202 protein-coding genes, 2 tRNA genes, 1 other RNA gene and 2 riboswitches (2 of these 207 running past the window's edge) are annotated in these 226,202 nt (G+C 65.0%); of the genes, 108 read left to right on the top strand and 97 right to left on the bottom strand.

Annotated elements, in window-relative coordinates:
- The 3 genes from clpA to CYJ10_RS06980 form a co-directional block, all read left to right on the top strand.
- Positions 1 to 917: the 3' end of an ATP-dependent Clp protease ATP-binding subunit ClpA gene (clpA, locus tag CYJ10_RS06970; RefSeq protein WP_101680773.1), read on the top strand. Its footprint begins 1,381 nt before the window's first position; only the last 917 of its 2,298 coding nucleotides appear in the window; its start codon lies beyond the left edge, outside the window; it ends in the stop codon at positions 915 to 917.
- 215 nt (positions 918 to 1,132) lie between these two features.
- On the top strand, positions 1,133 to 2,146 hold the full coding sequence (locus tag CYJ10_RS06975) for a Bug family tripartite tricarboxylate transporter substrate binding protein (protein ID WP_180862854.1): 1,014 nt from the start codon (positions 1,133 to 1,135) through the stop codon (positions 2,144 to 2,146).
- A gap of 4 nt (positions 2,147 to 2,150) precedes the next feature.
- On the top strand, positions 2,151 to 2,996 hold the full coding sequence (locus tag CYJ10_RS06980) for a VOC family protein (protein WP_101680775.1): 846 nt from the start codon (positions 2,151 to 2,153) through the stop codon (positions 2,994 to 2,996).
- Between the two features lie 64 nt (positions 2,997 to 3,060).
- Here the strand turns inward: CYJ10_RS06980 and dut are convergent, their stop codons facing one another.
- The 6 genes from dut to CYJ10_RS07010 form a co-directional block, all read right to left on the bottom strand.
- The gene (gene dut / locus CYJ10_RS06985) at positions 3,061 to 3,555 is read right to left on the bottom strand and encodes a dUTP diphosphatase (protein ID WP_101680776.1); all 495 of its coding nucleotides are present in this window, start codon (positions 3,553 to 3,555) and stop codon (positions 3,061 to 3,063) included.
- Positions 3,556 to 3,676: 121 nt separating this feature from the next.
- On the bottom strand, positions 3,677 to 4,696 hold the full coding sequence (locus tag CYJ10_RS06990) for an LLM class flavin-dependent oxidoreductase (RefSeq protein WP_101680777.1): 1,020 nt from the start codon (positions 4,694 to 4,696) through the stop codon (positions 3,677 to 3,679).
- Positions 4,697 to 4,713: 17 nt separating this feature from the next.
- Positions 4,714 to 5,913, bottom strand: coding sequence for a bifunctional phosphopantothenoylcysteine decarboxylase/phosphopantothenate--cysteine ligase CoaBC (coaBC, locus tag CYJ10_RS06995; RefSeq protein ID WP_101680778.1), 1,200 nt, complete (start codon positions 5,911 to 5,913; stop codon positions 4,714 to 4,716).
- Between the two features lie 155 nt (positions 5,914 to 6,068).
- Positions 6,069 to 6,605 carry a signal peptidase II gene (gene lspA / locus CYJ10_RS07000; protein ID WP_101680779.1) on the bottom strand — a complete coding sequence of 179 codons (537 nt, stop codon included), beginning with the start codon at positions 6,603 to 6,605 and terminating at the stop codon, positions 6,069 to 6,071.
- On the bottom strand, positions 6,605 to 9,484 hold the full coding sequence (gene ileS, locus CYJ10_RS07005; protein WP_101680780.1) for an isoleucine--tRNA ligase: 2,880 nt from the start codon (positions 9,482 to 9,484) through the stop codon (positions 6,605 to 6,607). Before ileS ends, lspA begins: the two co-directional genes overlap by 1 nt.
- Before the next feature lie 122 nt (positions 9,485 to 9,606).
- Positions 9,607 to 10,596 (bottom strand): bifunctional riboflavin kinase/FAD synthetase, encoded by a 990-nt coding sequence (locus CYJ10_RS07010; RefSeq protein WP_029051236.1) that lies wholly within the window; start codon positions 10,594 to 10,596, stop codon positions 9,607 to 9,609.
- Between the two features lie 284 nt (positions 10,597 to 10,880).
- On the opposite strand from CYJ10_RS07010, the gene CYJ10_RS07015 reads away from it, so the two are divergent.
- The gene (locus CYJ10_RS07015; protein ID WP_101681058.1) at positions 10,881 to 12,671 is read left to right on the top strand and encodes an ATP-binding response regulator; all 1,791 of its coding nucleotides are present in this window, start codon (positions 10,881 to 10,883) and stop codon (positions 12,669 to 12,671) included.
- Between the two features lie 138 nt (positions 12,672 to 12,809).
- Here the strand turns inward: CYJ10_RS07015 and CYJ10_RS07020 are convergent, their stop codons facing one another.
- Complete coding sequence (locus tag CYJ10_RS07020) at positions 12,810 to 13,469, bottom strand: response regulator (protein ID WP_029051234.1); 660 nt, start codon at positions 13,467 to 13,469, stop codon at positions 12,810 to 12,812.
- Between the two features lie 237 nt (positions 13,470 to 13,706).
- Between CYJ10_RS07020 and purN the strand changes: the two genes are divergently transcribed.
- The 6 genes from purN to nadC all read left to right on the top strand — a co-directional run bounded on the left by purN (position 13,707) and on the right by nadC (position 20,807).
- The gene (gene purN / locus CYJ10_RS07025; RefSeq protein ID WP_101680781.1) at positions 13,707 to 14,366 is read left to right on the top strand and encodes a phosphoribosylglycinamide formyltransferase; all 660 of its coding nucleotides are present in this window, start codon (positions 13,707 to 13,709) and stop codon (positions 14,364 to 14,366) included.
- Positions 14,363 to 15,760, top strand: coding sequence for an RsmB/NOP family class I SAM-dependent RNA methyltransferase (locus CYJ10_RS07030; RefSeq protein WP_101680782.1), 1,398 nt, complete (start codon positions 14,363 to 14,365; stop codon positions 15,758 to 15,760). The genes purN and CYJ10_RS07030 overlap by 4 nt, the downstream gene beginning before the upstream one ends.
- Positions 15,761 to 15,796: 36 nt before the next feature.
- Positions 15,797 to 17,152 carry a mechanosensitive ion channel family protein gene (locus CYJ10_RS07035; RefSeq protein WP_101680783.1) on the top strand — a complete coding sequence of 452 codons (1,356 nt, stop codon included), beginning with the start codon at positions 15,797 to 15,799 and terminating at the stop codon, positions 17,150 to 17,152.
- A 308-nt stretch (positions 17,153 to 17,460) separates the two neighbouring features.
- The gene (locus CYJ10_RS07040; RefSeq protein ID WP_101680784.1) at positions 17,461 to 18,651 is read left to right on the top strand and encodes a DesA family fatty acid desaturase; all 1,191 of its coding nucleotides are present in this window, start codon (positions 17,461 to 17,463) and stop codon (positions 18,649 to 18,651) included.
- Between the two features lie 141 nt (positions 18,652 to 18,792).
- Positions 18,793 to 19,947, top strand: a complete 1,155-nt coding sequence (nadA, locus tag CYJ10_RS07045) for a quinolinate synthase NadA (RefSeq protein WP_101680785.1) — start codon at positions 18,793 to 18,795, stop codon at positions 19,945 to 19,947.
- Positions 19,944 to 20,807 (top strand): carboxylating nicotinate-nucleotide diphosphorylase, encoded by an 864-nt coding sequence (gene nadC, locus CYJ10_RS07050; RefSeq protein ID WP_101680786.1) that lies wholly within the window; start codon positions 19,944 to 19,946, stop codon positions 20,805 to 20,807. The genes nadA and nadC overlap by 4 nt, the downstream gene beginning before the upstream one ends.
- A gap of 3 nt (positions 20,808 to 20,810) precedes the next feature.
- Here nadC and nadB read toward each other — a convergent pair whose 3' ends face one another.
- The 3 genes from nadB to rpmB all read right to left on the bottom strand — a co-directional run bounded on the left by nadB (position 20,811) and on the right by rpmB (position 23,065).
- Positions 20,811 to 22,424 (bottom strand): L-aspartate oxidase, encoded by a 1,614-nt coding sequence (gene nadB, locus CYJ10_RS07055; protein ID WP_101680787.1) that lies wholly within the window; start codon positions 22,422 to 22,424, stop codon positions 20,811 to 20,813.
- A gap of 223 nt (positions 22,425 to 22,647) precedes the next feature.
- Positions 22,648 to 22,818, bottom strand: a complete 171-nt coding sequence (gene rpmG, locus CYJ10_RS07060; RefSeq protein ID WP_008644909.1) for a 50S ribosomal protein L33 — start codon at positions 22,816 to 22,818, stop codon at positions 22,648 to 22,650.
- 13 nt (positions 22,819 to 22,831) lie between these two features.
- Entirely contained in the window at positions 22,832 to 23,065 is a 234-nt protein-coding gene (rpmB, locus tag CYJ10_RS07065) for a 50S ribosomal protein L28 (RefSeq protein WP_101680788.1), read from the bottom strand.
- Between the two features lie 386 nt (positions 23,066 to 23,451).
- On the opposite strand from rpmB, the gene CYJ10_RS07070 reads away from it, so the two are divergent.
- From CYJ10_RS07070 to CYJ10_RS07100, 7 genes are all read left to right on the top strand, one after another.
- Complete coding sequence (locus CYJ10_RS07070) at positions 23,452 to 23,943, top strand: FKBP-type peptidyl-prolyl cis-trans isomerase (RefSeq protein ID WP_101680789.1); 492 nt, start codon at positions 23,452 to 23,454, stop codon at positions 23,941 to 23,943.
- Positions 23,943 to 24,935 carry a 4-hydroxy-3-methylbut-2-enyl diphosphate reductase gene (gene ispH / locus CYJ10_RS07075; RefSeq protein ID WP_101680790.1) on the top strand — a complete coding sequence of 331 codons (993 nt, stop codon included), beginning with the start codon at positions 23,943 to 23,945 and terminating at the stop codon, positions 24,933 to 24,935. Before CYJ10_RS07070 ends, ispH begins: the two co-directional genes overlap by 1 nt.
- Positions 24,936 to 25,593: 658 nt before the next feature.
- Positions 25,594 to 26,799 (top strand): branched-chain amino acid ABC transporter substrate-binding protein, encoded by a 1,206-nt coding sequence (locus CYJ10_RS07080; protein WP_101680791.1) that lies wholly within the window; start codon positions 25,594 to 25,596, stop codon positions 26,797 to 26,799.
- 222 nt (positions 26,800 to 27,021) lie between these two features.
- Positions 27,022 to 27,957 (top strand): branched-chain amino acid ABC transporter permease, encoded by a 936-nt coding sequence (locus tag CYJ10_RS07085; protein WP_066732058.1) that lies wholly within the window; start codon positions 27,022 to 27,024, stop codon positions 27,955 to 27,957.
- Positions 27,958 to 27,970: 13 nt separating this feature from the next.
- Positions 27,971 to 29,125, top strand: coding sequence for an ABC transporter permease subunit (locus CYJ10_RS07090; protein ID WP_101680792.1), 1,155 nt, complete (start codon positions 27,971 to 27,973; stop codon positions 29,123 to 29,125).
- A gap of 13 nt (positions 29,126 to 29,138) precedes the next feature.
- Entirely contained in the window at positions 29,139 to 29,915 is a 777-nt protein-coding gene (locus CYJ10_RS07095; protein WP_101680793.1) for an ABC transporter ATP-binding protein, read from the top strand.
- Positions 29,916 to 29,930: 15 nt separating this feature from the next.
- Complete coding sequence (locus CYJ10_RS07100) at positions 29,931 to 30,647, top strand: ABC transporter ATP-binding protein (protein WP_101680794.1); 717 nt, start codon at positions 29,931 to 29,933, stop codon at positions 30,645 to 30,647.
- A gap of 84 nt (positions 30,648 to 30,731) precedes the next feature.
- On the opposite strand, the gene CYJ10_RS07105 is transcribed toward CYJ10_RS07100, so the two are convergent.
- Positions 30,732 to 31,919, bottom strand: coding sequence for an acetylornithine transaminase (locus CYJ10_RS07105; protein ID WP_101680795.1), 1,188 nt, complete (start codon positions 31,917 to 31,919; stop codon positions 30,732 to 30,734).
- A gap of 260 nt (positions 31,920 to 32,179) precedes the next feature.
- The gene (locus CYJ10_RS07110) at positions 32,180 to 33,235 is read right to left on the bottom strand and encodes a CDP-6-deoxy-delta-3,4-glucoseen reductase (RefSeq protein WP_101680796.1); all 1,056 of its coding nucleotides are present in this window, start codon (positions 33,233 to 33,235) and stop codon (positions 32,180 to 32,182) included.
- Between the two features lie 10 nt (positions 33,236 to 33,245).
- On the opposite strand from CYJ10_RS07110, the gene CYJ10_RS07115 reads away from it, so the two are divergent.
- From CYJ10_RS07115 to hutG, 11 genes are all read left to right on the top strand, one after another.
- A complete protein-coding gene (locus tag CYJ10_RS07115) occupies positions 33,246 to 34,271 on the top strand; it encodes an NAD-dependent epimerase/dehydratase family protein (RefSeq protein ID WP_101680797.1) in 1,026 nt (341 codons plus the stop codon).
- A 432-nt stretch (positions 34,272 to 34,703) separates the two neighbouring features.
- Positions 34,704 to 35,666 carry an ABC transporter substrate-binding protein gene (locus CYJ10_RS07120; RefSeq protein WP_101680798.1) on the top strand — a complete coding sequence of 321 codons (963 nt, stop codon included), beginning with the start codon at positions 34,704 to 34,706 and terminating at the stop codon, positions 35,664 to 35,666.
- Between the two features lie 13 nt (positions 35,667 to 35,679).
- A complete protein-coding gene (locus tag CYJ10_RS07125; protein WP_101680799.1) occupies positions 35,680 to 36,552 on the top strand; it encodes an ABC transporter permease in 873 nt (290 codons plus the stop codon).
- The gene (locus CYJ10_RS07130; RefSeq protein WP_101680800.1) at positions 36,549 to 37,328 is read left to right on the top strand and encodes an ABC transporter ATP-binding protein; all 780 of its coding nucleotides are present in this window, start codon (positions 36,549 to 36,551) and stop codon (positions 37,326 to 37,328) included. The genes CYJ10_RS07125 and CYJ10_RS07130 overlap by 4 nt, the downstream gene beginning before the upstream one ends.
- A gap of 29 nt (positions 37,329 to 37,357) precedes the next feature.
- Positions 37,358 to 38,119, top strand: coding sequence for a histidine utilization repressor (hutC, locus tag CYJ10_RS07135; protein WP_101680801.1), 762 nt, complete (start codon positions 37,358 to 37,360; stop codon positions 38,117 to 38,119).
- Positions 38,120 to 38,211: 92 nt separating this feature from the next.
- On the top strand, positions 38,212 to 39,774 hold the full coding sequence (gene hutH / locus CYJ10_RS07140; RefSeq protein ID WP_101680802.1) for a histidine ammonia-lyase: 1,563 nt from the start codon (positions 38,212 to 38,214) through the stop codon (positions 39,772 to 39,774).
- Between the two features lie 57 nt (positions 39,775 to 39,831).
- Positions 39,832 to 41,538 carry a urocanate hydratase gene (hutU, locus tag CYJ10_RS07145; protein WP_101680803.1) on the top strand — a complete coding sequence of 569 codons (1,707 nt, stop codon included), beginning with the start codon at positions 39,832 to 39,834 and terminating at the stop codon, positions 41,536 to 41,538.
- Positions 41,535 to 42,134, top strand: a complete 600-nt coding sequence (locus CYJ10_RS07150) for a HutD/Ves family protein (RefSeq protein ID WP_101680804.1) — start codon at positions 41,535 to 41,537, stop codon at positions 42,132 to 42,134. Before hutU ends, CYJ10_RS07150 begins: the two co-directional genes overlap by 4 nt.
- Positions 42,131 to 43,357: an imidazolonepropionase gene (gene hutI, locus CYJ10_RS07155; protein WP_101680805.1), complete on the top strand. Its 1,227-nt coding sequence runs from the start codon at positions 42,131 to 42,133 to the stop codon at positions 43,355 to 43,357. Before CYJ10_RS07150 ends, hutI begins: the two co-directional genes overlap by 4 nt.
- On the top strand, positions 43,354 to 44,760 hold the full coding sequence (locus tag CYJ10_RS07160) for a formimidoylglutamate deiminase (protein WP_101680806.1): 1,407 nt from the start codon (positions 43,354 to 43,356) through the stop codon (positions 44,758 to 44,760). Before hutI ends, CYJ10_RS07160 begins: the two co-directional genes overlap by 4 nt.
- A 42-nt stretch (positions 44,761 to 44,802) precedes the next feature.
- Complete coding sequence (gene hutG / locus CYJ10_RS07165; protein WP_101680807.1) at positions 44,803 to 45,621, top strand: N-formylglutamate deformylase; 819 nt, start codon at positions 44,803 to 44,805, stop codon at positions 45,619 to 45,621.
- 248 nt (positions 45,622 to 45,869) lie between these two features.
- Here the strand turns inward: hutG and CYJ10_RS07170 are convergent, their stop codons facing one another.
- From CYJ10_RS07170 to CYJ10_RS07185, 4 genes are all read right to left on the bottom strand, one after another.
- Entirely contained in the window at positions 45,870 to 47,498 is a 1,629-nt protein-coding gene (locus CYJ10_RS07170; protein WP_101680808.1) for a bifunctional aspartate transaminase/aspartate 4-decarboxylase, read from the bottom strand.
- Between the two features lie 67 nt (positions 47,499 to 47,565).
- On the bottom strand, positions 47,566 to 49,251 hold the full coding sequence (aspT, locus tag CYJ10_RS07175; protein WP_101680809.1) for an aspartate-alanine antiporter: 1,686 nt from the start codon (positions 49,249 to 49,251) through the stop codon (positions 47,566 to 47,568).
- Between the two features lie 79 nt (positions 49,252 to 49,330).
- Positions 49,331 to 51,034, bottom strand: coding sequence for an aspartate-alanine antiporter (gene aspT, locus CYJ10_RS07180; RefSeq protein ID WP_101680810.1), 1,704 nt, complete (start codon positions 51,032 to 51,034; stop codon positions 49,331 to 49,333).
- 284 nt (positions 51,035 to 51,318) lie between these two features.
- A complete protein-coding gene (locus CYJ10_RS07185) occupies positions 51,319 to 52,068 on the bottom strand; it encodes a M48 family metallopeptidase (RefSeq protein WP_101680811.1) in 750 nt (249 codons plus the stop codon).
- Between the two features lie 648 nt (positions 52,069 to 52,716).
- On the opposite strand from CYJ10_RS07185, the gene CYJ10_RS07190 reads away from it, so the two are divergent.
- Positions 52,717 to 53,487, top strand: coding sequence for a ChbG/HpnK family deacetylase (locus CYJ10_RS07190; RefSeq protein ID WP_101680812.1), 771 nt, complete (start codon positions 52,717 to 52,719; stop codon positions 53,485 to 53,487).
- A gap of 75 nt (positions 53,488 to 53,562) precedes the next feature.
- On the opposite strand, the gene CYJ10_RS07195 is transcribed toward CYJ10_RS07190, so the two are convergent.
- Both CYJ10_RS07195 and CYJ10_RS07200 read right to left on the bottom strand, forming a co-directional pair.
- A tRNA-Leu gene (locus CYJ10_RS07195) sits at positions 53,563 to 53,647 on the bottom strand.
- Between the two features lie 117 nt (positions 53,648 to 53,764).
- Positions 53,765 to 54,139 carry an HNH endonuclease gene (locus CYJ10_RS07200; protein WP_101680813.1) on the bottom strand — a complete coding sequence of 125 codons (375 nt, stop codon included), beginning with the start codon at positions 54,137 to 54,139 and terminating at the stop codon, positions 53,765 to 53,767.
- A gap of 99 nt (positions 54,140 to 54,238) precedes the next feature.
- Between CYJ10_RS07200 and CYJ10_RS07205 the strand changes: the two genes are divergently transcribed.
- On the top strand, positions 54,239 to 55,177 hold the full coding sequence (locus tag CYJ10_RS07205) for an alpha/beta hydrolase (protein ID WP_101680814.1): 939 nt from the start codon (positions 54,239 to 54,241) through the stop codon (positions 55,175 to 55,177).
- 42 nt (positions 55,178 to 55,219) lie between these two features.
- Here the strand turns inward: CYJ10_RS07205 and CYJ10_RS07210 are convergent, their stop codons facing one another.
- From CYJ10_RS07210 to CYJ10_RS07225, 4 genes are all read right to left on the bottom strand, one after another.
- Entirely contained in the window at positions 55,220 to 56,092 is an 873-nt protein-coding gene (locus CYJ10_RS07210; RefSeq protein ID WP_101681059.1) for an NAD(P)-dependent oxidoreductase, read from the bottom strand.
- Positions 56,093 to 56,105: 13 nt separating this feature from the next.
- Positions 56,106 to 57,263, bottom strand: coding sequence for an ABC transporter substrate-binding protein (locus CYJ10_RS07215; protein ID WP_101680815.1), 1,158 nt, complete (start codon positions 57,261 to 57,263; stop codon positions 56,106 to 56,108).
- A 111-nt stretch (positions 57,264 to 57,374) separates the two neighbouring features.
- On the bottom strand, positions 57,375 to 58,526 hold the full coding sequence (locus CYJ10_RS07220) for a methyltransferase (RefSeq protein WP_101680816.1): 1,152 nt from the start codon (positions 58,524 to 58,526) through the stop codon (positions 57,375 to 57,377).
- Positions 58,527 to 58,547: 21 nt separating this feature from the next.
- Entirely contained in the window at positions 58,548 to 59,489 is a 942-nt protein-coding gene (locus CYJ10_RS07225; protein ID WP_101680817.1) for a CysB family HTH-type transcriptional regulator, read from the bottom strand.
- Positions 59,490 to 59,661: 172 nt separating this feature from the next.
- Here CYJ10_RS07225 and CYJ10_RS07230 point away from each other — a divergent pair, with 172 nt between their 5' ends.
- From CYJ10_RS07230 to cobA, 7 genes are all read left to right on the top strand, one after another.
- Complete coding sequence (locus CYJ10_RS07230; protein ID WP_101680818.1) at positions 59,662 to 60,435, top strand: sulfite exporter TauE/SafE family protein; 774 nt, start codon at positions 59,662 to 59,664, stop codon at positions 60,433 to 60,435.
- A gap of 31 nt (positions 60,436 to 60,466) precedes the next feature.
- Positions 60,467 to 62,149 carry a nitrite/sulfite reductase gene (locus CYJ10_RS07235; RefSeq protein ID WP_101680819.1) on the top strand — a complete coding sequence of 561 codons (1,683 nt, stop codon included), beginning with the start codon at positions 60,467 to 60,469 and terminating at the stop codon, positions 62,147 to 62,149.
- Between the two features lie 19 nt (positions 62,150 to 62,168).
- Positions 62,169 to 62,756 (top strand): DUF934 domain-containing protein, encoded by a 588-nt coding sequence (locus CYJ10_RS07240; protein ID WP_101681060.1) that lies wholly within the window; start codon positions 62,169 to 62,171, stop codon positions 62,754 to 62,756.
- On the top strand, positions 62,753 to 63,553 hold the full coding sequence (locus CYJ10_RS07245) for a phosphoadenylyl-sulfate reductase (RefSeq protein ID WP_101680820.1): 801 nt from the start codon (positions 62,753 to 62,755) through the stop codon (positions 63,551 to 63,553). The genes CYJ10_RS07240 and CYJ10_RS07245 overlap by 4 nt, the downstream gene beginning before the upstream one ends.
- Before the next feature lie 26 nt (positions 63,554 to 63,579).
- Positions 63,580 to 64,551 (top strand): sulfate adenylyltransferase subunit CysD, encoded by a 972-nt coding sequence (cysD, locus tag CYJ10_RS07250; protein ID WP_101680821.1) that lies wholly within the window; start codon positions 63,580 to 63,582, stop codon positions 64,549 to 64,551.
- 141 nt (positions 64,552 to 64,692) lie between these two features.
- Entirely contained in the window at positions 64,693 to 65,997 is a 1,305-nt protein-coding gene (locus CYJ10_RS07255) for a sulfate adenylyltransferase subunit 1 (RefSeq protein WP_101681061.1), read from the top strand.
- Positions 65,998 to 66,036: 39 nt separating this feature from the next.
- Positions 66,037 to 66,813, top strand: a complete 777-nt coding sequence (cobA, locus tag CYJ10_RS07260; protein WP_101680822.1) for a uroporphyrinogen-III C-methyltransferase — start codon at positions 66,037 to 66,039, stop codon at positions 66,811 to 66,813.
- 84 nt (positions 66,814 to 66,897) lie between these two features.
- Here cobA and CYJ10_RS07265 read toward each other — a convergent pair whose 3' ends face one another.
- The 3 genes from CYJ10_RS07265 to lptF are packed head-to-tail and all read right to left on the bottom strand — an operon-like array spanning position 66,898 to position 69,637.
- Positions 66,898 to 67,323, bottom strand: a complete 426-nt coding sequence (locus tag CYJ10_RS07265; RefSeq protein WP_101680823.1) for a sirohydrochlorin chelatase — start codon at positions 67,321 to 67,323, stop codon at positions 66,898 to 66,900.
- Between the two features lie 2 nt (positions 67,324 to 67,325).
- Positions 67,326 to 68,501 carry an LPS export ABC transporter permease LptG gene (gene lptG, locus CYJ10_RS07270; protein WP_101680824.1) on the bottom strand — a complete coding sequence of 392 codons (1,176 nt, stop codon included), beginning with the start codon at positions 68,499 to 68,501 and terminating at the stop codon, positions 67,326 to 67,328.
- Positions 68,498 to 69,637, bottom strand: a complete 1,140-nt coding sequence (lptF, locus tag CYJ10_RS07275) for an LPS export ABC transporter permease LptF (protein ID WP_101680825.1) — start codon at positions 69,635 to 69,637, stop codon at positions 68,498 to 68,500. Before lptF ends, lptG begins: the two co-directional genes overlap by 4 nt.
- 165 nt (positions 69,638 to 69,802) lie before the next feature.
- On the opposite strand from lptF, the gene CYJ10_RS07280 reads away from it, so the two are divergent.
- From CYJ10_RS07280 to CYJ10_RS07290, 3 genes are read left to right on the top strand one after another with little or no spacing between them, the layout of a single operon-like run.
- Positions 69,803 to 71,335, top strand: a complete 1,533-nt coding sequence (locus tag CYJ10_RS07280) for a leucyl aminopeptidase (RefSeq protein ID WP_101680826.1) — start codon at positions 69,803 to 69,805, stop codon at positions 71,333 to 71,335.
- 24 nt (positions 71,336 to 71,359) lie between these two features.
- Positions 71,360 to 71,794 (top strand): DNA polymerase III subunit chi, encoded by a 435-nt coding sequence (locus CYJ10_RS07285; RefSeq protein ID WP_101680827.1) that lies wholly within the window; start codon positions 71,360 to 71,362, stop codon positions 71,792 to 71,794.
- On the top strand, positions 71,791 to 72,342 hold the full coding sequence (locus CYJ10_RS07290; protein ID WP_101680828.1) for a hypothetical protein: 552 nt from the start codon (positions 71,791 to 71,793) through the stop codon (positions 72,340 to 72,342). Before CYJ10_RS07285 ends, CYJ10_RS07290 begins: the two co-directional genes overlap by 4 nt.
- 168 nt (positions 72,343 to 72,510) lie before the next feature.
- On the opposite strand, the gene ilvD is transcribed toward CYJ10_RS07290, so the two are convergent.
- Complete coding sequence (ilvD, locus tag CYJ10_RS07295) at positions 72,511 to 74,184, bottom strand: dihydroxy-acid dehydratase (RefSeq protein ID WP_101680829.1); 1,674 nt, start codon at positions 74,182 to 74,184, stop codon at positions 72,511 to 72,513.
- A 160-nt stretch (positions 74,185 to 74,344) separates the two neighbouring features.
- On the opposite strand from ilvD, the gene CYJ10_RS07300 reads away from it, so the two are divergent.
- Positions 74,345 to 75,289, top strand: coding sequence for a LysR family transcriptional regulator (locus CYJ10_RS07300; protein ID WP_101680830.1), 945 nt, complete (start codon positions 74,345 to 74,347; stop codon positions 75,287 to 75,289).
- 55 nt (positions 75,290 to 75,344) lie between these two features.
- A complete protein-coding gene (lgt, locus tag CYJ10_RS07305; protein WP_101680831.1) occupies positions 75,345 to 76,163 on the top strand; it encodes a prolipoprotein diacylglyceryl transferase in 819 nt (272 codons plus the stop codon).
- Positions 76,164 to 76,228: 65 nt separating this feature from the next.
- On the opposite strand, the gene CYJ10_RS07310 is transcribed toward lgt, so the two are convergent.
- On the bottom strand, positions 76,229 to 77,278 hold the full coding sequence (locus CYJ10_RS07310; RefSeq protein WP_101680832.1) for a M48 family metallopeptidase: 1,050 nt from the start codon (positions 77,276 to 77,278) through the stop codon (positions 76,229 to 76,231).
- 18 nt (positions 77,279 to 77,296) lie between these two features.
- Complete coding sequence (locus CYJ10_RS07315) at positions 77,297 to 78,370, bottom strand: YjgN family protein (protein ID WP_101680833.1); 1,074 nt, start codon at positions 78,368 to 78,370, stop codon at positions 77,297 to 77,299.
- 795 nt (positions 78,371 to 79,165) lie between these two features.
- Here CYJ10_RS07315 and CYJ10_RS07320 point away from each other — a divergent pair.
- From CYJ10_RS07320 to CYJ10_RS07340, 5 genes are all read left to right on the top strand, one after another.
- Entirely contained in the window at positions 79,166 to 79,906 is a 741-nt protein-coding gene (locus CYJ10_RS07320) for a GntR family transcriptional regulator (protein ID WP_101680834.1), read from the top strand.
- 53 nt (positions 79,907 to 79,959) lie between these two features.
- Positions 79,960 to 81,393, top strand: coding sequence for a malonyl-CoA decarboxylase domain-containing protein (locus CYJ10_RS07325; protein WP_101680835.1), 1,434 nt, complete (start codon positions 79,960 to 79,962; stop codon positions 81,391 to 81,393).
- 102 nt (positions 81,394 to 81,495) lie between these two features.
- Positions 81,496 to 82,503 (top strand): Bug family tripartite tricarboxylate transporter substrate binding protein, encoded by a 1,008-nt coding sequence (locus tag CYJ10_RS07330; RefSeq protein ID WP_101680836.1) that lies wholly within the window; start codon positions 81,496 to 81,498, stop codon positions 82,501 to 82,503.
- A complete protein-coding gene (locus tag CYJ10_RS07335) occupies positions 82,503 to 83,312 on the top strand; it encodes an enoyl-CoA hydratase/isomerase family protein (RefSeq protein ID WP_101680837.1) in 810 nt (269 codons plus the stop codon). The genes CYJ10_RS07330 and CYJ10_RS07335 overlap by 1 nt, the downstream gene beginning before the upstream one ends.
- A 101-nt stretch (positions 83,313 to 83,413) precedes the next feature.
- Positions 83,414 to 84,967, top strand: a complete 1,554-nt coding sequence (locus tag CYJ10_RS07340; RefSeq protein WP_101680838.1) for a malonate--CoA ligase — start codon at positions 83,414 to 83,416, stop codon at positions 84,965 to 84,967.
- Between the two features lie 95 nt (positions 84,968 to 85,062).
- Here the strand turns inward: CYJ10_RS07340 and CYJ10_RS07345 are convergent, their stop codons facing one another.
- From CYJ10_RS07345 to CYJ10_RS07365, 5 genes are all read right to left on the bottom strand, one after another.
- The gene (locus tag CYJ10_RS07345; RefSeq protein ID WP_101680839.1) at positions 85,063 to 85,761 is read right to left on the bottom strand and encodes an SIMPL domain-containing protein; all 699 of its coding nucleotides are present in this window, start codon (positions 85,759 to 85,761) and stop codon (positions 85,063 to 85,065) included.
- A gap of 158 nt (positions 85,762 to 85,919) precedes the next feature.
- Entirely contained in the window at positions 85,920 to 86,393 is a 474-nt protein-coding gene (locus CYJ10_RS07350) for an EVE domain-containing protein (protein ID WP_101681062.1), read from the bottom strand.
- A gap of 77 nt (positions 86,394 to 86,470) precedes the next feature.
- Positions 86,471 to 86,689: non-coding RNA, 6S RNA (ssrS, locus tag CYJ10_RS07355), on the bottom strand.
- Between the two features lie 328 nt (positions 86,690 to 87,017).
- Positions 87,018 to 87,341, bottom strand: coding sequence for a cell division protein ZapA (locus CYJ10_RS07360; RefSeq protein WP_101680840.1), 324 nt, complete (start codon positions 87,339 to 87,341; stop codon positions 87,018 to 87,020).
- The gene (locus CYJ10_RS07365) at positions 87,338 to 87,661 is read right to left on the bottom strand and encodes a hypothetical protein (protein WP_101680841.1); all 324 of its coding nucleotides are present in this window, start codon (positions 87,659 to 87,661) and stop codon (positions 87,338 to 87,340) included. Before CYJ10_RS07365 ends, CYJ10_RS07360 begins: the two co-directional genes overlap by 4 nt.
- A 205-nt stretch (positions 87,662 to 87,866) precedes the next feature.
- Positions 87,867 to 88,171: riboswitch (cobalamin riboswitch) on the top strand.
- Between the two features lie 76 nt (positions 88,172 to 88,247).
- On the opposite strand from CYJ10_RS07365, the gene CYJ10_RS07370 reads away from it, so the two are divergent.
- From CYJ10_RS07370 to CYJ10_RS07400, 7 genes are all read left to right on the top strand, one after another.
- The gene (locus tag CYJ10_RS07370) at positions 88,248 to 90,218 is read left to right on the top strand and encodes a TonB-dependent receptor plug domain-containing protein (RefSeq protein WP_101680842.1); all 1,971 of its coding nucleotides are present in this window, start codon (positions 88,248 to 88,250) and stop codon (positions 90,216 to 90,218) included.
- A gap of 16 nt (positions 90,219 to 90,234) precedes the next feature.
- On the top strand, positions 90,235 to 91,242 hold the full coding sequence (locus CYJ10_RS07375; RefSeq protein WP_101680843.1) for a FecCD family ABC transporter permease: 1,008 nt from the start codon (positions 90,235 to 90,237) through the stop codon (positions 91,240 to 91,242).
- Complete coding sequence (locus tag CYJ10_RS07380; RefSeq protein WP_101680844.1) at positions 91,239 to 92,081, top strand: ABC transporter ATP-binding protein; 843 nt, start codon at positions 91,239 to 91,241, stop codon at positions 92,079 to 92,081. Before CYJ10_RS07375 ends, CYJ10_RS07380 begins: the two co-directional genes overlap by 4 nt.
- Positions 92,078 to 92,710: a cob(I)yrinic acid a,c-diamide adenosyltransferase gene (gene cobO / locus CYJ10_RS07385; protein WP_101680845.1), complete on the top strand. Its 633-nt coding sequence runs from the start codon at positions 92,078 to 92,080 to the stop codon at positions 92,708 to 92,710. The genes CYJ10_RS07380 and cobO overlap by 4 nt, the downstream gene beginning before the upstream one ends.
- A gap of 91 nt (positions 92,711 to 92,801) precedes the next feature.
- Positions 92,802 to 93,866 carry a nicotinate-nucleotide--dimethylbenzimidazole phosphoribosyltransferase gene (gene cobT, locus CYJ10_RS07390; RefSeq protein ID WP_257993151.1) on the top strand — a complete coding sequence of 355 codons (1,065 nt, stop codon included), beginning with the start codon at positions 92,802 to 92,804 and terminating at the stop codon, positions 93,864 to 93,866.
- A 15-nt stretch (positions 93,867 to 93,881) separates the two neighbouring features.
- On the top strand, positions 93,882 to 94,658 hold the full coding sequence (locus tag CYJ10_RS07395) for an adenosylcobinamide-GDP ribazoletransferase (RefSeq protein WP_101680847.1): 777 nt from the start codon (positions 93,882 to 93,884) through the stop codon (positions 94,656 to 94,658).
- Entirely contained in the window at positions 94,643 to 95,224 is a 582-nt protein-coding gene (locus tag CYJ10_RS07400) for a histidine phosphatase family protein (RefSeq protein ID WP_101680848.1), read from the top strand. The genes CYJ10_RS07395 and CYJ10_RS07400 overlap by 16 nt, the downstream gene beginning before the upstream one ends.
- 168 nt (positions 95,225 to 95,392) lie before the next feature.
- Here the strand turns inward: CYJ10_RS07400 and CYJ10_RS07405 are convergent, their stop codons facing one another.
- From CYJ10_RS07405 to cobU, 4 genes are read right to left on the bottom strand one after another with little or no spacing between them, the layout of a single operon-like run.
- Positions 95,393 to 96,289 (bottom strand): cobalamin-binding protein, encoded by an 897-nt coding sequence (locus CYJ10_RS07405; RefSeq protein ID WP_101680849.1) that lies wholly within the window; start codon positions 96,287 to 96,289, stop codon positions 95,393 to 95,395.
- A gap of 5 nt (positions 96,290 to 96,294) precedes the next feature.
- Positions 96,295 to 97,353, bottom strand: a complete 1,059-nt coding sequence (cobD, locus tag CYJ10_RS07410) for a threonine-phosphate decarboxylase CobD (protein ID WP_101681063.1) — start codon at positions 97,351 to 97,353, stop codon at positions 96,295 to 96,297.
- A 5-nt stretch (positions 97,354 to 97,358) separates the two neighbouring features.
- Positions 97,359 to 98,336, bottom strand: a complete 978-nt coding sequence (cbiB, locus tag CYJ10_RS07415; RefSeq protein ID WP_101680850.1) for an adenosylcobinamide-phosphate synthase CbiB — start codon at positions 98,334 to 98,336, stop codon at positions 97,359 to 97,361.
- Entirely contained in the window at positions 98,333 to 99,073 is a 741-nt protein-coding gene (gene cobU, locus CYJ10_RS07420; protein ID WP_101680851.1) for a bifunctional adenosylcobinamide kinase/adenosylcobinamide-phosphate guanylyltransferase, read from the bottom strand. The genes cbiB and cobU overlap by 4 nt, the downstream gene beginning before the upstream one ends.
- A 170-nt stretch (positions 99,074 to 99,243) precedes the next feature.
- On the opposite strand from cobU, the gene CYJ10_RS07425 reads away from it, so the two are divergent.
- Entirely contained in the window at positions 99,244 to 100,749 is a 1,506-nt protein-coding gene (locus CYJ10_RS07425) for a cobyric acid synthase (protein WP_101681064.1), read from the top strand.
- Here the strand turns inward: CYJ10_RS07425 and CYJ10_RS07430 are convergent.
- The gene (locus tag CYJ10_RS07430) at positions 100,724 to 101,278 is read right to left on the bottom strand and encodes a GNAT family N-acetyltransferase (RefSeq protein ID WP_101680852.1); all 555 of its coding nucleotides are present in this window, start codon (positions 101,276 to 101,278) and stop codon (positions 100,724 to 100,726) included. The genes CYJ10_RS07425 and CYJ10_RS07430 overlap by 26 nt on opposite strands.
- Positions 101,279 to 101,451: 173 nt before the next feature.
- On the opposite strand from CYJ10_RS07430, the gene CYJ10_RS07435 reads away from it, so the two are divergent.
- On the top strand, positions 101,452 to 102,639 hold the full coding sequence (locus CYJ10_RS07435; RefSeq protein WP_101680853.1) for a PepSY-associated TM helix domain-containing protein: 1,188 nt from the start codon (positions 101,452 to 101,454) through the stop codon (positions 102,637 to 102,639).
- 125 nt (positions 102,640 to 102,764) lie between these two features.
- On the opposite strand, the gene panC is transcribed toward CYJ10_RS07435, so the two are convergent.
- From panC to CYJ10_RS07450, 3 genes are all read right to left on the bottom strand, one after another.
- Entirely contained in the window at positions 102,765 to 103,607 is an 843-nt protein-coding gene (gene panC / locus CYJ10_RS07440) for a pantoate--beta-alanine ligase (RefSeq protein WP_101680854.1), read from the bottom strand.
- A 157-nt stretch (positions 103,608 to 103,764) separates the two neighbouring features.
- Positions 103,765 to 104,673: a segregation and condensation protein A gene (locus CYJ10_RS07445; protein ID WP_101680855.1), complete on the bottom strand. Its 909-nt coding sequence runs from the start codon at positions 104,671 to 104,673 to the stop codon at positions 103,765 to 103,767.
- 32 nt (positions 104,674 to 104,705) lie between these two features.
- A complete protein-coding gene (locus CYJ10_RS07450; protein ID WP_101680856.1) occupies positions 104,706 to 104,897 on the bottom strand; it encodes a DUF3460 family protein in 192 nt (63 codons plus the stop codon).
- Positions 104,898 to 105,069: 172 nt separating this feature from the next.
- Between CYJ10_RS07450 and CYJ10_RS07455 the strand changes: the two genes are divergently transcribed.
- From CYJ10_RS07455 to bamE, 3 genes are read left to right on the top strand one after another with little or no spacing between them, the layout of a single operon-like run.
- A complete protein-coding gene (locus CYJ10_RS07455; protein ID WP_257993153.1) occupies positions 105,070 to 106,950 on the top strand; it encodes an autotransporter assembly complex protein TamA in 1,881 nt (626 codons plus the stop codon).
- On the top strand, positions 106,950 to 111,092 hold the full coding sequence (locus CYJ10_RS07460) for a translocation/assembly module TamB domain-containing protein (protein ID WP_101680858.1): 4,143 nt from the start codon (positions 106,950 to 106,952) through the stop codon (positions 111,090 to 111,092). Before CYJ10_RS07455 ends, CYJ10_RS07460 begins: the two co-directional genes overlap by 1 nt.
- Before the next feature lie 41 nt (positions 111,093 to 111,133).
- Complete coding sequence (gene bamE / locus CYJ10_RS07465; protein ID WP_101680859.1) at positions 111,134 to 111,682, top strand: outer membrane protein assembly factor BamE domain-containing protein; 549 nt, start codon at positions 111,134 to 111,136, stop codon at positions 111,680 to 111,682.
- A 115-nt stretch (positions 111,683 to 111,797) separates the two neighbouring features.
- Here the strand turns inward: bamE and metG are convergent, their stop codons facing one another.
- A complete protein-coding gene (gene metG / locus CYJ10_RS07470; protein ID WP_101680860.1) occupies positions 111,798 to 113,864 on the bottom strand; it encodes a methionine--tRNA ligase in 2,067 nt (688 codons plus the stop codon).
- 309 nt (positions 113,865 to 114,173) lie between these two features.
- On the bottom strand, positions 114,174 to 114,809 hold the full coding sequence (locus CYJ10_RS07475; RefSeq protein WP_101680861.1) for an OmpA family protein: 636 nt from the start codon (positions 114,807 to 114,809) through the stop codon (positions 114,174 to 114,176).
- Positions 114,810 to 115,185: 376 nt separating this feature from the next.
- On the opposite strand from CYJ10_RS07475, the gene apbC reads away from it, so the two are divergent.
- From apbC to CYJ10_RS07495, 4 genes are all read left to right on the top strand, one after another.
- Positions 115,186 to 116,274, top strand: coding sequence for an iron-sulfur cluster carrier protein ApbC (apbC, locus tag CYJ10_RS07480; RefSeq protein ID WP_101680862.1), 1,089 nt, complete (start codon positions 115,186 to 115,188; stop codon positions 116,272 to 116,274).
- Positions 116,275 to 116,408: 134 nt separating this feature from the next.
- Positions 116,409 to 116,984, top strand: a complete 576-nt coding sequence (locus CYJ10_RS07485) for a superoxide dismutase family protein (RefSeq protein ID WP_101680863.1) — start codon at positions 116,409 to 116,411, stop codon at positions 116,982 to 116,984.
- Between the two features lie 167 nt (positions 116,985 to 117,151).
- Positions 117,152 to 117,718 (top strand): dCTP deaminase, encoded by a 567-nt coding sequence (dcd, locus tag CYJ10_RS07490; protein ID WP_101680864.1) that lies wholly within the window; start codon positions 117,152 to 117,154, stop codon positions 117,716 to 117,718.
- A gap of 175 nt (positions 117,719 to 117,893) precedes the next feature.
- Positions 117,894 to 120,158, top strand: coding sequence for an arginine/lysine/ornithine decarboxylase (locus CYJ10_RS07495; protein ID WP_101680865.1), 2,265 nt, complete (start codon positions 117,894 to 117,896; stop codon positions 120,156 to 120,158).
- Between the two features lie 116 nt (positions 120,159 to 120,274).
- Here the strand turns inward: CYJ10_RS07495 and CYJ10_RS07500 are convergent, their stop codons facing one another.
- The 4 genes from CYJ10_RS07500 to ppc form a co-directional block, all read right to left on the bottom strand.
- On the bottom strand, positions 120,275 to 122,002 hold the full coding sequence (locus CYJ10_RS07500) for a TRAP transporter large permease (protein WP_101680866.1): 1,728 nt from the start codon (positions 122,000 to 122,002) through the stop codon (positions 120,275 to 120,277).
- Positions 122,002 to 122,544, bottom strand: a complete 543-nt coding sequence (locus tag CYJ10_RS07505; RefSeq protein ID WP_101680867.1) for a TRAP transporter small permease subunit — start codon at positions 122,542 to 122,544, stop codon at positions 122,002 to 122,004. The genes CYJ10_RS07500 and CYJ10_RS07505 overlap by 1 nt, the downstream gene beginning before the upstream one ends.
- Positions 122,545 to 122,740: 196 nt before the next feature.
- Positions 122,741 to 124,150: an argininosuccinate lyase gene (gene argH / locus CYJ10_RS07510; RefSeq protein WP_101680868.1), complete on the bottom strand. Its 1,410-nt coding sequence runs from the start codon at positions 124,148 to 124,150 to the stop codon at positions 122,741 to 122,743.
- A 129-nt stretch (positions 124,151 to 124,279) separates the two neighbouring features.
- Entirely contained in the window at positions 124,280 to 127,297 is a 3,018-nt protein-coding gene (gene ppc, locus CYJ10_RS07515; protein WP_101680869.1) for a phosphoenolpyruvate carboxylase, read from the bottom strand.
- A gap of 152 nt (positions 127,298 to 127,449) precedes the next feature.
- Between ppc and hemC the strand changes: the two genes are divergently transcribed.
- Genes hemC through CYJ10_RS07530 form a run of 3 tightly spaced genes read left to right on the top strand, consistent with a single transcriptional unit; the run spans position 127,450 to position 131,756 of the window.
- Positions 127,450 to 128,445 carry a hydroxymethylbilane synthase gene (gene hemC, locus CYJ10_RS07520; protein ID WP_101680870.1) on the top strand — a complete coding sequence of 332 codons (996 nt, stop codon included), beginning with the start codon at positions 127,450 to 127,452 and terminating at the stop codon, positions 128,443 to 128,445.
- 10 nt (positions 128,446 to 128,455) lie between these two features.
- Positions 128,456 to 130,561: a fused uroporphyrinogen-III synthase HemD/membrane protein HemX gene (gene hemDX / locus CYJ10_RS07525; RefSeq protein WP_101680871.1), complete on the top strand. Its 2,106-nt coding sequence runs from the start codon at positions 128,456 to 128,458 to the stop codon at positions 130,559 to 130,561.
- Positions 130,562 to 130,565: 4 nt separating this feature from the next.
- The gene (locus CYJ10_RS07530) at positions 130,566 to 131,756 is read left to right on the top strand and encodes a heme biosynthesis protein HemY (RefSeq protein ID WP_101680872.1); all 1,191 of its coding nucleotides are present in this window, start codon (positions 130,566 to 130,568) and stop codon (positions 131,754 to 131,756) included.
- 10 nt (positions 131,757 to 131,766) lie between these two features.
- Here CYJ10_RS07530 and CYJ10_RS07535 read toward each other — a convergent pair whose 3' ends face one another.
- Together CYJ10_RS07535 and CYJ10_RS07540 are read right to left on the bottom strand one after the other, a co-directional pair.
- Complete coding sequence (locus CYJ10_RS07535; protein ID WP_101680873.1) at positions 131,767 to 132,981, bottom strand: acyltransferase family protein; 1,215 nt, start codon at positions 132,979 to 132,981, stop codon at positions 131,767 to 131,769.
- A gap of 69 nt (positions 132,982 to 133,050) precedes the next feature.
- Positions 133,051 to 134,598 carry a cryptochrome/photolyase family protein gene (locus tag CYJ10_RS07540; RefSeq protein WP_101681065.1) on the bottom strand — a complete coding sequence of 516 codons (1,548 nt, stop codon included), beginning with the start codon at positions 134,596 to 134,598 and terminating at the stop codon, positions 133,051 to 133,053.
- A 64-nt stretch (positions 134,599 to 134,662) separates the two neighbouring features.
- Here CYJ10_RS07540 and CYJ10_RS07545 point away from each other — a divergent pair, with 64 nt between their 5' ends.
- From CYJ10_RS07545 to CYJ10_RS07575, 7 genes are all read left to right on the top strand, one after another.
- Positions 134,663 to 135,379 carry a pseudouridine synthase gene (locus tag CYJ10_RS07545; protein ID WP_101680874.1) on the top strand — a complete coding sequence of 239 codons (717 nt, stop codon included), beginning with the start codon at positions 134,663 to 134,665 and terminating at the stop codon, positions 135,377 to 135,379.
- Between the two features lie 85 nt (positions 135,380 to 135,464).
- Positions 135,465 to 136,037 carry a YqgE/AlgH family protein gene (locus CYJ10_RS07550; RefSeq protein ID WP_066731890.1) on the top strand — a complete coding sequence of 191 codons (573 nt, stop codon included), beginning with the start codon at positions 135,465 to 135,467 and terminating at the stop codon, positions 136,035 to 136,037.
- The gene (gene ruvX / locus CYJ10_RS07555) at positions 136,030 to 136,467 is read left to right on the top strand and encodes a Holliday junction resolvase RuvX (RefSeq protein ID WP_101680875.1); all 438 of its coding nucleotides are present in this window, start codon (positions 136,030 to 136,032) and stop codon (positions 136,465 to 136,467) included. The genes CYJ10_RS07550 and ruvX overlap by 8 nt, the downstream gene beginning before the upstream one ends.
- Positions 136,464 to 136,988 carry a bifunctional pyr operon transcriptional regulator/uracil phosphoribosyltransferase PyrR gene (pyrR, locus tag CYJ10_RS07560; RefSeq protein WP_101680876.1) on the top strand — a complete coding sequence of 175 codons (525 nt, stop codon included), beginning with the start codon at positions 136,464 to 136,466 and terminating at the stop codon, positions 136,986 to 136,988. The genes ruvX and pyrR overlap by 4 nt, the downstream gene beginning before the upstream one ends.
- A gap of 92 nt (positions 136,989 to 137,080) precedes the next feature.
- Entirely contained in the window at positions 137,081 to 138,052 is a 972-nt protein-coding gene (locus CYJ10_RS07565; protein ID WP_066731832.1) for an aspartate carbamoyltransferase catalytic subunit, read from the top strand.
- Between the two features lie 41 nt (positions 138,053 to 138,093).
- Positions 138,094 to 139,368, top strand: a complete 1,275-nt coding sequence (locus CYJ10_RS07570) for a dihydroorotase (RefSeq protein ID WP_101680877.1) — start codon at positions 138,094 to 138,096, stop codon at positions 139,366 to 139,368.
- 41 nt (positions 139,369 to 139,409) lie between these two features.
- Positions 139,410 to 140,234, top strand: a complete 825-nt coding sequence (locus CYJ10_RS07575) for a lysophospholipid acyltransferase family protein (protein ID WP_101681066.1) — start codon at positions 139,410 to 139,412, stop codon at positions 140,232 to 140,234.
- A 64-nt stretch (positions 140,235 to 140,298) separates the two neighbouring features.
- Here the strand turns inward: CYJ10_RS07575 and rffA are convergent, their stop codons facing one another.
- The 13 genes from rffA to CYJ10_RS07640 form a co-directional block, all read right to left on the bottom strand.
- Positions 140,299 to 141,525: a dTDP-4-amino-4,6-dideoxygalactose transaminase gene (gene rffA, locus CYJ10_RS07580; RefSeq protein ID WP_257993155.1), complete on the bottom strand. Its 1,227-nt coding sequence runs from the start codon at positions 141,523 to 141,525 to the stop codon at positions 140,299 to 140,301.
- Positions 141,526 to 141,572: 47 nt separating this feature from the next.
- Positions 141,573 to 143,096 carry a hypothetical protein gene (locus tag CYJ10_RS07585; protein WP_101680879.1) on the bottom strand — a complete coding sequence of 508 codons (1,524 nt, stop codon included), beginning with the start codon at positions 143,094 to 143,096 and terminating at the stop codon, positions 141,573 to 141,575.
- Between the two features lie 40 nt (positions 143,097 to 143,136).
- Positions 143,137 to 143,724 (bottom strand): hypothetical protein, encoded by a 588-nt coding sequence (locus CYJ10_RS33635; RefSeq protein ID WP_146001993.1) that lies wholly within the window; start codon positions 143,722 to 143,724, stop codon positions 143,137 to 143,139.
- Complete coding sequence (locus tag CYJ10_RS07595) at positions 143,721 to 144,686, bottom strand: glycosyltransferase family 2 protein (protein ID WP_101680881.1); 966 nt, start codon at positions 144,684 to 144,686, stop codon at positions 143,721 to 143,723. Before CYJ10_RS07595 ends, CYJ10_RS33635 begins: the two co-directional genes overlap by 4 nt.
- A gap of 9 nt (positions 144,687 to 144,695) precedes the next feature.
- Positions 144,696 to 145,523, bottom strand: a complete 828-nt coding sequence (locus CYJ10_RS07600; protein WP_101680882.1) for a phytanoyl-CoA dioxygenase family protein — start codon at positions 145,521 to 145,523, stop codon at positions 144,696 to 144,698.
- A 37-nt stretch (positions 145,524 to 145,560) separates the two neighbouring features.
- Positions 145,561 to 146,235 carry an acetyltransferase gene (locus CYJ10_RS07605; protein ID WP_101681067.1) on the bottom strand — a complete coding sequence of 225 codons (675 nt, stop codon included), beginning with the start codon at positions 146,233 to 146,235 and terminating at the stop codon, positions 145,561 to 145,563.
- Positions 146,236 to 146,239: 4 nt separating this feature from the next.
- Positions 146,240 to 146,857 carry a methyltransferase domain-containing protein gene (locus CYJ10_RS07610; RefSeq protein ID WP_101680883.1) on the bottom strand — a complete coding sequence of 206 codons (618 nt, stop codon included), beginning with the start codon at positions 146,855 to 146,857 and terminating at the stop codon, positions 146,240 to 146,242.
- Entirely contained in the window at positions 146,850 to 147,611 is a 762-nt protein-coding gene (locus CYJ10_RS07615) for a WbqC family protein (RefSeq protein ID WP_101680884.1), read from the bottom strand. The genes CYJ10_RS07610 and CYJ10_RS07615 overlap by 8 nt, the downstream gene beginning before the upstream one ends.
- 246 nt (positions 147,612 to 147,857) lie before the next feature.
- Complete coding sequence (locus CYJ10_RS07620; protein ID WP_101680885.1) at positions 147,858 to 148,736, bottom strand: class I SAM-dependent methyltransferase; 879 nt, start codon at positions 148,734 to 148,736, stop codon at positions 147,858 to 147,860.
- Positions 148,736 to 149,161: a GtrA family protein gene (locus CYJ10_RS07625; RefSeq protein ID WP_101680886.1), complete on the bottom strand. Its 426-nt coding sequence runs from the start codon at positions 149,159 to 149,161 to the stop codon at positions 148,736 to 148,738. The genes CYJ10_RS07620 and CYJ10_RS07625 overlap by 1 nt, the downstream gene beginning before the upstream one ends.
- The gene (locus CYJ10_RS07630; RefSeq protein WP_101680887.1) at positions 149,154 to 150,074 is read right to left on the bottom strand and encodes a hypothetical protein; all 921 of its coding nucleotides are present in this window, start codon (positions 150,072 to 150,074) and stop codon (positions 149,154 to 149,156) included. Before CYJ10_RS07630 ends, CYJ10_RS07625 begins: the two co-directional genes overlap by 8 nt.
- Before the next feature lie 44 nt (positions 150,075 to 150,118).
- A complete protein-coding gene (locus tag CYJ10_RS07635) occupies positions 150,119 to 151,678 on the bottom strand; it encodes a hypothetical protein (protein WP_146001994.1) in 1,560 nt (519 codons plus the stop codon).
- A gap of 170 nt (positions 151,679 to 151,848) precedes the next feature.
- Positions 151,849 to 152,697, bottom strand: coding sequence for a symmetrical bis(5'-nucleosyl)-tetraphosphatase (locus tag CYJ10_RS07640; RefSeq protein ID WP_101680889.1), 849 nt, complete (start codon positions 152,695 to 152,697; stop codon positions 151,849 to 151,851).
- Positions 152,698 to 152,932: 235 nt separating this feature from the next.
- Here CYJ10_RS07640 and rfbB point away from each other — a divergent pair, with 235 nt between their 5' ends.
- The 16 genes from rfbB (at position 152,933) to CYJ10_RS07720 (ending at position 170,653) form a co-directional block, all read left to right on the top strand.
- Positions 152,933 to 153,997 carry a dTDP-glucose 4,6-dehydratase gene (gene rfbB, locus CYJ10_RS07645; RefSeq protein WP_101680890.1) on the top strand — a complete coding sequence of 355 codons (1,065 nt, stop codon included), beginning with the start codon at positions 152,933 to 152,935 and terminating at the stop codon, positions 153,995 to 153,997.
- Positions 153,987 to 154,904, top strand: a complete 918-nt coding sequence (rfbD, locus tag CYJ10_RS07650; RefSeq protein ID WP_101680891.1) for a dTDP-4-dehydrorhamnose reductase — start codon at positions 153,987 to 153,989, stop codon at positions 154,902 to 154,904. The genes rfbB and rfbD overlap by 11 nt, the downstream gene beginning before the upstream one ends.
- Positions 154,905 to 154,914: 10 nt before the next feature.
- Positions 154,915 to 155,793: a glucose-1-phosphate thymidylyltransferase RfbA gene (rfbA, locus tag CYJ10_RS07655; RefSeq protein ID WP_101680892.1), complete on the top strand. Its 879-nt coding sequence runs from the start codon at positions 154,915 to 154,917 to the stop codon at positions 155,791 to 155,793.
- Positions 155,790 to 156,344, top strand: a complete 555-nt coding sequence (rfbC, locus tag CYJ10_RS07660) for a dTDP-4-dehydrorhamnose 3,5-epimerase (protein ID WP_101680893.1) — start codon at positions 155,790 to 155,792, stop codon at positions 156,342 to 156,344. Before rfbA ends, rfbC begins: the two co-directional genes overlap by 4 nt.
- Before the next feature lie 57 nt (positions 156,345 to 156,401).
- Positions 156,402 to 157,679, top strand: a complete 1,278-nt coding sequence (tviB, locus tag CYJ10_RS07665; protein WP_101680894.1) for a Vi polysaccharide biosynthesis UDP-N-acetylglucosamine C-6 dehydrogenase TviB — start codon at positions 156,402 to 156,404, stop codon at positions 157,677 to 157,679.
- Between the two features lie 21 nt (positions 157,680 to 157,700).
- Positions 157,701 to 158,786: an NAD-dependent epimerase/dehydratase family protein gene (locus CYJ10_RS07670; RefSeq protein ID WP_101680895.1), complete on the top strand. Its 1,086-nt coding sequence runs from the start codon at positions 157,701 to 157,703 to the stop codon at positions 158,784 to 158,786.
- A 70-nt stretch (positions 158,787 to 158,856) separates the two neighbouring features.
- Positions 158,857 to 160,116 (top strand): flippase, encoded by a 1,260-nt coding sequence (locus CYJ10_RS07675; protein WP_101680896.1) that lies wholly within the window; start codon positions 158,857 to 158,859, stop codon positions 160,114 to 160,116.
- Positions 160,053 to 161,108 (top strand): EpsG family protein, encoded by a 1,056-nt coding sequence (locus CYJ10_RS07680; protein WP_101680897.1) that lies wholly within the window; start codon positions 160,053 to 160,055, stop codon positions 161,106 to 161,108. Before CYJ10_RS07675 ends, CYJ10_RS07680 begins: the two co-directional genes overlap by 64 nt.
- Before the next feature lie 23 nt (positions 161,109 to 161,131).
- On the top strand, positions 161,132 to 162,052 hold the full coding sequence (locus CYJ10_RS07685; RefSeq protein WP_374703235.1) for a glycosyltransferase family 2 protein: 921 nt from the start codon (positions 161,132 to 161,134) through the stop codon (positions 162,050 to 162,052).
- Entirely contained in the window at positions 162,049 to 163,113 is a 1,065-nt protein-coding gene (locus CYJ10_RS07690) for a glycosyltransferase family 4 protein (protein WP_101680899.1), read from the top strand. The genes CYJ10_RS07685 and CYJ10_RS07690 overlap by 4 nt, the downstream gene beginning before the upstream one ends.
- A 2-nt stretch (positions 163,114 to 163,115) precedes the next feature.
- Entirely contained in the window at positions 163,116 to 165,110 is a 1,995-nt protein-coding gene (gene asnB, locus CYJ10_RS07695; RefSeq protein WP_101680900.1) for an asparagine synthase (glutamine-hydrolyzing), read from the top strand.
- Positions 165,107 to 166,225, top strand: a complete 1,119-nt coding sequence (locus tag CYJ10_RS07700; protein WP_101680901.1) for a glycosyltransferase family 4 protein — start codon at positions 165,107 to 165,109, stop codon at positions 166,223 to 166,225. The genes asnB and CYJ10_RS07700 overlap by 4 nt, the downstream gene beginning before the upstream one ends.
- Positions 166,222 to 166,812 (top strand): sugar transferase, encoded by a 591-nt coding sequence (locus CYJ10_RS07705; RefSeq protein WP_101680902.1) that lies wholly within the window; start codon positions 166,222 to 166,224, stop codon positions 166,810 to 166,812. Before CYJ10_RS07700 ends, CYJ10_RS07705 begins: the two co-directional genes overlap by 4 nt.
- A complete protein-coding gene (locus tag CYJ10_RS07710) occupies positions 166,809 to 167,429 on the top strand; it encodes an acetyltransferase (RefSeq protein WP_257993157.1) in 621 nt (206 codons plus the stop codon). Before CYJ10_RS07705 ends, CYJ10_RS07710 begins: the two co-directional genes overlap by 4 nt.
- 90 nt (positions 167,430 to 167,519) lie before the next feature.
- Positions 167,520 to 168,695, top strand: coding sequence for a DegT/DnrJ/EryC1/StrS family aminotransferase (locus tag CYJ10_RS07715; RefSeq protein ID WP_101680903.1), 1,176 nt, complete (start codon positions 167,520 to 167,522; stop codon positions 168,693 to 168,695).
- Positions 168,692 to 170,653 carry a polysaccharide biosynthesis protein gene (locus tag CYJ10_RS07720; RefSeq protein ID WP_101680904.1) on the top strand — a complete coding sequence of 654 codons (1,962 nt, stop codon included), beginning with the start codon at positions 168,692 to 168,694 and terminating at the stop codon, positions 170,651 to 170,653. Before CYJ10_RS07715 ends, CYJ10_RS07720 begins: the two co-directional genes overlap by 4 nt.
- A gap of 81 nt (positions 170,654 to 170,734) precedes the next feature.
- Here the strand turns inward: CYJ10_RS07720 and CYJ10_RS07725 are convergent, their stop codons facing one another.
- The 6 genes from CYJ10_RS07725 to CYJ10_RS07750 form a co-directional block, all read right to left on the bottom strand.
- Entirely contained in the window at positions 170,735 to 171,580 is an 846-nt protein-coding gene (locus CYJ10_RS07725; RefSeq protein WP_101680905.1) for a Wzz/FepE/Etk N-terminal domain-containing protein, read from the bottom strand.
- A gap of 128 nt (positions 171,581 to 171,708) precedes the next feature.
- Positions 171,709 to 172,812 (bottom strand): glycosyltransferase family 4 protein, encoded by a 1,104-nt coding sequence (locus CYJ10_RS07730; protein ID WP_101680906.1) that lies wholly within the window; start codon positions 172,810 to 172,812, stop codon positions 171,709 to 171,711.
- On the bottom strand, positions 172,809 to 174,059 hold the full coding sequence (locus CYJ10_RS07735) for a lipopolysaccharide biosynthesis protein (RefSeq protein ID WP_101680907.1): 1,251 nt from the start codon (positions 174,057 to 174,059) through the stop codon (positions 172,809 to 172,811). Before CYJ10_RS07735 ends, CYJ10_RS07730 begins: the two co-directional genes overlap by 4 nt.
- A complete protein-coding gene (locus CYJ10_RS07740) occupies positions 174,059 to 175,210 on the bottom strand; it encodes a glycosyltransferase (RefSeq protein ID WP_257993158.1) in 1,152 nt (383 codons plus the stop codon). Before CYJ10_RS07740 ends, CYJ10_RS07735 begins: the two co-directional genes overlap by 1 nt.
- A complete protein-coding gene (locus CYJ10_RS07745) occupies positions 175,210 to 176,529 on the bottom strand; it encodes an exopolysaccharide biosynthesis polyprenyl glycosylphosphotransferase (RefSeq protein ID WP_101680908.1) in 1,320 nt (439 codons plus the stop codon). Before CYJ10_RS07745 ends, CYJ10_RS07740 begins: the two co-directional genes overlap by 1 nt.
- The gene (locus tag CYJ10_RS07750) at positions 176,526 to 177,662 is read right to left on the bottom strand and encodes a glycosyltransferase family 4 protein (RefSeq protein WP_374703236.1); all 1,137 of its coding nucleotides are present in this window, start codon (positions 177,660 to 177,662) and stop codon (positions 176,526 to 176,528) included. The genes CYJ10_RS07745 and CYJ10_RS07750 overlap by 4 nt, the downstream gene beginning before the upstream one ends.
- A gap of 288 nt (positions 177,663 to 177,950) precedes the next feature.
- On the opposite strand from CYJ10_RS07750, the gene CYJ10_RS07755 reads away from it, so the two are divergent.
- The 5 genes from CYJ10_RS07755 (at position 177,951) to CYJ10_RS07775 (ending at position 183,976) form a co-directional block, all read left to right on the top strand.
- Positions 177,951 to 179,336, top strand: a complete 1,386-nt coding sequence (locus CYJ10_RS07755) for a phosphomannomutase/phosphoglucomutase (protein ID WP_101680910.1) — start codon at positions 177,951 to 177,953, stop codon at positions 179,334 to 179,336.
- Positions 179,317 to 180,408: a lipopolysaccharide heptosyltransferase I gene (gene waaC, locus CYJ10_RS07760; protein ID WP_257993159.1), complete on the top strand. Its 1,092-nt coding sequence runs from the start codon at positions 179,317 to 179,319 to the stop codon at positions 180,406 to 180,408. Before CYJ10_RS07755 ends, waaC begins: the two co-directional genes overlap by 20 nt.
- Entirely contained in the window at positions 180,408 to 181,682 is a 1,275-nt protein-coding gene (gene waaA / locus CYJ10_RS07765) for a lipid IV(A) 3-deoxy-D-manno-octulosonic acid transferase (RefSeq protein ID WP_101680911.1), read from the top strand. The genes waaC and waaA overlap by 1 nt, the downstream gene beginning before the upstream one ends.
- An 85-nt stretch (positions 181,683 to 181,767) precedes the next feature.
- Positions 181,768 to 182,589: an META and DUF4377 domain-containing protein gene (locus tag CYJ10_RS07770; protein ID WP_101680912.1), complete on the top strand. Its 822-nt coding sequence runs from the start codon at positions 181,768 to 181,770 to the stop codon at positions 182,587 to 182,589.
- Positions 182,590 to 182,704: 115 nt separating this feature from the next.
- Entirely contained in the window at positions 182,705 to 183,976 is a 1,272-nt protein-coding gene (locus tag CYJ10_RS07775; protein WP_257993161.1) for an O-antigen ligase family protein, read from the top strand.
- A 16-nt stretch (positions 183,977 to 183,992) separates the two neighbouring features.
- On the opposite strand, the gene CYJ10_RS07780 is transcribed toward CYJ10_RS07775, so the two are convergent.
- The 4 genes from CYJ10_RS07780 to CYJ10_RS07795 all read right to left on the bottom strand — a co-directional run bounded on the left by CYJ10_RS07780 (position 183,993) and on the right by CYJ10_RS07795 (position 187,700).
- A complete protein-coding gene (locus tag CYJ10_RS07780) occupies positions 183,993 to 185,474 on the bottom strand; it encodes a TolC family outer membrane protein (protein WP_101680914.1) in 1,482 nt (493 codons plus the stop codon).
- Positions 185,475 to 185,653: 179 nt separating this feature from the next.
- The gene (locus tag CYJ10_RS07785) at positions 185,654 to 185,977 is read right to left on the bottom strand and encodes a rhodanese-like domain-containing protein (RefSeq protein WP_101680915.1); all 324 of its coding nucleotides are present in this window, start codon (positions 185,975 to 185,977) and stop codon (positions 185,654 to 185,656) included.
- Between the two features lie 13 nt (positions 185,978 to 185,990).
- Positions 185,991 to 186,644, bottom strand: a complete 654-nt coding sequence (locus CYJ10_RS07790; protein ID WP_101680916.1) for a protein-L-isoaspartate O-methyltransferase family protein — start codon at positions 186,642 to 186,644, stop codon at positions 185,991 to 185,993.
- A gap of 249 nt (positions 186,645 to 186,893) precedes the next feature.
- Complete coding sequence (locus tag CYJ10_RS07795; protein ID WP_101680917.1) at positions 186,894 to 187,700, bottom strand: TetR/AcrR family transcriptional regulator; 807 nt, start codon at positions 187,698 to 187,700, stop codon at positions 186,894 to 186,896.
- A 216-nt stretch (positions 187,701 to 187,916) separates the two neighbouring features.
- Here CYJ10_RS07795 and CYJ10_RS34580 point away from each other — a divergent pair, with 216 nt between their 5' ends.
- The 3 genes from CYJ10_RS34580 (at position 187,917) to CYJ10_RS07810 (ending at position 189,759) form a co-directional block, all read left to right on the top strand.
- On the top strand, positions 187,917 to 188,204 hold the full coding sequence (locus CYJ10_RS34580; protein WP_101680918.1) for a zinc/iron-chelating domain-containing protein: 288 nt from the start codon (positions 187,917 to 187,919) through the stop codon (positions 188,202 to 188,204).
- Positions 188,205 to 188,231: 27 nt separating this feature from the next.
- Positions 188,232 to 188,798: a DUF1439 domain-containing protein gene (locus tag CYJ10_RS07805; RefSeq protein WP_101680919.1), complete on the top strand. Its 567-nt coding sequence runs from the start codon at positions 188,232 to 188,234 to the stop codon at positions 188,796 to 188,798.
- Positions 188,799 to 188,877: 79 nt separating this feature from the next.
- The gene (locus CYJ10_RS07810; protein WP_101680920.1) at positions 188,878 to 189,759 is read left to right on the top strand and encodes an undecaprenyl-diphosphate phosphatase; all 882 of its coding nucleotides are present in this window, start codon (positions 188,878 to 188,880) and stop codon (positions 189,757 to 189,759) included.
- A 75-nt stretch (positions 189,760 to 189,834) separates the two neighbouring features.
- On the opposite strand, the gene CYJ10_RS07815 is transcribed toward CYJ10_RS07810, so the two are convergent.
- The 3 genes from CYJ10_RS07815 to CYJ10_RS07825 form a co-directional block, all read right to left on the bottom strand.
- A protein-coding gene (locus tag CYJ10_RS07815) for an IS3 family transposase (RefSeq protein WP_101680921.1) occupies positions 189,835 to 191,201 on the bottom strand; the annotation gives its coding sequence in 2 pieces (ribosomal slippage) (positions 189,835 to 190,724 and positions 190,724 to 191,201; 1,368 coding nt in all).
- Between the two features lie 65 nt (positions 191,202 to 191,266).
- Positions 191,267 to 192,049 carry a tRNA (guanosine(46)-N7)-methyltransferase TrmB gene (gene trmB / locus CYJ10_RS07820; RefSeq protein WP_101680922.1) on the bottom strand — a complete coding sequence of 261 codons (783 nt, stop codon included), beginning with the start codon at positions 192,047 to 192,049 and terminating at the stop codon, positions 191,267 to 191,269.
- 77 nt (positions 192,050 to 192,126) lie between these two features.
- A tRNA-Gly gene (locus tag CYJ10_RS07825) sits at positions 192,127 to 192,201 on the bottom strand.
- Positions 192,202 to 192,327: 126 nt separating this feature from the next.
- Between CYJ10_RS07825 and CYJ10_RS07830 the strand changes: the two genes are divergently transcribed.
- Positions 192,328 to 192,717 carry a DUF5594 family protein gene (locus CYJ10_RS07830; RefSeq protein WP_101680923.1) on the top strand — a complete coding sequence of 130 codons (390 nt, stop codon included), beginning with the start codon at positions 192,328 to 192,330 and terminating at the stop codon, positions 192,715 to 192,717.
- A gap of 13 nt (positions 192,718 to 192,730) precedes the next feature.
- Here CYJ10_RS07830 and CYJ10_RS07835 read toward each other — a convergent pair whose 3' ends face one another.
- Together CYJ10_RS07835 and CYJ10_RS07840 are read right to left on the bottom strand one after the other, a co-directional pair.
- A complete protein-coding gene (locus CYJ10_RS07835) occupies positions 192,731 to 193,654 on the bottom strand; it encodes an aldose epimerase family protein (protein WP_101680924.1) in 924 nt (307 codons plus the stop codon).
- Between the two features lie 84 nt (positions 193,655 to 193,738).
- Positions 193,739 to 194,965, bottom strand: a complete 1,227-nt coding sequence (locus CYJ10_RS07840) for a polyhydroxyalkanoate depolymerase (protein ID WP_101680925.1) — start codon at positions 194,963 to 194,965, stop codon at positions 193,739 to 193,741.
- Positions 194,966 to 195,251: 286 nt separating this feature from the next.
- On the opposite strand from CYJ10_RS07840, the gene CYJ10_RS07845 reads away from it, so the two are divergent.
- Complete coding sequence (locus CYJ10_RS07845; protein WP_101680926.1) at positions 195,252 to 195,908, top strand: glutathione S-transferase family protein; 657 nt, start codon at positions 195,252 to 195,254, stop codon at positions 195,906 to 195,908.
- A 33-nt stretch (positions 195,909 to 195,941) separates the two neighbouring features.
- On the opposite strand, the gene CYJ10_RS07850 is transcribed toward CYJ10_RS07845, so the two are convergent.
- Both CYJ10_RS07850 and ubiD read right to left on the bottom strand, forming a co-directional pair.
- Positions 195,942 to 197,957: an acetoacetate--CoA ligase gene (locus CYJ10_RS07850; protein WP_101680927.1), complete on the bottom strand. Its 2,016-nt coding sequence runs from the start codon at positions 197,955 to 197,957 to the stop codon at positions 195,942 to 195,944.
- 111 nt (positions 197,958 to 198,068) lie between these two features.
- On the bottom strand, positions 198,069 to 199,586 hold the full coding sequence (ubiD, locus tag CYJ10_RS07855; RefSeq protein ID WP_101680928.1) for a 4-hydroxy-3-polyprenylbenzoate decarboxylase: 1,518 nt from the start codon (positions 199,584 to 199,586) through the stop codon (positions 198,069 to 198,071).
- A gap of 647 nt (positions 199,587 to 200,233) precedes the next feature.
- Between ubiD and CYJ10_RS07860 the strand changes: the two genes are divergently transcribed.
- Positions 200,234 to 201,319: a lytic transglycosylase domain-containing protein gene (locus tag CYJ10_RS07860; RefSeq protein WP_101680929.1), complete on the top strand. Its 1,086-nt coding sequence runs from the start codon at positions 200,234 to 200,236 to the stop codon at positions 201,317 to 201,319.
- A 175-nt stretch (positions 201,320 to 201,494) separates the two neighbouring features.
- Here CYJ10_RS07860 and CYJ10_RS07865 read toward each other — a convergent pair whose 3' ends face one another.
- The 5 genes from CYJ10_RS07865 to ribBA form a co-directional block, all read right to left on the bottom strand.
- Complete coding sequence (locus tag CYJ10_RS07865; RefSeq protein ID WP_101680930.1) at positions 201,495 to 202,781, bottom strand: O-antigen polymerase; 1,287 nt, start codon at positions 202,779 to 202,781, stop codon at positions 201,495 to 201,497.
- 155 nt (positions 202,782 to 202,936) lie between these two features.
- Positions 202,937 to 204,118, bottom strand: coding sequence for a pyridoxal phosphate-dependent aminotransferase (locus tag CYJ10_RS07870; protein WP_101680931.1), 1,182 nt, complete (start codon positions 204,116 to 204,118; stop codon positions 202,937 to 202,939).
- A 120-nt stretch (positions 204,119 to 204,238) separates the two neighbouring features.
- On the bottom strand, positions 204,239 to 204,754 hold the full coding sequence (nusB, locus tag CYJ10_RS07875) for a transcription antitermination factor NusB (RefSeq protein WP_101680932.1): 516 nt from the start codon (positions 204,752 to 204,754) through the stop codon (positions 204,239 to 204,241).
- Positions 204,747 to 205,256, bottom strand: coding sequence for a 6,7-dimethyl-8-ribityllumazine synthase (gene ribH, locus CYJ10_RS07880; RefSeq protein ID WP_101680933.1), 510 nt, complete (start codon positions 205,254 to 205,256; stop codon positions 204,747 to 204,749). The genes nusB and ribH overlap by 8 nt, the downstream gene beginning before the upstream one ends.
- Positions 205,257 to 205,357: 101 nt before the next feature.
- The gene (gene ribBA, locus CYJ10_RS07885; protein ID WP_101680934.1) at positions 205,358 to 206,473 is read right to left on the bottom strand and encodes a bifunctional 3,4-dihydroxy-2-butanone-4-phosphate synthase/GTP cyclohydrolase II; all 1,116 of its coding nucleotides are present in this window, start codon (positions 206,471 to 206,473) and stop codon (positions 205,358 to 205,360) included.
- A gap of 292 nt (positions 206,474 to 206,765) precedes the next feature.
- Between ribBA and CYJ10_RS07890 the strand changes: the two genes are divergently transcribed.
- From CYJ10_RS07890 to CYJ10_RS07900, 3 genes are all read left to right on the top strand, one after another.
- Positions 206,766 to 207,797 (top strand): CaiB/BaiF CoA transferase family protein, encoded by a 1,032-nt coding sequence (locus tag CYJ10_RS07890; protein ID WP_101680935.1) that lies wholly within the window; start codon positions 206,766 to 206,768, stop codon positions 207,795 to 207,797.
- Between the two features lie 132 nt (positions 207,798 to 207,929).
- On the top strand, positions 207,930 to 208,118 hold the full coding sequence (locus tag CYJ10_RS07895; protein WP_029051078.1) for a YjfB family protein: 189 nt from the start codon (positions 207,930 to 207,932) through the stop codon (positions 208,116 to 208,118).
- A 106-nt stretch (positions 208,119 to 208,224) separates the two neighbouring features.
- A complete protein-coding gene (locus CYJ10_RS07900; RefSeq protein WP_101680936.1) occupies positions 208,225 to 209,079 on the top strand; it encodes a serine aminopeptidase domain-containing protein in 855 nt (284 codons plus the stop codon).
- Between the two features lie 90 nt (positions 209,080 to 209,169).
- Here the strand turns inward: CYJ10_RS07900 and CYJ10_RS07905 are convergent, their stop codons facing one another.
- The 13 genes from CYJ10_RS07905 to glyA all read right to left on the bottom strand — a co-directional run bounded on the left by CYJ10_RS07905 (position 209,170) and on the right by glyA (position 222,431).
- Complete coding sequence (locus tag CYJ10_RS07905) at positions 209,170 to 209,802, bottom strand: riboflavin synthase (protein ID WP_101680937.1); 633 nt, start codon at positions 209,800 to 209,802, stop codon at positions 209,170 to 209,172.
- Positions 209,803 to 209,836: 34 nt separating this feature from the next.
- On the bottom strand, positions 209,837 to 210,958 hold the full coding sequence (ribD, locus tag CYJ10_RS07910) for a bifunctional diaminohydroxyphosphoribosylaminopyrimidine deaminase/5-amino-6-(5-phosphoribosylamino)uracil reductase RibD (protein WP_101680938.1): 1,122 nt from the start codon (positions 210,956 to 210,958) through the stop codon (positions 209,837 to 209,839).
- A gap of 94 nt (positions 210,959 to 211,052) precedes the next feature.
- Positions 211,053 to 211,592 (bottom strand): prepilin-type N-terminal cleavage/methylation domain-containing protein, encoded by a 540-nt coding sequence (locus tag CYJ10_RS07915; protein WP_101680939.1) that lies wholly within the window; start codon positions 211,590 to 211,592, stop codon positions 211,053 to 211,055.
- A gap of 30 nt (positions 211,593 to 211,622) precedes the next feature.
- A complete protein-coding gene (locus tag CYJ10_RS07920; RefSeq protein WP_257993162.1) occupies positions 211,623 to 212,057 on the bottom strand; it encodes a type IV pilin protein in 435 nt (144 codons plus the stop codon).
- Positions 212,054 to 212,422, bottom strand: coding sequence for a hypothetical protein (locus tag CYJ10_RS07925; protein WP_146001996.1), 369 nt, complete (start codon positions 212,420 to 212,422; stop codon positions 212,054 to 212,056). Before CYJ10_RS07925 ends, CYJ10_RS07920 begins: the two co-directional genes overlap by 4 nt.
- Before the next feature lie 691 nt (positions 212,423 to 213,113).
- Entirely contained in the window at positions 213,114 to 213,686 is a 573-nt protein-coding gene (locus CYJ10_RS07930; RefSeq protein ID WP_101680941.1) for a GspH/FimT family pseudopilin, read from the bottom strand.
- Between the two features lie 18 nt (positions 213,687 to 213,704).
- Positions 213,705 to 214,163, bottom strand: a complete 459-nt coding sequence (locus CYJ10_RS07935; RefSeq protein WP_101680942.1) for a type IV pilin protein — start codon at positions 214,161 to 214,163, stop codon at positions 213,705 to 213,707.
- Positions 214,164 to 214,175: 12 nt separating this feature from the next.
- Positions 214,176 to 218,078, bottom strand: coding sequence for a pilus assembly protein (locus tag CYJ10_RS07940; protein ID WP_101680943.1), 3,903 nt, complete (start codon positions 218,076 to 218,078; stop codon positions 214,176 to 214,178).
- Positions 218,079 to 218,126: 48 nt separating this feature from the next.
- Positions 218,127 to 218,768, bottom strand: a complete 642-nt coding sequence (locus CYJ10_RS07945; RefSeq protein WP_101680944.1) for a pilus assembly PilX family protein — start codon at positions 218,766 to 218,768, stop codon at positions 218,127 to 218,129.
- Positions 218,759 to 219,703, bottom strand: a complete 945-nt coding sequence (locus CYJ10_RS07950) for a PilW family protein (protein WP_101680945.1) — start codon at positions 219,701 to 219,703, stop codon at positions 218,759 to 218,761. Before CYJ10_RS07950 ends, CYJ10_RS07945 begins: the two co-directional genes overlap by 10 nt.
- Positions 219,703 to 220,329, bottom strand: coding sequence for a type IV pilus modification protein PilV (gene pilV / locus CYJ10_RS07955; RefSeq protein WP_101680946.1), 627 nt, complete (start codon positions 220,327 to 220,329; stop codon positions 219,703 to 219,705). Before pilV ends, CYJ10_RS07950 begins: the two co-directional genes overlap by 1 nt.
- A gap of 215 nt (positions 220,330 to 220,544) precedes the next feature.
- On the bottom strand, positions 220,545 to 221,012 hold the full coding sequence (gene nrdR, locus CYJ10_RS07960) for a transcriptional regulator NrdR (protein ID WP_101680947.1): 468 nt from the start codon (positions 221,010 to 221,012) through the stop codon (positions 220,545 to 220,547).
- Positions 221,013 to 221,183: 171 nt separating this feature from the next.
- The gene (glyA, locus tag CYJ10_RS07965) at positions 221,184 to 222,431 is read right to left on the bottom strand and encodes a serine hydroxymethyltransferase (RefSeq protein ID WP_101680948.1); all 1,248 of its coding nucleotides are present in this window, start codon (positions 222,429 to 222,431) and stop codon (positions 221,184 to 221,186) included.
- Between the two features lie 180 nt (positions 222,432 to 222,611).
- Positions 222,612 to 222,714, bottom strand: a riboswitch (ZMP/ZTP riboswitch).
- Between the two features lie 184 nt (positions 222,715 to 222,898).
- Between glyA and ybgC the strand changes: the two genes are divergently transcribed.
- The 5 genes from ybgC to tolB form a co-directional block, all read left to right on the top strand.
- Entirely contained in the window at positions 222,899 to 223,303 is a 405-nt protein-coding gene (ybgC, locus tag CYJ10_RS07970; RefSeq protein WP_101681071.1) for a tol-pal system-associated acyl-CoA thioesterase, read from the top strand.
- Positions 223,300 to 223,983 carry a protein TolQ gene (tolQ, locus tag CYJ10_RS07975; protein WP_066731701.1) on the top strand — a complete coding sequence of 228 codons (684 nt, stop codon included), beginning with the start codon at positions 223,300 to 223,302 and terminating at the stop codon, positions 223,981 to 223,983. Before ybgC ends, tolQ begins: the two co-directional genes overlap by 4 nt.
- 21 nt (positions 223,984 to 224,004) lie before the next feature.
- Entirely contained in the window at positions 224,005 to 224,442 is a 438-nt protein-coding gene (gene tolR / locus CYJ10_RS07980; RefSeq protein WP_101680949.1) for a protein TolR, read from the top strand.
- Between the two features lie 18 nt (positions 224,443 to 224,460).
- Positions 224,461 to 225,549, top strand: coding sequence for a cell envelope integrity protein TolA (gene tolA / locus CYJ10_RS07985; protein WP_101680950.1), 1,089 nt, complete (start codon positions 224,461 to 224,463; stop codon positions 225,547 to 225,549).
- Positions 225,550 to 225,761: 212 nt separating this feature from the next.
- Positions 225,762 to 226,202: the 5' end (the start) of a Tol-Pal system beta propeller repeat protein TolB gene (gene tolB, locus CYJ10_RS07990; RefSeq protein WP_101680951.1), read on the top strand. Its footprint extends 900 nt past the window's final position; the window shows 441 of its 1,341 coding nt (coding positions 1–441); its start codon is at positions 225,762 to 225,764; its stop codon lies off the right edge, out of view.

Genomic DNA, 226,202 nt, shown 5'->3' on the forward strand with positions numbered 1-226,202 from the left:
TGTTCGGCCAGGACCCGGCCATCGAGGCGCTGGCATCGGCGATCAAGATGTCGCGTGCCGGCCTGGGCAAGACCGACAAGCCGATCGGCTCGTTCCTGTTCTCGGGCCCGACCGGCGTGGGCAAGACCGAAGTGGCCAAGCAGCTCGCGTTCATCATGGGCATCGAACTGCTGCGCTTCGACATGTCGGAATACATGGAGCGCCATGCGGTCAGCCGCCTGATCGGTGCGCCGCCGGGCTATGTCGGGTTTGACCAGGGTGGCCTGCTGACCGAGGCCGTCACCAAGAAGCCGCACTGCGTGCTGCTGCTCGATGAGATCGAAAAGGCACATCCGGACATCTTCAATATCCTGCTGCAGGTGATGGACCACGGTTCGCTGACCGACAACAACGGTCGCCGTGCCGACTTCCGCAACGTGATCATCATCATGACCACGAACGCGGGGGCCGAGACGATGAACCGTGCCACCATCGGCTTCACCACGGCGCGCGAGCAGGGCGACGAGATGGCGGACATCAAGCGCATGTTCACGCCGGAGTTCCGCAACCGTCTGGATGCGACCATCAGCTTCCGTGCGCTGGATGAGGAAATCATCCTGCGCGTGGTGGACAAGTTCCTGATGCAGCTGGAAGAGCAGTTGCACGAGAAGAAGGTGGAAGCCAGCTTCTCGGAAAAGCTCCGCAAGTACCTGGCGAAGAAGGGCTTCGATCCGCTGATGGGTGCGCGTCCGATGCAGCGCCTGATTCAAGACATGATCCGCAAGGCGCTGGCAGACGAGCTGCTGTTCGGCAAACTGGTGACCGGCGGCAAGGTGGCCGTGGACCTGGACGACGAGAACCTGATCAAGCTGACATTCTCGGAAGCCGATCCGGAGCCGCCCGAAGCGCCGGAAAGCGAACAGCGCGCGGAAGTCTGAGCCTGCTTCGCATTGCCGCAAGACAGAAATGGCCGGGTTCGTCCCGGCCATTTTTTTGGCCAATTTGCGACTGACCGTGGCGCGATTGTTCCATTTCTGGGCGATCAGCGAAGGGCAATCCTGCAGGTTGCGCGATCATCGGGCAAAATACGCCACGGCGGCATGCCGCCTTTTCCTGATTCCGCGGTCGTCTGGCCGCCCAGCCCGAGTCTCTGATGTCTTCTCCCGACCGCATGCGGCTCCGCCGCCTGCTGCTCAAGTCCCTGCCGATGAGCGCCATGCCCTTGGCGTCACTCGCCGGCCTCGCCCGTGTTTCCCAAGCTGCCGAGCCTTCGGCCACCAGCCGGCCGATTTCGATGGTCCTGCCGTTTCCGCCGGGTGGCAGCGTGGATATCGTGGCCCGGCAGTTGCAGCCGGGACTGAAGACGAGCCTGGGACAGACCGTGGTGGTCGACAACAAGCCCGGCGCCGGCGGCCTGATTGCCAGCAGCACCGTGGCCCGCGCCAAGCCGGACGGCAATACGCTGCTGATGGCGTTCGATACGCATGCCATCAACCCGTTTGCGTACAAGAACCTGCCCTACGACACGTTCAAGGATTTCACGCCGATCACGCAACTGGTTCGCTTTCCGCTTGTTATCGCCGCTAACCCGGCGCTATCGGCATCGAACGTGCGCGAGCTGATCGATCTGGCGAAGTCGAACCCGAACGCCGTGCGCTATGCCTCGTCGGGGATTGGCAGCCTGAACCAGCTGGCCGCCGAAGCGCTGGCCACCGAGGCGGGCGTCCATTTCCTGCACGTACCCTACAAGGGCGGCGGCCCGGCCGTGCAGGCCGTGCTGGCGGGCGAGGTGGACCTGTTTTTCAGCAGCTACGCGGCCGTGCAGGCGCACGTCGCGGCCAAGACGATCAAGATACTCGGCGTTACCGGCACCAGCCGGATCAAGCAGATGCCCCAGGTGCCAACCGTGGCCGAACAAGGCTACAAGGGCTTCGAGGCGTATTCCTGGATTGGCGTTTTCGGTCCGGCGCATATGCAGCAGGACACCGTGATGCGTCTGCACGATGCGCTGGGCGCGTCGATCAAGCAGCCCAAGGTGGTGGAAGCGCTGACTGCGCAGGGATTCGAGATCGCCGTGGGTTCGCCGGCCGACCTGGGCAACCTGGTGCGCCACGAGCACGACAAGTGGCAGGCCGTGGCCCGCAAGGCCAACATCCAGTTCGACTGACCCCATGCAGACGTTGCCCGAACCGTTCGACCACGCCGTCATCGTCTGCGCGGATCTGGACGCCGCCGCCAACCGCTGGCGCGCGCTCGGTTTCACGCTCACGCCGCGTGGCTATCACACGCTGGGATCGCAGAACCACTGCATCATGCTGGCGCGCGACTATCTGGAGCTGCTGCACGTGACCGCACCCAGCCCGAGCCGCCAGTATTACTGGGATGCCCAGCAGCGCGGCGACGGGTGCGCGGCCATGTCGTGCAAGAGCCGCGACGCGTTTGCCACGGCCGACCGGCTGCGTGCGGCTGGATTCCAGCCCTCGGACCCGATCGAATTCTCGCGTCCGGTGCGCCTGGACGATGGGTCGGAGCATCCTGCCACGTTCCGTGTGACCGCACTGGACCAGGCGCCGGGTGCACGCTACTTCGTCTGCGAGCATCGCACGCCCGAATTGCTGTGGCGGCCGGAATGGCTGGCGCACGCCAATGGCGCAACGGCGATTGCGGCGACGTATCTGGTGGTGGAAGCGGCTCAGGTTGCGGCCACGGCCGAAGCCTATGCCACGTTGACCGGTGCGACGATTGCACGCGCCAGTGGCGAAACGGCGATGCTCGATATCGACGGTGCAACGTTCGTCGTCACGGCGCCCCAGGCGCTGGCCGATGCTGCCGACGTGCCGGGGCTTCGGCACGGATCGACCGGCTATGCGGCGATCCGCATTGCAACCGGCAATCTGGAGAACGCCCGCGCGCACTGGCGGGCCAATGGGGTGCAGGCCATGGACCTGTCGCCGTCGATCACGCTGATCCCGGCCGAACAGGCCAACGGCGTGGCGCTGATCTTCGAGCAGCGCTGAAGAGACGTCCGTTCTCCTCTCCCGCTTGCGGGAGAGGGGAGAAAATCCTCCCTACCGGGTTGGGTCAGGCCTTCGCGTGCGCCACGCCGGTCGAGCCGAAGCCACCGGCGCCACGCACGGAATCTTCCGAAAATTCTTCCACCGTAGTGAACACCGGGCGCAGCACCGGCACGAACATCATCTGCGCAATGCGCTCGCCGGGCTGGATCACGATCGGCTCGGTGCCGGGTGCGTTGCGGTTCCACACGCTGACCATGATCTGGCCCTGGTAGTCGGCATCGATCACGCCGATCGAGTTGCCCAGCACCAGGCCCTTCTTGTGGCCCAGGCCCGAGCGCGGCACGATCGTCGCGCACATGAACGGGTTGGCCATATGCACGGCGAAGCCAGCCGGCACCAGTTGCGCCGGCGTGCCGGGTTCGATGGTCACCGGGGCATCCACGCAGGCGTGCAGGTCGATGGCGGCGGCCATGTCGCTCTGGTAGGCGGGCAGGCCCCAGTCGTTCAGGCGGGCGTCGAGCACCTTGATCTCGACAGTCGGATTCGCGGCTACGGTCATGGATTTGGATTCGCAGGATGAGACAAAGGCGGCATGATACCGCGCCGCCCACACCGATCCGCCACTTCGATCCGCTACTTCCATCCACGCACCCGGCGCGGCGCTGTCGCGCCTGCCGCGATCAGCCCTGCAGGTCGAAGGCCTCGGCCAGCAGTTCGTACGTGCGCATGCGGGCCTGGTACGACGCCGTCACGCTCAACACCACCAGTTCGTCGGCCGCGAAGCGGTCCCTGAGCGCCAGCATCCGTTCGGCCACCTGCGCGGGCGTGCCGCAGATCGTGCGTGGCCGTTCGCGTTCGATGATCAGGCGGTCGCGCTCGGTGGGTGTGAAATCGGCGGCCTGGGCCAGCGACGGGATGGGTGCGTTCACGCCATAGGCCATCTGCAGCCGGCGAATGTCGACGGCGCGTTCCAGCGCCGAGGCCTCGGCCTCCGTATCGGCGCAGATCACGAACACAGCCGCGGCGCTGTACGGCTTGTCTTCATAGCCGGACTCGAAATCCTCGCGGTACTGCTGCGCCACCATATCGCCACCATGCGCGTTGATGAAATGCGCGAAGGCGAATCGCAGGCCCAGCCGCGCGGCCAGCGCGCCGCCAAAATCGCTGGAACCCAGCACCCAGATTTCCGGACGGGTGTCGATGGCCGGCTGCAGCAGCACGCCCTCGGCCAGATGGTCGGGCGGCACCTCGCCGCGCAGCAGGAAGGCCAGGTCCTGCACCTGCTGCGGGAACTGGTCGCCCCGGTTGTACTGGCCCATGGCCACGGCCTGCGCCGTGCGCATGTCGCCGCCCGGGGCGCGGCCCACGCCAAGGTCGATCCGGTTCGGGAACAGCGCTTCAAGCATGCGGAACTGCTCGGCCACCTTGAACGGGCTGTAGTAGGGCAGCATCACGCCGCCAGACCCCAGCCGGATGCGCTTTGTCACGCTGCCCAGCCGCGCCAGCATGACTTCCGGCGCCGGGTTGCACACGCCTTGCAGGCCGTGGTGCTCGGCGCACCAATAGCGGGTAAAGCCGAGGCTGTCGGCCATCTGCGCCAGGTCGACAGTGGCTGCCAGGGCATCGCGGGCCGTATGGCCGTGGATGACCGGACTCTGGTCCAGCACGGACAGGCGCAGGGTAGGGCGGGTAGGGCTCATGGCTGGTATGCGGGGTGTTACACGGGCTTGCGCGGCAGGCGCTGGCCGATGGCGGCGACCAGCTCGCGGGCCAGCGACAGCTTGTCGGCACGCGGCAGGCGCGTCATGCCCTTGGCATCGAACAGCACGATCTCGTTGTCGTCGAGACCGAACGTATGGTGGCCGATATTGCCCACCAGCAGCGGCACGCCTTTGCGCTGGCGCTTCTGTTCGCCATACTGCTCCAGGTTCTCGCTTTCGGCCGCGAAGCCCACGCAGTAGGGGGCATCGGCGCGCGCCGCCACGGCGGCCAGGATGTCGGGGTTCTGCACGAACTGCAGCGTCGGCGTGTCGGTGTCGTTGGCCTTCTTCAGCTTCTGCTGGGCCACCTCGGCCGGGCGCCAGTCGGCCACGGCGGCCACGGCGATGAATACATCCACGTCGCGCAGCTGCGCCATCACGGCATCGTGCATTTGCAGGGCGCTGCGGATATCGGTGCGCGCCACGCCGCGCGGCGTGGGCAGCGCGGTGGGGCCAGACACCAGCAGTACGTCGGCGCCGGCTTCGCGGGCCGCGCGGGCGATCGAAAAGCCCATCTTGCCCGACGACAGGTTGGTGATGCCGCGCACCGGGTCGATGGCCTCGAACGTCGGGCCGGCGGTAATCAGCACCCGCTTGCCCTGCAGCGGCTTGGGCTGGAAGAAGGCGATCAGGTCTTCCACCAGTTCCTCGGGCTCCAGCATCCGGCCGTCACCGATTTCGCCGCAGGCCTGGTCGCCGGTGCCGGGGCCCAGGATCGTCACGCCATCGGCGCGCAGTTGGGCGGCATTGCGTTGCGTCGGCGCGGCGGCCCACATCTGACGGTTCATGGCCGGCGCCACCAGCAGCGGGCACTCGCGCGCGATGCACAGCGTGGTGAGCAGGTCGTCGCACAGGCCGTTGGCCACCTTGGCCAGGAAATCGGTGGAAGCGGGTGCGATCAGGATGGCATCAGCCTCGCGCGAGAGGTCGATATGCGCCATGTTGTTGTCGATGCGCGCGTCCCATTGCGACAGGAAGACCGGGCGCCCGGACAGCGCCTGCATCGTGACCGGCGTGATGAAGTGCGTTGCCGCTTCGGTCATGGCCACCTGCACGGTGGCGCCGGCCTTGGTCAGCAGACGTACCAGCTCGGCCGACTTGTAGCAGGCGATGCCGCCGGTCAGGCCAAGGACAATGTGCTTGCCGCGCAAATCCATGGGGAAGGCTCTTGGAGAGGAACTGAGTTCCGCATGATACCGCTGGCGCGCCCCGCGTGCCGGGGGCCGATCACGGCCAAAAAAAATGCCCCTGCGAGGAGGGGCATTCTTGCAAGGCATGTCGTGGGGCATCGTGTGCCGCCAGGCGGTCGGCGTCAGTGGCGCCGCACCCGTCGCAATTCGTCCACGATGAGCAGGATCGCGCCCACCGTGATCGCGCAGTCAGCCACGTTGAAGGCCGGGAAATGCGTGGTGCGCCAGTGGAAGTCCAGGAAGTCGATCACATGGCCATGGATCACGCGGTCCACCACGTTGCCCACGGCGCCGCCCAGAATCAGCGACACGGCCAGGCAGAACATCTTCTGACCCGTATGGCGATACAGCAGCCAGACGATGAAGCCGCCCACCACCACGCCCAGCACCGTGAAGAACCAGCGCTGCCAGCCGCCGGCATCTGCCAGGAAGCTGAACGCCGCGCCCTTGTTGTAGACCAGCACCAGGTTGAAGAAGCTGGTGACCGGGCGCGACTCCGCGTACTGGAACGACCGGGTGATCACGACCTTGAAGAACTGGTCGATCATCACCACCAGCAGCGCAAACGCCATCCACAACCAGGGCGTGACGTTGGCGCTGGGCTTGCTCTTGTTCCGCGAGGGAGACGAACGCGACGAACGGGTCGAGGACGATGCCATCAGGCGTGGCTCCTGTGTTCACCGGCGCCGAACAGGTTGCTGTCGCAGCGGCCGCAAAGGGTGGGATGAGCAGGGTTGTGGCCCACGTCGGCGCGATAGTGCCAGCAGCGCTCGCACTTGGCGTGCTGCGACGGCGTGACCGTCACCAGCAGGTCGCCGCCCTCGGGCGCCGGCGTGACCTTGGCCGCCGACGTCAGCAGCACGAAGCGCAGGTCGTCGGACAGGCTCTGCAGCGCGGCCAGCACCGGCCCGCCCGCGGCGATCGTGACTTCGGCCTGCAGCGACGAGCCGATTTCGCCTTCCACGCGCACCGCTTCCAGCTGGCGCGTGACTTCGGCGCGCACCGCACGGATCTCGTGCCACTTCTGCAGCAGGTCGTCGGCTTCGCCGACCGGCGGCAGGTCGTAGTACGTGCTCGTGAAGATCGTGTCGGTGTGCTCGGTGCCGTGCGCAAACACCTGCCAGGCTTCCTCGGCCGTGAACGACAGGAACGGCGCCATCCAGTGCAGCATCGCCTGCGTGATGTGGTACAGCGCGTTCTGCGCGGCGCGGCGCGCCTGCGAGTCCGGGGCCGTCGTGTACAGGCGGTCCTTCAGAACGTCCAGGTAGAAGCCGCCCAGGTCTTCGGAGCAGAACGTCTGCAGCTTGGCCACCACCGGATGGAACTCGTACGCCTGGTAGTGCGACAGCACTTCCTTCTGCAGGCGGTCGGTCAGCGCCACGGCGTAGCGGTCGATTTCCAGCCATTCCGACGCCGGCAGCGCATGCTTGGCGTGGTCGTAGTCGGTCAGGTTGGCCAGCAGGAAGCGCAGCGTGTTGCGGATGCGGCGATAGCCTTCCACCACGCGCTTGAGGATTTCCTCGGAGATCGACAGCTCGCCCGAATAGTCGGTCGATGCCACCCACAGGCGGATGATTTCCGCACCCATCTTGTTCGAGATGTCCTGCGGCGCCACGGTGTTACCCACCGACTTCGACATCTTGCGGCCTTCGCCGTCCACCGTGAAACCGTGCGTCAGCAGCGCCTTGTAGGGCGGCTTGCCGTACAGCATCGAGGCAGTCAGCAGCGACGAATGGAACCAGCCACGGTGCTGGTCCGAGCCTTCCAGGTACAGGTCGGCCAGGCGGCCCTCGGGGGTGTCGGCCGACGGATCGTACAGTTCGTCGCGATGCGAGCTGCGGATAACGGTCCAGTGCGTCGTGCCGGAGTCGAACCAGACGTCCAGCGTGTCGCGATTCTTCTCATAGAGCGCGGCTTCGTCGCCCAGCAGGTCCTTCGGGTCCAGCGACTGCCAGGCCTCGATGCCATGCTGTTCCACGCGCTTGGCCACTTCTTCCAGCAGCTCGGGCGTGCGCGGATGCAGCGCGCCGGTTTCCTTGTGGATGAAGAACGCCATCGGCACGCCCCATTGGCGCTGGCGCGAGAGCGTCCAGTCCGGGCGGTTGGCGATCATGTTGTGCAGGCGCTGCTTGCCCCACGACGGGTAGAACTCGGTGGCCTCGATGCCGGCCAGCGCGGTCTCGCGCAGCGTCGGGCCGTTGTCGGCCGGGTCCACGTCCATGCCCGCAAACCACTGCGACGTGGCGCGATAGATGATCGGCGTCTTGTGACGCCAGCAGTGCATGTAGCTGTGCTCGTACTTGTGCGAGTTGAACAGGTTGCCCGACTCACGTAGCACTTCGACGATTTTCGGGTTCGCGGCCCAGATCGACAGGCCGCCGAACAGCGGCAGCGTGCTGGCGTAGACGCCATCGCCCATCACCGGGCTGATGATGTCGGCGTCGGGCATGCCGTGTGCCTTGCACGACTGGAAGTCTTCCACGCCGTAGGCCGGCGCCGAATGGACGATGCCGGTGCCGGTGTCGGTGGTCACGTAGTCGCCCAGGTACACCGGCGACGTGCGCGCGTAGCCGGCATCCATCTTGGCCAGCGGATGGTGGAAGCGCACCTCGGTCAGCGCGTCGCCGCGCGCCGTGGCCACGATCTGGCCTTCCAGCGCGTAGGTCTTCAGCTGTTCCTCGACGCGGTCACGGGCCAGGATCAGGAAGCCGCGCGGCGTATCGACCAGCGCGTACTCCACTTCCGGGTGCATGTTCAGCGCCTGGTTGGACGGGATCGTCCACGGCGTGGTCGTCCAGATCACGATCCAGCCCGGCTTGCCTTCGAGCTGGGCCAGCGGCACGTGGAATGCGTGGGCGATCTTGTCGGTTTCCGCGAACGGAAAGCCCACGTCGATCGACAGGTCGACCTTGTCCTTGTACTCGACCTCGGCCTCGGCCAGCGCCGAGCCGCAGTCGAAGCACCAGTTCACCGGCTTCAGGCCGCGGAACACATAGCCCTTTTCCATGATCTTGCCCAGCGCGCGCAGCTCATCGGCTTCGTTGCTGAAGTTCATGGTCAGGTACGGATTGTCCCAGTCGCCCAGCACGCCCAGGCGCTCGAAGTCCTTCTTCTGGCGGGCGATCTGCTCGGTGGCGTAGGCGCGTGCCTTGGCCTGGACTTCCTGCACGGGCAGCCCCTTGCCGAACTGCTTCTCGATCTGGATTTCGATCGGCATGCCGTGGCAGTCCCAGCCCGGCACGTAGACGGCGTCCAGGCCGGTCAGGCCGCGCGCCTTGATGATCATGTCCTTCAGGACCTTGTTCACCGCGTGGCCGATGTGGATGTCGCCGTTGGCGTACGGGGGGCCGTCGTGCAGCACGAACTTCCTGGCACCCTTGCGCGCGGCCCGGATCTTCTTGTAGAGCTGCTTGTCCTGCCACTGCTTGACCCACAGCGGCTCGCGCTTCGGCAGGTCGCCGCGCATCGGGAACGGGGTATCCAGCAGGTTGACCGGATACTTGCTTTTTTCGGGCTTGGCGCGTTTGTCGTCGGACATGGTTGATTCTCGGGGCAATTCGTTTGGGCGCGGACCGGTGGATAACCGCCGCGCGCGTGTCATTTCGGGGCAAGGCAGGGCGGGTCCCGGCGGCGCGCCTGCATGGGGCGCGCTGCCGGCCGCTAGCTAATTCGGTCGGTGGCGGAGGTGGCGAAGTCGCGCCGGTCGCCGGCCGGATTGGCGGCCTCCAGGCCGAAGAACGCACGGGCTTCCCGGGCATCCTTGGCGATGGCCTCGGTCAGCGCCTCGAGCGTGTGAAATCGCTCTTCGTCGCGCAGCTTCTTCATGAATTCCACGCGCACCAGCTTGCCGTAAAGGTTCGCGTTGAAATCGAACAGATGCACTTCCAGCAGCACGCGGCCGGCATCTTCCACGGTCGGGCGGACGCCGATGCTCGCCACGCCCGGCAGCGGGTGGTCGGCAATGCCATGCACCTGCACCACGAAGATGCCGTTCACGGCCGGGCGCTTGTGCGTGATCCGCAGGTTCAGGGTCGGAAAGCCCAGGTTGCGGCCCAGCTTGCGGCCGTGGATCACGTGGCCGCTGATGGCATAGCCATGGCCCAGCAGCCGGCGCGCATGTTCCAGGTCGCCATCGGCCAGCGCCTGGCGCACGGCCGAACTCGAAATGCGGATGCCGCCTTCGGAGACGGAACCCATCTGTTCCACATCGAAGCCAAACTGGCGGCCCGCTTGCTGCAGGTAGCCAAAATCGCCGGCGCGCTTGGCGCCAAAGCGGAAATCGTCGCCCACCAGCACCCAGCGCGCGTGCAGGCCGTGCCAGAGCACGTTCTCGACGAACTGCTGCGGCGACTGGGCGGCAAAATGGGCGTTGAAGTGTTCCACCACCACGCGGTCCACGCCGTTGCGGCGCAGGGCATCAAGCTTGTCGCGCAGCAGGGCAATGCGGGTGGGGGCGTGCTCGGGCGCAAAGAACTCGCGCGGATGCGGCTCGAACGTCATGACGCACAGCGGCAGGCCGCGCGCGTCGGCGGCCGCACGGGCGCGCGCGAGCAGCGACTGGTGGCCGCGATGCACACCGTCGAAGTTGCCGATGGTGAGCGCGCAGGGCGCCCGGCTTTCGGCGTTGGGCAGGCCGCGGAAGACTTTCACGAGGACGGCGGACGAGCTTTTCAGGGAAAGCGAGCATTATAAGGCGAATGGCCCCGTGTGCCGGCGGATTGCCTGTTTTGGCGGCACCCGCCTTGTGCCGTTGTAGGCAAGCTGCCCACAAATGGCGAATTTGTGGGCCTATCCGCCACTCCGCCATGGCGCAGCGCCGCAAAAGCCGGCATGATATGCCCAATTCAGAACAAGAACCGCGCGATTTCTGCAACAGTCGCCGCACGGCGGGTCTGTTGCAGCGGATTGTCGTCGCCTTACATGCCAGGCCACACTTGAACGCGCTGCTTAACAAGATATTGCCGCCTCCTGGGCCGCAACTGGATACCGAGACGCGGGCCAAGCTGCTGGCCACGGTCCATCGCGTCTCCCCCACGGCGATTGCCTCGTCCGTGCTCCTGCCGGCCCTGACCGCATGGGCGTTCTGGAATGAAGCCAGCCACGTTGCACTGCTGATCTGGTGCGCCATCATGCTGCTGCTGACGGCTGGCGGCAGCTGGTTCTACTTCGGATACCAGCGGGACAGCGGCAAGATGAGCCGCTCGGCTCACACGCGCAAGTGGTGGAACAACATGCGCGCGATTGCCTTCCTGACGGGGCTGACCTGGGGAAGCTCGGCGCTGCTGCACTTGTATACGGGCTCGGTGGTGTTCTCCAGCGTCCTGTACCTGCTGACGCTGGGGGTGCTGGCCGGCGGCGCCACGTCCCAGTCTCCGATTCCCTCGAACCTCGTATTTGCCGGCGTGCCGATCCTGGTGCCCAATATCCTGCTGGCCGAGATCGCCTTTCCGGCCCATGGTGGCTACGTGCAACTGCTGCTGGTGGTCTATGCGCTGATGCTGGCGCGCCATTCGCTGAACCTGCAGCACACGCTGGTGCGCGCCATCCAGCTCGAATCGGAAAGCCGCCGGCTGGCCAAGCAGTTCCAGGAGGAGAAGGAGCGGGCGCTGCATGCCAGCGAGGAAAAATCGCGCTTCCTGGCCGCCGCCAGCCATGACCTGCGCCAGCCCGTGCATGCGCTGGTGATGCTGGTCGAAGCCTTGCGCGCGCGCAACCAGTCCACCGCGCTGCATCCACTGGTGGAGCAGGTGGCGGCCGGCACCCAGACCATCGACCTGCTGTTCCGCTCGTTGCTGGACCTGTCCAAGCTTGAAGGACGCAAGGTGCTGCCGACGATGGAGCCCTGCGAGCTGCACTCGTTGATCAACGATGTCATGAGCCAGTTCGCGGCCGATGCGCGCGAAAGCGGTCTGACGCTGACGCCGCGCGTGCCCGACGAGCTTTACGCCATGGCCGAACCGGTGCTGCTGCGGCGCGCGCTGTTCAACCTTGTGCAGAACGCGCTGCGCTACACCAAGCGCGGCGGCATCCTGGTCACCGCGCGCCAGCGCCGCAAGCATGTGCGCGTGGAAGTGTGGGACACCGGCGCGGGTATCACGCCCGAGCACCTGCCCGAGATCTTTTCGCCGTACTACCAGGTGCACAACCCCCAGCGCGATCCGTCGCAGGGGCTGGGGCTGGGGCTGGCCATCTTCAAGGAATGTGTGCGGCTGATGCGCGGCACCTATGGCGTGCGCTCGGTGCCGGGCAAAGGCTCGGTATTCTGGTTCGCACTGGCGCCGGTGCCGGCCGAGACCGTGGCCAGCGTCCGCGCGATGCGCGCCAATGCGCAGGCCGAGGAAGCGCGGCAGGATCGCCTGCGCGGCACGGTGCTGGTGGTGGACGACGACAGCCAGATCCGCAAGGCGTGGATCGCGCTGATGGAGGCGTGGGGCATCCGCGTGGCCTGCGCCGCGCACGGGCAGGAAGCCGACACCCTGTTTGCCAAGGGCCTGAAGCCGGACATCATCTTCTGCGACCTGCGCCTGCCGGGCAACGAGAACGGCCTGGACCTGCTGGAGCGCTGGCAGACCACACAGCCGCAGGCGCGCAGCGCCTTGCTGACCGGCGATCTGAAATCGGCGGCGCTGCTTGCTGCCGAGGATGCCGGCTATTTCGTGCTGCCCAAGCCGGTGGACCCCGCCAATCTGCGCATGCTGCTGCGCCGCTGGCTGCAGGCGGGCTGAAGCTGCCGCGTCGCCGTTTGTCCAACGGCGCAGGGTTTCGGAAAGCCACGCCCCACGCCAATACGACGCCCAAACAAAAACGCCGCCCTGGTTACTGCAGAGGCGGCGTTTCTTTTTGTGGCTGGCGGGGCAGCGGACTTACTGGCGCAGGCGAAAGCGTTCCATGCGCGACATCACCTGCATGCGCGTGCGCACGCCCAAGCGCTGCAGGATTGCCGAGACGTGTTCCTTGACCGTGTTCTCGGTCAGCCCCAGCTTGCGCGCGATGACCTTGTTCGGCAGACCTTCCAGCACCAGTGCCAGCACCGAACCCTGGCGCGGCGTCAGGCCCAGTTCGGCCGGCGTGACCGGGATGCCATGCGCCGGACCAAACGACTGCGAACGACCGGACAACGCTTCGTCCGACGGAAAGCTCGTATCGCCGGCCAGCACCTTGCGCACGGCGGCCGTAAAGGCATTGGCATCGAGATGCTTGCCGACGAAGCCGCAAGCGGACAGTGCACGCGCACGGCCCACGATCTCTGGCGTGGCCTCGGCGGACATGAATATGAAGCGCGCGCCCGGAATTACGGTCTTGAACGCCTGCATGGCATCAAAGCCAGTGCCGTCATTCAGCCAGATATCGAGCAGCACGATATCGGGACGAAGTCCCTGGTTCAGCGAGTGGAGAGCTTCCTTGGCGCTACCGGCAGCGTGGACAGCAACGTCGGGCATCACCTCCGCCAGGAAGGCGGTGGTGCCGGAAAGAGCCATAGGATGATCATCGACCACCAACAAAGTCGGTGCAGCGTTCGACATGCGTATTCCCGTCTAATTTCCCGTTTCGTCCTTGTTGTCACCATTTTCCGAGGAAGCGGCGCGTGGACGTAGGACCCACTCTAACAGAGCGGGGTGCGCGTCACAATCCGTGGCATTCGGGTATTTCTTCGTGCAGTCTGGCCCAAAAGCGTTGTGGGAGGCGCGTTTCGCGGTAATTAAGTACCTATTGAGCACGGATTGCAAGCCTTTGGACCACAGCTTGGTAGAATCGCGGCGATGAAAAATATTGTCATATTGATTTCCGGGCGTGGCTCCAATATGGAAGCCATTGTCCGGGCCTGCGCAGCCGAGCGGTGGCCGGCGCGCGTGGCCGCAGTGCTGTCGAACCGGCCTGATGCCTCGGGCCTGCAGTTTGCCGCCGATCACGGTATCGCCACTGGCGTGGTGGACCACAAGCAGTTTCCCGATCGTTCCGGTTTCGATGCGGCGATGCGCGATGCCATCGACGCGTACCAACCCGATGTGGTTGTTCTGGCCGGCTTCATGCGCATCTTGACCGACGACTTCGTCGAGCATTACGCGGGCCGGATGCTGAATATCCATCCGTCGCTGCTGCCGAGCTTTCCGGGCATGCACACGCACCGGCAAGCGCTGGATGCGGGCGTCAAGCTGCACGGTGCGACCGTGCATTTCGTCACGCCCGAGCTGGATCATGGCCCGATTGTGGTGCAGGCTGCGCTCGACGTTCTGCCTGGCGATACACCGGAATCGCTGGCCGATCGTTTGCTCGATAGCGAACATGTCATCTATCCACGCGCCGTGCGCTGGTTTGTCGAAGACCGCCTGCAAGTGCAGGACGGCGTAGTTCAAGTTCAACCGGCCGAACCCCAATGGTTCATGGCCATCTCGCCCGAAGCGGCAGGAAAACAGCCATGAGTCGGCAACAAGAAAACACCACCTCCCGCGACAACCGCCAGCGCCCGCGCGGCAGCAAGGGCAAGTCCAGCCCGATCCGCAAGGCACAAGGCGGCCAGGCCAATCAGGGCCCGCGCACGCCGGGCGGGCTGCAGGCGTTCCACCTGCAACATATCGATCGCCTGATCGGCAAGGTGCTGCTGTTCGCGCGTCCGGCGGATGCGGTGGTGAGCCACTACTTCCGTGAAAATAGCAAACTTGGCCATCGTGACCGCGGAATCATCGCTGAAGCAGTTTTCGCAGTGTTGCGTCGACGCGTCGAATTTGGTCAGTTTGCCGAGAGCGGCACCGGCGCGGCCTCGCGCCGCCTGGGCCTGCTGGGCCTGGCCGCGACGCTGGGCCGCGACACGCTGACCCCGTTCCTGTATCCGGACGAGGCCGAGTGGCTGGACCGCCTGACCACGATCGAACGATCGAGCCTGGCGCCGCGCGTGCGGGCCAATCTGCCCGAATGGCTGTACGACGATCTGGTTGCGCATCATGGCGAAGCGTTCACGGCCGCGATGGGCGATGCCTGGCTGCGTCCGGCGCCGCTGGACCTGCGCGTCAACACCGCCAAGCTGTCGCGCGAGGAAGCGCTGGCTGAATTGGAGGCCGCCGGCATTACCGCCGAACCGGCCCCGATGGCCCCGGCCGGCATTCGCCTGAAGGGCAAGCCCGCGCTGAATCAGCTGCCGCTGTTCATCAACGGTGGCGTCGAAGTGCAGGATGAAGGTAGCCAGCTGCTGTGCCATCTGCTGGCACCGAAGCGCGGCGAAATGGTGGTCGACTTCTGTGCGGGCGCGGGCGGCAAGACGCTGGCGCTGGGCGTGGCCATGCGTTCGACGGGCCGTCTCTATGCCTTCGATGTGTCGGAAAAGCGCCTGGCCAACCTGAAGCCGCGCCTGGCACGTAGCGGTTTGTCCAACGTTCATCCGGTGCTGATCGACTCGGAACGCGATACCAAGGTCAAGCGCCTGGCTGGCAAGATCGACCGCGTGCTGGTCGACGCGCCGTGCAGCGGCCTGGGCACGCTGCGCCGCAACCCGGACCTGAAATGGCGCCAGACGCCGGAATCGGTACTGGAATTGACCGCCAAGCAATCGGCGATTCTTGAAGCCGCCGCCAAGTTGGTGAAGGGTGGCGGACGCGTCGTGTACGCCACTTGCAGCGTGCTGGAGGCCGAAAACGAAGCGATCGTCCGTGATTTCCTGGCCAAGAACGAGAACTTCCGCCTGGTGCCGGCGGCCGAGGTATTCGCCGAGCAAAAGATCGCGGTGCCCGATTTGCCCGCAGAAGGCGGCATGTTGGCGCTGTATCCGCAAATCCACCAGACCGACGGCTTCTTCGCGGCCGTGCTGGAACGCACGCGTTAAGTCGGAAATGCGCGGAACCATGCAGAAGGCAGCACGATGAGCCCCGATACGCTCGCGGCGTTGACCCGCTCGCACTCGGTCATGGGCAAGATGCTCGACGACCTGATCCACGATGCGGGCGGGCAGGGGTTCTTCTGGCAGATCGGCATTCTGGCTGCCTGTCTGCTGGTGGCGTGGCCGCTGGCGCGCAACGTGATCAAGCGGCTCGAAGCGCGGCACGAGACGTCGAGCTTCGCGCTGCGCCTGGCTGCGGTCAGCCTGGAGCGCGCGATGTTCCCGCTGTTCGCGTGGCTGCTGGTCCTAGTGGCCCGCTATGCGCTGGCGCCGTTCGCGTCGATCAGCGTGCTGCGGCTGGCGCTGGTGCCGCTGTTCGGCATCACGGCCCTGTATTTCGCCTTCTACATCCTGCGCCGGGTCATGTCGGCCAACGGTCAGCTCCACGGCATGCTGGTGCTGGTGGAAAAGGTGCTGACCACGCTGGTGTGGATCGGCATGGCGCTGTACGTGGTGGGCCTGCTGCCGGATGTGGTGAAGTGGATGGAGGCCGTGCGGTTCCCGGTGGGCGGCAAGCATCCGATCAGCATTGCCGACGCACTGCTGGGCGTGGTGTGGATCCTGCTGACAGTGCTGGTGGCGATGTGGTTCGGTTCCTGGCTCGAAGACCGCCTGATGCGCGCCCAGACGCTGGACGCCAATCTCAAGGTCGTGCTGACGCGCATCGCCAAGGCGTTGCTGCTGCTGGTGTCGCTGCTTGTGAGCCTGTCGCTGGTGGGCATCGACCTGACCGTGCTGTCCGTGTTTGGCGGCGCGCTGGGCGTGGGTCTGGGCCTGGGCCTGCAGAAGATCGCCAGCAACTACATCTCGGGCTTCATCATTTTGCTGGACCGCTCCATCGCGCTCGGTGACCAGATCACCGTGGACAAGTACACCGGGATCGTTTCGCAGATCCGTACGCGTTACACGGTGCTGCGAAACGGCGACGGCGAAACGCTGCTGCCGAACGAGCAGCTGGTGGCCCAATCGGTGCAGAACCATTCGTTCTCGGGCACCAATGTGCGCGTGGCGGTGCGGGTGCAGGCCGACTACAACTCCGACCCGGAAACGGTGATCGCGCTGCTGCAGGCCTGTGTGCGTGATATTCCACGTGTGCTGGCGGAACCGGCCCCTGCGGCCTTCCTGGTAGCGTTTGCCGACAGCGGCATCGAGTACGAAACGGCGGTCTACATCGCCGATCCGCAGAACGGCAAGCTCGGCGTGCAATCGGCGATGAACCGTGCTATCTGGCGAAGTTTCCAGCAACATGGCGTGTCGATTCCGTATCCGCAGCGCGAATTGCGGGTGCTGAATCCCTCTTCAGGTGCCTTGCCCGCCACTGCCGCCAACGCCGAGTGAGTTCTTTGCGGGTCACCTGCGGAACCAAGGCCGATAGGCGGTATCAAAGTCGGGGAAAAAGCGGATGTCCCTCTCGCGCCGATCCGGTAGAATAACGGATTGTCGCGGGTATACTGACGACCCGCAGCCCCACACCAGACAACCGCCAGATTGCAGCGGTTCGTGCCTCGGCCAGGCTCCCCTCAGGGATACAGCCCGCGCCAGAAAGCTATCGCAATCGATAAATTTGCAGTCTTTTTTCTGCGCGACAGGTGCGCCGCACGGTGGTGCCGCGCTGCAAACACTCGTTTTACGACGGAGAACATAGTTTGTTCGACACAATTCTTGACTGGGCCGCCAACGGCCTCGCCAACTGGTCCTGGTGGGAGATCGTGATCTACACGCTCGTGGTGACGCACATCACGATCGCCGGCGTCACCATCTTCCTGCACCGCTGCATGGCGCACCGGTCGCTGGACCTGCATCCGATTGCCCAGCATTTCTTCCGCTTCTGGCTCTGGCTGACCACGGGCATGGTGACCAAGGAATGGACCGCCATCCACCGCAAGCACCACGCCAAGTGCGAGACCGAGGACGATCCGCACAGCCCGCAGACCCGCGGCATCCGCAAGGTGCTGCTGGAAGGCGCCGAACTGTATCGCGCCGAGGCCAAGAACAAGGAAACCGTTGCCAAGTTCGGTCACGGCACGCCCGATGACTGGGTCGAGCGCAATGTGTATTCGCGCTTTGGCTGGCAAGGCGTGGGCCTGATGCTGATCATCAACCTGGCGCTGTTCGGCGTGGTTGGCATGAGCGTGTGGGCCGTGCAGATGCTGTGGATCCCGATCCATGCCGCCGGCATCATCAATGGCCTGGGCCACTGGTGGGGCTATCGCAACTACGATTGCGAGGATGCATCGACCAACGTGTCGCCGTGGGGCTTCATCATCGGTGGCGAAGAGCTGCACAACAACCACCACACGTACCCGACGTCGGCCAAGTTCTCGATCAAGTGGTACGAGATCGACGTGGGCTGGTGGTACATCCGCGCGATGCAATCGGTGGGCCTGGCCAAGGTCAAGAAGACGCCGCCCAAGGCTCGCCTGGTGGAAGCGCGTCCGGTGGATCACAACACGCTGGAAGCGATCATCGCCAACCGCTACGACGTGATGGCCCGCTACGCCAAGGAGTTGAAGAGCGCGTACAAGGCCGAACTGCGCAAGCACAAGGAAGGCAATTCGCCCGAGTACAAGAGCTACAAGCCGGCCCGCAAGTGGTTCCACCGCGAGGAAGTGAAGCTGGGGGCGCCGCAGCGCCAGCAACTGGCCAGCATCACCGAGCAGAACAAGATGCTGCACACCTACGTGGAAATGCGTCGCGAACTGGCCGTGATCTGGGGCCGCTCGAATATGACGCGCGAGCAACTGCTGGCCCAGCTGCAGGCCTGGTGCCATCGCGCCGAAGCCAGCGGCATCCAGGCACTGCAGGAGTTTTCGCTGCGCCTGCGCCGGTACGCCTGATACAATCGCCGACGCGCCCGTCATGGCTAAAAGCCCCGCCCCAGGCGGGGCTTTTTCTTTTGGCTACACTCCCCATGTTCGCGGCATAGATCGCGCGCTCAAGCGCGGCGGCCGACGGGTGCCCCGAGGAGTACTGCACAGATGACCCCACAATCCATCAAGACCGTCGAGTTCGAGAAGCCGAACCTGGCGGATGCCGACAATGCCGCCGGCGGCAGCTGCATGGCCCATGCTTGGGCCAAGGTGCCTCCGACACTGACGCCTTACGAGCGCGGCGCGCTCAAGGACCGTATCCGCAAGCTGCTGAAGGAACGCAACGCGGTGCTGGTGGCGCACTACTACGTCGATGCCGACCTGCAGGACCTGGCCGAGGAAACTGGCGGGTGCGTGTCGGATTCCCTGGAGATGGCGCGCTTTGGTCGCGATCACGCCGCCCAGACGCTGGTCGTGGCGGGCGTGCGCTTCATGGGCGAGACGGCCAAGATCCTGAGCCCCGAAAAGACCATCCTGATGCCGGACCTCGACGCGACCTGCTCGCTCGACCTCGGTTGTCCGGCCGACGATTTTGCCGCGTTCTGCGACGCGCATCCGGACCGAACTGTGGTGGTCTACGCGAACACCAGCGCCGCCGTGAAGGCGCGCGCCGACTGGATGGTGACGTCGAGCATCGGCCTGAAGATCGTCGAGCATCTGCATGCTCGGGGCGAGAAAATCCTGTGGGCGCCGGACAAGCATCTGGGCAGCTACATCCAGAAGCAGACGGGCGCCGACATGCTGCTGTGGCAGGGCTCGTGCCTGGTGCATGACGAGTTCAAGGGCATCGAACTTGACCTGCTGCGGCGCGAGCATCCGAAGGCCAAGATCCTGGTGCACCCGGAGTCGCCCGCCAACGTGGTGGCGCAGGCCGATGTAGTGGGCTCCACCAGCCAGCTGATTGCCGCCGCCCAGCAGCTCGACGCCAGCGAATTCATCGTGGCCACCGACAACGGCATCCTGCACAAGATGCGCATGGCCGCGCCGGGCAAGATGTTCATCGAAGCCCCGACGGCCGGCAACAGCGCCACGTGCAAGAGTTGCGCGCATTGCCCGTGGATGGCCATGAACGCACTGACCAATCTGGCCGAAGTGCTAGAGACGGGCCGCAATGAAATCCACGTCGATGCCGATATCGGCCGGCGTGCCGTCACCTGCATCCAGCGCATGCTCGATTTCGCCGCGCAGCAGAAGGCCAACGTGCGCCCCGCCGCGGACCTGGCCAAAGAGGCCGCGCTGTTCCAGGGAGTGGGCCCGGCATGAGTGTGAATCCGGTATTCGACAGTTACGGCCCGGCGCTCAAGACCGCGCTGGAAGCCAATGTGCGCGCCGCCATTGCCGAGGACGTGGGCACCGGCGACCTGACCGGCCTGCTGGTGCCGGCCGACAAGCCGGTGCAGGCGCGTGTGATCGTGCGCGAAGCGGCCGTGCTGTGCGGGCGTCCGTGGTTCGAGGCCTGCATGAAGGCCGTGGACGAGCGCCTGCAGGTGACGTGGCTCAAGGAAGAGGGCGCGCGCATGGCGCCCGACGACGTGGTCTGCGAGATCACGGGCCCGGCCCGTGCGCTGCTGACCGCCGAGCGTCCGTCGCTGAACTTCCTGCAGTTGTTGTCCGGCGTGGCCACGGCCACGCGCCGCTACGCCGATCTGATTGCCGATACGCGCGCACGCGTGCTCGACACACGCAAGACGCTGCCCGGCCTGCGGCTGGCGCAGAAGTACGCGGTGAAGGTGGGCGGTGGCGAGAATCAGCGCCTGGCGCTGTACGACGGCATCCTGATCAAGGAAAACCACATCGCCGCGGCAGGCAGCATCACGGCAGCAATGGAGGCCGCATTGGCGCTGGGTACCGAAGCGTCAATCCAGATCGAAGTGGAGTCGATCGCCGAACTCGAAGAGGCGCTGGCGGCTGGCGCGAAGTCGGTGCTGATCGACAACTTCACGCTGGAGATGATGCGCGAGGCCGTGGCGTTGAACCACGACCGCGCGCTGCTGGAAGTCTCGGGTGGCGTGAACTACGAGACGATCCGCAGGTTCGCCGAGACCGGTGTCGACCGCATCTCGGTGGGCGCGCTCACCAAGGATGTGCGCGCGACCGACTATTCGCTGCGCATCATCGGCTAAGCATCAACCCCTGTGCTGACGGTGGCGGGCCGCCCGGCCTGTTACCGGCTGCAACACCGTGGGCAGTGCCTTCGGCAGGGTTTCCGGGTAGTCGCGGCTGAAGTGCAGCCCCCGGCTCTCATGGCGCGAGTACGCGCCTTCGACGATCAACGACGCCACTTCCACCAGGTTCCGCAGTTCCAGCAGGTCGCGCGTAACGCGGAAGTTCGCGTAATACTCGGCGATCTCCTCGCGCAGCAGGCCGATGCGGTGCTGCGCGCGCTCCAGGCGCTTGTCGGTGCGCACGATGCCCACGTAGTTCCACATCATGCGGCGCAACTCGTCCCAGTTGTGCGACACCACCACTTCCTCATCGGCGTCCGAGACGCGGCTTTCGTCCCAGGCCGGTAGCGGTAGATCGGGTGCGCCGGACTTGCCCTGCGTGGCGATGTCCGAGGCAGCAGCCTGGCCGATCACCATGCATTCGAGCAGCGAGTTCGATGCCAGCCGGTTGGCGCCATGCAGGCCCGTGCAGCCGGTCTCCCCGACCGCGTACAGGTTGCCGATATCGGTGCGGCCCGCGGTGTCCGTCACTACGCCGCCGCAGGTGTAGTGCGCGGCCGGCACCACCGGAATCGGTTCGTGGGCGATGTCGATGCCCAGTTCCAGGCAGCGTGCGTGGATGGTGGGGAAGTGCTCCTTCAGGAACGACTCGGGCTGGTGCGTGATATCGAGATAGACGCAATCGATGCCGCGCTTTTTCATCTCGAAGTCGATAGCGCGGGCCACCACGTCGCGCGGCGCCAGTTCGGCGCGCGCGTCGTGCTCGGGCATGAAGCGGGTGCCGTCGGGCAGCTTCAGCAGGCCGCCTTCGCCACGCACGGCTTCGGAGATCAGGAACGACTTGGCGTACGGGTGATAGAGGCAGGTCGGGTGAAACTGGATGAATTCCATGTTCGCCACGCGGCAGCCCGCGCGCCACGCCATGGCGATGCCGTCGCCGGTGGCCGTGTCGGGGTTGGTCGTATAGAGATAGACCTTGCCCGCGCCGCCGGCCGCCAGCACCGTGTGCGTGGCCGTGATGGTGCGCACTTCGTCGGTGGCCACGTCGAGCACGTAGAGGCCGTAGCAGCGGTTGCCCGGCAGTCCCAGCTTGGTCGATGTAATCAGGTCGATCGCGAACTGGTCTTCTAGAATCGTGATGTTCGGATGCTTGCGGGCCTGCTCGGCCAGCGTGGTGACCACGGCGTGACCGGTGGCATCGGCGGCGTGAATGATCCGTCGGCGGCTGTGGCCGCCCTCGCGCGTCAGGTGGAAGCCCAGTTCGGCCTGGTCGTCGCGCGTGAACGGCACGCCACGGTCGATCAGCCACTGGATGGCCTCGCGCCCATGTTCCACGATGAAGCGCGTGGCTTCCTCGTCGCAGAGGCCCGCACCGGCAACGAGCGTGTCCTGCGTATGCTCGTCGTGACTGTCACCGGAATCGAGCACCGCCGCGATGCCGCCCTGTGCCCAGTCGCTGGCCCCCGTTGTCATGGCACGCTTGCTGAGGATGACAACCCGGTGGGTGTCGGCCAGCTGCAGCGCGACGGTAAGGCCGGCCAGACCGCTGCCGACAATCGCGACATCGAAGTTCATGGTGCAGGGGGATCGCTTCTGGGGCGAAAGCGTGATGGGGGAAAGCTGGCAAGTCTACACTGGCTTGCCACGAAACTGACATCTTTCCCTTGTCAGACAAGGGTTGGCGGGCGTTGCGAAGTTGACGCCACAACGCCGGCAACGCGGAAGCGCGTCGCTAACGCAGCCCCAAAAGCAAAAAGCCCCGCGAGGGCGGGGCTTTCAGCTGAAGACCAGGGATCAATTACTTGATCTTGGTTTCCTTGTAAGGCACGTGCTTGCGGGCGACGGGATCGAACTTCGAGATCTCCATCTTTTCCGGCATGGTGCGCTTGTTCTTGGTGGTCGTGTAGAAATGACCCGTACCTGCGGTCGATTCCAGCTTGATCTTGTCGCGTCCGCCTTTGCTGGCCATGATTTACTCCTTATTAGACTTCGCCGCGTGCGCGCAGGTCTACGAGCACGGCGTCGATGCCTTTCTTGTCGATCAGGCGCAGACCGGCGTTCGAGACGCGCAGGCTCACCCAGCGGTTTTCCGATTCAACGAAGAAGCGGCGGTTCTGCAGATTGGGCAGAAAACGGCGCTTGGTCTTGTTGTTTGCGTGGGAAACGTTGTTGCCGACCATCGGCGCTTTCCCGGTCACTTGACAGACGCGTGCCATGAAGCACTCCTAAATCTTATTCGTGGACAATGTTCGCAACAGATCAACAAAAGGCGCGCGGGCCCGGACTGCAGCGGATTGGTACTTCAGCGAAACGAACATTATAGACCGGAATCGAGCGGCGAATCAATGCCCTCCGATAGATTCGGAAGGAGGCTGTTGCGCCGTGCCGCTTGCGTCACGTGGCGTGACGCCTGGAAGCCGGTCCTGCTCTGGACGCACCGCGGACAAACGCGGTGCGGACCACACTGTAATGGGGGCGGGGCGGCATGTCCAGCGCGGCGACAGCGGGTCAACTTCGTCAATTTCCGACATGGGGGCGCGGCCGTACCCGGCGGCGGACGGTCCAGTCGCATACAATGGCGGCTGTTGACCGGTTGACTCCCATGACTTTGCAAACTTCTTCGGCGCAGGCCGCCGCTGGTGGCGCGTCCGCGCGCAAGACCGTCCAGGCCGATTCCTTCCTGACGCTTCATTACAGTATCGCCCTCGAGAACGGCACCGAAGTGGTGAGCACGTTCGAGGAAAAGCCCGCCACGCTGCTGCTGGGTCAGGGCCAGTTCGCCCCCACGCTGGAGCAGGCGCTGCTGGGCATGCCCGAGGGCGACCGCATGACGTACCGCCTGGATGCCGAACACGCATTCGGCCCGCGCAATCCTGAACTGCTGCAGTGGGTCTCGCTGGCCACGCTGCGCGAGAACAGCTCGTTCGAGGAGGAGTACACGCCCGGCGATCTCGTCGAATTCAACGCGCCCGGCGGCGGCAAGTACGCCGGGGTGCTGAAGGAATATGGCGAAACCGCGGCGCTCTTCGATTTCAACCACCCGCTGGCCGGACAGACGATCCTGTTCGACGTCCAGCTGATCGGAATTCTCTGATGTCCGCCGTGGCGATGGAACGCAGCATGACCGAACTTACTACTTCTGCCGACGCCGAAATCCTGATGGCCCAGCCGCGCGGCTTCTGCGCCGGCGTGGACCGCGCCATCGAAATCGTGGAACGCGCGCTGTCGCGGTTCGGCGCACCGATCTACGTGCGTCACGAGATCGTGCACAACGCCTATGTGGTGGCCGACCTGCGCGACAAGGGCGCGATCTTCATCGACGAACTGGAGGAAGTGCCAGCCGGTTCGACGGTCATCTTCAGCGCGCACGGCGTGTCGAAGGAAGTGCGTGCCGACGCCACGCGCCGTGGCCTGACCGTGTTCGATGCCACCTGCCCGCTGGTGACCAAGGTCCACGTGGAAGTGGGCAAGATGCGCGCCGAAGGTTGCGAAATCATCATGATCGGCCACAAGGGTCACCCCGAGGTGGAGGGCACGATGGGCCAGTCCGAGCAGGGCATGCTGCTGGTGGAGTCGGTCGAAGACGTCAACCGGCTCGTGGTGCGCAATCCGGTGCAGCTGGCCTATGTCACGCAGACCACGCTGTCGGTGGACGAGACGGCCGAGATCGTGACGGCGCTCAAGGTGCGCTTCCCGCAGATCCGTGAGCCCAAGAAGCAGGACATCTGCTATGCCACGCAGAACCGCCAGGACGCCGTGAAGTTCATGGTGCCCCAGGTGGAAGTGGTGATCGTGGTGGGCAGCCCGAACAGCTCGAACTCGAACCGCCTGCGCGAACTGGCCGCCCGTCTGGGCGTGCCGGCCTACATGGTCGATGACCCCGAGCAGCTCAAGCCGGAGTGGGTGGCCGGCAAGCGTCGTATCGGCCTGACCGCCGGCGCGTCGGCGCCCGAAGCGCTGGCCCAGGCCATCGTAGAGCGCCTGCGCACGTTTGGCGTCAAGAGCGTGCGGGCGCTGGAAGGCGTGGAAGAGAACATGTCGTTCCCGCTGCCGCGCGGCCTGGCGAGCGTGTCTGTCCAGTCCTGACGACCCTCCCTGCTACCTGATTTTTCCGAACGCCGCTGGCCATCCGCCAGCGGCGTTTGCATTTCTGGCGTCCCTTCGCCGCCCACCTCTTCCTGAATCCGTTTCCGTTCAACCGGGTTGCACCGCCCTGGTGCGACGGATGACGCATGCCTGAATACATTGCAATTGGCCTCCGATCGCGCGTAGCCTTATTAGAAGCGATTATCGCGGCGGTACCTGTACGGACACCCAGACAATATCAGGGTAATCCCGGGGAATGGGGTTTTCCCTATTATGGTGCGGCGCTACATTCTGCACATTAGAGCAAGCGCCTGGTAAATCGAATGAAATGCCTAATTAATAGCAGGGCATTATAGGTGGCGCCGGGATGGCTTGATTCATGGCCTGTGCGGCGCCTCAGGCGCTGCAGGCATGATTCTTGAAAGGGAAGGAGACGGGTCTGCCAAGTAGGCGGAGATTGCCCCAATCTGTGCACTGGGGAAATTCCCTAGCTCATTTGGCGGGTAAATGGTTCAGGTTGTTGCGTCGCGTATTGCATCCGCAAAGAAAGGGGATACAATGCGCGCGTTTCAAATTGAAACTAAACAAAGGCGGTCCAGGAAATACGTCCGGGAGGCGTAGTTATTTTCCTGTTTTTGTGAATCCTAGGAGATCACTCATGCAATTCACGTTTGCCAAGATTCTGCCGATCGCGGCCGCTGTGGCGCTGGTCGCTGCATGTGGCAAGAAGGAAGAAAAGCCGGCTGATGCGGCAGCATCCGCACCGGCGGCCGCCGCGGCGCCTGCCGCTGCCGGTGGTGAAACCGTCGTCAAGATCGGCCACGCCGCGCCGCTGACGGGCGGCATTGCCCACCTTGGCAAGGACAACGAAAACGGCGCGCGCCTGGCCGTGGAGGAAGTGAACAAGACCGGTCTGGAAATCGGCGGCAAGAAGATCAAGCTGGAACTGGTGGGCGAAGACGACGCCGCCGATCCGAAGACCGGTACTGCCGTGGCCCAGAAGCTGGTGGATGCCAAGGTCGTGGCCGTGGTGGGTCACCTGAACTCGGGCGTGTCGATTCCGGCCTCGAAGATCTACAGCGACGCCGGCATCACGCAGATCTCGCCGTCGTCGACCAACCCGGACTACACGAAGCAAGGCTTCAAGACCACGTACCGCGTGGTGGCCACCGACGCCCAGCAGGGCCCGGCACTGGCCAACTACGCCGCCAAGAGCCTGCACGCCAAGAGCGTGGCGATCGTCGACGACGCCACCGCCTACGGCAAGGGCCTGGCCGACGAGTTCGAGAAGACCGCCAAGGCTGCCGGTGTGAACGTGGTGGCACGCGAAGCCACCAACGACAAGGCCACCGACTTCAAGGCCATTCTGACCAAGATCAAGGGCAAGAAGCCGGACGTGATCATGTACGGCGGCATGGACGCCACCGGCGGTCCGTTCGCCAAGCAGGCCAAGGAACTGGGCATCACGTCCAAGATCGTTGGCGGCGACGGCGTCTGTACCGACAAGGTGGCCGAACTGGCTGGCGACGCAGTGTCCAACATCATCTGCTCGGAAGCGGGTCTGGCCCTGTCGAAGATGGAAACCGGCGCCGATTTCGAGAAGCGCTACCAGGCTCGTTTCAACTCGCCGGTGCAGATCTACGCACCGTTCACCTATGACGCCGTCATGGTGGTCGTGGATGCAATGAAGCGCGCCAACTCGACCGACCCGGCTGCCATTCTGGCCGAAATGCCCAAGACGAACTACAAGGGCGTGATCGGCAACATCGCCTTCGACGAGAAGGGCGACATGAAGGAAGGCACCATCACGCTGTACGAGTACAAGGACAAGAAGAAGTCCGTCCTCGACGTCGTAAAGATGTAATCCGGGGCTTACCGTCCCAGACGAACGGCACCGTGAGTACCTTGCGGTGCCGTTCTTTTTAGTCTCGCCAACGTGTTTTTGAACATCCTTACCATGGGTGGAACAGGGCGGGCAGCACACCAGCAAAACTGATTACCAACCTACCCGACCTATCCAACATTACCGTCCCTTCCACGGCATCCACACCATGCCGGCCGGAGCGGGGCTGAAGCAGGAGTTTTCATGGATATCTTTATCCAGCAGATCGTGAACGGTCTGGTGCTCGGCAGCATCTATGCGCTGATCGCACTGGGCTACACCATGGTCTACGGCATTCTGGGCATCATCAACTTCGCTCACGGCGACGTCCTGATGATTGGCGCGCTGACCGCTTTGTCGGCAATCATGGGGCTGCAGAAATTTGCCCCCGGTCTGCCCGAATGGCTGACGCTGGTGATCGCCACGCTGATCGCCATGCCCGTCTGTGCAGTGCTTGCCTATACGATTGAACGCGTGGCTTACCGGCCGTTGCGCAATGCGCCGCGCCTGGCCCCGCTGATTACCGCGATCGGTGTTTCGATCATCCTCCAGACTATGGGGATGCTGATCTGGTCGCGCAACCCGCTGACGTTCCCGCAGCTGCTGCCCTCGGAACCGATCGACATCGGCTCCACCGGCGCCACCATCACCGGCAAGGAAATGGTCATCATCGGCCTGGCCGTGATGGTCATGGCGGGCCTGTTGGCCCTGGTGAACCGCACCAAGCTCGGCCGCGCCATGCGCGCCACCGCCGAGAACCAGAAGGTGGCGGGCCTGATGGGCGTGAACCCCAACTTCGTGATTTCGGCCACGTTCATGATCGGCGCCACGCTGGCGGCGCTGGCTGGCGTGATGATGGCCACCAATTACGGCAACGCCCACTTCTACATGGGCTTCATTCCTGGCCTGAAGGCGTTCACCGCCGCCGTGCTGGGCGGCATCGGCAACCTGGCGGGTGCCATGGTGGGCGGCATGCTGCTGGGGCTGATCGAGGCACTGGGCGCCGGCTACATCGGCGACCTGACCAATGGTGTGTTCGGCTCGAACTACCAGGACGTGTTTGCCTTCATCGTGCTGATTATCGTGCTCGTGTTCCGTCCGTCCGGCATCATGGGCGAACGCGTGGCCGACCGCGCCTGAGGGGAGAGAATCCATGAATACTCCGATTCCATCCACGGCCGTGGCGGCGCCGTCGCGTGTCCCGGCCAAGACCCTGGCGGCCCTGCTGGCCTTTCTGGTGGTGGCGCTGTGCGCGCCGTTCTTCGTCCAGACCTTTGGCGGCAACTACTGGGTGCGCGTGCTGGACTTCGCGCTGCTCTACATCATGCTGGCGCTGGGCCTGAACATCGTGGTGGGCTTTGCCGGCCTGCTTGACCTGGGCTATATCGCGTTCTACGCGGTGGGCGCCTACAGCATGGCGCTGCTCGGTTCGCCGCACCTGGCCAACCAGTTCGAGTGGATCCACCAGCTGTTCCCGAACGGCCTGCATCTGACGATGTGGCTCGTGTTGCCGTGCGCGGTGCTGGTTGCGGCCACGTTCGGTGTGCTGCTGGGGGCGCCCACGCTGAAACTGCGCGGCGACTACCTGGCCATCGTGACCCTGGGCTTCGGCGAGATCATCCGGATCTTCATGAACAACCTGGATCGTCCGCTGAACATCACCAACGGTCCCAAGGGCATCACGGCGGTAGACCCGGTGCATATCTTCGGCTTCGACTTCTCGAAATCGCACGAGATCTTCGGGATGAAGTTCACGCCGGTGTTCATGTACTACTACCTGCTGGTGTTCCTGGTCATCGTGATCGTGTTCATCTGCCTGCGCCTGCAGAACTCGCGCATCGGCCGTGCCTGGGTGGCGATTCGTGAAGACGAGATCGCGGCCAAGGCCATGGGCATCAACACCCGCAACATGAAGCTGCTGGCCTTTGCCATGGGTGCGTCATTCGGCGGCGCCTCGGGCGCGGTGTTCGGTGCGTTCCAGGGCTTTGTCTCGCCGGAATCGTTCACGCTGTGGGAATCGATCTACATTCTGGCCATCGTGGTGCTGGGCGGCATGGGCCACATCCCGGGCGTGATCCTGGGCGGCATCCTGCTGGTGGGTTTCCAGGAACTGCTGCGCGTGGTGGCGGAACCGATGCAGACCGGCCTGTTCGGCCACGTGATCGTTGACGCTGAAGTACTGCGCCAGCTGCTGTTCGGCCTGGCCCTGGTGGCGGTGATGCTGTACCGCCCGGCGGGTATCTGGCCGTCGCCGCGCAAGGAAGATCGCCCGGTGGCGCGCCGCGCGGGCAACGTGGGCCGTTTCTGAGCAGGAGGACAACATGAGCAATTCCGAATTCCTCCTGTCCGTACAGGGGGTCAACAAGCGTTTCGGCGGCCTGCAGGCGCTGTCCGATGTGGGCCTGCAGATCAAGGCCGGTGAAATCTATGGCCTGATCGGCCCGAACGGTGCTGGCAAGACCACGTTCTTCAACGTGATCACCGGCCTGTACACGCCCGATTCGGGCGAGTTCGTGCTGGGCGGCAAGCCGTACCAGCCGACCGCCGTGCATGAAGTGGCCAAGACCGGCATCGCGCGCACGTTCCAGAACATCCGCCTGTTTGGCGAGATGACCGCGCTGGAAAACGTGATGGTGGGCCGCCACGTGCGCACCAAGGCCGGGCTGTTCGGCGCCGTGTTCCGTCCGCCTTCGGTGCGCCGCGAAGAAGAGGGCATCGAGGACATGGCGCACGACCTGCTGGACTACGTGGGCATTGGCAAATACGCCAATTTCACGTCGCGCAACCTGTCGTACGGCCACCAGCGCCGTCTGGAGATCGCCCGCGCGCTGGCTACCGAGCCCAAGCTGCTGGCGCTGGACGAGCCCGCGGCGGGCATGAACGCCACCGAGAAGGTGGAACTGCGCGGCCTGCTGGAAAAGATCAAGAACGATGGCAAGACCATCCTGCTGATCGAGCACGACGTGAAACTGGTGATGGGCCTGTGCAACCGCCTGACCGTGCTGGACTACGGCAAGGTCATCGCGCAGGGCCTGCCTCAGGAAGTCCAGAGCAATCCTGCCGTGATCGAGGCCTACCTCGGCGCGTCGGCGCACTAAGGCGGGAGAGAAGCAATGCCACAAACGATTCTGAAGATTTCGGGCCTGAAGGTGGCCTATGGCGGCATCCAGGCCGTCAAGGGTGTCGACCTGGAGATCCAGGACGGCGAACTCGTGACGCTGATCGGTGCCAACGGCGCCGGCAAGACCACGACCATGAAGGCCATCACCGGCCTGCAGGGCTGGGCCGGCGGCGATGTGGAGTACATGGGCAAGTCCATCAAGGGCGTGCCCAGCTACACGCTGCTCAAGCAGGGGCTGGCGATGGTGCCGGAAGGCCGCGGCGTGTTCGCGCGCATGACGATCACCGAGAACCTGCAGATGGGTGCGTACACGCGCAACGACGAGGCCGGCATCAAGGCCGACATCGATCGCATGTTCGAGACGTTCCCGCGCCTGAAGGAACGTGCCAACCAGCTGGCCGGCACGATGTCGGGCGGCGAGCAGCAGATGCTGGCCATGGCGCGTGCGCTGATGAGCCAGCCCAAGCTGCTGCTGCTGGACGAGCCGTCGATGGGTCTGTCGCCGATCATGGTCGAGAAGATCTTCGAGGTGGTGCGTACCGTGTCGGGGCAGGGCGTGACGGTGCTGCTGGTGGAGCAGAACGCGCGCCTGGCGCTGCAGGCCGCCCACCGCGGCTACGTGATGGAGTCGGGCCTCATCACGATGAGCGGCGACGCCAAGCAGATGCTGGACGATCCGAAGGTGCGGGCGGCGTACCTGGGCGAGTGAAGTAGTAATGGTTGTCTCCCCTCTCCCGCTTGCGGGAGAGGGGAGCAAGACTGAAAAGCCTCGCGTTCTGCGAGGCTTTTTTCCTTACGCCAGCTTCTTCAGCAGCTCGCGCAGCATGCCGATCATCTGGTCGATTTCCTCGCGGGTCACGTTCAGGGCCGGCATGAAGCGCAGCAGGTTCGGGCGCGGCGCGTTCAGCAGCAGGCCGGTCGGGTTCATCTCGCGTGCTTCTTCCACGATCTGCGGGCCGATGTCCTTGCCCAGCACCAGCGCGCGCAGCAGGCCTTCGCCGCGTTCGCCGCCCAGACCGAATTCCGCCGACAGCGCCAGCAGCTGCTCGCGCAGGTACTGGCCCTTGGCCTTCACGTCGTCCATGAAGCCCGGCGCGGTGAGCTGCGAGATCACCGAGCTGCCCACGGCCGTCATCAGCGGGTTGCCGTTGTACGTGCCGCCCTGGTCGCCGGCCTCGAAGCTGGCCACGTCGGCCTTGCACAGCAGCGCCGACAGCGGTACGCCGCCGCCAATGCCCTTGCCCAGCGTCATGATGTCCGGCTCCACGCCCGACAGCTCGTACGCGAACAGCGTGCCGCAGCGGCCGCAGCCGGTCTGCACTTCATCGACGATCAGCAGCAGCTTGTGCTTGTCGGCCAGCGCGCGCAGACCCTGCATGAATTCGCGGGTGGCGGGGATCACGCCGCCTTCGCCCTGCACCGGCTCCAGCATGATGCCGACGGTTTTGTCGGTGATCAGCTTTTCCACCGAAGCCAGGTCGTTCAGGTCGGCCTTCGGGAAGCCCGGCACCTGCGGCGCGAAGATGGTGTCCCAGCCGGCCTTGCCCGACGCGCTCATGGTCGCCAGCGTGCGGCCATGGAAGCTGTGGTCCATCGTGATGATCTCGAACGCGCCGTTCTTGTGCTTGCGGCCCCATTTGCGCGCCAGCTTGATCGCACCTTCGTTGGCTTCGGCGCCGCTGTTGGCGAAGAACACCTTGTCGAAGCAGCTGTTGTCGGTCAGCTGGTTGGCCAGCTTCAGCATCGGCTCGTTGTAGAAGGCCGGGCTCGGATTCAGCAGCTTGCGCGCCTGCTGTTCCAGCGCCTGGATCATGCCCTCGTTCGAGTGGCCCAGCGCGTTGACCGCCCAGCCCTGCACGAAATCCAGATAGCGCTTGCCGTTATGGTCCGTCAGCCACGACCCCTTGCCTTCGGTGAAGACCAGTTCGGGGCGGTTGGTGATGTACATCAGCGATTGGACGGGAAACTCAGCAAATGCCATGGCGGACTCCTGGGATCGGCATGAAAAGATGGACGGACAAAAGCAAAAAGCCACGGGGGTTGCCCGTGGCTCGTTGACCTGAACAGACGCTGTCTACGGTCAGCCGCGCGGCACCCCGGAGGGGAGCAACGTACGTGCGCGGCGTCGGATCATGGCGGTGTTCATGGCGGCCAATATAAGACGCATGCGCCCGGGTGTCAAAGCGAAATTTGGCAGACCCGGGTGGCATTGTTGTGTCGACGGAACGGCGGGCCGGTCGGTCAGGCGGCGCCAGCCTGGTGCAGATCGGCCTCGGACGTGAATGAATCGGCGAAGAAGGCGTCCTCGTGCAGGCGGCATTGGGCCGAGAAATCGGTGCGCGCGGCGTTGACCATGACCGGCGCGCCGCAGGCGTAGACCTCGTGGCCCGACAGGTCCGGATGGTCGGCCATCACGGCCTGGTGGACAAAGCCGGTGCGGCCCGACCAGTTGTCGTCGGCCTGCGCGTTGGACACCACCGGCACGTACTTGAAATTCGGCAGGTCGCGCGCCCACTGCTCGCACAGCGCGTGCATGTACAGGTCGGCCGGACGGCGGCCGCCCCAGTACAGCGTCATCGGGCGCGTGATGCCCGTATAGGCGGCGTGCTCGACGATGGCCTTGATCGGCGCGAAGCCGGTGCCCGAGGCCAGCAGGATGATCGGCTTGTCGGAATCCTCGCGCAGGAAGAAGCTGCCCAGCGGACCCTCGAAGCGCAGGATGTCGCGATCCTTCATGGCCGGCATGCCTTCCTTGGCGCCGAACACGTAGTCGGTGAACGCGCCGCCCGGCATGTGGCGGATGTGCAGTTCGATCGGGCCTTCCTCGTGCGGCGGCGTGGCGATCGAATAGCTGCGGCGCTTGCCGTCGCGCAGCAGGAATTCCACGTACTGGCCGGCCAGGAACTGCATGCGCTCGGTGGCGGGCAGTTGCAGCTTGACGGCGATGACGTCGTCAGCTAGGCGCTCCATGGTGGCCACGCGGCACGGGATCTTCTTGATGGGGATGTCGCCGGCGCCATGCACCTCGCGGCATTCGATCGTGATGTCCGAGGTGGCGTTGGCGCAGCAGAACAGGGCGCGGCCTTCGGTCTTTTCCTGGGCCGTCAGGGCCGACGCGGCGTGGTCGCCCTGCTGGATCGTGCCTTCGACCACGCGGCCCTTGCACGACCCGCAGGCGCCGTTCTTGCAGCCGTAAGGCAGGCCGATGCTATGGCGCAGCGCGGCGCCTAGGATGGTTTCGTCGGCAGCCACTTCAAACTTGTGGCCACTCGGCATGACGGTAACTTGATAAGCCATAATCGGGTCTATGAACCAAATTCTGTCGCCGCAAGCGGCGTTGTCTTCCCCACGGGGCGTTCGGCGTCGGCGGCTGGGCCGTCCGCGCCTGCTGATCGTTGGCTGCGGCGATGTTGGCACCCGCATCCTGCGCGAGCTGGCCACGCGCATGCGCGTGTTCGCCGTGACGTCGCAACCATCGCGCCAGGCTGAACTGCGAGAAGCCGGTGCGATTCCGCTGGTGGCCAACCTGGATCAGCCGGCCACACTGGCACGGCTGTCGCGGCTGGCCGCGCGGGTCATCGACCTGGCGCCGCCGCCCGGTCAGGGCGATGGCGATCCACGCACGCAAGCGTTGCTGGGTGCGCTACGGCGCACCAGCTGGCGCCGCACGCGTGCCCAACGGCCGGGCGTCAGCGAGGCCGCCATTCTACCCGAGCGGGGCTGGCACCGGGCGTTTGAGGCCGCCTCGCGGCACCGCGCTGCCGGCGCCTTCATCTATGCCAGCACCACCGGTGTCTACGGCGACCGCGGCGGCGCGCGCGTGCAGGAATTTCACGCGGTGCGTCCGCAGACTGCACGGGCCCGGCGCCGAGTGGCGGCGGAATCGGCGGTGCGCGCCTTTGGCCGCGACGCCGGCTGGCGGACGGGCGTCGTGCGCGTCCCCGGCATCTATGCGGAAGACCGGCTGCCCGTGGCGCGCCTGCACAAGGGCACGCCGGCGCTGGCGCCCCAGGACGACGTCTACACCAGCCATATCCACGCCGACGACCTGGCGCGGGCCATGATCGCCGCGCTCTGGCGTGGCCGGCCCCAGCGCGTGGTGCATGCCAGCGACGACACCGAACTGCGCATGGCCGACTATTTCGACCTCGTGGCAGACCGCAAGGGCCTGCCGCGCCCGCCGCGCATCACCCGCCAGCAGGCACGTGACACCATCGACCCCACGCTCCTGAGCTTCATGAGCGAATCGCGCCGGCTGGACAACCGCCGGCTCAAGCGCGAACTGCGGCTGCGCTTGCGTTATCCCACGGTCAGTTCGTTTTTTGATCGTTGACGCGCCCAGGCCGATCTCTGGCCCCCCTCTCCCATGAACAAAATGGGAGAGGGGGGGAGAGGGCGTCGAGGTTCTGCTTGCTGACGTTTGGCAATTTGAACTGCCGGGCCCTCTCCCCCGACCCCTCTCCCGCCTTGCGGGAGAGGGGAGCAACCATCACGTAGCGGCCACCTCTTCCCAAGCCAGGCACGCCGATTGCGTCACAGTCCGCCCGCGTCGCCTGTATAGACAAGTCGGTGCATCAAACCCCACACCCCGCCAGTCCCGTGCGCCTTTGAGGTGCATTGCAGCATGCCCCGGCACCGCAATCGCGCGTCTGTGGGTGGATTCAGGAAGGCGCACTTGCCTGATGACTCAGGTAAACCCCGGGTTTGACTTGTATATACAGCGTTGATAGATTGCGTTCACCCCACGACTGATGGAGCCGACAGCATGAAGCTGCCCCTGCCGTTCCGTTTTGCCGCAGTTGCGTCCACCCTTGCCGCCGCGGCCCTGGCCGCGCCCGCCCATGCCCAGAACACGCCGGTCACCATCGGCATGAGCGGCTGGACCGGCTTTGCGCCGCTGACACTGGCCGACAAGGCAGGCATCTTCAAGAAGCACGGCGTGGACGTGGACATCAAGATGATTCCGCAGAAGGACCGCCACCTGGCGCTGGCCTCGGGGGCCATCCAGTGCGCGGCCACCACCGTGGAAACCCATGTGGCCTGGAATGCCAATGGCGTGCCGATCACGCAGATCGTGCAGCTGGACAAGTCGTACGGCGCCGACGGCCTTGCCGTGCGCGGCGACGTGAAGGCGTTTGCGGACCTCAAGGGCAAGACCATCGGCGTCGACGCGCCGGGCACCGCGCCGTACTTCGGCCTAGCCTGGATGCTGAAGAAGAACGGCATGACGCTCAAGGACGTGAAGCTGACCACGCTGTCGCCGCAGGCGGCCGCGCAGGCGTTCGTGGCGGGGCAGAACGACGGCGCCATGACCTACGAGCCGTACCTGTCGACGGTGCGCGCCAATCCGGACCGCGGCAAGATCCTGGCCACCACGCTCGACTACCCGATGGTGACCGATACGCTCGGCTGCGCGCCGAAATGGCTCAAGGACAATCCCAAGGCCGCCCAGGCGCTGGTCGACAGCTACTTCGAGGCGCTGGAGATGATCCGCAAGGAGCCGGAGAAGTCCAACGACATCATGGGCGCGGCGGTCAAGCAGACTGGCGAGCAGTTCGCGAAGTCGTCGGCCTACCTGCGCTGGCAGGACAAGGCCGCCAACCAGAAATTCTTCTCGGGCGAACTGGCCAGCTTCAGCAAGGAAGCGGCCGACGTGCTCAAGGACATCGGCGTGATCCGCCAGGTGCCCGACGTGACGGCGCTCTATGACGCCCGATACCTCAAGTAAGCCGGAGGCCGTGATGTCGTCGTCCGTCCAAGCTCCCGCCACCGCGCGCCCACCCGCGCCAATCGCCGCCCAGCCGGCGGACCGCGCGCCGCGTGCGCGCCATCCGTGGCTGTCGCCGCTGGTGCCGGTGTCGTCGCAGGCCCGCTGGATCCTGGGCCTGTCGTTCTTCGCAGCGTTCTTTGGCGTCTGGGCCGTGGTCACGCTGGGTGGCTTCGTGCCGCGCACGTTCCTGGCCGATCCGATGACGATGGCGCACGAGGGCTGGCTGCTGTTCACGCAGTACGGCTTCATTGGCGACATCGGCATGACCGTCTGGCGCGTGATCGGCGGCTTCGTGCTGGCGGCGGTGCTGGCCGTGCCGCTGGGCATCTTCATGGGCGCCTACAAGGCGGCCGAGGCGTTCTTTGAGCCGTTCGTGTCGTTCTGCCGCTACCTGCCGGCGTCGGCGTTCATCCCGCTGCTGATCCTGTGGGCCGGCATTGGCGAGACGCAGAAGCTGCTGGTGATCTTCATCGGCTCGTTCTTCCAGATTGTGCTGATGGTGGCGGTCACGGTGGGCGGCGCGCGCAAGGACCTGGTGGAAGCCGCCTATACGCTGGGCGCCACGCCGCGCGGCATCGTGCGCCGCGTGCTGGTGCCGGGCGCCGCGCCGGAGATTGCTGAGACGCTGCGGCTGGTGCTGGGCTGGGCGTGGACGTACGTGATCGTGGCCGAACTGATTGGCTCGTCCTCGGGCATCGGCCACATGATTACCGACAGCCAGGCGCTGCTGAATACCGGGCAGATCATCTTCGGCATCATCGTCATCGGCTGCATCGGGCTGGTGTCCGACCTGGTCTTCAAGCTGGCCAACCAGCGCCTGTTTCCGTGGAGTTCGATCAAATGAGCGCGCTGTCGATCCAGCAGGTGTCCCGTACTTTCGAGAGTCCGCGCGGCGGCAGCACGCAGGCGTTGCTGCCCGTCGACTTCGAGGTGCGCGACAACGATTTTGTGACGATCCTGGGCCCGTCGGGCTGCGGCAAGTCGACGCTGCTGCGCATCGTGGCCGGGCTGGACACCCCCAGCGGCGGCCGCGTGCTGCTCGACGGCCAGCCGGTGGCCGGCCCGGGCGCCGACCGCGGCATGGTGTTCCAGTCGTACACGCTGTTTCCGTGGCTGACCATCGAGCAGAACGTGCGTTTCGGGCTGCGCGAGCGTGGCATGAGCCTGGCCGAGCAAAAGGAACGAAGCGATTTCTTTATCGCCCGCGTCGGGCTGCGCGGCTTCGAGCAGCACTACCCGAAGCAGCTGTCGGGCGGCATGCAGCAGCGCACGGCGATTGCGCGGGCGCTGGCCAACGACCCGAAGATCCTGCTGCTGGACGAGCCGTTCGGCGCGCTGGACAACCAGACGCGCGTGCTGATGCAGGAGCTGCTGCTCGGCATCTGGGAGTCGCACCGCAAGACGGTATTATTCGTCACGCACGATATCGACGAGGCCATTTTCATGGCCAACCGCGTGGCGGTGTTTTCCGCGCGGCCCGGTCGGATCAAGAGCGAGATCGCGGTGGACTTTGTCCATCCGCGCCATTACACGATCAAGACATCGCCAGAGTTCTCCGTGCTCAAGGCGCGGCTTACCGAGGAAATTCGGGCCGAAGCCATGGCATCGGCCGAGCACTGAACCGGCGATCCGGCATTTCGCAACAGGTCATGAATCCGTCCGCCAACCCGGCACCTTCCCCGTCCAACGCTCCGGCCGCGCTGTACCAGCAGGTCAAGGAGTACATCGCGCGCCAGATCCAGAGCGGCGCGTGGCAGCCCGGCGACCGTGTGCCGTCCGAGCAGGAACTGGTGAGCCGCTTCTCGGTGTCGCGCATGACGGTCAACCGGGCGTTGCGCGAGCTGTCGGAGCAGGGCAGGGTGGTGCGCGTGGCCGGCGTGGGCACGTTCGTGGCCGAGCACAAGCCGCAGTCCACGCTGCTGTCGGTGGTCAACCTGCAGGATGAGATCCGCATGCGCGGCCATGACTACGCCTGCGACGTGATCCTGGTGGAGCGTGTGTCGGCGTCGATCGAGGTGGCCGCCGCGCTGGAACTGCGCACGGGCGAATCGGTGTACCACTCCATCTGCATCCACCGCGAAGACGGCTTGCCGGTGCAGCTGGAAGACCGCTACGTGAACCCGCGCGCGGCGCCCGACTTCATCTCGCAGGACTTTGCCGATACGCAGCCGGGCGAGTACCTGCTGCGCAACGTGCCATATGACCAGGTGGAGCACGTGGTCGATGCCATTGCCGCCACGGCCGAGCAGGCCGCGCAGCTGGAGATGCCGCCCACGCAGCCCTGTCTGCTGCTGACCCGCCGCACCTGGACGCATGGCGTTCCTGTCACTTTCGTGCGCTGCCTGCACCCAGGCAACCGGTATCGGCTGGGGAGCCGGTTTCGCGCCGACGGCAATCCCGCCTTCGGCTAGACAGTTTCCCGAGGCCAGTCAAAAGCTGTCCATCGGGTTTATTTTTCGACTAACCTGTATAGACAGGCTCATACAACATAAGACGTACTCAGATGACCAACGATTCCCGCTCCCTCCTGACCCTGAACCCTGGCCACGTTTCGCTGGACGACCTGCGCCGCATCTACCGTGGCGAAGTGCGCCTGGCGATGGCCGAATCGGCCTGGGCCGGCGTTCGTGCCGCGCAGGCCACGGTGCAGGACATCATCGACGCCGACGCCGTGGTCTACGGCATCAACACCGGCTTCGGCAAGCTGGCGCAGTCGCGCATCGCCCACGACAAGCTGGCCGACCTGCAGCGCAACCTGGTGCTGTCGCACAGCGTGGGCACCGGCGCCGACCTGCCGGCCGATACCGTGCGGCTGATCCTGGCGATCAAGGCCGTCAGCCTGGCGCGCGGCCATTCGGGTGTGCGTCCGGAACTGATCGATGCCCTGCTGGCGCTGGCCAACCACGGCGTGTCGCCGTGCATTCCCGCCAAGGGATCGGTGGGCGCCTCGGGCGACCTCGCGCCGCTGGCGCACATGTCCTGCACGCTGATCGGCGTGGGTGACGTGACGATCGACGGCCGCCGCGTGCCGGCCGCACAGGGCCTGGCCCATGCCGGGCTGGACGCCTTCACGCTGGGGCCGAAGGAAGGGCTGGCGCTGCTGAACGGCACGCAGGTGTCCACGGCGCTGGCGCTGGCTGGCCTGTTTGCCGCCGAGGATGCCTTCGCGGCCGGCCTGGTGGCGGGAGCGCTGTCGCTGGAAGCCATCAAGGGATCGGTCAAGCCGTTCGATGCCCGCATCCATGACGCGCGCGGCCAGACGGGCCAGATCGCCGTGGCCAGCGCCGTGCGCGCGATGCTCGACGGCAGCGAGATCGTCGATTCGCACAAGGCGTGCGGGCGCGTGCAGGACCCGTACTCGATCCGATGCCAGCCGCAGGTGATGGGCGCCTGCCTGGACAACCTTGGCCACGCCGCGCGCATCCTGCGCATCGAAGCCAACGCCGCGTCTGACAACCCGCTGGTGTTTGCCGAACAGGGCGACGTGGTGTCCGGCGGCAACTTCCACGCCGAGCCGGTGGCGTTCGCCGCCGACATCATCGCGCTGGCCATCGCCGAGATCGGCGCCATTTCCGAGCGTCGCCTGGCGCTGCTGCTCGATACGGGCCTGTCCGGCCTGCCGCCGTTCCTGGTGCGCGACGGCGGCCTGAACTCGGGCTTCATGATTGCCCAGGTCACGGCCGCGGCGCTGGCATCCGAAAACAAGTCGCTGGCGCATCCGTCCAGCGTGGACAGCCTGCCCACGTCGGCCAACCAGGAAGACCACGTGTCGATGGCCACTTACGGCGCGCGCCGCCTGGGCGACATGGCCGCTAACACGGCCGTGATCGTCGGCATCGAGGCCATGGCCGCCGCGCAGGGCATCGAATTCCACCGCCCGCTGAAGTCGTCGCCGCTGGTGGAGCAGGAACTGGCCCGCATCCGCGCCCGCGTGGCCTTCGTGGAAGCCGACCGCTATCTGGCGCCCGATATCGAGGCGATGAAGCAATGGGTGGTGCAGGGCGACGCCGGCGCGGGCTGGCCCGAGGCCGTGCGGGAGATCCTGCCGACGAACGTAGCCGTTTGACGCGCCAGGGCAAGCACATCCAGAACCGACCAGTCATCAAACATACCGAGACACGCCATGAACGCCAACGAACACCAATTCACCGACACCCCACGCGGCCAGCGCGAGATCCGCGCCCCGCACGGCAGCCAGCTGCACTGCAAGAACTGGCTGATCGAAGCCGCCTACCGGATGATCCAGAACAACCTGGACCCGGACGTGGCCGAGCGCCCGCAAGACCTGGTGGTCTACGGCGGCATCGGCAAGGCCGCGCGCAACTGGGAGTGCTTCGACGCCATCTTGGACAGCCTGCGCCGCCTGGGCGAGGACGAATCGCTGCTGGTGCAGTCGGGCAAGCCGGTGGGTGTGTTCCGTACCCATGCCGATGCGCCGCGCGTGCTGATCGCCAATTCCAACCTGGTGCCGCACTGGGCCACCTGGGACAAGTTCAACGAACTCGATCGCGCCGGCCTGATGATGTACGGCCAGATGACGGCGGGCTCGTGGATCTACATCGGCACGCAGGGCATCGTGCAGGGCACGTTTGAAACGTTCGTGGAAGCCGGCAACCAGCACTTCAACGGCGACCTGACCGGCAAGTGGATTCTGACCGCCGGCCTGGGCGGCATGGGCGGCGCGCAGCCGCTGGCCGGCGTGCTGGCGGGCGCGTGCGTGCTGGCCATCGAATGCCAGGAATCGCGTATCGACTTCCGCATCCGCACGCGCTACCTGGACAAGAAGGCCACCACGCTCGACGAGGCGCTGGCGATGATCGAGGACGCGACCACGAAGGGCCAGGCGATCTCGGTGGGCCTGCTCGGCAACGCCGCCGAGATCGTGCCCGAACTGGCGCGCCGTGCGCAGGCCGGCGGCATGCGTCCGGACATCGTGACCGACCAGACGTCGGCGCACGACGTCATCAACGGCTACCTGCCCGAAGGCTGGTCCGTGGCGCAGTGGGAAGACCTGCGCGTGCGCGACCCCAAGGCCGTGGAAGCCGCCGCGCGCCAGTCGATCGTCAAGCATGTGCAGGCGATGCTGGCCTTCCAGCAGATGGGTGTGCCGACGGTGGACTACGGCAACAACATCCGCCAGGTGGCCTTCGAGGAAGGCGTGAAGAACGCGTTCGATTTCCCGGGCTTCGTGCCGGCGTATATCCGCCCGCTGTTCTGCCGTGGCAAGGGGCCGTTTCGCTGGGTGGCGCTGTCGGGCGATCCCGAGGACATCTACAAGACCGATGCCAAGATGAAGGAGCTGTTTCCGGACGACAAGCCGCTGCACCGCTGGCTGGACATGGCGCGCGACCGCATCGCGTTCCAGGGCCTGCCAGCGCGCATCTGCTGGGTGGGCCTGGACGAACGCCACCGCGCCGGCCTGGCCTTCAACGAGATGGTCAAGAACGGCGAACTCAAGGCGCCGGTGGTGATTGGGCGCGATCACCTGGACTGCGGCTCGGTGGCATCGCCGAATCGTGAAACCGAGGCGATGCGCGATGGCTCCGATGCGGTGTCCGACTGGCCGCTGCTCAACGCGCTGCTGAACACGGCCGGCGGCGCCACGTGGGTCAGCCTGCATCACGGCGGCGGCGTGGGCATGGGCTTCTCGCAGCATTCGGGCGTGGTCATCGTCTGCGACGGCACCGACGCGGCGGCCAAACGGATCGAGCGCGTGCTTTGGAACGATCCGGCCACGGGTGTGATGCGCCATGCCGATGCCGGCTACGACATCGCCATCGACTGCGCTCATGAGAAGGGCCTGAACCTGCCGATGGTGAATCGCCGATGACCGTGACGCGGTTCGCGCTCGATGCCATCGCGCCCACGCCGTGGAAGAACGGCGGCGGCACCACGCGCGAGATTGCCGTGTGGCCGCCGGGCGCCGGCATGGACACGTTCGACTGGCGGATCAGCGTGGCCGACATCGCCACGGACGGGCCGTTCTCGGCCTTTCCGGGCATCGACCGCCAGATCGTGCTGATCGATGGCGCGGGCGTGCATCTGCAGGCCCATGACGATTCGTTCTGCCACAAGCTCGTGCGCGTGGGCGAGCCGTTCGCGTTTTCTGGCGATACGGCTATTCACGCCGCACTGGTCGATGGTCCCACGCGCGACTTCAACGTGATGACGCGCCGTGGCCGCTGCCGCGCTGAAGTCAGATTGATGCGGCAACCGTTCACGGCGGTGCCCGGCGACGCCACCGTGCTGGTACTGGCGCTGCGCGGCGACTGGGATGCCAGCGACAGCCGTAGCGGCGACAGCCAGCACCTGTCGGCGGGCGAGGGCATGCTGATGCCGGCCAGTTCGCCAGCCGTCACGTTGAGCCACACGGCGCTTTCCGCGCTGTGTCTGCGCGTCACCTTGCTTAGGGAGCAGTATCGATGAACTTCCACGACGCGCCTTCTGCCGATGGCGTCTGGCATCACTGCCACCTGCTGCCCGATGCGGACCCCGACCATGCCATCCGCGACGGCGCGATGGTGGTCGAGCACGGCCGCATCGCCTGGCTTGGCGCGCTGACCGACCTGCCGGACAGCTATCGCCACCTCGATCGGCACAATGCCGGTGGGGCGTGGATCACCGCCGGCCTGGTCGACTGCCATACACACCTGGTGTACGGCGGCCAGCGTGCCGACGAATTCGCGATGCGGCTGGCGGGCGCCGGCTACGAGGCAATCGCACGGGCCGGCGGCGGCATTGTGTCGACCGTGCGCGCCACGCGCGAGGCCGACGAAGCCATGCTGTTCGCGCAGGCGGCCGTGCGCCTGGAGGCGCTGCTGGCCGAGGGCGTGACCGCCATCGAGATCAAATCGGGCTATGGGTTGTCGCTCGAAGCCGAGCGCAAGCAGTTGCGCGTGGCGCGCCAGCTGGGCGAAGCCTATGGTGTGACCGTCCATACAACGTTCCTGGGCGCGCATGCGCTGCCGCCCGAGTATGCAGGCCGCGCCGACGACTATATCGACCTGGTTTGCCACACGATGCTGCCCGCGCTGGCCGAGGAAAAGCTGGTCGATGCCGTCGACGCCTTCTGCGAGGGCATCGGATTTTCGCCAGATCAGACCGCTCGCGTGTTCGAGGCCGCCGCGCGCCATGGCCTGCCCGTGAAGCTGCACGCCGAGCAACTGAGCAACCTGGGCGGGGCGGCGCTGGCCGCGCGGCACAAGGCGCTGTCGGCGGATCACCTCGAACACCTGGACGAGGCAGGCGTGATGGCGATGGCCGAAGCCGGCACCGTGGCGGTGCTGCTGCCCGGCGCCTACTATTTCCTGCGGGATACCCATCTGCCGCCGCTGGCGCTGCTGCGCCGCCACGGCGTGCCGATTGCCATTTCCACCGATCACAATCCGGGCACGTCGCCCACCACATCGCTGCTGCTGATGATGAACATGGCCTGTACGCTGTTCCGCATGACGGTGCCGGAGGTGCTGGCCGGCGTGACCACGCACGCGGCGCGCGCGCTCGGTGCGGCGGACCGCCATGGTCGGCTGGCCGTGGGCCGTGTCGCCGATTTCGCGCTGTGGCGCGTGGCGTCGCCCGCCGAGCTGGCCTACTGGTTTGGTCGCAACCCGTGTGCCGGCGTGGTGCGGCAGGGCAAGGTGTTCCGATGAGCGCCGGCCAACTGTTCGCGCACCACGCGCTGCTGCCCGACGGCTGGGCGCGCGACGTGCTGCTGGCCTGGGATGCCAGCGGCGCCTTCACGGCCATCACGCCCGGCGCCACGCCGGCGCCCTCCGTGCCGCAGGCGGCCGGCCCGGTGCTGCCGGGCATGCCGAATCTCCATTCGCACGCGTTCCAGCGTGGCTTTGCCGGGCTGACCGAGTATCGCAGCGTGTCGCCCGACGACGACCCCGCCGGCGGCGACTCGTTCTGGAGCTGGCGCACGCAGATGTACCGCTTTGCGCTGCGCCTGTCGCCCGACGCGCTGGAGGCCATCGCCACGCAGCTTTATATCGAGATGCTGCGCGCCGGCTACACCAGCGTGTGCGAGTTCCACTACGTGCATCACGACCCCGACGGCAAGCCGTATGCCGACCGCGCCGAGATGTCGCTGCGGCTGCTGCGCGCGGCGCAGGCTGCCGGCATCGGCATGACGCTGCTGCCCGTGCTGTACCAGACGGCCGGGTTTGGCGGCAAGCCCGCGCAACACGATCAGCGGCGCTTTCTGAACGACACCGACGCCATGCAGGCGTTGCTGCAGAAGCTGGCGCCGCACTGCACTGCCTACGGCGCGCGGCTGGGCCTGGCGCCCCATTCGCTGCGCGCGGTGCCGCCGCACAGCCTGACGCAGGCCGTTGCCGCGCTGCACGCGATGGACGCCACGGCGCCGGTGCATATCCACATCGCCGAACAGCAGAAGGAAGTGGACGACTGCCTGGCCACCAACGGCGTGCGGCCCGTGGCGTGGCTGCTGGACCATGTGCCGGTGGACCCGCGCTGGTGCCTGGTCCACGCCACGCACATGGACTGGGACGAACGACGGCGGCTGGCCCACAGCGGCGCCGTGGCCGGCATCTGCCCGACCACCGAAGCCAACCTGGGCGATGGCGTGTTCGAGGCCGCGCCGTACCTGGCGCAGCAGGGGTGGTGGGGCATCGGCTCCGACAGCCACGCCAGCGTCAGCGTGGCCGAGGAACTGCGTACGTTTGAGTATGGGCAGCGGCTGGGGCTGCAGCGGCGCAATGTGCTGGCGTCGGACAAGCATCCGCAAGTGGCCGACCGGCTCTGGCTCGAAGCCGTGGCCGGCGGTGCGCGGGCGGCGGCGCGGCCGGTGGCGGGGCTGGCGGCCGGACAGCGTGCCAATTTCCTGGTACTGGACGGCCAGCATCCCACGCTGGCCGGGCTCGACGGGGCCCATGCGCTGGCCACGTACGTGTTCGCCAGCCACGGGCATGAGACACTAGCGGAAGTCCGCACGGGCGGCATGTGCCGCGTGCAGCACGGCGTGCATCCGCTACAAGGGGATGCGGGCCGGTTGTTCGCCGCGTCGCGCGCCCGCCTGCTGGCCGACTGAAGGGTCCCGAACCCGCCCCATACAAAGCAGCCCCGAGACAAGATGTCCTCCTTCACCACCGATATTCCCGCTTTCACGCTGCATCGCGGCACCCGCCCGTTGCTGGTGTCGATGCCGCACGTCGGCACCTACGTGCCCGCCGGCCTTGCCGCGCGCCTGACGCCCGAAGCGCGCACCGTGCCCGACACCGACTGGCACATGGACCGCCTGTACGACTTTGCCCGCGAACTGGGCGCGTCGATCCTGATGGCTACCCACTCGCGCTACGTGGTCGACCTGAATCGTCCGCCCGACAACGCCAACCTGTATCCGGGCCAGGACACCACGGGCCTGTGCCCGGTCGACACCTTCGACAAGACGCCGGTGTACGCCGACGGCGCCAGCGGCCCCGACGACGAGGAAATCGCGCTGCGCCGTGGCGCGGTCTGGCATCCGTATCACAACGCGCTGCAGGACGAACTGAAGCGCCTGCGCGCGGAGCACGGCACCATCGCGCTGTGGGACGCGCATTCGATCCGCTCGGTGCTGCCGCGCTTCTTCGAGGGCAAGCTCACGGACTTCAACCTGGGCTCGGCCGACGGCAAGAGCTGCGATACTGGCCTGGCCGCCGACGTGGTGGAGATCGCCCAGGCGGTGCCGAACCACACGGCCGTGCTCAACGGCCGCTTCAAGGGCGGCTACATCACGCGCCAGTACGGCAACCCGGCCGACGGCGTGCACGCGATCCAGCTGGAACTGACGCAATCGTCGTACATGGAAGAGGTGTACCCGTTCGCGTACGACCCGGCCAAGGCAGCCAACGTGCAGCCGGCCATCCGCCAGATGCTGGAGACGGTGCTGTCCTTCGTGGAAGCCCGCTGATTGTTGATGTTGTGTTTTTCTCCCGGCTCCCATGAATGGGAGAGGGATTGGGGGAGAGGGCGTGGCGGTTCAAATTGTAATTGCCGCATCTTGAGAAGCCCGCCCTCTCCCCCGCCCCTCTCCCGCAAGCAGGAGAGGGGGGAAGGGGCCGATGCAAGCGCTAAAAAACGGCCCGTGGTGGCACTCCGGTGCCACAGACGGGCCGATTTGCTGCGGTGACGCTCCCCTTGTAGTTCGTCGTAATTCCCTTATTTCTTCGTCACGTTCTTGTCCGCCTTGCTACCGGTGGCCTCGTTGTAGCGCCCCACGTAGTCCTCGAACAGCTTGCGGATCGACTTGCCGATCTTCGCGTAGTCCGACTCGTTGAGGTTGGCCAGCGACACCCGACCTGACGGATGGCGCGTGCCGAAGCCACGGCCCGGCAGCAGTACCACGCCCGCTTCCTCGGCCAGCCGGAACAGCAGTTCGGTGGGTTCCGTCGACGCCAGCACCCATTTCACGAACTCGGGCCCCAGGGCCTTGCCGCCGAGCTGTTCGATATCGAGCAGCGTGTAGTAATCCACCACGTTCGGGTCTTCGGCGTCCTCGGGCGCAATGCCGATTTCGCGGAACAGTGCCGCCTTGCGGCTGCGGATCAGGCGCTTCATGGCCTGCTTGTACGCATCGGGCGTGTCCATGAGCGAGAACAACGAGAACAGCACCATCTGCACCTGCTGCGGCGTCGACAGCCCGGCCGTATGGTTCAGCGCCACCGTGCGGCTGTCGGCCACCAGACGGTCGATGAACTTCAGCGTGTCCGGCGTGGTAGTGATCGAGTTGTAGCGCTTGTGCAGCTGCTGGCGCTTGTCCTCTGGCAATTCGGCCAGTTTCTGGTCGAAGATGTTGTCGCGGTGCGTGGCAATTACGCCAAGCCGCCAGCCCGTGGCGCCAAAGTACTTCGAGAACGAATAGACCAGGATCGTGTTGCGCGGGCAGAGCGCGAACAGCGACACGAAGTCGTCGGCGAAGGTGCCGTAGACGTCGTCGGTCAGGATGATCAGGTCGGGCCGCTCCTCGATGATCGACGCCAGGTATTCCAGGCTTTCATCGCTCATCCGCACCGACGGCGGGTTGCTCGGGTTGACCAGGAAGAAGGCCTTGACGCTGGGGTCGCGCAGCTTGTCGAGTTCCTGGTTCGAGTACTGCCAGCGCGACTGCGGATCGGCGTCGATCGACAGCTCCACGAGCTGGAAGTCATTCAGTTCCGGAATCTCGATGTAGGGTGTGAAGATCGGCATGCCCAGCGCGATCTTGTCGCCCGGCTTGAGCAGGTGGTTCTCGCGCATCGAGTTGAACAGGTACGTCATCGCCGCCGTGCCGCCTTCCACGGCAAACAGGTCGAATTCGCCGATGAACGGCTGCTTGCCGATCATCTCCTTGCGGATGTACTGGCCGACGATGACCTCGCTGAGCCGCAGCATGCGGTCCGGCACGGGGTAGCTGCAGGCCAGGATGCCTTCGCACATCTCGTAGAGGAAATCCGCGGCGCTCAGGCCCAGCTGGTCGCGTACGTACGACACGGCGCCGGCCAGGAACTTCACGCCGGGTACGTCGTGGTTCTCGCGCGCAAACAGGTTGAAGCGTTCCTCGATGCCCTCGCGGCGCGGAAAGCCGCCGACGCCTTCGGGCATGTACTGGAACGATCGTTCCGACTCGCGCATCGAAAAAAGTCCAAGTTGCCAGAACCCGTGGCGCGGCACGGTGGCCAGGAAGTTGGGATTGCCGCGGCCGGCGTTCAGCATCAGGCGGTTGGCGTCGCTGCTGGCCAGCTTGATCAGCTCGTCCTTCAACTCGAATGGCGACAGGCTGGACAGCGTGGACAGATCCGGTTTGCTCATGGCGTTGCTCCGTTGAAGAATGCGATCAATTGGGGAAGGGTGTCGGAGAAGGGTGTCAGGCGAGGCATCAGACAAAGCCGACGACGAGGGGGCCAAGCAGTGTCAGCAACACGTTGGCCAGGGCATAGGTGATGGCGAACGGCACGGTCGGCACGGGGCTCTCGGCCTTGTCCAGAATGCCGCCGAAGGCCGGGTTGGCGCTGCGCGATCCGGCCAGGGCACCGGCCAGCAGCGCGGCGTTGTCGTACTTGAGCACGTAGCGGCCAAACAGCATCGTCAGGAACAGCGGCAGCAGCGTGACCACCGCGCCCAGCAGGAAAATCGTCAAACCGCTATGGCGCAGGGTGTCGACGGCCTGCAGCCCCGAGTTGATGCCCACGATGGCCACGAACGCGGCCAGGCCGAAGTCCTTCAGCAACTGGCAGGCCGCCGTCGGCATCGCGCCATACATCGGATGCTTGGACCGCGCCCAGCCGAACACCAGGCCCGACAGCAGCGCGCCGCCGCCGGCGCCAAGCGTCAGCGGAATCGACCCGATGCGCACCACCAGCAGGCCGATCAGCAGGCCCACCAGCACGCCGGCGCCGAAGTAGACGAAGTCGGTCTTCTCGCTGGGCACCAGTTCATAGCCGGCGCGCTGGGCGGCGCGCTTGGTGTCGGCCGGGGTGCCGTAGAACGTGATGATGTCGCCGTGCTGGAGCTTCAGGTCGGGCAGGATCGGCAGCGCATGGTCGTAACGCTCGATCCGCTCCAGGTATACGCCATGGCGCATCTCGCGGCTGATATTGGCCACGATCTCGCCCAGCGGCTTGTTGTTCAGACCGTGGCGCGTGAACACGGCACGGCGCGTCTGCATGACCATGCCCATGCCTTCGGCGTCGGCCACTTCCTCGCCGATCACCAGCGCGGTGGGCACCATGGCGTCGCGCCGGCCCACCAGCAGCACCAGGTCGTCGGCTTCCAGCACGGTGTCCTGCGTGACGTCGATCGGCTTGCCGCCGCGCTGGAGCTTTTCCACGGTGACCAGGTCTTCGCCGCCGACCTCGATGTCCTTGATGGTCTTGCCCGCGGCAGCCGTCACGCGGAACAGCCGCCCCACCAGCCGTGGCAGTGCGCCGGCCTGGCCCGGGCCGAACTGCGGCAGGCCGCCGTGCATGGCCGCTTCCACCTTCTTGGCGTCGGACTTCAGGTCGGCGCCCATGAAGCGCGGCAGGATATTCACGCAAACGATGATGGCGCCGAGCGATCCGAACACGTAGGTCACGGCATAGCCGATGGCCACGTTGGCCTGCAGCGTCTTCACCTGATCGGGCGGCAGGCCCAGCTTGGTGATGGCGTCGCCGGCCGTGCCGATGATGGCCGACTGCGTCATGCCGCCGGCGGCCAGCCCCGCCGCAATGCCCTTGTCGAGACCGAAGATCCTGGCCAGCACCACCACGGTCACCAGCCCGGCCACGGCCATGAACACGGCCATCGCGATCTCGCGCAGCGAATTGCGGTTCAGTGAGTTGAAGAACTGCGGGCCGCTTTCGTAGCCCACCGCGTAGATGAAGACCGCGAACATCACGGCCTTCACGCCGTTGTCGATCTCGACGCCAACCTGGCTGATGATCACCGCCGCGAGCAGCGACCCGGCGACACCGCCCAGCTGGAACTTGCCGAGGGTGAGCTTGCCGATGGCATACCCGATCGCCAGCGACAGGAACAACGCTGACTCGGGCGATTTCTGAAAGATGGCATGCAACCAATCCATACGGAACTCCTGTAAGGCGTGAGACGGATGACAGGGGCACATGCGCGGGCGCTCGTGGCCCCCCGCATGCCGGGCACAGCTACTGGGGTGCAGATGCCAGCGCGCTGGCCATTGCCACGGCCATTGGGCCGAGCAATGGCAGCAGCACGTTGGAGATGGCGTAGGTGATCGTGTAGCCGATGACGGGCGTGCCGTTGCCGGCGGCGTTGGTGAGCGCCATGATCGTTGGGGTGCTGCAATGCTGGCCGGCCACCGCGCCCAGCAGGATCGGCATGTCGAGCTTCAGCCAGCGATGGCCGACATACAGCGAAATGGCGGCCGGGATGATCGAGATCAACACACCCGCGACGGGCAGGATCAGGCCGAATTTCTGGACCAGCCGCAGCGCATCGGGGCCAGCAGAGAGGCCGACGGCGGCGATAAACGTGGCCAGCCCGAAGTCCTTGAGGATTTCGGCGGCGGGCGCCGGTAGCGACCCCATCACCGGCAGCCGCGCACGCAGCCACCCGAAAGCCAGGCCCGACACCAGACACCCGCCGCCCACGCCAAGCGTCAGGTCGGCCTGGCCCACCTTGACGCTCCACGAGCCGATCAGCATGCCGAGCAGCACGCCAATGCCCAAGAAGACAAAATCGGTGCGGATCGTCGGGATGACCGGATAGCCCAGTTCGGGCACCAGGCGCCGCAGGGCCTCGTCGGGGCCGGACAGCGTAACCACGTCGGCGCGCTTCAGCACGGTCTCGGGCAGGATGGGCACCGCGTGCTGCATGCGCGCGATGCGCGACACATACACGCCACGCCCCATGCCCACATCCGCGCTCTGACGCAGCCGTGCCAGCGACAAACCGATGACTTCGCGGCGCGTCAGCAGCACCGACTGTTCGGCCTGCACCACGGCATTCATGCCGGGCTCCTCAGGCATCTCGGGGCCAACGGCGGCGGCAAACGGCACCATCGCGTCGCGCCGGCCCACGGCCAGCACGATGTCGCCGGCGCGCAGCACTTCCTCGGGCGGGGGGCGGAAGGTATTGCCGTCGCGGCGAATGCGCCGGATTGTCACGCCCAGCGCCACATCGCGTTCCGCCTCCAGCACGGTCTTGCCGGCCATATGGTCCACGCGCAACACCCGCGCCACGATCAGCGGCAGCGCCGTCATCTGGTTGTCGGCCATGTCGTTCTGCCCGCCCAGCTTCTGCCACAGCTGTGCTGCCGATTCACGCAGATTCTGACGCAGCAGGAATGGCGCCAACTGGCTGGTAAACAGGACGATGGCAATCAGCCCAAACAGATAGGTGACGCTGTAGGCCGTGACGATGTTGGTCTGCAGCACGCGGATGGCGTCGGCCGACAGGTCCAGCCGCGCGATGGCCTCGGAGGCTGTGCCGATTACCGCCGATTCGGTGGCCGCGCCGGCCAGCAGGCCCGACGCCGTGCCTGGGTCCAGATGGAGCAAGGGCACCGCCAGGGCCAGCAAGGCGAGCAGCACGAACACCTCGACCAGCGACAGCACGCCGATGCGCCATTCACGCGCCACATTGGCAAAAAACTGAGGGCCGCCCGTGAAGCCGAGCGCGAAGATGAACACGGCGAACGCCACGTTCTTGACGTCATCGTCCAGCCGCAAGCCGCTCTGTCCGATGACCAGCGACGCAATCAGCGTGCCGCAGATACCGCCAAGCTGGAACGGGCCGAAGCGGATCGCGCCCACCGCATGGCCCACGGCCAGTGCCAGGAACAGCGCAATCTCCGGTTGTCCGGCAAGCAGGGCGGAAACGGACTCCATGACGCGGCGCAAGCCTCCCTATGGCTCATGGCAAGCCATGCGGTGGCTCCGCTGGCGTGAGGCATTATCCGCACGGGCGGCGTTGGCGCGTACTGAAAGCTTTTGAAGGCGTATTAAACGCAATCAAACTAACGGCTATGTCTGGCATTGGCGGCGGGAGGGGAGAGGCGGAGGGAGGCCCCTTGCCGGCGCGGGTGGTTGCAGGCAGGTAAGGGGCAAGCAGCTACCGCAAGTTGCGTGCGGCAGCAGCGGGCAGCGTGATCGCGACGATACGACGGGCGGCCTTACTTGCCGCTATTGATCCGGTCCTGGATATGTTTGGCCCGCGCATCGGAGCCCGGGTGCGAACTGAGCAGGCTCGATTGCCCGCCATCCAGCTTGGCCAGCTTCTGGAAGGCGGTGACCAGCGCCTGCCGGTTGGCGCCGTTCTTCGTCAGCAGGTTGAACGAGTAGTCGTCCGCCTCGCTTTCCTGGCGTTGCGAGAATTGCGCGTTGATAAAGGTTTCGCCAAGTTCGCCGATCTGCGATGTCGATAGCGCCGTCAGCGTGGCGTAGCCGGTGGAACCCAGCGCGCCGCGCGCGGCCGCCGCAGCATAAGCCACCTGCATGGCCTTCTTGGTGTGCCCCAGTGCCACGTGGCCGATTTCGTGGCCCAGCACGCCGCGCACTTCGTCATCGCTCATCAGGTCCATCAGCCCGCTGTAAACGCGCACGCAGCCGTTGGCCATGGCCCACGCGTTCACATCCTTGGTCATGTACACCTTGGCATCGAGGGGCAGCCCGGTGTTCTGCAGGCCATTCATGATGTTCACCAGCCGTTTTGCGTAGGTGCTGTCAGCCGTGGCAATCGTGTTCTTCTTGTCCATGTCCGCGCACGACTGGTCTGACAGCTGTTTGACATTGGCGTCGCTGAGCGTCGCGGCGCTGAACAGGCTGCCACCGGCCTGGCTCAGGCTGTTCATGTCCGCACCGGCACAGCCGGCGAGCAGTGTTGCGCAGCCGATGGCGGCAGCCGTAGCAATATAACGATTCATCTTCGATTCCCTGATGGTCGGTCGTTGTCATGGAGGCGCAGGCAAGAAGCATAAGCAAGCAATTGCATGGCCGCCAGTGGAGTACGTCTGACAGGGTGGGCGGTGTAGGGTGGCAGCAGGGGGCACGTTAACGCACGGCCCGTGTGATGCGCATCGCAGTTATGTGAGACACCGCACGAAGAAGGGGGCGCAGTGTAGCGAATCAAACGGGCTGGCTTGATTACCCTGAGAAAACGTCAGCGGCGCCAATAGCGCGTGGCATCACTGGAATCGACGGCTTGTTGACATGGTGCTGATCCGGCATCTTTGATATTTCAGAGAGATAGGTGTCCGGGGCGCATCCATGGTCTGCGACACGCCACGGCGCAGACAGGCAGGTTACGAGCGGGACCGCACATAATCTGGCGTTAATCTTGTCGCAAGATACATTCATGATAAGTCAGGATGTATCTCAAAAAAAACAAAAACAACAACAATGATGTCGACACTGGGAATTAGGTGGCCGAAAGGCGCGAGGGGCAAGTCACTTTTGGCGCGCTGTGCATCGGGCCCCATTTCCTAATTTCGGCGGCCAGCGCATGGGCGAGGCGGTAGCGGACCGCGCCCTGGCTGGTGGATTCACGAAGGGAGAAGAACGGAGACCGGAACATGCGCAGCCTGATCATCAATGCCGATGACTTCGGCCTGGATCGCGAAACCTGCGACACGACGGTGGACTGCTTCGAGGCAGGGCTGTTGACCAGCGCCACGATCATGGTTGGCTGCGAAGCCTCTGCGCAAGCCTGCGACTATGCTAGGCAGAACCGCAAGCGCTTTTCGTTCGGCTTGCATTTCAATATCGTCGATGGCTTCCGGCCGGTGGCGCCGGAGAGCGATACATCGCTGTGCGACGAGCCCGGTGCCTTTCGCGAAAGCGCGGACCAGCGCTATGCCGCCCTGATCGGCATGCTGACCAGCGCCGACATCCGTCGCGAATTCCGTCTGCAGGTGGAGGAACTGCGAGATCAGCACGTGGAAGTCACCCATGTCGACAGCCACGGCCAGCTGCACAAGTTTCCGAGCGTCATCTACTCGGTGCGGCAGGAAATGCGCCGAGCCGGCCTGACCTGGGTGCGCCGGCCGCAAAACATGTTCCTGAACCCGAACGGCAAACGGCGCATGGTGAACAACGTCTTCATGATCCCGTTTTGGGGGATGATGCACACCGACTACTACTGCGCGGTGGACCAATGCGACGGCACATGGTCGAGCCGCCTGCCCGAGGTGCTGCCGCACGGCCTCACCGAAGTCTCCGTCCACCCCGGCCGCGCCGAAGCGTGGCGACTCAACGAAGCCGGCCCGTTGCTGGCCCCGCAGGAACTGTCGAGGGCATTGAAATCAGCGGATATCTCGCTGACGCGGTATCGGGCTTGGGGGTGAGAGTAGGGGCCGAGCGCATTCCCGCAACGGGAAGCTGAGAGGGAAGCGGCTGGGGGGGGGATTCTGAAGAAAATCTGGTGCCCGGGGTCGGACTCGAACCGACACGCCTTGCGGCGGGGGATTTTGAGTCCCCTGCGTCTACCTGTTTCACCACCCGGGCACGGGCTTGGCGATGGACGGAAATGCACATCGCGCGCTGATGAACCGCCGATTATGCCGCAATTCGACGCCACGGACAACCAATCTGGCGACGCGGGCGTGACTACGTGCTGGCCGCCTAGTGGTCACGTCGCGCGTTGGTGGTGCGGCTGCGGTCGTAGAAGCCCGGCGGCTTGCGGGCGATCCAGCGGATAAAGTCGGCTATGGTCGGGTGGGCGCGCAGCGCGTCCCAGTCGTGGTAGGTCGTGGCCAGTTCGGTTTCGTTGAAGACCGAATGGATTTTCTGATGGCAGACGCGATGCATGGCCATTACCTCGCGCCCGCCCCGGCTGCGGGGTACGGGGTGGTGCAGGTCGGTGCTGGCGTCGTCGAGCAGCGGCCGTCCGCACAGCGGGCAGCGCGCCTGTTCCGGACCGCCTTCATGACCCGGTGCGACAACGGGTGGCCCCAGCTGGGGCGCCTTGCCGGCGCGCAGCCGGCGCTTGACGACCATACGCAAATCCGCTGAAAAGAGGGTGCCTCGGCAGTTGCGGTAGGATAGCGCGCAACCGTCCCATGCCGTGTCGCCGCGACTTCACCGGAGCCGAGAGCCATGTCTGCCCAGCCGACCCTCGATGCCACGCCTACTGCCAGCCTTGCGTCGCTGGCCGCCTTGCCTTCGCAGGACCCCGCCTTCTACGCCCAGGCTTACAACAACCGTGCCAATGTGCCGGACAATGCCGTCCACATGGCGCGTTGGGCGGCGGATTCTGCACTGGTGCGGGCCGGGATGGTGACGTACTTCGAGAATCTGGCCTATGGCGATGCGGATTCGTCACTTGCAGAGACCGAGACGCTCGATTACTTCCCGGCGTCGCTGCGCGATGACGATGCTCCGCCGCTGCTGGTGTTCCTGCATGGCGGCTATTACCGGGCGCTGGACAAGCGCGACCACAGCTTTGTAGCCAGCGTGCCCACGCGGCGCGGTGTGTCAGTGGCCGTGGTCAACTACGCGTTGTGCCCGACGGTGACCGTGGAAACCATCGTGTGGCAGGTCATGCAATCGGTGGCGTGGCTGTATCGCGAGGCCGACCGGCTTGGCCACGATCGCAACCGCATTTACCTGGCCGGGCATTCGGTAGGCGGGCATCTGGTGACCATGCTGATGGCCGCGCTGTGGCCGCAGTTCGCGGACGACCTGCCGGCCAATCTGGTCAAGGGCGGATTGTCGATCAGCGGTCTTTACGATCTGGAGCCGCTGCGCCGCGCCGATTTCCTGCAGGCCGATTTGCAGCTCAGCGAGACCGATGTGGCGCGCCTGTCGCCGGCGTTCATGGTACCGGCCACCGATGCGCCGCTGATTACCGCCGTGGGCGAGCTGGAATCGAGCGAGTATCAGCGCCAGCACGCACTGATCCGCGCGGCGTGGCCGGGCAACGCGCGTGACGATATCGCGCTGCCGGGCCGTCATCACTTCAATGCGATGGACGACCTGATGCGTGACGACAGCCAGTTGTCGCGCGCGCTGCTGGGGATGATCGCGGGCGTCTGACCTTCGTCCGCCAGCCCGCGCGGACCCCGCGTCCGCCCGCGCTTACGCCTTCTTCAGCTCCAGCACCTTCAGCAGCGACGACGTATCGTCCTTGCCCCAGCCCTGATCCATCAGTTCGCCCAGTTGCGCCGCCGTGGCGCGCATGGCGGGCAGGTCCAGGCCGATTTCGCCGGCGATGTCGGCGGCCAGGCCAAAGTCCTTGGCGTGCAGCCGCGATTCGATGCCGGCCGAAAAATCGCGCGACACCATCTTCGGGCCCAGCAGGTCCAGCATGCGGCTGCCGGCAAAGCCCGTAGACAGCGCCTGGAAGACCTTCCCCGTATCCACGCCCTGCGCGCCGGCAAAGCGCATCGCCTCGGCAATGCCTTCGATATTGACCACCTGGGCGATCTGATTGCAGAGCTTGGCCACCTGGCCGGCGCCGTGGTCGCCGATGTGCGTGATCGTCTTGCCGACGCATTCCAGCAGCGGTCGTACTTTCTCCAGATTCTCGGCCTTGCCGCCGACCATGATCGTCAGCGTGCCGGCCTGGGCGCCGATGGTGCCGCCCGATACCGGGCAGTCGAGCGCCTCGATGCCCTTGGCGGCCAGCGCCTGCGCGACCTCGCGCGTGATGATGGGCGAGATCGTGCTGTGATCCACGCAGATGGTGCCCGGCGCGGCGCCTTCGATCACACCTTGCGGGCCCAGCAGCACCTGGCGCACGTCTTCGGACGACGTCACGTTGGTGAAGACCACGGCCGCGCCGCGTGCCGTCTCGGCCGGGGTGAAGAACGGCTCGGCGCCAAGCTGGCGCGCGGCGTCGGCCGCTTCGGGGCGGCGGACGAAGGCGCGCACGGTGCGGCCGGCGCGGATCAGGTGACCGACCATCGGCGCGCCCATCGCGCCCAAGCCGATAAATGCTACGGTAGTCATGAATGCTTCCTTGTTACTTGTCGCCTGCATAGGCGAACTTGCCATTGCGGATGGTGCCCATCACGCGGGCACGTTGGTCAAAGCCCTGGTGGTCCTGCGCGCTGAGGCTCAGCACGCCGTTGGGCACCGTCAGGTTCTTCGTCGATTCGATGGCGTCACGCAGCGCGTGGCGGAACGCCGGGGTGCCGGGTTGGGCGCCGGTCTTCAGCGCGCGGCGGCTGGCATCGTCCAGCAGCAGCCAGGCGCCCCACGCGTCGCCAGCGAACTGCGTGACGGTATCGGCGCCGTGCTTTGCTTCATAGCGCCTGACGAAATCGAGCGCCACCGTCTTGGCCGGATGGCTGTCGGGCAGCGCGCGCGCCACCACGACGGGGCCGGTCGGGAACAGCGTCCCTTCCACGTCCTTGCCGCCGATACGCAGGAAATCCCACGACGCAATGCCGTGTGTCTGATAGATGCGGCCCTTGTAGCCGCGCTCGTTGAGCGTCTTCTGGGGCAGCACGGCCGGCGTGCCCGAACCGGCGATCAGGATGGTGTCGGGGTTGGCCGACATCAGCTTCAGCACCTGGCCTGTGACCGACGTGTCCATGCGGCCGAAGCGCTCCTGCGCCACCACGCGCAGGTGTCGCATTTCGGCCATTTTGGAGAACTCGCGCCACCAGCTTTCGCCGTACGCGTCGTTGAAGCCGATAAAGCCGACAGTCTTCACGCCGTGGTTGGCCATGTACTCGGTCAGCAGCGTGGCCATCAGCGCGTCGTTCTGCGGCATCTTGAACGCCCAGCGGCGGCGCGGATCGGTCTGCGGTTCGACGATGCTGGCGGAGGCGGCCAGCGCCACCATGGGCGTGCCGGTCTCGGCGGTCGCGTCGAGCGCGGCAATCGCATTCGGCGTGATGTTCGGGCCCACGATCACGTCGACCTTGTCCTCGGCGATGAACTTGCGCACGTTGCGCACGGCGGCGGCCGGGTCGGTGCCGTCGTCCAGCACGATGTACTGCGCACGCTGGCCGCCCAGCGTCTGCGGCCACAGCTGCACGGTATTGGCCGATGGAATGCCGATGGCCGCTGCGGCGCCCGTCAATGACAGGTCGACCCCTACACGAATATCGGCGCGCGCGGCACCGATCAGGCACATCGACATCACAGGCAGCAGCAACTGGCGCAGGCGCATGAACAACCTCCGAAGTACGTGACAGCGTGGCAGCAGTGGAAGGGACGGCGTCGATCTGGCTTTTATCTGATGCCCGACCTGGCGCTCAAGTCGGGCATCTGTTTCGGAAGCCTATTTCGCGGCCAGTCGCCAGAGCGACGTCACCTCGGCCTTGCGCGCGGCGAACAGCGGATCTTCGGCATCGGCGGCCTTGGGGTGCCGCGGCCGGATATCGGAGCGGCCCAGCACCCTGAGCCCTGCGGCATCGATCCAGCCCAGCAGGTCGTCGCGCGACCGCAGGCCCAAATGCTCGGCAAAGTCCGACAGGATCAGCCAGCCCTGGCCGCCCGGTTCCAGATGCGCAGCCAGGCCGTTCAGAAAGCCGTGCAGCATGCGGCTGTCGGGGTCGAACACGGCGTGCTCGATGGGCGAACTGGGCCGTGCCGGCACCCAGGGCGGGTTGCAGATTACCAGCGGCGCGCGCCCCTCGGGGAACAGGTCGGCCTCGATGATCTCGACCTGCTTCGTCAGGCCCAGCCGGTCGATGTTCTCGCGTGCGCAGCCCAGGGCGCGCGGGTCCTGATCGGTGCCCACCACGCGCTTGACGCCGCGCTGCGCCAGCACGGCGGCCAGCACGCCGGTGCCGGCGCCGATATCGAAGGCCAGCGCCGTGGAAGGCAGGGGTTCCTTCGCCACCAGTTCGATGTACTCGCCGCGCACGGGCGAGAACACGCCGTACCAGGGGTGGATACGCTCGCCCAGCACCGGAATCTCGACGCCTTTCTTGCGCCACTCGTAGGCGCCGATCAGGCCCAGCAGTTCGCGCATCGACGCCACATAGGGCGTGTCGCTCTTGCCGTAGACCTGCTCGCAGGCTTCATGCACGTCAGGGGCGCGGCGCAGCGGCACCACGTGGCCGGCGTCGAACGGCAGCAGCAGCATGCCCAGCGTACGGGCGCGTTGCGACTGCGCCAGCCGGTGCTTGTGGAATGCCTCGGTCAGGCTGGCCGGCGCCTTGGCGGCGTCGCGTGCCTTGCGTTGGGGTTTGCGGTCCACGCGTCGCGCCATGGCCTGCAGCAGCTGGCGGGCGTTCTGGAAATCGCCGCGCCAGAGCAGGGCGGTGCCTTCGCTGGCCAGCCGGTAGGCCGTATCGGCCGGAGTCTGGTCGTCGGCGATCACCACGCGCTTGGGCGGCGGCAGGCCGGCTTCGGAACGCCAGGGCGCGCTGCGCTCGGCGCCGTCCTCGGTCCAGTGGAGGGTGGGCAGGGAATCGGATGCAGACATATCTATATAGGGGGGGCGAGCTTAGAGCTCGTAGGCTTCGTGGTCGCCGGACAGGGCTTGCTCGACGAGCTTGCGGTTCAGTGTCGGCGAGAACAGTTCGATGAAGGTATAGACGAAGCTGCGCAGGTAGGCGCCCTGCTTGACGGCCAGGTGGGTCACATTGGTGCCGAACAGGTGGCCGGCCGGGATGCCCCGCAGGTTGCGGTCGCGCTCGGGGTCGAAGGCCAGCCCGGCCACGATGCCAATACCCAGGCCGATTTCCACGTAGGTCTTGATCACATCGGCGTCGATGGCTTCGAGCACGATGTCCGCCTCCAGCTGGCGCAGCGCGAACGCCTTGTCGATCTTGGGTCGCCCGGCGAAGTTCACGTCATACGTGATCAGCGGGTAGGTGGCCAGGTCTTCCAGCGTCAGGTGCTTCTTTTCCAGCAGCGGGTGGTCAGGTGGCGTTACCACCATATGCTGCCATTGGTAGCCGGGCAGCGACACCAGGCTCTTGTCGCTGGTAATGCCTTCCGTGGCGATACCGATATCGGCCTGGTCGTGCAGGATCATGTCGGCGATCTGCACCGGCGTGCCCTGCTGGATGGACAGCCGCACCTTGGGGTAGCGCTTGGTGAACTCGGCGATCACGCGCGGCAGCGCATAGCGCGCCTGGGTGTGCGTGGTGGCGATGGTGAAGTTGCCCTGGTCCTGCGCGGCGTAATCCTTGCCCACGCGCTTCAGGCTTTCCACCTCCTGCAGGATCTTTTCTACCGACACCAGGATGCGCCGGCCCGGTTCGGTGAGACTCCGGATGCGCTTGCCATGGCGTGTGAAGATATCGACACCCAACTCTTCTTCCAGCTCGATAATCGCCTTGGAAACGCCTGGTTGTGATGTATAGAGCGCTTTTGCGGCCTCGGTCAGGTTGAAATTCTGGCGGACGGCCTCGCGCACGAAGCGAAACTGGTGAAGATTCATATAACTTCGCTCGTATAAACAAACAACTTCTTATTAGTTTGAGATATGAGGCGAGTTTATTACGATTCTCGAACTTTGTTAAACGTTCGCCTGCCCGTATTGCGTCTGCGCCCAGCCTGAAAAGGTGGTGCCGGCACCACCGGAGCAAGGCGCGAGTCGAGAAGCGTCCCCGATGTCCCTGGCCTTCACCGTTTCCGGTCTGCTGGTAGGTATCCTGGTTGGTCTGACCGGGGTAGGTGGCGGCTCGCTCATGACGCCGTTGCTGACCCTGCTGTTCGGCTTCTCGCCGGCCACGGCGGTTGGCACCGACTTGGCGTTCGCATCCATTACAAAGGGTTTCGGCACCATCGCCCATCGCGCCCACGGCCATGTGCAGTGGCAGGTGGTGCGCCGCCTGTGCCTGGGCAGCCTGCCCGCCGCGCTGGCCGCCATCCTGGTGCTCAAGAGCGCCGGCGAACTCAATGCCCAGTGGCTGCACGCCATCCGCATGACGATTGGCGTGTCGGTGCTGCTGACCGTGCTGTCGCTGCTGTTCCGCAAGCAGATGCTGGCGTGGTTGGCCCGCAACCCGCGCTTCCAACTGGAAGGCCGCCCGCAGGTGGTGGCCACGGTGCTGGTGGGTGCCGTGATCGGCGTGCTTGTGACCGTGTCGTCGATCGGTGCGGGTGCCGTTGGCGCCACACTGATCCTGCTGCTGTATCCCCATATGAAGCCGGCCGAAGTGGCTGGCACCGATATCGCCTACGCCGTGCCGCTCACGGCCGTGGCCGGGCTGGGCCACGTGTGGCTTGGCACCGTCGACTGGAATTTGTTGCTGGCGTTGCTGGTGGGCTCGATCCCCGGCATCTGGCTCGGTGCGCAACTGTCGCGGGCGCTGCCCGAACGGCTCGTGCGCGCCGCACTGGCCACCACGCTGACGCTGGTGGCTATCAAGCTCGTTTCTTAAGCATTCAACGAATACTGAACGGACCCACACCATGTATCAGTACGATCAATACGACCAGCGCATCGTCCAGGAACGTGTCGCCCAATTCCGCGACCAGGTGCGCCGCCGCCTGTCGGACGAACTGACTGAGGAAGAATTCCTGCCGCTGCGCCTGCAGAACGGCCTGTACATGCAGCGTCACGCGTACATGCTGCGCGTGGCCATTCCGTACGGCCTGCTGGGCGCGAAGCAGCTGCGCATGTTGGGCCACATCGCCCGCGAGTACGACCGTGGCTATGGCCATTTCTCCACGCGTCAGAACATCCAGTACAACTGGATGGACCTGGAGCGCGTGCCCGACGTGCTAGCAGATCTGGCCAGCGTGGAAATGCACGGCATCCAGACTTCGGGCAACTGCGTGCGCAACATCACCACCGACCAGTTTGCCGGCGTGGCGCCGGACGAATCGGTGGACCCGCGCGTGCTGGCCGAACTGCTGCGCCAGTGGAGCACGTTCCAGCCGGAATTCGCCTTCCTGCCGCGCAAGTTCAAGATCGCGATCTCGGCCACCCAGGACGACCGCGCCGTGGTGCAGATGCACGACATCGGCATCTATGCGTACAAGAACGCACAGGGCGAAACGCGCCTGCGCATCCTGGCCGGTGGCGGCCTGGGCCGTACGCCGATCCTGGGCACGATCATCAAGGAAGACCTGCCGTGGCAGCACATGCTGACCTACGTGGAGTCGGCCATCCGCGTGTACAACCGCTACGGTCGCCGCGACAACAAGTACAAGGCCCGCATCAAGATCCTGGTGAAGGCCATCGGCGCCGACAAGTTCGCCGCTGAAGTGGAAGACGAGTGGAAGTTCAGCAAGGACGGCCCCGGCACGCTGACGCAGGTCGAATTCGACCGCGTGGCGCAGTACTTCCAGCCGCCCGCCTACGAGAAGCTGGCCGACACCGACGCATCGTTCGAGAAGCACCTGCTGGAGAACAAGGCATTCGCGCGCTGGGTCAACCGCAATGTGCGCGCCCACCGCGTGCCGGGCTACGCCTCGGTCACGCTGTCGACCAAGCCGGGCCCCGTGTCGCCTCCGGGTGACGCCACGGCCGAGCAGATGGAAGCGGTGGCCGACTTTGCCGACCGCTACGGCTTTGGCGAACTGCGTGTGGCGCACGAGCAGAACTTGGTGCTGCCGGACGTGAAGAAGCACGACCTGTTCGCACTGTGGGAAGACGCGAAGAAGGCAGGTCTGGCCACGGCCAACATCGGCCTGCTGACCGACATCATCGCCTGCCCGGGCGGCGATTTCTGCTCGCTGGCCAATGCCAAGTCGATTCCGATCGCGCTGGGCATCCAGGAACGCTTCGATGACCTCGACTATGTCTATGACCTGGGCGAAGTCTCGCTGAACATCTCCGGCTGCATCAACGCCTGCGGCCACCACCACGTGGGCAACATCGGCGTGCTCGGCGTCGACAAGGATGGCTCCGAGTGGTACCAGGTGACGCTGGGTGGCGCCCAGGGCAATGACTCGGCCATCGGCAAGGTGATCGGCCCGTCGTTCAGCGCCGAGGAAATGCCCGAAGTGGTGACCCGCATCATCGACACGTTCGTGGCCAACCGTGCCGGCGACGAGCGCTTCATCGAAACGTTTGCCCGCATCGGCATCGCGCCGTTCAAGGAGCGCGTGTACGCCGACAAGCAACGTGAAGAGCGCGCCGAAGCCTGACGAACGAGAGACACTGAACATGGCAAAGATCATTCAACTGCAACGCGACGACGCTGGCCAATTCCGTCCCGTAATCGTGGAAGACAACTGGACCGCGCTGCGCGCGACCGAAGAACAGCCGCTGGACGAGGCGCGTATCGCCGCCGTGGCACAGAGTGCCGACGCCGTGCTGTTCCCGCTGTCGGTGTGGAAGGCCAATGAAGCGCTGCTGGCTGGCCGCGACAAGGCCATCACCGGTGTGTGGCTGGCCCCGGAAGACGAGCCGGGCGATGCCGAGGCGCTGTTCGACCGCGTGTCGGCCGTTGCCGTCGACTTCCCGGTGTTCCGCGATGGCCGCGGCTTCTCGTCGGCCTACCTGCTGCGCACGCGCTACCACTGGGCCGGCCAGCTGCGCGCCATCGGCGACGTGCTGCGCGACCAGCTGAACTTCATGAAGCGCTGCGGCTTCGACACGTTCGCCGTGCGGGCGGACAAGAACATCGACGACGCGATCAAGGGCTTTACCGAGTTCACCGTGGCCTACCAGGCGTCGGTGGACGAGCCGCTGCCGCTGTTCCGCCGCGCTCGCGCCGACGTGACGGACGCAACGGCCCGGGGCGCCGCATGAGCACCGTAATTTCCGAAATCCCGGTGGTCGACGCGTCGGTCTCGTCGCTGCGCCCCCCAGCGCTGTGGACGAAGCCGGCGTACACGGGTTCGGTCGAGGCGCTCGAAGTCAAGGAGCGCGAACTGGCCGAGCGCCTGTCGGGCATCGCCGCACGGTTCTTCCGCGCGCGCTTTGCCACCAGCCTGGCCGCCGAGGACATGGTGCTGACCGACGCAATCCTGCGCGGCGGCGAAGCGGTGCGGGCCGGCATTCGCGTGTTCACGCTGAACACGGGCCGCCTGCACGCCGAGACGCTGGCCGTGCTGGATCAGGTGCAGGACCACTACGGCTACTCGGTCGAGCAGTTCACGCCCGACCAGGAAGCGGTGGACAACTACCTGCGCAACCACGGCCTGAACGCGTTCTACGACAGCGTGGACCTGCGCAAGAGCTGCTGCGGCATCCGCAAGGTGGAACCGCTGAACCGCGCGCTGTCGCACGCCGATGCCTGGATGACCGGCCAGCGCCGCGAGCAGGCCGTGACGCGCGCCGAGCTACCGTTCGAGGAATTGGACGACGCACGCGGCATTCCCAAGTTCAATCCGCTCGCGGACTGGACCGAGGCCGAGGTGTGGGCCTACCTGACACGCCACAACGTGCCGGTCAACGCGCTGCACGCCAAGGGCTACCCCAGCATTGGCTGCGAGCCGTGTACGCGGGCCGTGAAGGCCGGCGAGGACGTACGCGCCGGCCGGTGGTGGTGGGAGAGCAAGGACTCGAAAGAGTGCGGCCTCCACGAGCAGAACATCAAGCACTGAACAGAATTTGTAGAGGCCAGAACGACATGGGCATCATGAACGACATCGCAGACGCAGGCGTGGCCGCCAACGTGGAACACCTGCTGCAGGTCCAGAACGACCACCTCGACCGGCTCGAAGCCGAGTCGATCTACATCATCCGCGAGGTGGTGGCCGAGTGCCACAACCCGGCGCTGCTGTTCTCGGGCGGCAAGGATTCGATCGTCATGCTGCACCTGGCGCTGAAGGCCTTCCGCCTGGGCGACCGCAAGGTGGAGCTGCCGTTTCCGCTGGTGCACATCGACACCGGCCACAACTACCCGGAAGTGATCGCGTTCCGCGACCAGCGCGTGGCTGAGCTGGGCGCGCGCCTGGTGGTGGGCCATGTGGAAGATTCGATCAAGCGCGGCACCGTGCGTCTGCGCAAGGAAACCGATTCGCGCAACGCCGCGCAGGCCGTGACGCTGCTGGAAACCATCGAGGCGCACAAGTTCGACGCGCTGATGGGCGGTGCCCGCCGCGACGAAGAGAAGGCCCGCGCCAAGGAGCGCATCTTCTCGTTCCGCGACGAATTCGGCCAGTGGGACCCGAAGGCCCAGCGCCCGGAACTGTGGAGCCTGTACAACGCCCGCATGGCGCAGGGCGAGCAGATGCGCGTGTTCCCGATCTCGAACTGGACGGAACTCGACGTGTGGCAGTACATCGCCCGCGAAAACCTGGCCCTGCCGCCGATCTACTACGCGCACCAGCGCGAAGTGGTGCGCAAGAACGGCCTGCTGGTGCCGGTGACGCCGATCACGCCGAAGCAGGATGGCGATGTCAGCGAAGTGCTGTCGGTCCGCTTCCGTACCGTGGGCGACATCAGCTGCACCTGCCCGGTGGCCAGCGTTGCGGCATCGCCGGTGGAGATCATCGCCGAGACCGCGGTGACCGAGATCACCGAGCGCGGCGCCACGCGCATGGACGACCAGACGAGCGAAGCGTCAATGGAACGCCGGAAGAAAGAAGGCTATTTCTGACACCGGACGCATATACGGGCACATCGCATCGTTGCGCGAGTGCTCGTGTACCCATGTACACGTCGCCCTCGCGCGCCTAGCGCTGTATCCCGTCTATGCGCCGGAGCAAGCGGCGCGAGGCGAAAGAAAATGGACTTTCAAATGTCTCACCAATCCCAACACCAAGGCCTGCTGCGTTTCATCACCGCGGGTTCCGTCGATGACGGCAAGAGCACGCTGATCGGCCGCCTGCTGTTCGACAGCAAGGCCGTACTGTCCGACCAGCTGACCGCGCTGGCCAACGCCAAGAACAAGCGCACCGCCGGCGAGCAGATCGACTTCTCGCTGCTGACCGACGGCCTGGAAGCCGAGCGCGAGCAGGGCATCACGATCGACGTGGCGTACCGCTACTTCTCGACGGCGCGCCGCAAGTTCATCATCGCCGATACGCCGGGCCACGAGCAGTACACGCGCAACATGGTCACGGGTGCCTCGACCGCCCACGCCGCCATCGTGCTGGTGGACGCCACGCGCGTCACGGTCACCAACGGCCGTGCCGAACTGCTGGCCCAGACCAAGCGCCATTCGGCGATCCTGAAGCTGCTGGAACTGCAGCACGTGATCGTGGCCATCAACAAGATGGACCTGGTCGAATACAGCGAGCAGCGCTTCAACGAGATCCGCACCGCGTACACCGAGCTGGCCGCGCAGCTGGGCCTGAAGGACGTGACGTACGTGCCGGTGTCGGCGCTGCGCGGCGACAACATCGTGCATGCCAGCGACGCCATGCCCTGGTACCAGGGCGAGCCGCTGCTGCCGCTGCTGGAAGCCCTGCCGGTGGAAGACGTGGCCCCCGAAGGCGATGCCGCGCTGCGCTTCCCGGTGCAGCTGGTGGTGCGCCAGGACGGTTCCGCCGCCGACGATTTCCGTGGCTACGCCGGCCGCGTGGAAGCGGGTACGGTGCGCGTGGGCCAGAAGCTGCGCGTGCTGCCGGCCAACCGCGAAGCCGTGGTGGCGGAGGTGCTGACGCCGAACGGTTCGGCCGACGCCGCCAATGCCGGCGATACGGTGACCGTGCGCCTGTTGGAAGACGTGGATGTATCGCGCGGTGACATGTTCGTCGCCGCCGACGCCACGGCCGCATCGGCCAAGAAGCTGACCGCTGACCTGTGCTGGTTCGACGACGATTCGCTGAACCCGTCGCGCAAGTACGTGCTCAAGCACACCACGGCCAGCGTGTTCGCGCGCGTGTCGGCGGTGGATCGTGTGCTGGACGTGCATACGCTGTCGCACGAGACCGGCCGCCACGAGATCAACCTGAACGACATCGGTTCGGTGCAGATCTCGCTGCAGAAGCCGATCGTCTGCGACACCTACGGCGACAACCCTGCCACGGGCGCCTTCGTGCTGATCGACGAAGCCACCAACCATACGGTGGCGGCGGGCATGATCCGTGCGTATGCCTGATATCGTCCACGCTGGACAGATTGCATAACGGTGGCAAAGATGAACGCGCAGAAGGCAACGTCGATCGGCAAGGTGTACCTGATTGGTGCAGGCCCCGGTGCGGCCGACCTCATTACGGTGCGTGGCGCACGGCTGTTGGGCGAAGCCCAGGTCGTGCTGCACGACGCGCTGGTGTCGCGCGAGATGCTGGCCTGGTGTCCCCAGGCCGAGCTGATCGAGGTGGGCAAGCGCTGCGGCCAGCGGTCGACCGCGCAGCTGTTCATCAACCGCCAGATCGTCGACCTGGCCAACAAGTACGAGCGGGTGGTGCGGCTCAAGGGCGGTGATCCGATGCTGTTCGGCCGCGCCGACGAGGAACTGCAGGCGCTGGAAGCGGCCGGCATCGCATACGAGGTGGTGCCGGGCATTACCGCTGCCCTGGCGGCTGCCAGCGCCATTGCGCGGCCGCTGACCAAGCGGGGCGTGTCGCGCAGCGTGGCGTTTGCCACGCAGGCCAAGGCGGCCGATGCCGTGGACGTCGAGGCGGACGTCAAGGCCGATACCATCGTCTACTACATGGGCCGCGACCAGGCGGCCAATATTGCCGCGCAACTGATGGCGTGCGGCAAGCCGGCCTCCACCCCCGCTTGGGTGGTGGAGGCGGCCACCACGCCAAACCAGCGCAGCCGGCAGTTCACGTTGCGTCAGATGGCGGCGGGCGAGGCGGCGCGCTGGATGGATCCAGTGCAGCCAAGCCTGCTGATGATTGGCGAGGCGTTGGGAACCCGCGCAACCGAACCTGTCGAAGAACAGGCAGAGGGCGAACGGGCGGCGTGAGGGGTAACTAGCAGATAGCAAAAAGGCCAGGAAGTGATTCCTGGCCTTTTTGCTTTTGGGCTTGCTGTGGGGCTTCGGCAGCCGTCAATCGCTGCCGGATGGTGCCGCCGATATGCCAGAGGAGACGGCCAGCGCGCAATAGGCCGCGATGGCATCCAGCACGCTGTCGATCTCGCCCACGGCCGTGGCCGCCTGGATCTGTATGCCCGGATGCCTGGTTCGGCATTCCTCGATCAGCACCGGAAAATCGCGCCGCAGATGGCCGCCCTGGCCGAAGAACACCGGCACCACGGTCATCGTGTCCACGCCAGTTCCGGCCAGGTCGTCGATGGCATCCGCCAGCGACGGCGCCATCAATTCCAGAAAGGCCAGCCGTACCGCGCAACCGGGCAGCAGCGCCGACAGCCGGGTGTGCAGCCGGTCGAACGGCTCGCGCCAGCGCGAGTCGCGGGCGCCGTGGCCAAACAGGATGATGGCCGGCTTCGATGCGGCTGGATTCGTCGCGACCATCGTCAGTGCCGATCCACCCAGCGCAACGACGTCAGCGCGATGGTCAGGTACAGCGTGCCGGGCACCAGCGCCGAGACAATCGGCGGCCAGGTATGGAGCAGGCCCACGTGCGAGAACAGCGTGTTGGCCAGGTGGAACGACAGGCCCAGCATGATGCCGCCGAAGACCTTCACGCCCACCGCGCCGGCCCGCGCGTGCAGGTAGGCGAACGGCAGGGCCAGCGCCACCATCACGAACAGCGTCAGCGGATAGACCACCTTCTTCCAGAACGCGATCTCGTAGCGCTGCGTGTCCTGCTTGTTGTCACGCAGGTGGCGGATATAGCGGAACAGGTCCAGCGTCGACATCCGCTCCGGCGTGACCAGCAGCACCGACAGTATCTGCGGGGTCAGTTCGGAATGCATCACCATGTTCGGGAACAGGGCCTGCTCGGCGCGGAAGTCCGGCGCCAGCGCGTCGCGCCTGGCGGGTGGCTGGCCCGCCTGGGCGGCCGGCGCATCGCGCAGTTCGGCAAAACGGGTCTCGTTGACGTCGTTGAGTTGCCACTGCTGCCCGCCCTGGTAGCGGCCTTCCTTGGCCACGCGGATCACGCGCAGGCGGTAGTCCTTGTCGAACTCGTAGATCGTGATGCCGCTGATCGACTGGTCCGCCTTCAGGCCCTGGACGTTGACGAAACGAGTGATCTCACCGCCGCTTGCGGCGTCGCGGTCGCGATCCTTGACCCAGACCCCCGACCGGAAGCCGGACGACACCGTGGCGCCAATCGCCTCCAGCTTGATCTTTTGCGCGTATTGCTCTGCCGCCGGGCCGATGAACTCGCCAAAGATGAAGGTGACCACCGCCAGCGGCACGGCCAGCTTGAACAGCGAGAACAATGCCTGGCGCGTATTCAGGCCCGCCACGCGGAAGATCGTGAACTCGGACTGGCTGGCCAGCTGCGAAAACACGTAGATCGCGCTGATCAGCACGGCAATCGGCAGCACCTCGTAGACGCGCGTGGGTGCCTGCAGCATGACGTGGAAGAACGCCACCAGCGACGTGTAGTTGCCCTGGACGCCCTCCAGCTCGCTGAGCATGTCGAAGAAGATGAACAGCGCCAGCACCGCGAACAGGATGAACGCGAAGACGCCGTAGATCAGCCGCGCGAAGTAGCGCTCATAGACGGCCAGAATCCTCATGCCTTGCCCCCGCCATTCGCGCCACTCGCCGGCTTTTTGAGCCGGTGCAGCCCGAACACTGCCCGCCATCCGCCCAGGCTGCGGTTCGCACGGTAGCGGAACATCAGCAGCGCACACAGGAACACGATCAGGTGGATCGGGATCAGCGCTGTCCAGAACGAGAGCGCGCCCGAGCGCACCCAGGCCTGGGCCAGGTTGATCAGGTTGCTGTAGGTCAGGTAGATCAGCACGGCGAACACCAGCGGCGTGTAGCGACCCAGACGCGGGTTCACATAGGCCAGCGGGATGGCGATCATCACGAAATTGAAGGCCAGAATCGGCAGCGACACGCGCCACAGCAGCTCGCCCAGGTTTTCACGCGTGGGATTGCGCAGCAGGTCGATCGTGTCCCGGCTCTTGGTCGGCTGGTCGGCTTCGGTCTCGGGCGGCTTGTTGTCGACCCTTACGGCGTATTTATCGAATTCGATGATCCGATAGTTAAGCTGGCCCGGGATGCCGGCGTAGCGGCGGCCATGCTCCATGACCACCAGACGGTCGCCGTTGGGCTGGGTCTCGAACTGGCCCTGGTGCGACAGTGCCACCCCGATCTTGCCGGCCTCCGAATTGGCAACAAAGACGTTACGCGCGTGCTTCATGTCGGCGTCGATGCCCTCGATGAACAGCACGTAATTGCCATTGGCAGGCTCGATGAAGCGCCCGGAAGCGATCATCGACAGCACGCCACGTTGCTGAAAGCGGTCGCGGAACAGCGCGCTCTGCTGGTTGGCCCAGGGCCAGGCGAACATGCCCAGCAGCAGCGCCATGATGAAGAAGGGCGTGGCGAACTGCAGCACCGGTTTGACCAGGTCGCGCAGCGAGATGCCGGCCGAGAACCACACCACCATCTCGGAATCCTTGTACCAGCGGGTCAGGACGATGAGGGTCGAGATGAACAGCGTGGCCGACAGCAGGATCGACAGGTAGCCAATGGTGGCCAGGCCGATCAGCATCAGCACGTCGTTGGGGCTGGCCTTGCCATTGGCGGCCATCCCCAGGATGCGGATCACGAGCGACGTCAGCATGAACGTCAGCATCACCAGGAACACCGCCCCGGCGGTGTAGGCAAGCTCGCGTCGCAGGGCTTGTTGAAAAATCATGCACCAATCGCTTCCGGCTTCCGGCCGGAGCGGGCGATATGCAGGGGGCCGAGGGACTGGCAGGACCGCGGGCTGTCAGCTTGCAGGATCGGCGGCGGCAGATCGCGGATGAAAATCGCGGATAATGGGGGCTTTCTTTTCGACGAGCCCCTGGAAGGAAGCGCGATGGAATTTAGCACAAAAGCCCTGGATCTGAGCAAAGCCGGCCAAAATGGTTTTCTGGCCACCAAGACCGACTGCCTGGTGGTAGGCCTGTTCGAGGGCCAGAACCTTGCCGGGGTTGGCAAGGCGCTGGACGTGGCCACCAAGGGGCTGGTGGCACGCCTGGTCAAGCAGGGCGACTTTGAAGGCAAGCGCGGCACCCATCTGATGCTGCACGAAGTGGCCGGCATCGGCGCCGCCCGCGTGCTGCTGGTGGGCCTGGGCAAGGAAGTCGAGTTTACCGACAAGGCCTTTGCCGAAGCCGTTCGCACGGCCATGCGTGCGCTGGGCGGCACGCGTGCCGCATCGGCACTCTGGTGCCTGGCACAGCAGGTGCCGTCGCGACGCGACGTGACCTGGGCCGCGATCACGACGATCAGCATCGTGCGTGAAGCCGGCTACCGCCTGCTGGAGCGCCATCCCGAACTCAAGCGCCCGGTCAAGGCCGCCGGCGCGGCCGACAAGCCCACGCTGCGCAAGATCGTGCTGGCCGTGGACGCCGCCGACGCCAAGACGGCCACCCAGGCCGTGGTGCGCGGTACGGCCATTGCCAACGGCATGGAACTGACGCGCGACCTGGGCAACCTGCCGTCGAACATCTGCACGCCGACCTATCTGGCCAACACCGCCCGCGGTATCGCCAAGCGGCACAAGCTGAAGGTGGAGATCCTGGGCCGCAAGCAGATCGAGGCGCTGAACATGGGCGCCTTCCTGGCCGTGACCAAGGGCAGCGTGGAGCCGCCGCAGTTCATCGTGCTGCGTTACGACGGCGCCAGCGCCAAGGCCGCTCCGGTGGTGCTGGTGGGCAAGGGCATCACGTTCGACACCGGCGGCATCTCGCTGAAGCCGGGCGAGGGCATGGACGAGATGAAGTACGACATGTGCGGCGCCGCGTCGGTGCTGGGCACCATCCAGGCCGTGGCCGAAATGGGCCTGAAGCTGAACGTGATCGCCGTGGTGCCCACCTGCGAGAACATGCCCGCTGGCAACGCCACCAAGCCGGGCGACGTGGTGGTCAGCATGTCGGGCCAGACCATCGAGATCCTGAACACGGACGCCGAAGGCCGCCTGATCCTGTGCGACGCGCTGACCTATGTGGAACGCTTCAAGCCGGCCGCCGTGGTCGACGTGGCCACCCTGACCGGCGCCTGCATCATCGCGCTGGGCCATGTGAACAGCGGCCTGTACGCGCGCAGCGACGCGCTGGCCGACCAGCTGCTGGACGCCGGCCGCAAGGCCATGGACACCGCCTGGCGCCTGCCGCTGGACGATGACTACCAGGACCAGCTCAAGTCGAACTTTGCCGACATGGCCAATATCGGCGGCCGTCCGGCGGGCAGCGTCACGGCGGCGTGCTTCCTGGCGCGCTACACCGAGAAGTACGACTGGGCCCACCTGGATATCGCCGGCACTGCCTGGAAGAGCGGCGCGGCCAAGGGGGCTACCGGCCGCCCGGTGCCGCTGCTGACGCAGTTCCTGATGGACCGTGCCGGGTAACCGGCCAATCGAAGGCAGCACAGGATGACGCGCATCGACTTCCACAGCAACGTGCCGGATACGCTGGCCTACGTCTGCCGCCTGGTCCGCAAGGCCTATGGGGCAGGGCAGAAGGTGGTGGTATTTGGCGCCCCGCAGCAGCTGGCGCAGCTTGACGCGCGGCTGTGGTCGTTCTCGCCGCTCGACTTCCTGCCGCATTGCGGGCTGGACAGCCCCAATGCGGCGGTGACGCCGATCATCCTGGCGGCCACGCTGGAATCTGTGCCGCACCACCAGTTGTTGGTGAACATCGCGCCGGAAGCCCCGGCGCAGTTTGCCAGCTTCGAGCGGCTGATCGAGGTCGTGGGCGCCAGCCCCGACGCCCGCGACGCAGGCCGCGAGCGCTTTCGTTTCTATCGCGAGCGCGGGTATCCGCTCACGCACCATGACATCGGGCAGGCCAAAGGAGAATCGGCATGAGCGAACGCACGACATCGCGGGTCATTCCGCGGCTGGGGCCCAATGACAGCGTGCCGCTGCTGACCGAAATCGTCGAATTGCCCGACGCGGCGTTCGAGGCGCCTACGCAGCCGCTGGAACAGTCAGTGGACCAGCCACAGGACCAGCCGCTGGCGCAGCCATTGCCCGCGCGCCACGGCGCCACGGTCTTCGATACCGCCGACATGCCCGATTCGGGCGTGGTGACGGCGGTTGGCGACACCGATTCGCTGGCCGATGCTGCCACCGCCGCCGACACGCAGCCGCCGATGGTGGACGCTGCGGCGTTCCTGCCTGGCGAGGACGATCTGCGCGCCGTGCGTACCGAGCTGCTGACGCGCGTGATGATGCGCTTCCGCACCGAATGGCCGCAGGTGGTGGAGGCGCATACCGAGGCCACGCTGCAGTCGCGCCTGGCCCCGCTGACCGCCCAACTGGCCAGCGAACTGACGCAGGCGCTGGAAGCGCGGCTGGTGGAGTGGCTTGACGCCACGCTGGAAGAGATCGAAAGGGACCCGGGCGGGGTTTGACGCCAACTTGGCATTGTTTCCGCCCCTCTTCCATCTATGGAGGAGGGGCGGGGGAGAGGGCCCGGGGGATCAAATTGCGCCGGATCGGCAAGCTGCACCTCGACGCCCTCTCCCCCAACGCCTCTCCCGCCATGCGGAAGAGGCGAGCAGGTCAGTAGTACTTCAACCTCAATCCGTCACCGCTCCCTTGCTGGCCGTCGATGCCAGTTTCGCGAATTTCGCCAGTACCCCACGGGTATAGCGCGGCGCCGGCTGCTTCCACGCGGCACGCCGTTTCGCCAGTTCGTCGTCCGGCACGTTCAGTTGCAGCACCAGCTGGTGGGCATCGATGGTGATCGAATCGCCTTCGTGCACCAGCGCGATGGTGCCGCCAACGTGGGCTTCCGGTGCCACGTGGCCCACTACCATGCCCCAGGTACCGCCCGAAAAGCGGCCGTCGGTAATAAATCCCACCGATTCACCCAGCCCCTTGCCGATGATGGCCGAAGTGGGTGCCAGCATTTCCGGCATGCCCGGGCCGCCCTTGGGGCCCAGGTAGCGCAGCACGAGGATGTCGCCGGCATTGATCTTGTCTGCCAGGATGGCTTCCATCGCGCTCTGCTCGTCCTCGAACACGCGCGCCGGGCCGGTGATCACCGGGTTCTTGAGCCCGGTGATCTTGGCCACGGCGCCTTCCTCGGCCAGGTTGCCCTTCAGGATAGCCAGGTGGCCTTGCTTGTAGAGCGCGCGGTCGAGCGGCATGATCACGTCCTGGTCGGCGCGCGGCTGGTCGGCCACGTGCTCCAGTTCCTCGGCCAGCGTGCGGCCCGTGATGGTCAGGCAGTCGCCATGCAGCAGGCCCGCGTTCAGCAGGAGCTTCATGACCTGCGGAATGCCGCCGGCGCGATGCAGGTCGGTGGCCACGTAGTCGCCCGACGGCTTCAGGTTGCAGATCACCGGCACGCGGCGGCGGATACGCTCGAAATCGTCGATCGTCCATTCCACTTCGGCCGAGTGGGCAATGGCCAGGTAGTGCAGCACGGCGTTGGTGGACCCGCCCGTGGCCATGATCAGCGTGACGGCATTCTCGATGGACTTGCGCGTGATGATGTCGCGCGGCTTGATGTCCTTCTTGACCGCCTCCACCAGCACACGGGCCGATTCGGCGGCGCTGTCGACCTTTTCCTGGTCCGGGTTGGCCATGGTCGACGAATACAGCAGCGACATGCCCAGCGCCTCGAACGACGAACTCATGGTGTTGGCCGTGTACATGCCGCCGCACGAGCCGGTGCTCGGACAGGCGTTTTTTTCCACGCCCTCGAAGTCTTCCTCGCTCATGCGGCCGGCGGTGAATTCGCCCACGGCCTCGAACGACGACACGATGGTCAGGTCCTTGCCCTTCCAGTTGCCCGGCTTGATGGTGCCGCCGTAGACGTAGATGCCCGGCACGTTGGTGCGCGCCAGCGCGATCATTCCGCCCGGCATGTTCTTGTCGCAGCCGCCGATCACGACCACCCCGTCCATCCACTGGCCCTGGGCCGCGGTCTCGATACAGTCAGCGATCACTTCGCGCGAGATCAGCGAGTACTTCATGCCTTCGGTGCCCATCGACATGCCATCGGAGATCGTCGGCGTGCCAAAGATCTGCGGATTGGCGCCCGATGCGCGCACGGCATCCACGGCGGCATCGGCCAGCCGCTGCAGGCCGGCGTTGCACGGGGTAATCGTCGAATGGCCATTGGCAATGCCCACCATCGGCTTGTCGAAGTCTTCCTTCTTGTAGCCGAGCGCGTAGTACATCGAGCGGTTGGGGGAGCGCGCCACGCCTTGCGTGATGTGCTGGGAGCGTTTGTTGAAAGCCATGAAGTCTCTCCGGGGGGATGCCGGCCCAGGCGCGATGCGCCGCTGCGCCAGCCGTGTTGTGGTGTTGTGCCGGAAAGCATGCGCTTGGCGTTTTAGCGTGTCAAATATATTATTCGTCCGTTATTAGGTCGAAAAACATATCAATCGGGGGGCTGGCCCTTTGGATCTGCGCCAACTGCGTTACTTCGTCACCGTGGCCGAAGAGCTGCATTTCGGGCGGGCGGCCCGGCGCCTGGCCATGACCCAGCCGCCACTGTCGCAACAGATCCAGGCGCTGGAAGAAGAGATCGGCGTGCAGTTGTTCGTGCGCACGCGGCGGTCTGTGATGCTGACGCCTGCAGGCCAGCAGTGGCTGCCCGAGGTGCGGCGCGTACTGGCCGACGCCGCGGCGCTGCCGGGGCTGGCGCAGCGGCTGGCGCGGGGCGAGGTGGGGTCGCTGGCGCTGGCCTTCGTCAGTACCGCCGACTACGGCATCCTGCCCGACCTGCTGCGCCATTTCCGCGCCCGGCACCCGGACGTGCAGCTGCAACTGCGCGAGGCCACCAGCGATATCCAGCTCGAAGCGCTGGCCGAGGGCACGATCGACGCCGGGCTGGTCATCCGCCCGCAACTGCCCGTGATGCCGCATGGCTTGTCGTACCTGCCCCTGGTGCGCGAGCCGCTGGTGCTGGCCGTGCCAGACGGATGGCGGCCCGCCGGCAGCGCCACGGTGCCGCAGGCGGTAGCGCTGCGCGATGCCGCACGCGAGCCGCTGGTCATCTTCCCGCGCCGAAGTGCGCCAGCGTTTTATGACATCATTACGGGCTACTATGCGCGCGACGGCCTGACGCCGGTGATTGCCCAGGAGGCGATCCAGATGCAGACGATCGTGAGCCTGGTCTCGGCCGGCATGGGCGTGGCGCTGGTGCCCGCGTCGCTGCGCAACTTGCGGCGCACGGGGGTGTCCTACCTGACCTTGCTCGACGCCGGCCCGGAGATCGAAACCGGTCTGGCCTGGCGCGAGGGCGCGGCCGGGATGGCGCCGGTACTGCGGTCGTTCATCGACATCGCCACCGGGCTGGCCGGCGCCATCGGGCTGACGCAAGACCATGGCATAAATACTTAGAACATCGCGCAGCACGCCGCGCGACCGAAACTTACAGCTACTCTCCCGTTACCCCATGCTCGTTCATCCGCAATTCGATCCGGTTGCCATCCATCTGGGGCCGCTGGCCATCCGCTGGTACGGCCTGATGTACCTGGCCGGCTTCATCATGTTCCTGTGGTTTGGCCGCTTGCGTATCAAGCAGCCCCATATCGCGGCGCGCGGCTGGGTGTCGCGCGACCTGGACGACATGCTGTTCTATGGCGTACTGGGTGTGATCCTGGGCGGCCGGCTGGGCTATGTGCTGTTCTACAAGCCGAGCTACTACCTGACCCACCCGCTGGAAATCTTCAAGGTATGGGAAGGCGGCATGGCTTTCCACGGCGGGTTCCTGGGCGTGCTGGTGGCGATGTGGGTGTTTGCCAAGGTGCGGCGCCGCCACTGGATGGAAGTGACCGACTTCATCGCGCCGCTGATTCCGTGCGGGCTGGCCGCGGGCCGCATCGGCAACTTCATCAATGGCGAACTGTGGGGGCGTGCCACCGACCTGCCGTGGGGCATGATCTTCCCGCAGGCCGGCGACAACATTCCGCGTCATCCGTCGCAGCTGTACCAGTTTGCCGGCGAAGGCGTGACGCTGTTCATCATCCTGTGGCTGTTCGCGCGCAAGCCGCGGCCGATGGGCGCGGTGTCTGGCGTGTTCCTGATCGGCTATGGCACGTTCCGCTTCCTGGCCGAGTTCACGCGCGAGCCCGACAGCTTCCTGGGCCTGCTGGCGCTGAAGCTGTCGATGGGCCAGTGGCTGAGCCTGCCGATGATCCTGATCGGCGTGCTGATGGTGGTGTGGGCGTATCGTCGCCAGGCCAACGGCGCCACGGCCGGCGCGGCGCGGTAATCTGGACTGCCACTGGTTGCCGCCCCTCTCCCGCGCGCGGGAGGGGGGCGCACGACACCAGCGTATTACCGCGCGTTCCGGATCGCGTCGATCCGTTCTTTGGTCAGTGGATGGGTCGAGAAGAATCCATCCTCCTCGTCCTTCTCCGCCTCCTTGCTGTCCCGATTGGCCCGGTCAGACCGCTTGCGGCGCGCACCGTGGGCATCCTCCAGTTGCTGGAGTGCATCGGCCAGCGCCGACGGCGGCAGCCGGTTTTCCCGCAGCACCTCCACCGCAAACGCATCGGCCTCGCGCTCGTGATCGCGCGAGTAGCGCATGGCCAGCATCGCCGTGGGCACCGTGGCCAGCAGCGACGACACGTCGCCCAGGAAGTACGCGGTCAACGCACCCACGGCCGACGCCTGGAACACCTGCTGCAGCCCGTGGCGTTGCGTGACGTGGCTGGCCTCGTGCGCCAGCACGCCCATCATGGCCGGGCCGGTGCCCAGCAGCTTCACCAGTTCGTCGGTCACGACGATGGTGCCGCCCGGCAGCGCCAGCGCATTGGCACCGATGCCGCCGCCATGGCGGAACAGGATCTGGTAGTCGTGGCCAGGATCGGCGGGTCGGCGCAGCGCGGCGAAATTGTCGCGGATGCGTTGCTGCTCGGCGGCGGGCAGCGTACTGGGTTTGACGATGCCCCGGTCCAGGCTGTCGAGCGTGGTGCGGCCCAGCTGGGCTTCCAGCGACGCCGGTATCGTGCGTGCAACCAGAACCGCGGTCCACGGCAGTAGGTAGAAATACGAGATCACCACGAACAGCACCAGTCCCAGCATCGACAGCCCGACCAGGCGCCAGCTGTTCTGTGCGCGGGACACCCAGCCTTCCTGATGGCCGGTGGCGGCCAGCATCGCGTCAAAGCCGGCGTGGTCGGTGATCTCGCAGTAGGCCCCGTCGTCGAACGTCACCAGGCGCGGGCCGCGCCGGATGCGTTCGGAAACGCGCAACGATGCCAGTGGCGCGTGGCGCAGTTCGTCGCCGCCGGCATCCTGCAGCACGGCCTGGCCGTCCCGGACATACAACTCGACCGGATGGGCGCGCGACGTGCGGCCATCAAAGTAATGCGCGGCTACCATGGTGACCCGCTCCTTCCCTTACAGCGCGATGTCGATGTCGTACCAGTCGGCCGCGGCATCGCCCAGCGCACCCACTTGCTGCTTTTCGCCGGCCACGAAGGCATCGAGCTGACCCACGGCCACCATCGTCATCGATTCCACGCGATAGCGTACCGAGCGCACGCGCGCGAACGGATAGAACAGCCCCAACGTCAGCGCCGTGAGCATTAGGTTCGTGAGCGAGATCAGGAACAGGGTGCGAGCCTTGACGTCGCTGCGGAAGTGATGCGGCGCCAGGGTCGTGTGGTTCCACACGGCGTTCTGCAGCCTGGCCTGGAAGAACGGGCCGATCAGCAGGAAGCCGGCATACATCGCCAGCGCCATCAGTATCCCCACGAGCACGAACGCTGCCTTGCCACCCGCCGCGGCTGCCAGCGCACCCCCCGCGAGGCCGCCCGCTACCAGGAACAGCAGCACCACGCCGGCCGTCACCAGGTAGACGCGGTAGAACGCGCCGGCCGTACCGTCGAAGGCGAACGGTGCGGTGCCAAAGCGCGTGTTGTTGTGCTGGTAGCGCTTCAGGCGCTGGTGGGCCATCGGCCCCAGCAGCCACAGCGTCAGGCCGGCCAGCAAGGGCCACAGCAGGAACACCTTGTAGCCGTCGCGGTCGGTGCCCGTGAATGCGAAGCGCAGGCCACGGTAGCTGGAATTGGCCATCCGGAAGCGCAGCGACCGCACCAGCAGCAGGGGGAACACCACGGCCAGGGCCAGCGCCAGCACCGCGCCCAACGCCGGCGAGAGTTCAAGCACGAGCTGGTACACCGCGAACAGGCCGAATACGATGCCACGTCCCTTGAGGATCGCTTTCGCGTTGCCGTGATAGTCGAACGTGGCCCCGTCCAGTTGGGTGCTGCGATAGAAGTATTGCAGCGTGCGCACCTTGGCCCAGGCGGAATAGAAGCCCAGGGTGACAATGGTGAGCAGCGTGTTGACGATCCAGATGCGGAAATACTCGGATCCCGATCCGGTGAATACGAATTTCAGGTGGCGCGGCACATGGCTCTTCGGCGCGACGGCGTCGGGCTGGAGCCCGCCTTGATCTTCCCAGTTCATTGAATCGACCTCTCCAGTTGTTACAGGGCGCTTTTTTCTCGGTGAGCGCTTGTTTCAGGTTTGCAACCAGTTGGCGCGTGGGTTTCGTGCGCTGACCAACACATTCTCGCACCGCAGCGTACTGTGGCGTACCGTTGGGGCCACAAATGCCCCCATGGATCGCGTCAGATACAACGCGCAGGGTAACTGAGGTCGTAACGACAAAGAAACATCCTGTTACATGCTCAGGCCTCTGTCACAAGTTGCCTTTCGTCCGCCTCAATAAAATCAATAACTTAGGTGTGGTGGCACGGTCCTCGCTATTAAGCCTGTTACAAGATCGGTCGGGGCAGCCAAACACTGCCCAACACGGCGCCAGAGGGGAGGGTGCGCACGACGATGCGCCGGCGCCGCGGCAACGACAAAAAGCCGAACGGGAAAAGGCACGGGAAAATCCGCACTCCACGACGAGTGCTTCAACGGGGCAGGCGCGGGGCCAGCGCCAGCAAAGGAAATCTGACCCGCAAGCGTCCGGCACATCTCGCCAGGCGCCCATGAAAAAAGACCCACAGCGGTTCTTTCACGCGCGGGCAATCTTCCTGCAGGGAGGCAGGAGGATTGCCCGCCGCACCTCTCGATTTCCCTGAGTTTCCGATCTGCCACGCTTGCTGCCCCGCAGCATCGAAACCACTTGCAGCGTCCGGCGCAATCCATAATTATGAATTATTGCGGCTTAATCGCCTCTCCGGCGCGCCGCACCGGCATGCAATTCCCCTTGTGGTTTCCCCGTCATATCCCAGGCAGGCAGGAGGCACGATGCGTATCGTCAGGCAGGCGCTGTACCTCGAGGTGGCAGACCGGCTGCGGGCGATGATCGACGATCGCACGCTGATGCCCGGTGCTTGGATCGACGAGGTGGCGCTGGCGGCGTCGCTGGGCACGTCGCGCACGCCGTTGCGCGAGGCGCTGAAGGTGCTGGCCGCCGAAGGGCTGGTCCGGCTGGAGCCACGGCGCGGCTGCTTCGTCAACGCGCTGACCGAGCAGGACCTGGACGACATCTTTCCGCTGATGGCACTGCTGGAAGGGCGCTGCGCCTACGAAGCCGCGCGCAATGCCACGCAGACCGACCTTGCTTCGCTCGAAGGCCTGCATGCCGACCTGGCGCGCTACGCGCAGGCCGGCGATATCGATGCCTACTACGAGACCAACTACCAGATCCATGAGGCGATCCAGCGGCTGGCCGGCAATCGCTGGCTGTCGGGCGTGGTCAGCGACCTGCGCAAGGTGCTGCGCCTGTCGCGCCACAAGAGCCTGCGGCTGCCCGGGCGCATTCACGAGTCGTGTGCCGAACACCTGTCGGTGTTCTCGGCGTTGAAGGCCCATGACTCCGAAGGCGCCGAAGCGTTGATGAAGACCCACGTGCTGCGTCAGCGCGGCGCGTTGCGCATGCTCGACGCGGCCGAGCAAGAAGCCGTGGAAGGCGCCAACCCGGGCACCAACCCCGGCCCCGGCACTGCCGCGCCGGCCGCCCATCTGCGGCTGGCCGGACAAGGCTGACGCCCGATCGATCCGCGCGACCCCATCATCCACCGACCTCGCAGGACACGACCATGACTGCCCTCGATCCCGCCGACCAACAGAAAGTCAGTGCTCCGCTCGATGCCAGCGATCCTGTCAGCGACTCGCTGTTCTCGCGCTTTGGCCGATGGTGGAACCGCAAGGGCGACGACGCGGCCAGGCCCGCCGCACCGGACGCGGCGCAGCAGACGCTGTCCACGCGCGCGGTCAAGCGCCAGCGCGAGCAGTTGCGCCAGTGCTTCGAGGCCCGGCTGACCGACGGCGCCGCCAACGCCGCCGCCCTGGCCTGGCAGGACGAATACCAGGCGGCGGCCGAGCCGCTGCGTCAGGCCATGCTCGGCGTGCTGGCCGATGTGGCGGCCGGGCGCGATGCACCGGGCGGCGCGGCCGGTAGCGGATCGGCGGGCAGCGCAGCATCCGGGCTGTCGCAGGCGCTCTCGAACGCGCGCATCCGCTTCTTCAAGCGCTTCGCCGCACAGCATGGCAAGCGCGGCGACAGCGCCTGCGGCCTGCATTTCCTGATCCAGTTGCGTTCGGACATGCTGCGCTGGCAGAAGCGCATTCCCGGCCTGCGCGCGCTGGACGAAGATCTGGAGGCGCTGTTCTCGAACTGGTTCGACGTGGGTCTGCTCGAACTGCAACCAATTACCTGGGATTCGCCGGCGTCGCTGCTCGAAAAGCTGATCCGCTACGAGGCCGTGCACGAAATCTCGTCGTGGAACGACCTGCGCAACCGGCTCGATTCCGACCGCCGTTGCTATGCGTTCTTCCATCCGCGCATTCCGCGCGAGCCGCTGATCTTCGTGGAAGTGGCGTTCGTGCCGGAGATGGCCGCCAACGTCCAGACGCTGCTGGACGAGGCCGCGCCGCTGGAAGACCTGCGCCGCGTGAAATGGGCCATCTTCTATTCGATCTCGAACACGCAGACGGGCCTGCGCGGCGTCAGCTTCGGCAATTTCCTACTCAAGCGCGTGATCGAGGAACTGCAGCGCGAATTCCCCAAGCTCAAGCAGTTCGCCACGCTGTCGCCCATTCCCGGCTTTGCCGACTGGCTGCGTAAGCAGGACGGCGAGTCGGTTGCACGCATCCTGGGTGACAAGCGGCTGTCGCGCTGGCACGAACGCCACGGCGACGTGCCGGCCGACGGTGCGGCATGGTTTGGCGCGCTGCCGGCCGACGCGCAGGACCCGGTGATCCGCGACACGGCGCTGACGCTGGTGGCGCACTACCTGGTCCGCGAAGGTGGCAAAGGCGTGCCGGCCGATCCGGTGGCGCGCTTCCATTTGGGTAACGGGGCATGTGTCGAGCGCGTGAACTGGGGCGCCGACCTGTCGCGAAAAGGCCGCGCGCAGTCGTGCGGGGTGATGGTGAATTATCTTTACGTGCCCGAGGCGCTGGATGACAATCTGGCTCGCCTTGGCGATGGCAATCCCCGCGTCAGCCGCGCGGTGGCCAAGCTGCTGTAGCCCTCGGGTCGGGCACGGACGCCAGGCAGGTTTCTTGTCGGGTAGCAGTAGGCAGTACTTCGATTGACTTTCCACGCAGTAAGTAGAGAGAGGAGACAGTACATGAGTCGTCAGCGCAAACTGACCGCGTTCGCACGCGTCTTTGCAATCGCCGGCATGGTAGCCGGCGCCGGGGTGAGCCTTTATGCACCGGCCGCGCAGGCCGCGGATCCGTGGCCGAACAAGCCCGTCACCGTGATCGTGCCGTTCCCGGCCGGCGGTGGCACCGACGCGTTCGCGCGTCCGTTGACCGCGCAGCTTTCCAAGCAGCTGGGCAAGCAGTTCGTGATCGACAACCGCGGCGGTGCCGGCGGCACGGTAGGCGCCAGCCTGGCGGCCAAGGCTGCGCCGGACGGCTACACGGTCTTCATCGGTGGCGCGCACCACGCCATCGCGCCGTCGTTCTACAAGAAGCTCGACTACGACATCGAGAAGGATTTCGTGCCGATCACGGTGATCGCGCAGCCGCCGCAGGTGATCGTGGTGAATCCGTCGAAGGTGCAGGCCAATTCGTTGAAGGACCTGATCGCCTATGCCAAGGCGCATCCTGGGCAGCTCAACTATGCATCGGCAGGCAACGGCTCGGCGCACCATCTGGCCGGCGAACTGTTCAAGCTGCAGACGCAGACCGACCTGGCCCACGTACCCTACAAGGGTGCCGGCCCGGCGCTGTCCGACCTGATCGCGGGCCAGGTCGACCTGATGTTCGACGGCCTTGGCTCATCGGCGCAACATATTCGCGCTGGCCGCATCAAGGCCCTGGCCGTGGCGTCGAAGACGCGCTCGGCGGCGTTCCCGAACGTGCCGACGGCGGCCGAGGCGGGCGTGCCCAACTACGAGGTGTCCACCTGGTACGCGCTGTGGGCGCCCAAGGGCACCCCGAAGGAGATCGTCGACAAGCTCTACGCCGAGACCACCAAGGCGCTGAACAGCCCCGAGATGAAGGCGATCTGGCTGCAGAACGGTTCGGAAATCCCGCAGTTCACGCAGGAGCAGTTCGCGCAGTTCCAGCGTACCGAGATTAAGCGCTGGGCCGAGGTGGTGCAGCGCTCGGGCGCGAAGATCGACTGATGGGCGGCACGGTTACGTTCGCGCGCGACGGCCAGGTGGTCACGGTCACGCTGTCGCATCCGGGCAAGCTCAACGCGATCTCGGTCGGTATGTGGCAGGCGCTGGCCACCGGGTTTGACGCGCTGTCTGCCGAGGTGGCCAACGCGGCCGACCCGGCCGCGCGTCCGCCGCGCTGCGTGGTCGTGCGTGGCGCTGACGGCAACTTTGCAGCCGGCGCCGACATCGCCGAATTTCCCGCAGTGCGGGGCGACGAAGCCGCGGTGCGCCGCTATCACACGGCAATCATCGCCCCGGCCCTGCGGGCCATCGCCGAATGTCCACTGCCGACGCTGGCCGCTATCGAGGGTGTCTGCGTGGGTGGCGGGCTGGAAATCGCGTGCAACTGTGACCTGCGCGTCGCTGCGGCGGGCAGCCGCTTCGGCGTGCCGATCAACCGGCTGGGGTTTCCGATGGCGCCCGGCGAACTGCAGGGCCTGCTGGCCCTGGCAGGGCGTGCCGTGACGCTGGAAATCCTGCTGGAAGGCCGCGTGTTCGACGCCGCCGAGGCGGCCTCCAAGGGGCTGCTGACGCGCGTGGTGCCCGAGGCCGCCCTGCACGACGAGGTGGCCGCCACGCTACAGCGCCTCTGTGCGGGTGCGCCGCTGGCCGCGCGCATCAACAAGGCGACCATCCGTCGCCTGTCGCCGGCGCCTGCACCGCTGACCGCCGCGGAGCTGGACGCCCACTTTGCCTACGCCGGCAGCCGCGACCACGCCGAGGGCGTGGCCGCCTTCCTGGCGCACCGGCCTCCGGATTTCACCGGGGAGTAATATGTCGGCCGGCCGGCTATCATGGCCGGCTGCCCAGGCGCTTTGCTCGCCAGCTTTGGTCGCCATTTCCCCGGGCATGCCATTCCCTTTTGCTCTGTACCATGAACGCCAATCTGTTCGCCCTGTTCGAGTCCCGTTTTCCCGCCGACCGCAGCGCCTGCTGCATCGAGACGCATGACGGCCTGTATTACACGTGGGACGACCTCGATCGCGCCACGGCCAAGCTCGCCAACCTGCTGACCGCGCTGAAGCTGCCGGCCGGCGCGCGCGTGGCCGTGCAGGTGGAAAAGTCGCCGGAGGCGCTGTTCCTGTACCTGGCCACGCTGCGGGCGGGCTATGTGTACCTGCCGCTGAACACCGCGTACCAGGAGGCCGAAATCGACTATTTCGTCGGCAACGCGGAGCCGGCGGTGGTGGTTTGCAGCAGCAGCAACTTTGGCTGGGTGTCGAAGGTGGCCTTCGCGCACAACACGGCGCACGTGTTCACGCTGGACGAGAACCGTACCGGGTCGCTGCTGCAACGCGCGGCGGCACAGCCGGACACGTTCGAGACCGTACCGCGCGCGGACGACGACCTGGCGGCCATCCTGTACACGTCGGGCACCACCGGCCGCAGCAAGGGCGCGATGCTGACGCATCGCAACCTGGCATCGAATGCGCTGACGCTGCATGAATACTGGGGTTGGCGCAGCGACGACGTGCTGTTGCACATGCTGCCGATCTTCCACGTCCACGGCCTGTTCGTGGCGTCGCATGGCGCGCTGCTGGCTGGCGCCAAGATGATCTGGGCGCCCAAGCTCGACATGGGCCAGATCCTGAAATTCATCCCGCGTTGCACGGTGATGATGGGCGTGCCGACCTACTATGTGCGCATGGTGCAGGAGTCGCGCTTCGACAAGGAACTCTGCAAGAACATGCGCCTGTTCGTGTCGGGATCCGCGCCGCTGCTGCTGGAGACGTTCGACGCCTTCCGCGAGCACACCGGCCACACGATCCTGGAGCGCTACGGCATGAGCGAGACCGTGATGCTGGTCTCGAATCCGTACGACACGGCGCTGGGCGACCGTATCGGCGGCACCGTGGGCATGCCGCTGCCGGGTGTGTCGGTGCGCGTGATGGATGGCGAGGGCAACCCGTGCCAGCCGGGCGTGATCGGCAACGTCGAGGTCCAGGGCCCCAACGTGTTCAAGGGCTACTGGCGCATGCCGGAGAAGACCGCCGAGGAATTCACCGCCGACGGCTGGTTCAAGACCGGCGACGTGGGCCGTTACGGGGGCGCCATCGTCAGCCAGGCCGGCGAGCGCAAGGTGCCGGACAACTACCTGACCATCGTTGGTCGGAGCAAGGACCTGATCATCTCGGGCGGCTACAACGTCTACCCGAAGGAAATCGAGAGCTTTATCGACGAGATGCCCGGTGTGGTGGAGTCGGCCGTGATCGGCGTGCCCCATGCCGATTTTGGCGAGGCCGTGGTGGCCGTGGTGGTGCGCAAGCCCGGCGCGGACCTCGACGAGGCCGGCATGATCGGTACGCTCAAGGGCCGCATCGCCAACTTCAAGGTGCCCAAGCGCGTGCATTTGGTGGACGAACTGCCACGCAACACGATGGGCAAGGTGCAGAAGAACGTGCTGCGCCAGCAGTTCGCGGCGCTGTAATCGGAGGCACCCGAAAAAAAGCCCCGCTTCCATTGCATGGGGCGGGGCTTTTTGCTGCGGAGGAGATGTGGGCGGCGAGGCGCCCTGGGGCGCGCTTACTTCACCATCTGCACCGACCCGTTGACCGACACGGTCACCTGGGTCTTGCCGCCTTCCACCGGAATCGGCGCGCCGGCATCGGACGACATGGCCTTGGCCGCGTACATGCGCGGCACCGGCGGCATCACACCGCCCGATTCATTCACCGAGACTTCGCGGATCGTGAAGCCGCTGTAGCCAAACAGCTTAGTGGTGGCCTGGGCCTTATCGCGGAACGCGGCCACGGCCTGGTCGGCCAGCTTCTGCTCGGCTGCCCGGCGGGCTTCGCGCGACAGCGAGAAACCGACGTTCTGCACCTGCATCTGGTTGGCCAGTTCGCCGGCCAGCTTTGACACCGCGGCAAAGTCCTTCGACTTGAGGACGATCTCCGAACGGCCGCGCCACGTGCTGATCTTGCCGTTGCGGTCGGTATTGGGGTGAATCGTGAAGCCGCCGGACTGTGCTTCCACGCCCGACACGCGCTTGGCCTGTGCCAGTGCTGCCTGCGTGCGCGACGACAGCGCGTTGGAAATGGCGGAGGGCTCCGGACCTTCCTGCTCGGCGGCCAGGACCAGCGTCACCACGTCGGTCGGCACTTCGGTCACCGCCTCGGCGGACAGCGACAGCACGCCCGAAGGCGACGGCACGGCAACGGTCTGGGCCGTGGCAACGGCAGCGGCAGTGCCCAGCAGCGAGGCGACCAGCAATTTCTTCATATTGTTCTCCGATCAATGTGATGGCAATCAGATGCGAAGCCACGCATTTCGTTCCATGCGGGCCCTGCATGAAGGCTCTAACGAACGGACGGCCGGATCGGGGTTAAGGCAGGTGAAAAAAAGATGCGGTGCGATCAGAAAGGCTGAGATCGCAGAAGCTACTTCATCAGCTTTCCGGTGATGAAGCGCCATTCGGCCGGCGTCACCGGCGTGATCGACAGCCGGTTGCCTTTGCGCAGCACGACCATGTCCGCCAGCGAGTCATGCTCGCGCAGCGCCGGCAGCGGGATCAGCGCGCTCTTCTTGACGAAGCGCACATCTACCAGCGACCAGCGCGGCTCTTCCTTCTTCGACGCGCCGTCGTAGTAGTCGCTCTTCGGGTCGAACTGTGTGGGATCGGGGTAGGGCTGCGAGCTGACCTCGGCCAGCCCGGCAATGCCGGGCTCGGGGCATGACGAGTGATAGAACAGCACGCCGTCGCCGATGTGCATCTGGTCGCGCATGAAGTTGCGCGCCTGGTAGTTGCGCACACCGGTCCATGGCAGCGTACCTTCACGGGCCAGATCGTCGATGCTGGCCTCGTCCGGTTCGGACTTCATCAGCCAGTACTGGCGGGCGCGCTCGTCGGCCATGGACTTATGACAGGTCAGGAGGTTGAAATGAAAAAGGCGGTGGTTCATTGAAACCACCGCCTCTTCACCACTTGAAGGGGGTCCCCGCCTCGGCCGCTGGGTCGGCATCCTGAACCCAAGTGAGGTTCAGAGTGGCTGCGGAAGTCGTATTTCGGGTACATCGCCCACTCAGGGAGTCCAGACCGAAGCCAAGACTATGAATGCGGTAACGCGCTCGCCCATACGACATGATCCCGCACCATGCAATGCATATCGGTTCAAGGAGTTTATGACCCTCACGAACCAGGCAGGGAAACTGTCAAACGTCTGACTTGAGTTCCTGTGCGTGCAACACGCTTGGGATGTCAGACGTTTGCCGTTTCAAACTAGGATGGGATGGAAACGGCGGCCAGGCCCGATAACCCGACCATCTTGCTGCGTCGGTCAGTCTCGCCGCGCAGTGGCTCCACTATACACCGCGTCGTCAGTGATACCAAGCCGGATGCGTCGACGCGTTACATTTTCCACAACAACCGGCATATCCATGCACATCATGCGGCCGTGCGCGGCACCGGCTTCACATGGACGACATGTTTGGCCACCACCGCGCAATTCAAGTGTTGCCATCAGGGTTTTTTCAGCGGCTCAGCGCGTGCCCACGTGCGCGTACTGGCGCAGCGCCTCGTCGGCGCGCTCGTTCAGTTCGCGAATCCGTGCGCGCACCGCGTCGACCGGAATGGTGCCGTCCTCTTCCTGCTTGCGGCGGATCGCCAGCAGGTCCGAGGCAATGCTGATGGCCGCCATCACGGCCACGCGTTCCACGCCCTTGGCCGACACGCTGCCCTTGAGTTTGTTCATCTTGTCGTCCACCAGCGCGACGGCCTCGAGCAGCGCGGCCTCGTTCTCCGGCGAGATCGCGAAACGGTAGGGCTGGCCGGCGATATTCAGTTCCACTTGCTTGTTGCTCATGCGTGTTCTCCGGGGGCTTGCTGCGAACCTTCCGAGGCGGCGCGGGACTGACCGTCGCCCAGCAGGTCGAGCTGGCGCGCATCGCTGGCGGTGGGCAGCTTGTCCAGGATGGACTGGATGCGCAGCTGCGCTTCCTCGATCTTGATGTTGAGCAGCTCGCGGTCGGCCGCCATGGCTTCGCGGTCCGCGCGCAACGTGCTCGCCTCGGCCTGCAGGCGGTCGATCTCCGCGCGCAGTCGCTGGTTTTCCGCCGCCAGGGTGTCCGCATGATGCAGCACGCGCCCGATCTTGGCGGCCAGTTGTTCGAGTTCGTTGAGCATAGTGCCTGTCGTGTCCGGTAGGAGTAAGGGTCAGGTTTCGGGATTCTAGCCGATGCACGCACGGGGGCGACCGTCAACGCGCCCGGTGAGACTTGCCTGCCGCACGGAAGTTGCACCGATCTGCGGCGAACGGCGCGATTTCGCGTGTCAATCACGGATAACGGCAACTTGACCCCTCGCATTGACGCCAACTTTGAAACTCCCTACACTCGCGCACGTTCCAGGTGCTCGCGGCCTACTTACGCAGGGGCTGCAGTTCAACGGGAAACAGGGAGCCGGGTGCCGCCCGCCAGTCCGGGACGATCTCGATCGGCCAGGCTGGACGCGAGCGGGGCAGGCCAACCTGTGCTGCCCCCGCAACGGTAAGCGACCGCGAATACGCCATGTGTCGTTCGCAGGGCGGGCCAAGCGCCACTGATACGGACTCGCCGGAGGTAACGGGGATCCGGTCGGGAAGGCGGCCTGCCTGATGTCGTCAGCCCGGATACCGGCCTGAAGAACGCGGGCGTCCGCACGCCATGCGGCACGCCAATTCGCCATCAGGTCCGCGGGGGAACGGGCCCGGCCGTTCTCATCCATCCTGCTCATGCGTTCCACGCTATCCAGGTCGACCGTCGCGGTAAAGCCGCCGGTTCGCCCATCCGTGTCCGCCATCATGGCGGCCGTTGCCGTTCTTTCCGCATCCCATATCCCGGCCTTCGCCCAGGAGGCGCCGTCCGAGGCCACATCGGCCGCACCCGCCACCGCGCCCGCCGTGCAGCCGCAGGGCCAGTCGCTGGCACCGGTGGTGGTCACTGCATCGCGTACCGCGCAGAGCGTGACCGAGGCGCTGCCGCACACCACGGTGGTCACCCAGGAAGACATCGTCAATTCGCAGGCCCCTGACCTGCGCTCGCTGCTGCGCGGTCAGGCCGGTGTCGAATTTGCCGCCAACGGCGGCATGGGCGCTAATACCACGCTGTTCATGCGCGGCGCCAATTCCAACCAGGTGCTGATCCTGATCGATGGCGTGCGCGTGGCCGGCGTCAGCGGCGGCACCGCCCAGTTGGCGAACATCCTGCCCGACCAGATCGACCATATCGAGGTGGTACGCGGCAACGTGTCGGCGCTGTATGGCTCGGACGCCATCGGCGGCGTGGTGCAGATCTTCACCAAGAATGGCGTCGGCCAGGCCCCGGCGGCCAATGGGCAGGTCGAGTACGGCAGCAACAACACGCGCCAGGGCACAGTGGGCTACGGCGGCCAGATTGGCGATACGTCGTTCAACCTGACCGGCTCGATCTTCAAGACCGACGGTTTTTCGTCGATCAACTACAACCAGTGGGCCGCCGCCAACGCTGCGGCAGTGCGACGCGGCACGGGGCCGAATCCGGGCGACAACCCGTACGAGAACAAGAGCGTGTCGGGCCAGATCCGCCACAAGTTCACGTCTGACTGGGATGCCGGTTTCGCGGCGTACTACTCCAAGAGCGACCTGTCCTACGACAGCACCAGCGGTAAGCCGACCGACGATTTCCGCATGAACAGCGAGCTCTATACGCTGTCCGCCTTCGTCAATGGCAAGGTGACTTCGGCGTGGACCACGCACTTCAAGCTGTCGCAGAGCGAGGACCGCAGCGAAGGCACGAAGAACGGCCTGTTCGACAGCCTGTTCAGCACGCGCAACCGCCAGTTCAACTGGCAGAACGAATACGCGCTGACGCCGGACCACAAGCTGCTGTTCGGTACCGACTGGTTGCAGCAGACGCTGGCGTCGAGCTCGTACAACGCGCCGTCGCGCAACGTGTTCTCGGTGTACGGCGGCTATGAAGGCCGCATCGGCCGGAATCAACTGCAGCTGAACGGCCGCAACGACCACTATTCCGACTTCGGCAACCAGGGCAGCTTCTTTGCCGGCTATGGCTTCAACGTGACCGAACAGGTCAAGCTGATCGCCAACGTCAGCAACGCCTTCCGCGCGCCGACCTTCAACGAGCTGTACTACCCGGGCTTCGGCCAGCCTAACCTGCAGCCCGAGCGCGCCAAGTCGGCCGAGGCGGGCGTGCAGGTGGATACGGTCAGTGCCGGCCTGCTGCGGGTGACGGCGTTCGAGACGCGCTATGACGACCTGATCGTGTCGACGGCCGTCGGCAGCGGCGTGTTCCTGGCGCAGAACGTCAACAAGGCCAAGGTGCAGGGTATCGAGGCATCGTGGCGTGCCACGGTCTGGGGTACCGACCTGGGCGCCGCCGTGACCTTCCAGAATCCGGTGGACGAAAGCAGCAACACCCAGCTGCTGCGCCGTGCGCGGCGCCATGCGTCGTTCGACGTGGGCCGCAACGTCGGCAATTGGCGCTTTGGCGGCGAATGGCTGCTGTCGTCGGAACGGCTCGACAACAGCGGGCGCATTCTGGGCGGATACGGTATCGTCAACCTCAATGCCCGCTACAACATCGACAAGCAATGGTTCGTGGCCGCCCGTGTGGAAAACCTGTTCGACAAGAACTACCAGCTTGCCTGGCCCTACAACACGCAAGGCCGCGCCGGATTCATCACGCTCGGCTGGCGCCAGAAGTAGGGCGTAACGTCACGCCATGACCGAGCTGCGCCGCGCGCTGACCGTCTGGACCGTCCTGGCCTTGGCCGGGGTGGCGGTGTTCGCGCTGTCACTGGCGGCCGGCAGCGTCGCGCTGGACGGCACGCAGGTCTGGCAGGCGCTGACCGGCGCCGATACCGGCACGGCCGGTGCCATCGTGCGCGAGCTGCGGCTGCCGCGTGCGGCGGCGGCGTTCGCATGCGGCGGGCTGCTGGCGCTGTCCGGCGCGCTGATGCAGGTGCTGCTGCGCAATCCGCTGGCGGAGCCCTATGTGCTGGGCGTGTCTGGCGGGGCGTCCACGGGCGCGCTGCTGGCGATGCTGCTGTCGCTGCCGTTGTGGGTGGTGCAGTCCGGCGCGGCGGGTGGTGCGCTTTGCTCGATGCTGCTGGTGGCCACGCTGGCGCGGCGCGACCTGCTGCATCCGCAAGTGCAGGGCGGCCATCACGAGGCCGGCGCGCGGTTGCTGCTGACAGGGGTGATCCTGGCGGCCGGCTGGGGCGCGCTGATCACGCTAATCCTGGCCATCGCGCCGGAATCGCGGCTGCGCGGCATGCTGTTCTGGCTGACCGGCGACCTGGGCGGCACGGCCAGCTACGGCTGGGCACTGGCCACGCTGGTCCTGGCGCTGGGGCTGGCCATGCCGATGGCGCGTGCGCTGAACGTGATGCTGCTCGGAGAAACCGTGGCCCAGTCGCTGGGCGTGCGCGTGGGCCGCATCAGGCTGGCCACCTTCCTGATTGCGTCGTTTGCCATCGCCGCCGCCATCACCACGGCCGGTTCCATCGGGTTTGTCGGGCTGGTGGTGCCGCACATGGTGCGCCTGGCGTGGGGCAACGACCAGCGCCAGTTGCTGCCCGCGTCGGTGCTGCTGGGCGGTACGCTGCTGATGGCGGCGGACCTGATCGCCCGCACGGTGATCGCGCCGGCGCAGCTGCCGGTGGGTGTTATCACGGCGCTGCTGGGCGTGCCCACCTTCCTATACCTGTTGCTGCGGAGGCCGCGATGAGCGCGACAAGTCCGACGAGCGCGAACGCGACGCGCCCGTGGTTCGAGCCGCTGGCTCCGTGTCCGGTCCTGTCGCTGCGCGACGTGCGCCTGCGCGCGGGCCAGCGCGTGCTGGTCGATGGCCTGTCGCTGTCCATTCACGCGGGCCAGCTCTGGTGCGTTGTCGGCCCCAACGGCGTGGGCAAATCGACGCTGATGGGCGTGCTGGCCGGACTGCGCGCGCCCGATGGCGGGGCCGTGGAAATCGATGGCGTGGCCGCCACGCAGGTGGCGCCGGCGACGCTGGCCCGCCAGCGCGCCTACCTGCCGCAGGCCGTGCATGACACCTTCTCGATGGTGGCGGAGGATGCGGTACGCATCGGCCGTCATCCACACATGAGCGGCTGGGGCTGGGGCAAGCGCGACGACGACCGCGTGGTGCGCGACGTGATGGCCGAGTGCGATCTCGATGCACTGGCCGCGCGCGACGTGCTGACCCTGTCCGGCGGCGAGCGCCAGCGCGTGTCGCTGGCCGCCGTGCTGGCCCAGCAGGCGCCGCTGCTGATGCTGGACGAACCGGTCTCGCACCTGGACCTGCGCCACCAGATCCTGGTGCTCGACCTGCTGCGCCGCCTGACCGGCGCCGGTCGCCACGCCGCCGTGGTGATCCTGCACGACCTGACGCTCGCGCGCCGGCACGCCACCCATGCGCTCTTGATGGCCGAAGACGGCGTCGCGCTGCATGGGCCGGCGCACGAGGTCCTGACTCCCGCGCAGTGCTCGCGTGCGCTGCGCACCCCGATTATCAGCATCAGCGACGGCACCCATACCGCGCTGATCCCCGACGGAAAGACACCATGAGCGATACGGAACAACCCAGCCAGACCGACGACGGCCGCGACGAGCGCCACAAGAACCGCATGGTCCGCAAGAAGGAGGTGGTCGATGCCAAGATTGCCGCCGCCCAGGCCGAGCGTGGCGTGATCGTCATCACCACCGGCAACGGCAAGGGCAAGTCAAGCTCGGGCTTCGGCATGGTGGTGCGCGCGATGGGGCACGGCATGCGCACGGGCGTGGTCCAGTTCATCAAGGGCGCCATCCCGAGCGGCGAGGAAATGTTCCTGCGGCGCTTTCCGGAGCAATGCGAATTCCATGTGATGGGCGAGGGCTATACCTGGGAAACCCAGGACCGCGCACGCGACGTGGCCAAGGCCGAAGCCGCGTGGGAGGTGGCGCGCCGCATGCTGCGCGACCCGTCGATCGGGCTGGTGATGTTCGATGAACTGAACATTGCGCTGAAGTTGCACTATCTTGATGTCGAGACCGTGATTGCCGACCTGAAGGCGCGTCCTGCGATGCAGCACGTGGTCATCACGGGCCGAGGCGCGCCGCCCGCGCTGGTGGAGGCGGCCGACACGGTGACTGACATGACGCCGGTCAAACACGCGTTCCAGCAGGGCATCAAGGCCCAGCGCGGCGTAGAAATGTAGGAGAAACGCCAGCCTGCCGATTCTGGCGCCTAGCCAGAACCGCTTTGCTTCGCCTGGCTGGCGTTCTCCAAGGATTTGTAAGAAAGAACTGATGACCCATATTTCCGAATTCGCGCTGACGCTGCCGCCCATCGCGCCGCTTGACGAATCGCTGCGCGGCACGCTGCAGGCGGCCATCGACGACAAGACCAAGCCGCCCGGGTCGCTGGGCCGGCTCGAATCGCTGGCCCTGCAGATCGGCATGATCCGTGGCGAGACCGTGCCCGACCTGAACCGGCCCGCGATCATCGTGTTCGCGGGCGACCATGGCGTGGCCGACGCGGGGGTGAGTGCCTTCCCAGCCGAAGTCACCGCGCAGATGGTGCTCAACTTCCTGAACGGCGGGGCCGCCATCAACGTCTTCACGCGCCAGCACGGCATGGTGCTCGAAGTGGTCGATGTGGGCGTGCGTGCGCCGCTGCCTGCGTCGCCGGGCCTGGTGAACAGCCGCGTGGCCAATGGCACGCGCAATTTCGTCCAGCAGCCCGCCATGACCCCGGCCGAAGCCGGCGCGGCCATCAACACCGGCATCGCACGGGTGCTGCGCCACGCGCAGCAGGGCACCAATGTGATCGGCTTTGGCGAGATGGGCATTGCCAATACCTCGGCGGCGGCCTGCGTGATGAGCCGCCTGACCGGCCTGCCGCTGGAAGCCTGCACGGGGCGCGGCACGGGGCTGGACGACGCCGGCATGGCGCGCAAGCGCGAGATCCTGGCGCAGGCGCTGGCGCGGCATCCGGACGCCATCGACCCGCTGGACGTGCTGGCCACGTTCGGCGGCTTCGAGATCGCGGCGATGACCGGTGCCTACCTGGCCGCGGCCGCCAGCCGCATGGTGATCCTGGTGGATGGGTTCATCGCCTCGGCGGCACTGCTGGTGGCCGCGCGCATCGATCCCAACGTGCTCCAGTACTGCGTGTTCTCGCACTGCTCCCACGAGCAGGGCCACCGCGCGCTGCTGGCCGAATTCAAGGCCGAGCCGCTGCTGGCGCTGGATCTGCGCCTGGGCGAAGGCACGGGTGCTGCGCTGGCCTGGCCGCTGGTGGCGTCGTCGGTCGCCTTCCTGCGCGAGATGGCCACGTTCAGCGGCGCCGGCATCAGCAACGCTTCGGCCTAGACCCGCGCAGACGCCATGGCCGACGAACTCCGCTACTTCCTGACCGCCGTAGGCTATTTCACGCGCGTGCCCATGCCGCAGCGGCTTGCGGTCTGGGTGGGGTTCGCGCCGCACTACCTGAACGCGGCCGCGCGCTACTTTCCGGCGGTGGGCCTGCTGGTGGGTGTGGCGGGGGCGCTGGTGACGGGCCTTGCGTGGCAGCTCTGGTCGCCCTCGGTGGCCATCGTGCTGGGCATGGCCGCCACGCTGCTGCTGACGGGCGCGTTCCACGAGGATGGGCTGGCCGACTGCGTGGATGCCTTCGGCGGTGGCTACCGGCCCGAGGACGTGCTGGCCATCATGCACGATTCCCGCGTGGGTGCATTCGGTGCCATCGCCATCGTGGTGGCGCTGCTGCTGAAGTGGCAACTGCTGGTGTCCGTGGGCGAAGTCCAAGGCGGCATGATGCTGCTGGCGGTGCTGGTGGCCGGCCACGGTGCCAGCCGCGCCATGGCCATCACGTTCCTGGCCACGCACGACTACGTGCGCCACGAAGGCAAGGCCAAGCCGGTGGCGCAGCGGCTGGAGGCCCGCAGCCTGGTGTTCGCGCTGGCGTGCGGCGCGCTGCCGCTGCTGTGGATCTCGCCGTGGTTTGCCATCGTGACCGTGCTGGTGCTGGCCGGGCTGCGCGCCGCGCTGGGCGCCTATTTCGTGCGGCGCATCGGCGGCTATACCGGCGATTGCCTGGGCATGTCCCAACAGCTTGCCGAGCTGTCGATCTACCTGGTGGCCGCGGCATGGAAGTTCTACTGATTCGCCACGCGCAGCCCGAGGTGGCGGCAGGCATCTGCTATGGCCGCCTTGACCTGGCATTGGTGCAGCCTGTGACACCTGACCCGACACAGGCCGTGGCCGGGCTTGCGCTGCCGCATCGCATCGTGACCAGTCCGGCCATGCGCGCGCGCGACACGACGGCGCACCTGATAGCCGGCGTGCCGGACCTGCCGGCTGCCGACGTGGACCCCCGCCTGCGCGAGATGGACTTCGGCACCTGGGAAGGGCAGCCCTGGGCGGACATTCCCCGCGACGCGCTGGACCTCTGGGCGGCTGACCTGATGCATGCGTGCCCGCACGGTGGCGAAAGCCCGGCGCAGGCGGCGGCGCGCGTCGGCGAGTGGGCCGATGCACTCGATATCGAATCCGATCAACGGCTATGGGTGGTGAGCCACGCGGGGCCGATGCGCATGCTGGCCGCCCATTGGCTGGGCATCTCGCTGGCGCAGACCCTGAATTGGTCGCTCGGATTCGGTGCCACTTGCAAGTTCAGCCTGGGCGATGGCGCGCCGAGGCTCGGGTGGTGGAATCGCGAGGCGGGTTGATCGACGGCTGGCCCGCTCCCCCGCCCCTCTTCCGCCCCTCTCGCGCCGTGCGGGAGAGGGGAGAACACCGCGAGGTGATCGATGTTCGGTCGGGTTGCTCCCCGCTCCCGCTGCGCGGGGGCGGGGTTTTGGCGAGACGGCTGTCCGCTTAACCTGCGATCAGGCGGATCACTTGCCGCGCCGCGAGCGCGCGAGTTCGAGGTCCTTGCAGATCTCCGCCGCGCCCTTCACCACGCGCGGGCCCGCGCGGTTGACCAGGTCGCCGTCGATGATGAACAGGTTGTTGCGCGCCACGGCGGTGACCTGCGTCCACTTCTCCCATAGCGAAAAATCCGCCAGCGGCTTGTCCGGGCGTGTGGCGCCCATGCCGGCCGTCAGCATGACCTCCGGATTGCCGGCCACCACGGCCTCCACCGACACCGTCGGCACCAGCGGCGACTCCTTGGCGAACAGGTTGCGGCCGCCGCACAGCGTCAGCAGGTCGCTGACCAGATGCTGGCCGTTCAGCGTCATCAGCGGCTGCTGCCACACCTGATAGAACACCGTCACCGGCGGGCGATCGGCATAGGTCTTGCGCAGCGTGGTCACCTGCTGGCGGAAGTCGGCGGCCGCCCGGGTGGCCACGGCCTCGGTACCCATCAGCGTGCCGAGTTTTTCCAGGTTTTCGGGGATCGATTCCAGGCGGCGCGGCTCGCTGTAGAACAGCGGCATGCCCAGCGCGCGCAGGCGGTCGGTCTGCTTCTGGGCGTTGCCATGGCGCCAGACCACGATCAGATCGGGCTTGAGCGCGGCAATGCGCTCCAGGTCCAGCGCCTTGTTGTCGCCCACGCGCGGGATGTCGCGCGCCTGCGGCGGGTAGTCGCTGTAGCTGACTGTGCCGACGATGCGATCACCGCCGCCGGCCGCGTAGATCAGTTCGGTCACGTGCGGGGCCAGCGAGACGATGCGCCGCGCGGGCTGCGCCAGCGTGACAGTCTGGCCGGCGTCGTCGGTGACGGTCACGGCGGCTTGGGCCCACGGGCTGGCGAGCAGCGCCGCGGCGAGCAGGAAGGAGTTGGCCTTCATCGGGATCAGGGGAGGATGGGGTGGTCAGTGGCGCCGCATGGCGAGTCGGCTAGCGAGCCAGATAGCGCGACGCCCAGCGCGGCATCGAGCCGCTGCCAGGCGGCGTCGTTATCGGGCGGCAGGCCCAGGCGCAGGCTGGCCGCACACCCGCCTGCGGCGTCGAACAGGCGCGTCCAGACGCCTTGGCGTGCCAGGGCCTCGTGCAGCGCGGGCGCGCGGGCATCGGGCACCCAGCTGAACAGCGGCTGCGATACCGGTGCCAGTCCGTGGTCGCGCAGCATCATCGCCAGGCGCTGGCCCTGCCGCTGCAGGGTCGCGCGCGTGGCGGCCTGCCACGCGGTATCGGCCAGCACCAGTCGCGCCACGGCGCGAGCCGGCCCGGAGACGGTCCAGTGCCCAAGCCGAAGCGACAAGGCGTCGAGCAGGTCGGGGGCGGCCAGGACGAAGCCGCAGCGCATGCCCGCCAGCCCGTAGAACTTGCCGATCGAGCGCAGCACGACCAGTCCCGGCAGGCCGGTGTGCACGGCCAGCGACGGCGCCGTGGTGCTGTCGAGGAACGCTTCGTCGACGATCAGTGTGGTCAGTTGTGCGTGCCAGCGCAGCAGCTGCTCGGTGGAGAGCAGCCGTGCGGTCGGATTGTTCGGATTGACGACGACAAGATGGTCGAGACCGACGGGCAGGTCGTCGCGTGCAAAGTCGCGCTCGTCGAGCGGCACCACCGTGTGGCCAGCCAGCGCGAACGCGGGCGCATATTCGCTGTAGCCGAGCGCGGCGATACCCACGCGCCCCGGTCGCAGCAACGTGGGCAGCGTGCGGATGGCCGCCTGCGATCCCGCCACCGGCAATGCGTGCGGCGCGCCGTAGGCTTGCGCGGCGATCTCGGCCAGGCCATCGTCGTCCTGCGGCAGCCGCTGCCAGACGTCGGCAGGCAGCGCCGGGACCGGATAGCCGGCCGGATGGATACCGGTCGACAGGTCAAGCCAGTCTTCCGCCGCGCGGCCGTAGCGGCGCACGGCAGCCAGCAGGTTGCCGCCGTGGCGGATCGGGGCCAAGGTTTCGCTCATGCCGCTCATGCCGGCCTCCATCCCGAAACCACTACCGACAGCAGCGGCACGCTCAACATGGCCACGCCGAGCCACAGCCACAACGTGCGTTGCACGAGCCGCAGGCAGGCGTGTACGTGCGCGGCCCGGGGGGCGTCGCCCAGGCCCAGCGGCGGGCGCTCTTCCCACTCGCCGTGGTAGCGGGCGCCACCGCCCAATGCCACACCCACCGCGCCGGCGCCGGCCGCCATCACGGGGCCGGCGTTGGGGCTCGACCACGCGGTGGCCTGGGTGCGCCAGCAGCGCATCGCCTGCGCGGTAGCGCCCAGCAGCGCGTACGACAGCGCGGTCAGCCGCGCCGGCACCAGATTCAGCACATCGTCGATGCGGGCCGCAGCCCAGCCGAACATTTCCCAGCGGGGCGTGCGGTATCCCCACATGGCGTCGAGCGTATTGGCCAGCCGGAAGACGATCACGGCGGGTGCGCCGCCGACCAGGAACCAGAACAGCGCACCGAAGATGGCATCGTTGCCGTTCTCCAGCGCCGATTCGCAGGCGGCGCGCGCCAGCGCTTCGGCATCGGCGTCAGTCGTGTCGCGCGACACGATGCGCGCCGTCAGCGTGCGCGCGGCGGGCAGGTCGTTGCGGGTGAGTGCGTCGGCGATTGGTGCGATGTGTTGCGTCAGGCTGCAGGCGCCCAGTGCGAAGTAGAGCGCCACGGCATGCAGCGCCCAGGCCAGCAGCGGATGCACGGCGGCCGCCAGTGTGACCAGCCACGCGGCCAGCGCGGCCGGACCGAGCACTACCACCGACCACGCGGCCAGGCCGGCCAGGCGCTGGCGCAGCGCACCGCGTTCGGGGCGATTGAGCTGGTTGGCCACGGCCGTCGCCATGCGTCCAAACCCGATCAGCGGATGCCAGCGGCGTGGCTCGCCAAGCCAGCGGTCCAGCAGCACGCCGGCAAGTGCGGCCGCCACGCAGGCTGGCCAGGACAGCATGATCATCGTGTGTGGCTGCCGTGTGCCTGGGACGGAGCGGGGTCCTTGATCGATACCGGGATGCCGGCGACCAGCAACCGCACGCGATCGGCGGCGGCGGCCAGCTTCTGGTTCAGGCGGCCCAGTTCGTCGACGTAGAAGCGCGTGATGGCGCCCATCGGCACCACGCCGAAGCCAATTTCATTCGACACCAGAATCACGTGGCCGGGCAGCATGGGCAGCGCCGTCATCAGCGCGTCGATTTCCTCGGTAAAGGCCGGCGGCGGCGTGATGACGCCGTGGTCCGGATACTCGCGGTGATCGCCGAAAACCAGGTTGTTGAGCCACAGCGTGACGCAATCCACCAGAATGCAGCCGTCGTGGCGCGCATGCGCGTAGAGCGCATCGGCCAGATGCACCGGTTCTTCCACCAGCGTCCAGTCGGCCGGCCGGCGGGCGCGATGCAGCGCGATGCGGACTTCCATTTCCTCGTCGGCCGGTTCGGCGTCGTGCCGGGCCGTGGCGATGTAGGTGACCGGACCGCGCGTCAGCGCCGCATGATCGGCGGCCAGCTGCTCGGCAAAATGGCTCTTCCCCGAGCGCGCACCGCCCAGCACCAGCGTCAGTTCGCGCGGTGCGGCGGTGCCGGCCTGCGGCTGCACGGTAGCGTCGGCCGCCGGATCGGCATCCGTGGCCGCACCTGCCGAAGCCGGCTCGGAAGTGGCCGAGAGATTGAGCGCCTGAGGCGGGGCGTGGGTATTCATCCGGCGTATTGTAGCCGTCGCATCCCCCAACCGCATGCATGGATCTTGCAGAGTTTTTGGCGGACGCCGATGTGCGGCTGCCCCGGCGCTGCTGCCATAATCGCGCGATGCGAAACGATCCTTCTGCCAACCCCTTTCCGTTTGCGGCGCGTGCCCTGCGGGGCACCCTGATGGTTCAGGGCACCACGTCCGATGCGGGCAAGAGTACCGTCGTAGCCGGCCTCTGCCGCATCCTGGCGCGCGCCGGCACCGCCGTGGCGCCGTTCAAGCCGCAAAACATGGCGCTGAACAGCGCGGTCACCGTGGACGGCGGCGAAATCGGACGTGCCCAGGCGCTGCAGGCCCAGGCGGCCGGCCTGGCGCCCCACACCGACATGAACCCCGTGCTGCTCAAGCCCAGCAGCGACATCGGCGCGCAGGTCATCATCCATGGCCGGGCGCGCATGGACCTGGATGCTCGGGCCTATCACGACTACAAGCCGCAGGCGATGGCCGCCGTGCTGGAAAGCCACGCGCGGCTGAAACAGGCGTACGGCGTGGTGCTGGTGGAAGGCGCCGGCAGCCCCGCCGAAGTGAATCTACGTGACCGCGATATCGCCAACATGGGCTTTGCCGAGCGTGTCGATTGCCCGGTGGTGCTGGTGGCCGACATCGACCGCGGCGGCGTGTTTGCCCACCTGGTGGGCACACTCGATTGCCTGTCCGAATCCGAGCGGGCGCGCGTGAAGGGCTTCATCATCAACCGCTTTCGCGGCGATATCGCATTGCTGGAGCCGGGCCTGGACTGGCTGACGGCGCGCACCGGCAAACCCGTGTTCGGCGTGCTGCCGTACCTGCACGGCCTCCATCTCGATGCCGAGGACGCCATCGCCAGCGCACAGGTAGCCAGCCGCGACGGCGACGTGCTGCGCGTGATCGTGCCGGTGCTGCCGCGCATCTCGAACCATACCGATTTCGATGCGCTGCGGGCCCATCCGAACGTCGACCTGCAGTTCATCGGCCCGGGCATGCCGATTCCGCCGGCGGACCTGGTGATCCTGCCCGGCAGCAAGAGCGTGCGCGCCGACCTGGCCTTCCTGCGCGCCAACGGCTGGCACCAGGCGCTGCTGCGGCACCTGCGCTACGGGGGCAAGCTCATGGGCATCTGCGGCGGCATGCAGATGCTGGGACGGCGCCTTCATGATCCCGACGGCCGGGAAGGGCCGGCCGGCACCAGCGACGGGCTCGGCCTGCTCGATTTCGAGACCACGCTGGCACCCGAGAAACAACTGCGGCGGGTGTCGGGCCGGCTCGACGCCGAGTCGGGTGGCGCGGCGGTGGACGGGTACGAGATTCATCTGGGCGTCACGCACGGCCCGGCACTGGCGCGCCCGGCGCTGTGGCTGGACGCTGCCGCCGGTTCGGACGATTCAGGCGTCGGTGGGTCCCGGCCCGATGGTGCCGTGTCGGAAGACAACCAGGTGCTGGCCACCTATGTCCATGGCCTGTTCGACCATCCGGACGCCTGCGGCGCGCTGCTGCGCTGGGCTGGGCTGGCGCGGGCCGAGGGCGTGCAACTGGATGCGCTGCGCGAGGCGTCGATCGACCGGCTGGCCGACAGCATGGCCGCGCACCTCGACCTGCGGGCGATGTTCGCGCCGTTGGCGGTGACTACGGACCCGGCGCCAGCCGGCTGACCAGCGCGTCCACGTCGTCCCAGCTGACGCGGCGGATGGCCACCATGAGGTCGGTGCCCGGGAAGGGGTCGTTAAAGTTGTCCGATTCCACGCCGCCCAGGCGCCGGTAGAACTCGCGCGCCTGGGTGTTGCCGTCCAGCACGTAAAGAAACAACGACTTGCCCGGCCACTGGCTGGCCACGCGCGCGGCGCAATGCGCCATCAGGGTCTTGCCATAGCCTCGCCCGTGAAACGCTTGCTTCACATGGAGGTTATCGAGATAGATGCCATAGCCCGGCTCGGCCAGCGGCATCAGGCACGAGAAACCAGCCGGCTGCCCGTTTACGCGCAGGATGGTGGCTTCGAGCGGTGCTTCGGCGCCTTCGAGCATGCGTGCGCGCCACGTGGCCAGCCGTTCGGCCGGGGCGTGGCTTTCGAGGTAGTCGGCGGGAATCAGGCCGCCATAGGCATCGCGCCAGCTTTCGGCGTGCATGGCGGCTAGTAGGTCGGCGTCGGCCGGGGTAGCGGGAACCAGTTCAATCAGGGGCATGGCAGGGCAGGGCGGCACCGGATGAGCGCAGGGGATGGCGCGTCCACGATCTTAGCGGCACGCTGCTAGAATCGCGAATTCTTCGCATTTGCATTTGGGCGTTGCCGCACAGATGCGTGGCGAAATGCTCATCAGGCGTGCATCAAGCGCCGCTTTTAAAAAGAAAGACTCCAATGGTCTCCGGTCGTCTGCGTACCGTCCTCGTCAAGCTGCACCTCTATATTGGCCTGGTTTTTGGCCTGCTGTTCGTCATGATGGGCCTGACCGGCACGCTGATTTCGTGGCGCGACGACATCGACAAGTGGCTGAATCCAGACTTGCTGCAGGGGGCGTCGGCCACGCGTATTCCGGTGGGTGCGGCCACGGTGGAATCGGTCACGGCCAAGCTGATGGCCGATCCGAAATACGGCAAGCCCAACCTGCTGATGCTGCCGGTCGACGAGCACGACGTGTTCATCGCCTATTACCCGATCAAGGGGCCGCAGGCCATGCCGGGTCGGTCGCGGCAGGTCATGGTCGACCCCATCACGTTGGCCGTGAAGGGCGAGCGCCTGTTTGGCGTGCCGGGGCTGACGCGCCAGCAGATCATGCCGACGCTGTTCCATCTGCATCGCTACCTGCTGTCCGGCGACACGGGCAAGACCATCATCGGCGTGACCGGGATGGTGCTGTTTTTCACGGTGCTGCTGGGCGTGGTGCTGTGGTGGCCCAAGATGAAACTGCGCGCACTGAAGCAATCGGTGCGCATTGCGCACGGCGGTTCGTGGTCGCGCTTCTTCTACACCTTCCATCGCGCTGGCGGCATCTTTGTGGCGCCGGTGCTGGCCACCATCGCCTTTTCGGGCTGGTATCTGAACCTGCCGAAATGGGTGACGCCGATCATCAGCACGGTCATGACCGTGAGTCCGCAGGCGAAGCACCAGTCCGATACGCCGCCGGCTGGCGCCCACGCGATCACGCCGGCCCAGGCCATGACGGCGGCGCAGCAGCAGTTCCCGGGGGCGCAGGTCACGCGTATCAGCCTGCCGCGCAAGCCGGGCGATGCCTATGAGGTACGGCTGCGTCAGGAGGGCGAACTGCAGGAAGACAGCGGCGCCACGCGGCTCTGGCTCGATGCCTATACCGGGCGGCCGCTCGGTGCCCGCGATCCGCGCGATGCCCAGTCTGGCGACGCGTTTATCTTGTGGCTGTTCCCGCTACATACCGGCGAGGCGTTCGGCACCTACGGCCGCGCGTTCATCACCGCATTCGGCCTGATGCCGCTGGCGTTCGCCGTGACCGGCGTGCTGATCTGGTGGAAACGCCGCAGCGGCCACAAGCGCCACCTGGAACGCGAAAAGGCTCGGCTGAAGCGGGTTTGACGGTCGCGGCGGAAGAGCCAACGGCCAGAACCAGAAAGCCGGAAACAAAAAGGCCAGAGGTGTTCCTCTGGCCTTTTTACTATCTGACGGTCGAAAGGGGCTTGGCGTCAGCCGGGGCAGCCGGTTCAGATTTCCAGATTGTCGATCAGGCGGGTGTTGCCGAGCTTGGCGGCGGTCAGCACCACCAGCGGCTCGCCGGCGGCGAATTCTTCGCGCGTGGGGGCCTGCAGGTTGTCGCGCTTGCGGATCGACACGTAGTCGGGCTTCCAGCCGCGTGCCTGCAGACGTGCCAGCGCATCGGCCTCGACGGTCAGCAGGTCCACATTGCCGTTGCCCAGCACGGTGTCGCGGACTTCGTGCAGCGTCTTGTAGAGGATCGGCGCTTCCTTGCGCTCGGCTTCGCCGAGATAGCGGTTGCGCGACGACAGCGCCAGGCCGTCCTCGGCGCGGATGGTCTCGGCCGGGATGATGTCCACAGGCAGCGCGAACTGCTGGGCCATGCGGCGCACGATCATCAACTGCTGGTAGTCCTTCTTGCCGAACACGGCCACGCGTGGCTGCACGCAGCAGAACAGCTTCATCACCACGGTGCAGACGCCCTTGAAGAAGCCCGGACGGAACTCGCCTTCCAGGATGTCGCCCAGGTCGTGCGGCGGGTCCACGCGATATTCCTGCGGCACCGGGTACATATCCGACTCGGTCGGGGCAAACAGCACGTACACCCCTTCGCTCTGCAGCTTTTCCACGTCATCCTGCAGCGTGCGCGGGTACTTGTCGAAATCCTCGTTCGGGCCGAACTGCAGGCGATTGACGAAGATCGACGCCACCACGGGGTCGCCATGCTGACGTGCCAGGCGCATCAGCGACAGGTGGCCTTCATGCAGGTTGCCCATGGTCGGGACGAACGCCACGCGATTCTGGCCGCGCAACTGGTCCCGCAACGCCTGGATGGAAGAAATGACTTTCATGAATGTGGTGTGCCGTCGTGGTTGGAGCGTGCCGCTGCGTGGCAGCTTGGCGTGCCGGCTCTCTGGGTACACATTGGCCGGCTGTCGGCGGATTGTAGAGCATCCGCGCCGGTTCAGGCCCGGCGCCCACGGGGAATTGTTCCGCGTGGTGGAAGGATCAGGCTGGCGTGTACGCCAATCGCACATAAACCGGTGCGAACGGCTCGGCCTGGGTGATCTCGACCAGCGCCTCGCGCGACAGCTCGAGCATGGCGATGAAGTTCACCACCACCACGGGCACGCCCTTGCCGGAACGGATCGCGTCCTCGAACAGCTCGCTGAATTCCATGAAGCGGGCGTGCTGCAGGCGGCGCAGGATCTGGCTCATATGCTCGCGCACGGAAAGTTCTTCGCGCGAGATCTTGTGGTGCTGATTCAGCTTGGCGCGCTTGAGCACGTCGGCCCAGGCGGACTGCAGGTCCACCGTTTCCACATCGGGGAAACGCTGTACCAGGCTCTGTTCGATATAGACCTGCGAGCGCAGGAAATCGCGGCCCAGCTGCGGCACGGTGTCCAGGCGCTGGGCGGCCAGTTTCATCTGCTCGTATTCGAGCAGGCGGCGCACCAGTTCGGCACGCGGATCCTCGGCTTCTTCGTCGCTGTCGGCCTTCTTGACCGGCAGCAGCATGCGCGACTTGATCTCGATAAGCATCGCTGCCATCAGCAGATACTCGGCCGCCAGCTCCAGATTGGTCCGGCGAATCTGGTCGACGTACGAAAGATACTGACGCGTCACCTGGGCCATCGGAATGTCCAGGACGTTGAAGTTCTGCTTGCGGATCAGGTACAGCAGCAGATCAAGCGGGCCTTCAAAGGCCTCCAGGAAGACTTCCAGTGCATCGGGCGGGATGTACAGGTCCTGCGGCAGCTTGAACAGCGGCTCGCCATAGAGGCGGGCGAACGCCATCCCGTCGACCATGTCGGCCGGATTGGCGCTGGCGCCGACGGGCTGCGCCACGCGGGGCAGCTCGACGGGCAGCGTCAGTTTTTCCTGCGCGCCGGGGTCCAGCGGATCGCTCGGATGCATCGGGATGGTCGTCGGAACGGCCGGACGGCCGATCAGTTGTCGGACGAGTAGACGTACGGCTTCTGGGCCACGCGCGAGGCGTTGGCGCGGGCGCGTTCTTCAAGGTCGATCGGGGTCTTGTCCCACAGCAGGCCGCGGCCTTCGCGCTGCTCCGTTTCCAGCGACGGGCGCTCCTGCTTGAGCGTCTTCAGGAACTGGGTGATATCCGATTCGTACATGGCCATGATGAAACCTGTGCCCTTTAGCAGTGTTGGGGATGACGGGGCAAGATTTTACCGTATCGGCAAGCCCCACTGCCGCCGAAGGCTCCGGAATCCTGAATTTTGGCCCCGGGATGGCCTTGCGGCGCCGGTGGTGTGGTCAAATAGCGACTTGATTCGGGAGCCACAAGGACGGATGACGACTGCTTTGGGCCACTTGGCCGCACAGCCCGCCCCAGCCAAGGCGCCAGGCACCTGCGGCGGTGCCCGCCGGCTCGCGCATATGGGGGTCGCCCATGCCGTCACCCGCGCCGTCACGCTGGCCACCGCGCTGCTGCTGGTGGCCCCCTGGCTGCCCGCCCATGCCGCCAAGGCCCAGTACAAGGTCGAGATCGACGCGCCCAAGGCGCTCAAGGACATTCTCGAAGAACACCTTGACCTCGCACGCTACGCGACCCGCACCGACATTTCCGACGACCAATTCCAGTACATGGTGGAGACCGTGGGCGACCAGGTGCGCCAGTTCGCGTCCACCGAGGGCTGGTTCGACCCGGTCACCAAGGCCACGGTGGAAGGCGAGGGCGATCATCGCGTGGTGCATCTCAGCGTGGACCCGGGCGCGCGCACCGTGATCCGGCGCGCGGATGTCGAGGTAAGTGGCCCTGCCGCCACGTTGTCGCCCGAGCAGGTGGAGCAGATGCGCAAAAAGTGGGGTCTGCCGGTGGGCCAGCCATTTCGGCAGGCCGACTGGGACAAGGCCAAGGAAGACGCGCTGGTGCAACTGCAGAGCAAGAGCTACTACGGCGCGAAGCTGGCGTCGTCGCAGGCGCGCATCGAACCCGACGAACAGGCCGCCGACCTGCGGGCCAAGTATGAAAGCGGCCCGGCCTATGTGCTCGGGCCCCTGGAGATCGAGGGCACGCGCCGCTACCCGGCCCAGATCATCCGCAACGTGAACCCGCTGGGCGAGGGCGAGCCGTATCGCGTGGAACGGCTGCTGGAGTTCCAGCGCGCGGTCCAGAACCAGCCCTATTTCTCGAACGTGCAGGTGGAACTGCAGGAGCCGCCCGCCGCCACCTCGGCGGAAGCTGCCGCGCAGCAGCAGACCGTGACGGCGCCGGTCAAGGTGAAGGTGCGCGAATATCCCACGCACCGGCTCAGTTCCGGTGTCGGTTTCACCACGGATACTGGCGCCCAGGTGGAAGGCCGCTATTCGTACTACAACCTGTTCAACCGCGCCTGGGTACTCGACACGCAGGCCCGGATCGAACAGAAGCGCCAGTACGGGTTTGTGGAAATGGCGATGCCGCCAGACCCGCACACGTACCGCAACAGCATCTATACCAGCTACGAACGCCTGATCGACGTCGAGAGCACCGACACCAAGAGCTGGCGTGCCGGCCTGAAGCGGTCGCGCTCGCGTGAAAAGTACGACACCACGGTGTCGCTCGACTTTTACTACGACGTGCTGACGCCGTACGGCGAGCCGTCGCAGTACTCGAAGGCGCTGGTGCCGGCATTCGCGTGGACGCGCCGCGACGTGGACAACCCCGTGTTCCCGCGCCGTGGCAACGTGATCAACACCCAGATCGGCGTGGCCGCCAAGGGCCTGCTCAGCGACGCGACGTTCCTGCGCGTGTACGGCCGGATTCGCCAGTACGTGCCGGTGGGCAACCGCGACCTGTTCGTGGCGCGGCTGGAACTGGGCGCCGACATGACGTCGAACGATCCTGCGCTGATTCCGGCCACGCTGCGCTTTCGCGCGGGTGGCACCGATTCGATCCGCGGCTACAGCTACCAGTCGATCGGTACGCCGTCCGGCCAGAGCGTGCTGCCGGCCCGCTACCTGGGCACGGGCAGCCTGGAGTACCAGTACTGGTTCAAGCCCGACTGGGGCGCGGCGGTGTTCTGGGACATGGGTACCGCCACCAACAACCTTGACGGCATCAAGATTTACCACGGCGTAGGCGTGGGCGCGCGCTGGCGCAGCCCCGTGGGGCCGGTGCAGCTCGATATCGGCTACGGCATCCAGCAGAAGCAGTTCCGGCCGCATATCTCGCTGGGGGTGGCGTTCTGATGAACATGCCGGACATGCCGCCCGTGCCGCGCGAGGATCGCAACACGCCACGGCAGCCACATCGCCGGCGCCGGGTCTGGAAGGCGCTGGTCTGGCTGGTGGGCATCCTGCTGGTGCTGCTGATCGCGCTGGTCGCCACGGCCGTGGCGGCGCTGCGCACCGAGACTGGCACGCGCCATCTCTGGAACGTGGCCACGCGGCTGTCGGCGGGGATGCTTGCCGGCCAGCTCGATGGTGGCACCGTGGCAAGCGGGCTGCGGCTGCACGATGTGGTGTTCGCCAGCGGCGACACGCGCGTCACCATCGACCGGATCGACGCGAAATGGAATGTGTCGTGGTCGCCCACGCGGCTGCATGTGGCATGGCTGAAGCTTGGCAAGATCGACGCGCGGCTGCCGGCCTCCCCGCCGAGCACCGAGCCGGCGAAGATGCCGCAGTCGCTGGAGTTGCCGCTGGCTGTCGACGTGGACACGCTGACCGTCCGCGAACTGTCGCTGCTGCAGGGGCCGGCCGCCACGTCGACCCCGCTGGTGCTGTCCGACCTGTCGGGCGCGCTGCATAGCGACGGCCAGCGCCATCGCGTGGTCGTCGACAAGCTCGTCACGCCGTACGGCAAGCTGCAGGCCAATGCGCAGATCGGCGGCAAGACGCCTTTCCCGCTGTCGGCCGAGGCGCTGCTGGAGGGCCGCTGGAAAGAAGAAGCCTATGCGGTGTCGGCCACGGCCAGCGGATCGCTGGACCAACTGCGCGCCGAACTGGAGGCCAACGGCGACCGCATCCGGGCGCGCGGCAATGCCGACGTGACCCCGTTCGGCAAGGTGCCGTTCACGCACCTGATTGTCGATGGCGAGCGCATCAACCCGCGCCTGTTCAGCCCGACCGCGCCGCAGGCCAACCTGACCGTCCATGCGGAACTGCGCCCGGTGGAATCGGTGCCTCCGCCACCCGAGGTGGCCAAGCCGAAACCTGGCGAATCGACGGCCAGCGCGGTGGCCGCTGCGTCGGCAGCATCGGCGTCGGCGTCGGCGCCCATGCCCACGCCGGTCGCGCCCACGAAGAACCCGCTGGCCGTGGCCGGCGAAGTCACGGTGCGCAACCTGGAGCCGGGCCCGATCGACAAGGAACGCCTGCCCGTGCATGCCGTGCAGGCGCGCGTGGAGCTGAGCGAATTGACGCAGACGCTGCGCGACCTGCGGATCACGCTGCCGGGCCGCGCCGAGATCGTCGGCCAGGGCACGCTGCGCGAAGGGCGCGGCGGCTTCGATCTCGATGTCCGGCATCTCGATGTCGCCGCGCTGCACACGGGCATGGTGGCCACGAACCTGTCGGGGCCGGTGATCCTGCGCCTGGAACCCGGCCGCCAGAGCGTGGCGCTGGACGTGGCGGGCGGCGAGATCAAGGTGTTTGCCGACGCCCGGATCGATGAAGACGCGGTCACGCTGACGGCGCTGCGGGCGGGGCTGGGCAGCGGCACGCTGACCGCCGAGGGCAAGCTCGGGCTGAAGGATGCGCAAGCCTTCGACTTCAAAGGCAAGCTGGCCAATTTCGACCCGGCACGGCTGGCCAAGGTGGCACCGGGCCGGATCAACGCCGAGTTTTCGACGAAGGGCTCGTTGGAGAAAGTGCTACGGGTGGCGCTCGATTTCGCGCTTAGCGAGAGCGAATACGCGGGGCTGCCGATGACTGGCAACGGCAAGGTGCGGCTGGAGGGCGAGCGGCTGCTGCCCAGCCAGGCATCGCTGCTGATGGCCGGTAACCAGGTGAACCTGAACGGCAGTTTCGGCGCACGCGGGGACAGCCTCAAGGTCAACATCGATGCGCCGCAGCTGGATCGCCTGAAGCTTGGTGTCGGTGGGCAGGCCAAGGTCGACGCGGTGGTTACCGGCACGCTGAAGAAGCCCGAGGTGGTGGGCGACTACAGCGCGCAATCGCTGGTGGTGGGGCCGCACAAGGTGGCCAGCGCCAATGGCCATGTGGAACTTCGCGGCGGGCTGAACGGCACGCTGTCGGCCCGGCTGGCTGCGCGCGACTATCACGGTCCGCAGGCGACGGTCCGCACGCTCGATGCCAACTTGCGCGGCACGCAGGGCGACCATACGTTCGACGCCAATGCTGTAGGTACGATGCACGAGCGCCCGCTGCAGCTGTCCCTGTCCGGGCAGGGCGCGTGGCGCGGCGACCAGGGCTGGACCGGCACCATCCGCACGCTCGAGGAAAGCGGCACGGCCAAAGTCCGGCTCGTCTCGCCCACCCAGTTGATGGTGGCGGACCGCCATATCCGGCTGGGCCAGACGCGGCTGCAGTTCGAGCGCGCGACGATGAATATCGAAGGCTTCGAGTTCGATCATGGCCGTATCCGCACGCAGGGTGCTTTCAATGGCGTGGAGGCGGGCAACATCATCAAGCTGGTGGAGACGTTCACCGGCGAATCGCAACCGGTGCGCTCCGACCTGGTGCTCGATGGCGGCTGGAACCTGAACCTTGCCGAAACCGCCACCGGCTTTGCCGAAATCCGGCGGCGCAGCGGCGATGCCTCGGTCAATGCAGGCCGTGGCTGGACCACGCTGGGCCTGAGCGACACCGCGCTGCGGGCGGAATTCAGTGGCAATCGCGTGACGCTGCGCGGCGGCTCCACGTCGCAACGGATCGGCAAGCTGGCCGTCGATGCGTCGGCGGGGCTGGTCAGCGAACAGGGCTTGCTGACGGTGGGGCCCGGGTCGACACTCGGCGGCACGGTATCGGCCGACATTCCGCGCCTGAAATCGCTGGAGGCGCTCAGCGGCCCGCAATACGCGCTCGAAGGCAAGCTGGCGGCGGCCCTGCAACTGGCCGGCACGGCGGGCAGCCCGCTGCTGACCGGAGCCATCGACGGTAGCGGCATCGGCATCACGCTCTACGACCTGGGCATCCGGCTGACCGACGGCGAAGTGCACGTGGTGCTGGATCAGAACGCGGTGGAACTGAAGCAAGTGCGCTTCCGGGGTGGCGACGGCACGCTGACGGCCACCGGCGCGGTGAAGCTGGGCGAGACCGATCCGAACCTGACCGGCCGCATCGTCGCGGACAAGCTGCAGCTGTTTGCCAGCCCCGAGCGCACGCTGATCGTGTCCGGCGAGGCCGGCATCGCCAACGAGAACAAAGTGATCGCCATCCGTGGCAAGTTCCGCGTGGATCGCGGCCTGTTCGACCTGCCCAAAGCCAGCGCGCCGGTGCTGGGCGACGACGTGGTGGTGGTGCGCCGCAAGGACGAACGCGAACTCAAGACCGCCGCCACGCCGGTGGTACCCGAATCCAAACCAGCCAGCCGCTTCAGCCCGCTAATCGACGTGACGATCGACCTGGGCGACAGCTTCCGCTTCCGTGGGGCCGGCGCCGATATCCTGCTGGCCGGCCAGCTTGGCATCAAGAGCGAGCCGCTGGCGCCGATGCGGGCGGCCGGTACCGTGCGCGTGGTGGAGGGCACGTACGAGGCCTTCGGCCGCAAGCTCGATATCGAACGCGGCACGATCAACTTCAATGGGCCGGTGGACAACCCGAACATGTTTATCCGCGCCCTGCGCCGCAACCAGGAAGTGGAAGCGGGCGTGGAGGTCACGGGCACGGTGCGGCTGCCGCGCGTGCGGCTGGTGTCGGAGCCGAACGTGCCGGACGAAGACAAGCTGTCGTGGCTGATGTTCGGCTACGGCGCCGAGAGCGCGGGGTCCAGCCAGCAGCGCCAGTTGAGCGGCGGCGCAATCGGCGGCGCGGCACTGGGCATGATTGGGGGCAAGGCCGGCAAGAGCGTGGTGTCCCATTTCGGCATCGACGAATTTTCGATCGGCCCCAGCACGGCCGGCCTGAACGACCAGCAGGTGGTGAGCATCGGCAAGGCGGTGTCCGACCAGATTTCGGTCGGCTACGAACAAAGCCTGACGTCAGCGTCGAACGTGGTGAAGCTGACCTGGGCGTTCTCGCGGCGCTGGTCGCTGATTGCCAAGGGCGGCTCGATCAACGGCCTGTCGGTGCTGTTCAACCGCCGGTTCAATAATTGGGATACGCTGTTTGCCGGCGACTCGGGCCGGCGCAGGAATGCCGCGGCCGACGCTACCGTGGAAGGCGCCAGCGCCCCCGCCGGCGATCCAGTCGAAGCGATCAAACGATGAAGCCACCTTTTAACCGCGCGTCTCGCCGACGCCTTGCCGCCATGGGACTGATTGCCAGCCTGCTTGCCCTGTTCGGGTGTGACCAGCAGAAGGTCGACGAAGCCATGAAAAAGGCGAAATCGGTGGCCACCGACACCTGGAACAGCGTGAAGCCCGATAGCCAGCTGTTCAAGGGCATCGAAATCGGCAAGTCCACAGAAGACGATGTGCGGCGCCAGGCCGGCAAGCCCGAGATCGTCTGGGAAGAACCGGAGGGCGGCCGCCGCCTGGAATACCCGCGCGGGCCCGAAGGCGCCACCACGTGGATGGTGACAACGAACGCCGACGGCACGGTGCGCGCCATCGAACAGGTGCTGACGGGCGAAAACTTCGCAAAAGTACGACCTGGCATGAACAAGGACCAGATCCGCCGGATGCTGGGCAAGCCGACCAAGGTGGAGGCGTTCCGCCTCAAGCAGGAAGAGGTCTGGGGCTACCGCTGGTTCGAGAGCCCCACGGACCGGGCCTTCTTCAACGTGCATTTCAACAACGACGGCACGGTGACCACCACATCGCGTAGCGACGATCCGTCGAAGCGGCAGGGCGGCTGAGGCTGGCGGCGAGGTTGCCGGCCACAAATAAAAACGCCGACGGAGCAAAGGCCGTCGGCGTTTTTATTTGTCGAGGAGCGCCCGCGCAACGACGCCAGAATCAGTCTGACGGTGCCTAGCGAATCCGCATGCCCGGTACGGCGCCGCTATGCGGTTCCAGGATATACAGGCCCGGGCTGGCCTTCTCGTCGGCGGCCGAGGCGGCCAGCACCATGCCTTCGGACATGCCGAACTTCATCTTGCGCGGCGCCAGGTTGGCCACCACGACCGTCAGCTTGCCCACCAGCTGCTCGGGCGTGTAGGCCGACTGGATGCCCGAGAACACGTTGCGCATCTTGCCTTCGCCCAAGTCCAGCGTCAGCTGCAGCAGCTTGTTCGAGCCTTCCACCTTCTGGCATTCCACGATCTTCGCCACGCGCAGGTCGATCTTCGCGAAGTCGTCGATCGTAATCGTTTCGCCAATCGGTTCGATCGATGCGGACGCTGCCGCGTTGGCGGCCGGGGCCGCGGCCTGCAGCGATTCCTGGTTGGCGGCCAGCAGTGCGTCGATCTGCTTGGTGTCCACGCGGGTCATCAGATGCTGGTAGGCCTGGATCGGGCGGTCGGAGGACAGCTGCTTGTCGATTCCGCGCCAGTCCAGTGCATCCACATTCAGGAACGACTCGACACCGGCGGCCATGTTCGGCACCACGGGCTTCAGGTAGACCGTCAGCAGGCGGAACGCTTCGAGCGACACCGAGCATGCGGCGTGCAGTGCATCGCGCTTGCTTTCGTCCTTGGCCAGTTCCCACGGCTTGTTGGTGTCGACGAACGCGTTCACGGCGTCGGTCAGCTCCATCACCAGGCGCAGCGCCTTGCTGTACTCGCGGCCTTCGTAATACGCGGCGATTTGCGGCGCGGCCTGGCGCAGTTGTTCCAGCAGCGGATTGGCCAGGGCGGCCTCGTTCACCTTGCCGTCGAAGCGCTTGACCAGGAAGCCAGCCGCGCGGCTGGCAATGTTCACGTACTTGCCGATCAGGTCGCTGTTCACCCGGGCGACAAAGTCGTCTAGGTTCAGGTCCAGGTCTTCCATGCTCGCGTTGAGCTTGGCGGCAAAGTAGTAACGCAGCCATTCCGGATTCATGCCGGTGTCGATGTAGCTCTGCGCGGTGATGAACGTGCCGCGCGACTTGCTCATCTTGGCGCCGTCAACGGTCAGGAAGCCGTGCGCGAACACGTTGGTCGGGGTGCGATAGCCCGAGAACTTCAGCATCGCGGGCCAGAACAGCGTGTGGAAGTACAGGATGTCCTTGCCGATGAAGTGGTACTGCTCGGCCGTGGAGTGCGGGCCCACCCAGGCGTCGAAGTCGATGCCGCGCTTGGCCGCCAGGTTCTTGAAGCTGGCGTAGTAGCCGATCGGGGCATCCAGCCACACGTAGAAGTACTTGCCCGGTGCGCCCGGGATCTCGAAGCCGAAGTAGGGCGCGTCGCGCGAGATGTCCCAGTCGGACAGCGTCGAGGCCTCGCCTTCGGCGCCCAGCCATTCCTGCATCTTGTTGCTGGCCTCGGGCTGGGCCAGGTCGGCCACCCACTCGCGCAGGAACGTTTCGCAGCGCGGATCGGACAGCTTGAAGAAGAAGTGCGTCGACGACTTGCGCACCGGCGTGGCACCGGACACCACCGAGTACGGGTTCTTCAGGTCGGTTGGCACATACGTGGTGCCGCATACCTCACACGAATCGCCGTACTGATCCTTCGCGCCGCACTTCGGGCATTCGCCCTTGATGAAGCGGTCCGGCAGGAACATGTTCTTGACCGGGTCGAAGAACTGCTCGACATCGCGCTCGGCGATCAGGTCCTGGCCCTTCAGCGACAGGTAGATCTTTTCGCAGAGTTCGCGGTTTTCCTCGGCGTCGGTGCTGTAGTAGTTGTCGAAGGACACCAGGAAGCTGTCGAAGTCGCGCTTGTGCTCGGTCCAGACGCGGTCGATCAGCTGCTTGGGCGTGATGCCTTCCTTTTCCGCACGCAGCATGACCGGGGTGCCATGGGTGTCATCGGCGCCGACATAGTAGACCTCGTTGCCCATCATGCGCTGGAAACGCACCCAGATGTCGGTCTGGATGTACTCCACCAGATGGCCGATGTGGATCTGGCCGTTGGCATACGGCAGGGCAGAGGTAACGAGAATGCGGCGTGCGGTCATGAAAAGAGCCGTTCAGTGGGTGTCGATGCACGCCCGGCGGCTGCCGGACGGAGGAACCGGCTATTTTAGCAACTGCCCGGACGGATTGCTCGGATTGGCGCCGAACGGGGCATAATCGGCGCGCAATCTCGCTGAAATGGCATGCCGGATGGCACGATCGGAAGTCAAACGGGCAAAAAAAAGCGCCGGTTAGGTACCGGCGCAGCTTTCCACAACGGAAAAGGAGGAGAAATCAGGTACCGCCCGGGAGGTCAGCCACCCATCGCGAGCCAGCAACGGTGGCAAGCGGTACCTGAACTGTATGACTGGTCACCCCGAAATTGGTTTCAAGAAAATTTCGACACGACGATTTTGTGCGCGTCCGGCGTCGGTGGCGTTGTCCGCCACGGGCTGGGTCTGGCCCCGGCCTTCGGCAGTCAGGCGGTTGCGCGCCACGCCATGGTCACCCAGATAGGCGGCCACGCTCTGGGCACGGCGTTGCGACAGCTGCATGTTGTAGCTCGGGTTGCCGGTGCTGTCGGTATGGCCCACGACGTTGGCGGTCACGTCCTGGTGTTGGCCCAGCGTCTGCGAGACCTGGTCCAGCACGGCGCGGAACGACGGCTTGATCGTGGCGCTGTCGGTATCGAACGTCACCTGGCTCGGGATATTGACCTTCAGCGAGCCGTCCGGCTGCTCGGTGATCTGGGTGCCGGTGCCGGCGGTGTCCTTGTTCAGCTTGCCGCGGATGGCGTTCCAGTTGTATCCGGTTGCGCCGCCCAGCGCGCCACCCACGGCAGCGCCAACCAGCGTGCCCGTGGTGTTGCCGCCGATCAGGTTGCCCAGCCCAGCCCCCACGGCCGCGCCAACCCCGGTGCCGACCGCGGTATGGGTCTGCTGTTCGGTGGCGCAGCCCGCCAGGGCTGCAGCGGCGACGATCGAGACGGTAACGAGCTTGAGGTTCATGCTTTCTCCTTCTGGTGATACCCGAAAATGTTTGGCCAACGGCATGTCGCATGGTAACGCCTGGTGCCAAACGGCGGTCGAGGCGCGACAAGTTTCAACATGCGTATGAAAACGCTCAGGGCCTGCCGTGCGCTGACGCACATGGCCGGAGCGCCGCAAGGCCGGCGCACTACAATAGGCAGATGGTGTCAGCCGCACAACCCCAGGAGTGTGAGAGATGTAAATGTCTGTAAATCCACACTTAACCAAGGGTTAAATCAGACGGCGTGCCACAGTGCGCGCGGACCTGCTACCGTGGCCCCTGCCGGTTGACGTTCTTTTGCTACATTACGCGACTCGCATCCCCCACAATTTCATTCCAAGAGCGGAGTCTGTCTTGAGCCTCACCATTGAACAGGTAACCGAAGTCCTGCGTACGGTCATCGATCCCAATACGGGCAAGGACCTCGTCTCCACGCGGTCGGCGCGCAATGTGCGAGTCGACGGCAGCAACGTGTCGGTGGAGGTGGAGCTCGGTTACCCGGGCAAGAGCCAGTTCGACCTGATCCGCAACCTTGTGACCGATGCCGTGCGCAAGGCGGACGCCTCGGCTAATGTCAGCGTGGCGGTGTCGATGAAAATCGTCGCCCATGCGGTGCAGCGCGGCGTGAAGCTGCTGCCCGGCGTGCGAAATGTGATCGCCGTGGCATCTGGCAAGGGCGGCGTGGGCAAGTCCACCACGGCCGTGAACCTGGCCCTGGCCCTGGCCGCCGAGGGCGCGCGCGTGGGCATGCTCGATGCCGATATCTATGGCCCGAGCCTGCCGATGATGCTGGGTATCAGCGGACGTCCCGAATCCACCGACGGCCAGACCATGATCCCGCTGCAGGGCCATGGGCTGCAGGCCAATTCCATCGGTTTCCTGATCGAACAGGACAACCCGATGGTCTGGCGTGGCCCGATGGTGACCTCCGCGCTGGAGCAGCTGCTGCGCCAGACCAACTGGAGCGACCTGGACTACCTGATCGTCGATATGCCGCCGGGCACCGGTGACATCCAGCTGACGCTGTCCCAGAAGGTGCCGGTCACCGGTGCGGTGATCGTGACCACGCCCCAGGACATCGCCCTGCTGGACGCCCGCAAGGGTCTCAAGATGTTCGAGAAGGTCGGCATTCCGATCCTGGGCATCGTCGAGAACATGGCTGTCTACTGCTGCCCGAACTGCGGCCATACCGAACACATCTTCGGCGCCGGCGGTGCCCAGAAGATGAGCGCCGACTATGACGTGGATGTGCTGGGCAGCCTGCCGCTGAACCTGTCGATCCGCGAGCAGGCCGATTCGGGCCGCCCCACGGTGGTGGCCGATCCGGATGGCCAGATCGCCGGGATCTATCGCGAAATGGCGCGCAAGGTGGCCATCAAAGTTGCCGACAAGGCGCGCGACATGAGCAACAAGTTTCCGAGCATCGTCGTCCAGAACACCTGAGACGTTTGACGGGCAGCAAAAATGGGAGGCTGTCCGACATAGTCGTGCCGGGCGCCTGTCCTACAATCCACACGGCAGGTCGTCGACGTTCACGCGCGGGCATCGCGCACACAAGCAAGAAGAGGAGGAACGGCATGAAACGTGTACTTTTCGGATTGACGGTCGGTGCTGCCGCGGTGCTGGCAGCCGGCTGTGCGCAGACGGACAAGAGCCCGTCGGCGGCGCCCACGGCCAGCGCGGCCATGGCCGCCCCGGGTGCCACGCGGGCCGCCGCGCCGCTGGCGTCCAAGAGCGGCACCAATACCGGCGGTCGCGTCACGTTTGAGCAGCAGCAGGGCGGCGGCGTGATGGTGGTGGTGGCGGTGACCGGCCTGCCGCCGGGCACCACGCACGGCTTCCATATCCACGAGAAGGGCGATTGCTCGGCGCCGGACGGCATGAGCGCCGGCGGCCACTTCAATCCGGGCGCCAAGCCGCATGGCCAGATGTCGATGCCTGAACACCATGCTGGCGACATGAACAACCTGACGGCCGATTCCGCCGGCAATGCGCGCGCGCAGTTCGTGATGAGCGACGTGACCGTGGGCGCGGGCCCGAACAGCGTGGTGGGCCGGTCGGTAATCGTCCACAAGGACCCGGATGACTATCGCACCCAGCCCACGGGAAATGCGGGTGGCCGCATCGCCTGCGGCGTGATCGCGGCGACCTGACCCGTCGCGTGGCGGCGTCCACCAGCCCTTCTCCCGCCTGACGGGAGGAGGGTGTCCGGCCTTGATCTTCGGCATCGGGCCTGCGCCGCGAATGGTTGTACAATGCGCCCCATTCCAGCGGCGCCGGGTATGGCCGGCCAGCTGTCCGACCATCCTGCCACGTCTATATGAGCATCAAATCCGACAAGTGGATCCGCCGCATGGCGGAACAGCAAGGCATGATCGAACCGTTCGAGCCCGGCCAGGTACGGGAATCGGACGGACGCAAGATCGTTTCCTATGGCACGTCGAGCTACGGCTACGACATCCGCTGCGCCGACGAATTCAAGATATTCACGAACATCAACAGCACCATCGTCGATCCGAAGAACTTCGACGAGAAGTCGTTCGTGGACTTTAAGGGTGACGTTTGCATCATCCCGCCGAACTCGTTCGCGCTGGCCCGCACGATGGAGTACTTCCGGATTCCGCGCAGCGTGCTGACCATCTGCCTGGGCAAGAGCACGTACGCGCGTTGCGGCATCATCGTCAACGTGACGCCGTTCGAGCCCGAATGGGAAGGCTATGTGACGCTGGAGTTCTCGAACACCACGCCGCTGCCCGCCAAGATCTACGCCGGCGAGGGCTGCGCCCAGGTGCTGTTCTTTGAATCGGACGAGATCTGCGAGACCTCGTATGCGGACCGCGGCGGCAAGTACCAGGGCCAGCAAGGTGTCACGCTGCCGAAGACCTGACGGCCTGTCATTTTTCTGCCTCACAATGCCGGCGTGTGAATCGCGCCGGCGGCGCCAACGGGCACGACTGCCCGGGCGCCAGACCTGACGAACGAGCCACATGTCGCCGCTGCGGGAACCTCCCGGCGGCCATGTGGCTCAAGTCTTTACAAGCACCCTCATCAAGGATTGCCCGATGAAATTCCGCTTCCCCGTCATCATCATCGATGAAGACTTCCGTTCCGAGAACATTTCCGGCTCGGGCATTCGCGCACTGGCCGAGGCCATCGAGCGCGAGGGCATGGAAGTGATGGGCCTGACCAGCTATGGCGACCTGACATCGTTCGCCCAGCAGTCCAGCCGGGCTTCCACGTTCATCGTGTCGATCGACGACGACGAGTTCGTGCGCGCCGACGACCAGCCCGAAGCCGCCGCCATCGAGAAGCTGCGCGCGTTCGTGAACGAAGTGCGTCGCCGCAATACCGACCTGCCGATCTTCCTGTACGGCGAAACGCGCACGTCTCGTCACATTCCGAACGACATCCTGCGCGAGCTGCACGGCTTCATCCACATGTTCGAGGACACCCCCGAATTCGTGGCGCGCCACATCATCCGCGAAGCCAAGGTCTATCTGGACACGCTGGCCCCGCCGTTCTTCAAGGCGCTGATCGACTACGCGCAGGACAGTTCGTACTCGTGGCACTGCCCCGGCCATTCGGGCGGGGTGGCGTTCCTGAAGAGCCCGGTGGGCCAGGTCTTCCACCAGTTCTTCGGCGAGAACATGCTGCGCGCCGACGTCTGCAACGCCGTGGAAGAACTGGGCCAGCTGCTGGACCACACCGGCCCGGTAGCGGCGTCGGAGCGCAACGCCGCGCGCATCTTCAATTCGGACCACATGTACTTCGTGACCAACGGTACGTCGACGTCGAACAAGATGGTCTGGCACGCCAACGTGGCGCCGGGCGACATCGTGGTGGTGGACCGCAACTGCCACAAGTCGATCCTGCACGCAATCATGATGACCGGCGCGATCCCGGTGTTCCTGATGCCGACGCGCAACCACTACGGCATCATCGGCCCGATCCCGAAGAGCGAGTTCGATCCGGAGACCATCCGAAAGAAGATCGAGAACCATCCGTTCGCCAGCAAGGCCAAGAACCAGAAGCCGCGCATCCTGACGATCACACAGGGCACGTACGACGGCGTGCTGTACAACGCCGAGCAAATTAAGGAAATGTTGACGTCGGAAATCGACACGCTGCATTTTGACGAAGCCTGGCTACCCCACGCCGCGTTCCACGATTTCTACCGTGACATGCATGCCATCGGCCGTGACCGTCCGCGCAGCAAGGACGCGCTGGTGTTCGCCACGCAATCCACGCACAAGCTGCTGGCCGGCCTGTCGCAGGCGTCGCAGATCCTGGTGCAGGATTCCGAGACCCGCAAGCTGGACCGCTACCGGTTCAACGAGGCGTACCTGATGCACACCTCCACCAGCCCGCAGTACTCGATCATCGCCTCGTGCGACGTGGCGGCGGCCATGATGGAAGCGCCGGGCGGCACCGCGCTGGTCGAGGAAAGCATTGCCGAGGCGCTGGACTTCCGCCGCGCCGTGCGCAAGGTCGAGGCCGACTACGACGTGATGAACAATGGCGACTGGTGGTTTAAGGTCTGGGGCCCGGACACTCTGGCAGAAGAGGGTGTGCCCGACCGCGACGAATGGATGCTCCAGGCCAACGAGCGCTGGCACGGTTTTGGCGACCTGGCCGACGGCTTCAACCTGCTGGACCCGATCAAGGCCACGATCATCACCCCGGGCCTGGACGTGGACGGCGAGTTCAGCGAGCGCGGCATCCCGGCCGCCATCGTCACCAAATATCTGGCCGAGCACGGCATCATCATCGAGAAGACGGGTCTGTACTCGTTCTTCATCATGTTCACGATCGGCATCACCAAGGGTCGCTGGAACTCGCTGGTGACCGAACTGCAGCAGTTCAAGGACGACTACGACCAGAACCAGCCGCTGTGGCGCGTGCTGCCCGAGTTCGTCGGCAAGTATCCGCAGTACGAGCGGATGGGCCTGCGCGACCTGTGCGACGCCATCCACAGCGTCTACAAGGCCAACGACGTGGCGCGCGTGACCACCGAGATGTACCTGTCGGACATGGAGCCGGCGATGAAGCCGTCGGACGCCTGGGCGATGATGGCGCACCGCGAGATCGAGCGCGTGCCCGTCGACGAACTGGAAGGCCGCGTGACCGCCATCCTGCTGACGCCGTACCCGCCGGGCATTCCGCTGCTGATCCCGGGCGAGCGCTTCAACCGCACCATCGTGCAGTACCTGAAGTTCGCCCGCGAGTTCAACAAGCTGTTCCCGGGATTCGAGACCGACATCCACGGCCTGGTGGAAGACGAAATCGACGGCCAGACGGCGTACTTCGTGGACTGCGTGAAGCAGTAACGCTTCATTCGATCCAAACAAAAAACCCCCGTGCCGCGAGGCCGGGGGTTTTTTTGTTTTGGCGTGCTCTGTGGGGAGGGGGTCAGGGCATCACCCTCCAACCCCGCCCAATTGCGCTACTTGCTCTTCTCGAACTGGAACTGCGGTGTGGCCGGTTCGCTTTCGCTGCTGCTCGGCAGTTCCAGCGTGCCCGGTGTCGACGCCGGCCCGCCAGGTTTGCTCTCGCTTTCCTGCCCGCCTAGCGGAATACTGACTTCGGCGGAATTACTATGCTTGAGCGATCCCTTGTCGAGCAGCCCGGTCACCATGCCCGGCCAGAACATCACCAGCAGCACCATCACCAGTTGCAGGCCTACCCAGGGCAGCGCGCCCCAGTAGATGTCCGAGCTTTTGACTTCCTTCGGCGCGATGCCGCGCAGGTAGAACAGCGCGAAGCCAAACGGCGGGTGCATGAACGACGTCTGCATGTTCACGCACAGCATCACGCCGAACCAGACCAGCGCGGCCGTGGCGGCGGCCTCGGGGTTGCCGCCCATCGAATCGGCCACCACCGGCGCCAGGACCTTGACCGCCACCGGGGCCAGCATCGGCACCACGATGAACGCGATCTCAAAGAAGTCCAGGAAGAACGCCAGGAAGAAGATGAACAGGTTGACCACGATCAGGAAGCCGATCCAGCCGCCCGGCAACGAGGTGAACAGGTGCTCCACCCACGCGCCGCCGTCCACGCCCTGGAACACCACCGAGAAGCAGGTGGAGCCGATCAGGATGAACACCACCATCGCCGTGATCCGGGCGGTGGACTGGTAGGCCTCGACGATCAGCAGGCGCAGTTCGGTCAGCTGCCCGGCGCGGATCAGCAGCCAGAGCACCACCAGGTAGGCCACAGCCAGCGGAATCCGGAACGCATGCGAACCGAACGCGAACACGCCGACGGCCGCCGCCACCAGCGTGGCGCCGATGCCGATGCGGTAGATATTGCGGTCGATCCGGTTGAAACCCTTGTCGCGGATCACGGCCAGCACTAGCGCGCCGACGGCGCCCATCGCACCCGATTCGGTCGGGGTGGCGATACCCAGCATGATCGTGCCCAGCACCAGGAAGATCAGCACCGCGCAGGGGATGATGCCGCGCAGGCACTTGGCCCACAGCGGCCAGCCGCGCAGCGTGCGGGCTTCCGGCGGCACCGGCGGCAGCCAGTCGGGCTTGATGCGGGTCAGGACGAAGGTGTAGAGCGCGAACAGCAGGATCTGCACCACCGAGGGGCCCCAGGCGCCCAGGTACATGCTGCCCACGTCGGCGCTGCCCATCGGCGTCTTGAGCTGGTCGGCCAGTACCACCAGCACCAGCGACGGCGGCACCAGCTGCGTGATCGTGCCCGATGCGGCCAGCACGCCCGTGGCGTACTTCATGTTGTAGCGGTAGCGCATCATCACGGGCAGCGAGATCATTGCCATGGCGATCACCTGCGCGGCCACCGTGCCGGTGATCGCGCCCAGGATGAAACCGACGATGATCACCGAGTAGCCCAGCCCGCCCCGCACCGGGCCGAACAGTTGGCCCATCGAGTCGAGCATGTCCTCCGCGAGCCCGCATTTTTCCAGAATGGCGCCCATGAAGGTGAAAAACGGAATCGCCAGCAGCAGCTCGTTGGCCAGCACGCTGCCGAATATCCGGCTGGGCACCGCCTGCAGGAACTGCAACGGGAAGTAGCCCCATTCGATGGCCAGGAAGCCGAAGGCCAGGCCTACCGCCGAGAGCGAGAATGCGACCGGGAACCCGATCAGCATGAATACCACCAGGCCGCCGAACATCAGTGGCGGCATATATTCCAATGGAATCATTATTGCACCGGCCTTTCGTATTTTGATTCGATGCGCACCAGGCCCTTCAGGGCGGCAAAGCGCTTGATCAGTTCGGAAATCCCCTGCAGCGTGAGCAGGGCAAAGCCGATGGGCACCACGAGCTTGATCGGATAACGGGGCAGGCCGCCCGAGTTGCCCGACTGCTCGAGAATGCGCCACGAAGGCAGAAACAGCGATTCCCACGACAGCCACGTGAACAGGATCGTCGACGGCAACAGGAACACGACGATGCCGAAGATGTCGATCCAGTGCTGCGCGCGTTCGGACACGTTGCCGTAGATCAGATCCACGCGCACGTGCTCATTGCGCTGGAACGTGTACGACGCGCCGAACATCACGGACACGGCAAACATGTACCACTGCAGTTCCAGCGGCCAGTTGTCGCTAAGGTTGAAGCCGTAACGAAGCAGGGCGTTCCCTGCGCTGATCAGACACGACAGCAGGATCATGATGTTTGCAAGCCTGCCCGTGTGCTGATTCAACCTGTCGATCTGTCGTGACAGACCAAGCAAGTATTTCATGGGTTGTCTCCCCCCGGTTTTATGCGCCGATTAGTTTATCTGTAACAATTTATGTGGGCGCTAGGGGATTGTCCTACCGATGTGGCATTTCCGGGCCAAGCCCCGGAAAACAAACGAAAAACCAAAGAAAAAGCCGCCGGAGCCCTCAGGCCACGGCGGCTTTTTTACGACGCAGACTTACTTGAAACTTACAGCGTCACAGTGCCTTGCGTGCGGCGGCGATCGCGGCGCGGACCTGGTCCGGCGCGGTGCCGCCAATATGGTTGCGCGATGCGACCGAGCCTTCCAGCGTCAGCACGGCGTGTACGTCCTCGCCAATCAGCGAAGCCTTGTCGCCCAGGCCGGACGCCTGGCGCAGTTCTTCGACCGTCAGGTCGGCCAGGTCGCAGTGGCGGTCGTCGCAGGCGCGCACGGCATGGGCCACGGCCTCGTGGGCGTCGCGGAACGGCAGGCCGCGCTTGACCAGATAGTCGGCCAGATCGGTGGCGGTGGCGTAGCCCTGCAGCGCGGCGGCGCGCATGTTGTCCGGCTTGACGCTGATGCCCGGCACCATGTCGGCGAAGATGCGCAGCGTGTCCACCACGGTGTCCACCGTGTCGAACAGCGGTTCCTTGTCTTCCTGGTTGTCCTTGTTGTACGCCAGCGGCTGGCCCTTCATCAGCACCAGCAGGCCGTTCAGGTGGCCGTAGACGCGGCCGGTCTTGCCGCGCGCCAACTCGGGCACGTCGGGGTTCTTCTTCTGCGGCATGATCGAGCTGCCCGTGCAGAAGCGGTCGGCGATGTCGATGAAACCGACGCGCGGGCTCATCCAGATCACCAGTTCCTCGCTGAAACGCGAGATATGGGTCATCACCAGCGACGCGGCGGCCAGGAATTCGATGGCGAAATCACGATCCGACACGGCGTCCAGCGAATTGCGGCACACGCCGTCAAAGCCCAATTGCTGGGCCACGAATTCGCGGTCGATCGGGTAGCTCGTGCCGGCCAGCGCGGCGGCACCCAGCGGCAGGCGGTTGACGCGGCAGCGGCAGTCGGCCATGCGCTCGGCGTCGCGCGTGAACATTTCCACGTAGGCCATCAGGTGGTGGCCAAACGTCACCGGCTGCGCTACCTGCAGGTGGGTGAAGCCGGGCAGAATGGTGTCGGCGTTCTTCTCGGCCAGGTCCAGCAGCGCACCGCGCAGGTCGCCCAGCAGGCCGATGATGTTGTCGATCTCGCTGCGCAGCCACAGGCGGATGTCGGTGGCCACCTGGTCGTTACGCGAGCGACCCGTGTGCAGGCGCTTGCCGGCGTCGCCGACCAGCGCGGTCAGGCGCGCTTCGATATTGAGGTGGACGTCTTCCAGGTCGAGCTTCCACTCGAACGCGCCGGATTCGATTTCGCCCCGGATCTGCGTCATGCCGCGCTCGATCTCGGCACGGTCGGCGTCGGCGATGATGCCCTGCCTGGCCAGCATGGCCGCGTGCGCCAGCGATCCCTGGATGTCGAACAGCGCCAGGCGCTTGTCGAAGAAGACCGACGCGGTGTAACGCTTCACCAGGTCGGACATCGGTTCGGAGAAGCGGGCGGACCAGGCTTCGCCTTTCTTGGCAAGTTGGGAGGTCATGTCAGGGGCAGGGCGGAAAATCGGAAATGGCGATTATATCGCCAGAGGCGGGCAGAACTGCCGCAGGAAGGCTCCCTCCTCCCGCACGGCGCGGGAGAAGGGATTCAAGCATCCAAAAGATCACATATATCAGCCGCTATTCCGCAGCCCGGCCGCCACACCGTTGATCGTCAAGTGGATGCCGCGCCGCACGCGGACATCGTCGGCGTCCTTGCCGGCTCGGTAGCGCTTGAGTAGTTCCACCTGCAGGTGGTTCAGCGGGTCCAGGTAGGCAAAGCGGTTCTTGATCGAGCGGGCCAGCAGCGGATTCTCGGCCAGGCGCTCCGTGCGGCCCGTGATCAGCGACAGCATGTCGCAGGTCAGGTGCCACTCGGCGCTGATGCGCGAGAACACGGTCTTGCGCAGCGCCGGGTCGTCGCACAGCCCCGCGTAGCGCGAGGCCACGGCCAGGTCGGTCTTGGCCAGCACCATGTCCATGTTCGACAGCAGCGTCCGGAAGAACGGCCAGGTCTTGATCATGCGCTTGAGCGTGGCCACGGCAGCCTTGCGCGACTTTTCGTCCGGCGCGGCGTCCAGCATGGCCTTGACCGCGCTGCCGAAGCCGTACCAGCCCGGCAGCAGCAGGCGGCACTGACCCCACGAGAAACCCCACGGAATCGCGCGCAGATCCTCGATCTTGCGGTTCTTCTTGTCCATCAGCTTGCGCGACGCCGGCCGCGAGCCCAGGTTCAGGTCGGCGATCTCGGTGATCGGCGTGGTGGCGAAGAAGTAGTCCTTGAATCCCGGGGTCTCGTACACCAGGTGCCGGTACGCGCGGAATGCGTGGTCCGACAAGTGCTGCATGATGCCCTCGAATGTGGCCAGTCCGGCCGGTGCGTTCTGTGTCGGCAGCAGCGACGCTTCCAGCGTGGCCGCGATCACCGTTTCCAGGTTGCGTCGGCCGATTTCCGCATTGGCGAACTTGCTATTGATAATCTCGCCCTGCTCGGTCAGGCGGATCTGGCCGTTCACGGTGCCGGGCGGCTGCGACAGGATGGCCTCGTAGGTCGGGCCACCGCCCCGGCCCACGGTGCCGCCGCGGCCGTGGAACAGGCGCAGCGTCACGCGCAGTTCCTCGAACAGCTTCACCAGCGCCAGTTCGGCCTTGTAAAGCTCCCAGTTCGACGTCAGGAAGCCGCCGTCCTTGTTCGAGTCCGAATAGCCGAGCATCACTTCCTGCTCGACGCCATGGTGCCTGATCACCGAATCGAAGCCTGGCAGGTCCAGCAGCGACTGCATGATGCCGGCCGCGTTGCGCAAATCCTCGATGGTTTCAAATAGCGGAATGACCATCAGCTCCATGCGGGCCGGATCGGTCTTGCTGCCCAGCGCACCGCGTAGCATGCCGGTTTCCTTCTGCAGCAGCATCACTTCCACCAGGTCGGACAGCGTCTCGGTGTGCGAAATGATGTAGTTGCGGGCCACGCGGTTGCCATAGCGGGCGCGCAGGTCGCGCGCCATCGAGAAAATCGCCAGTTCCTTGCGGGTCTGCTCGGAATAATCGTGCCAGGGCAGCGTCAGCAGGCGGGGCTGGCGCAGTTCGGCCAGCAGCAGTTCCTGCTTGCGTTCCTCGGACAGTCCCGCGTAGTTGGCCTCGATGCCGGCGGCCTTGAACAGCTCGGCCACCACGGCCTCGTGGACGTCGGACACCTGGCGCATGTCCACCGACGCCAGATGGAAGCCGAAGATGGCGATGGCACGCACCAGCGAATCGATGCGGCCACGGGCCAGCGCCTGACCGTGGTGCAGGCGCAGCGAATCCAGCACGATCTGGATGTCGTCCGCGAAGGCCTCGGCATTTTCGTACGGCGCCACGTCGGCCACCGGATGGCGCTGGGCCACATGGCCAGTCAGACGCGCCGTGGTGGCGGCCAGGCGGGCGTAGATGCCGATCAGCGCGCGGCGGTACGGCTCGTCGGCGCGGTGCTCGGAATGGTCGGGCGAAGCCTCGGCCAGCGCCAGAAGTTCGGGGCTGGCATCGACCATCAGCGATGACAGCGGCAACTCGGCCCCCAGCGCGTGCACTTCATCCAGATACCACTGCATGATCAGCGTGGACTGCTGCTGCGCGGCGTGCTCCAGCGTGTCGGCCGTCACGTTCGGATTGCCGTCGCGGTCGCCGCCGATCCACGAGCCCATCTGCAGGAATGGCGCCAGCGGCGCAGGCGCCGCGCCGGCCTTGCCGCGGCGCGGGAAGACTTCGGCGATGTCCTCTTCCATTTCCGCCATCAGGCGCGGAATGCCCTGCAGGAACGTGGTGCGGTAGTAGGACAGCGCGTTCTCGATCTCGTCCACCACCATCAGCCGCGTGTTGCGCAGCATGCGGGTCTGCCACAGCGTGGTCACGCGGGCGCGCAGTTGCGCCGTGTTGTGGTCGCGCTCGCGTGCCGTCATCGGCAGGTCGCGTTCGGCCAGCAGCCGGGCAATCTCGCGCTCCGCGTCCAGGATCGACTTGCGTTGCACTTCGGTCGGGTGCGCGGTCAGCACGGGCATGATCAGCGCGCCGTCCAGGAAGTCGCGCAACTGCTTGCCGGTGACGCCTGCGGCGTCGATGGCCTGCAGCGCGCGGGCCAGGCTGCCCGGTTGGGGCGGCGATCCGGCCAACGCATGCACGCGGCGGCGGCGGTTGTGGTGCTGATCCTCGGCGATATTGGCCAGGTGCGAGAAATAGCTGAAGGCGCGCACCACGGAATTGGTCTGGTCGCGCGACAGCCGCTTCAGCAGGCGGTCCAGTTCGGTGCCGGCGGCGCGGTCGTTCTCGCGGCGAAAACGCACGGCGGTCTGCCGGATCGTTTCCACCAGGTCGAAGGCCGCATCGCCTTCCTGCTCGCGAAGGCATTCGCCCAGCAGGCGGCCCAGGAAGCGGATGTCCTCTCGCAGGGGCAAATCCTTGTCGGCGGTGCGGCGGGCCGGGGCGACGGTGTTGCCTTCGGGCGTCACTACGGACAGCGTCGGCTTGGCCGATGCCCTGGCATTGCGGGTGGGGGATTTCTTGGGGGTGGCGCCCGGGGTGGTGCCATTCACGTCATGCTGGCCTGAGGCTGGCGTAACTGACTTGCGGCCGGTCGAACGGGCACGGCCGGTGGGGCGCGCAGCAGGCTGCGTCATTGACTTATCTCCTCGTCTCACTGCATTGCTTATATGTATCGAACCCCATACACGTGGCAGGGCATTCGACCGGCATCAATCGCGTGCCGGAAAGTCACTTTGGGTCTGGCAATCTGGCGGTTTTGCGAGGGGGTGCGTGCTAACATGCGCGCATGCAAGCACCCGCCCAACCGTCGTCTTCGTCCGCTGCAGCGTCACGCAGCATGCCACACAAGCTCGTCATCGCCTCGCGCGAAAGCCGGCTGGCGATGTGGCAGGCTGAACATGTGCGTGCTGCGTTGCAACAATACTATCCCCAATGCGATGTGTCCATTCTCGGCATGACGACAAGGGGTGATCAAATTCTCGATAAGACCTTGTCAAAGGTAGGCGGCAAGGGCCTGTTCGTGAAGGAGCTTGAGGTGGCCATGGCCGAGGGTCGTGCCGACCTGGCCGTGCATTCGCTCAAGGATGTGCCGATGGAGCTGCCCGAGGGGTTTGCGCTGACGGCCGTCATGGAACGCGAAGACCCGCGCGACGCGCTGGTTTCCGCGCAATTCGCCTCGCTCGACGAGATGCCGGCGGGCACCGTGGTGGGCACTTCGAGCCTGCGCCGCGAAGCCGCGCTGCGTAGCCGTTATCCGGATCTGGTGATCAAGCCGCTGCGCGGCAATCTCGACACGCGTCTGGGCAAGCTCGACCGTGGCGAATATGGCGCGATCATCCTGGCTGCAGCGGGCCTGAAACGCCTGGGCATGGGCGACCGCATCCGCGCACTGATCGAGCCCGACAGCTCGCTGCCGGCCGCCGGGCAGGGCGCGCTGGGGATCGAGATCCGCTCCGACCGACCCGAACTGGCCGAATGGCTGGCGCCGCTCAACCATGTGCCGACGTTGCTGGCGGTGTCGGCCGAACGTGCCGTATCGCGCCGCCTGGGCGGGTCGTGCCAGGTACCGCTGGCCGCCCACGCGCGCTGGCACGGCGCCACGCTGCAGCTCGACGCCTTTGTCGCGCTGCCCGATGGCACCCGCAACGTGCGCGCCCATGCCACGGCGCCGGTGGAATCGGTGCTCGCCGCCGAGCAACTGGGCGCCGCCGTGGCTGGCGACCTGCTGAACCAGGGCGCTGACGCCGTACTGGCTGCGCTGTCGACCGCCGGACCCGCCTGAGGAACGCCCGATGCCTCGCCCGACCGTCGTAGTCACGCGACCCGCCGGGCAGTCCCGGCAACTGACCGAGGCCTTGCAGGCTGCAGGTCTCGATGTGCTCGGCTTCCCGTTGCTGGCAATCGGCCCGGCTGCCGACGACGCGCCGCTGCGCGCGGCACTGGCGCGCCTGGCCGACTATGCGCTGGTGGTGTTTGTCAGCCCGAATGCCGTGTCGTTCGCGCTGGATGCGCTGGCACAGGTCCAGAACACCGCAGGTTTGGCGCAATGGCCATCGGGTGTTCCCGTGGCCGTGGTCGGCCCGTCAAGCGTGACGGCGCTGGCCGAGCGCGGCATCGCCCCGCCGACCCATCGCGTGATTGCCCCGGCTGGCGCGCAGGGCGAAGCCGATGCCTCCGCCGACGCACCACGTTTCGACTCCGAAGCCCTCTGGACCGAACTCGACACCACACCGGGCGCGTTCGCGGGCCGCAGCGTGCTGATCATCCGCGGCAACGGCGGCCGCGACTGGCTGGGCGACCGCCTGCGCGAAGCCGGCGCAACGGTGGATGCCGTGGAGGCCTACAGCCGCACGCTGCCCGAGCCGACGGGCATGCAGTGGCAGGCCGCGCGCGACAGCCTCAAGCCCGACGCGCCGCCGTACGCCTGGCTGCTGACCAGTTCCGAAGCCGTGCGCAATCTCGATGCCCTGGCGCGCCTGCACCTGTCGCCCCAGGAACACGAACGTCTGAAGCAGATGCAGTGCATTGCGCCGCATGCGAGAATTGCGGCGCAGGCTCAGGCGCTGGGTTTTGCGCACGTGTTGCCCGCCGCGCCCGGCGATGCCGGTCTGCTGGCCGCATGTACGCAATGGGGCAATGCCCACGCCGGCCCGACGGCACCCGAGCCGGTGGTGCCGGCGCCCGCCCCGGTCGCACCGTCGGTGCCCGTTGCGCCGGTGCCAGCGCCCGCACCGGCAGCCTCAGAATCAACAGGGTCCGCAGGACCCACGACAACGAAGGTCGAACGCGTGACGCCAGAGACTACGTCCCCCTCGTCTAGCCATGCTGCACCGTCCGGTGCCGCCGGCACGTCTTTCACTACGCATCCGTCCGCGGGGCACGCCGGTGCCCGCCGCGGCATGGCGGCTTGGTGGGTGGTTGCCATCGTCCTGGTCCTGGCCATCGCCGGCGGCTTCTTCTGGCTGCAGATGCGCGTGGAACACCTGACCCAGGAGCTTGCGCGGCGCCAGCAGACCAACGATGCGCTGGTGCAGGAAACGCGCGTGCTGTCGAAGAACGCGCAGGATACGGTCAAGGAGCTGCAAGCCAAGGTCGGCGCACTCGACGGTCAGGTGGTGGAAGCCCGCGACAAGCAGGCGGCGCTGGAACAGGTCTATCAGGACTTGATGCGCAACCGCGACGACTGGGAAATCGCTGAGATCCAGCAACTGTTGACCAACGCCGGCCAGCAACTCCAGCTGACGGGCAACGTGCAGGTGGCGCTGGCGGCGCTGCAGAGCGCCGACGCGCGCCTGGCCCGCGCGGACAAGCCGCAGTACAACCAGCTGCGCCGTGCCATCGCCCGCGATATCGCACGCATGAAGGCCGTACCCGATACCGACCTGACCGGCGCGGCCATCAAGCTGGACGAATCGATCAACCAGATCGATGCGCTGCCGCTGCTGTCGGGCGAACGCATGCTCGACCGCGTGCCCGGCGAGAATGATAAGCCGGCCAAGGCCGATGCCAAGGGCGCTTCGGCGCCGGCTGCCACGGGCAACTTCCTGACCCGCACCTGGGACTACGTGCTGGCCGAACTGGGCCAGGTGATCCGCGTGCGCAAGGTGGATGACACCAATGCGCTGCTGTTGTCGGGCGACCAGGGCTGGTTCCTGCGGGAGAACGTGAAGCTGCGGCTGCTTAACGCACGGCTGGCGCTGCTGTCTCGCAACGAGCCGGTGTTCCGTAACGACCTGGCTGCCGCGCAGGCGATGATCGGCCGTTATTTCGATACCCGCTCGCGCCGCGTGCAGGGCGTGCTGACGCTGCTCAAGCAGTCGCAGGCCAGCGCGGTGAGCGTGTCGCTGCCGACCATGGCCGAGAGCCTTGGCGCGCTGCGCGCCCTGAAGAAGGAGTAGCCGCATGCGACTGCTTTTCTGGGTGGCCGTACTGTTTGGCGGCGCGGTGGGACTGGCGCTGTTCACGCAGTTCAATCACAGCAACGTGGTGCTGTTCTATCCGCCGTACCGCGTGGAGATGTCGCTGAACCTGACGCTGGCACTGCTGCTGCTGGTGTTCTTCGTGGTCTGGACCGTCATGTCCACGATGCGGCACCTGTCAGAAATGCCGCGCCGGGCTGCCGCGTACCGTGAGCGCAGCCGCATGAGCAAGGCCCAGGCCGCGCTGCGCGAGTCGATCGAGAACCTGTTTGCCGGCCGGTTTGCCCGCGCCGAACGCGCGGCCAAGGAAGCCCAGTCGTGGCCCGAGCAGGCGCAGACCGCTGCGCTGGTGGGTGCGCGGGCGGCGCACCGGATGCAGGAATCGGAACGCCGCGACGCATGGATGTCGCAGGTCACCGATCCGGAGCGCGAACAGGCTCGCCTGGTGTCGATGGCGGAGCTGCTGGTGGATGCCCGCGACCCCGAGGGTGCGCTGGAAACCATCGCCCAACTGCAGGAAAAAGGCGGCCGGCAGATTCACGTGCAGCGGATTGCGCTGCGTGCGCACCAGCATCTGAAGAACTGGACCGAGGTGCTGCGCCTGGCGCGTTCACTGGAAAAGCGCAACGCACTCCACCCGGTGCTGGCGTTGCGGCTGAAGCAGATGGCCGTGGAAGCGATGCTCGAGGAACGCCGCCATGATGCGGAGTCGCTCTATCACTTCTGGCGCTCGCTGTCGGCCGACGAGCGGCATGCGGTGCGGATCGCCGAGCAGGCCGCGCGCTATTTCTCGGCGCTGAACCGCCAGAACGAGGCGCGCCGGATCGTCGAGGAAGCCCTAAAGGTCAACTGGGACAGCCGGCTGGTGCAGCGCTATGCCGATTGCGCGGAGCCGGGCAAGGCGCTGCCGCAGATCCAGCAGGCCGAGAAATGGCTGGTCGACCATCCGAACGATGCCGACCTGTACTACACGCTGGGCGTGCTGTGCCTGGGCGAGCAGTTGTGGGGCAAGGCCCAGTCGAACTTTGAACGCGCGCTACGGTACGCCGATCGTGACGCGCAGCGACGCATCTGCGTGCGCGCGCATTTGGCGCTGGCCCGGCTGTTCGAGGAAACCGACCGACCCGAGGACGCCCAGAAGCACTATCGCGACAGTGCCATGCTGGCGGCTTGATCGCCAGGCGTTATCGGGTCGCCTGGCCCGATAACGTCCCGGCGGTCGGCGCGTCCTTTCCGCTGTGGCTCGCGGCCAGCCGTTTGCCAAAGCGGATGCAGGGCCGCTCGACGAAGTGATAGGACGCGGCCGCGACGCAAGCAAGCGTCAGCATGATGGCGACGGCGGACCACCAGAACTGGCCAGGGCCTTGCTGTGCATAGTCGCCCAGCGCGCCGGGGGCGTGAATCACGGTGATCACAATGCCCTGCAGCAGGTAGATGCCATAGCTGATGGTGCCGAGGCGAATCGCGCTGCGCGATTTCAGCAGCCCGAACAGCGACGCGCCACTGCTGACGAGGATGAAAAACAGCCCAAGCGGCACAATCGACTTCCATTCAAATACGGTGGACCGGGCCACCAGCGGATAGGCCAGCAGCAACAGTGCGACCACCGATTTCAGCGCGCTATCGCCTACGAAGCCCGGTTTGCGCCGCACCAGGCTGGCCGCAATCATGCCAAAGGCGAACATCGCCACTAGGTCACGGTAGAACTTGTCGGAGAGGACGGCCGGCATCACCATGATGAGCCAGAAGCAGGCCGGCAGAAAACCGGACCATGAGCGCCGGACGGCCGCCATCGCGAGAAATGGCAACGAGAAATAGAACATCCACTCGTAGTAAAGCGTCCAGGTGACGCCGGCTGTGACCGTCCGCGTGTCCGCGTAGCCATTGATGGCAGGCAGTTCCTGCAGCACGCCGGGCAACAGCCATTTGGCAATCTGGCTGGTCAGGTCGCCGGCCTTCACGGCCAGCTGGAAGTCTGTCTTGATGCCGACAATCAGCAGCATCAGCGCGACCACCACCCAATACAGCGGCGCGATCCGGAAGAACCGGTTGCAGTACAGCCCGAACCAGTCGATGCGGCTACCCTGATCCAGGAGACGCCCCCAGAACAGGAAGGCCGTAATCATGAAGAAGAGGGCGACACCGGCCTGCCCGAGGATCGAATAGAACGCCGAGGGTGGCAGATCCCATTTGCCGATCTCCAGGAACTGGCGGCTGATGAGGGCATGGTGCAGTACCACGGACAGCGCAAGAAACCCCCGCAGCCCATCCACCGTCACATATCGCTTGCCAGATGACGGAGTCGTCTCATCGAGGAATCTCCACAGGCGCTGCGGCCATACTAGGGCCATGCAGCAGAGGACGGCCAAAAGGCTGGGCCAGGTCGAGTAGAGATCCATCGCTTCGTATGTCGGAAAACGCGCGATTATGCCATCGCGCCGTCCCGCCCATCGAAGGCAAATGCCGGGTCATTTGCCGCGTTTTCCCGCCGCACGGGCCTGGGCGTATCGTTCCAGCGCCTCCATCCGCGCCACCTTGTGCTGGACGATCGGCTGCGGGTAGTTGTCTCCCAGCCTGACCCCTGCGGCGGCCAGCACGTCGTCTGGCGCCGTCCATGGCGCATGGATGTACTTGTCCGGGAGGGCGTCCAGCACCGGCAGGTATTTGCGGATAAAGCGTCCCTGCGGATCGAATTTTTCCGACTGGGTGACCGGGTTGAAGATGCGGAAGTAGGGCTGCGCGTCGCAGCCTGTGGAGGCCGCCCACTGCCAGCCGCCGTTGTTCGCCGAGAAATCGAAGTCATTGAGCTGGTCGGCGAAGTATTGCTCGCCCCGGCGCCAGTCCACGCCCAGGTCCTTGACCAGAAAACTGGCCGTGATCATGCGCAGCCGGTTGTGCATATAGCCGCTCTGGCGGATCTGCAGCATGGCGGCGTCCACCAGTGGATAGCCGGTCCGGGCCTGGCTCCAGGCCTCGAAGTACTCGTCGCCGGTGCGGATGTCGACCCAACGGATCGCATCGTATTCCGGGTGGTACGACTTGCCCTCGGCCAGGCGGGGATGGTGGTGCAGGATCATGAAATAGAAATCCCGCCAGATCAGCTCGGACAGCCAGACGGCGGCGCCGGCAGCGGCAACGCCGCCCCGCTGTACGGTTTCGTGCGCGGCACGCGCCAGCGTGCGGATCGAAATTGTGCCAAAACGCAGATGCACCGACAGGTAGCTCGGGCCGCGCAGCGCCGGGAAGTCGCGGCGCTGGCCGTAATCGCCCATGCGGGTCTGGAACTCGCGGAACAGCGCCTCGGCCCCGTCCAGGCCAGTCGGCATCGCAATTTCCTTGAGGTTGCTGGGCGCAAAGCCCAGCGATTCCAGCGTCGGCAGCGCGCTTCGATGCGCAGCCGGCACCGGGGCCAGCGCCTTCCGGTATTTGTCGACGGGATAGGGCCGCAGGTCGAACGGTTGCAGCGCCTTCAGCCACGCGTTCTTGTATGGCGTGAACACACTGAAGGGCTGGTCCTGGCCGGTCAGTATCTCGTTAGCCTCGAAGATCACCTGATCCTTGAACGTGAGCAGTTCGCGCCCAGCCGTTGCCAGCGCCTGGCGCACCATGGCATCGCGGTCATTGGCGATGGGTTCGTAGTCGTGGTTCGCAAACACCGCCTCGGCATCGAGTTCCGCGGCCAGGCATGGAATGGCCTTGCGCACCTGATCGTCGAGCACGATCAGGCCGCCGCCGGCATCGGTCAGCGCCTGCCGCAGTGCGCCCAGCGATTTCAGGATGAATTCGATGCGCCGGTCGGCTTTGAGCCCGCGCGCAAGCAGTGGATCGAGGATCTCGCGGTCGAACACGAACACGCACCATACCTGTTGGCAGTGCTTGAGGGCATAATGCAGCGCCGCGTGGTCGTCCATGCGCAGGTCGCGCCGGAACCAGACCAGGCCGCGCGCGAATTCCCGGTCAATCCGGTAAGGCAGACGCTCGCCCGGTGCGGGCGCAGGGGAAGGTGATCTCGGCATCGCCATAACCTAACATAGCCTCCAGATACTTCCCTACCGTTTACAAGCAGTTTCCAGATCACTCATGGCCATTACACTCGACCGCATCCTCCAATCCCAAGGCTTTGGCACCCGCCGCTATTGTGGCGACCTGGTGGAGGCCGGGCTGGTGGAGGTCAACGGCGAACTGTGCGAAGACCCGGGTGCACGCTTCGAGGTTGACGGCCTGCGCCTGACCGTGGATGGCGAGGAATGGCTGGCCTGCAGCAAGGCCTACCTGATGCTGAACAAGCCGGACGGCTACGAGTGCTCGCAGCGGCCGCGCCATCATCCCAGTGTCTACAACCTGCTGCCCGTGCCGCTGCGCCAGCGCGAGGTGCAGGCCGTGGGGCGCCTGGATCACGACACCACGGGCCTGCTGTTGCTGACCGACGACGGCCAGTTCATCCACGCCCAGACGTCGCCGAAGAAGCAGGTGCCCAAGGTGTACGAGGTGACCACGTTCGATCCGGTGACGCCGGAGCAGGTGGAAGCCCTGCGGGCCGGCGTGCAGCTGGACGACGAGCCGGCCCCGCTAGCCGCACATGCCTGCGAGGCCACGGGCGAGCGCAGCCTGCGGCTGTCGCTACTGCAGGGCAAGTATCACCAGGTCAAGCGCATGGTGGCCGCCACCGGCAACCACGTGACGGCCTTGCATCGCAGCGCCATTGGTGGCCTGCGGCTGGACCCAGCACTGGCGCCGGGCGAATGGCGCTGGCTGACGCCCGAAGACATGGTGGCGCTGAAGTCGGCAGGGGACTGATCCCCGCCGGGCGCGCGCCGTAAAGTGCGCTTGCGGACAGAAGTTTTCCGCAGCAGCCGGGGTGCGATTTGGTAGAATGCAAGCCATGGCGACGCCCGAAGCTTCTATCAATCTCACCAATCAGTTCCTGATTGCCATGCCCGGCATGGCCGATCCGACGTTTTCGGGTTCCGTTGTCTACCTTTGCGAGCATAACGAGCGTGGCGCGCTTGGCTTGGTGATCAACCGGCCGATCGACATCGACATGGCCACGCTCTTCGACAAGATCGATCTCAAGCTCGAAATCCAGCCAGTTGCCCACCAGCCGGTCTACTTCGGCGGCCCCGTGCAGACCGAGCGCGGCTTTGTGCTGCATGACCCGGTCGGCATCTATGTGTCGTCGCTGGCGGTACCCGGCGGGCTGGAAATGACCACTTCCAAGGACGTGCTTGAAGCCGTGGCCAACGGCAGCGGCCCGCACCGGTTCCTGCTGACACTCGGTTACGCGGGCTGGGGCGCCGGGCAGCTCGAGGACGAACTGAGCCGCAACGGCTGGCTGACTGTCCAGGCCGATCCCGAAATCATTTTCAGCGTGCCGCCCGAAGAACGCTTCGCGGCAGCCGTGCGCCTGCTTGGCATCGACGTGACGATGCTGTCGGGCGAGGCCGGGCATGCCTGAGCAGGCGGGGCGCGAGACGCCCCGCGACGGCACGGTGCTCGCTTTCGACTATGGCGAGAAAAAAATCGGCGTAGCGCTTGGAAATTTCATCACCCGGCAAGCCCGCGCGCTCACCATCCTGCCTAACGCGACGGTTGAGGATCGCTTTGCCGCAGTGGGTGCGCTGATTCAGGAATGGTCGCCAGTACAGCTGGTGGTCGGCATGCCAGTCAATCCCGAGGCCGGTCCCGACGACGAGGAACAGGCCTCGATGCGGCTTGCGCGCCGCTTTGGCAACCAACTGAACGGGCGCTACAACCTGCCCGTGGATTGGGTGGACGAGCGCTATTCCTCGCGCGCCGCCTCGATGGCCGGGGCCAAGCGCGGTGCACTGGACGCCGAAGCCGCACGGATCATCCTGCAACAGTATTTCGACGAAATCCCGCTATGACCCAGACCTCCAATCCCGACGCCGAGGCGCTCTACCACGCGCTGCGTGACCAGGCCCAGGCCCTGATGCCGTCCGGCGACCGCGCACGGTGGTCCGTGGCGGGTATCCATTCCGGCGGCGCCTGGATCGCCGAGCGGCTGGCGGCGGACCTGAAGCTGGGCGAGCACGGCGTGATCAACGTGGCCTTCCATCGCGACGACTACGCCAAGAAGGGCCTGCACAGCCAGGCCCAGCCGACCACGCTGCCGTTCGCCGTGGACGACCGCAATGTCCTGCTGATCGACGATGTGCTGGCCACCGGCCGCACGATCCGCGCTGCCGTGAACGAACTGTTCGACTACGGCCGGCCGGCGCGCGTGGCGCTGGTCGTGCTGGCGGACCGTGGCGGCCGCGAGTTGCCGTTTTCCGCCGATTATGCCGCGGCTACCGTCGAACTGCCGCTGGACAAGACGCTGGTACTGTCGCGCCAGGGTGAAGGCGCCGCGACGCGCTTTGCCTTTGCCACCGAAGCGCGCGCCTGAGTGTCAACCCGAGACGCCATCAGAACGTCAAGCACCGAAGCCGTATCCAGACCGAATCCGCCAGACCGAACCCGCGCCCGACCCACCTGCCCATGACCAAGATGTTCCGCAACCCGCAGCTCACCAGAAACGGCGAGCTCAAGCACCTGTTGTCGATCGAGGGGCTGTCGCGTGACATGATCACGCACATCCTCGACACCGCCAGCCAGTTCGTTTCGCTGTCCGACTCCGACCGCGACGTGAAGAAGGTGCCGCTGCTGCGCGGCAAGAGCGTGTTCAACCTGTTCTTCGAGAACTCCACGCGTACGCGCACCACGTTCGAGATCGCGGCCAAGCGCCTGTCGGCGGACGTGCTGAACCTCAATATCAATGCGTCGTCGACCAGCAAGGGCGAGTCGCTGCTGGACACCATCAACAACCTGTCGGCGATGTCGGCCGATATGTTCGTGGTGCGCCATGCCAGTTCGGGTGCGCCGTATCTGATCGCCGAGCACGTGGCACCCCACGTGCACGTGATCAACGCTGGCGACGGCCGCCATGCCCACCCGACGCAGGGTCTGCTGGACATGTACACGATCCGGCACTTCAAGAAGGATTTCACGAACCTGACGGTAGCCATCGTCGGCGACATCCTGCATTCGCGCGTGGCCCGTTCCGACATCCACGCGCTGACCACGCTGGGCGTGCCCGAAGTGCGCGCCATCGGCCCCCGCACGCTGCTGCCGTCCGGGCTGGAACAGATGGGCGTGCGCGTCTTCCACAATATGGAAGAAGGCCTGAAGGGCGTGGATGTGGTGATCATGCTGCGCCTGCAGAACGAGCGGATGAGCGGCGCGCTGCTGCCGTCCGCGCAGGAATACTTCAAGGCCTACGGCCTGACGCCGGAACGCATGGCGCTGGCCAAGCCCGATGCCATCGTGATGCACCCAGGCCCGATGAACCGTGGCGTGGAGATCGACTCCGCCGTGGCCGATGGCCCGCAGTCGGTGATCCTGAATCAGGTGACCTTCGGCATCGCCGTCCGGATGGCGGTCATGGGCATTGTCGCCGGCAACAACGATTGAGCAGCACCTTGGGTACAACGAACCGCACATCGCAAGAAGACATGAAGATCCGCATCCAGGGTGGCCGCCTGATCGATCCGGCCGCAAACGTCGACGCCGAACAGGACCTGTACATCGCCGCCGGCAAGATTGTCGGCGTGGGTCAGGCACCCGCCGACTTTAACGCCAACAAGACCGTCGACGCACGCGGCCTGATCGTCTGTCCGGGTCTGGTGGACTTGTCCGCGCGCCTGCGCGAGCCGGGCTACGAATACAAGGCCACGCTCGAATCGGAAGTGGCCGCAGCCACGGCCGGCGGTGTGACCAGCCTAGTCTGCCCGCCCGACACCGACCCCGTGCTCGACGAGCCGGGCCTGGTGGAGATGCTCAAGTTCCGTGCACGCCGACTGAACCAGACACACGTCTATCCGCTGGGCGCGCTGACGGTGGGCCTGAAGGGCACGGCGCTGACCGAGATGGGCCAACTGACGGAGGCCGGCTGCGTGGGCTTCAGCCAGGCCGAGATGCCGATCCAGGACACCAAGGTGCTGCAGCGCGCGATGCAATACGCGCAGACGTTTGGCTTCACGCTGTGGCTACGTCCCGAGGATCCGTTCCTGGGTGGCGGCGTGGCGGCCAGTGGCGCGGTGGCGTCGAGGCTGGGCCTGTCCGGCGTGTCGGTGATCGCTGAAACGGTGCGCCTGCATACGATCTTCGAGTTGATGCGTGCCACGGGCGCCCGTGTTCACCTGTGCCGCCTGTCTTCGGCAGCCGGGCTGGAACTGGTACGCCAGGCCCGCAAGGAAGGCCTGGCGGTCACCTGCGACGTGAACATCCACCACGTGTCGCTGACCGACATGGACATCGGCTTCTTCAACAGCCAGATGCGCTTTACGCCGCCGCTGCGCAGCGGGCGCGACCGCGACGCGATCGTGGCGGCACTGGCCGACGGCACCATCGATGCGCTGTGCTCCGACCACACGCCGGTGGATGACGACGAGAAACTGCTGCCGTTCGCGGAAGCCACGCCCGGCGCGACCGGCCTGGAACTGCTGCTGCCGCTGACGCTGCGTTGGGCCACCGAGCACAATGTGCCGCTGGTGAAGGCGCTGGCCCGCATCACGAGCGATCCGGCCCGCGTGATCGGCTTGCATGCCGGGTCGCTGACCGCCGGCAATGCTGCCGACATCTGCGTGTTCGATCCGAAGCAGGCGTGGAAAGTGGAGCGCTCGGCACTGAAAAGCCAGGGCAAGAATTCGCCGTGGCTGGGGTACGAGATGGAAGGGCGCGTGCGCATGACGCTGGTCGACGGCCAGATCGTGTACGAGCAGCGCTGACCGGCGGCTCGCCGATCGCCTGGAGGCTCCGGGGTTTGAAGATGATCTGGTTACGCAAGCTGCGGCTGGGCTTTCACCTGTTGCGCGGGATGCTCGTCTGCGCAACGGTCTTCCCGTGGGCGAGTGCTCACCTGCGTGAGCGCCTGATCCGCGCCTGGTCGCGCAAGCTGCTGGCCATCTGCGGCATCGAGCTGGAAGTCCAGGGCCTGGCGCCGGGTGCATCGGTGCCGCGCGGTGCCATGCTGGTGTCGAACCACATTTCGTGGCTGGACATCTACGTGATCCACAGCTGGCAGCCGGTGCGGTTTGTGGCCAAATCCGAAATCCGCAAATGGCCGGTGATCGGCTGGCTCTGTGACAAGACTGGCACGATCTTTATCGAACGTGCCAGCAAGCGCGACGCGCATCGGGTGCTGCACCACATCGCTGACGTCATGCGCGAGGGCGATCTGGTCTGCGTGTTTCCGGAAGGCACTACCACCGACGGCAGCAAGGTGCTGCCGTTCCACGCCAACCTGATGCAAGCCCCCTTGTCTGGCGGCCTGCCCGTCCAGCCAGTAAGCCTGAGCTACCTGGACGCGGCAACCGGCCAGCCGAGCCTGGCGCCTGCGTATATCGATGACCTCACGCTGGTGGACTGCCTGAACGCCATCCTGAAATCGCCACCGATCAAGGTGCGCCTGACGCTGGGGCCGCCACTGCTGGCCCAGTCCGCAAGCCGAAGGGAGCTGGCTGAAGCGGCCAGGCAGATGGTGGTGTGTCTACTCGAAGGAGACCACGCGGCCGCGTCTGCCTGTGCGGAGCGCCTGAGTTCGGCTCCGGATAGGCTTCTTTACCCTGATAATTCGTCGCAAGCGACGGCGTAAAAAAAATCCCGACGGAATGTCGGGTTTTTTTTACCGTACGCGGACTCCGCGTAGCGCACTGGCCTTACGCAAAGCTCGCAGGCCGTACTGCGTCCTTCTGCGTCGCAACGCCACCCGTCAGGGCCTGCTGGAGCATATCCACGACATAGGACTGGTCATCTTCCGAAAGACCCAGCCATAGCGGCAGACGGATCAGTCGCGACGAAATATCGTCGGTTGTCCGAAGGTCGCCATGCGCACGGCCAAGCTCCAGGCCAGCCGGCGAGGAATGGAGCGGAACATAGTGGAATACCGCGCCAACGCCGACGGCTTTCAGTTCCTGCAGTACCCGCTGTCGATCGGCATTTTCGGACACGAGAATCTGGTACATATGCGCGTTGTGCTGGCAGTCTGCCGGGATCACCGGCCGGCGCAGCAGCCCTTGCGCTTCAAGCGGGGCCAGCATGGCGTTATAGCGATCCCACAGGGCCATCCGTCGTTGCGTCAGCTGTTCTGCCTCTTCGAGCTGCGCCCACAGGAATGCCGCGGTCAGTTCGCTGGGAAGGAAAGAACTGCCACACGAGCGCCATGTGTACTTGTCCACCTGCCCCCGGTAGAAGCGGCTGCGATCGGTACCCTTCTCGCGGATGATTTCGGCCTGCTCGACATACGCCGCATCGTTGATGATCAGCGCGCCGCCTTCACCACTGATGACGTTCTTGGTCTCGTGGAAGCTGTAAGTTCCAAGGTGACCAATACTGCCCAGGGCGCGACCCTTGTACGAGGCCATCACACCCTGCGCGGCGTCTTCGACCACACGAAGATCGTGCTTGCGTGCGATGGCCATGATCGTGTCCATCTCGCAACCAACGCCGGCGTAGTGCACGGGCGCGATGGCTTTCGTGCGGGACGTGATGGCGCCCTCGATTTGCTTTTCGTCCAGATTGAACGTGTCTCCACGTACATCGACGAATACCGGAACGGCGCCACGCAATACAAAGGCATTCGCCGTGGACACGAAGGTGTAGGACGGCATGATGACTTCGTCGCCGGGCTCAAGATCCAGGAGCAGCGCCGACATTTCCAGCGCGGCCGTGCATGAGTGCGTCAGAAGTGCCTTGTGCGCGCCGGTCTTGGCCTCCAGCCACTTATGGCATTGGGCGGTCATTGGGCCGTCGCCAGCAAGATGGCCGCGCGCGTGCGCTTGCGAGATGTAGTGCAGCTCGCGCCCTGTCATGTATGGTCGATTGAACGAAATATTTCGCATGACGGATATCGTTGCGTCCTTCCCTGTGGACTGGATTTTGGTCATTTTCTGACTTCGCTCTTGTCGTGGTCTCTATGGTTCCGAAAGCTTCACTATTTCCTGCGAACCATGCTGGATCTCGCCGAAACCTGCAACGGCAGACGGCTTAGCAAGACCGCCAGCAAAGGTTGCACCCACCAATAGGCCACTTCTGCGAAGAAGTTCGTGCTGCCTTGAGGAACGTCCAGCAGTATGCCCGGAATGACTGCGGCAATGGTGATGACGATCGCCAACTCAACATCCATCAGCCTATGGTCTCGGAACCTCGAACTCAAGTCCGAAGGCCACTTCCAGCGTTCATTGAGTAATCGTAACGCAACAAACGTCACAAAAGGGCCAAAAAAGGCAACAAATGAGAGCCAGTAGGCGTCCGGTGTCACGATGGCTCGCAGAAATGCGAATGGCTTGATCATGGCCATCAGACCGTGTCCGGATTCGCCGCCTTCCCCATTTGACCGGGTCAGCCACAATCCAAGCAACAGAGGGACTGCCACGGCCAGCAGGCCAAACAAGCGCTGGACCAAGCCAATGCGGCTTCTCAATAGCGCGTAACCTACTGCGCAGCCGAATACCAGGCCGACGCTGATCTTGAGCATGCACAGTGCGTAGATGTAGAGCCCCAGCGCCAATGCAGTCAGGAACGTCGTGCGAATCTGGCCGTACTTGCGAAGCTGCTCGAGTATCCAGATGCCGCCGAAGTACGCAAAGAGCATCGCGACGCCAAACGATTCGCTGTGGAATACGTTGTCCCAGACGCCCAGTTCCCGGCGCTCCGCGATAGGTATGACGCCGATGAAAAAGACCGACAGCCCCGCCCAGAACCAGCCGGGATTCTGGTTTCTCCAATCATTCTTGGCGGCGTCGGTTTGCAGCAGCCACGTCCGAAGCGCATTGGCAAAGAAGAACATCACGCATACGAACACCGGAACGAAGATGAGGGGAAAGACGACGGAGTAGAACCGCAGCGGATCGAGGCCGAGCAATTCGTACATGACAATCATCGCCCGGTGGCTGCCGAAGTGATACGGGAAGGGCTGAAGCCCGTCCACCCCCAGAGATCCCACGCCGTAGTTCGACAGCATGTTCGCGACGGCGGACTGGAAGAGCAGATCGACGTGGACGGTACCGCTCTGGATGGCTTGGTCAATCCACAGCGTCTTGTACCCGTCGACGTAGCTCAGCAGGAATCCCCAATAGCCCATGCACGCCCCGGCCAGCGCCGGGATTAGCGTCGCAGACAAGCCGGTCTGGTACATCACGATCAACAGGCGTGCGCAGACGGCTGCGATGGCTGTACCGGCAATGATGTCGTGCTGTCGGCCTAGCCATAGGGCCAGCAATCCCAAAAGCAAGCCGAGGATCAGTGCCGACAGCGCCGAATCCGGCCATTCCCAGCGCTTTCCCAGTTCGTGGAACTCGAAGACGGCACAGAGGGTGACCATCACGGCCGCAGTGGCGGCCAGCAGCGCATGGCCTAGCGCTGGGTCGACCTTGGGCGACGGACCTGCAAGCCACCATGCAAGTGCGAGCGCGAACACGATCGCCGCGCACTCGCATGCTACGTAGCCGGCGCGCATGAATGACTGGCCGGCGCGTGTCATCGACGATGACGTGGTGCTAGGTTGGGTCACAGCTTCTTTTTTCGGCAACGAAATGGCCGTCTTGCTTTTGAATGACCGCCACCTGCGCAAAACCATGCTCTCGCGCCATCGAACAAGGCGTTTCCTGGCCGAGGTTGCTGGAAGTTCCATGATCCGGAAGGTACTGATAGCCGTAAGAATCAAACGGGCACCCGCTCTTGCGGGCCGCTATGCCATCCAGCAGGGGCATGCCAGTAATGCCTGGAATGCTGAACGGCTGAATGGCGCAACGTTGGAGCCTAGAATCGCGTACCTCGTCTATGTAGACGCCGTCGCGAAAGCCGTCATCGGCGACGAAGACCGCGGTTCGGTGCTCCGGTTGATGATACGAACGGTCCGATCCCATCGATTCCAGCAGAGCATAAAGCTGGCGCCGCTCCGCACGATTGCAGGCGACACCATCCTCGCTTTCACAATGTGACGGAGCATCTGCCTGCTCTCGTGCCAGCTGCTTTTTCTCAAACAACGACTGGCTGTAGTCGACGAGGTTTCGGCTTGCGGCCAAAGCCAGGCTGACCATCAGAATGGCGGCCGCAAATCCGCCTTTGCCAATGGATGTACTCAATTGGCGGAATTCATGGTGGGATCAGGATGCGATTCGCCGCATCCGCATTCCCTGTCGACGATATAAATCGGCCGCCCCTTTGTCATCTCGAATATGCGTGCGACATAGAGTCCCACTGCGCCCACGCTGGCGAGCACAAGTCCCGTTGCAAACAGTATGGCCACAAACAGGCTGGTCCAGCCCGGCAATGAAGTGCTGACGAGATGCCGATAGATGAAAAAGCAGCCGCCCGCAAAGCTAATCGCCGTGAAGCTGAGGCCGATGTAGATAATCCACGTCAGGAAGATACTGGTCTGAAAAAAGATGCCACCCAGCGCATGCTTGATCAGCCCCAATACGTTGTAGGAACTGCTTCCGGCGAAACGGTCGCCATGGGCATATTCAATCGTTCCGCAACGGAATCCAAGCCAGCGCAGGATAAACAGATAGTGGCGTTCGCGCTCGCCAAAACGAAGGAACGCATCCACTACCTTCCGGCTCAGTATGCTGAATGTGCCATAGCTGCCATCGGGAACATCGCCCGTCAGGAAGTGCAGGATCTTGAAGTAGATCTTTGCCGAAACCTGACGAAACACGGAATGGGTCCGCTCCGTCCGACGGGCTAGTACCAGGTCGTAACCCTTCTGGATTTCTGCGAGCAGATCGGGGATCCGTTCAGGCGGATCCTGCAAGTCGCAGTCCATCACGATCACATACTCGCCGCGCGCTTTTTCCAGGCCTGCGGTGATGGCGAGCTGCTGCCCGAAATTCCGGCTCAGGCGAATGCCCCGGACGGCTTCGTACCGCTGCGCCAGCGATTCAGTCAGTGGCCAGGAATTGTCTGGGCTTCGGTCATCGACGATAAGAATCTCGTAGGACTTTTGCAGCGATTTGAGCACGGTGTCCAGCCGCTCGCATAGTTCGTCAAGGCATCCCAGGCAACCGTACGATGGCACCACTACACTGATTTCAGGAGTTCCCATAAGACCCGGTTACTTGGCGTTGCTCGAGGTGCGTTTCGCGCGAATCCGGCGCCAATCAAGCACGCTTTGCGGCACGGCAGAGTCGAATCCGAGCAGGCGTCGGACGTCGGCCGTTGCTTGGAAATCGGCTCCCAGCGCAGCAGGAAAATCGTATTGCTGCTTCATGATGGGAATGGTGTATAGATGATTGACGCCCCGCCGGGTCTGGGCCGACCGGTTGACGCCTGCGCGATGGAACGCCATCGCGTCGAAAATCAGCACAGAGCCGGGCGCTGCCGAAACCTGCACCGCGTGATTCTCGAAATAATGAGCTGACGGCATTGATTCAACGCGATGCGAATGCGGCAACACAATGGTGCCCCCGGTCTCGGGGTTGAACGGATCGATCGCAAACAGCGCGCCGAGCGCAAGGGGACGCGAACTGGTCCAGTTCTGATAAGGAAGGTCCCGATGCCACGCCGTCTGGTGATGACGCTCTTCAGGCTTGTTGATAATCGCGTTCTGCAGATTCAGTATGAAATAGTCGCCCAGAATCCGTCGCATCAGGTCCAGCACCCGAGGCTGGGTCGCCAGTTCAAGAAACGTTGAGTCGTGCAGTAGTGGTGCGCGTGCAAGATCCTGTTCGCCGATGGCACTCAGTGCCGCGCGTCCGCCAAATTCTTCTTCCTGACGCGCATAGACGTGGTCAATGCGATCGCGCCAGTCCTGCAGGCGGTTTGCCTCGATCACGTTTTCGAGGATGGTGTAGCCCAGCGTAGCCAGCTCTTCGGCGTGGATCGCGAGGATGTCCGGCGCAGCATTCGGTCGAATGTTGCCGTAGAACGACTCGTTATTCATATCTTTTTGCAGTGGCGATAACCGTCGGACACAGTTTTCAGATGTTGCGCAATCGCGTGCTGGGCACGCGTGATCGTTCCGATGACGGGGATGCGTAGACGCCTTCCGGTTCTGCGTCGGCAGTGATCAGCGATCCCGCGCCTATCACGCAGCGCGCGCCAATGGTGACGTGGTCTCGAACCGTGGAATTCACACCAACGAAGCAGCCTTGACCCACACGGACTCCGCCGGAGATTACTACATGCGAACTGATGAAATTATTGTCTTCGATCACGGAATGGTGACCGATATGGTTGCCGCTCCACAGCGTCACGTTGTCGCCGATCTGCGCGAACGGCTGAATCGTGTTGTCCTCGAGGATAAAGCAGTTTCCGCCGGGCTCGAATCCTGGGAACGTCGATGCGCGGCTGCTGATATAACTTGGGGTGTGATAGCCCGCAGTACGAACCTGCTGAACTTTTTGGGTCCGTATCGCGTTGATCTTCGCGTAACTGAGCGCCACGAAGACGTCTGCGGCCTCAGGCGAAAACCGTGCAGGAAGTTCGTCGAACGGGATCACAGGTAACCCCATCAGTGATTCACGGTCCATGAACTCACGATCCACCGTGAATGCAACTGGCTCGAAGTCGGAGTCGTGTGTGAAATAGAACCATGCCAGCTCAGCAATCTGGCCCGTGCCGAAGATAACAAGCGGTCTGGATTTATTTGCCATCACTTTACTTCCTTACGACGATAGTGAATTCGTAAAGCCCGTAGTCATGAAGCAGCGCGACATTGCGCGAAAACGTCCGCTTGCACAGATCAAAGAGTTCGCAGGGATCGGCATAGTGCAGATCCGGGCGCATGCGATCTGCGTCGGAGTATGAAGTGAGGCAATTGAAAGCAAAACCACGCTTCGTGAACTGATTCATCCGCGTCAGCGTCTCGCGGATATAGGCTTTCCATGCGTCCTCATCGCCACCAAGTCGTACGTTGAAGATGCCACTGGCCACGGCAAAATCGACAGGCTCTTCCGGGGCGGTGCCAGTCACGAATCGTCCTTGCGGCTTCTGCTTGTGAAGGTCGCGCGCCGTCTCGATCATGGTTTCCGAAATGTCGATTCCGATGTATTCAAAGGACTGGAACCTGTCGAGCAGAAAATCGAACAGTGCGCCATAGCCGCAGCCGACGTCCACGATCGAAAACGGTGCAGCCGGATCCAGAACCTGACACAACTGCTGGAAGCGCAGGAGCTGGCCATCTTCACCATTCCAGTCGACCCCCTTTGGTTGCGGGCCAAACTCCTTGATCTTCTGGGTGTAGTAGCTGGCGACCGGGGAAAGCAGTTCATTCATGAGCGGTAGTCTCTTTCCAGAAGGAAGCGTTCTGCGAAATGGCCGGATATTTCATGTAGTTACGCGCGTCCTTTCCGCAATTGAACAGCAAATCGAGAGCGGTGACGCCATGCTCGAAAGCTCCCCATTGCTGAGGATATTCCGGATAGCCTGAATAGTCGAAAAAGCGCAGCGCGATGCCGGCGTCCGCGAACAGTTCCGGCTGGATATAGTCTTTTGCCGCGGGGCCGGACACATACACCGTCGCACCCGCCTGCTTGCTGAGTCCGACGAGGCGTTCGGTCTTGCCCTCCACCAGGTCGTATTCCCACGACCATTTCATCGGCGTCGAAATGCCCAGCAGCAGGCAAAGCGCTTCCATCATCGCGCGGTTCAGATCCGACAGGTTCTCGTAGCTGCGCTCCAGATAAAGCGGCTCCAGCGTGTGTGCGATCTCGTCAAAGAATGGCGCGCGACGATAGTTCTGCTGAAGGGCTTTCCAGTGGTCTGTGCGCCATTTGTCGCCTTCAAGCTCGGTCTCGCGAATTAGCTGGTGGTACTTGCCCTTGACCTTGACTGGCAGGGTCAGCCACGACAGGCCTTGCGGAGTCTTGATCAGATTCCGGTTGCGCCAATCCCGACGTGTGTACTGCATATCATCGTAGATAATAAATTCATCCACCGAACCAATCAGATCGAAATATCCTTTCCACGGGATATAGCATGATTGGACGATGGCTACTACCTTTTTCTTGCCTTCGCTTTCCACTGTCATCCTGTTTGATGTATGAGACCTAATCCGAGCGATGTCCGTAACTCATAAATAGCCGAGCAAACTCGAATTGCACGCAAAAAAGGTCGGTGGATCCTGCTTCCGGAGTGGGTCAGAGGATAGCACGTGCTGCACGCGCGGCGCCCGGAATGTGGGCCCGGAACCGGCCTGCAAGCCGCCTGCAGCCGGGCTTGCGAGGCGCCAGGCGCCTGCGCAACGCAGGTGCGCGATCGTCTCCGATGTGATTCGTCAGCCTGGTTTGCGCGCAATCAGCAGACGCGAGCCGCCCACAGGAAGGTTCACGCCACTTCGAATCATTGCCACTTCAGCATTCAAAACGGATTCCAGGGCGCCATTGAGCCAGGGTGACAACTCAAGTTCGGCGGTAGGGTTTTCCTCGATGCGCCGAGGGGAGCGCTTCTGCATCGCGCGCGACGCCAGCATCGCCGGCAGGAGTGCCGACACAAACGAAGTGCTGCGTTCGACGTTAAAACCCGCCGCCTGCACTTTGGCATGCAGTTCCTTCGCCGAATAGCGACGGACATGGCAGGCGTAATCGTCCGTCGGGCTCCACAGCCAGGCATGCTGAGGAACTGTCAGTACCAGCAAACCACCCGGCTTGACTGCTTGATGCAACATGCTCAGCACCTGCTCGTCTTCGTTGATGTGTTCGAGCACATCGAATGCGCCGATGGCGTCGAATTCATCGATGAACGGTACGTGACGGGCGTCCATCTGCATGAAGTTGACAGACGGCGTGCGCTCGGCGGCGAAACCTAGCCCAGCCGAGAAAATCTCGCTGCCGTACAGCTTCGCGTCGGGATACTGGCGCGCCACGCCCGAAAGCACAAAACCGGTGCCGCACCCGATTTCCAGGAAGGAATCGAGTTTTCGGCTGTATTTTTCAAGAGCCCAGAGGATCAGGCGGTTGCGGCCGCGAAACCAGAAATTCCCTGCCTCGAGTTCAGCCAGTCTCGAGAAATAGCCAGCCTTGAATCCGCTGTTCTCCTGGGCAAGTTCGGGCGCATATGCAGGAAACTGATGGACTAGCGATGGCGCCCAGCCACATGCGGGGCATCTGTCTTCTTCACGCGCAAAGGTGTTCGCGCATTCCAGACATTTCTTCATCAATATTCCCTGATTATTTTGTTTGTTTTAGTTGTACGAAAAACGAAAAACTTGAAAACCAGAAACAGAAAGCCCGCTACGACGAAAATGGCGATAGCTTGTATAAGCTGATGCGGATATCCGAGCCTGTCGACGAAAACATATAGCAGGCAAAAATTCAGCGAGTATCCGCACAGGTGCGCTATAGCATATCGCGAAGCCGCTCGCCAGAAGCTGCCTTCATGGCGGAAAGCCCATTTCCGGTTGCCAAAAAAACCAACCGTCGCACCGGCTGCATACAGGACCGTCATGGCCAGCTTCGGTTCGACCCCGAGGTACGTGACGGCCAGGTAGACCAGGTATCCGGTCAGGTTGCTGATAACGCCAACGATTCCGTAGCGCAGGATCTGCCCGAGTGGCAGTTTCCCGGTGCTGAATTCAGGCATTCACTTCCTTCGAAAGAACTGCCAGACCGAAGCCGGTCTTTCCATTGCTGTTGCCGTTGTAAAGCATGTAGCGCTGTCCCTTGTGGTCGAACACGAACGGGTACTCGATCATTTCGGAGTCCCATCCTTCGTCTGACACGTCGATGCCCGTTTGGGCAAGCTCCAGCCCCCATCGGATACCGTCGGGGCTTTCGGCATAGCCGATCCGGTACGTCTGCCCCGAGCCGCAGCGATACGAAAACCACATCTGGTAGCCACCCGCCGGATTGCGTATCACCGAGGGATGCGAGAATGCCTGTGCCGTACCCAGCGCAAACGGAACTGCCAGCCCGTGTCGCTGCCATGTATGACCGTCGTCAGACGAGGCATGGTTGATCACATGAAGCATTTCGCCATTGCCAGCATCCCACGTGACCGTCGATCCGTACCACATTCGATAAGACCCGTCGTCCTGGCGGAGAACCCAGGGGTAGGACAGGCTGACCGGGTCCACGGCATCGGATGCCATGAATGGCGTTTCGCTATCAACCTGCAGCGAAAAATCGTCATGCAGAATGAGGCGCCCCACATCTCCGCGCCAGTGACCCCCCGGAGGATACTGCCAACCCATGAATAGGATGTAACGACGCCCATTTGCTTCGTAACAGTTTCCGATGCTGATGCCGTGCGAATAGAAACTGCCTTCGGGCCCATTCACGCAAAGCGGTTGATCGTGCACGTACACAACCCGCCGCGCGACGATGTCGATATCGACATAGCCCACCGACGAACGGTTCTGTGCATCGCGTCCGCTGTAGAGCACCCGGTAGATATCGTCTTCCAGATGTATCGCCAGCGGATTGGCGGCGTGACTCATCAATTTTGGATGAATGTCTTTCGGGCAAAACAACTGCCCCAATTTCGTCCATTGCATTTGCGGAACTCGTTGGCTAGTCGGGTGGGCGCGCTGTCCCGGTGTCATTTGCGGCGATAGACCTGGTTCCAGGGCTCAGGCGCCACGCCGGTTACGGGTTGATAGTGTTCGAGCACATAACGATAGATTAGCGGATGCGTGTTCTGGAACCGCAATTCCTCGCGGTCGTCGAGCGGCGCATTGTTGATCAGCACGATGCGCGGCGCCGCCTTGCGGATGCGCTCGATTTCGGCTTCCTCGAATCGTGGGCCACGCGCGAACAGCGCATAGATTTCCCAATTTGGTGCTGGCCGGCCCAGCACGGCGTAGGCACCCGGCCAGAACGGCATGATCAGAAGATTTTCGTCTCCGGCCATGCTGCCAAGCTTGTTGATGAGGGACAGGTCATCGGCCACGCGGGTCGGAATCGTAATTCGACTATGTCCAACGTCCACTTGCGTGCAGCTACGCGTGACGTGGCACTGCCAGCCCGCGTCCAGGGGCAGCACTGCCAGGATGCTGGCCACACACAACAGCGTGGCGACCGACGCGCGCAGCCGGGTGGTGGATTGGTGGACGAGTACGGCGAACATGCCCAGCAGGAAGGCGAAGATGCCTTGTGCCAGATGCACGGTGTCGGCCCGGGAGAAGCTGTAGTGGGCGTAGGGCAGGGCCATCAGGGCCGCCGCAGCCAGCAATGGCGGCGTCGGGCGGTCGAGCACGCGCCGGCCGAAGACCCATATCAGGCCAGCCAGGGCAAAAATGACGATGCCGACAAAGAAGAGGCCCGTGGATACCGCGCTGGCAGCGTCAACCGCCGACAACTGGTTCGTGTGGACGAGCCACGGCCACGGCACCGGCAAAGGCAGGTTGGTGCTTTTCGCCTCGGTGAACATGAAGCGAATGCTGTCCCACAACGTCAAGGCAAAGCCGGGTGCCGCCGCCATCAGAACAAGCGCTGGCAGGTATCCGAGAAAAATGCCCGCTGCCCAGTACCGGATGGCCGTCGGCAGTGACAGGCCCTTATTCCGGATGAACAGGAACGCGAATGCCGCAAGGCTGCCGGCAACGCCGTATACGCCATGGTTGCGGCCAAACACTGCAGCCAGGCCGACCGCTGCGCCAAGCACCAGCCAGCGTCGGTAGGAGGGGGCGCGCAGCAGCAGTGCCATGGCACTGACGATGGCAATCGACGAGACGGTATCGAATACCTTGAACCACGGGTACATCCATGCCGACAGCGTGACGGAAGCCAGCAGCAGCGTGAGCGGGCGTTGCGCCCGCGTTTCGGCGTCAAGGGCCTTGAGGCCCATGAAGATGCCGATGGCCTGGAACAGCGCGGCGGTCGCGCGCAGCCCCATCAGGCTGTCGGCGCCCAGCAGCTTCATGATGGCCGCTGACCAGTAATATCGTCCCGGATCGTACGCCATGAAGTCGCGCGTTGGCACTTCGCCCGCCATGACCCGCTGCACGCCGTACCAGAAGAAGCCTTCGTCGGGGAGGTTCAGCCCCTTATTGCCCTGCCACAGAAACATCACCACGGTGACGGCGATGGAAAGGCCCAGTAGATAAAGGTTGCGTCGGCCTTGCCGTGCAGGAGAGTAAGAGGGCGCAATCAAGCTCATTCAAGAAGGGTCCAGCAGTATTTTCCGGTGTTGGATACTTGCGTTGCAGGCTGGCGTCTGCCTTGCGAGGCGCGCCAGCGGTTTCGCGTCGACACGGATTGTACTGACTCTCGCGCCCCAGGTATTGGATGAAATGCCACGTCATTTTGTGGCCCCTCGAATATTTGGATCTAGTCGAGAGGATTACGGTATTGCGGGCATTTGACCTGTATCAGCGTCCGGGCTTGTGGCTCCGCGGCCAATCGTGCTGCCGTCAGCTGGCCGCCCCACACGCATCCAGTGTCCAGCAGCATCAGGTTGTCGCGCGTCAGCAAGCCCAGCGTGGACCAATGCCCGGCGACTACAGTGACGTCCGAGGTGCGGCGTCCTGGCGCGTCGAACCACGGCATGTAGCCGTCCGGTGCGCCGCCCAACCCTTCCTTGGTCTTCAGGTCCATGATGCCTTCTGCAGTGCAGAATCGTAGTCGCGTCAGGGCGTTGATCACCACGCGGTGGCGCTCGATGCCACGTAGCCCATCGTGCCATTGATCGGCGGCGTTGCCGAAGATATCAGCCAGAAAACCCTGCCAGTTAGGCCCCCGAAGCTCTTCTTCCACCTCTTGCGCCAGCTCCATGACCTGGCTGGCCGTCCACTGGGGCAGCACCCCCGCATGCACGAGAAGAAATTCGCCTTCCCGGATCACCAACGGCCGGTGGCGCAACCAGGCAAGGAGGTCTTCGCCGTCGTCAGCCGCCAGGACGTCGTCTAGCGTGTCCGATCGCCCTTTCTTGCGGACGCCAGCGGCAACGGCCATCAGATGGATGTCGTGGTTGCCGAGGAGCGCCTTTGCCTGCGCGCCCAGATCCTTCACGGCACGCAGGGTGCCCAGGGAATCGGGGCCGCGATTGACCAGGTCACCGACGAAGCGCAGGCCGGCATCCTGTGGCAACTGCCTGGAAAGCTCCTTGAGTGACCCAAGGCAGCCCTGCAAGTCACCAACCGCATAAAGTGCTTGATAATTATCTTTATGAGAGTGCATAAGATGTCACATACAAAGTGTCACGCTTTGGCAAGCAAGACGAGAAAGGTCGGAAGATTCGTTACAACAGGCTACAAAAAGATGGCCGCACAGGGGTGGGGGTGGGGGTGAGTCGGATAGAATACCGCCACTTCCACAGACACTTAATGTCCTTCCGTCCCCCACTTCACGGACAGGAGGGTTCCCCGGCATTTGCCGGGTTCTCGAATATATCGATAGCAGGGAGTACAGAGTTTTGTCGCATATCCTGGTCACTGGCGGCGCCGGATTCATTGGCGCAAATTTCGTATTGGATTGGCTGCGTAATGAAGATGCCGACGGCATTGTCAATGTCGACAAGCTGACCTATGCGGGCAATCTGAAGACGCTGGCCTCGCTCGAGGCAGATCCAAGGCACGTCTTCTCCAGGACCGACATCTGCGACCGGGCTGCGCTGGACCACCTGCTGGCAACCTACAAGCCCCGTGCCGTGGTGCATTTTGCGGCGGAAAGCCACGTGGATCGCTCGATTCCCGGCCCCGGCGAATTTATCCAGACCAATATTGTCGGTACGTTCACGCTGTTGGAAGCCGTGCGCGCGTATTGGGGCGGGCTGAACGATGCCGACAAGGCGGTGTTCCGGTTTCTGCACGTTTCCACTGACGAAGTCTTTGGCTCGCTCGGTCCGCAGGATCCGCAGTTCTCCGAAACCACGGCGTACCAGCCGAACAGCCCGTATTCCGCGTCCAAGGCGGCATCCGACCACCTCGTCCGCGCCTATCACCACACCTACGGCCTGCCGGTGGTGACGACGAACTGCTCGAACAACTACGGTCCGTATCACTTCCCCGAAAAGCTGATTCCGCTGATCATCGCGAACGCGCTCGGCGGCAAGCCCCTGCCCGTCTACGGCGACGGCCAGAACGTGCGCGACTGGCTGTATGTGGGTGATCACTGCGCCGCCATTCGGGAAGTGCTGGCGCGTGGCCAGCTTGGCGAGACGTACAACGTGGGCGGCTGGAACGAGAAGACCAATCTCGACGTCGTCCATACGCTGTGCGATCTGCTTGATACGCTCAAGCCCAAGGCCCAGGGGTCTTACCGCGACCAGATCACGTTCGTGAAGGACCGGCCCGGCCATGATCGCCGCTATGCGATCGATGCGCGCAAGCTCGAGCGCGAACTGGGCTGGAAGCCGGCCGAGACATTTGAAAGCGGCCTGCGCAAGACGGTGCAGTGGTATCTCGACAACCAGGCTTGGGTTCAGGATGTGATGTCCGGCGAATACCGCAACTGGGTGGCCAAGCAATATGCGGCCTGAGACATCCACGGCACCCACGCTTCTTGTAACAGGAAGCAATGGGCAAGTTGGCTTTGAACTGCGCCGCAGTCTGGCGCCGCTCGGCCGTGTGGTGGCGCTGGACAGGAGTCGGTGTGATCTGACGCAACCCGAGGCGCTTCGCGCGCTGGTGCGTGAGCTTCGGCCCGACGTGATCGTGAATCCCGCCGCCTACACCGCCGTGGACAAGGCCGAAGCCGACGCCGATACCGCGTTCGCGGTCAACGGCGTGGCGCCGGGCGTGCTGGCGGAAGTGGCCCAGGAGCTGGGCAGCCTGCTGGTTCACTATTCGACTGATTACGTGTTCGATGGCGCCGGGCATGGCTTTTATGCCGAAACCGATGCCGTGAATCCGCAGTCGGTCTATGGCAAGAGCAAGCTCGCAGGCGAGCAGGCGATTGCCGCGAGCGGAGCCACCGCGCTGGTGTTGCGGACCTGTTGGGTCGCGGGCGCCCACGGTGGCAATTTCGCCAAGACGATGCTGCGCCTCGCGCGCGAGCGCGACAGCCTGCGTGTCATCGCGGACCAGTTCGGGGCGCCGACCACCGCCGCCCTGATCGCCGACGTCACGGCACAGATCGTTGCGCGTCACTGGCTGCACGGCCGGCGCGAAGCCTTTCCGGCGGGGATCTATCATCTTGCCGCAGCCGGTGAGACCACGTGGCATGGCTACGCTTCCCACGTGATTGCAGGAGCCGCGACAAGAGGTGTCGAGCTGAAGGCAAGCCCTGCCAGCATCGATGCGATTCCGGCCGCCGCCTATCCGTTGCCTGCACCACGGCCGGCGAACTCGCGCCTCGATACGTCCAGGCTGCGAGACACCTTTGACATTCATCTTCCGGGCTGGGAGGAGGGCATTGACCTCCTGCTGGACCAGATCATTTCCTGATACTCGCACCATGCGCAAAGGCATTATCCTGGCCGGCGGATCCGGCACGCGTCTCTATCCGATTACCCGGTCGGTCTCCAAGCAGCTGCTGCCGGTCTATGACAAGCCGATGATCTACTATCCGCTGTCCACGCTGATGCTGGCAGGGATTCGTGACATCCTCATCATCTCGACGCCGGAAGATACGCCGCGCTTCAGCGAGATGCTGGGCGACGGTAGCAATTGGGGTATCAATCTGACGTACGCGGTGCAGCCGTCGCCGGATGGCCTGGCGCAGGCTTTCGTCATCGGCCGCGATTTCGTTGGCAACAATCCGTCTACGCTGATTCTGGGCGACAACATCTTCTTCGGGCACGATCTCGTTGGCCAGCTGGAACGGGCATCCGAAAAGGAGCAGGGCGCTACCGTCTTCGCTTACCACGTGCATGATCCTGAGCGCTATGGCGTGGTGGAGTTCGATGACAACTTCCGCGCGCTATCTATCGAGGAAAAGCCGGTCAAGCCGAGGTCGCACTACGCGGTGACGGGCCTCTATTTCTACGACAACCAGGTTTGTGATATCGCCGCCGATATCAAGCCGTCGCCCCGTGGCGAGCTTGAGATTACCGACGTGAACAAGCGGTATCTGGAGATGAAGCAGCTGGAAGTGGAAATCATGGGCCGCGGCTATGCCTGGCTCGATACCGGCACGCATGACTCGCTGCTGGAAGCCGCAAGCTTCATTGCCACGTTGCAGAATCGCCAGGGCCTGATGGTGGCGTGCCCTGAAGAGATCGCCTACCGGGCCAAGTGGATCTCTGCCGAGCAGGTCGAACGCCTGGCCAAGCCGTTGCTCAAGAACGGTTATGGCAAGTACCTGCAGCACATTATCTCGGAGTCCATCAAATGAGCCTCAGTATCGTTCGTACAGCGATTCCGGAGGTGATGTTCATCGAGCCGAAGCTGTTTGGTGATGCCCGCGGTTTTTTTCTCGAGAGCTTCAACCAGAAGGCATTCGCCGAGGCGACGGGGCTCGACGTGACCTTCGTGCAGGACAACCACAGCCGTAGCGCCAAGGGCGTGCTGCGTGGCATGCATTACCAGATCCAGCAACCGCAGGGCAAGCTTGTGCGCGTTGTGCGCGGGCGCGTGTTTGACGTGGCGGTCGATATTCGCCGCCAGTCCCCGACGTTCGGCAAATGGGTGGGCGTGGAACTGAGCGAGGATAACCACCGCCAGTTCTGGGTGCCTCCCGGATTCGCCCATGGATTTGTCGTGCTGTCCGAGTCGGCGGATTTTCTGTACAAGACCACCGATTATTACGCGCCGCAGTTCGAGCGGACCATTGCGTGGAACGACCCGGAGATTGGCATCCAATGGCCAGACCTGGGCATGGCGCCGCTGCTGTCCGCGAAGGACCAGGTCGGTGCCAGCCTTTCCACGGCCGAACTGTTTGAATGAACTGGCAGGACGGTGTGTGTTGCCCGTCCGCTAACGTCGTTGCTTTCCTTATCGCGTATGAACCTGAATCAAGCAAAAATCGCAGTCGTCGGTCTGGGCTACGTCGGATTGCCACTGGCGGTGGAATTCGGCAAACATCGCCCGGTGATCGGCTTTGATATCAATCCCGCCCGTATTGCCGAACTGAATGCCGGCAAGGACGGTACGCTGGAGGTCAGTGCCGCAGAGCTGGTGGAGGCGACGCAACTGCAATACAGCAGCGATCCCGAAGCACTGCGCGATTGCCTGATTTTCATCGTCACCGTCCCTACGCCGGTCGACAAGGCCAATCGTCCGGACATGACGCCACTGGTTCGCGCCAGCGAGACCGTGGGTCGCGTCATGCCCCAGGGCGCTGTGGTGATCTACGAGTCCACCGTGTATCCCGGCGCGACGGAAGAAGTCTGCGTGCCTGTGCTGGAAAAATTCAGCGGCAAGTCATTCAACAAGGACTTCTTCTGCGGGTACAGCCCGGAGCGGATCAATCCGGGAGACAAGCAGCATCGTTTGCCGACCATCAAGAAGGTCACCGCCGGCAGTACGCCGGACGTGGCCGAGGCGGTGGACCGACTCTACGCTCAGGTCATTACCGCCGGCACGCACAAGGCCAGCAGCATCAAGGTCGCGGAAGCGGCGAAGGTGATCGAGAACACGCAGCGCGACGTCAACATCGCACTGATGAATGAACTCAGCCTGATTTTCCACCGGCTTGGTATCGACACGCTGGAGGTCCTCGAGGCTGCCGGCACGAAGTGGAATTTCCTGCCTTTCCGCCCGGGCCTGGTCGGCGGGCATTGCATTGGCGTGGACCCGTACTACCTCACGCACAAGGCGCAGGAAGTCGGCTACCACCCCGAGGTGATCCTGGCGGGCCGTCGCATCAACGACAACATGGCGCAGCACGTGGCAGACGAAACCGTCAAGCTGATGCTACGCAAGGGCCTGAGCGTGCTGGGCAGCAAGATCCTGGTGCTGGGACTGACGTTCAAGGAAAACTGCCCGGACGTGCGCAACACAAAGGTCGTGGACATCGTGAGTTCGCTGCGGGCCTACAACGCGCAGGTCGACGTCTTCGATCCGTGGATCAATATTGCCGATGCCGAACACGAGTATGGCCTGAAGTGCCTGGAGGCCATGCCGAAGGCCGGCGAGTATGCCGCCGTCGTGCTGGCCGTGGGGCATGAGCAGTTCGTGGCGATGGGTGAGGCCGGCATCAAGGCATTCGGTGCGCCGGGCGCTGTCCTGTTTGACGTCAAGGGGATTCTGCCGCTTGGCGCATCGGACGGCCGTCTGTAATCGATTGGCAGAAGGAACAAGATGAACGACAACTCCGCCAAGCTGACGGCGTATGAACAACTGAAGCGCGAGCTGGCCCAGGTCCCGCGCACATGGCTGATTACCGGCGTGGCCGGCTTCATCGGCAGCAACCTGCTGGAGACGCTGCTCAAGCTGGACCAGCGCGTGGTGGGCCTGGACAACTTTGCCACGGGCCACCAGGCCAACCTGGACGAAGTTCGCGGCCTCGTGTCGCCGGCGCAGTGGGAAAAATTCCAGTTCGTCGAGGGCGATATCCGCAACCTTGAAGATTGCCGCCGTGCCTGCACGTTCCGCGACGCGGGCACCGAGCTGGGTGTGGATTTCGTGCTGCACCAGGCCGCGCTGGGTTCGGTACCGCGCAGCCTTCAGGATCCGATCGCCACGAACGAGAACAACATCAGCGGCTTCCTGAACATGCTCGTTGCCGCGCGCGATGCGAGCGTCAAGCGCTTGGTCTACGCCGCCAGCAGCAGCACATACGGCGACCACCCCGGCCTGCCCAAGGTCGAGGACCGTATCGGCAAGCCGCTGAGCCCGTATGCGGTGACAAAGTACGTGAACGAACTGTATGCCGACGTCTTTGCGCGGTGCTACGGCTTCCGCACGATCGGTCTGCGCTACTTCAATGTCTTCGGTCCGCGACAAGATCCCAACGGTGCATACGCCGCTGTCATCCCGAAATGGACGGCCTCGCTGCTGGGCGGTGAAACCGTCCATATCAATGGAGACGGCGAGACGAGTCGCGATTTCTGCTACGTGGCCAATGCCGTGCAGGCCAACCTGCTCGCAGCCAATGCCACCGCCGACGATGCCACCGACCAGGTTTACAACGTCGCGGTGGGCGATCGCACCACGTTGAATCAGCTGTTCGACGCATTGCGTACGAATCTCGGCCCGTTTGGCGTGCCTGCCGAAGTCAAGCCCAACTATCGCGATTTTCGCGCGGGAGACGTGCGCCACAGCCAGGCCGATGTCGGCAAGGCCGTATCGCTGCTTGGCTATGCCCCTACGCATCGCATCGGCGATGGCTTGCGTGAAGCCATGGGCTGGTATGTGACTCGCCACGACAAGCCTGCTACGGCCTGACGGCGGGCCGCAATTCCTGCTCCGCGGTACCGCACGTCGGAGGGGATGGGCCCGTCATATCAATATCCAGATGCGCGCATCTCATATCTCCTGGAACCTGTTCGGACTTGGCTTGCCGCTGCTGATTGCGGCGGCAACGGTGCCCCATCTGCTTTCCGGTCTGGGCAGCCAGCGCTTTGGCCTGCTCGCGCTGGCATGGGGCCTGATCGGCTATGCCAGTGCGCTCGATCTGGGGATCGGCCGTGCCACGACGCAACGTGTTTCGGCCTTGCGCGATGGTCACGACGAGGCCTCCGTCCCTGATGTGCTGGCAACTGCCACGCGTCTGACGCTGGTGACCGGTGGCATTGGCATGGTCGTGATCATGCTGGCCGCCATGCTTGGCGTCGGCCAGTTCGTGCACGCCGACAATGTGCCCCAGACGGAAATCCGCTCCGCCATCCTGCTGCTGGGGCTGGCCCTGCCGATGCAGGCGGTGAGCGCCACATACCGTGGCGTCAACGAGGCCTATCTGAGCTTCCGCAACATCAGCGTGCTGCGGATCCTACTGGGCGCGGCGAATTTCGGGCTGCCTTACCTGATCTCGCTGTACTCCACGCGGGTGGACCTGCTGATCGCGAGCCTGGTCGTGTCGCGTGCGCTGGCGCTGTGGTTCTACCGCGTCTTCGCACTGAATTGTCTGCCGGCCGGTTCGCCGCGCGGCACCTATCTGCGACCCGTGGCCAGGCAACTGTTTCAGTTTGGCGGGTGGTTCACCATCAGCAGTGTCCTGAGCCCGTTGCTGACGCAGGCCGACCGTTTCCTGATCGCCGCGATTCTCGGCGCGGCGGCCGTGACCACATATGTGATCCCTTATGAACTTACTGTGCAGACGCTTATACTGTCGAGCGCAGTCACAACGGTTGCTTTTCCGGCCATCAGCCGCCTGCTCGTGACCGATCCTGACGGCGCACAGCGGCTGTTCGGAAAATGGATGCTTCGGGTAGTCGGTGCGATGATCCTTGGCTTGATCGTCCTCGCGCTCATTCTGCCGCCGCTGCTGACGCTGTGGCTTGGACACCCCGCCGATCCGGACTCGGTCAAGGTCGGACGGATTCTTTGTATTGGCGTGCTGGCAAATGCCGTGGGATCCATGTATTTCGCGCTGCTGCATGCCAGGGGCAAGACCCGCGCCACGGCCATTCTGCACGTGGTGGAAGTGCCCCTGTATATCGCGGCGCTGGTCGGCCTGACCAAGCTGTTCGGGGTCAGTGGCGCGGCCATTGCATGGTCGTTGCGGATGTTCTTCGACGCATTGGGCATGAAATTCCTGGCGAGGCGGGCATCGTGATTCAAAAGGCATGCGAAGACGTCAGGACCGCGTCCGGAATTGCGTTTCTCGCCGTGATCGCGGTGATCCTCGGTATTTTCGCGGGGTATCAGTACTTTGGTATCAGCCGCGACTATCCGAATTACGTCGAGTTTTTTGAACTCGTGCGTGGCAGTGACGGGCTGATCGGCGTCGACACGCGTTTTGAGTTTGGCTTTACCGCTCTGGTTTATATGCTGGTGAGCCTTGGATTGAGCAATGTGGCGATCTACGGGACGATCTGTGCCATTTGCATCATGCTCAAGGGTGTGGCCATCCGGACGTCGGAACTCAGCCTTGGGCTGATTGCGGTATTGGTGTTCTTTTACCTGAGCCGCTACTACATCCTGTTCGAGATGACCGTACTGCGGGCTTCCATTGCATTTGCCATTGCATTCTATGTGTTCTGGCGCAAGGACAAGCGGGAACTGAAGCTCGGCGAGATACTACTGCTATGCTTGGCTGTGTCGTTTCACTATTCGGCGATTGTATTACTGGCCGTCTACGTACTCGGCCGTTTTAATTTCAAGCTGGCATCGCTGGTGGTCTTCGGGATCTTTTTCGTTGGTTTTGTGCTGCGTGACCTGCTGTTTGCAGAGTTTCAGGCGATTTTCCCGGTGCTGGGCACATATCTTGATGTGCAGGCGTCCACGACGATCGTGCCGTTGCCGTTTATGCTGGATATTGCATTGATCGGCGCGGCGCTGGGACTGCGCCGGCATAATGACGTGACCATGCAATATGCATTGATCGGCATGATGCTGAGTGTTGCGATCCATTTTTCGATGCTGGAGTTTCCGATTGTGGCTGCCCGGTTTCGGGAACTGCTGTCGGTTTTCGTGCTGATATACGTGCTGAAGGCTTTCACATCGGAGTCGAGAGTCGTTCAGTTGCTGGCCGTCGTCTTTGCAGTGGGGAGCGGAATGCTCAACCTCTATGCAATGACCGTCTATGATCCGTTGCTCCTGGGCTAATGAAGAGTATTGATATTGTTATCGTGAACTGGTCTTCCGGCACGCAGTTGCTGGAAGCGGTGCAGAGCCTGCAGCAGCATGCGGGCGGGCTCGTTGCGTCGGTCGCCATCGTCGATAACGCATCCATCGACAATTCGCTCGAACTCGTTGCGGAACGGACCGATTGGGATTTCCCCATCCATTACGTGCGCAATACGGAGAATCGGGGCTTCGGCGCCGCATGCAATCAGGGTGTGCGGACGGGCAATGCCGAATATGTGCTGTTCCTGAATCCCGATACCCGTGTCTACGCGCAGTCACTTGCAACGCCGCTTGCATTCATGCAGCGCGACGAAAATGCCAGCGTATCGGTCACCGGTATCCAGTTGATTGACGAAACGGGTCATGTGCAGCGCGCTTGTGCGCGTTTCCCGTCGCTGGGCATGTTCTCGGCCGCGGCCGTCGGGCTGGACCGTCTGCCATGGATGCGCGACTACCGGCATCACATGACGGATTGGGATCATGGGTCCACGCGCGACGTGGACCATGTCATCGGCGCGTTCTACCTGATTCGCCGCAGCGTGTTCGAGTCGCTGGGCGGGTTTGACGAGCGGTTTTTCGTCTACCTTGAAGATCTGGACCTTTCGTTGCGCGTGCGCCAGGCGGGCGGCCGCATCGTGTACCTGGCCGACGCGCAGGCGTTTCACCTGGGCGGTGGTACGTCCCGGCAGATCAAGGCAACGCGTCTGTTCTATTCATTGCGCAGCCGGCTGTTGTACGGCTTCAAGCATTTCTCCCGCGCGAGCGCCTGGGCGCTGGTGGGCGTGACTGTCGGGCTGGAGCCCGTCGCGCGAACGGCTTTTTCGGCCGCCCGTGGCGGGATGCAAGACATCCGCAACACGCTGAAGGGCTACGGCATGCTGACGCGTGCGCTGCCGCAGATCCTGAAGGCGTCCCGGCGATGAAAGCACTGATCCTGACGCGCTATGGCCGGCTGGGCGCCTCGTCGAGGCTGCGTATGCTGCAATTCCTGCCCTGGCTGCGGGATGCCGGGCTGGAGGGCGAGTCGCAGGCGTTGCTGGACGACAGCATGCTCTCGTCGCGCTACCACGCCGGAGGCTATGGGCGGGGTGCGATGATTGCCGCCTACGGCGCACGGCTTCGATCGATGATTCGCCGTCGGCGCGCCAATCTCGTCTGGATCGAAAAGGAAGCGTTGCCGTGGTTCCCGGCGGCCGTGGAGCGCGCGATGCTGCGCGGCGTGCCGTATGTGCTGGACTACGACGACGCCCTGTTCCATAACTACGACCTGCATCGTGTGCCACTGGTGCGCAAGCTGCTCGGACGCCGTATCGATGCCTTGATGGCCGGCGCCGCACTGGTGACGGCCGGGAATGAATACCTGGCGCAACGCGCTCGCGATGCCGGGGCGAAGTGGGTGGAGATCGTGCCAACCGTCATCGACCTCGACCGCTATCCGATGGTAGACCTGGGCGCCCGCGAAAGCACCCTGCGCCGTATCGTCTGGATTGGCTCGCCCACGACGGCTACCTATCTCCACGCCCTGGAAGCGCCGTTGCGCCGGCTGGCCGAGCGCCATGCGTTCAAGCTGCGGGTGATCGGCGCGCAAGTCTCGTTGCCAGGCGTCGACGTGGAGTGCGTACCCTGGACGGAAGACACCGAGGTGGCGTCGATCGCGGAAGGCGACATCGGGATCATGCCGCTGCGCGATTCGCCATGGGAGCGCGGCAAGTGCGGCTACAAGCTGATCCAGTACATGGCATGCGGATTGCCGGTGGTCGCGTCGCCGGTCGGTGTCAATGAGCAGATCGTGCGAAATGGCGAGAACGGTTACCTGGCGAGCGGCCCGGACGATTGGGAGCAGGCGCTCGAATCGCTGCTGAGCGATCGCGGGCGCAGCGCTGCGATGGGGCGCGTTGGGCGACAGCGCGTGGAACAGGAATATTGCGTGCAGCAGGTTGCGCCCAGGCTGGCGCGGCTGCTGAAGCAGGCAGGAGCCCATTGATCATGTGTGGATTCGCAGGATTTTTTGGTGGCAACATTGCCACCACAGCTGACCGGACGGCACTGCTCGAGGCCATGGCGGATCGAATCCTTCATCGTGGGCCCGACGATGGCGGCGCCTGGACCGATGGCGACTCGCCCGTGGGATTCGGTCATCGCCGGCTGGCCATTGTGGATCTCTCGCCCGCAGGCCACCAGCCGATGACCGCGGCCAGCGGTCGCTTTGTCATGGCATACAACGGTGAGATCTATAACCACATGGATCTGCGCGCCGAGCTTGAGCAAGCTGGCGCGGCGCCGCAATGGCGTGGCCACTCGGACACCGAAACGCTGCTGGCCGGCTTTGACGCCTGGGGCATCGAGGCCACCGTCAGGCGTGCCGTGGGCATGTTTGCGTTCGCCGTGTGGGATCGCCAGCAACGCGTGCTGACCCTTGGGCGCGATCGTCTGGGCGAGAAGCCGCTTTACTATGGATGGCAGGGCACGGGTTCGGCCCGCACCTTTCTGTTCGGCTCCGAGCTCAAGGCCTTGCACGCGCACCCCGCCTTTGAACGAAAGATCGATCGGGATGCGCTGTGCCTGTTCATGCGGCACAACAACGTGCCTGGCCAATATTCGATTTTCCAGGGCATCCACAAGCTTCCCCCGGGGCACCTGCTGGAAATTTCCGCGGCCAACCGCGAGGCCCAGCCACGCGCGTACTGGTCGGGCATCGACGCAGCCCTGCAAGGCAAGCGCGAACCATTCACCGGCAGCCCCGAGGAAGCGGTTGATGCGTTGGAGGGCGTGTTGCGGTCCGCCATTCGCGGCCAGATGATGGCGGATGTGCCGCTGGGCGCGTTCCTGTCGGGCGGCATCGACTCGTCGACGGTCGTGGCGCTGATGCAGGCGCAATCGGCCAGACCGGTCAAGACGTTCACGATCGGCTTTCACGAGGGCATCTACAACGAAGCCGAGCATGCCAAGGCCGTGGCGGCGCACCTGGGTACCGAGCATACGTCGCTGTACGTGACGCCGGAGCAGGCGCTTGACGTGATTCCCGGCCTGCCAACGCTCTACGACGAGCCATTCTCGGATTCGTCACAGATTCCAACCTATCTGGTGAGTGCGCTGGCCCGCGAGCATGTGACCGTATCGCTGTCGGGCGATGCGGGCGACGAACTTTTTTCGGGCTACAACCGGTATCAGATCACGGCCACGCTGTGGAACCGCTTGTCGTCCGTGCCGCCCGGTCTGCGCTCGGCGATGGCCTGGATGCTGACGCGCCCCTCGCCGGAACTGATCAACAGTGTGGCTGGCGGCATTCCGGGCGCTTCGCGCTGGGCCAATATCGGCGAGAAGATCCACAAGGGCGCCGGTGTCATGGCCGCGAAGTCGGCCGAAGAGCTGTATCGCGGCATGGTCTCGCAATGGCAGGACCCGGAGGCTGTCGTGATCGGCGGCCGCGAGCCCGGCACGCTGCTTGACACCACGAAGGGCGAGCTGGATGCACTGGGTCACGTGGAGCGGATGATGGCGCTCGACATGCTGACCTATCTGCCCGACGACATTTTGACGAAGGTCGACCGCGCTGCCATGGGGCGCAGCCTTGAGTCCCGCGTGCCGTTCCTCGATCATCGCGTCGTCGAATTCGCCTGGAAGCTGCCGCTGGCGTACAAGCTTCGCCAGGAGGCGTCCGGCTACACCACCAAGTGGGCATTGCGCCAGGTGCTGTACCGGCACGTGCCGAAGGCGCTCATCGAACGACCCAAGATGGGATTCGGTGTGCCGATCGATACGTGGTTGCGCGGGCCGCTGCGTGAATGGGCGGAGGAACTGCTAGATGCGTCGCGGCTGCGCCGTGAAGGGTTCCTGGATCCGGCCCCGATTCGCAAGAAATGGCAGGAGCATCTGAGCGGCCAGCGCAACTGGCAGCACCCGCTCTGGTGCGTGCTGATGTTCCAGGCGTGGCTGGAAAAGGAGTCGGCCTCTGTCGTCCAACCGGAGACGGTGGCGTGAGATTCCTGATGATCGCGAGTTTCGCGGAATCACTGACCGGTTTCCGGGGGCCATTGATCGCCGCGTTGCAGGCGAAGGGCCTCGATGTGCATGTCGTGGCGCCAGGGTTGCCCGCTGCCGATCCCGTGCGGGCGAGGCTCGAGGCACAGGGCCTGACAGTGCATGATGTCGACATGCACCGGACCGGCACGAATCCGGTGGCCGACCTGCGCACGCTGCTGCAGCTTTACCGCCTGATGAAGCGCATTCGACCCGACTGCACGATGGGCTACACCATCAAGCCAGTGATTTATGGGTCACTTGCGGCGTGGCTGGCCGGTGTGCCGCGGCGCTTTGCGTTAATTACCGGTCTTGGATACGCGTTTCAGCAGGAAAGCGGGCGGGGCGGTATGCGGGCGCTGGTTCAGCGCATGTACGCCGCCGCCCTGGCGCGGGTACAGATGGTTTTTTTCCAGAATCCCGATGATCGCGACCTGTTCCGCCAGCGGGGCATCATGGCGTCGGATGCCCGGGCGTGCGTCGTGAATGGCTCGGGCGTGGATGTTTCCAGCTTTTCGGTGGCGCCACTGCCCACTGGCAATACGCGCTTTCTGCTGATCGCGCGGTTGCTCGGCGACAAGGGCGTGCGCGAGTTTGCCGAGGCCGCACGACGCATCCGTGCGCGCCGTACTGACGCGACGTTCGTGCTCGTGGGGTGGATCGATTCCAATCCCGACGCCATCGCCCAGGAAGAGCTGGACGGATGGGTGCGCGATGGTGTCGTGGAGTATCTTGGCAAGCTCAGCGATGTCCGGCCGGCCATCGCGCAAAGCACGGTGTACGTGTTGCCGTCATACCGGGAAGGCACGCCCCGGACGGTGCTGGAAGCCATGGCCATGGGCCGCGCCGTGATCACCACTGACGCGCCCGGCTGCCGCGAGACCGTCGTCGACGGCGACAACGGCTTCCTGGTGCCGGTGAAGTCGGTCGATGCGCTGGAGGCAGCGATGCTGCGCTTCCTGGATGACGGGGAGCTCGCCGGTCGGATGGGCCAGCGCGCGCGCGCGGTGGCCGAGGAAAAGTATGACGTGCACAAGGTGAATGCAGTCATGCTGCGTGAAATGGATATTCGATGAAGCGGCTTTTTGACCTGATACTCGCCATTTTTGCGCTGATCGTGCTCGGCGTGCCGCTGCTCGTCCTGATCTGGATGGTGCGCACCCGGCTGGGCAGCCCGGTATTTTTCAGGCAGACCCGCCCGGGGCTGCACGGCAAGCCGTTTGTCATGGTGAAGTTTCGGACCATGACCGATGCCCGTGGCCCGGACGGCGAGTTGCTGCCCGACGCGGACCGCATGACGGCATTTGGCCGATTTCTGCGTGCCAGCAGCCTTGACGAATTGCCGGAACTCTGGAATGTCATCAAGGGCGAAATGAGCCTGGTTGGTCCCCGGCCGTTGCTGATGGAGTACCTGCCCCTGTATTCGCCCGAGCAGGCGCGACGCCACGACGTTCGTCCCGGCGTGACCGGCTGGGCGCAGGTCAATGGCCGCAACGCGCTCGGGTGGGACGAGAAGTTCGCGCTCGATGTCTGGTATGTCGATCATCAGAGTCTGTGGCTCGATATTCGAGTCCTCTGGTTGACCGTGCGCAAGGTTCTTGTCCGCGAGGGCATCAGTGCTGCAGGAGAGGCTACGATGTCGAAATTCACGGGCAAGAAATGATGCGGCGGGAACGGCTTGCACTGTTCGGCGCCAGCGGGCATGGCAAGGTCGTGGCCGATGCGGCACTGGCCGCCGGCTGGCAGAGCGTCGTGTTTTTTGACGACGCATGGCCCGCGAAGGACAAGAACGGGCATTGGCCGGTGCTGGGCGATCTGTCTGCCATGATTGCGCGCGCTGGCGAGTTCGATGGGGCACTGGTGTCGATTGGCCATTGCCCGGCGCGATGGGAAAAGCAGCAGGCGTTGATGGCCGCAGGCGTGCCGATCGCGACGGTCGTGCATCCGCATGCCTGGGTCAGCTCGTTCGCCGTGCTGGGCGCGGGCACCGTGGTCATGGCCGGCGCGGTGATCAATACCGACGCCACGATTGGCGAGGCGGGTATCGTCAATACCGGCGCCACGGTCGACCATGACTGTGCGCTGGCCCACGCGGTGCATGTCAGCCCGGGGGCCAACCTCAGCGGCGGTGTCAAGGTCGGCGCATTGTCGTGGGTCGGTGTCGGCGCTGCGGTGCGACAGGGAATTCAAATTGGTGCCGGCGTGATGGTGGGCGCGGGCGCGGTAGTGGTAAAAGACGTGGTGGACGGCGCGACAATGGTCGGCAATCCGGCGCGATAACAAAATTGAGCCTGTGCGTTGCGTGGCCTTGTTCGCCATGCAATGAAAAAAGCGGGCAGGTGGGGCAACCTCTGAAGGTCTGATAACGCTATGCTGAATACTCCATTTTCTCATTGGCCAAGCTTCACGAAGGAAGAGGCCGATGCCGTCCAGCAAGTGCTGCTGTCCAACAAGGTGAATTACTGGACAGGCAACGAGTGCCGCGACTTCGAGAAGGAGTTCGCCGAGTGGACGGAGACCCGCTATGCCGTGGCGCTGTCCAATGGCACGCTGGCCCTGGACGTAGCGCTCAAGGGCCTGGGCATCGGCGCCGGCGATGAAGTCGTGGTCACCCCCCGGACGTTTATCGCCAGCGCATCATGCGTGGTGAATGCCGGTGCGACGCCGGTCTTTGCCGACGTGGACGCCGATAGCGGCAATCTGACGGCCGAGACCATCGCGCGCGTGCTGACGCCGCGCACCAAGGCTGTCATCGTGGTGCATCTGGCGGGCTGGCCCTGCGATATGGACCCGATCATGGCGCTGGCCGCCCTGCATGGCTTCAAGGTGATCGAGGACTGTGCGCAGGCGCATGGCGCGCGGTACAAGGGCCGCAGCGTCGGCTCGATCGGCCATGTGGGCGCCTGGAGCTTCTGCCAGGACAAGATCATGACCACGGGTGGCGAAGGCGGCATGGTGACCACCAACGACGAAGACCTCTGGCGCACCATGTGGGCCTACAAGGACCACGGCAAGAGCTTCGAGGCGGTGTACGAGCGGCAGCATCCGCCGGGCTTCCGCTGGCTGCACGAAAGCTTCGGCACCAACTGGCGCATGCTCGAAATGCAGGCCGTGATTGGTCGCATCCAGTTGCGTCGCATGGCGGACTGGACGGCGCGCCGAACCGCCCACGCGGAAGCCATCCTGGATGCCGCCCGGCCATTTGCCGCGGTGCGGGTCCCGACGCTGCCTTCGGACAGCGTGCATGCCTACTACAAGTGCTATGTCTATGTGCGCCCCGACCGGCTCGCACCGGGCTGGACGCGCGATGCCATCGTGCAGGCGATCGTCGACGCCGGCGTGCCCTGCTACCAGGGATCGTGCTCGGAGGTCTACCTCGAGAAGGCTTTCGACGACACCGGCTGGCGACCGGCCGAGCGCCTGCCTGCCGCACGCGACATGGGTGAAACGAGCCTGATGTTCCTGGTGCATCCGACGTTGACCGACGCCGAGATCGCCAAGACGCGCAGCGTGCTGGCCGACGTACTGGGACGGGCCAGCCTGTGAATTTCCTGACAATTCCACTGCTTGCGCTGCCCCGCGCGGCCAAGCGCTTTGTCGTGGTGGTGCTGGATCTGTGTCTGGCACTGGTGTCGGTGTGGGCGGCGTTCTACCTGCGCATCGACCAGACGGGGCTTCCCGTCCTTCAGCAAGGCTGGGTGTACCTGCTGGCGCCCATGCTGGCCTTCCCGATCTTTGTGCGGCTCGGCCTGTATCGCGCCATCTTCCGCTATACCGGCATGGCGGCGCTGTTCAGCACGGCCAAGGCCGTGGGCCTGTATGGCGCACTGTTCTTCAGCGTATTGCTGCTGCTGAAACTCGACGGCGTGCCGCGCAGCATGGGCCTGATCCAGCCGATGCTGTTCCTGTTGCTGGTCGGCGCCAGTCGTGCGCTGGCGCGCTTCTGGCTGGCCGGAAACATGGCCAAGATCCTCTCCCACGAGGGTCGCCTGCTGATCTACGGCGCCGGCGATGCGGGAGTGCAAACCGCGTCGGCCCTTGCCATCACGCGGCAGTATCTGCTACTTGGCTTCATCGATGACGACCCTGCGAAGATCGGCCGCACGATCAACGGTCTCGACATCTATGCACCGGACGATGTCCCCGATGCCGTCGACCGCATGGGCGTCACCGATATCCTGCTGGCGATACCCTCGATGGGACGTGCACAGCGCAATGCTGTCATCGACAAGCTGCGCGAAGTGCCGGTTCACGTGCGTACGCTGCCAGGCATGGCGGATCTGGCGTCAGGGCGTGTCACGATTCGTGACATCCAGGAACTCGACATCGAAGACTTGCTGGGCCGTTCGCCCGTGCCGCCCGACGCGGCCTTGCTGGCGCGGAATCTGGGTGGCAAGACGGTGCTCGTCACGGGGGCAGGCGGCAGCATCGGCAGCGAACTGTGCCGCCAGATCGTGCTGGAGCGGCCGCGCCAGCTGGTGCTGGTCGAGCACAACGAATTTGGGCTCTACTCGATTCACCATGAGCTGGAGCGCATGCTTGGCGATCACCAGCTGCAGACCGAAGTGATCCCGCTGCTGGCCAGCGTGGCCAATCTGCGCCGGATGCGTGAAATCTGCACGGAATTCCGGCCGGCGACCGTGTACCACGCGGCGGCCTACAAGCACGTGCCGCTGGTGGAAGGCAACGCGGCGGAAGGCATCATGAACAACGTCTTCGGCACGTTGAACATGGCGCGTGCCGCCATGGAAAGCCAGGCCGAGAACTTCGTGCTGGTTTCCACCGACAAGGCCGTACGTCCGACCAACGTGATGGGCGCGTCCAAGCGTATGGCCGAACTGGCGCTGCAGGCTATGGCGGCCAGTCCGGCCGTCGACTATTGCGCGCTTGATCCCGAGCCATGCGGCGAGGTCCGGAACCGTACGGTGTTTGCGATGGTGCGGTTCGGCAATGTCCTTGGCAGCAGCGGCAGTGTCGTGCCGTTGTTCCGTCGTCAGCTGGCAGAAGGTAGCCCCCTGACCGTGACGCATGAGGAAGTGACCCGCTACTTCATGACGATTCCCGAGGCGGCCCAGCTTGTGCTGCAGGCAGGCGCCATGGCGCACGGCGGTGAAGTGTTCGTGCTCGACATGGGGCAGTCGGTCAAGATCATGGACCTGGCACGCCGCATGATCCAGTTGTCGGGGCTGACGCTGCGCGACAAGCAGCATCCTGGTGGCGATGTCGAGATCCAGATCACCGGCCTGCGGCCCGGCGAGAAGCTCTACGAGGAATTGCTGATCGGCGACAACCCCGAGCCGACGGCGCATCAACGCATCATGAAGGCGCGTGAGGAATTCGTGCCGTGGGCGGACTTCTCGCCTGTGCTGGCGCGGCTCCGTCTGGCGGCCGAGCAGAGTGACCGGCACACGATCACGACCATCCTGGCCCAGCATGTTCATGGGTACGGTGTGCCGGCGGCCGCCGTCACCCAATCGCCGTCGCCTATTGCAGCGGCGTCCTGAAGTGGCGCCCTGAGTGGCGTCCTGAGGCGGGCAAGAAAAACGGCACCATCAGGTGCCGTTTTTTTCAGCGGTGTCTCTGGGTCAGGACCGCTGGCGGCGCAAGAAGCCAATCAGGGCGCCGATCACCATACCCAGCGCCGCACCGGCAATGGTCAACAGCGCCGGGCCAGGCGTGCTTGGCTCGTCAGGCGCATAGGGCTCGCCGAGCATGCGCGTGGGATAAGTCCGGGCCGGTTCCAGGGATTCCTGGGCCAGCGCGGCCTGTTTCCTCAGGTCGAGAATCTGGGCATTGAGAACGGTCACGAGGTTGGTGGCCAGGATGTCCTGTGCCGAACTCGACGACTTGGTCGCCCCGGTCTTCAATGCCTGCAGGCTCTTGTCGTACTCTTGCTGGGTGGCCGTCAGCTTGTCATTGATGCCATCGAGTTCGCTCTTGATGCGCGAGATCGTTGGCTCGGAAAGCAGGTTGTGGGTGGCCGCGAGTACCTTGAATGAGGCGCTCATCGCGCTGACCGCCCCGTCGCGCGAATATCCCGATACCTGCAGGTTGACCGTGTCCGGGCTTCGGCCCGTTCCGGCCCGCATCGTATCGAAATAGAGTTGCGCGTCGCGATGGCTTGCAGGCGTGGGGTACCCCATCGTGCGAAGCACTTGCAACCGTGCGGCCGGCGCGTTGAAGCGGTCCGCGACGGTCAACTGGTTCTCGATCAGTCGGGAGTTGATGCCGCCCAGATTGGTGGCTGCGGACAATTGTCCGACCTGAACAGTGACCTTGGCGACCCACCTGGGCTTGATGACCATGGCAGCCGTGGCACCCCCCAGTGCGCCGAGCGCACCGAGCAAAACGATCAGCTTCCAGGATCGCTTAAGCAGTTCTGACGGCGTCACCGCCGCCGCGTTTTCGGGATCGCGGGCAATCTCTGTCATGCGGGTGTGATAGTAAAATTCTGATTTTGGGGAGATTGTAACGCGAGTTTCACCTGCCCCCGATTTCAAATCGTATCGCTTTGAATCGTTGTGTAAGCCACGGGCAGATATCGTCTCTCGCTTTTTCCCTAGTTTTGCGGAGCAGGATTTTTCTGTTTGTCCAGAATACGGTTCCATTGCCCGCATACCGTGGCAACGTCGCGTTCGCGAGCCGTCTCGCGGCCCTTTTCCGCCAAGGCTTGCCGAGCGTCCGCATCGGCAAACAGCCGACGTAATGCCGTGGAAATGGCCGCCGGATTTTCCGTATCGACTAGCAGTCCATTTTCACCGTTGCGTACCAGTTCTCGCGGGCCGGTCTCGCAATTCGTTGAAACCACGGGAAGCCCGTAAGCCATGGCTTCCAGCAAAACCAGTCCAAATCCCTCATAGCGGGAACTCAGACAAAAAATCGCAGCATCCCGGTAATACGCCTCGATATTGGTGCTGGCGCCCGGCATTTGCACCGATGTCTCCATGCCGCCGGAACGGATCTGATTTTCAAGCGTGGCCCGTTCGTCGCCATCGCCAACGATGACCAGGCGCCAGTCCGGAAACGCCGGAGCCAGCATGGCCCAGGCCTGCAACAGCAGGTCGAAGCCCTTTGCATGGACAAGGCGCCCCACCGCGAGCACGACCCGGCTGGTGCCGGCGGCCGCCTGGACGGGATACGAAAAGGGCAGGGGATTGCCGATGGTCACCACTGCCGCGCGCGGACGCAGGGCCTCGTGCCACCGCCGCCGGTCACGCTCGGTCAGTACCACCACGGCATCGTCAAACCTGGCCGCCAGCCACCGCGCCACCCGCCGCGATCGTCTGCCCAGGTCCTCATCGAAGTGGCAATGTTCCCAGGCGATCCGGCGCACCTTCAGGCCCATGGTCGCGGGCAGGGTGAACAGAGTCAGCATCGTATCGACTTCGATCAGCACGTCGACCTGGTGCTGGCGAACGAACTGGCGGATGCCTGCCACGGTGGCAAGGTACTGTCGCTTGAACGAAGGCCGGGCCTCGAACAAGGCGGCATGCACGACATCGGGGTGCAGCGGAAATACGCTGGCGCCATCCCACAGACTCAGTATCCGGACGCGGTAGCCGCGCTCCGCGAGCGCATTCGCGATAACGGCCGTCATGCGTTCGGCGCCGGCAAAGGCGTTCAGCGTGCCGGTCAGGAAGCAGATGGTCGGCGGCGCACTCATGCCGACGCCATTTGCCGGGCGGGCCGGTGCCGCCACCAGAGCATCGCGCCGACCATCACCGCGACGGCATTGCCCAGGGCGTAGCCGGCAATGGCCCCCCAGCTGCCGAGGCGGGGAATCATCACCAGGTCCCACGCCAGGATCGTGCCCAGCACGAACGCCCACTTGATGGCCACCCAGCGCGGTTTGCGCAGATAGACAGCCAGCAGCGTCAGGGCGACGTCCGCGAAGACCAGCGCGGAAACAATGGCCGCCGTGCGCAGCAGCCCGACCGTGGCCGCGAACGCATGCCCATAGAGCAGCGCCACGATCCACGGCGCGCAAGCGGCAATGGCCAGGCCGCCCGCCAGTCCCAGCGCGGCCAGGCCCAGCGTGATGCGGCCGATGCTGGCGTGGGCGTCGTCAAACCGTTGTCGCGCATAGACATAGCCGGGGGCGATACCTGCGGCGAGGATCGTCGCTACCATCGTGAAGTTGTCCAGGATCTGCATGCACGCCGCGTAGGCGCCGAACTCGGCGGCCGGCACGGCTGGCTGCAATATCAGCTGGTCCACCCGGCGTGCACCCATCATCAGGATGAAGCTGATCCAGAACAGCGTGCCCGCGCCCAGCAGTTCCCGCGTCAGTCCTGGCTGCCAGCCGGCATGGCCCGCGGTGCGCTGGCGGACATAGAAGAGGCCCAGCAAGGCGGCAAGCACGATGGCCTCTATGGCGAACGCGACAGCATACCCCGCCACGTCCGTGACGTGGGCCGCGAACAGCGCGCCCACCAGCGAAGCCTTGATGGCAAGCGCGGCCAGACTGAACAGCGTACCGGGACGGTTGTTGGTATGGGCCTGCATCCAGGCCGTCACCACGCCCACGGGTTCCCGCAACAGGATGGCGATGCCAAGCAGTAGCGCGGCATGCCAGACGTCGGGCAGCGGTGCGGTGACGCCCAGGTACGCGCACATCAGCAGGTATCCCACGACGCCACCAGCCAGCCGCAGCACGAACGCCTGCCACAGCAATTGATGTTCCGCCGCCGGATTGGGTGCCGCCACCAGTCGGGGCACCACCACCTCTGCGCTGCACACCAGCGCAAACGATGCGGCGATCAGCACGATCGACTGCGCGTACTGGAAGTGCGCGAAGCCCTCCGGCCCCAGCGCGCGTGCCAGCATCGCCACCACGCCGATGCCTACGCCTACCTGCAGGCCGCGTTCGGCCAGCATCCACAGCAGGTTGCCCGCAACGCGACGGCGCATCAGGCTGCCTCCGCGTGCGGCACGATGGCGGTACCGGGCAGGCTTGCGTAGAGCGCGAGCCAACGCCGGGCCACGGCTTCAATGGAGAAGGCGGCTAGCACGCGGGCGCGGCGGCTGGCTTGCATCTCCGGGGTGCCGGTGCCCGCGCGCAGCGCATCGGCCAGCGCCACGGCAAGCGCATCGACATCGCCACGCCGCACGATCGTGCCGAGGTCGCCAACCACTTCCGCCACGCCCGGCGCGTCGGTCGACACGACCGGGCAGCCGCATGCCAGCGCTTCCACCAGCACCATCGGCAGGCCTTCCACGTCCGAAGACAGCGCGAAGGTGTCGGCCGCGTTCAGCAGGGCGGGGATGTCGCTGCGCTGCCCGAGCAGCGTCACGCGAGATGCGATGCCAAGCGACGCCGCCAGGTCTGACAGCGGTTGGCGCAGCGCGCCGTTGCCGGCAATCAGCAGATGCGCGGGAATGGCCGGATCGATGCGGGCGAAGGCACGGATCAGCGTGTCCTGGGCCTTTTCCGGCACCAGGCGGCCAACATTGAGCAGCACCCGCGTGCCGTCGTCGAAGCCCAGTTCCGCGCGCGTGGCCTGGCGCGTTGCCGGGTCAGGCTGAAAGCGTTCGGTATCGATGCCGTTGGGCATGACGATGATGCGCGACGCCGGCACACCGCCCGCCGCGATCATGCCCAGGCGGCCATCGTTGCTGACATGCGTGGTGATGTCGGTCCAGCGGTCGGTCAGCCGGTAGGCGGCCATGCGCAAGCGGCCGCCCTCGCGGAAGCTGTGCGCCGTGCAGACCAGCGGCGGGCAGGGCGCCACACGCGTCAGCCCCCGCGCGAACAGGTTGGCGTGGACCATATGGGCGTGCATGACATCGGGCCGCCACGCACGGACCAGCGCGCCCGCCTGCCAGAGTGCGCGAAGCATGCCCGCCGGCGTCTTGCGCATGTTGAGTTCCACCACATGGGCGCCCGACGGCACGTCGATCTCGCGCCCCGGCGACAGGCTGAGGATGGCAACGGCATGGCCCATCGCCAGGAAGGCCTGCGCCATGGCCACCACCTGGTGCTCGGCGCCGCCGACCTTGAGGCCGGTCGTGACAAGCATGATGCGCATCGGTGAGCGCCCCGCAGCCGCGGTCGATGTCATCAACGCGCTCCGTACCCGGTCAGCAGCGTACGGATGGTCTTCACCGCGATCAGCAGGTCCAGCGCGAACGAGCAATGCTTGACGTAGTACAGATCGTAACTGAGCTTGGTCACCGTTTCGGCATGGGTGCCGACATAGCCTTGCTGCACCTGCGCCCAGCCTGACAGGCCGGGCCGCACCAGGTGCCGATAGGGGTAGTACGCGATGGTTTCGGAGAATTCATCGACCATCGGCACCTGCTCCGGGCGCGGGCCGATAAAGCTCATCTCCCCGATCAGCACGTTCCAGAGTTGCGGGATTTCGTCGAGCCGGTACTTGCGGATGATGCGGCCCACGCGGGTCACGCGCGGGTCCTGGCGCAGTGCAAACTGGGCCGGGGCATGCTTGTCCACGCCCATGCTGCGGAACTTCAGCATCGTGAATGGCTTGCCGAACAGGCCCACGCGCTGTTGCCGGAACAGCGCGCCACCCCGGGTTTCCAGGATCACCGCCAGCACCACGGCCAGGCCGATGGGGATGGCCAGCGGCGCCAGTGCGATCACCGCGACGATGTCCGTCATCCGCTTGATGTAGTCGAACAGGTAGTGGTCGGCGTAGTCGTCGAAGAAGTTCTCGTCGATATGATCCAGGCCCACGCGGCCCGTCAGCATTTCGCCAATTCGCTCCACGGAGTACATGCGCAGATGGCCGAGCCGATACTGGGTCAGCAGCCGCGTGCGCGCCGGGTCGGCGGTCAGGCCGCGTTCCACCAGGATGCCGTCGCAATGCACGGCTTCCTCGGGCGATCCAATCTGTTCGAAGCGCGTGGTGGCGGGCGGATTGGCGCCTGGCATCGCGATGATGCGGTTCAGGTGCTGCAGGGTTTCGGGGTCCATGTAGCCGAACACCGGCACGTACTTCTGCACGTAGCGCCGATAGCCAAGCCATGTCCATGCCAGCGTGGTGACGTAGCCCACCAGCACCGCACCCCGCGAGTATTCGATGTGGAAGCCCGCATAGACGATCAGCAGCAGCGCGAACGGCAGGGTGGCGGCCACGCCGACGATGCTGGCGCCTTCCATGGCCGGCAGATGCAGCGCGCGATGCACCAGCAGGAAGGCCGCCAGGTAGGGCAGCATCGACCACAGCAGCGTGCGCGGGAAGACGTATGTCACAAAGCCGGCCTGGTGGGCGGCTTCGGACAATGCGGCGTTGATGCCGAACAGCACCAGGCCGAGGGCGGCCCAGGCAATCATGCGGCTGGCCCGCCGGATCGTTTCCGACCTGGCCGGGGTGCCCTGGCCATTGCGTCGCAGCGAGCCGGTCTGCAGGGTATTCATGATGCTTGAGCGCGTGCGTCGGCGTGGCGATTGTCCGCCAGTACCTGTTGATAGACCGCCCAGGTGGCACGGACCATGGGCTCCAGGCCATACGCCTGCTCCCACCGCAGCCGGCCGGCGGCGCCTGTCATGGCGCGCGTCGGGGCGTCGTCGGCCAACTGGCGCAGCGCGTCGGCAAAGGCAGCCGGGTCGTCACCGGGCACCAGTACGCCGCAGCGCCCGTCGCCAAGCTGTTCGCGAATGCCAGGCAGGTCGCTGGCGATCACCGGCAGCCCGGCGCGCATGGCTTCGAGAATCGAAATGGGGAAACCCTCATGGTCGGAGGCCAGCAGGAAAAGCTGCCCACTGGCAAGCAGGGCAGGGATGTTGTCGATGCTGCCGGCAAAACGCACGCGCCCCGGGGCCAGTTGACCGGCCAGTCGCTCTAGGCTGGCGCGCTGCGGTCCGTCGCCGGCGATGACCAGTTCGCAGTTGGGCAACTGCGCGGCGGCAAACGCCTGGATCAGCACGTCGGGGCGCTTCGGCGGCGCCAGGCGCATCACGGTCACCACGCGCCGTACCGGGTCAGCCGGCTCGGCGCGCGGCGCCGCATCGGCGATGCCATTCGGGATCACGCTGATGCGGTCGGCGCGGATGGGCAGCTTGCGCGCCATGGCTCGCTCGGCCTCCGCCACGCAGATCACATGGCTCGTCAGCGGCGCGAGCAGCCATTCGGCCATCCGGGCGACGGTGCGCTGTTTCCATGGGGCCGCCGGCTTGAACGCAAAGCCATGGACGGTATAGATCACCGGAATGCCCAGCAGCTTGCCGGCGACGCGCCCCAGCGCGCTGGCCTTGGCGCTGTGCGTATGCAGGATGTCGGGCGCCGCCTTGCGCAGGGCGTCCATCAATTCGCGCAAGGCCGCCAGGGCCTTGAATGGCGACAGGGCGTTGTCCATCGTGGCCAGCCGGATGGCAGGAATGCCCAAGTCGCGGGCCAGGTCGAACAACGGCCCGTCGCCGCCGGCCAGCAACGTGACGTCGGCCTGCCCGCGCAGCGCGCGCAGCAGGTCGGCAACGTGGCTCTGGGCGCCGCCGGTCTCGGAATGGGTGATGAGACAGGCGATGCGTGGCCGTTCAGTCGACGTGATCAAGGGCAATGGCGGAGGTCTCGAACAGGGGGTGGCACGCGCGGCAATGCGGCGGACGCCCGTCGGCCGTCTTTGATTGGATCAGTTGTCCGAAAAAACGTGCGCGGACACACCGATGGCAGCCAAAAAGAGCCGAAAAATTCCCCTGAGGGGGCGGCTGAAGGCGATTATAGCGCCTGCGCCACGCGCAATCCGGCACAATACGGCTTTTTGGCGCCCTGCCCGCGCCCCTCCCGAAGCGTCCCGCCACGGGGTGGAATCGCACGATGAACCTTGTCTCCAGGAAGCCACATGCAAATTGATCCCTCGATCTTCAAGGCCTATGACATCCGCGGCATCGTCGGCAAGACGCTGACCCCGGAAGTGGCCCGCTTTATTGGCCTGTCGTTTGGCTCGGCCGCCGTCGAACTGGGCGAAAAATCCGTGGTGGTGGGCCGCGACGGCCGCCTCTCGGGGCCGGATCTGCTGGGCGGGCTGGTCGAAGGCCTGCGCGCCGCCGGCCTGGACGTGATCGATGTCGGCATGGTTGCCACGCCGATGGTGTATTTCGGTACCAATATCGAGCTGGATGGCCGCCGCGCCACGTCCGGCATCATGGTGACGGGCAGCCACAATCCGCCCGACTACAACGGATTCAAGATGGTGCTGGGCGGCAAGGCCATTTATGGCGAGCAGATCCAGGCACTGCGCCAGCGCATCGACGCGCGCAATTTCATCCAGGGCGGCGGCAGCTACAAGCTGGTGGACGTGCGTCAGCAGTACCTGGACCGCATCATCGGCGACGTCAAGCTGGCGCGTCCGATGAAGATTGCCCTGGATGCGGGTAATGGCGTGGCCGGTGCGTTCGTGGGCGACCTGTTCCGCGGACTGGGCTGCGAGGTCGTGGAACTGTTCTGCGATGTCGACGGCCATTTCCCGAACCATCACCCCGATCCCGCGCACGTGGAGAACCTGCAGGACCTGATGAAGTGCCTGCGCGAGACCGATTGCGAACTGGGCCTGGCCTTCGATGGCGACGGCGACCGCCTGGGCGTGGTCACCAAGGACGGGCAGGTCATCTTCCCGGACCGGCAGCTGATGCTGTTTGCCGAGGAAATCCTGTCGCGCAATCCCGGCCAGCAGGTCATCTACGACGTGAAATGCACGGGCAAGCTGGCGCCGTGGATTCGCCAGCATGGCGGCGAACCGCTGATGTGGAAGACCGGCCATTCGTTGGTCAAGGCCAAGCTCAAGGAAACGGGCGCCCCGATTGCCGGCGAAATGAGCGGCCACGTGTTTTTCAAGGACCGCTGGTACGGCTTTGACGACGGGCTGTACACGGGCGCGCGCCTGCTGGAAATCCTGTCGCGCCACGCGGATCCGAGCGCCGTGCTGAACGCGCTGCCGAATTCGAACTGCACGCCGGAACTGCAACTCAAGGTGGCGGAGGGTGAAGCCTTCACGCTGCTTGACAAGATCCGCGCCAATGCCAAGTTCGAGGGCGCCAGGGAAGTGATCACGATCGACGGGGTGCGCGTGGAATATCCGGACGGCTTTGGCCTGGCCCGACCGTCGAACACCACGCCCGTGGTGGTGATGCGCTTCGAGGCTGACAACGATGCCGCGCTGGCGCGCATCCAGGCCGAGTTCAAGCGCGTGATCCTGGCGGAAAAACCGGATGCAAAGCTCCCGTTCTGAGGTTGTGCAGCCGCCGGCTGACACCCCACCGCAGCCACTGGCGGCGGTGGGCGCGTTTGCGTTGCCGGCCCGGCCGCGCATCCTGATCGTCAAGGTGTCGTCGCTGGGCGACGTGGTGCATAACATGCCGCTGGTGCATGACTTGCGCGCGCGTTGGCCCGAGGCCGAGATCGACTGGGTGGTGGAAGAGGGCTATGTCGACCTGGTGAAGCTGCTGCCCGAGGTGCACCGCGTGATCCCGTTTGCGTTGCGGCGCTGGCGCAAGCGTTTCTGGCAGGGCGAGACCTGGGCCGAGGTGGGCGCGTTGCGCGCGGCCATCCGCGAACGCGCCTATGACGCCGTGCTGGAAACGCAGGGGCTGCTCAAGACGGCCATCGTGGCGCGCACCGCTACGCGTACTGCCGCTGCCCCGGTGATCGGCCTGGGCAACGCCACGCAGGGGTCTGGCTACGAGCCTGCCGCCCGGCTGTTCTACACCGCGCCGGTCAAGGTGCCCCGGCAGACCCATTCCGTCCGGCGCTCGCGCCTGCTTGGCGCGGCGCTGACGGGCGTGACGCCACCCGAGCCGCCGCGCTTTTTTGGGCCGGCTGCCAACACGCTGCATGTCGATGATCCGCTCTGGGCCGGCCTGCCGGCACGTTACGCGGTCTGTTTCCACGCCACGGCGGGTGCGAAGAAGCGCTGGCCGTCGGCGAACTGGCATGCGCTGGGCCAGAAGCTGCATGCGGAAGGGCTTACCGTGCTGCTGCCGTGGGGCAGCGAATCCGAACGGCGCGATGCCGAGGCGCTGGCCGCCGGCATGCCCGGCGCACAGGTGCTGCCGCGATTTTCGGTGATGCAGGGCTTTGGCCTGATCAACCGGGCCGAGGTGGTCATCGGCGTCGATACGGGGCTTGTCCATATCGCTGCCGCGCTGTGCCGGCCGACCGTTGAAATCTACACCGCCACATGGTGCTGGAAGACCGAGGGCTACTGGTCTGACCGCATTGCCAACGTGGGCGACGACGGCATCGTGCCCGACGTCGATGAGGTCTATGCCGCCGCACGGCGCGTGCGCGGAGTTCCCGTCTGATGCTTCGACTCGTTTATACCCTGCTGTGGCTGGTGATCCTGCCACTGGCGCTGCTGCGCCTGACGTGGCGGTCGCGCAAGGAACCCGGCTATCTCCACCACGTGGGCGAACGCCTTGGCCAGTATGGCGACCTGCCGTCCGATGGCCCGTGGCTGTGGGTCCATGCCGTATCGGTGGGCGAAACGCGCGCCGCGCAACCGCTGATCGATGCCTTGCTGGCCGCCTATCCGCAACACCGGCTGCTGCTGACGCACATGACGCCTACCGGCCGGCAGACCGGCGCGCAGCTTTATGGCAGCAACCCGCGTGTCCAGCAGTGCTATCTGCCGTATGACGTGCCCTACATGGTGCGGCGCTTCCTGTCGTACTTCCGGCCGGACGTCGGGCTGATCATGGAAACGGAGGTCTGGCCGAACCTGGTGCATGTCACCCGGCGCGCCGGCGTGCCGCTGTTCCTGGTCAACGCCCGACTGTCGCCGCGCAGCTATCGGCGCACCGCACGCTTCGGCAGTGCGGCGTCGTCGCTGTATAACGATTTCACGATGGTGCTGGCCCAGACTCCCGGCGACGCCGAGCGCTACCGGGCCCTGGGTGTGAAATCGGTGCAGATCACCGGCAACCTGAAGTTCGACATGCAACCGCCGGAGGCGGGCATGGCGCGCGGGCAACAGCTGCGGCGGGCGTTCGGCGGCCGGCAGGTACTGGCCGCCGCGAGCACGCGCGAAGGCGAGGAGCCGCTGATCCTGGAGGCCTTCTCACGCTGGCCCAGTGAGACGCGTCCCGCGCTGCTGCTGGTGCCGCGCCATCCGCAACGGTTCGACGAAGTCGCCGCCATGGCCACCCGTGCCGGATTCACCGTCCAGCGCCGCAGCGCGCTCGACATCGAACAGGCGGGCGAACCCATTACTGCCGACATCGTGCTCGGCGATTCGATGGGCGAGATGGTCATGTACTACGCGGCATCGGATATCGCCTATATCGGCGGCAGCCTGATCCCGTTGGGCGGCCAGAACCTGATCGAAGCGTGCGCGGTGGGTACGCCGGTGCTGATGGGCCTGCATACGTTCAACTTCGCACAGGCCACCGAAGATGCCATTGCCGCCGGCGCCTGCCTGCGCGTGGCCAACGCCGACGAACTGATGTCCGCGGCGGCCGGCGTGCTGGGCGATCCGGCACGGCTGGCGGAGATGCGGGCGAATGCACTGACGTTCGCGGGGCTGCACCGTGGGGCGACGGCTCGGACACTTGGCGCGCTGGCGCCAGTGTTGCGCTGACATACAGACAGCGCGCAGGGCGCTAGACTGGTCGGGATTTGTGGATTTTGCGGCGCTTGTCGCGGCAATCTGAAGGAGTTGACCCATGCAAAGCGTTCTGCGTCCCCTTGTCGTGACTCTCTTGCTTGGCGCCGCCGCCATTCTGTCGGCCTGTGCCACGGGCCAGCCGCCCGACAATCCATCGGCCAGCGCCAGCCTCAACGAAACCCGCTCCAGCGGCCCCAGCCGCTGGGAACTGGTGCGCTGGCAGATGCCGGACGGCACAGTGCGCGACATTCCGCATGGCGATAACGGCGAGCCGATCGTCTTCAATTTCAGCGACGGCATCGACTCGTCGCGCGGCACCGTCAACGGCACCAGCGGCTGCAACCGCTTCACCGGGGGCTACGGCAAGACCGACACCGGCATCCGGTTCGAGGAGGTTGCCGGCACGCGCATGGCGTGCCCGGGCCCTCGGATGGAAACCGAATCGGCGCTGCTCAAGGCGATGCAGTCGCCGTTCACGACCGTCGGCACGCAACCCTCCGCCGGCGCCACGGGGCGCCAAGTCATCTGGAAGACAGCCGATGGCGATCTGTTGCAATTTGCCGAACGGGAAGGCGTAGGCCGACGCGGCGACAAGGTGGATCCCGCCACGGGCGGTGTTCCCGGCCGGGAGAAGATCGTCTATATAGATTCGCAGCGCGTGGCGTGCACCGGCGCCGGCAAGCTCCAGTGCTACCGTTGGCGTGAGTCGTCCGATGCGCCGTGGCAGCTCTGGTATGGGCCGATCGAAGGCCTCGATTTCGAGCCGGGCATTACCTACAAGCTGCGGGTGAGGGAATACCAGGTGCCGAACCCGCCGGCCGATGCCTCGTCCATCCGCTGGCAATTGCTCGAAGTGGTCGAGCGCCAAAGAGGGAAATGAAAGGACGATCGATTAGAATGCCGGGTTGATTTGGCGCATATCCGGTGATCCATTCGCCGGGGCGCGTGTGACTTTTTCACGTCCTATGACTATCCGCCCCTCCCGGCTATCGACGATGGCCGATGCCCTCGTCTTTGCGTTTCCGATCCTGATCCTGTGCGTCCCGCGCGGGGCAGGCGTGTTCCTGGCTGGCGTCGGCGTGCTGCTGCTGGCCGGCTGGCGCGGGCTGGGCCGCGACTGGCGCCGGCATGCAAAAGTGCTGGTTCCGCTAAGCGTGGCGGTGCTTGCCTTCATGACGGTCTGCATCACATCGAAGTTTCTGCATCAGACGCCCTGGAATGTGATTGATAATCCATCTCGGGCGCTACTGGCCATCCTGACCTGCTGGTTGATCGTCCACGTGGCGCCGGATCCGGGCAAGCTTTGGCGCGGCATTACGATCGCGCTGGTTGGCGCGCTGCTGATCGTCAGCTATCAAAAACTGGCGTTGCATCTGGACCGGCCGTCCGCGTGGACGCAGGCCATTGCCTTTGCCAACATGGTGGCGGCGTTGGCGCTGATCGGTTTCGCGCGTCCGGGCGAGACGCGACGCGTGCATGCGGAAGCCTGGTTCAACATCGTCTGTGCGTCGGCCATCCTGATGATGAACGGGACGCGTGGGGCCGTGGTGGCTACGCTCGTGACGGTCATCCCGATGCTGCTGGTCCGTTATCGCAGGCGCTTTACCCCGCGCATGTTCGCGGGCGCCGTTGTGGCGGTGGCGATTCTGGCCACCGCGGCCTACCAGATCCCCGGGAGCACCGTTTCGCATCGGCTTGACCAGGCTGTCCTGCAGGTTGAGCAGTTCCAGCAAGGCAAGGTCGACACCGACGTTGGCGCGCGCCTGAAGATCTGGGAGATCGGCCTGCACTATTTTGTGCAGCACCCGTGGAGCGGTGCGGGCGTGGGGCAATTTGCGAGGATTCTTCGTGCATCCACGTTCTGCCAGGAAACGCAATCGCTGGTGTGCGTGCTGGAGCACGGGCATAACGATGCCGTCGAGGCCTCGGCGACGATGGGTATCCCCGGCCTGCTGACCATGTTTGGCCTGTTTCTGGTGCCGGGGGTTCTGTTCTGGCGGGCATTGCGCATCTGCCGCGCGCAGGGCAATGATCGCGGCGTGAGCCTTGGGGCCGCCGGCCTTGCGGTGGTGATGGCGTCGCTGATCTCCGGGCTGACCCAGGTCACGACGGCCCACCAGGCCAATGTCGTGTTCTACGCCGGCGTGATCGGCATGCTGCTGGGACTGGCGGGGCGCGAAGCCTTCGCCGTGGAACATCGCCAGGCGGCGACGCCGGTCCAGAACCGAGCCGCAGGGGCGGCGCGCATCAGCGACCAGCCCGCCTGAAGCCGTTGCGGGGCGACTAGCTCCGCGGGGCCGCGCCGGACGTCAGGTTCTCGCGGCGTCCGCCGTTGCTGCGGCCCTGCGGCGCCCCGGACACGGCTCCCACCCGCGCCTTCGGTGGCAACTTGTACATCGCTCCCGGCAACTGCGTCAGCAGCGTATTGATCTGCACCACATCGTCTTCGGACAGCGTGCCAGTCGATGCCTTCAGTCGCATGCCGTTCATGATGGTGTCGTAGCGGGCCTTGGACAGGTCGCGGCGCGTGGAAAACAGCTGCGCCTCGGCGTTGAGCACGTCGATATTGATCCGCACCCCCACCTCGTAGCCCAGCTGGTTCGATTCCACCGCGCTCTGCGCCGAGCGTTCCGCCGCTTCCAGCGCCTTGACCTGGGCCAATCCGTTGAAAACGCCGGAGTACGTCTGCCGGGCCTGTTGCGCGGCGGTGCGGCGGGCGAATTCGAGGTCGCTGGCGGCCTTGTCGGCCAGTGCCAGGGTCTCGCGCACGCGTGACTGGATCTGGCCACCGGTGAAGATCGGAATATTCAGCTGCACGCCCACCACGCCCGAGTTGTAGCGGCTGCCGACGTTGCTGAGCTGCGTGGCCGTGCCTTGGGCGTTGGTGTAGCCGTAAGACGCCACCAGGTCCACAGAAGGCAGGTGGCCCGCCTTGGCCTTGTTGGTCTCGCGCTGGGCGGTCTCCAGGTTGTAGCCGGCCAGACCCACCTGCGGATTGGTCTGCTCGGCCTGCGATGCCCACGCATTCACGTCGGGCGGCAGCGGACCGGGAATCTGGGCCTCGGCCCGCAACCCCATGAGTTCGTCCACGGGTTTGCCCGTGATCTGTTGCAGGGTGGCCCGGGTCACCTCCAGCGCGCTCTGTGCCGCGATTTCCGTCGACGTGGCCAGGTCATAGCGAGCCTGCGCGTCATTGGCGTCGGTAATCGTGGCCGTGCCCACCTCGAAATTGCGCTTGGCCTGTTCCAGCTGTTCGCCGATGGCTTTCTTCTGTGCGCCGGCCAGGTAGAGGTTGTCCTGCGCGGCCAGTACGTCGAAGTAGGCCTGCGACGCGCGCGTGATCAGGTCCAGCTGTGCCTGCTGGAACGTGACTTCGCCCGCTAGCGACGCCAGTTCGCCCTGCTTGTAGGTTTCCCAGCGATCCCAGCGGAACAGCGGCTGGGTGAGCTGCAGCGCCCAGGTGTTGGCGTTGAAGTAGCGCGTGACATCCACCGGCGAGCTGTAGTCGGCCATGGTCCGCTGCGCGCCGGCCGTGCCCGCTACCTGGGGCAGCAGGCCCGCACGACCCTGCGGCAGCTTCTCGCGCGTTGCCAGCAATTGCGAGCGGGCGCTGGCGAACTGGGCGTCGTTGGCTTGCGCGTCGCGATACACCTGCAGCAGGTCGGCGGCAAGCGCGGACGGCATATGCAGCCACGTGAGCAGGGCAGCCGCGAGCACCAGGGGTTTCCTGGCCGCAACGGACACGGCGGAAAGCGCAAAACTCATGACATCTCCAGCTCGGCCAGCGGCACGCGCGGCCAACGATCGACAGGTTGCAACGGGTGGTACTGCCAGGACGGGGTACTACGGATGATGCGGGTGTTGCGGATACTGCGAATGCTGCGGGTGCGGCTGGGGTGCTGCGCGGTGGTACGGTCCCGGCGTCTGCCGGGACCGTTTCCGGATCAATACTGCGGAACGGACGGATCGACCTGGGTCGACCAGGCATGGATGCCGCCGGTCAGGTTCCAGACCTTCGTGTAGCCCTTGTTCTGCAGAAAGGCAGCGACCTGCATGCTGCGTGCGCCGTGGTGGCAGATGCAGACGATTTCGGCGTCTTCGTCGAGATCGTTCAGACGGGCGGGAATCTGGCCCATCGGAATGTGGGTGATGCCCTGCATCGCGGCGGTGCGCACTTCCATGTCCTCGCGCACATCCAGCAACACCGGCTTGGCACGGCCGGCGTCAGCCAGCCATTGCGCCAGTTCGGGGGCGGTGATCAATTGCATGGCCGGCTCCGGTTCAGAACTTGAAGCGGGACGGCTGCGCGGCGCCTTGCAGCGGCTTGACCAGCGTCTCGAACAGGTTCACCACCTGATACTCGGTCTCGGACACGCGCGTGATGATGCGGGCTTCCATCACGGGTGCCTCGCCGATGATGGCGGCGATACGGCCGCCGACCTTCACCTGCGACAGGATCGACTGCGGCAGTTCCGGCAGCGAGCCGGAGATGCAGATCACGTCGTACGGGGCGGCCACGGCCCAGCCGTCGGCGGCATTGCCTTCGGCCACTTCCACATTGGTCACGCCGGCATTGGCCAGGTTCTGGCGGGCGAGTGCCACCAGTTCCGGGCGGATGTCGACGGTCACCACGTGGCGGCCGCGGGCAGCCAGCAGCGCGGCCATGTAGCCCGAGCCGGCGCCGATTTCCAGCACGTTCTCGTGCTTGCGCACATTCAGGTCCTGCAGAAGGCGGGCCTCCACGCGCGGCGGCATCATGTTCTCGCCGCCCGGCAGCGGAATCTCCATGTCGACGAAGGCCAGCGCGGCGTAGGCCTGCGGCACGAACTGCTCACGCTTGACCACGGCCAGCAGGTCCAGGATTTCCTGGTCCAGCACGTCCCATGGGCGGATTTGCTGTTCGATCATGTTGAATCGGGCTTTTTCGAGATCCATCTTGCCTTTCCTTCCAGATGCTTGCGGGGTTGCGCCGCCGGCTGGGGGAGCCCCGCCGTCAGCGCTGTCGTTTCGATTGATGCCGGATTTGCCGTGTCCCGCCGGGTGACTAAGTCGCCGCGTGTCGGGATGTTACGCAAAAGCCCGCTATTTTACCTCCGTCAACCGGGCTGGCATGTTTACAAACGGTTAGCGTTGCGCCGTGGCACGCGGCTAGGTGGGCAGCTCGGAGTGCGGCGGGAGGTGTCGTCATGTCGGGCGGGCCTGCGTGTCGTCCTGGCCGGGCTGCCCGGATTGCGCCGCGGCGCGCTCCGCCATGAGTTCGTCGCGGATCCTTTCCCAGACGAACGGGCCTTGCGGCGCGGGCAGCGGGGTGTCGCGGGCGGCGCCCGTGGTCAAGCCGAACAGCAGCATGTGCAGCAATTGGTCCACGAAGGCGTCGGGGTCGATGACGGGCACGTTCACCTGGCTGAAGGCGCTGCGCCAGAGCATCAGAAACACCAGCGGGGCGCACAGCAGCGTGGTCGAGGGGTTGGCGGGCACCTGGCGAAACTCGCCACGCGCCACGCCTCGTGCTAGCACGCGGGCAAACAGTTCGTCGCCGGGCCCCATGACTTCGTCCTGATAGAACTGGGCGATATCGGGAAAATTGCCCGACTCGGCAATGATCAGCTTGGTCAGGCCCGCCACCGGCGTGGCGCCGATCAGGCCCCACCAGCCCAGCAGGAGTTCGCGCAACAGTTCCGGCGTGGAGCCTTCGTACGTCTCCACCAGATCCGTGCCCTTGGCCAGCGCGGGCACCATGTTTTCGCGGACCACGGTCTTGAACAGCTCTTCCTTGTTCGCGAAATACAGGTAGACCGTGCCTTTCGATACGCCGGCCGCCGCGGCTACGTCTTCCAGGCGGGTGGCCGCATAGCCGCGCTCCACGAAAAGCGTCAGCGCGGCCGCCACCAGTTCTTGCGGGCGCGCGGCCTTGCGCCGGCTCCAGCGGCGGGTGTCGGGATCTTTCTTGGGCAGGGCAGGGCTCACGGGACAGGCGCAAAGCGATCGCATGCAGAATGCGTCGCGGTGTTAATAACTTGTCGGTCAGTAATGTAGAGGACCGGAATTGCGGGGTCAAGCGTCGTGCGACGAACGGCGAAAGTGACTCATGATATGTAAGTTGCGCTTTGTTGCAGGTCTCGCGGACCGGGTCGGGCACAATGCCGGCTTGGCGTCGCAACACGGCGGCGCCCCAGTATTGTCGGCATCTGCCGCTGAACCTTCACCATGTCCTGCCAGTCTGAACTCTCCTGCCGTGCCGGCTGCGGCGCCTGTTGCATCGCGCCGTCGATCACGTCGCCCTTGCCGGGCATGCCTGGCGGCAAACCGGCTGGCCAACCGTGCGCGCAACTGATGGCGGACATGCGTTGCGCGGTGTTCGGGCAGCCGCAGCGGCCGGTGTTTTGCGGCGGACTTCGTCCGTCGGCCGAAATGTGCGGGGATTCCCGCGAATCAGCAATGGTCTGGCTGGCGCGGCTTGAACAGGCGACGGCGCCGGCCACAGGGTTGGCCTGACCAGACCCATTTGATGGAGAGGCATGCATGATTGCGATAACGCGCCGGCGCTGGCTGGCGGCCGCAGGTGCCACCACGTTGGCAGCCACGGGCTGGCTGGCGGGCTGCAGCGTATTCCGCAGCGAGTACACATTCTCGCAAAGCCAGTTGCAGGACGCGCTGGCGAAGAAATTCCCGTTCAGCAAGCGCTATATGGAAGTGTTCGATATCCAGCTTGCCAACCCGCAACTGGCGCTCGACTCCACGCGCAATCGCGTGCTCGTCAGCTTCGATGCCACGATCGATAACCGCCTGTTTTTCCGCCAGCCGCTCACCGGGCGCTTTGCACTCGACAGCGCGCTGCGCTACGACCCGCCCAGCCATTCCCTGGTGCTGCAGGACCCGGAGGTCAAGCAGTTCGACGTGCAGGGTTTGCCAGGCCAGTTCTCGCGCCAGCTGAACGCCTTGGGCGGTATCCTGTCGGAGCAGTTGCTGCAGGACTATCCGCTCTATACGTTCAAGCCGGAGCAGTTGCGGCTGGCCGGTACCAGCGTGGAGCCCGGTACAATCACGGTCCTGCCTGACGGTATCAACGTCAAGATTAATCGGCCGTAAATCCAGAGCAACAATAATGCGATGCCTTCGGGCATTGCTGGCGGACGTGCCGCCATTCGCGCCTACTTTTTGAATCCATATGGATATTGCACTCGCCCTCAAGGCCGTGATTCTCGGTATCGTCGAAGGACTGACCGAGTTTCTTCCCATCTCCAGCACCGGCCACCTGATTCTGGCCGGGCAGTTGCTGGACTTCAATGACGAAAAGGGCAAGATCTTCGAGATCGTGATCCAGTTCGGGGCGATCCTGGCGGTCTGCTGGGAATTCCGCCGTCGCATTGGTGCCGCGCTGGGCGGGCTGGTTTCGGATCCGAAACAGCAGCGTTTTGCGATCAACGTGATCGTTGCCACGGTGCCGGCCATCGTGCTGGCGCTGGTGTTCGGCAAATGGATCAAGGCCCATCTGTTCAATCCGATTACCGTTGCGCTGGCCTTTATCGTCGGCGGCGTGGTGATTCTCTGGGCCGAATGGCGCGAGGGGCGCCGCGGCACCGTACCGCATCCGCAAGGCAACGCGTTGCTGGAAGCGGCCAAGGCGGGCGCGCCGCGCATCGAATCGATCGACGACCTGACCTGGCGCGATGCCTTGAAGGTGGGTCTTGCCCAGTGTTTCGCGCTGGTGCCGGGCACGTCGCGTTCGGGCGCCACGATTATCGGCGGCATGCTGTTTGGCCTGTCGCGCCAGGTGGCCACCGAGTTTTCGTTCTTCCTGGCGATTCCCGTGATCTTCGGCGCCACGGTGTACGAACTCTACAAGGCGCGGGCGCTGCTGTCGGCCGACGACCTCGGTATTTTCGGCATCGGCTTCGTGTTTGCGTTCCTGTCGGCGTTCCTGTGCGTACGGTGGCTGCTGCGTTTCGTGGCCACGCACGATTTCAAGCCATTTGCGTGGTATCGGATTGCCTTCGGGATTATCGTACTGCTGACCGCGTGGACAGGTTTCGTGTCCTGGCACGCCTGAATCGCGCCGCAATCATCCGCGACAGCGAAAAAAAAGGGGCCCTCTGAACTGACCCCGTAAAGTTGGACGGGTAAGTTATGCGGCCAAGGGCTGAGTCCGGTATTGCACAGGGCTCAGCCCATTTAGCTTTAGCTTGATGCGGTCGTGATTGTAATACCGGATGTATTCGGCAATGCTGCGTCGCAGTTGGTCGATGTCCGCAAAGCGCTCTAGCCGGAAGCACTCTGACTTGAGCGTGCCGAAGAAGCTCTCCATCGCCGCATTGTCCAGGCAATTGCCCTTGCGGGACATGCTCTGACGCAGGCCCCGCCCGGCCAGTTTGCGACGATACGCGGCCATTTGATACGCCCAGCCTTGATCCGAATGCAGCATCGGCGTCTCGCCCGGGCGCAGCTTTCGCAACGCCTTTTCCAGCATCTCTCTGATCAGCGTGTAATCAGGCCGCTCGCTGGTTTGCCAGCAGATGATCTCTCCGTTGTATAGGTCCAGGACGGGCGACAGGTATAGCTTCTTGCCGCCGACGTTGAACTCCGTCACGTCCGTTACCCACTTCTCGTTCGGCTTGCTCGCCTCAAACTCGCGCTGTAGCAGATTGGGCGCCACCCGCCCAACTTGTCCGCGGTAAGAGCGGTATTTCTTCAGCCGTACGAGCGATTTCAACTGCAGCTCCGACACCAGTCGTTGTATGGTCTTGTGATTCACCAACGTCCCTGCCTGACGTAGCGTCGCCGTGATCCGGCGATAGCCATATCGGCCCTTGTGCTGGACATAGATCTGCTGAATGCGCTCGTTGAGCTCGCCGTAGCGATCCTCTGCCTGGCTTGCCGCCATCTGGTAGTAGTACGTACTGCGCGCGAGGTTCGCGGCCTTGAGCAACATCGACAGCGAATGATGCTCGCGCAGCGCGCTCACGACTCGCGCCTTTTCTTTGGCACCGCTTGCTCCTTTGCCCGGAGCAGGGTATCCAACTTTTTTAGGTACGCCACCTCCGCGCGCAGGTATTCGATTTCCTTGAGCAAGTCTTCGCGTGAGCGCTCGTCCTGAGTGGGCTCGTGGGTAGATTGGGGCGGCTGTTTGGGCTGGGTCAATTTGGGTGGCCGGCCTTTGCGGCGCGGCTTGAGGGCGTCAAAACCGCCCTCATGATACTGGCGCTCCCAACGGCTGATCCCGCCCGGCTCGCGCAAATCAAAGATGGCACTCGTCTGCGAGTAAGACAACTCGTGGCGCCACATGTGCTGCAGCACGGTCAGTTTGAACTTGGCGCTATAAACCTCACGCTTCTTGCGCAGGCCAACGTCTCCATGCTGTTGCCACGCCTTGATCCAGCGATGCAGCATCGAGTCGCTGATACTGTGCTTCCGACTCAGCGACATGACCCCTCCAAAGCCGGACAAATACTCCTGGACCACTTGGCGTTTGAACGCCTCATCGTACTTCGTCATGAAAAACACCCCAAAGGTTGGATGTATGTCCAACTTTTGGGGTGCAGTTCACTCGGGCCCTTTTTTTATTGCTTGCGGAATATCACGTCCCAAACGCCGTGCCCAAGCCGCACGCCGCGTTTCTCGAACTTGGTCACGGGGCGGTAATCGGGGCGTTCCGCAAAGCCGCCGGTAGCGGTGGACGTATTTTCCAGGGTCGGCTCGCCGCTGAGCACTTCCACCATCTGGTGCGCGTACTCTTCCCAATCCGTCGCGCAATGGAAATAGCCACCCGGCTTCAGCCGGCTGGCCAGCACCTTTACCAGCGGCGGCTGTACCAGACGGCGCTTGTTATGGCGCTTCTTGTGCCAGGGGTCGGGAAAGAAGATATGCACGCCGTCGAGCGACTGCTCGGTCAGCATGTGCGCGATGACCTCGACGGCGTCGTGGTTCATGATCCGCACATTCTGCAGATCATTCTCGCCAATCAGCTTCAGCAGTGCGCCGACGCCGGGCTCATGGACCTCGCAGCCCAGGAAATTGTCCTGGGGACGCAGTTTGGCGATATGCGCCGTCGTTTCGCCCATGCCGAAGCCGATTTCAAGAATCGACGGTGCCTCGCGCCCAAACGTGGCCGCCCAGTCCAGCGGCTCGCTTTGATACGGCACGATGAACTTCGGACCGAGGTCGTCAATGGCGCGCTGCTGGCCAGTGGAGGTACGCCCGGCGCGCCTGACAAAGGAGCGGATGCGGCGCGGATGCGCAACGTCGTCGCCCGGGTTGGCTGGGGTGGCGTCTGCAGGGTGTCCGCTGGCGCCTTCGGCATCGTCGCCCGGCAGCGTGTCGGTGTTCGTGTCTTGGGGAAGCATGGCAACAAAAAACCGCCGGGCGGATCGCCGATCATCCATTGACCGGGTGCCAGAGGCGGCTTGTCAGATATGAGAAGTGGAGCGGGCGATGGGAATCGAACCCACGTCTTTAGCTTGGGAAGCTAAGGTAATGGCCATTATACGACGCCCGCCATGGCTTACTGGGGGCGGATTGTAGCACGGTTGTTTGGCGGGTCTTGCCCGATGCCAAGCCGCCTCAACCCGGAGCACAATAGCCCCAGCAATCGCCCCCAACGCCACACGAGACGCCCCCGCCCGTGCATTCCGTTCCTGCCCAACGATTCAACGCCGACCTGCTGCCGCGCATTGTCGAGCGCGTGCAGCGCCTGACCCGTGGCACGCTGCACGTGGATATCCTGCCGGCCGCCACCTCCGACCAGCCGGCCTGCCTGCGCATCCGGGCTACGGCCCGTCCTGGCGGTGGCCGGTATGCCTGTCCGCTCGACATCACTCTGTCGTGGGACAGCTTTGAAGTGGAACGGCTGTTCGCTTCGGGCGGCGCCGAGCGCTTCGACGCCTATCTCGATGCCTTGCCGGCCAAGCTCGATGCGTGGCAGGAACCCCGGCAGATCGATTTCAACTCGCGGACCCAGGGTGAGTCCGCCGTGCTGATTGGCGGTCTGGATTTCGAGCATCTGGTGCGGTAGACGGTAGCGGCTGCTATCGGATGGTCAGCCGGCACGTCGCGGTCTCTTTCGCCCCGCCCGGCACCCATCGCAATCCTTGCCCATGGTGGATGGCATTTGGCAGGCCGAGCCACGGCTCCACGCAGTAGAAGTCGGAGTCATCGCGCTCGGTCCAGGTGGTCACGGCGTACCAGGGCGGCGAGTTCGTGGCATCGAGTCCGATCTCGATGGTACGTGTCGGGAGTTCCACGCAGACAGACCCGATATCGCCGTTTCCTTTGGCCTGCAGGACATGGAAGGTGTCCTGCAGCCGAGGATCGTCCAGGCGATAGGCGGGCTCGCCGGGCTCGCCGGGCTCGGGCACCGTCAGGCTGCCGTCGGCCTGCTGGCGCACGCGGGACGCCGGTGGCATGACGATGCGGCTTTGCGCGCGTGCCGGATGGGGCAGGGCGAAGTAGAAATGATGGCCGGCGTAATACGGCAGTGCGGGCAGCGCCGCGTCGCCGGTATTGCGGGTGTGCAGCGTGGCCTCGATGCCATCGGCCAGCAGCCGATACGTGGCCGTGAACACGAATCCGAACGGATAGCCTGGCCGGGTCAGGTCCGATGACGCCAGCGACAGGCTGACGGCTTCCGCCGATAGCGCGGAGACGGCAAACGGCAGGTCGCGCGCGAAGCCATGCTGGGGCAGCGCGTGGACCACGCCGGCCGCGTCGCGCCAGCGGCCCGCCTCGCCGTCGACGAAATGCCGGCCGATAAACGGAAACAGCAGCGGATTGCCGCCACGCACCTTGGCAACGCGGGTCCAGTCCGCATCGTCGGGCCAGTACAGGATGTCCTGCCCGCGATGCACCCAGCGCACGAGCCGTCCGCCGTGCGCGGGCGCCAGCAGCAGGTAATGGTCGTCGTGGCCGACCCGGAGCAGGTCCTGGCTCTGGAAGCGCTGTGTGGTGGTCATCGTCGGCCTCCGTGGCGTGTCGAAAACCGCAAGCGTAGCGCAAGTGTGCCAGCCGGCTGGGTGCGCCCGGCCTCGCACGGCTGTCTACCGCCGGATCTCGTCGCTGGTGTAGATGGTTTCGCGCACCAGCGGGTACACCTGGGCGTCCCAGTGCTTGCCGTTGAACACGCCATAGTGGCCGACGCCGGTCTGGATGTGATGCATGCGCAGGTAAGGCCGCAGGCTCGAGCACAGGTCCTGTGCCGCCATGGTCTGCCCGATGGCGCAGATATCGTCGCGCTCGCCTTCGATGGTAAGCAGCGCCGTGCGCTGGATGGCCCGCGTCGACACCCGCCGTCCGCCTACGTCCAGCAGGCCCTGGGCCAGCAGAAAGCGCTGGAAGACCAGGCTGACCGTTTCCAGGTAGAACTCGGCCGTCAGGTCCATCGTGGCGAAGTACTCGGTGTAGAACGCCTGGATGGCATCGGCCTTGGCGTGCTCGCCATGGCTGCGCAGTTCGTACAGGTCGCGCAGCGCCTGGTCGTGCCGCTCGCGGTTCATGCCCATGAAGGCAATCAACTGCACGAAGCCCGGATACACGCGCCGCATGGCGCCGGCAAACCGCCAGGGCACATAGCCGATCAGCGTGCTTTCAAACCATTCAATGGGACGGCTGGTCGCCAGTTCGTTGACGCGGGTCGGATTCACGCGGGCGTCGATCGGGCCGGCCATCAGGGTCAGGCTGGGCGGCTGCATCGGGTCGCCATCCTCGGCCATCAACGCCGCAGCCGCCAGCGCGGCCACGGTGGGCTGACACACGGCCACCAGATGGGTATTCCCGCCCAGCGCGTGCAGGAATGCGATCAGGTGCTGCACGAATTCGTCGAAGCCGAAGCGGCCGCACGCCAGCGGAACGTCACGCGGGTTGTGCCAGTCGGTAATGTAGACGTCATGGTCGCGGAGCATCGTCTCCACGGTGCCGCGCAGCAGGGTGGCGAAGTGGCCGGACATGGGCGCCACCAGTAGCACGCGTGGCTGTTGCGGCACGCCTTCGCGGCGAAAGCGCAGCAGGGTGCAGAACGGCGTGCGCGCGACGACTTCTTCGACCACCGGCACGTCCTCGCCGCGAATGCGCACGCTGTCGATGCCGAAGGGTGGGCGGTAGTGGGTGAGTCGGGCCAGTGCCAACACTTCGCAGGCGCCGCGCAAGGTGCGCAGCGTCTCGGATTGATCGCCACGGCGCCATGCGCCGAGCAGCGTGGCCGTGATGTCGGCCAGCGCGCATGCCGGCTGCATCAAGTCCGCATATGTCTGGTATGCCTGGTAAAGCATGGCTCGTCTCCCCCTGCTTGCGATCGTTGTCGCCGCAATTTATGTGCCACAGTCCTTCATGTTGGCACGCAGGTTGCGGATCGGGAGTCGGTTCCGTGCGCCGGAACACACGCGGTGCATCGGGTGGCGTTGCCATCGCGTGGCGATCGTGCGCGAAGGGGCCGGCGCTTCGGACTGGTGCCGGCCATGGCGGCGGGCCGCACCGCCAGGGTGCGTACTGGCGGAACGCGTCCGGGCCGCCGATACTGCAAGCGGACGTCACGCCCCGGGGGGCGGAGGAGGCAAGATGGCCAAGACAACCCTGACCATCAGCAGCAAGACCTATTCATCGTGGTCGCTACGCGGCTGGCTGCTGGCGCGCTTTGCCGGACTGGAGTTCGAGGAGGTGCTGGTGCCACCCGACGACCCCGCCGTGCGCGCCGAAATCCTGCTGCTGTCGCCGTCGATCCTGGTGCCGTGCCTGCGCCATCAGGGCGTGATCGTGTGGGACACGCTCGCCATTGCCGAATACCTCAACGAGATCAAGCCGAAGGCCAGGCTGCTGCCCGAAGATCTGGCCGCGCGAGCCCATTGCCGCGCCATTTGCGGCGAGATGCACTCGGGGTTTGCCGCCATGCGCGCGGCGCTGCCGATGAACCTCAAGGGCCATTTTCCCGGGCTCAAGGTCTGGTCCCGTGCACAGGCCGATATCGATCGCATCACCACGATCTGGATGGAATGCCTGACGCGCTACGGCGGTCCCTACCTGTTCGGCGAGCATCGCACCGTGGCCGATGCGATGTATGCGCCGGTGGTCACCCGCTTCGTCACCTACGGCGTGCAGCTCGAGGCGCCGCTGGTGGCGTTCTGCAAGACCATCCTGGCCATGCCGGAGTTGCAGGAGTGGATTGGCGCGGCGCGCGAGGAGCCCGACGAAATTAGCGAACTCGACGTGGAGTTCTGACGCTGACGCCGGGTCACCTCGCAGCCTCGCCGCTCAGGCCACGCGCGGCTGCCGCGCCAGGTAGTCGGCGGCATAGGCGAAGTACCACGCCAGGCAGTCCGGATTGGCCATCGCGTCCGGATTGGCGATCCGGTCCGCTGCGTGACCCAGCAGCAGCTTCTTGATCGGCACTTCCATCTTCTTGCCCGACAGCGTGCGCGGCACGCCGGGCACCTGCACGATCTCGTTGGGCACGTGGCGCGACGACAACGCCGCGCGGATGCGGGCGCGCATGGCGTCGCGCAGGGCCTCGTCCAACGCCATGCCGTCGCGCAGCACCACAAACAGCGGCATGTACGATTCGCGGCCCAGGTATTCGAGGTCCACCACCATGCTGTCGAGCACCTCGGGCAGTTCCTCCACCACGCGGTACAGCTCGCTGGTGCCCATGCGAATGCCGTGGCGATTAATGGTGGCGTCCGAGCGCCCGTAGATGATGGCCCCGCCGCGTGGCGTGATGCGGATCCAGTCGCCATGGCGCCACGCCTTCGGGTACACGTCGAAGTAGCTGTCGCGGTAGCGCCTGCCGTCGGCATCGCCCCACAGGAACAGCGGCATCGACGGCATCGGCTCGGTGCAGACCAGTTCGCCCACCTCGTCGATCAGGGCGCGGCCGTGCTCGTCGAACGCTTCCACCTTGGCGCCCAGGCACCGGCATTGCATCTCGCCGGCGTAGACAGGCAGCACCGGAGATCCCGCCACGAACGATCCGGCGAAGTCGGTGCCGCCCGACATCGGCGCCAGCCAGACGTCTTCACGCACATGGGCGTAGATCCAGGCGTAGGCGTCTTCCGACAGCGGCGAGCCGGTCGAGCCGATGCCGCGCAGCCGCGACACATCGGCAATCTGCGTCGGCTCCACGCCCGCCTTCATGCAGTTGGTGAAGAACGCGGCGCCGGCACCGAACATCGTCACGCGGGCATCGTCGACGAAACGCCAAAGCACGCCGGCATCGGGCCAGGCCGGATTGCCGTCGTACAGGGCGATGGTCGTACCCAGCAGCAGGCCGGCCACTTGGGCGTTCCACATGATCCAGCCGCTGCTGCTGTACCAGTGGAACACGTCGTCGGGGCCCAGGTTGTTGTGGAACGCCATGAGCTTGAGCTGCTCGATCACGACGCCGCCATGGCCATGCACGATGGGCTTGGGCATGCCCGTGGTGCCGGACGAGTAGACGATCCACAGCGGATGGTCGAACGGCACCGGCTCCACTTGCAGCGGCACGTCGTGCGCCAGCACATCGACCCAGGTGTGGCGCCGGAGGCTCGCGTTCGCGCCGTCGATGGCACCGTCGACATCGCTGCCCAGCGTCGGCACGATCACGATATCGGTCAGCGAGGGCAGGGCGGCCACCAGATCCGCGATGACTGGTGCGCGGTCGTACGCCTTGCCGCCGTAGCGGTAGCCGTCCACCGCGATCAGCGCCTTCGGCTCGATCTGCCGGAAGCGGTCGATCACGGCCACCTGACCCATGTCCGGCGCGCAGCCGGACCAGATGGCGCCCACGCTGGCGGCGGCCAGGAAGGCGACGACCGTCGCCGGGATGTTCGGCAGGTAGCCCGCCACGCGGTCGCCGCGCGTCACGCCCATCTGGCGCAGCGCGTGCGCCAGCGAGGCGACCTGCGACTCCAGCGCGCCCCAGCTGATGTCGGCCAGCGGCTGCGCCTCGCCGGCATGGCGAATGGCGGTGCGCGCGCGGGCCGGCCCCGTGTCGGCGTGACGGAAGACCTGCTGGACGTAGTTGAGCGTGGCACCCTCGAACCAGCGCGCGCCGGGCATGGCGCGCTGCGCCAGAACGGCACTGGCGGGGGTATCGAAGCGCACGTCGAAATAGTCGACGATGGCCTGCCAGAATGCTTCGATATCGGTGACCGACCACTGCCACAGGCTGGCGTAGTCACGGAAATCCAGCGTGCGCTCGCGGCGCAGCCAGTGCATGAAGGCAGCCAGCTGGCTGCCGTCGGCGAACGCCTGCGTGGGCGTCCACATCAGCTTCCCTGCAAGGGTCATTTGTCTCCTCCGCGGCCTGTCTGACGCAGGCCCTAAGAGTGATGGATGGTCCGCAAATGATAGCGGACCCCGTGCCCCCGTGCGCGGCCGTATGGGCGGCTGGCTGAACGGCTATTTCGCGGATTCGAAGAGGGTGTCCCAGATCTCGTCGACCCGCGTCTTCACGGTCGGGTCCATCTTGATCGGGGTGCCCCATTCGCGCGTGGTTTCGCCGGGCCACTTGTCGGTGGCGTCGATGCCCATCTTGGAGCCCAGGCCCGACACGGGCGACGCAAAGTCGAGGTAGTCGATGGGCGTGTTGTCCACCATCACCGTGTCGCGGCTCGGGTCCACGCGCGTGGTGATGGCCCAGATCACTTCCTTCCAGTCGCGCGCATCGATGTCGTCGTCCACCACGATGATGAACTTGGTGTACATGAACTGGCGCAGGAAGCTCCAGACGCCGAACATCACCCGCTTGGCGTGGCCGGCGTACTGCTTCTTCATGCGCACGACCGCCATGCGGTAGCTGCAGCCTTCGGGCGGCAGATAGAAGTCGGTGATCTCCGGAAACTGCTTCTGCAGCAGCGGCACGAAGACTTCGTTCAGGGCCACGCCCAGCACGGCCGGTTCATCGGGCGGCTTGCCCGTGTAGGTGGAGTGGTAGATCGGGTCGCGCCGCATGGTGATGCGATCGATCGTGAAGACCGGGAACCAGTCCTGCTCGTTGTAATAGCCGGTATGGTCGCCATACGGGCCCTCCAGCGCGTGCTGGTAGCCGGACGGGTGGCTGGGATCGGGCTGGATATGGCCTTCGAGCACGAATTCGGCCGACGCCGGCACCGACAGTTCGGACAGCGTCGGCGTGATGCAGCTGGCCAGCGCGGTGCGGCTGCCGCGCAGCAGGCCGGCAAACTGGTATTCGGACAACGTATCGGGCACCGGCGTGACCGCGCCCAGGATGGTGGCCGGGTCGGCGCCCAGGGCCACGGCGATCGGGAAGGGCTTGCCGGGATTGGCCAGCGCGTGCTCGCGGAAATCGAGCGCGCCGCCGCGATGCGCCAGCCAGCGCATGATCACCTGATTGCGGCTGATGACCTGCTGGCGGTAGATGCCCAGGTTCTGGCGCTTCTTGTGCGGGCCCTTGGTTACGACCAGGCCCCAGGTAATCAGGGGCGCGGCGTCGCCGGGCCAGCAGGTCTGGATCGGCAGGCGCGCCAGGTCGACGTCGTTCCCTTCCCAGACGATCTCCTGGCAGGCGGGGCTGCTGACGCGCTTGGGCGCCATGTCCCACACCGATTTGGCCAGCGTGAACAGCTTGCCGGCCTCGCGCAGCCCACGTGGCGGCTCCGGCTCCTTGAGCGCCGACAGCACCCGGCCGATATCGCGCAAATCTTCCAGGGTCGACGCCCCCATGCCAAGCGCGACTCTTTGTGGCGTCCCGAACAGATTTGCCAGGACCGGCATTTTATAGATATCACCATCGTCACGGCGCGGCCGCTCGAACACGACGGCCGGGCCTTCCGCACGCAGCAGGCGGTCGCAGACCTCGGTCATTTCCAGGTTGGGCGATACCGGTGCGGTCACGCGCTTGAGGTCACCGCGCTGTTCCAGTTGGCCGATGAAATCGCGCAAATCTTTGTATTGCATAGTGAATTTGGTTCAGGGATGTGGCGTCGCGCCATGCCATGGCACGCTGCTGGGATGTGTGTGACGATACACACGCCACCTCAAAGGCGCAAAAAAATCGTGCCACCGAACGCAGTGAAATTGTAAGTAATTGATGACGATAGTCATTTGTTCAGACAATTGCCAGACTAGGCGTGGCTTGCCCTCGAAGGGCAGTGGTTAGCCCAGGAGTGCCGTAAAAGGCGTTGTTACATATTTCTAAAAGTAGTAATTTTTGATTGTCTTATGCTTGACGGGTTATAAAAGCGTTCCTACAATCCGGTCTGCTCTAAGGAGTGTTGCGTTGCAACATAGCTTCCGCCCTGGTGTCAAGAGGGTGTGGCGAAAAAAGCAACGCCGACATTTCCGAATCGATTGTCCACCAAGCGGCCCCAGGGAGGAGCCCGGTGCGCAGTCCTCTGGCGGGATGCCAGAGTCGATGAGTGAGTCTTAGTGGCAGGGTGCGGCTCCCCAAGCTGTACCCTGTTTCTCGTTGGGCGCATGGGGAGCGCCCGCCAACAGATGCTTGGACACCCCTGCTAGGTGGCGCAGCATCCTTACTTGAATACGTTGAGATCGGGCACGTGCAGTTGTCAGGCGCGCGCAGCGGGCGACGGATGGAGGTAAGCATGAGCGGTTGGAAAACCCTTCATCTTCCCGGCATCGGGCGGGCATTGCAGGTCCGCTTCAGACAGCCGGTACCCGGTGTGAGCCGTGCACTGCAAGTGCGACTGGCCCATCCGGTGGCAGGTCGCGCGTTGCTGCGCGGCGGCCGCACAACCTTGAAGTACACCCTGAACAGTCTCGGGGTGCTGTCGGTGGCCGCAGCGGTCACCCTCACTGTCAGCCAGCAATGGCGGACGTCGCTCGCCGGGGCACTGGCGGGCAATGAAGCGCCTGCCGTGCTGGTGGACGCCGCCGTGGCCAACGCCGAAGCTGCAAACACGGTGCACACCGTGGCTGGCGTCTCGGTACCGGCGATGTCGGCCGACGCGGCCGCTGCAAGGTTGCTGGCCACCGCGCCGGCAACGGGCAGGGGCCTACCCACCGTATCGGGCGTGGACGAATGGAGCCAGACCCCTGCGGGCAAGGTTCCGTCGGTGGCGCACTTGGCTGCCCAGATTCCGGTGCAGCGCGTGGCGCTGGACGCGCGTAACACGAGCGCGCTGGGATCGGCACGCGAGCAGGCCGCCGTGGCGGAGTACATCGCACGCAAGTACCGCGTGGCGAGCCAGGCTACCGCCCAGCTGGTCAAGGCCGCGTACATGACGGGCCGCGAGGTTGGTATCGATCCGCTGCTGATCCTGGGCGTGATCGCCATCGAGTCCAGCTTCAATCCGTACGCCGAAAGCGGCGTCGGGGCGCAGGGCCTGATGCAGGTGATGACCAAGGTCCACCAGGACAAGTACGAGGCCGTGGGCGGCGTGACCGCCGCGCTGAATCCGTACGCCAACATCAAGATCGGTGCGCTGGTGCTGAAGGACTGCATCGCCCGCGCCGGCTCGATCGAGGGCGGCCTGAAGTACTACGTGGGTGCCGCCACGACCAACACCGACGGCGGCTATGGCGCCAAGGTGCTGGCCGAACGTGGACGGCTGCGTGCCCTGCTGGGCCTGTCGGGCGCGGACAAGGCCGGCGACGCCAAGACGCAGGCCGAGCACCACCAGAACGGCGAAAAGCTGGAAGCCTCGGGCAATACCGCGCAGGCGGCCTGACCTTCAGCATTGCGTTTGCCTGCCAGCAGGCATTGGCGCGCAACACATCGCACTCGGAAAAACTCCACACCAGGAACTGGCGTGGAGTTTTTTTTTGCGTTTGCGGGATGCCTGCCGGACGCGTGCGCCGTCGTCCTGCCCTGACAGGCCCGACGTTGCGGGGATCCGGTCTTCCTTACGTGGGCTCCGTGCCGGAGGTCCGCGAGACAGGCGCGTTGGCCAGTTCGCAAGCGCCGCGGCCGGGCGTGTGAGCAGGCTGCGCGACGGACGGTCTTGGTGCTACCAGCAGCAAATACCAAAAGAAGACCTGGATCCAGGTGGACAGCAGGGTCAGGTACATGTCCTGGAAGAACTGCATCACGAGCGGAAACAGGGATGCCGAGTAAATGAAGATCCAGGGTCCGCCACGACGCTGCATGGTGCGGTATAGCTGGAAATGCATGGCGGCCGATACGACTGCGAATACGAATACGCCCACCATGCCGAAGTCTCTGTAGTACGGGTCCATCACCGTAAAGACATTGACGCGATCCGGTACCTCCACATACTGGCGAATCAGTGGGGGCAGGCTGGGGTTATACCCCGACAACTTGGAAAAAAGCAGGTGAAAGAACCTGAGTGAATAGGCACCCCATGCGGACGACGCGGTGTTCGGTGCATCGGCCATCGTGGCCATGGCCATGGTTGGCGACAACAGATAGACCCGAAACATCTTCAGGACATTGCCAAGGTTGTCACCAAACGACGCGTGGATGTCCAGGCCTTTTCGGGTCAGTAACGCCACCGTGGCGAAAGACAGCGTCAACATGGCTGCCAATACCGTCATGCCCCTGAACCGGATTTTTCCGGTCACGATGAGTGGAAAGCCGACAAAACAGAACAGCATCAGGAAGAATGTCCGCCCCGTGCAAAGCAAGGCGAGCGCGCTGGCTGCGGCCAGGCTCAACACCGCATTCGTTAGGCCGGTTCGGACAATCTCGAACTGCGTGATCCGGATGGAAGCCACCACGAACGAAAGCGGTACCAGATAGCCGAGTAGTCCGTATCCGGCCGCGCGGTCGGTCAGCGCAATGCGCAGGGCAATGTAGCTCTCTCTCGATGCGATGCTGCCGCCAGCCAGCTGCGTGGCACGGACGTAGAACAACGGGACTACCAGGATGACGGCCCACTGCGCAGCGATCAGGAACGGCTCCCGGACGTCGCTGGCAACAATGCGCGGCGGAGCGAGCCGCGCCTGCCTTGCGGCTGCTATCGCAAAAGCCAGGTACACAAGGAGAAGGACGGCGAGCATGCCCCAGATGGTTGCCGTCGGCGTCACAAAGGTGTCGCGCGCCAGCAGCAGCCCTGCTGCGATGCAGAGCCAGAGGCCAAAGAAGATGCCGAATGGGTTGCCAGGGCCGAGCGCGGCTGTCCTTGTTATCGTCCAGCCGGCAAAGGCGACCAGCACGCACATGATTTGCATGTGGGTACGCGCGTTTTAGCCAAGGATCGGCAAGTATGGCAACAGACTGCGCGGGGCACTATCGGCGTTGGTCTGACAATGGGCGCTGCCGCATGGCGCGCCTGCGGCGGCACAGGAAACACGCCAAGGGGTGTGTTTCCGTCCCAGCAAAAACGTCAGCGCAGGAAATGATGCATGCGTTCCATGGCCTCTTCGATATTGGCCATCGACGTCGCATACGAGATGCGGATGTAGTCGTTTGCGGTGTGCGGGCCGAAATCCGTGCCGGGCACCATGACCACGCCGGCATCATGCAGGATCGCCTGGGTCAGCTTGTCGGCGTTGCCGGCGGCCGGGTGATTGACGTGGCGGCAGTCGGCGTAGACGTAGAACGCGCCATCGGGTTTTACCGGCACACGCAGCCCCAATGCTTCCAGCGCGGGCAGGATCGCATCACGGCGGCGATGGAATTCGGCCTTGCGTTCATCGTAGATCGCCAGCGCCTCCGGCGAGAAGCAGGCTACGGCCGCGTGCTGGGCCACCGCCGACGCGCAGATGAACAGGTTCTGCGCCACCTTCTCGAACGCCGGCACCAGCGCATCGGGCACCACCAGCCAGCCCAGTCGCCAGCCGGTCATGTTGAAGTACTTCGAGAAGCTGTTGACGGTGATCACGTTGTCGTCGAGCGCCAGCGCCGACACCGGCGGGGCGTCGTACGACAGCCCCTGGTAGATCTCGTCGAGGATGGCAAAGCCGCTGCGCTTGCGCACTTCGGCCAGGATCCCCTTGAGCTCGTCCGGCAGGATCGACGTACCGGTCGGATTCGACGGCGAGGCCAGCAGCACGCCGCGCGTCTTCTCGCCCCAGTGGGCGGCCACCTGGGCGGCCGTCAGCTGGAAGCGCTCGGCCGGGCCGCTCGGAATCATCTTCGCCTGGCCGTCGAAGGCCGCCACGAAGTGGCGGTTGCACGGGTAGCTTGGGTCCGGCATCAGCACTTCGGCACCGATTTCCACCAGCACCGCGCAGGCCAGCAGCAGCGCGCCCGATGCCCCGGCCGTGACGATCACCCGCCGTTCGGGGATGTCCAGCCCATAGGCCGTCTTGTAGTAGCCCGCTATGGCCTCGCGCAGCGCGTGGATACCCAGGGCGCCGGTGTACTGGGTCACCCCGCGCCGCATCGCGGCCTCGGCCGCGTGGATGACCGGCGCCGCGGCGGTGAAATCGGGCTCGCCAATACCCATGTGGATGATGTGCCGGCCGGCACGTTCCAGCTCGGCGGCCTGCTTGGCCAGTTCCATCACGTGGAAGGCCTCGATGTTGGCAAGTCGGGAAGCAGTGGCGATACGCTGGTAGTCCATGGCGATGGGGACGAAACACGGGGTGGAAACAAAAACACCCGCCGGAGCGGGTGTCATGCCGGTGACTGGCATCATCGGATGCCGGACGCCGGATTGCAACATCCAGTCAGTGGATGCGCGTCAGCGGCGTGCGGCCACCTCGGGCGCGCGCACCTGGGCGGCCAGCTTGTCGAGCACGCCGTTCACGTACTTGTAGCCTTCCACGCCGCCGAAGGTCTTGGTCAGTTCCACGGCTTCGTTGATGACGACCTTGTACGGGATGTCCAGGCAATGCACCAGCTCGTAGCTGCCCACCAGCAGCGCCGCGCGCTCCACGGGCGACAGTTCGTTGACGGTACGGTCCAGGAACGGCTCGAACGCGGCGGTCAGGCGCGCTTCCTCGCGCACGGCGCCGCCCAGCAGCGCATCGAAATGCTCGCGATCGGCCTTGTTGAAGCCTTGCGCGTCATGCAGGTGGGCCTGAATTGCACCAATATCGTTGCGATTCAGCAGCCACTGATACAGGCCCTGCAGGGCCAGTTCCCGGGACCGGCGGCGCGCGCTCTTGGGCGGCGCCTTGGGTTCGGTGCGCGCCTTGGCGCCGGCCGGCTTGCCGGCGGCGTCCTGCGCGTCTCCGTTGTCGGGGGTATTACTCATCATCTTCCTCGTCATCTTCGTCTCGGCCGTCGTTCTCGCGCAGGGAATCCAGCGCCACGACCAGGTTGGCCATTTCCACTGCGGTGCGGGCGCAGTCACGGCCCTTTTCGCGGGTGCGGGCATGGGCCTGCGCGTCGGTGTCGACGGTCAGGATGCCATTGGCGATCGGCACGTTGAAGTCCAGGCCCACGCGCGTGACGCCGGCACCCGATTCGTTCGAGACCAGCTCGAAGTGATAGGTCTCGCCGCGCACCACGGCGCCCAGCGCGATCAGCGCGTCAAACTGGCCGCTTTCGGCCATCTTCTGCAGGGCCAGCGGCACTTCGAGCGCACCAGGCACGGTCACCAGCAGCGTGTCTTCGCCCTCGACGCCCAGCTTCTCCAGTTCAGCCGTGCAAGCTTCGCGCAGTTCGTCGCACACAGGCTCGTTGAAACGGGCTTGCACAATACCGATGCGCAGGCCTTCACCGTCGAGGTTGCTCTCGTAGAAGCCGTGATCCATTGTCAGTTCTCCATTCATTCGGTCAGGCATCGGCAGGAGTGCCGGTGCCGCGTGATTCCGTACCGCAGGCGGGTGCTTCGTTCAATCCCGCTCAATCCCGTTCAATCGCAGCTCGGCTCGCCATCCATGGGCTGGCAGCCGACGATTTCCAGATCGTAGCCGGTCATGCTCGGCATCTTGCGCGGCGATCCCAGCACGCGCATCTTGCCCACACCGATATCGCGCAGGATCTGGGCGCCCACGCCGTAGGTGCGCAGGTCGGGCTTGCGGCGCGGCCGGTCATGCGGAGCATCCAGCGCGGCAAACTGCTCGAACAGCTGCTCGGGCGCATCGCCGCAGTTCAGCAGCACCATCACACCCTGTTCGGCGCCATGCAGCACTTCCAGCGCGGCCGGCAGGCTCCACGAATGCGTGGTGCGACCGGTTTCCAGCAGGTCCAGCACCGACAGCGGCTCATGCACGCGCACCAGCGTTGCCGTATCCGGATGCGGCTGGCCCTTGACCAGCGCCAGATGGGCGCGGCCCGACGGCTTGTCGCGGTACATCACGCTGCGGAACTTGCCCCACGGCGTCTGCATGTCGCGCTCGCCCGTGCGTTCGATGATGCTCTCGGTACGGCTGCGGTAGTGGATCAGGTCGGCAATCGTGCCGATCTTCAGGTCGTGTTCGCGTGCGAATTCGATCAGGTCGGGCAGGCGCGCCATCGTGCCGTCGTCCTTCATGATCTCGCAGATCACCGCCGCGGGGGTCAGGCCGGCCAGCGCGCCCAGGTCGCAGCCGGCTTCGGTGTGGCCGGCGCGGATCAGCACGCCGCCGGGCTGGGCCGTCAGCGGGAAGATATGGCCGGGCTGCACCAGGTCGGCAGCCCTGGCGTCGCGGGCCACGGCGGCTTGCACGGTGCGCGAGCGGTCGGCGGCCGAGATGCCGGTGGTCACGCCCTCGGCGGCCTCGATCGACACCGTGAAGTTGGTGCCATGGACGGTGCCGTTGCGCGACACCATCGGATACAGCTCCAGCTGGCGGCAGCGCTCCGCCGTCAGCGTCAGGCAGATCAGGCCGCGGCCATACTTGGCCATGAAATTGATGGCTTCGGGCGTCACGAAGTCGGCCGCCAGAACCAGATCCCCCTCGTTCTCGCGGTCTTCCTCGTCAACGAGGATGACCATGCGGCCGGCGCGAATGTCGGCGATGATGTCTTCAGTACGGGCGATAGTCATGGCTTGGGACGGCGTTCAATGAGGGGCGAGGCGCGGGATGCGAGCAATCGGACTAGCAATCGGACAAGCAATCAGGCGGGCAGGGCCGGTGCGGATGCCGCGAGACCGGCGAAATCAAGGCCGCCATTGTACGCCATGCCGTTCGACGATGCCCCGGGTTCGGGGGCTGGCCAGGGCGCCGGCGACAGGGCCCGGGTTCGCCCGGGTTGCATGAATGTGATTTAGGCGGCATATCAAAAGGGTTGCGTTGCCATACGCCGGGACGGCCGGCCAGACCACGGAGAGATATCAGATGCATCCACCACTGCAGGGCATCCGTATTGTCGAGTTCGAGGGCCTTGGTCCGGGGCCGCTGGCCGGCCGGATGCTGGCCGACATGGGCGCCCAGGTAACGGTCATCGCCAGGCGCCAGCGCGGGGCCGTGGCTGATCAGCTCGGCGGCAGCAAGCCCAGCCCGCTCCGGCGCGGCAAGACGATTGTGCCGCTGGACCTGAAGCAGCCGGCCGAACTGGCCGAGGCCATGCGCCTGGTCTCCACGGCCGATGGCCTGATCGAAGGGAACCGTCCGGGGGTGATGGAGCGGCTGGGCCTGGGTCCGGCCGAGTGCGCCGCCCGCAATCCCGCGCTGGTCTATGGGCGGATGACCGGCTGGGGTCAGACCGGGCCGCTGGCGCAGACCGCTGGCCATGACCTGAACTACGTGGCGCTCACCGGGTTGCTGTCGCTGTCGGCGCGGCCGGGACAGGCGCCGATCACCCCGCCCACGGTGCTGGGCGACGCCGGGGGCGCGCTGGGTCTGGCCTTCGGCATGGTCTGCGCGATGCTCGACGCCCGCGCCACTGGCCATGGCCGCGTGGTGGACGGCGCCATCGTCGACATGGTGGGCATGCTCGGCAGCATCGCACTCTGGGTACGCAACAACGGCCAGCTGGACGGAGACCAGCCCAGCCCGTTCCACGAGTCGCCGTTCTACGATGTCTATGCCTGTGCCGATGGCGGCTTCATCACGATCGGTGCGCTGGAGCCGCAGTTCTATGCGCTGCTGCTGACGAAGCTGGGGCTGGAAGACGTCGATCCCGCCGGACAGTATGACCACGCGGCCTGGCCCGCGCTCAAGGCCCGCTTCACGGCGCTGTTCCTGAGCCAGCCGCGCGCCCACTGGGACAACCTGCTGGGCGGCACGGACGTGTGCTACGCGCCGGTGCTCAGCATTGTCGAGGCGGCCCGTCATCCGCACAACGTGGCGCGGGGCCTGTTCGTCGAGCGGGAGGATGGCACGCTCGATACCACTGGCGCGCCAAGGTTTCTGGCCCCCGACGCCTGAAGTCCGGTTGTTGGATCAAGAAAGCGTCGATTAAAGCTCTTGTTCCTGATGCCGACAATACGGATGCGGCGTCATGGCGCAGTCGTACACGTCGGGCGGCCGCATTCTTGATCAACTCGTCAGGTAATTCCTATGGTGACTTCCCTCGTCAGTTCGCTGGGCGCAGCCGATGCCGGCAGCGATCCGGTCGCGCTGTTGATGCTGCGCAAGACGCTGGACCTGCAGGCGCAGAGCATGACCCAGCTGCTCCAGTCGGCCCCGGCCGTCTCGGGCGGCAGCAATCCGCCGCATCTGGGCAACAACATCGACATCAAGGTGTAAATCCGGCGCGGTTGGCGCCATCGCAAACGGCCTCCGCTATGCTTGCTGGAGGCCGTTTGTCTTTCAGGCCGAGCACATCCAGAAAAAACATCGAAGAGGGGGAATCATGCTGCGAGCCACACGATTTGCCTTGGCCCTGGCCGGACTTTGTCTTGGCCTGGTGGCATCCGCGCAAGAGGCGGCACTGGACGAGAGCGTCGCCACAGTCAGCCTGGCACGCGGCACGGACCTAAATCTCGTGGTCAGCAAGAAGCCCGGATCTAAGCCGACGACAGCGGCCTTGCTGTTTCCCGGCTATCCCGGCGTGCTGAGGGTGGAGGCACAGGCCAGCGGAGCGCCGGAATTCCAGTTGCGCGGCAATTTCCTGGTGCGCGCGCGCCGGCATCTGGTCAGCGACAGCGTCATGACCGTGCTGGTGGATTGCCCAAAGGATCGCTGGACGAACTGCGATGACAGCTACCGCGAATCGGACCAGTATGCGGTTGATGTCGCCGCGGCCATCGACAAGCTCAAGGCGCAGCAGGGCGTCAGCAAGATATATCTGATCGGTACGAGCTACGGCACGGTATCCACCGCATTCCTGGCCCGCAAGCTGGACGGCCGGATCGATGGCGCCGTCCACACGTCAACGTTCACGGATCCGCGTGCCGGACGGGGCCGTGGCCCGGCGCATGGTCTGGCGATGTGGGATTTCGACTGGACTGCCACGCATGTGGACCAGCTGTTCGTCCATCACCAGGATGACCCGTGCCCGCTGACGCAATATCGCACCATCGCGGCACGCCACGGCAGCATTCCTCTGATCACGGTGCAGGGTGCGAAGGGCGTACGCGGCGAGCCGTGCGAAGCCTTCTCGCAGCACGGCTTTGCGGGCAGGGAGCGCCCCGTCATGCTGGCCATCGGCGACTGGATTGCCACGCGCAAGGTGGCCGAGACGGTGGGGACGAAGGGCGACGAGTGACGCCGCCGGATGGGGCCGCTGTGATGAGGCCCCATGAGACCGCCGCGGCACCAGCGGGGGCATGCCCCCGCTGGCTGCTACACGCGTCGGTCAGCGCGCCGGGATGGCCGCGTCGCCGGACGCCGACAGCATCCGCTCCACGTACCGCGCGATCAGGTCGATTTCCAGGTTCACACGCTTGGCCGGGGCCAGTTCATTGAGCGTGGTCACTTCCACGGTGTGCGGAATCAGGTTGATTGAGAATACACAGCCATCGGCTTCGTCGCTGACGGTGTTGACAGTCAGCGACACACCGTTCACCACCACCGAGCCCTTGTAGGCCAGGTAGCGACCCAGCTCGCGCGGGGCGCGGATGCGAAGTTCGTGCGACTCGCCCACCGGGGCGAAACGGACCACTTCGCCCAGGCCGTCGACATGGCCCGAGACCAGATGGCCGCCCAGGCGATCGGCCAGGCGCAGCGCCTTTTCGAGATTGACGCGGCCCGGCTGGTCCAGCCCCACGGTCTTGTCGAGCGATTCGCGCGAGACATCCACGTCGAAGTGGCCGGCTTCCAGCGTGACCACGGTCATGCAGGCGCCCTGGATGGCGATGCTGTCGCCAATGCCCACATCGGACAGGTCCAGATCGCCAGCGGCCACGCGCAAACGCACGCCCGCGTTGGCATCGCCCAGCGGCGAAACGGTTTCGATGCGGCCCACGGCCGCCACAATGCCAGTAAACATGCTTGCCTCTGTCTGAATACGATAAATACGGTTGTCAGTCCTTGCTGTCGGCGCGGCGAGCGATCAGGCGCAGGTCGTCACCGATCTGCCGCACCTCGTGCCAGCGAAATTGCGCGGCGTCTTCCAGCCGGGTCAACGGCGGCAGGTTGAACATGCCCTGCGCGTCCCCCAGCAGCCGGGGCGCCATGTAGACCAGCAGTTCGTCGGCGCAGCCTTCGCGGATCAGCGATCCGTTGAGCTTGTAGCCGGCTTCCACATGCAGTTCGTTGATGCCGCGCTCGCCCAGCGCTTCGAGCATGCGGCGCAGTTCCACCTTGCCGTGCCGGTTGGGCAGCACCACGACTTCGGCGCCCCGGTCCTCCAGCGCGCGCTGGCGGGCCTTGTCCTCGACGGCGCAGAAGACCAGTACGGATTTGGCGAAGTCGCCCGTGTCCCGATGCAGGATCTGCGCGTCGAGCGGCACTTCGAGCCGGGAATCGACCAGCACGCGTCGCGGCTGGCGCGGCGTGGCCACGGCGCGCACGGTCAGCGCGGGGTTGTCATCCCGCACGGTGCCGATGCCGGTGAGGATGGCGCAGGCACGGGCCCGCCAGGCGTGGCCATCGTCGCGCGCGGCCTGGCTCGTGATCCATTGACTGGTGCCGTCGTGCAAGGCGGTGCCACCATCCAGCGAGGCGGCCACCTTGACGCGCACCCACGGCAGGCCGCGCGTCATGCGCGAGACAAAGCCGATATTGAGATCGCGTGCTTCCTTTTCCAGCAGCCCGCAACGCACGTCGATGCCCGCGTCGCGCAGCCGTTGCAGGCCCCGGCCCGATACGCTCGGGTTCGGGTCTTCCATGGCGGCCACCACGCGTGCGATGCCTGCACGCACCAGCGCATCGGCGCATGGCGGCGTGCGGCCAAAATGGCTGCACGGTTCGAGCGTGACATAAGCCGTGGCACCGGCCGGGTCATGACCGTGTGCAATCGCGTCCTTCATGGCCTGGATTTCGGCGTGATCCTGGCCGGCCGGCTGCGTGTAGCCCTGTCCGATAACCTGTCCGTCCTTCATCAGGACACAACCGACGCGAGGATTCGGCGTGGTGGTGTACATGCCCCGTGCGGCAAGTGCCAGGGCCTGCGCCATGGCGGTGTGGTCGGAATCGGAAAACATGGTGTGGCGAGTCGGGCCTGAAATGGTATGTCCGGTCAATCGAAAGTCTGGGAAATCCGGATCGGCGGACGGGTACCTGGCGCCTGCGGATTGGTCAGTCGCAATCGGCATCGGCACCGGGCCGGCAGATCCGGATGCGTCCCTGGGCGCCGAGCCGTGCCTGGCGCTGCGCCTGGTGACAACGCACCAGGAATGTGGCGGCCAGAAAGCCACCACGTTCAGATCGTGAGTATCCCACAGGTGTCCAGCGCAGGCTTTGCGTGGTCGCGGTGCCTGCGGTGGCGCGCAGCGTGATGCGCAGACAGCGGTCGGGCAAGGCGACAACAGAAAATGGCGGCGTCCAGTTTTCAGGCGGCGCGCCCTGTGCCGTCAGTTGCCAGCCGCGGTCCAGGGAATCGGCGCCGGGGATCGGCCCCAGCCGTACCTCCGTCCGCCTCGCCGCCGCCGTGGTGCGCGCCAGCGCCGGCGCCAGCGACGCCGCCAGGCGGTCTGCGGCATGGCCGGCGCTCTGCTCGGCGATGAGCGTGCCGATGGTGGGCCATGCGGCCACCGCAAGCACCGCCGATACCGCCAGCGATACCAGCAGTTCGGTCACGGTTACGCCATGCTGGTGCATTGTCGTCCAACGTGGCATGGCGCTAGCACTCCGGCGGCAAGGGCATGGCTACGCAGTCCGGCGTGGGCAGAGAAAGCCACTCTCCGCTGCTGCGCAGGACCAGCGTGCCGCAAAGCGGGTCGGGCCGCACCGGGGCCGCGCGCACGTCCACGCAGCGCGACAGTGCGACGCCGTCGCAACTGGTGGCCGTAAGCCAGTGACGGGTGCGGGCAGGTGGTGGGGGGCAGCTTTCGGCCATTCGCCGGCCGGCGTCGTGCCATCGGCTGTGCTGGCGAACGTCAGGTTCACCAATGCATGGCGCTCCAGCGCGAGCATGGCCGACACCAGTTCCCCGCGTGCCTGCGTGCGCCAGCCGCGCTCGGCCTGACGCTGCCAGGCGGGAACGGCGAGGATCGTCAGCACGGTGACGATGGCCACCACGACCAGCAGCTCGGCCACGCTGAAGCCGGCACCGCGGGCGATGCGAATGGGCAGCGGCGTCATTGCGGTGACCTCACCAGTTCCCGCCAGCCCAGTCGTCCGCGCCGCCGGTACCAGCGTGCGTGCTGCAACGGCGTTGCGGTGTTGCCATCCGCCTGCCAGAGATCCAGCCTGAACGCGTCGCGGGTCGATGTGCCGGGTGCCATGGTGTGGCCCGTGGCGAGCGTTGATATGACCGCGATAGGGGTTGCCATGCCGTGACTCGCCCATGGCAGGCCGGTGACGGCAAGAATCGGCGTGCCATCGGGGTCCCGCGTAGTCACGGACGTGCCGCTTATGGCATCGACCAGATAGCTGCGTCGTTGCCCGTCCGTGTCCACGGTTGTAAAGCCAAGGTGGACCGGGCTGGCGCTGTACAGCGCATCCACGCGCTCGCCGGGCCGGGGTAGCGTCAGAGTCCAGCCGTTTGCCGATGCCTCGGTGTCGGCTTGCGCCGACCTGAGCACAACGCCATCGCCCTTCGGTAACGCCTAGATGCTGACCGGGACGCGTGGGATGCCGGGACGATCGGGTATCGCGGAGAGTTCGTTGCCAGTGCCGTAGATGATGAGCGGCGTGGTGCCGGTCTGTACGACGACCGGGGCCTCGGTGTTGTCACCGGCGGTACCGCGCTGACGATGCATGCGGGTGGGGAGCGATGCACGGGCACCGGTGGATAAATGTCCGAGATCGAATCGCCAGAGTAAGTCGCAGCGCACCGTTCAGCCGCTCGTGCTTGCCGCTCCAACGCAGCCAGGCACTGCCGAGCGTGACCAGCGGAATCGCGCCCAGGCCGACGATGGCCAGGCAGACCAGCGATTCGACAAGTACGTCGCCCTTGATCCTACGGCGCGAGGCGCCACGGGCGGAAGTGGGGCGGCGGGGTAGGCAAGAAGGTGAGCAGAAAGCCGAGGAAGGCATGGCGCATCGGTTCGATGGGAACGGATGGCCACGATAGCGGCGGGCGGGGGGGTAAAACGTGTCCGGATGTGACAGGGTTGCGTCAATGTGTGTCCGAGTGGCGGTCGGACGATTCGAAGACGGGAGTATCGGAATACTCCCGGCGGACACCAGCTGAAATCAGCTTGCGGTGCTGATCTTGGGCATCGTGCAATACCCGTTGGGATCCTGGGCGACCGGCGTGCAGACGCGTGAACGCCCCAGCAGGCTGACTTCCACCATCCGTTGGGCGCTGCCCAGCGTGAACATGATGGCCATGGCCATCTGCGTCTTGTCAGCCGTTTGCGAATAGCCGATTGGCGAAAATGAGATGTAGCCGAGACCATTGGTCGCGTCGTACGCGTACTTGATGTCGTCCGGCAGGGGGTCGTACACGGCAATCAACGTGTCATTGGCCGCCTCGTACTGTCCGTTGGGTGCGGCGTGTTCGTTGAACAGCCGCCAGCCCTTTTTCCAGTCGCCGTCGATGGGGGCCACCGTTACGTAGCTGTTGCTGGCAGCGGCTACTGTGCGCGCTTTCGTCAACGCCACATTGAGGCTGTCGGCGGCGGTCAGAAGCCGCTGGTTCTTCACGAACGTGGTCATGCTTGGCACCGCAAAGCCGATGATGACGATGGCCACCGCCATGGTGGTCAGCAGTTCGATCAGCGTGAAGCCGCCGTGGCGCGGCAGCGTGGACGTACGGGAAGTCATGGCTGTCACCTTAACCTGTCACCAGCAGTTCGCGACAACTGCCGGGGTAGCGCCGCTAATGGAAACCAGCTTTTCATTGGTGCTGCGCAACACCAGCGCATCGCATATCGGGTCGGCAAAATTCGCGTTGGGTTTCGCCGTCAGTTCCACGCATTGGCCGTTGTCGGTCATGCCGGTGCATGGCCCTGCACTGACCTTGTACTTGGCCCCGGTCGGGCTGTCGCCCGAGTAGGTCTTGTAGTTCGCCCAGGTGGTCGTGGTGCCTGCTCCGTAGTAGGTGTTCACCTGCGAGAAATGCCGCTCGAACAGCTGCATGTTCTCCATCAGCGCGGCCTTGGCTTCTGTGCGCCGGCCCTTGCGGATGAACTCCTGGTAGGAAGGGTAGGCGAAGGCCGCCAGGATGCCGATGATGGCTACCGTCACCATCAGTTCGGCCAGCGTGAAGCCGGCCTGGCGCCGTGCCGTATGCATGTGCATGGTGGCCTCGTATCAGTTCATCTTGAAGTTGCGGACTTCACGCCAGCCTTGGCGGCCCTCGCGCTTGACGCTGGCGCTGGGGTCATCCTTGGGGTTGCCGGAGCCGGAGCCCGTGTTGCCACCGTTGTTCACGGTCAGCGAGCCGTCCGGACCAAAGCTCAGGACGCGCGTCACGGTGGTTTGGAGATAGCCGCCCACCGATCCGCGCGTGTCCGACGAACGTGTAATCACGATGATCGTCGGTGCACCGAGCAGGCCGGTGGAAGACTGTACGCCCGATGTCACGTTGACCGGCGCGCCGGTGAGCGTGTTCAGAGCGTAACTGCGGCTGCCGCCGGCGGTGTTGCAGCTATCGATGGCCGTGTACACCGAGTTGAAGTAGATCAAGCCACCCGACAGCGCTGCTGACGTGATCTGGCGCTCGGTGTTGTCCACGAAGTCGATGACCCAGCCCGGCTTGCGATTGCCCGAGAAACCGGGGGCGACCGCAGTGCCCGAGAACGTGATCGCGGAGCCGTCGCTGGTCAGCTTGGTGTCCAGGCGATTCAGGGATTTACGATCTCCGGCGAATTGCGTGGTGTTGCCGTCATAGATGCCGTAGAACGAGTTGCCAAAGGCCGGACTCGCGGTGGTATCGGACGCTTCGTAGTACTTGCCAGTGCCGAACAGGACGATGTAGCCGCCTGGGGCGTAGGCCACCGATGGCTGCATGGTGATGGGCTGACGGGTGCCGGTCACGCGGTCGGTGGCGATGAACATCGGCTTGCCAGGGAAGCCACCGTAGGCCGGCAGGGCGCCATTCTCGCCGCTGTTCCAGGTATCGCTGGTACCGGACAGCACGAACTTCCACAGGTTGCCCTGCAGGTCGCCCGCATAGGCGTTCAGAGCGGCCTCGGTGCTGCCGGCCACCACCGTGGGTGTGCTCAGGCCGTTGGCGGTGGTGTACGGCGGTACGGCTGACGGCACGGGTGCCGTGACCTTCCAGTAGTTGGTGTTGAGCTTCCACTTCTCCGAGGCGCTCTTGTTCAGGGACAGGATGAACAGTACCGACGGCGCCTGCGCGTTAAAGCTCTTGTCCTCGAGATTGGCGTTCAAGCCATTGCCGACGATCACGAACCATTCGTACTGCGGCACACCCTTGTCGTCCTTGCTCTTCATGAGTTTGACGATCTGGGGCTTGCCCATGACGTTGCCCATGTCCGCGTCGTCCTGATCGCTAAATTCCCACAGGACATTGCTGCTGCCGAAGGCGGTCGGGTCGGTGACGTCGATCGCGAATACGCCCTGGGCGCCGCCGCCGAAGCCCGCCGTCAGTACGGACTTCCAGTTGCCGCCGACCTGGGCCTCCGAGATTGTCGGCGTGGCGTCGACATAGGCCCGGTGGTTGTAGGTCTGGGATGCCAGTTGGTTCAGCGAACCGAACAGCGCATTGGGGACGTAGGCGAACAGCTCGTCGCCGGTGGTGGCGTTGAAGCCATGCAGCATGCCGTCGTTGGCACCGACGTACACGGCAGGCGTGCGCGACTTGTACGTGCCGTAGAACGTGTTGTAGCCGGTGCCGACGTGCGTTGCGGTCGGCGCGCCGACATAGACCGGCGCAGAGTTGATGATGTCGCCGAGCTTGGTCTGGCGCTGGCGGAACACGCCACCATTGCCCAGTCCGTCGTTTTCCTGGCTACGGTCGCCACGCAGGTAGTCGAGCCGCTTGGAGCCCAGGCTGTCGATGCCGCCGGTGTCGGGATTCAGGTTCAGCAGCGCTTGCTGGTCCTTCGAGATGTTGTCCCACAGGAACGGCGCGCCGGCGCCGGTCAGGCTGTTCAGCGTGTAGATCGTGCGGGACGCCGCGGTGCGGCTGGACAGTCGCGAGCCGGCTTCCCACTTGGAAGTCGAACTCACCGTGACGTTGCCGTCGGTGCCGCGTACCAGCGGGTAGGCGGTCAGCTTGCCGTTCCACTGGCTGTCAAAGCCGGGGGTGTAGACGGTCTGGTCCGTAAAGACCGTGTTGCTGCTCAGGGCGATGCCCGCCAGCGTACCGCCCGAATTGGCCACCACGTCGAACACCTTGCGGATCGACCGGATCATGTCCGCCGGCTGGCTGGCCAGGAACCAGTTGGTCGGCAGATTCGAGCCGGTCGCCGTTTCCCATTCAGCCGTGCTGTTGGTCAGTTTGCCGTTGACCGTGGTCTGGAACGGGTTCCCGTCGTTGTTGCCGCCTTCCTTGATAGCGTTGAGGAAGCCACCATATTTGGCTGCCAGGAAGATCTGGCTCTTGCGCTGGGTGTCGCCGACCGTACCGTTGCCGTTCTCGTTGACGTCGATGCCGAACGTGGTCACGCGGGCATCGGGCATGTCCGGCCGGAACGCCGACGTGTGGGCCCAGTAGGCGACGCCGGCCATGTAGTACGTGGACTTCGACGACGTGGGGTGCGTCATTGTCCCGAGGCTCGCCAGCGAGCTCAGAGGATAGGGGTTGCCGACATTCGGGCTGTTGGCTTCGAGTGCACCAACCTTATTCGTCCAGTCCACGACGTTGAAGTCGCTGTAGGTGTCCCTGCTGCGTGCCGGATCGCCGCGACTCGTGTTGTTGTTGCCCGGGATGTAGTTGTCCTGGTGCGTGTTGATGTCGCCAATAGTCAGCACGTAGTTGCGCTGGCACTTGTTGAGCATCGGGTCAGTGCTCCATTTGGAGTAGACCGCGAAGTTGTCGGTGTTGGCCGTGGTCAGATTGTTGACTGCGTCTGCCGTCGGGCCGTCCGGGTGGTATTGAAGGTAACGGATCGACTCGTAGAACAACTCGCTCAGCGGATCGTAGGTCTTGTACGAACCCGTGGGGTTGTCGGTGGGCTTGCCAAGGTTGGCGATCGTAGTTCGTCCAAACTTGTTCAGATAATTGACCACGCCGCTGTTGCCGGTGGTGTCGCTCAGCGGGTTCGATACGAACACACCGTAGGCGTCCCATTCCTTGGCGGTATTGGTAATCGTCTTCAGATCGGTGTTGACGGCCGAATTGCCCAGGTACTTCATCGGCGCCCGCAATACGCCGCCGTAGCGTTCGTTCTGGGCCAGGTTGCCGTTGTTGTAGTTGTCGTTCAAATAGCCGAATGCCGCAAAGCGCACGCGCTCGGCGTTGCGCTGCATTTCACCCACCGGCTTGTAGTTGGTGCCGTCGTAGCTGAAGCAGAGGTCGGTACGCGAAGTGGCTTCGCTGCTGTCGCACACCTGCACTTGGGCCCGGAACGCACGGCGTTCCGTCAGGCTGCCTTTCTTGTCGTACTGGTCGGCATACTGGCCCAGGTTGCTGCAGCTCAAGCCGCTGCTGTCCGAGTTCGCGAAGAAGATGTGGTTGCCGCACGATGCCATGTACAGCGTGGTGTAGCTGAACGGCGTCACCTCGCTGGGCGACACGCTGTTGTTGGCCTTGCTGACCGACTTGAGCGGGAAGTAGCTGCCGCTCTTGAAGAAGTCGTCCTGCAGGACGGCGCGTTGCAGTACGGTCTGCGTGCGGGTGTCCACCACGCGGTCGCCGCCGGTCATGGCCAGGCGCAGCATGTCGATAGCCGACGATGCCGCCCAGTTCATGAAGTTGCCGCTGAACGCGCTACTGCAGGTGCGCGTGGCCGATGCGTTGCCGCTGATCGTGAAGTAGCCGTTCGTAGCGTCGTACGCGTAGCACTTGGCGCTATTGAAGTAGCCGACGTATTCGGTGCCGGGGCTGTAGGCGCTGCGGTAAGCCGCGCCGGTCGTGGGGAATTCCACGGACAGCGTCAGCATCAGGTTCGGGTGCAGGTTCTGTACCTTGCCATACAGCGGTGTGGTAGCAATGGCCACCGTGGGTACGGTAGGCGTGGTCGCGGCGCCGATCGCGGCGGCCCAGAGCAGGGCCGCCAGCGGTAGCAATCGTTGCAGGATCTTCATGAGGTGAGTCCCGGTTCGGTTGTCTGGTCGAGTGTGCAGGGATGTGAGTCAGGTCGCCGGTGGCTTGGCTTCCATCTTCCGGTAGTACATCTGCACCATCGCCCTTGTCGTGTCGTTGGGGCCAAAGCCGACGGCCGTGACCCGGTAGATATACTTCGGCACCTTGTTAAGGCCTGCGTCCTCGCCCAGTTCGGTGTCCTGGAGCATTTCGATCAGGTAGCGCGGCTTGCGGCCAGGCGTGAGGCCGGTGCCGGTCGGGAAGACGAGACCGGTGAACGTGCCGTACTCGACGGTGTTCTGGCCGGTGGTAGCCGTCCAGTTGACGCTGTCCCAGATGTTGGCTGTCTGCCAGGTCGAGAGCGTGTCGCAAAGTCCCAATGTCGGCGTGCCGGCGGCGGCGCTTGTGCCGCAACCCACCGTGAAACCTTCAGGCTGGGTGGGGTCGAATTTCGCCGCGCGGGTGCCTCTTTCAATGTCTACCTCGGCGTCACGCAGTGCGGCTTCGGCAGCCTGGAATGCAATGTCGAAATCGCGCTGGTTGCGCGAGCTGCGCTTGGAATCGAGCGCGGCCCGTGCGCCGGCCACAGCCAGCAGCGTAATGACCAGCAGCATGATGACGGCGGTGATCAGCGCTACCCCGTGCTGGGTACGTGCGCGGGCCCGCATCTTGAATCTTGCGTTCACAGGCATGAGTTGTCCCCCTGGAAGCAGCTCAGGTAGTTGTGCATCTGCACGGTGGCGGAGAACAGCTTGCGCGCCGAATTCAGGTCCTGCGTGGGCTGGAACGACGAATCGGCAGTCTTGGCACCCAATGCGCCGAACAGGCTGAACGTGCCTGGGCCGGTGCTGTCGGCGCTGGCGTTGTCAGTACGGATCACCATCGATACCTTGGCGGTCAGCACCTGCTTCCATTCGGCGGCGGCTACCTGGGACGCGGGCACGTACTTGTCCGGCACCTCGTCTTCATTGAGCCCGATGCCGTACAGCACCTGAAACGCTTCCACACCGGGCACGAGTTCCTGCGTCACGTAGCTGCCCGCCACGACCGCACCGTCCTTGCGCAGCGGGTACTGGCACATGAGCGACGGCTTACCGTTGCTGCCCGTGGCCACATAGAGCACGGAGAGGCCGCGCTGCTGGCCGGCCAGGGCCGGATCGGTAAATGTGCCTACGCCCATGCCGGCGCAGTCAACCATCGATCCGTCGGGCAGCTTGGTTGTGCTGTCGGAGATGCCGAAGAAGCGAACCATGACCGCGTCGCTGTTGTTGACGGACGTGCCGCCCGCGCATGTCAGCTGCTCGACGCCAGCGACGGTCTTGACCAGCGGGTTGGAGCAACTGTCGACGCCGCCCAGCATGGGATCGTCCACCGTCATCAGTCCCATACCATCGGCCGTCGGCGTGAACGCGGTCTGGCGCAACTGTCGCGTCACCACTGACATGGCGAAATTGCCACGCTCTTGCAGGTTGGCGCTGTCGTCGATCGTGGCGTAGCTGTTGCGGCTCAGCATGTAGAAGGACAGGCCGGCCGACAACAGCAACAGGGTCAGCACCAGCGTGACCATGAGTTCGACCAGCGTATAGCCGGCGGCACGGTGCGGCCGGATCGGATATGAGCGGCGCATCAATTGGTTGCCCCCGGAAGCACGACCACGACGATCAATGGCTTGGCATTGCCTTTCGTATCGCGGGAATCGGCCATCTTTGTGCCGGTTGGCACATCGACTCCAGCGGTATCCGTGAAGCGTGACACCCAGCCGATCTTCACCACGAGCGGGGTGGCGGCGGCACCGGCCGGGGCCGCTGCGCACGGCCAGTCGTAGCCAGAGCTGCTATCGAACGCGGTGGCGTCGCGGCAGACAACGGCGCGGCCCCCGGGCAGCGAGGCCTGTACCTGGCGCACCCATTCGGCCTTGTCGAACGCGGCCGTCAGTGCCGCGCATGCTGCCGATGCGCCGGCGCACGGCGTGACATAAGGATTGTTGCTATCCGAGACAGTGCCCGCGCCACCGCTTGTGTCGAAGTTGTCGTAGACACCGGTGTTGGCCAGCGCGTCGTTGGCACGCATGCGATCGGCCATGTCGCCGGCTATCTGCAGCGCCACGACGTCATAAGAGGATTGCTGCGCGAAGCGGAATGACTTGATAAGCAAGTTCGCCACGCCAAGCACGCCAAAGGCGAGCACGACAATGGCTACCAATGCCTCAAGCATGGTGAAGCCGGCTGCCTCCCGGCAGCGAGATTGACCCATTTGTGACTCCCGTCCAAAAAAACGACAGTTCTTTTTTGTTCTTTGCGCGGCGCGCTGGAATTCTGTTGCGTCCGGGCCTCTGGTGGGTCCGGTTCCGCGTATGGCGACGCTGCTGTGCCGCAGCGCTGTTTTTGTGCGATTGAAATGCGCTCGTCCGCCCGCCTCCTTACCCGAAGGAGGTCAGTGCAGATTAGACAGCTTTTTTGGGGAAGTGGCTACCCCTTTCGTGGGGTAGGTGTCGAAAACTCGTCGAGTACGTCGCGGAATTCAGACACATCCTCGAAGCTTCGATAAACGGAAGCAAAGCGGATATAGGCGATCTTGTCGAGCTTGCGCAGTTCGCGCATGACCAGTTCACCCACCTGGCTGCTCGAGATTTCCTTCTCGCCCAGTGCCAGCAGCTTTTCCTCGATGCGCAGGATGGCTTCGTCGATGGCTTCGGCCGAGACCGGCCGCTTGCGCAGGGCCAGCCGCATCGAGTCCTTGAGCTTGGCCCGGGAGTAATCCACGCGCGAGCCGTTCTTCTTGACGATGGCCGGGAAGAACAATTCGATGCGTTCGTAGGTGGTGAAGCGGCGGTCGCAGGCCTCGCAGCGCCGGCGGCGGCGCACGGCTTCGCCGTCCTCGGAGACGCGACTGTCAAGGACCTGGGTATTGGAATGACCGCAGAAGGGGCATTTCATGCCTGACCACCTGAAGAAATATGCCAGCCCGCATTTTGCATCTTTGAGTTCTGCTGCGGGGTTGTGGCGGGTCAACCGGCGCCGCCACCCGGAGGCAAGCGGCGCCGTTGGTGCGTACTAACTATAGATACGCTTCAGATCGCCCGCGGGCGATCCATTCCGTCCGTTCGATCAGCCGTAGACCGGGAAGCGGCGCGTCAGCGCTGCCACCTGCTCGCGCACGCGGGCGATATTGGCTTCGTCGTGCGGGTTGTCCAGCACGTCGGCGATCAGGTTGGCCACCTGGCGGGCCTCTTCTTCCTTGAAGCCGCGGGTGGTCATGGCCGGCGAGCCCAAGCGGATGCCCGAGGTCACGAACGGCTTTTCCGGATCGTTCGGGATGGCGTTCTTGTTGACCGTGATATGCGCGTCGCCCAGGATCTTCTCGGCTTCCTTACCGGTAATCTGCTTGGCGCGCAGGTCCACCAGCATCACGTGGCTTTCGGTCTTGCCCGACACGATGCGCAGGCCGCGTGAGATCAGCGTCTCGGCCAGCACGGCGGCGTTCTTCACCACTTGCTGCTGGTAAGCCTTGAATTCCGGCTGCAGCGCTTCCTTGAACGCCACGGCCTTGCCGGCGATCACGTGCATCAGCGGGCCGCCCTGAATACCCGGGAAGATGGCCGAGTTGATGGCCTTCTCGTGCTCGGCCTTCATCAGGATCACGCCACCGCGCGGGCCGCGCAGGCTCTTGTGGGTGGTGGTGGTCACGAAATCGGCGTGCGGCACCGGGTTCGGGTACACGCCGGCGGCGATCAGGCCGGCGTAGTGGGCCATGTCGACCATGAAGTAGGCACCCACTGCCTTGGCAACCTTGGCGATGCGCTCGAAGTCGATGCGCAGGGAGAATGCCGATGCGCCGGCGATGATCATCTTCGGCTTCGTTTCCTGGGCCTTCTTTTCCAGCGCGTCGTAGTCGATGTCTTCCTGGGCGTTCAGGCCGTAGCTCACCACGTTGAACCACTTGCCGCTCATATTCAGCGCCATGCCGTGGGTCAGGTGGCCGCCTTCGGCCAGGCTCATGCCCATGATGGTGTCGCCCGGCTTGAGCATGGCGAAGAACACGCCTTGGTTGGCCTGCGAGCCCGAGTTCGGCTGCACGTTGGCGGCGTCGGCGCCATACAGCTGCTTCACGCGGTCGATGGCCAGCTGCTCCACCACGTCGACGTACTCGCAGCCGCCGTAGTAGCGCTTGCCGGGATAGCCTTCGGCGTACTTGTTGGTCAGCTGCGAACCCTGGGCGGCCATCACGGCCGGCGAGGTGTAGTTTTCGGAGGCGATCAGCTCGATATGGTCTTCCTGGCGCTGATTCTCTTTCTGGATCGCGGCGAAGACTTCGGGGTCGATCTGCTCGATCGTGAAACGGCTGCGTTCAAACATGGCGTGACTCGTCTGTAAAAAGGAAAGCGGACAGCAATATCGACAGGAGCATCGGTTGCAGGTCGGCGCAATCGTATTAAAGCGGGAATTACTTCGCGGATAGGGCGCGCGGGAAGGCACTGGCGTCCAGCACCGGGCTGCCCTATGTGGCTGACCGGTACAGGGCGCACCCTGCTTCCCATTCGCTGCCCAGGCGAGCGGCAGGCGCTTTTTACTTCACGCCCAATGAACTTGCGCTTCCTCGTGGTAGTACCCACTGACTTCGCCAGTCGCGCAAGGTGGAATGGTTGCGGCAGAGTTTATGCGAACGCGCCGCTGGCCGCAACCCGGCGGCGGGCCGGCTGGGAGCGTGCGCAGCCTGCGCCGTCAAGGGATTGTGGTCGCTGGCTCGCAACTTGCTGTTGCCGCAACTTGCTGTTGCAAAGTCGCATACGGGTTAACCAGTGCGCTCCGTTACAATGCGGGCCATGCCAAATTTCGTGTGGCCGCTGCGCGTGTATTGGGAAGACACCGACGCAGGCGGCGTGGTGTTTTACGCCAACTACCTCAAGTTCTTCGAGCGGGCCCGGACCGAATGGCTGCGCGCGCTCGGCATCGAACAGCAGACCCTTGCCGATACGTCTGGCGTGGTCTTCGTCGTACGCAGTACCGCTGTGGAATACAATGCGCCCGCCCGGCTGGATGACCAGCTGGAGATCCGTACGCATATCGAACGGGTTGGGCCCGCATCGGTCCAATTCGCCCAGGAAGCCTGGCGCGGGGACCTGCTGCTGGCCAGCGGCAATATCCGTGTGGGATGTGTCGATAAAGGCACCTTCCGTCCGGCCCCGATTCCTGCTCCTGTTCTCGCTACTATTAAAAACGCTCGATGAATCCGGTGACCGTCACACAAGACCTGTCGATCATTTCGCTGGTCCTTCACGCCAGCCTGCTGGCACAGGCCGTCATGGCGCTGCTGCTGGTGATGTCCCTGTTCTCGTGGACCTATATCTTCCGCAAGCACCTGGCACTGCGCTCGGCACGCACCCAGACGGAAGGTTTCGAGCGGGACTTCTGGGCCGGCGGCGACCTGCAGGCGCTCTATAACAGCGCCGTGAACAACCGCCACAACACCGGTGCGCTGGAGCGCATCTTCGAGTCGGGCATGGGTGAATTCCTGAAGGCCCGCGAGCGCAGCAACGACGCCGGGGCACTGCTGGACGCCGCCCGCCGCGCCATGCGCGCCGCCTATCAGCGCGAAATGGATGTGCTGGAATCGCACCTGCCGTTCCTGGCATCGGTGGGTTCGGTCAGCCCCTACATCGGCCTGTTCGGTACGGTCTGGGGGATCATGAACGCCTTCCGCGGCCTGTCAAATGTGCAGCAGGCAACGCTTGCGTCGGTGGCCCCCGGTATTGCGGAGGCGCTGGTCGCCACCGCGATCGGCCTGTTCGCCGCCATCCCGGCCGTGATTGCCTACAACCGCTACGCCACGGAGATCGATCGCCTGGCCATCCGGTTCGAGAGCTTCATGGAAGAATTCCTGAACATCCTGCAACGCCAGACGCGTTAAACAGACAGGGGAGCATCAGCCATGGCAGCCATCCAGCGCCGAGGCGGTTCGCGCCGCCGGGCCAGCGCCGAGATCAACGTCGTGCCGTATATCGACGTGATGCTCGTGCTGCTCGTCATCTTCATGGTGGCGGCACCTATCGTGAGTCCGGCGGTGGTTGACCTGCCGTCGGTGGCCAACGCCACGCCGCAGCAGCAGACGCCGCCGATCGTTGTCACCGTGCATGAAGACGGCCAGCTGACGGCGCGCGGCAAGGACAGTTCGGGCGGATCGTTTGAGCGCAAGCTCGACAAACGCGGCCTGACCGATTTCGTGCGTCAGCGCCAGAACGAGAATCCGGACCAGCCAGTGGTGATTGCTGCCGCCAAGTCGGTCAAGTATGAAGCCGTACTGGACGTTATGTCTGAGCTCAAGGCCGATGGCGTGAAGCGTGTCGGCCTGATGGTCAAGTCCAAGTAAGCGATATTGCGTCCCAAAGTGGCCAGCCTCTCGTCACGTCATCCGCAGCAACGGCCTTCGCGCGCGAAGGCCGCCGCCTATCCGTATCAGCCGGTCAAGGAACGCGGCACGACGCGGTCGTTCCTGCTCGCGTTGCTGATGCACCTGTTGCTTGGCATCGTGCTGTATTACGGCGTGCACTGGCAGAGCAGCACGCCGGTTGGTGCCGAAGCCGAACTCTGGGAAGAGGTTCCCGACGTTACGCCCGCACCGCCGCCGCGCCCGGTGGAGCAGCCGGTGCCGACGCCGCCGCAGCCGGCCGTGCGCAGCAAGGTCGAGGAAGAGGCTGACATCGCGCTAGAGCAGAAGAAGCGCAAGCAGGCCGAGGAAGCGGCCGCGCGCGAGGAAGCCGCACGCCGCGAACGCGAGCGCAAGGAGCAGGAACAGAAGGACGCGCAGCGCAAGGAAGAGCAGCGCCAGCAGCAGCTCGATGCGCAGCGCAAGGAAGACGCGAAAAAGAAGGCTGACAAGGACAAGGCTGACAAGGCTGCGCAGGAAAAGGCCGCCGAGATCGCCCGCGAAAAGGAAAAGGACAAGGCCGAGCAGCAGCGCAAGGAAGCCGATGCGAAGGCCAAGGCCGACGCCGACAAGCAGGCCAAGGCCAAGGCGGACGCCGAGAAACAGGCGAAGGCCAAGGCGGATGCCGATGCCAAGGCCAAGCGCGACGCCGCGGCCAGCGCGCAGCGCAAGAGCGAATTGGCGCGCCTGCAGGCGCTGGCCGGCGGTGGCAATGCGTCGTCGAGCGGCGGTGGCGTGGGTAGTGCCGCGGGTTCGGGGGCGGGTTCGGGCGGCAAGGCGTCGCCGGGCTATTCCGACCGGGTGCGCCGCAAAGTGAAGCCGAACATCATCTTCAACGGCACCGTGGAGGGCAATCCGTCGGCCGTGGTGGCAGTCCGCCTGGCCCCAGACGGCTCGATCCTGTCCAAGCGGTTGGCCAAGTCCAGCGGCGACGCCGACTGGGATAATGCCGTGTTACGCGCCGTGGAGCGTTCGGATCCGCTGCCGACCGACGAGGGTGGCAAGGCCCCGTCGTTTGAATTCACGATCACGTTCCGCCCCAAGGACTGACCGGCTGAGGATCGAGAGCGCCATGATTTGCAACATAATGCAACCTTCATCGTTGGCCGCCAGTCCCATCGCTACCATGAACGGTTGCCTGACGCGGCCGGCAGTGTGCAAGACGTACACGCACGGAGCATGCGCCAAGCTGCATGCCGTTCCTGTGCCCGACTTGCTGTGCCCGCCGTACCGATGAATCCCAAAATCGACTGAGGAGCAGCATGCGAAAGCTTTGGGTCCCTAACTGGCTGTCCCGGCGCCAGACCACCAAGATCACCCGCGACCAGGGCCGCCACGCGCTGATGGCCTGGCTGGCTGTGGCACTGATGTCGGCCGGCGCGGCGCACGCGCAGCTGAACGTGGAAATCACCGGCGTGGGCTCGAACCAGTTCCCGGTAGCCACCGCCAACTTCCAGGGCGAAGGCCAGGGCGCGCAGAACCTGACCGCTGTCATCCGTTCCGACCTGACCAACAGCGGCCGTTTCCGCAATGTCGATCCGGCCGGTGCCACCGTCGCCGAATCGGCCCAGGTGGACCTGGGCAGCTGGAAGGCCAAGGGCGCCGACGCGTTCGTGGCCGGCAGCGTGACGCCGTCCGGCAATGGCCAGTACGAGGTGCGTTTCCGCCTGTACGACACGGTCAAGGGTCAGAGCCTTGGCGGC

Source organism: Cupriavidus pauculus (assembly GCF_002858765.1).
Taxonomy (GTDB): Bacteria; Pseudomonadota; Gammaproteobacteria; order Burkholderiales; family Burkholderiaceae; genus Cupriavidus; species Cupriavidus pauculus_B.

What these genes read in the sequence shown, in the direction of transcription:
- CYJ10_RS06975 (WP_180862854.1), top strand. Translation starts at nt 1,133, where the DNA reads ATGTCTTCTCCCGACCGCATGCGGCTCCGCCGCCTGCTGCTCAAGTCC.
- CYJ10_RS06980 (WP_101680775.1), top strand. Translation starts at nt 2,151, where the DNA reads ATGCAGACGTTGCCCGAACCGTTCGACCACGCCGTCATCGTCTGCGCG.
- dut (WP_101680776.1), bottom strand. Translation starts at nt 3,555, where the DNA reads ATGACCGTAGCCGCGAATCCGACTGTCGAGATCAAGGTGCTCGACGCC.
- CYJ10_RS06990 (WP_101680777.1), bottom strand. Translation starts at nt 4,696, where the DNA reads ATGAGCCCTACCCGCCCTACCCTGCGCCTGTCCGTGCTGGACCAGAGT.
- coaBC (WP_101680778.1), bottom strand. Translation starts at nt 5,913, where the DNA reads ATGGATTTGCGCGGCAAGCACATTGTCCTTGGCCTGACCGGCGGCATC.
- lspA (WP_101680779.1), bottom strand. Translation starts at nt 6,605, where the DNA reads ATGGCATCGTCCTCGACCCGTTCGTCGCGTTCGTCTCCCTCGCGGAAC.
- ileS (WP_101680780.1), bottom strand. Translation starts at nt 9,484, where the DNA reads ATGTCCGACGACAAACGCGCCAAGCCCGAAAAAAGCAAGTATCCGGTC.
- CYJ10_RS07020 (WP_029051234.1), bottom strand. Translation starts at nt 13,469, where the DNA reads ATGTCGAACGCTGCACCGACTTTGTTGGTGGTCGATGATCATCCTATG.
- purN (WP_101680781.1), top strand. Translation starts at nt 13,707, where the DNA reads ATGAAAAATATTGTCATATTGATTTCCGGGCGTGGCTCCAATATGGAA.
- CYJ10_RS07030 (WP_101680782.1), top strand. Translation starts at nt 14,363, where the DNA reads ATGAGTCGGCAACAAGAAAACACCACCTCCCGCGACAACCGCCAGCGC.
- CYJ10_RS07035 (WP_101680783.1), top strand. Translation starts at nt 15,797, where the DNA reads ATGAGCCCCGATACGCTCGCGGCGTTGACCCGCTCGCACTCGGTCATG.
- nadA (WP_101680785.1), top strand. Translation starts at nt 18,793, where the DNA reads ATGACCCCACAATCCATCAAGACCGTCGAGTTCGAGAAGCCGAACCTG.
- nadC (WP_101680786.1), top strand. Translation starts at nt 19,944, where the DNA reads ATGAGTGTGAATCCGGTATTCGACAGTTACGGCCCGGCGCTCAAGACC.
- nadB (WP_101680787.1), bottom strand. Translation starts at nt 22,424, where the DNA reads ATGAACTTCGATGTCGCGATTGTCGGCAGCGGTCTGGCCGGCCTTACC.
- rpmG (WP_008644909.1), bottom strand. Translation starts at nt 22,818, where the DNA reads ATGGCCAGCAAAGGCGGACGCGACAAGATCAAGCTGGAATCGACCGCA.
- rpmB (WP_101680788.1), bottom strand. Translation starts at nt 23,065, where the DNA reads ATGGCACGCGTCTGTCAAGTGACCGGGAAAGCGCCGATGGTCGGCAAC.
- CYJ10_RS07070 (WP_101680789.1), top strand. Translation starts at nt 23,452, where the DNA reads ATGACTTTGCAAACTTCTTCGGCGCAGGCCGCCGCTGGTGGCGCGTCC.
- ispH (WP_101680790.1), top strand. Translation starts at nt 23,943, where the DNA reads ATGTCCGCCGTGGCGATGGAACGCAGCATGACCGAACTTACTACTTCT.
- CYJ10_RS07080 (WP_101680791.1), top strand. Translation starts at nt 25,594, where the DNA reads ATGCAATTCACGTTTGCCAAGATTCTGCCGATCGCGGCCGCTGTGGCG.
- CYJ10_RS07085 (WP_066732058.1), top strand. Translation starts at nt 27,022, where the DNA reads ATGGATATCTTTATCCAGCAGATCGTGAACGGTCTGGTGCTCGGCAGC.
- CYJ10_RS07090 (WP_101680792.1), top strand. Translation starts at nt 27,971, where the DNA reads ATGAATACTCCGATTCCATCCACGGCCGTGGCGGCGCCGTCGCGTGTC.
- CYJ10_RS07095 (WP_101680793.1), top strand. Translation starts at nt 29,139, where the DNA reads ATGAGCAATTCCGAATTCCTCCTGTCCGTACAGGGGGTCAACAAGCGT.
- CYJ10_RS07100 (WP_101680794.1), top strand. Translation starts at nt 29,931, where the DNA reads ATGCCACAAACGATTCTGAAGATTTCGGGCCTGAAGGTGGCCTATGGC.
- CYJ10_RS07105 (WP_101680795.1), bottom strand. Translation starts at nt 31,919, where the DNA reads ATGGCATTTGCTGAGTTTCCCGTCCAATCGCTGATGTACATCACCAAC.
- CYJ10_RS07110 (WP_101680796.1), bottom strand. Translation starts at nt 33,235, where the DNA reads ATGGCTTATCAAGTTACCGTCATGCCGAGTGGCCACAAGTTTGAAGTG.
- CYJ10_RS07115 (WP_101680797.1), top strand. Translation starts at nt 33,246, where the DNA reads ATGAACCAAATTCTGTCGCCGCAAGCGGCGTTGTCTTCCCCACGGGGC.
- CYJ10_RS07120 (WP_101680798.1), top strand. Translation starts at nt 34,704, where the DNA reads ATGAAGCTGCCCCTGCCGTTCCGTTTTGCCGCAGTTGCGTCCACCCTT.
- CYJ10_RS07125 (WP_101680799.1), top strand. Translation starts at nt 35,680, where the DNA reads ATGTCGTCGTCCGTCCAAGCTCCCGCCACCGCGCGCCCACCCGCGCCA.
- CYJ10_RS07130 (WP_101680800.1), top strand. Translation starts at nt 36,549, where the DNA reads ATGAGCGCGCTGTCGATCCAGCAGGTGTCCCGTACTTTCGAGAGTCCG.
- hutC (WP_101680801.1), top strand. Translation starts at nt 37,358, where the DNA reads ATGAATCCGTCCGCCAACCCGGCACCTTCCCCGTCCAACGCTCCGGCC.
- hutH (WP_101680802.1), top strand. Translation starts at nt 38,212, where the DNA reads ATGACCAACGATTCCCGCTCCCTCCTGACCCTGAACCCTGGCCACGTT.
- hutU (WP_101680803.1), top strand. Translation starts at nt 39,832, where the DNA reads ATGAACGCCAACGAACACCAATTCACCGACACCCCACGCGGCCAGCGC.
- CYJ10_RS07150 (WP_101680804.1), top strand. Translation starts at nt 41,535, where the DNA reads ATGACCGTGACGCGGTTCGCGCTCGATGCCATCGCGCCCACGCCGTGG.
- hutI (WP_101680805.1), top strand. Translation starts at nt 42,131, where the DNA reads ATGAACTTCCACGACGCGCCTTCTGCCGATGGCGTCTGGCATCACTGC.
- CYJ10_RS07160 (WP_101680806.1), top strand. Translation starts at nt 43,354, where the DNA reads ATGAGCGCCGGCCAACTGTTCGCGCACCACGCGCTGCTGCCCGACGGC.
- hutG (WP_101680807.1), top strand. Translation starts at nt 44,803, where the DNA reads ATGTCCTCCTTCACCACCGATATTCCCGCTTTCACGCTGCATCGCGGC.
- CYJ10_RS07170 (WP_101680808.1), bottom strand. Translation starts at nt 47,498, where the DNA reads ATGAGCAAACCGGATCTGTCCACGCTGTCCAGCCTGTCGCCATTCGAG.
- aspT (WP_101680809.1), bottom strand. Translation starts at nt 49,251, where the DNA reads ATGGATTGGTTGCATGCCATCTTTCAGAAATCGCCCGAGTCAGCGTTG.
- aspT (WP_101680810.1), bottom strand. Translation starts at nt 51,034, where the DNA reads ATGGAGTCCGTTTCCGCCCTGCTTGCCGGACAACCGGAGATTGCGCTG.
- CYJ10_RS07185 (WP_101680811.1), bottom strand. Translation starts at nt 52,068, where the DNA reads ATGAATCGTTATATTGCTACGGCTGCCGCCATCGGCTGCGCAACACTG.
- CYJ10_RS07190 (WP_101680812.1), top strand. Translation starts at nt 52,717, where the DNA reads ATGCGCAGCCTGATCATCAATGCCGATGACTTCGGCCTGGATCGCGAA.
- CYJ10_RS07200 (WP_101680813.1), bottom strand. Translation starts at nt 54,139, where the DNA reads ATGGTCGTCAAGCGCCGGCTGCGCGCCGGCAAGGCGCCCCAGCTGGGG.
- CYJ10_RS07205 (WP_101680814.1), top strand. Translation starts at nt 54,239, where the DNA reads ATGTCTGCCCAGCCGACCCTCGATGCCACGCCTACTGCCAGCCTTGCG.
- CYJ10_RS07210 (WP_101681059.1), bottom strand. Translation starts at nt 56,092, where the DNA reads ATGACTACCGTAGCATTTATCGGCTTGGGCGCGATGGGCGCGCCGATG.
- CYJ10_RS07215 (WP_101680815.1), bottom strand. Translation starts at nt 57,263, where the DNA reads ATGCGCCTGCGCCAGTTGCTGCTGCCTGTGATGTCGATGTGCCTGATC.
- CYJ10_RS07220 (WP_101680816.1), bottom strand. Translation starts at nt 58,526, where the DNA reads ATGTCTGCATCCGATTCCCTGCCCACCCTCCACTGGACCGAGGACGGC.
- CYJ10_RS07225 (WP_101680817.1), bottom strand. Translation starts at nt 59,489, where the DNA reads ATGAATCTTCACCAGTTTCGCTTCGTGCGCGAGGCCGTCCGCCAGAAT.
- CYJ10_RS07230 (WP_101680818.1), top strand. Translation starts at nt 59,662, where the DNA reads ATGTCCCTGGCCTTCACCGTTTCCGGTCTGCTGGTAGGTATCCTGGTT.
- CYJ10_RS07235 (WP_101680819.1), top strand. Translation starts at nt 60,467, where the DNA reads ATGTATCAGTACGATCAATACGACCAGCGCATCGTCCAGGAACGTGTC.
- CYJ10_RS07240 (WP_101681060.1), top strand. Translation starts at nt 62,169, where the DNA reads ATGGCAAAGATCATTCAACTGCAACGCGACGACGCTGGCCAATTCCGT.
- CYJ10_RS07245 (WP_101680820.1), top strand. Translation starts at nt 62,753, where the DNA reads ATGAGCACCGTAATTTCCGAAATCCCGGTGGTCGACGCGTCGGTCTCG.
- cysD (WP_101680821.1), top strand. Translation starts at nt 63,580, where the DNA reads ATGGGCATCATGAACGACATCGCAGACGCAGGCGTGGCCGCCAACGTG.
- CYJ10_RS07255 (WP_101681061.1), top strand. Translation starts at nt 64,693, where the DNA reads ATGTCTCACCAATCCCAACACCAAGGCCTGCTGCGTTTCATCACCGCG.
- cobA (WP_101680822.1), top strand. Translation starts at nt 66,037, where the DNA reads ATGAACGCGCAGAAGGCAACGTCGATCGGCAAGGTGTACCTGATTGGT.
- CYJ10_RS07265 (WP_101680823.1), bottom strand. Translation starts at nt 67,323, where the DNA reads ATGGTCGCGACGAATCCAGCCGCATCGAAGCCGGCCATCATCCTGTTT.
- lptG (WP_101680824.1), bottom strand. Translation starts at nt 68,501, where the DNA reads ATGAGGATTCTGGCCGTCTATGAGCGCTACTTCGCGCGGCTGATCTAC.
- lptF (WP_101680825.1), bottom strand. Translation starts at nt 69,637, where the DNA reads ATGATTTTTCAACAAGCCCTGCGACGCGAGCTTGCCTACACCGCCGGG.
- CYJ10_RS07280 (WP_101680826.1), top strand. Translation starts at nt 69,803, where the DNA reads ATGGAATTTAGCACAAAAGCCCTGGATCTGAGCAAAGCCGGCCAAAAT.
- CYJ10_RS07285 (WP_101680827.1), top strand. Translation starts at nt 71,360, where the DNA reads ATGACGCGCATCGACTTCCACAGCAACGTGCCGGATACGCTGGCCTAC.
- CYJ10_RS07290 (WP_101680828.1), top strand. Translation starts at nt 71,791, where the DNA reads ATGAGCGAACGCACGACATCGCGGGTCATTCCGCGGCTGGGGCCCAAT.
- ilvD (WP_101680829.1), bottom strand. Translation starts at nt 74,184, where the DNA reads ATGGCTTTCAACAAACGCTCCCAGCACATCACGCAAGGCGTGGCGCGC.
- lgt (WP_101680831.1), top strand. Translation starts at nt 75,345, where the DNA reads ATGCTCGTTCATCCGCAATTCGATCCGGTTGCCATCCATCTGGGGCCG.
- CYJ10_RS07310 (WP_101680832.1), bottom strand. Translation starts at nt 77,278, where the DNA reads ATGGTAGCCGCGCATTACTTTGATGGCCGCACGTCGCGCGCCCATCCG.
- CYJ10_RS07315 (WP_101680833.1), bottom strand. Translation starts at nt 78,370, where the DNA reads ATGAACTGGGAAGATCAAGGCGGGCTCCAGCCCGACGCCGTCGCGCCG.
- CYJ10_RS07320 (WP_101680834.1), top strand. Translation starts at nt 79,166, where the DNA reads ATGCGTATCGTCAGGCAGGCGCTGTACCTCGAGGTGGCAGACCGGCTG.
- CYJ10_RS07325 (WP_101680835.1), top strand. Translation starts at nt 79,960, where the DNA reads ATGACTGCCCTCGATCCCGCCGACCAACAGAAAGTCAGTGCTCCGCTC.
- CYJ10_RS07330 (WP_101680836.1), top strand. Translation starts at nt 81,496, where the DNA reads ATGAGTCGTCAGCGCAAACTGACCGCGTTCGCACGCGTCTTTGCAATC.
- CYJ10_RS07335 (WP_101680837.1), top strand. Translation starts at nt 82,503, where the DNA reads ATGGGCGGCACGGTTACGTTCGCGCGCGACGGCCAGGTGGTCACGGTC.
- CYJ10_RS07340 (WP_101680838.1), top strand. Translation starts at nt 83,414, where the DNA reads ATGAACGCCAATCTGTTCGCCCTGTTCGAGTCCCGTTTTCCCGCCGAC.
- CYJ10_RS07345 (WP_101680839.1), bottom strand. Translation starts at nt 85,761, where the DNA reads ATGAAGAAATTGCTGGTCGCCTCGCTGCTGGGCACTGCCGCTGCCGTT.
- CYJ10_RS07350 (WP_101681062.1), bottom strand. Translation starts at nt 86,393, where the DNA reads ATGGCCGACGAGCGCGCCCGCCAGTACTGGCTGATGAAGTCCGAACCG.
- CYJ10_RS07360 (WP_101680840.1), bottom strand. Translation starts at nt 87,341, where the DNA reads ATGAGCAACAAGCAAGTGGAACTGAATATCGCCGGCCAGCCCTACCGT.
- CYJ10_RS07365 (WP_101680841.1), bottom strand. Translation starts at nt 87,661, where the DNA reads ATGCTCAACGAACTCGAACAACTGGCCGCCAAGATCGGGCGCGTGCTG.
- CYJ10_RS07370 (WP_101680842.1), top strand. Translation starts at nt 88,248, where the DNA reads ATGCGTTCCACGCTATCCAGGTCGACCGTCGCGGTAAAGCCGCCGGTT.
- CYJ10_RS07375 (WP_101680843.1), top strand. Translation starts at nt 90,235, where the DNA reads ATGACCGAGCTGCGCCGCGCGCTGACCGTCTGGACCGTCCTGGCCTTG.
- CYJ10_RS07380 (WP_101680844.1), top strand. Translation starts at nt 91,239, where the DNA reads ATGAGCGCGACAAGTCCGACGAGCGCGAACGCGACGCGCCCGTGGTTC.
- cobO (WP_101680845.1), top strand. Translation starts at nt 92,078, where the DNA reads ATGAGCGATACGGAACAACCCAGCCAGACCGACGACGGCCGCGACGAG.
- cobT (WP_257993151.1), top strand. Translation starts at nt 92,802, where the DNA reads ATGACCCATATTTCCGAATTCGCGCTGACGCTGCCGCCCATCGCGCCG.
- CYJ10_RS07395 (WP_101680847.1), top strand. Translation starts at nt 93,882, where the DNA reads ATGGCCGACGAACTCCGCTACTTCCTGACCGCCGTAGGCTATTTCACG.
- CYJ10_RS07400 (WP_101680848.1), top strand. Translation starts at nt 94,643, where the DNA reads ATGGAAGTTCTACTGATTCGCCACGCGCAGCCCGAGGTGGCGGCAGGC.
- CYJ10_RS07405 (WP_101680849.1), bottom strand. Translation starts at nt 96,289, where the DNA reads ATGAAGGCCAACTCCTTCCTGCTCGCCGCGGCGCTGCTCGCCAGCCCG.
- cobD (WP_101681063.1), bottom strand. Translation starts at nt 97,353, where the DNA reads ATGAGCGAAACCTTGGCCCCGATCCGCCACGGCGGCAACCTGCTGGCT.
- cbiB (WP_101680850.1), bottom strand. Translation starts at nt 98,336, where the DNA reads ATGATCATGCTGTCCTGGCCAGCCTGCGTGGCGGCCGCACTTGCCGGC.
- cobU (WP_101680851.1), bottom strand. Translation starts at nt 99,073, where the DNA reads ATGAATACCCACGCCCCGCCTCAGGCGCTCAATCTCTCGGCCACTTCC.
- CYJ10_RS07425 (WP_101681064.1), top strand. Translation starts at nt 99,244, where the DNA reads ATGGTTCAGGGCACCACGTCCGATGCGGGCAAGAGTACCGTCGTAGCC.
- CYJ10_RS07430 (WP_101680852.1), bottom strand. Translation starts at nt 101,278, where the DNA reads ATGCCCCTGATTGAACTGGTTCCCGCTACCCCGGCCGACGCCGACCTA.
- CYJ10_RS07435 (WP_101680853.1), top strand. Translation starts at nt 101,452, where the DNA reads ATGGTCTCCGGTCGTCTGCGTACCGTCCTCGTCAAGCTGCACCTCTAT.
- panC (WP_101680854.1), bottom strand. Translation starts at nt 103,607, where the DNA reads ATGAAAGTCATTTCTTCCATCCAGGCGTTGCGGGACCAGTTGCGCGGC.
- CYJ10_RS07445 (WP_101680855.1), bottom strand. Translation starts at nt 104,673, where the DNA reads ATGCATCCGAGCGATCCGCTGGACCCCGGCGCGCAGGAAAAACTGACG.
- CYJ10_RS07450 (WP_101680856.1), bottom strand. Translation starts at nt 104,897, where the DNA reads ATGGCCATGTACGAATCGGATATCACCCAGTTCCTGAAGACGCTCAAG.
- CYJ10_RS07455 (WP_257993153.1), top strand. Translation starts at nt 105,070, where the DNA reads ATGACGACTGCTTTGGGCCACTTGGCCGCACAGCCCGCCCCAGCCAAG.
- CYJ10_RS07460 (WP_101680858.1), top strand. Translation starts at nt 106,950, where the DNA reads ATGAACATGCCGGACATGCCGCCCGTGCCGCGCGAGGATCGCAACACG.
- bamE (WP_101680859.1), top strand. Translation starts at nt 111,134, where the DNA reads ATGGGACTGATTGCCAGCCTGCTTGCCCTGTTCGGGTGTGACCAGCAG.
- metG (WP_101680860.1), bottom strand. Translation starts at nt 113,864, where the DNA reads ATGACCGCACGCCGCATTCTCGTTACCTCTGCCCTGCCGTATGCCAAC.
- CYJ10_RS07475 (WP_101680861.1), bottom strand. Translation starts at nt 114,809, where the DNA reads ATGAACCTCAAGCTCGTTACCGTCTCGATCGTCGCCGCTGCAGCCCTG.
- CYJ10_RS07485 (WP_101680863.1), top strand. Translation starts at nt 116,409, where the DNA reads ATGAAACGTGTACTTTTCGGATTGACGGTCGGTGCTGCCGCGGTGCTG.
- dcd (WP_101680864.1), top strand. Translation starts at nt 117,152, where the DNA reads ATGAGCATCAAATCCGACAAGTGGATCCGCCGCATGGCGGAACAGCAA.
- CYJ10_RS07495 (WP_101680865.1), top strand. Translation starts at nt 117,894, where the DNA reads ATGAAATTCCGCTTCCCCGTCATCATCATCGATGAAGACTTCCGTTCC.
- CYJ10_RS07500 (WP_101680866.1), bottom strand. Translation starts at nt 122,002, where the DNA reads ATGATTCCATTGGAATATATGCCGCCACTGATGTTCGGCGGCCTGGTG.
- CYJ10_RS07505 (WP_101680867.1), bottom strand. Translation starts at nt 122,544, where the DNA reads ATGAAATACTTGCTTGGTCTGTCACGACAGATCGACAGGTTGAATCAG.
- argH (WP_101680868.1), bottom strand. Translation starts at nt 124,150, where the DNA reads ATGACCTCCCAACTTGCCAAGAAAGGCGAAGCCTGGTCCGCCCGCTTC.
- ppc (WP_101680869.1), bottom strand. Translation starts at nt 127,297, where the DNA reads ATGACGCAGCCTGCTGCGCGCCCCACCGGCCGTGCCCGTTCGACCGGC.
- hemC (WP_101680870.1), top strand. Translation starts at nt 127,450, where the DNA reads ATGCAAGCACCCGCCCAACCGTCGTCTTCGTCCGCTGCAGCGTCACGC.
- hemDX (WP_101680871.1), top strand. Translation starts at nt 128,456, where the DNA reads ATGCCTCGCCCGACCGTCGTAGTCACGCGACCCGCCGGGCAGTCCCGG.
- CYJ10_RS07530 (WP_101680872.1), top strand. Translation starts at nt 130,566, where the DNA reads ATGCGACTGCTTTTCTGGGTGGCCGTACTGTTTGGCGGCGCGGTGGGA.
- CYJ10_RS07535 (WP_101680873.1), bottom strand. Translation starts at nt 132,981, where the DNA reads ATGGATCTCTACTCGACCTGGCCCAGCCTTTTGGCCGTCCTCTGCTGC.
- CYJ10_RS07540 (WP_101681065.1), bottom strand. Translation starts at nt 134,598, where the DNA reads ATGCCGAGATCACCTTCCCCTGCGCCCGCACCGGGCGAGCGTCTGCCT.
- CYJ10_RS07545 (WP_101680874.1), top strand. Translation starts at nt 134,663, where the DNA reads ATGGCCATTACACTCGACCGCATCCTCCAATCCCAAGGCTTTGGCACC.
- CYJ10_RS07550 (WP_066731890.1), top strand. Translation starts at nt 135,465, where the DNA reads ATGGCGACGCCCGAAGCTTCTATCAATCTCACCAATCAGTTCCTGATT.
- ruvX (WP_101680875.1), top strand. Translation starts at nt 136,030, where the DNA reads ATGCCTGAGCAGGCGGGGCGCGAGACGCCCCGCGACGGCACGGTGCTC.
- pyrR (WP_101680876.1), top strand. Translation starts at nt 136,464, where the DNA reads ATGACCCAGACCTCCAATCCCGACGCCGAGGCGCTCTACCACGCGCTG.
- CYJ10_RS07565 (WP_066731832.1), top strand. Translation starts at nt 137,081, where the DNA reads ATGACCAAGATGTTCCGCAACCCGCAGCTCACCAGAAACGGCGAGCTC.
- CYJ10_RS07570 (WP_101680877.1), top strand. Translation starts at nt 138,094, where the DNA reads ATGAAGATCCGCATCCAGGGTGGCCGCCTGATCGATCCGGCCGCAAAC.
- CYJ10_RS07575 (WP_101681066.1), top strand. Translation starts at nt 139,410, where the DNA reads ATGATCTGGTTACGCAAGCTGCGGCTGGGCTTTCACCTGTTGCGCGGG.
- rffA (WP_257993155.1), bottom strand. Translation starts at nt 141,525, where the DNA reads ATGACCAAAATCCAGTCCACAGGGAAGGACGCAACGATATCCGTCATG.
- CYJ10_RS07585 (WP_101680879.1), bottom strand. Translation starts at nt 143,096, where the DNA reads ATGCGCGCCGGCTACGTAGCATGCGAGTGCGCGGCGATCGTGTTCGCG.
- CYJ10_RS07595 (WP_101680881.1), bottom strand. Translation starts at nt 144,686, where the DNA reads ATGGGAACTCCTGAAATCAGTGTAGTGGTGCCATCGTACGGTTGCCTG.
- CYJ10_RS07600 (WP_101680882.1), bottom strand. Translation starts at nt 145,523, where the DNA reads ATGAATAACGAGTCGTTCTACGGCAACATTCGACCGAATGCTGCGCCG.
- CYJ10_RS07605 (WP_101681067.1), bottom strand. Translation starts at nt 146,235, where the DNA reads ATGGCAAATAAATCCAGACCGCTTGTTATCTTCGGCACGGGCCAGATT.
- CYJ10_RS07610 (WP_101680883.1), bottom strand. Translation starts at nt 146,857, where the DNA reads ATGAATGAACTGCTTTCCCCGGTCGCCAGCTACTACACCCAGAAGATC.
- CYJ10_RS07615 (WP_101680884.1), bottom strand. Translation starts at nt 147,611, where the DNA reads ATGACAGTGGAAAGCGAAGGCAAGAAAAAGGTAGTAGCCATCGTCCAA.
- CYJ10_RS07620 (WP_101680885.1), bottom strand. Translation starts at nt 148,736, where the DNA reads ATGAAGAAATGTCTGGAATGCGCGAACACCTTTGCGCGTGAAGAAGAC.
- CYJ10_RS07625 (WP_101680886.1), bottom strand. Translation starts at nt 149,161, where the DNA reads ATGCCTGAATTCAGCACCGGGAAACTGCCACTCGGGCAGATCCTGCGC.
- CYJ10_RS07630 (WP_101680887.1), bottom strand. Translation starts at nt 150,074, where the DNA reads ATGCAATGGACGAAATTGGGGCAGTTGTTTTGCCCGAAAGACATTCAT.
- CYJ10_RS07635 (WP_146001994.1), bottom strand. Translation starts at nt 151,678, where the DNA reads ATGAGCTTGATTGCGCCCTCTTACTCTCCTGCACGGCAAGGCCGACGC.
- CYJ10_RS07640 (WP_101680889.1), bottom strand. Translation starts at nt 152,697, where the DNA reads ATGCACTCTCATAAAGATAATTATCAAGCACTTTATGCGGTTGGTGAC.
- rfbD (WP_101680891.1), top strand. Translation starts at nt 153,987, where the DNA reads ATGCGGCCTGAGACATCCACGGCACCCACGCTTCTTGTAACAGGAAGC.
- rfbA (WP_101680892.1), top strand. Translation starts at nt 154,915, where the DNA reads ATGCGCAAAGGCATTATCCTGGCCGGCGGATCCGGCACGCGTCTCTAT.
- rfbC (WP_101680893.1), top strand. Translation starts at nt 155,790, where the DNA reads ATGAGCCTCAGTATCGTTCGTACAGCGATTCCGGAGGTGATGTTCATC.
- tviB (WP_101680894.1), top strand. Translation starts at nt 156,402, where the DNA reads ATGAACCTGAATCAAGCAAAAATCGCAGTCGTCGGTCTGGGCTACGTC.
- CYJ10_RS07670 (WP_101680895.1), top strand. Translation starts at nt 157,701, where the DNA reads ATGAACGACAACTCCGCCAAGCTGACGGCGTATGAACAACTGAAGCGC.
- CYJ10_RS07675 (WP_101680896.1), top strand. Translation starts at nt 158,857, where the DNA reads ATGCGCGCATCTCATATCTCCTGGAACCTGTTCGGACTTGGCTTGCCG.
- CYJ10_RS07680 (WP_101680897.1), top strand. Translation starts at nt 160,053, where the DNA reads ATGGTCGTTGCGGATGTTCTTCGACGCATTGGGCATGAAATTCCTGGC.
- CYJ10_RS07690 (WP_101680899.1), top strand. Translation starts at nt 162,049, where the DNA reads ATGAAAGCACTGATCCTGACGCGCTATGGCCGGCTGGGCGCCTCGTCG.
- asnB (WP_101680900.1), top strand. Translation starts at nt 163,116, where the DNA reads ATGTGTGGATTCGCAGGATTTTTTGGTGGCAACATTGCCACCACAGCT.
- CYJ10_RS07705 (WP_101680902.1), top strand. Translation starts at nt 166,222, where the DNA reads ATGAAGCGGCTTTTTGACCTGATACTCGCCATTTTTGCGCTGATCGTG.
- CYJ10_RS07710 (WP_257993157.1), top strand. Translation starts at nt 166,809, where the DNA reads ATGATGCGGCGGGAACGGCTTGCACTGTTCGGCGCCAGCGGGCATGGC.
- CYJ10_RS07715 (WP_101680903.1), top strand. Translation starts at nt 167,520, where the DNA reads ATGCTGAATACTCCATTTTCTCATTGGCCAAGCTTCACGAAGGAAGAG.
- CYJ10_RS07725 (WP_101680905.1), bottom strand. Translation starts at nt 171,580, where the DNA reads ATGACAGAGATTGCCCGCGATCCCGAAAACGCGGCGGCGGTGACGCCG.
- CYJ10_RS07730 (WP_101680906.1), bottom strand. Translation starts at nt 172,812, where the DNA reads ATGAGTGCGCCGCCGACCATCTGCTTCCTGACCGGCACGCTGAACGCC.
- CYJ10_RS07735 (WP_101680907.1), bottom strand. Translation starts at nt 174,059, where the DNA reads ATGCGCCGTCGCGTTGCGGGCAACCTGCTGTGGATGCTGGCCGAACGC.
- CYJ10_RS07740 (WP_257993158.1), bottom strand. Translation starts at nt 175,210, where the DNA reads ATGACATCGACCGCGGCTGCGGGGCGCTCACCGATGCGCATCATGCTT.
- CYJ10_RS07745 (WP_101680908.1), bottom strand. Translation starts at nt 176,529, where the DNA reads ATGAATACCCTGCAGACCGGCTCGCTGCGACGCAATGGCCAGGGCACC.
- CYJ10_RS07755 (WP_101680910.1), top strand. Translation starts at nt 177,951, where the DNA reads ATGCAAATTGATCCCTCGATCTTCAAGGCCTATGACATCCGCGGCATC.
- waaC (WP_257993159.1), top strand. Translation starts at nt 179,317, where the DNA reads ATGCAAAGCTCCCGTTCTGAGGTTGTGCAGCCGCCGGCTGACACCCCA.
- waaA (WP_101680911.1), top strand. Translation starts at nt 180,408, where the DNA reads ATGCTTCGACTCGTTTATACCCTGCTGTGGCTGGTGATCCTGCCACTG.
- CYJ10_RS07770 (WP_101680912.1), top strand. Translation starts at nt 181,768, where the DNA reads ATGCAAAGCGTTCTGCGTCCCCTTGTCGTGACTCTCTTGCTTGGCGCC.
- CYJ10_RS07775 (WP_257993161.1), top strand. Translation starts at nt 182,705, where the DNA reads ATGGCCGATGCCCTCGTCTTTGCGTTTCCGATCCTGATCCTGTGCGTC.
- CYJ10_RS07780 (WP_101680914.1), bottom strand. Translation starts at nt 185,474, where the DNA reads ATGAGTTTTGCGCTTTCCGCCGTGTCCGTTGCGGCCAGGAAACCCCTG.
- CYJ10_RS07785 (WP_101680915.1), bottom strand. Translation starts at nt 185,977, where the DNA reads ATGCAATTGATCACCGCCCCCGAACTGGCGCAATGGCTGGCTGACGCC.
- CYJ10_RS07790 (WP_101680916.1), bottom strand. Translation starts at nt 186,644, where the DNA reads ATGGATCTCGAAAAAGCCCGATTCAACATGATCGAACAGCAAATCCGC.
- CYJ10_RS07795 (WP_101680917.1), bottom strand. Translation starts at nt 187,700, where the DNA reads ATGCGATCGCTTTGCGCCTGTCCCGTGAGCCCTGCCCTGCCCAAGAAA.
- CYJ10_RS34580 (WP_101680918.1), top strand. Translation starts at nt 187,917, where the DNA reads ATGTCCTGCCAGTCTGAACTCTCCTGCCGTGCCGGCTGCGGCGCCTGT.
- CYJ10_RS07805 (WP_101680919.1), top strand. Translation starts at nt 188,232, where the DNA reads ATGATTGCGATAACGCGCCGGCGCTGGCTGGCGGCCGCAGGTGCCACC.
- CYJ10_RS07810 (WP_101680920.1), top strand. Translation starts at nt 188,878, where the DNA reads ATGGATATTGCACTCGCCCTCAAGGCCGTGATTCTCGGTATCGTCGAA.
- trmB (WP_101680922.1), bottom strand. Translation starts at nt 192,049, where the DNA reads ATGCTTCCCCAAGACACGAACACCGACACGCTGCCGGGCGACGATGCC.
- CYJ10_RS07835 (WP_101680924.1), bottom strand. Translation starts at nt 193,654, where the DNA reads ATGACCACCACACAGCGCTTCCAGAGCCAGGACCTGCTCCGGGTCGGC.
- CYJ10_RS07840 (WP_101680925.1), bottom strand. Translation starts at nt 194,965, where the DNA reads ATGCTTTACCAGGCATACCAGACATATGCGGACTTGATGCAGCCGGCA.
- CYJ10_RS07845 (WP_101680926.1), top strand. Translation starts at nt 195,252, where the DNA reads ATGGCCAAGACAACCCTGACCATCAGCAGCAAGACCTATTCATCGTGG.
- CYJ10_RS07850 (WP_101680927.1), bottom strand. Translation starts at nt 197,957, where the DNA reads ATGACCCTTGCAGGGAAGCTGATGTGGACGCCCACGCAGGCGTTCGCC.
- ubiD (WP_101680928.1), bottom strand. Translation starts at nt 199,586, where the DNA reads ATGCAATACAAAGATTTGCGCGATTTCATCGGCCAACTGGAACAGCGC.
- CYJ10_RS07860 (WP_101680929.1), top strand. Translation starts at nt 200,234, where the DNA reads ATGAGCGGTTGGAAAACCCTTCATCTTCCCGGCATCGGGCGGGCATTG.
- CYJ10_RS07865 (WP_101680930.1), bottom strand. Translation starts at nt 202,781, where the DNA reads ATGCAAATCATGTGCGTGCTGGTCGCCTTTGCCGGCTGGACGATAACA.
- CYJ10_RS07870 (WP_101680931.1), bottom strand. Translation starts at nt 204,118, where the DNA reads ATGGACTACCAGCGTATCGCCACTGCTTCCCGACTTGCCAACATCGAG.
- nusB (WP_101680932.1), bottom strand. Translation starts at nt 204,754, where the DNA reads ATGAGTAATACCCCCGACAACGGAGACGCGCAGGACGCCGCCGGCAAG.
- ribH (WP_101680933.1), bottom strand. Translation starts at nt 205,256, where the DNA reads ATGGATCACGGCTTCTACGAGAGCAACCTCGACGGTGAAGGCCTGCGC.
- ribBA (WP_101680934.1), bottom strand. Translation starts at nt 206,473, where the DNA reads ATGACTATCGCCCGTACTGAAGACATCATCGCCGACATTCGCGCCGGC.
- CYJ10_RS07890 (WP_101680935.1), top strand. Translation starts at nt 206,766, where the DNA reads ATGCATCCACCACTGCAGGGCATCCGTATTGTCGAGTTCGAGGGCCTT.
- CYJ10_RS07895 (WP_029051078.1), top strand. Translation starts at nt 207,930, where the DNA reads ATGGTGACTTCCCTCGTCAGTTCGCTGGGCGCAGCCGATGCCGGCAGC.
- CYJ10_RS07900 (WP_101680936.1), top strand. Translation starts at nt 208,225, where the DNA reads ATGCTGCGAGCCACACGATTTGCCTTGGCCCTGGCCGGACTTTGTCTT.
- CYJ10_RS07905 (WP_101680937.1), bottom strand. Translation starts at nt 209,802, where the DNA reads ATGTTTACTGGCATTGTGGCGGCCGTGGGCCGCATCGAAACCGTTTCG.
- ribD (WP_101680938.1), bottom strand. Translation starts at nt 210,958, where the DNA reads ATGTTTTCCGATTCCGACCACACCGCCATGGCGCAGGCCCTGGCACTT.
- CYJ10_RS07915 (WP_101680939.1), bottom strand. Translation starts at nt 211,592, where the DNA reads ATGCCACGTTGGACGACAATGCACCAGCATGGCGTAACCGTGACCGAA.
- CYJ10_RS07920 (WP_257993162.1), bottom strand. Translation starts at nt 212,057, where the DNA reads ATGACGCCGCTGCCCATTCGCATCGCCCGCGGTGCCGGCTTCAGCGTG.
- CYJ10_RS07930 (WP_101680941.1), bottom strand. Translation starts at nt 213,686, where the DNA reads ATGACTTCCCGTACGTCCACGCTGCCGCGCCACGGCGGCTTCACGCTG.
- CYJ10_RS07935 (WP_101680942.1), bottom strand. Translation starts at nt 214,163, where the DNA reads ATGCACATGCATACGGCACGGCGCCAGGCCGGCTTCACGCTGGCCGAA.
- CYJ10_RS07940 (WP_101680943.1), bottom strand. Translation starts at nt 218,078, where the DNA reads ATGAAGATCCTGCAACGATTGCTACCGCTGGCGGCCCTGCTCTGGGCC.
- CYJ10_RS07945 (WP_101680944.1), bottom strand. Translation starts at nt 218,768, where the DNA reads ATGCCTGTGAACGCAAGATTCAAGATGCGGGCCCGCGCACGTACCCAG.
- CYJ10_RS07950 (WP_101680945.1), bottom strand. Translation starts at nt 219,703, where the DNA reads ATGCGCCGCTCATATCCGATCCGGCCGCACCGTGCCGCCGGCTATACG.
- pilV (WP_101680946.1), bottom strand. Translation starts at nt 220,329, where the DNA reads ATGGGTCAATCTCGCTGCCGGGAGGCAGCCGGCTTCACCATGCTTGAG.
- nrdR (WP_101680947.1), bottom strand. Translation starts at nt 221,012, where the DNA reads ATGAAATGCCCCTTCTGCGGTCATTCCAATACCCAGGTCCTTGACAGT.
- glyA (WP_101680948.1), bottom strand. Translation starts at nt 222,431, where the DNA reads ATGTTTGAACGCAGCCGTTTCACGATCGAGCAGATCGACCCCGAAGTC.
- ybgC (WP_101681071.1), top strand. Translation starts at nt 222,899, where the DNA reads ATGCCAAATTTCGTGTGGCCGCTGCGCGTGTATTGGGAAGACACCGAC.
- tolQ (WP_066731701.1), top strand. Translation starts at nt 223,300, where the DNA reads ATGAATCCGGTGACCGTCACACAAGACCTGTCGATCATTTCGCTGGTC.
- tolR (WP_101680949.1), top strand. Translation starts at nt 224,005, where the DNA reads ATGGCAGCCATCCAGCGCCGAGGCGGTTCGCGCCGCCGGGCCAGCGCC.